The sequence below is a fragment of the Pantoea cypripedii genome, assembly GCF_011395035.1.
GTDB classification, from domain to species: domain Bacteria; phylum Pseudomonadota; class Gammaproteobacteria; order Enterobacterales; family Enterobacteriaceae; genus Pantoea; species Pantoea cypripedii_A.
The window spans coordinates 1175377-1405598 of the sequence record NZ_CP024768.1 but is presented as its reverse complement, the minus strand read 5'-3'; the positions used below and the strand labels follow the sequence as shown (position 1 = coordinate 1405598).

General features: G+C 56.0%; 216 protein-coding genes, 3 tRNA genes, 2 pseudogenes and 1 riboswitch. Of the genes and pseudogenes, 76 read left to right on the top strand and 145 right to left on the bottom strand.

Annotated features, from left to right (window positions below):
- Positions 1-292: 292 nt before the first annotated feature.
- The 6 genes and pseudogenes from serS to lrp form a co-directional block, all read right to left on the bottom strand.
- A complete protein-coding gene (gene serS / locus CUN67_RS06510) occupies positions 293-1585 on the bottom strand; it encodes a serine--tRNA ligase (RefSeq protein WP_208714503.1) in 1293 nt (430 codons plus the stop codon).
- Between the two features lie 93 nt (positions 1586-1678).
- Positions 1679-3028, bottom strand: coding sequence for a replication-associated recombination protein A (locus CUN67_RS06505; protein ID WP_084873695.1), 1350 nt, complete (start codon positions 3026-3028; stop codon positions 1679-1681).
- 7 nt (positions 3029-3035) lie between these two features.
- Entirely contained in the window at positions 3036-3647 is a 612-nt protein-coding gene (lolA, locus tag CUN67_RS06500) for an outer membrane lipoprotein chaperone LolA (protein WP_208714502.1), read from the bottom strand.
- Between the two features lie 175 nt (positions 3648-3822).
- A pseudogene (locus CUN67_RS30760) lies at positions 3823-5976 on the bottom strand (DNA translocase FtsK); the annotation flags it as partial.
- Positions 5977-6675: 699 nt separating this feature from the next.
- Positions 6676-7077: pseudogene (locus CUN67_RS30755) on the bottom strand (DNA translocase FtsK 4TM domain-containing protein); the annotation flags it as partial.
- Positions 7078-7307: 230 nt separating this feature from the next.
- Positions 7308-7802, bottom strand: coding sequence for a leucine-responsive transcriptional regulator Lrp (lrp, locus tag CUN67_RS06490; RefSeq protein ID WP_006118610.1), 495 nt, complete (start codon positions 7800-7802; stop codon positions 7308-7310).
- Positions 7803-8325: 523 nt separating this feature from the next.
- On the opposite strand from lrp, the gene trxB reads away from it, so the two are divergent.
- The 7 genes from trxB to CUN67_RS06455 all read left to right on the top strand — a co-directional run bounded on the left by trxB (position 8326) and on the right by CUN67_RS06455 (position 15151).
- Positions 8326-9291 (top strand): thioredoxin-disulfide reductase, encoded by a 966-nt coding sequence (gene trxB / locus CUN67_RS06485; protein ID WP_208714500.1) that lies wholly within the window; start codon positions 8326-8328, stop codon positions 9289-9291.
- Between the two features lie 144 nt (positions 9292-9435).
- Positions 9436-11202 (top strand): heme ABC transporter permease/ATP-binding protein CydD, encoded by a 1767-nt coding sequence (gene cydD, locus CUN67_RS06480; RefSeq protein WP_208714499.1) that lies wholly within the window; start codon positions 9436-9438, stop codon positions 11200-11202.
- Positions 11202-12932, top strand: a complete 1731-nt coding sequence (cydC, locus tag CUN67_RS06475) for a heme ABC transporter ATP-binding protein/permease CydC (protein ID WP_208714498.1) — start codon at positions 11202-11204, stop codon at positions 12930-12932. The genes cydD and cydC overlap by 1 nt, the downstream gene beginning before the upstream one ends.
- A gap of 33 nt (positions 12933-12965) precedes the next feature.
- Complete coding sequence (gene aat, locus CUN67_RS06470; RefSeq protein WP_208714497.1) at positions 12966-13658, top strand: leucyl/phenylalanyl-tRNA--protein transferase; 693 nt, start codon at positions 12966-12968, stop codon at positions 13656-13658.
- Positions 13659-14004: 346 nt separating this feature from the next.
- On the top strand, positions 14005-14223 hold the full coding sequence (gene infA / locus CUN67_RS06465; protein WP_002211347.1) for a translation initiation factor IF-1: 219 nt from the start codon (positions 14005-14007) through the stop codon (positions 14221-14223).
- A gap of 159 nt (positions 14224-14382) precedes the next feature.
- Entirely contained in the window at positions 14383-14940 is a 558-nt protein-coding gene (locus tag CUN67_RS06460) for a hypothetical protein (RefSeq protein ID WP_208714496.1), read from the top strand.
- Between the two features lie 55 nt (positions 14941-14995).
- A complete protein-coding gene (locus CUN67_RS06455; RefSeq protein ID WP_208714495.1) occupies positions 14996-15151 on the top strand; it encodes a hypothetical protein in 156 nt (51 codons plus the stop codon).
- Positions 15152-15263: 112 nt separating this feature from the next.
- On the opposite strand, the gene clpA is transcribed toward CUN67_RS06455, so the two are convergent.
- Together clpA and clpS are read right to left on the bottom strand one after the other, a co-directional pair.
- A complete protein-coding gene (clpA, locus tag CUN67_RS06450) occupies positions 15264-17540 on the bottom strand; it encodes an ATP-dependent Clp protease ATP-binding subunit ClpA (RefSeq protein WP_084873688.1) in 2277 nt (758 codons plus the stop codon).
- 55 nt (positions 17541-17595) lie between these two features.
- Positions 17596-17916 (bottom strand): ATP-dependent Clp protease adapter ClpS, encoded by a 321-nt coding sequence (gene clpS, locus CUN67_RS06445; RefSeq protein WP_021182586.1) that lies wholly within the window; start codon positions 17914-17916, stop codon positions 17596-17598.
- A gap of 323 nt (positions 17917-18239) precedes the next feature.
- Between clpS and cspD the strand changes: the two genes are divergently transcribed.
- Positions 18240-18461: a cold shock-like protein CspD gene (cspD, locus tag CUN67_RS06440; protein WP_084873687.1), complete on the top strand. Its 222-nt coding sequence runs from the start codon at positions 18240-18242 to the stop codon at positions 18459-18461.
- A 114-nt stretch (positions 18462-18575) separates the two neighbouring features.
- On the opposite strand, the gene CUN67_RS06435 is transcribed toward cspD, so the two are convergent.
- Positions 18576-20216, bottom strand: coding sequence for an ATP-dependent nuclease (locus tag CUN67_RS06435; protein ID WP_208714494.1), 1641 nt, complete (start codon positions 20214-20216; stop codon positions 18576-18578).
- Positions 20217-20355: 139 nt separating this feature from the next.
- Between CUN67_RS06435 and CUN67_RS06430 the strand changes: the two genes are divergently transcribed.
- The 3 genes from CUN67_RS06430 to ltaE all read left to right on the top strand — a co-directional run bounded on the left by CUN67_RS06430 (position 20356) and on the right by ltaE (position 24195).
- Positions 20356-21255 (top strand): lysine exporter LysO family protein, encoded by a 900-nt coding sequence (locus CUN67_RS06430; RefSeq protein WP_208717085.1) that lies wholly within the window; start codon positions 20356-20358, stop codon positions 21253-21255.
- 99 nt (positions 21256-21354) lie between these two features.
- Positions 21355-23076 (top strand): ubiquinone-dependent pyruvate dehydrogenase, encoded by a 1722-nt coding sequence (gene poxB, locus CUN67_RS06425; protein WP_208714493.1) that lies wholly within the window; start codon positions 21355-21357, stop codon positions 23074-23076.
- A 117-nt stretch (positions 23077-23193) separates the two neighbouring features.
- Complete coding sequence (gene ltaE, locus CUN67_RS06420; RefSeq protein WP_208714492.1) at positions 23194-24195, top strand: low-specificity L-threonine aldolase; 1002 nt, start codon at positions 23194-23196, stop codon at positions 24193-24195.
- A gap of 12 nt (positions 24196-24207) precedes the next feature.
- Here the strand turns inward: ltaE and CUN67_RS06415 are convergent, their stop codons facing one another.
- Entirely contained in the window at positions 24208-25044 is an 837-nt protein-coding gene (locus CUN67_RS06415) for an N-acetylmuramoyl-L-alanine amidase (RefSeq protein WP_208714491.1), read from the bottom strand.
- 90 nt (positions 25045-25134) lie between these two features.
- Between CUN67_RS06415 and CUN67_RS06410 the strand changes: the two genes are divergently transcribed.
- The 6 genes from CUN67_RS06410 to artJ (CUN67_RS06385) all read left to right on the top strand — a co-directional run bounded on the left by CUN67_RS06410 (position 25135) and on the right by artJ (CUN67_RS06385) (position 29544).
- The gene (locus CUN67_RS06410; RefSeq protein WP_208714490.1) at positions 25135-25671 is read left to right on the top strand and encodes a lipoprotein; all 537 of its coding nucleotides are present in this window, start codon (positions 25135-25137) and stop codon (positions 25669-25671) included.
- Between the two features lie 152 nt (positions 25672-25823).
- Positions 25824-26552: an arginine ABC transporter ATP-binding protein ArtP gene (gene artP, locus CUN67_RS06405; RefSeq protein WP_208714489.1), complete on the top strand. Its 729-nt coding sequence runs from the start codon at positions 25824-25826 to the stop codon at positions 26550-26552.
- A 15-nt stretch (positions 26553-26567) separates the two neighbouring features.
- Complete coding sequence (artJ, locus tag CUN67_RS06400) at positions 26568-27299, top strand: arginine ABC transporter substrate-binding protein (RefSeq protein WP_208714488.1); 732 nt, start codon at positions 26568-26570, stop codon at positions 27297-27299.
- 6 nt (positions 27300-27305) lie between these two features.
- Positions 27306-28019 (top strand): arginine ABC transporter permease ArtQ, encoded by a 714-nt coding sequence (artQ, locus tag CUN67_RS06395; RefSeq protein ID WP_208714487.1) that lies wholly within the window; start codon positions 27306-27308, stop codon positions 28017-28019.
- Position 28020: 1 nt separating this feature from the next.
- Positions 28021-28689 carry an arginine ABC transporter permease ArtM gene (artM, locus tag CUN67_RS06390; RefSeq protein WP_208714486.1) on the top strand — a complete coding sequence of 223 codons (669 nt, stop codon included), beginning with the start codon at positions 28021-28023 and terminating at the stop codon, positions 28687-28689.
- 123 nt (positions 28690-28812) lie between these two features.
- Complete coding sequence (gene artJ / locus CUN67_RS06385) at positions 28813-29544, top strand: arginine ABC transporter substrate-binding protein (RefSeq protein WP_208714485.1); 732 nt, start codon at positions 28813-28815, stop codon at positions 29542-29544.
- Between the two features lie 79 nt (positions 29545-29623).
- Here artJ (CUN67_RS06385) and rlmC read toward each other — a convergent pair whose 3' ends face one another.
- The 10 genes from rlmC to CUN67_RS06335 all read right to left on the bottom strand — a co-directional run bounded on the left by rlmC (position 29624) and on the right by CUN67_RS06335 (position 38343).
- Complete coding sequence (gene rlmC / locus CUN67_RS06380; RefSeq protein WP_208714484.1) at positions 29624-30751, bottom strand: 23S rRNA (uracil(747)-C(5))-methyltransferase RlmC; 1128 nt, start codon at positions 30749-30751, stop codon at positions 29624-29626.
- A gap of 48 nt (positions 30752-30799) precedes the next feature.
- Positions 30800-31261 carry a YbjO family protein gene (locus tag CUN67_RS06375; RefSeq protein WP_208714483.1) on the bottom strand — a complete coding sequence of 154 codons (462 nt, stop codon included), beginning with the start codon at positions 31259-31261 and terminating at the stop codon, positions 30800-30802.
- A 65-nt stretch (positions 31262-31326) separates the two neighbouring features.
- Positions 31327-32172, bottom strand: coding sequence for a putrescine ABC transporter permease PotI (gene potI, locus CUN67_RS06370; RefSeq protein WP_084873674.1), 846 nt, complete (start codon positions 32170-32172; stop codon positions 31327-31329).
- Positions 32169-33131, bottom strand: coding sequence for a putrescine ABC transporter permease PotH (gene potH / locus CUN67_RS06365; protein ID WP_208714482.1), 963 nt, complete (start codon positions 33129-33131; stop codon positions 32169-32171). Before potH ends, potI begins: the two co-directional genes overlap by 4 nt.
- 9 nt (positions 33132-33140) lie before the next feature.
- Entirely contained in the window at positions 33141-34274 is a 1134-nt protein-coding gene (gene potG / locus CUN67_RS06360; protein ID WP_208714481.1) for a putrescine ABC transporter ATP-binding subunit PotG, read from the bottom strand.
- 114 nt (positions 34275-34388) lie between these two features.
- Positions 34389-35498 carry a spermidine/putrescine ABC transporter substrate-binding protein PotF gene (potF, locus tag CUN67_RS06355; RefSeq protein ID WP_208714480.1) on the bottom strand — a complete coding sequence of 370 codons (1110 nt, stop codon included), beginning with the start codon at positions 35496-35498 and terminating at the stop codon, positions 34389-34391.
- Positions 35499-35869: 371 nt separating this feature from the next.
- Complete coding sequence (locus tag CUN67_RS06350) at positions 35870-36349, bottom strand: YbjN domain-containing protein (protein ID WP_208714479.1); 480 nt, start codon at positions 36347-36349, stop codon at positions 35870-35872.
- Positions 36350-36436: 87 nt separating this feature from the next.
- Positions 36437-37339: a 30S ribosomal protein S6--L-glutamate ligase gene (gene rimK / locus CUN67_RS06345; RefSeq protein ID WP_208714478.1), complete on the bottom strand. Its 903-nt coding sequence runs from the start codon at positions 37337-37339 to the stop codon at positions 36437-36439.
- 17 nt (positions 37340-37356) lie between these two features.
- A complete protein-coding gene (gene nfsA / locus CUN67_RS06340) occupies positions 37357-38079 on the bottom strand; it encodes an oxygen-insensitive NADPH nitroreductase (RefSeq protein ID WP_208714477.1) in 723 nt (240 codons plus the stop codon).
- 12 nt (positions 38080-38091) lie between these two features.
- Positions 38092-38343, bottom strand: a complete 252-nt coding sequence (locus tag CUN67_RS06335; RefSeq protein ID WP_208714476.1) for a DUF1418 family protein — start codon at positions 38341-38343, stop codon at positions 38092-38094.
- Positions 38344-38524: 181 nt separating this feature from the next.
- On the opposite strand from CUN67_RS06335, the gene CUN67_RS06330 reads away from it, so the two are divergent.
- From CUN67_RS06330 to CUN67_RS06320, 3 genes are all read left to right on the top strand, one after another.
- Positions 38525-39301, top strand: coding sequence for an MBL fold metallo-hydrolase (locus tag CUN67_RS06330; RefSeq protein ID WP_208714475.1), 777 nt, complete (start codon positions 38525-38527; stop codon positions 39299-39301).
- A gap of 15 nt (positions 39302-39316) precedes the next feature.
- Positions 39317-40279: a GlxA family transcriptional regulator gene (locus CUN67_RS06325; protein WP_208714474.1), complete on the top strand. Its 963-nt coding sequence runs from the start codon at positions 39317-39319 to the stop codon at positions 40277-40279.
- Positions 40280-40407: 128 nt separating this feature from the next.
- The gene (locus CUN67_RS06320; protein WP_013508468.1) at positions 40408-40671 is read left to right on the top strand and encodes a GrxA family glutaredoxin; all 264 of its coding nucleotides are present in this window, start codon (positions 40408-40410) and stop codon (positions 40669-40671) included.
- 87 nt (positions 40672-40758) lie between these two features.
- Here the strand turns inward: CUN67_RS06320 and ybjM are convergent, their stop codons facing one another.
- A complete protein-coding gene (ybjM, locus tag CUN67_RS06315; protein WP_084873665.1) occupies positions 40759-41124 on the bottom strand; it encodes an inner membrane protein YbjM in 366 nt (121 codons plus the stop codon).
- A 255-nt stretch (positions 41125-41379) separates the two neighbouring features.
- Between ybjM and CUN67_RS06310 the strand changes: the two genes are divergently transcribed.
- The 3 genes from CUN67_RS06310 to ybjG all read left to right on the top strand — a co-directional run bounded on the left by CUN67_RS06310 (position 41380) and on the right by ybjG (position 44617).
- On the top strand, positions 41380-43068 hold the full coding sequence (locus tag CUN67_RS06310) for an aspartate:alanine antiporter (RefSeq protein ID WP_208714473.1): 1689 nt from the start codon (positions 41380-41382) through the stop codon (positions 43066-43068).
- A gap of 242 nt (positions 43069-43310) precedes the next feature.
- Entirely contained in the window at positions 43311-44012 is a 702-nt protein-coding gene (locus tag CUN67_RS06305) for a phosphatase PAP2 family protein (RefSeq protein ID WP_208714472.1), read from the top strand.
- A complete protein-coding gene (gene ybjG, locus CUN67_RS06300) occupies positions 44012-44617 on the top strand; it encodes an undecaprenyl-diphosphate phosphatase (protein WP_208714471.1) in 606 nt (201 codons plus the stop codon). Before CUN67_RS06305 ends, ybjG begins: the two co-directional genes overlap by 1 nt.
- 60 nt (positions 44618-44677) lie before the next feature.
- On the opposite strand, the gene CUN67_RS06295 is transcribed toward ybjG, so the two are convergent.
- A complete protein-coding gene (locus CUN67_RS06295) occupies positions 44678-45883 on the bottom strand; it encodes a serine hydrolase (RefSeq protein WP_208714470.1) in 1206 nt (401 codons plus the stop codon).
- A 281-nt stretch (positions 45884-46164) separates the two neighbouring features.
- Between CUN67_RS06295 and CUN67_RS06290 the strand changes: the two genes are divergently transcribed.
- Positions 46165-46821, top strand: a complete 657-nt coding sequence (locus CUN67_RS06290; protein WP_208717084.1) for an HAD family hydrolase — start codon at positions 46165-46167, stop codon at positions 46819-46821.
- On the opposite strand, the gene CUN67_RS06285 is transcribed toward CUN67_RS06290, so the two are convergent.
- The 5 genes from CUN67_RS06285 to CUN67_RS06265 form a co-directional block, all read right to left on the bottom strand.
- Complete coding sequence (locus CUN67_RS06285) at positions 46822-47958, bottom strand: PQQ-dependent sugar dehydrogenase (protein WP_208714469.1); 1137 nt, start codon at positions 47956-47958, stop codon at positions 46822-46824.
- Positions 47959-48062: 104 nt separating this feature from the next.
- Positions 48063-48719: a DUF3313 domain-containing protein gene (locus CUN67_RS06280; protein WP_208714468.1), complete on the bottom strand. Its 657-nt coding sequence runs from the start codon at positions 48717-48719 to the stop codon at positions 48063-48065.
- A gap of 123 nt (positions 48720-48842) precedes the next feature.
- A complete protein-coding gene (locus tag CUN67_RS06275; protein ID WP_208714467.1) occupies positions 48843-49478 on the bottom strand; it encodes a carbonic anhydrase in 636 nt (211 codons plus the stop codon).
- Positions 49479-50124: 646 nt separating this feature from the next.
- Complete coding sequence (locus CUN67_RS06270) at positions 50125-50358, bottom strand: hypothetical protein (RefSeq protein ID WP_208714466.1); 234 nt, start codon at positions 50356-50358, stop codon at positions 50125-50127.
- Positions 50359-50844: a DUF2778 domain-containing protein gene (locus CUN67_RS06265; RefSeq protein WP_208714465.1), complete on the bottom strand. Its 486-nt coding sequence runs from the start codon at positions 50842-50844 to the stop codon at positions 50359-50361.
- Positions 50845-51285: 441 nt separating this feature from the next.
- Between CUN67_RS06265 and rimO the strand changes: the two genes are divergently transcribed.
- Together rimO and CUN67_RS06255 are read left to right on the top strand one after the other, a co-directional pair.
- Positions 51286-52644 carry a 30S ribosomal protein S12 methylthiotransferase RimO gene (gene rimO, locus CUN67_RS06260; RefSeq protein WP_208714464.1) on the top strand — a complete coding sequence of 453 codons (1359 nt, stop codon included), beginning with the start codon at positions 51286-51288 and terminating at the stop codon, positions 52642-52644.
- Positions 52645-52775: 131 nt separating this feature from the next.
- Complete coding sequence (locus CUN67_RS06255; protein WP_208714463.1) at positions 52776-54437, top strand: methyl-accepting chemotaxis protein; 1662 nt, start codon at positions 52776-52778, stop codon at positions 54435-54437.
- Positions 54438-54602: 165 nt separating this feature from the next.
- On the opposite strand, the gene gsiD is transcribed toward CUN67_RS06255, so the two are convergent.
- From gsiD to CUN67_RS06230, 5 genes are all read right to left on the bottom strand, one after another.
- On the bottom strand, positions 54603-55508 hold the full coding sequence (gene gsiD, locus CUN67_RS06250) for a glutathione ABC transporter permease GsiD (protein ID WP_208714462.1): 906 nt from the start codon (positions 55506-55508) through the stop codon (positions 54603-54605).
- A gap of 9 nt (positions 55509-55517) precedes the next feature.
- Complete coding sequence (gene gsiC / locus CUN67_RS06245) at positions 55518-56438, bottom strand: glutathione ABC transporter permease GsiC (protein ID WP_208714461.1); 921 nt, start codon at positions 56436-56438, stop codon at positions 55518-55520.
- Positions 56439-56487: 49 nt separating this feature from the next.
- On the bottom strand, positions 56488-58023 hold the full coding sequence (gene gsiB, locus CUN67_RS06240) for a glutathione ABC transporter substrate-binding protein GsiB (RefSeq protein ID WP_208714460.1): 1536 nt from the start codon (positions 58021-58023) through the stop codon (positions 56488-56490).
- Between the two features lie 69 nt (positions 58024-58092).
- Positions 58093-59949: a glutathione ABC transporter ATP-binding protein GsiA gene (gene gsiA / locus CUN67_RS06235; RefSeq protein ID WP_208714459.1), complete on the bottom strand. Its 1857-nt coding sequence runs from the start codon at positions 59947-59949 to the stop codon at positions 58093-58095.
- Positions 59950-59958: 9 nt separating this feature from the next.
- Positions 59959-60924: an isoaspartyl peptidase/L-asparaginase family protein gene (locus CUN67_RS06230; protein WP_208714458.1), complete on the bottom strand. Its 966-nt coding sequence runs from the start codon at positions 60922-60924 to the stop codon at positions 59959-59961.
- 227 nt (positions 60925-61151) lie between these two features.
- On the opposite strand from CUN67_RS06230, the gene moeA reads away from it, so the two are divergent.
- On the top strand, positions 61152-62387 hold the full coding sequence (moeA, locus tag CUN67_RS06225; RefSeq protein WP_208714457.1) for a molybdopterin molybdotransferase MoeA: 1236 nt from the start codon (positions 61152-61154) through the stop codon (positions 62385-62387).
- The gene (gene moeB / locus CUN67_RS06220) at positions 62388-63143 is read left to right on the top strand and encodes a molybdopterin-synthase adenylyltransferase MoeB (protein ID WP_208714456.1); all 756 of its coding nucleotides are present in this window, start codon (positions 62388-62390) and stop codon (positions 63141-63143) included.
- A 49-nt stretch (positions 63144-63192) separates the two neighbouring features.
- Here the strand turns inward: moeB and CUN67_RS06215 are convergent, their stop codons facing one another.
- The 8 genes from CUN67_RS06215 to mntR all read right to left on the bottom strand — a co-directional run bounded on the left by CUN67_RS06215 (position 63193) and on the right by mntR (position 73508).
- Positions 63193-64785: an ABC-F family ATPase gene (locus tag CUN67_RS06215; RefSeq protein ID WP_208714455.1), complete on the bottom strand. Its 1593-nt coding sequence runs from the start codon at positions 64783-64785 to the stop codon at positions 63193-63195.
- A 186-nt stretch (positions 64786-64971) separates the two neighbouring features.
- A complete protein-coding gene (locus CUN67_RS06210; RefSeq protein ID WP_208714454.1) occupies positions 64972-65373 on the bottom strand; it encodes an H-NS family histone-like protein in 402 nt (133 codons plus the stop codon).
- A 393-nt stretch (positions 65374-65766) separates the two neighbouring features.
- Positions 65767-67248, bottom strand: coding sequence for a sugar porter family MFS transporter (locus CUN67_RS06205; RefSeq protein ID WP_208714453.1), 1482 nt, complete (start codon positions 67246-67248; stop codon positions 65767-65769).
- A gap of 253 nt (positions 67249-67501) precedes the next feature.
- Positions 67502-69025 (bottom strand): efflux transporter outer membrane subunit, encoded by a 1524-nt coding sequence (locus CUN67_RS06200; RefSeq protein ID WP_208714452.1) that lies wholly within the window; start codon positions 69023-69025, stop codon positions 67502-67504.
- 1 nt (position 69026) lies between these two features.
- Entirely contained in the window at positions 69027-70595 is a 1569-nt protein-coding gene (locus CUN67_RS06195; RefSeq protein ID WP_208714451.1) for a DHA2 family efflux MFS transporter permease subunit, read from the bottom strand.
- The gene (locus CUN67_RS06190) at positions 70592-71731 is read right to left on the bottom strand and encodes an HlyD family secretion protein (protein ID WP_208714450.1); all 1140 of its coding nucleotides are present in this window, start codon (positions 71729-71731) and stop codon (positions 70592-70594) included. Before CUN67_RS06190 ends, CUN67_RS06195 begins: the two co-directional genes overlap by 4 nt.
- A 184-nt stretch (positions 71732-71915) precedes the next feature.
- Positions 71916-73025 (bottom strand): SLC13 family permease, encoded by a 1110-nt coding sequence (locus CUN67_RS06185; protein ID WP_208714449.1) that lies wholly within the window; start codon positions 73023-73025, stop codon positions 71916-71918.
- Positions 73026-73049: 24 nt separating this feature from the next.
- Entirely contained in the window at positions 73050-73508 is a 459-nt protein-coding gene (gene mntR, locus CUN67_RS06180; RefSeq protein ID WP_208714448.1) for a manganese-binding transcriptional regulator MntR, read from the bottom strand.
- Between the two features lie 265 nt (positions 73509-73773).
- Here mntR and CUN67_RS06175 point away from each other — a divergent pair, with 265 nt between their 5' ends.
- Positions 73774-73968 carry a hypothetical protein gene (locus CUN67_RS06175; protein WP_208714447.1) on the top strand — a complete coding sequence of 65 codons (195 nt, stop codon included), beginning with the start codon at positions 73774-73776 and terminating at the stop codon, positions 73966-73968.
- A 115-nt stretch (positions 73969-74083) separates the two neighbouring features.
- On the opposite strand, the gene ompX is transcribed toward CUN67_RS06175, so the two are convergent.
- Positions 74084-74593: an outer membrane protein OmpX gene (gene ompX / locus CUN67_RS06170; RefSeq protein ID WP_208714446.1), complete on the bottom strand. Its 510-nt coding sequence runs from the start codon at positions 74591-74593 to the stop codon at positions 74084-74086.
- 378 nt (positions 74594-74971) lie between these two features.
- On the opposite strand from ompX, the gene rhtA reads away from it, so the two are divergent.
- From rhtA to ybiO, 6 genes are all read left to right on the top strand, one after another.
- Entirely contained in the window at positions 74972-75880 is a 909-nt protein-coding gene (rhtA, locus tag CUN67_RS06165) for a threonine/homoserine exporter RhtA (protein WP_208714445.1), read from the top strand.
- A 317-nt stretch (positions 75881-76197) separates the two neighbouring features.
- Positions 76198-76701, top strand: coding sequence for a DNA starvation/stationary phase protection protein Dps (dps, locus tag CUN67_RS06160; RefSeq protein WP_208717083.1), 504 nt, complete (start codon positions 76198-76200; stop codon positions 76699-76701).
- A 323-nt stretch (positions 76702-77024) separates the two neighbouring features.
- A complete protein-coding gene (gene glnH, locus CUN67_RS06155; protein ID WP_084873635.1) occupies positions 77025-77771 on the top strand; it encodes a glutamine ABC transporter substrate-binding protein GlnH in 747 nt (248 codons plus the stop codon).
- Positions 77772-77855: 84 nt separating this feature from the next.
- Positions 77856-78515 carry a glutamine ABC transporter permease GlnP gene (glnP, locus tag CUN67_RS06150; protein ID WP_208714444.1) on the top strand — a complete coding sequence of 220 codons (660 nt, stop codon included), beginning with the start codon at positions 77856-77858 and terminating at the stop codon, positions 78513-78515.
- Positions 78512-79234 carry a glutamine ABC transporter ATP-binding protein GlnQ gene (glnQ, locus tag CUN67_RS06145; protein WP_208714443.1) on the top strand — a complete coding sequence of 241 codons (723 nt, stop codon included), beginning with the start codon at positions 78512-78514 and terminating at the stop codon, positions 79232-79234. The genes glnP (CUN67_RS06150) and glnQ (CUN67_RS06145) overlap by 4 nt, the downstream gene beginning before the upstream one ends.
- Before the next feature lie 130 nt (positions 79235-79364).
- Positions 79365-81635: a mechanosensitive channel protein gene (ybiO, locus tag CUN67_RS06140; protein WP_208714442.1), complete on the top strand. Its 2271-nt coding sequence runs from the start codon at positions 79365-79367 to the stop codon at positions 81633-81635.
- 2 nt (positions 81636-81637) lie between these two features.
- Here the strand turns inward: ybiO and rlmF are convergent, their stop codons facing one another.
- Complete coding sequence (gene rlmF / locus CUN67_RS06135) at positions 81638-82561, bottom strand: 23S rRNA (adenine(1618)-N(6))-methyltransferase RlmF (RefSeq protein WP_208714441.1); 924 nt, start codon at positions 82559-82561, stop codon at positions 81638-81640.
- A 189-nt stretch (positions 82562-82750) separates the two neighbouring features.
- On the opposite strand from rlmF, the gene CUN67_RS06130 reads away from it, so the two are divergent.
- Positions 82751-83383 (top strand): flavin reductase family protein, encoded by a 633-nt coding sequence (locus CUN67_RS06130; protein WP_208714440.1) that lies wholly within the window; start codon positions 82751-82753, stop codon positions 83381-83383.
- Here CUN67_RS06130 and hutH (CUN67_RS06125) read toward each other — a convergent pair.
- The 7 genes from hutH (CUN67_RS06125) to hutI all read right to left on the bottom strand — a co-directional run bounded on the left by hutH (CUN67_RS06125) (position 83380) and on the right by hutI (position 90354).
- Complete coding sequence (gene hutH, locus CUN67_RS06125) at positions 83380-84870, bottom strand: histidine ammonia-lyase (protein ID WP_208714439.1); 1491 nt, start codon at positions 84868-84870, stop codon at positions 83380-83382. The genes CUN67_RS06130 and hutH (CUN67_RS06125) overlap by 4 nt on opposite strands.
- The gene (locus tag CUN67_RS06120) at positions 84867-85661 is read right to left on the bottom strand and encodes an ABC transporter ATP-binding protein (protein WP_084873628.1); all 795 of its coding nucleotides are present in this window, start codon (positions 85659-85661) and stop codon (positions 84867-84869) included. Before CUN67_RS06120 ends, hutH (CUN67_RS06125) begins: the two co-directional genes overlap by 4 nt.
- A 1-nt stretch (position 85662) precedes the next feature.
- Positions 85663-86391, bottom strand: coding sequence for an ABC transporter permease (locus CUN67_RS06115; RefSeq protein WP_208714438.1), 729 nt, complete (start codon positions 86389-86391; stop codon positions 85663-85665).
- 11 nt (positions 86392-86402) lie between these two features.
- Positions 86403-87122, bottom strand: coding sequence for an ABC transporter permease (locus CUN67_RS06110; protein WP_208714437.1), 720 nt, complete (start codon positions 87120-87122; stop codon positions 86403-86405).
- A 12-nt stretch (positions 87123-87134) separates the two neighbouring features.
- The gene (locus tag CUN67_RS06105; RefSeq protein ID WP_084873625.1) at positions 87135-87983 is read right to left on the bottom strand and encodes a transporter substrate-binding domain-containing protein; all 849 of its coding nucleotides are present in this window, start codon (positions 87981-87983) and stop codon (positions 87135-87137) included.
- A 365-nt stretch (positions 87984-88348) separates the two neighbouring features.
- Positions 88349-89140: an N-formylglutamate deformylase gene (gene hutG / locus CUN67_RS06100; RefSeq protein WP_208714436.1), complete on the bottom strand. Its 792-nt coding sequence runs from the start codon at positions 89138-89140 to the stop codon at positions 88349-88351.
- On the bottom strand, positions 89137-90354 hold the full coding sequence (gene hutI / locus CUN67_RS06095; RefSeq protein WP_208714435.1) for an imidazolonepropionase: 1218 nt from the start codon (positions 90352-90354) through the stop codon (positions 89137-89139). The genes hutG and hutI overlap by 4 nt, the downstream gene beginning before the upstream one ends.
- A gap of 87 nt (positions 90355-90441) precedes the next feature.
- Here hutI and CUN67_RS06090 point away from each other — a divergent pair, with 87 nt between their 5' ends.
- Both CUN67_RS06090 and CUN67_RS06085 read left to right on the top strand, forming a co-directional pair.
- Positions 90442-91797 (top strand): formimidoylglutamate deiminase, encoded by a 1356-nt coding sequence (locus CUN67_RS06090; protein WP_208714434.1) that lies wholly within the window; start codon positions 90442-90444, stop codon positions 91795-91797.
- The gene (locus tag CUN67_RS06085) at positions 91794-92336 is read left to right on the top strand and encodes a HutD/Ves family protein (RefSeq protein ID WP_208714433.1); all 543 of its coding nucleotides are present in this window, start codon (positions 91794-91796) and stop codon (positions 92334-92336) included. Before CUN67_RS06090 ends, CUN67_RS06085 begins: the two co-directional genes overlap by 4 nt.
- Here CUN67_RS06085 and hutC read toward each other — a convergent pair.
- On the bottom strand, positions 92320-93075 hold the full coding sequence (gene hutC / locus CUN67_RS06080; RefSeq protein ID WP_208714432.1) for a histidine utilization repressor: 756 nt from the start codon (positions 93073-93075) through the stop codon (positions 92320-92322). The two genes, CUN67_RS06085 and hutC, sit on opposite strands and share 17 nt — an antisense overlap.
- A gap of 317 nt (positions 93076-93392) precedes the next feature.
- On the opposite strand from hutC, the gene hutH (CUN67_RS06075) reads away from it, so the two are divergent.
- The 3 genes from hutH (CUN67_RS06075) to CUN67_RS06065 all read left to right on the top strand — a co-directional run bounded on the left by hutH (CUN67_RS06075) (position 93393) and on the right by CUN67_RS06065 (position 98063).
- Positions 93393-94946, top strand: coding sequence for a histidine ammonia-lyase (gene hutH / locus CUN67_RS06075; RefSeq protein ID WP_208714431.1), 1554 nt, complete (start codon positions 93393-93395; stop codon positions 94944-94946).
- A 15-nt stretch (positions 94947-94961) separates the two neighbouring features.
- Positions 94962-96647, top strand: coding sequence for a urocanate hydratase (hutU, locus tag CUN67_RS06070; protein WP_208717082.1), 1686 nt, complete (start codon positions 94962-94964; stop codon positions 96645-96647).
- Between the two features lie 258 nt (positions 96648-96905).
- On the top strand, positions 96906-98063 hold the full coding sequence (locus CUN67_RS06065) for a M20 aminoacylase family protein (RefSeq protein ID WP_208714430.1): 1158 nt from the start codon (positions 96906-96908) through the stop codon (positions 98061-98063).
- 4 nt (positions 98064-98067) lie between these two features.
- Here CUN67_RS06065 and ybiB read toward each other — a convergent pair whose 3' ends face one another.
- Genes ybiB through CUN67_RS06045 form a run of 4 tightly spaced genes read right to left on the bottom strand, consistent with a single transcriptional unit; the run spans position 98068 to position 102786 of the window.
- Entirely contained in the window at positions 98068-99036 is a 969-nt protein-coding gene (gene ybiB, locus CUN67_RS06060) for a DNA-binding protein YbiB (protein WP_208714429.1), read from the bottom strand.
- Positions 99023-99676, bottom strand: coding sequence for an FMN-binding negative transcriptional regulator (locus CUN67_RS06055; protein WP_208714428.1), 654 nt, complete (start codon positions 99674-99676; stop codon positions 99023-99025). The genes ybiB and CUN67_RS06055 overlap by 14 nt, the downstream gene beginning before the upstream one ends.
- A 2-nt stretch (positions 99677-99678) precedes the next feature.
- Positions 99679-101832, bottom strand: coding sequence for an ATP-dependent DNA helicase DinG (gene dinG, locus CUN67_RS06050; protein ID WP_208714427.1), 2154 nt, complete (start codon positions 101830-101832; stop codon positions 99679-99681).
- Between the two features lie 57 nt (positions 101833-101889).
- Entirely contained in the window at positions 101890-102786 is an 897-nt protein-coding gene (locus CUN67_RS06045; RefSeq protein ID WP_208717081.1) for a LysR family transcriptional regulator, read from the bottom strand.
- Positions 102787-102976: 190 nt separating this feature from the next.
- Here CUN67_RS06045 and CUN67_RS06040 point away from each other — a divergent pair, with 190 nt between their 5' ends.
- Positions 102977-104062: an iron-containing alcohol dehydrogenase family protein gene (locus CUN67_RS06040; protein WP_208714426.1), complete on the top strand. Its 1086-nt coding sequence runs from the start codon at positions 102977-102979 to the stop codon at positions 104060-104062.
- Between the two features lie 61 nt (positions 104063-104123).
- Here CUN67_RS06040 and CUN67_RS06035 read toward each other — a convergent pair whose 3' ends face one another.
- From CUN67_RS06035 to argH, 7 genes are read right to left on the bottom strand one after another with little or no spacing between them, the layout of a single operon-like run.
- Positions 104124-105482, bottom strand: coding sequence for an MmgE/PrpD family protein (locus CUN67_RS06035; protein WP_208714425.1), 1359 nt, complete (start codon positions 105480-105482; stop codon positions 104124-104126).
- Positions 105475-106353 (bottom strand): polysaccharide deacetylase family protein, encoded by an 879-nt coding sequence (locus CUN67_RS06030; RefSeq protein WP_208714424.1) that lies wholly within the window; start codon positions 106351-106353, stop codon positions 105475-105477. Before CUN67_RS06030 ends, CUN67_RS06035 begins: the two co-directional genes overlap by 8 nt.
- Positions 106346-107191 carry a polysaccharide deacetylase family protein gene (locus CUN67_RS06025; RefSeq protein WP_208714423.1) on the bottom strand — a complete coding sequence of 282 codons (846 nt, stop codon included), beginning with the start codon at positions 107189-107191 and terminating at the stop codon, positions 106346-106348. Before CUN67_RS06025 ends, CUN67_RS06030 begins: the two co-directional genes overlap by 8 nt.
- Positions 107192-107204: 13 nt before the next feature.
- Positions 107205-108029 (bottom strand): ABC transporter substrate-binding protein, encoded by an 825-nt coding sequence (locus tag CUN67_RS06020; protein ID WP_208714422.1) that lies wholly within the window; start codon positions 108027-108029, stop codon positions 107205-107207.
- A gap of 17 nt (positions 108030-108046) precedes the next feature.
- Positions 108047-108811 (bottom strand): amino acid ABC transporter ATP-binding protein, encoded by a 765-nt coding sequence (locus CUN67_RS06015; protein ID WP_013508406.1) that lies wholly within the window; start codon positions 108809-108811, stop codon positions 108047-108049.
- Between the two features lie 10 nt (positions 108812-108821).
- Positions 108822-109694 (bottom strand): amino acid ABC transporter permease, encoded by an 873-nt coding sequence (locus CUN67_RS06010; protein WP_208714421.1) that lies wholly within the window; start codon positions 109692-109694, stop codon positions 108822-108824.
- A 10-nt stretch (positions 109695-109704) separates the two neighbouring features.
- Positions 109705-111132, bottom strand: coding sequence for an argininosuccinate lyase (gene argH, locus CUN67_RS06005; protein ID WP_208714420.1), 1428 nt, complete (start codon positions 111130-111132; stop codon positions 109705-109707).
- Between the two features lie 146 nt (positions 111133-111278).
- Between argH and CUN67_RS06000 the strand changes: the two genes are divergently transcribed.
- Positions 111279-112250 carry a LysR family transcriptional regulator gene (locus tag CUN67_RS06000; RefSeq protein ID WP_208714419.1) on the top strand — a complete coding sequence of 324 codons (972 nt, stop codon included), beginning with the start codon at positions 111279-111281 and terminating at the stop codon, positions 112248-112250.
- Between the two features lie 53 nt (positions 112251-112303).
- Here the strand turns inward: CUN67_RS06000 and CUN67_RS05995 are convergent, their stop codons facing one another.
- From CUN67_RS05995 to CUN67_RS05985, 3 genes are read right to left on the bottom strand one after another with little or no spacing between them, the layout of a single operon-like run.
- Positions 112304-112762 carry a GNAT family N-acetyltransferase gene (locus tag CUN67_RS05995; RefSeq protein ID WP_208714418.1) on the bottom strand — a complete coding sequence of 153 codons (459 nt, stop codon included), beginning with the start codon at positions 112760-112762 and terminating at the stop codon, positions 112304-112306.
- Positions 112759-113286, bottom strand: a complete 528-nt coding sequence (locus CUN67_RS05990; RefSeq protein WP_208717080.1) for a GNAT family N-acetyltransferase — start codon at positions 113284-113286, stop codon at positions 112759-112761. The genes CUN67_RS05995 and CUN67_RS05990 overlap by 4 nt, the downstream gene beginning before the upstream one ends.
- Positions 113283-113846 (bottom strand): helix-turn-helix domain-containing protein, encoded by a 564-nt coding sequence (locus tag CUN67_RS05985; RefSeq protein WP_208714417.1) that lies wholly within the window; start codon positions 113844-113846, stop codon positions 113283-113285. Before CUN67_RS05985 ends, CUN67_RS05990 begins: the two co-directional genes overlap by 4 nt.
- 150 nt (positions 113847-113996) lie before the next feature.
- On the opposite strand from CUN67_RS05985, the gene CUN67_RS05980 reads away from it, so the two are divergent.
- Positions 113997-114734 carry a MerR family transcriptional regulator gene (locus tag CUN67_RS05980; protein WP_208714416.1) on the top strand — a complete coding sequence of 246 codons (738 nt, stop codon included), beginning with the start codon at positions 113997-113999 and terminating at the stop codon, positions 114732-114734.
- Positions 114735-114900: 166 nt separating this feature from the next.
- Here the strand turns inward: CUN67_RS05980 and CUN67_RS05975 are convergent, their stop codons facing one another.
- From CUN67_RS05975 to osmF, 4 genes are read right to left on the bottom strand one after another with little or no spacing between them, the layout of a single operon-like run.
- The gene (locus CUN67_RS05975) at positions 114901-115632 is read right to left on the bottom strand and encodes an ABC transporter permease (RefSeq protein WP_208714415.1); all 732 of its coding nucleotides are present in this window, start codon (positions 115630-115632) and stop codon (positions 114901-114903) included.
- Positions 115632-116567 (bottom strand): ABC transporter ATP-binding protein, encoded by a 936-nt coding sequence (locus CUN67_RS05970; RefSeq protein ID WP_208714414.1) that lies wholly within the window; start codon positions 116565-116567, stop codon positions 115632-115634. The genes CUN67_RS05975 and CUN67_RS05970 overlap by 1 nt, the downstream gene beginning before the upstream one ends.
- Positions 116560-117726 (bottom strand): ABC transporter permease, encoded by a 1167-nt coding sequence (locus tag CUN67_RS05965; RefSeq protein ID WP_254711381.1) that lies wholly within the window; start codon positions 117724-117726, stop codon positions 116560-116562. The genes CUN67_RS05970 and CUN67_RS05965 overlap by 8 nt, the downstream gene beginning before the upstream one ends.
- 3 nt (positions 117727-117729) lie before the next feature.
- Complete coding sequence (osmF, locus tag CUN67_RS05960) at positions 117730-118638, bottom strand: glycine betaine ABC transporter substrate-binding protein OsmF (RefSeq protein WP_208714413.1); 909 nt, start codon at positions 118636-118638, stop codon at positions 117730-117732.
- Positions 118639-118869: 231 nt separating this feature from the next.
- Here osmF and CUN67_RS05955 point away from each other — a divergent pair, with 231 nt between their 5' ends.
- The gene (locus tag CUN67_RS05955; protein WP_208714412.1) at positions 118870-120342 is read left to right on the top strand and encodes an MFS transporter; all 1473 of its coding nucleotides are present in this window, start codon (positions 118870-118872) and stop codon (positions 120340-120342) included.
- An 82-nt stretch (positions 120343-120424) separates the two neighbouring features.
- Here CUN67_RS05955 and idi read toward each other — a convergent pair whose 3' ends face one another.
- From idi to CUN67_RS05935, 4 genes are all read right to left on the bottom strand, one after another.
- Complete coding sequence (gene idi, locus CUN67_RS05950) at positions 120425-120958, bottom strand: isopentenyl-diphosphate Delta-isomerase (RefSeq protein WP_208714411.1); 534 nt, start codon at positions 120956-120958, stop codon at positions 120425-120427.
- 185 nt (positions 120959-121143) lie between these two features.
- Positions 121144-123039, bottom strand: coding sequence for a methyl-accepting chemotaxis protein (locus CUN67_RS05945; protein WP_208714410.1), 1896 nt, complete (start codon positions 123037-123039; stop codon positions 121144-121146).
- A 170-nt stretch (positions 123040-123209) separates the two neighbouring features.
- Positions 123210-124103 carry an Rpn family recombination-promoting nuclease/putative transposase gene (locus CUN67_RS05940; RefSeq protein ID WP_208714409.1) on the bottom strand — a complete coding sequence of 298 codons (894 nt, stop codon included), beginning with the start codon at positions 124101-124103 and terminating at the stop codon, positions 123210-123212.
- 213 nt (positions 124104-124316) lie between these two features.
- Positions 124317-125435: a suppressor of fused domain protein gene (locus CUN67_RS05935; RefSeq protein ID WP_208714408.1), complete on the bottom strand. Its 1119-nt coding sequence runs from the start codon at positions 125433-125435 to the stop codon at positions 124317-124319.
- 225 nt (positions 125436-125660) lie between these two features.
- Here CUN67_RS05935 and CUN67_RS05930 point away from each other — a divergent pair, with 225 nt between their 5' ends.
- The gene (locus CUN67_RS05930; RefSeq protein WP_208714407.1) at positions 125661-125954 is read left to right on the top strand and encodes a hypothetical protein; all 294 of its coding nucleotides are present in this window, start codon (positions 125661-125663) and stop codon (positions 125952-125954) included.
- Here the strand turns inward: CUN67_RS05930 and CUN67_RS05925 are convergent.
- Positions 125943-126821 carry an oxygenase MpaB family protein gene (locus CUN67_RS05925; protein WP_208717078.1) on the bottom strand — a complete coding sequence of 293 codons (879 nt, stop codon included), beginning with the start codon at positions 126819-126821 and terminating at the stop codon, positions 125943-125945. The two genes, CUN67_RS05930 and CUN67_RS05925, sit on opposite strands and share 12 nt — an antisense overlap.
- A gap of 138 nt (positions 126822-126959) precedes the next feature.
- The gene (gene bglX, locus CUN67_RS05920) at positions 126960-129257 is read right to left on the bottom strand and encodes a beta-glucosidase BglX (RefSeq protein WP_208714406.1); all 2298 of its coding nucleotides are present in this window, start codon (positions 129255-129257) and stop codon (positions 126960-126962) included.
- A 156-nt stretch (positions 129258-129413) separates the two neighbouring features.
- On the opposite strand from bglX, the gene dld reads away from it, so the two are divergent.
- Positions 129414-131123: a D-lactate dehydrogenase gene (dld, locus tag CUN67_RS05915; RefSeq protein WP_208714405.1), complete on the top strand. Its 1710-nt coding sequence runs from the start codon at positions 129414-129416 to the stop codon at positions 131121-131123.
- 50 nt (positions 131124-131173) lie between these two features.
- Here the strand turns inward: dld and CUN67_RS05910 are convergent, their stop codons facing one another.
- The 3 genes from CUN67_RS05910 to CUN67_RS05900 all read right to left on the bottom strand — a co-directional run bounded on the left by CUN67_RS05910 (position 131174) and on the right by CUN67_RS05900 (position 135563).
- On the bottom strand, positions 131174-133609 hold the full coding sequence (locus tag CUN67_RS05910; RefSeq protein WP_208714404.1) for a DUF3772 domain-containing protein: 2436 nt from the start codon (positions 133607-133609) through the stop codon (positions 131174-131176).
- Between the two features lie 173 nt (positions 133610-133782).
- Entirely contained in the window at positions 133783-134733 is a 951-nt protein-coding gene (gene pbpG / locus CUN67_RS05905) for a D-alanyl-D-alanine endopeptidase (RefSeq protein ID WP_208714403.1), read from the bottom strand.
- Between the two features lie 242 nt (positions 134734-134975).
- Positions 134976-135563 (bottom strand): Yip1 family protein, encoded by a 588-nt coding sequence (locus CUN67_RS05900; RefSeq protein WP_208714402.1) that lies wholly within the window; start codon positions 135561-135563, stop codon positions 134976-134978.
- A 167-nt stretch (positions 135564-135730) separates the two neighbouring features.
- Between CUN67_RS05900 and CUN67_RS05895 the strand changes: the two genes are divergently transcribed.
- Complete coding sequence (locus tag CUN67_RS05895) at positions 135731-136306, top strand: DedA family protein (protein ID WP_208714401.1); 576 nt, start codon at positions 135731-135733, stop codon at positions 136304-136306.
- Here the strand turns inward: CUN67_RS05895 and CUN67_RS05890 are convergent.
- Complete coding sequence (locus tag CUN67_RS05890) at positions 136303-137082, bottom strand: SDR family oxidoreductase (RefSeq protein ID WP_208714400.1); 780 nt, start codon at positions 137080-137082, stop codon at positions 136303-136305. The genes CUN67_RS05895 and CUN67_RS05890 overlap by 4 nt on opposite strands.
- A gap of 118 nt (positions 137083-137200) precedes the next feature.
- On the opposite strand from CUN67_RS05890, the gene CUN67_RS05885 reads away from it, so the two are divergent.
- Both CUN67_RS05885 and CUN67_RS05880 read left to right on the top strand, forming a co-directional pair.
- The gene (locus tag CUN67_RS05885) at positions 137201-139015 is read left to right on the top strand and encodes a glycoside hydrolase family 15 protein (RefSeq protein ID WP_208714399.1); all 1815 of its coding nucleotides are present in this window, start codon (positions 137201-137203) and stop codon (positions 139013-139015) included.
- 186 nt (positions 139016-139201) lie between these two features.
- Positions 139202-140266 (top strand): L,D-transpeptidase family protein, encoded by a 1065-nt coding sequence (locus CUN67_RS05880; RefSeq protein ID WP_208714398.1) that lies wholly within the window; start codon positions 139202-139204, stop codon positions 140264-140266.
- A gap of 86 nt (positions 140267-140352) precedes the next feature.
- Here CUN67_RS05880 and CUN67_RS05875 read toward each other — a convergent pair whose 3' ends face one another.
- Entirely contained in the window at positions 140353-141378 is a 1026-nt protein-coding gene (locus tag CUN67_RS05875; RefSeq protein WP_208714397.1) for a CorA family divalent cation transporter, read from the bottom strand.
- 164 nt (positions 141379-141542) lie between these two features.
- Here CUN67_RS05875 and CUN67_RS05870 point away from each other — a divergent pair, with 164 nt between their 5' ends.
- Both CUN67_RS05870 and ppk2 read left to right on the top strand, forming a co-directional pair.
- Entirely contained in the window at positions 141543-143150 is a 1608-nt protein-coding gene (locus CUN67_RS05870; RefSeq protein ID WP_208714396.1) for an inorganic phosphate transporter, read from the top strand.
- Between the two features lie 12 nt (positions 143151-143162).
- A complete protein-coding gene (ppk2, locus tag CUN67_RS05865; RefSeq protein WP_208714395.1) occupies positions 143163-144080 on the top strand; it encodes a polyphosphate kinase 2 in 918 nt (305 codons plus the stop codon).
- On the opposite strand, the gene CUN67_RS05860 is transcribed toward ppk2, so the two are convergent.
- From CUN67_RS05860 to CUN67_RS05845, 4 genes are all read right to left on the bottom strand, one after another.
- Positions 144077-145282, bottom strand: coding sequence for an MFS transporter (locus CUN67_RS05860; protein WP_208714394.1), 1206 nt, complete (start codon positions 145280-145282; stop codon positions 144077-144079). The genes ppk2 and CUN67_RS05860 overlap by 4 nt on opposite strands.
- A gap of 76 nt (positions 145283-145358) precedes the next feature.
- Positions 145359-146315 carry a tRNA dihydrouridine(16) synthase DusC gene (gene dusC, locus CUN67_RS05855; RefSeq protein WP_208714393.1) on the bottom strand — a complete coding sequence of 319 codons (957 nt, stop codon included), beginning with the start codon at positions 146313-146315 and terminating at the stop codon, positions 145359-145361.
- 4 nt (positions 146316-146319) lie between these two features.
- The gene (rhlE, locus tag CUN67_RS05850; protein ID WP_208714392.1) at positions 146320-147690 is read right to left on the bottom strand and encodes an ATP-dependent RNA helicase RhlE; all 1371 of its coding nucleotides are present in this window, start codon (positions 147688-147690) and stop codon (positions 146320-146322) included.
- Positions 147691-148010: 320 nt separating this feature from the next.
- A complete protein-coding gene (locus tag CUN67_RS05845) occupies positions 148011-148403 on the bottom strand; it encodes a YbhQ family protein (protein WP_084873579.1) in 393 nt (130 codons plus the stop codon).
- Between the two features lie 176 nt (positions 148404-148579).
- Here CUN67_RS05845 and CUN67_RS05840 point away from each other — a divergent pair, with 176 nt between their 5' ends.
- Genes CUN67_RS05840 through CUN67_RS05830 form a run of 3 tightly spaced genes read left to right on the top strand, consistent with a single transcriptional unit; the run spans position 148580 to position 151568 of the window.
- Positions 148580-149341, top strand: coding sequence for an endonuclease/exonuclease/phosphatase family protein (locus tag CUN67_RS05840; RefSeq protein ID WP_208714391.1), 762 nt, complete (start codon positions 148580-148582; stop codon positions 149339-149341).
- The gene (gene clsB / locus CUN67_RS05835) at positions 149338-150582 is read left to right on the top strand and encodes a cardiolipin synthase ClsB (RefSeq protein ID WP_208714390.1); all 1245 of its coding nucleotides are present in this window, start codon (positions 149338-149340) and stop codon (positions 150580-150582) included. The genes CUN67_RS05840 and clsB overlap by 4 nt, the downstream gene beginning before the upstream one ends.
- A complete protein-coding gene (locus CUN67_RS05830) occupies positions 150582-151568 on the top strand; it encodes a lysylphosphatidylglycerol synthase domain-containing protein (protein ID WP_208714389.1) in 987 nt (328 codons plus the stop codon). Before clsB ends, CUN67_RS05830 begins: the two co-directional genes overlap by 1 nt.
- Positions 151569-151607: 39 nt before the next feature.
- Here CUN67_RS05830 and CUN67_RS05825 read toward each other — a convergent pair whose 3' ends face one another.
- The 7 genes from CUN67_RS05825 to moaA form a co-directional block, all read right to left on the bottom strand.
- Positions 151608-152315 carry a Bax inhibitor-1/YccA family protein gene (locus tag CUN67_RS05825; protein ID WP_208714388.1) on the bottom strand — a complete coding sequence of 236 codons (708 nt, stop codon included), beginning with the start codon at positions 152313-152315 and terminating at the stop codon, positions 151608-151610.
- A gap of 58 nt (positions 152316-152373) precedes the next feature.
- Entirely contained in the window at positions 152374-153468 is a 1095-nt protein-coding gene (locus tag CUN67_RS05820; RefSeq protein ID WP_208714387.1) for a DUF1615 domain-containing protein, read from the bottom strand.
- 80 nt (positions 153469-153548) lie between these two features.
- Positions 153549-154001 carry a molybdopterin synthase catalytic subunit MoaE gene (moaE, locus tag CUN67_RS05815; RefSeq protein WP_208717077.1) on the bottom strand — a complete coding sequence of 151 codons (453 nt, stop codon included), beginning with the start codon at positions 153999-154001 and terminating at the stop codon, positions 153549-153551.
- Positions 154002-154003: 2 nt separating this feature from the next.
- Entirely contained in the window at positions 154004-154249 is a 246-nt protein-coding gene (gene moaD, locus CUN67_RS05810; RefSeq protein ID WP_208714386.1) for a molybdopterin synthase sulfur carrier subunit, read from the bottom strand.
- On the bottom strand, positions 154242-154727 hold the full coding sequence (gene moaC / locus CUN67_RS05805) for a cyclic pyranopterin monophosphate synthase MoaC (RefSeq protein ID WP_208714385.1): 486 nt from the start codon (positions 154725-154727) through the stop codon (positions 154242-154244). Before moaC ends, moaD begins: the two co-directional genes overlap by 8 nt.
- A gap of 2 nt (positions 154728-154729) precedes the next feature.
- Positions 154730-155245, bottom strand: coding sequence for a molybdenum cofactor biosynthesis protein B (moaB, locus tag CUN67_RS05800; RefSeq protein ID WP_208714384.1), 516 nt, complete (start codon positions 155243-155245; stop codon positions 154730-154732).
- Between the two features lie 16 nt (positions 155246-155261).
- Positions 155262-156248 carry a GTP 3',8-cyclase MoaA gene (moaA, locus tag CUN67_RS05795; protein ID WP_208714383.1) on the bottom strand — a complete coding sequence of 329 codons (987 nt, stop codon included), beginning with the start codon at positions 156246-156248 and terminating at the stop codon, positions 155262-155264.
- A riboswitch (molybdenum cofactor riboswitch) is annotated at positions 156239-156371 on the bottom strand. It overlaps the preceding gene by 10 nt.
- Positions 156372-156564: 193 nt before the next feature.
- Between moaA and CUN67_RS05790 the strand changes: the two genes are divergently transcribed.
- A complete protein-coding gene (locus CUN67_RS05790; protein WP_208714382.1) occupies positions 156565-157467 on the top strand; it encodes a gluconeogenesis factor YvcK family protein in 903 nt (300 codons plus the stop codon).
- A 31-nt stretch (positions 157468-157498) separates the two neighbouring features.
- On the opposite strand, the gene uvrB is transcribed toward CUN67_RS05790, so the two are convergent.
- Positions 157499-159520, bottom strand: coding sequence for an excinuclease ABC subunit UvrB (gene uvrB, locus CUN67_RS05785; protein ID WP_208714381.1), 2022 nt, complete (start codon positions 159518-159520; stop codon positions 157499-157501).
- 896 nt (positions 159521-160416) lie between these two features.
- Here uvrB and CUN67_RS05780 point away from each other — a divergent pair.
- On the top strand, positions 160417-161133 hold the full coding sequence (locus CUN67_RS05780; protein ID WP_084873567.1) for an ABC transporter ATP-binding protein: 717 nt from the start codon (positions 160417-160419) through the stop codon (positions 161131-161133).
- A 5-nt stretch (positions 161134-161138) separates the two neighbouring features.
- Here the strand turns inward: CUN67_RS05780 and bioD are convergent, their stop codons facing one another.
- Genes bioD through bioB form a run of 4 tightly spaced genes read right to left on the bottom strand, consistent with a single transcriptional unit; the run spans position 161139 to position 164728 of the window.
- Positions 161139-161810: a dethiobiotin synthase gene (gene bioD, locus CUN67_RS05775; RefSeq protein WP_208714380.1), complete on the bottom strand. Its 672-nt coding sequence runs from the start codon at positions 161808-161810 to the stop codon at positions 161139-161141.
- The gene (gene bioC, locus CUN67_RS05770) at positions 161807-162562 is read right to left on the bottom strand and encodes a malonyl-ACP O-methyltransferase BioC (RefSeq protein ID WP_208714379.1); all 756 of its coding nucleotides are present in this window, start codon (positions 162560-162562) and stop codon (positions 161807-161809) included. Before bioC ends, bioD begins: the two co-directional genes overlap by 4 nt.
- A complete protein-coding gene (gene bioF, locus CUN67_RS05765; RefSeq protein WP_208714378.1) occupies positions 162543-163697 on the bottom strand; it encodes an 8-amino-7-oxononanoate synthase in 1155 nt (384 codons plus the stop codon). The genes bioC and bioF overlap by 20 nt, the downstream gene beginning before the upstream one ends.
- Positions 163697-164728: a biotin synthase BioB gene (gene bioB, locus CUN67_RS05760; protein WP_208714377.1), complete on the bottom strand. Its 1032-nt coding sequence runs from the start codon at positions 164726-164728 to the stop codon at positions 163697-163699. The genes bioF and bioB overlap by 1 nt, the downstream gene beginning before the upstream one ends.
- Positions 164729-164815: 87 nt before the next feature.
- On the opposite strand from bioB, the gene bioA reads away from it, so the two are divergent.
- Positions 164816-166105: an adenosylmethionine--8-amino-7-oxononanoate transaminase gene (bioA, locus tag CUN67_RS05755; protein ID WP_208714376.1), complete on the top strand. Its 1290-nt coding sequence runs from the start codon at positions 164816-164818 to the stop codon at positions 166103-166105.
- Between the two features lie 77 nt (positions 166106-166182).
- On the opposite strand, the gene pgl is transcribed toward bioA, so the two are convergent.
- Positions 166183-167181, bottom strand: a complete 999-nt coding sequence (gene pgl, locus CUN67_RS05750; RefSeq protein WP_208714375.1) for a 6-phosphogluconolactonase — start codon at positions 167179-167181, stop codon at positions 166183-166185.
- Between the two features lie 145 nt (positions 167182-167326).
- Between pgl and CUN67_RS05745 the strand changes: the two genes are divergently transcribed.
- Complete coding sequence (locus CUN67_RS05745; protein WP_208714374.1) at positions 167327-168145, top strand: pyridoxal phosphatase; 819 nt, start codon at positions 167327-167329, stop codon at positions 168143-168145.
- 61 nt (positions 168146-168206) lie between these two features.
- On the opposite strand, the gene modC is transcribed toward CUN67_RS05745, so the two are convergent.
- From modC to CUN67_RS05725, 4 genes are all read right to left on the bottom strand, one after another.
- A complete protein-coding gene (gene modC, locus CUN67_RS05740; RefSeq protein WP_208714373.1) occupies positions 168207-169265 on the bottom strand; it encodes a molybdenum ABC transporter ATP-binding protein ModC in 1059 nt (352 codons plus the stop codon).
- Positions 169265-169954 (bottom strand): molybdate ABC transporter permease subunit, encoded by a 690-nt coding sequence (gene modB, locus CUN67_RS05735; protein ID WP_208714372.1) that lies wholly within the window; start codon positions 169952-169954, stop codon positions 169265-169267. Before modB ends, modC begins: the two co-directional genes overlap by 1 nt.
- Positions 169951-170724, bottom strand: coding sequence for a molybdate ABC transporter substrate-binding protein (gene modA / locus CUN67_RS05730; RefSeq protein WP_208714371.1), 774 nt, complete (start codon positions 170722-170724; stop codon positions 169951-169953). The genes modB and modA overlap by 4 nt, the downstream gene beginning before the upstream one ends.
- A 128-nt stretch (positions 170725-170852) precedes the next feature.
- The gene (locus CUN67_RS05725) at positions 170853-171008 is read right to left on the bottom strand and encodes an AcrZ family multidrug efflux pump-associated protein (RefSeq protein ID WP_208714370.1); all 156 of its coding nucleotides are present in this window, start codon (positions 171006-171008) and stop codon (positions 170853-170855) included.
- A gap of 121 nt (positions 171009-171129) precedes the next feature.
- Here CUN67_RS05725 and modE point away from each other — a divergent pair, with 121 nt between their 5' ends.
- The 6 genes from modE to gpmA all read left to right on the top strand — a co-directional run bounded on the left by modE (position 171130) and on the right by gpmA (position 178195).
- The gene (modE, locus tag CUN67_RS05720) at positions 171130-171912 is read left to right on the top strand and encodes a molybdenum-dependent transcriptional regulator (RefSeq protein WP_208714369.1); all 783 of its coding nucleotides are present in this window, start codon (positions 171130-171132) and stop codon (positions 171910-171912) included.
- 76 nt (positions 171913-171988) lie between these two features.
- Complete coding sequence (gene modF, locus CUN67_RS05715; RefSeq protein ID WP_208714368.1) at positions 171989-173464, top strand: molybdate ABC transporter ATP-binding protein ModF; 1476 nt, start codon at positions 171989-171991, stop codon at positions 173462-173464.
- 612 nt (positions 173465-174076) lie between these two features.
- Positions 174077-175120 (top strand): galactose-1-phosphate uridylyltransferase, encoded by a 1044-nt coding sequence (galT, locus tag CUN67_RS05710; RefSeq protein WP_208714367.1) that lies wholly within the window; start codon positions 174077-174079, stop codon positions 175118-175120.
- Positions 175121-176269 (top strand): galactokinase, encoded by a 1149-nt coding sequence (gene galK, locus CUN67_RS05705; RefSeq protein WP_208714366.1) that lies wholly within the window; start codon positions 175121-175123, stop codon positions 176267-176269.
- A complete protein-coding gene (gene galM / locus CUN67_RS05700; RefSeq protein ID WP_208714365.1) occupies positions 176263-177297 on the top strand; it encodes a galactose-1-epimerase in 1035 nt (344 codons plus the stop codon). Before galK ends, galM begins: the two co-directional genes overlap by 7 nt.
- A gap of 145 nt (positions 177298-177442) precedes the next feature.
- A complete protein-coding gene (gene gpmA, locus CUN67_RS05695; protein WP_084873550.1) occupies positions 177443-178195 on the top strand; it encodes a 2,3-diphosphoglycerate-dependent phosphoglycerate mutase in 753 nt (250 codons plus the stop codon).
- Positions 178196-178354: 159 nt separating this feature from the next.
- Here the strand turns inward: gpmA and aroG are convergent, their stop codons facing one another.
- Positions 178355-179407: a 3-deoxy-7-phosphoheptulonate synthase AroG gene (gene aroG / locus CUN67_RS05690; RefSeq protein WP_208714364.1), complete on the bottom strand. Its 1053-nt coding sequence runs from the start codon at positions 179405-179407 to the stop codon at positions 178355-178357.
- Positions 179408-179701: 294 nt separating this feature from the next.
- On the opposite strand from aroG, the gene CUN67_RS05685 reads away from it, so the two are divergent.
- Entirely contained in the window at positions 179702-180058 is a 357-nt protein-coding gene (locus CUN67_RS05685; protein WP_208714363.1) for a YbgS-like family protein, read from the top strand.
- Between the two features lie 49 nt (positions 180059-180107).
- Here the strand turns inward: CUN67_RS05685 and CUN67_RS05680 are convergent, their stop codons facing one another.
- The 7 genes from CUN67_RS05680 to CUN67_RS05650 form a co-directional block, all read right to left on the bottom strand.
- Entirely contained in the window at positions 180108-181127 is a 1020-nt protein-coding gene (locus tag CUN67_RS05680; protein ID WP_208714362.1) for a C45 family autoproteolytic acyltransferase/hydolase, read from the bottom strand.
- A gap of 19 nt (positions 181128-181146) precedes the next feature.
- Positions 181147-181869, bottom strand: a complete 723-nt coding sequence (glnQ, locus tag CUN67_RS05675) for a glutamine ABC transporter ATP-binding protein GlnQ (RefSeq protein WP_208717076.1) — start codon at positions 181867-181869, stop codon at positions 181147-181149.
- A 2-nt stretch (positions 181870-181871) separates the two neighbouring features.
- Entirely contained in the window at positions 181872-182528 is a 657-nt protein-coding gene (gene glnP, locus CUN67_RS05670; protein WP_208714361.1) for a glutamine ABC transporter permease GlnP, read from the bottom strand.
- Between the two features lie 51 nt (positions 182529-182579).
- Positions 182580-183332, bottom strand: a complete 753-nt coding sequence (gene glnH, locus CUN67_RS05665) for a glutamine ABC transporter substrate-binding protein GlnH (RefSeq protein WP_208714360.1) — start codon at positions 183330-183332, stop codon at positions 182580-182582.
- 152 nt (positions 183333-183484) lie between these two features.
- Positions 183485-184036 (bottom strand): carboxymuconolactone decarboxylase family protein, encoded by a 552-nt coding sequence (locus tag CUN67_RS05660; protein WP_208714359.1) that lies wholly within the window; start codon positions 184034-184036, stop codon positions 183485-183487.
- A 2-nt stretch (positions 184037-184038) separates the two neighbouring features.
- A complete protein-coding gene (locus CUN67_RS05655) occupies positions 184039-185376 on the bottom strand; it encodes an aspartate aminotransferase family protein (protein WP_208714358.1) in 1338 nt (445 codons plus the stop codon).
- Between the two features lie 133 nt (positions 185377-185509).
- The gene (locus CUN67_RS05650) at positions 185510-186367 is read right to left on the bottom strand and encodes a MurR/RpiR family transcriptional regulator (protein ID WP_208714357.1); all 858 of its coding nucleotides are present in this window, start codon (positions 186365-186367) and stop codon (positions 185510-185512) included.
- A 129-nt stretch (positions 186368-186496) separates the two neighbouring features.
- Here CUN67_RS05650 and CUN67_RS05645 point away from each other — a divergent pair, with 129 nt between their 5' ends.
- Genes CUN67_RS05645 through zitB form a run of 3 tightly spaced genes read left to right on the top strand, consistent with a single transcriptional unit; the run spans position 186497 to position 191068 of the window.
- Positions 186497-187081 carry a response regulator transcription factor gene (locus tag CUN67_RS05645; RefSeq protein ID WP_208714356.1) on the top strand — a complete coding sequence of 195 codons (585 nt, stop codon included), beginning with the start codon at positions 186497-186499 and terminating at the stop codon, positions 187079-187081.
- Positions 187078-190137, top strand: a complete 3060-nt coding sequence (locus CUN67_RS05640) for an ATP-binding protein (RefSeq protein ID WP_254711380.1) — start codon at positions 187078-187080, stop codon at positions 190135-190137. The genes CUN67_RS05645 and CUN67_RS05640 overlap by 4 nt, the downstream gene beginning before the upstream one ends.
- A complete protein-coding gene (gene zitB / locus CUN67_RS05635; RefSeq protein WP_208714354.1) occupies positions 190106-191068 on the top strand; it encodes a CDF family zinc transporter ZitB in 963 nt (320 codons plus the stop codon). Before CUN67_RS05640 ends, zitB begins: the two co-directional genes overlap by 32 nt.
- Here the strand turns inward: zitB and pnuC are convergent.
- From pnuC to CUN67_RS05620, 3 genes are all read right to left on the bottom strand, one after another.
- Positions 191065-191784 carry a nicotinamide riboside transporter PnuC gene (gene pnuC, locus CUN67_RS05630; protein WP_208714353.1) on the bottom strand — a complete coding sequence of 240 codons (720 nt, stop codon included), beginning with the start codon at positions 191782-191784 and terminating at the stop codon, positions 191065-191067. The genes zitB and pnuC overlap by 4 nt on opposite strands.
- A 30-nt stretch (positions 191785-191814) precedes the next feature.
- A complete protein-coding gene (gene nadA, locus CUN67_RS05625; protein ID WP_208714352.1) occupies positions 191815-192876 on the bottom strand; it encodes a quinolinate synthase NadA in 1062 nt (353 codons plus the stop codon).
- Between the two features lie 156 nt (positions 192877-193032).
- Entirely contained in the window at positions 193033-193518 is a 486-nt protein-coding gene (locus tag CUN67_RS05620; RefSeq protein WP_084873535.1) for a methylated-DNA--[protein]-cysteine S-methyltransferase, read from the bottom strand.
- 158 nt (positions 193519-193676) lie between these two features.
- On the opposite strand from CUN67_RS05620, the gene CUN67_RS05615 reads away from it, so the two are divergent.
- On the top strand, positions 193677-195140 hold the full coding sequence (locus tag CUN67_RS05615) for an AlkA N-terminal domain-containing protein (RefSeq protein ID WP_208717075.1): 1464 nt from the start codon (positions 193677-193679) through the stop codon (positions 195138-195140).
- Between the two features lie 39 nt (positions 195141-195179).
- Here the strand turns inward: CUN67_RS05615 and CUN67_RS05610 are convergent.
- The 14 genes from CUN67_RS05610 to cydA form a co-directional block, all read right to left on the bottom strand.
- Positions 195180-195255, bottom strand: a tRNA-Lys gene (locus CUN67_RS05610).
- 33 nt (positions 195256-195288) lie between these two features.
- Positions 195289-195364, bottom strand: a tRNA-Lys gene (locus tag CUN67_RS05605).
- A 52-nt stretch (positions 195365-195416) separates the two neighbouring features.
- Positions 195417-195492: transfer RNA gene (locus CUN67_RS05600), tRNA-Lys, on the bottom strand.
- Between the two features lie 166 nt (positions 195493-195658).
- Positions 195659-196471: a cell division protein CpoB gene (gene cpoB, locus CUN67_RS05595; RefSeq protein WP_208714351.1), complete on the bottom strand. Its 813-nt coding sequence runs from the start codon at positions 196469-196471 to the stop codon at positions 195659-195661.
- Between the two features lie 9 nt (positions 196472-196480).
- The gene (gene pal, locus CUN67_RS05590; RefSeq protein ID WP_084873532.1) at positions 196481-196996 is read right to left on the bottom strand and encodes a peptidoglycan-associated lipoprotein Pal; all 516 of its coding nucleotides are present in this window, start codon (positions 196994-196996) and stop codon (positions 196481-196483) included.
- Between the two features lie 65 nt (positions 196997-197061).
- On the bottom strand, positions 197062-198357 hold the full coding sequence (tolB, locus tag CUN67_RS05585) for a Tol-Pal system beta propeller repeat protein TolB (RefSeq protein ID WP_084873531.1): 1296 nt from the start codon (positions 198355-198357) through the stop codon (positions 197062-197064).
- A gap of 116 nt (positions 198358-198473) precedes the next feature.
- Positions 198474-199748, bottom strand: a complete 1275-nt coding sequence (tolA, locus tag CUN67_RS05580; RefSeq protein WP_208714350.1) for a cell envelope integrity protein TolA — start codon at positions 199746-199748, stop codon at positions 198474-198476.
- A gap of 25 nt (positions 199749-199773) precedes the next feature.
- Positions 199774-200202 (bottom strand): colicin uptake protein TolR, encoded by a 429-nt coding sequence (gene tolR, locus CUN67_RS05575; protein ID WP_208714349.1) that lies wholly within the window; start codon positions 200200-200202, stop codon positions 199774-199776.
- Between the two features lie 13 nt (positions 200203-200215).
- The gene (gene tolQ, locus CUN67_RS05570; protein ID WP_013508309.1) at positions 200216-200902 is read right to left on the bottom strand and encodes a Tol-Pal system protein TolQ; all 687 of its coding nucleotides are present in this window, start codon (positions 200900-200902) and stop codon (positions 200216-200218) included.
- Complete coding sequence (gene ybgC / locus CUN67_RS05565) at positions 200899-201321, bottom strand: tol-pal system-associated acyl-CoA thioesterase (RefSeq protein WP_439332271.1); 423 nt, start codon at positions 201319-201321, stop codon at positions 200899-200901. The genes tolQ and ybgC overlap by 4 nt, the downstream gene beginning before the upstream one ends.
- A 190-nt stretch (positions 201322-201511) precedes the next feature.
- Positions 201512-201805, bottom strand: a complete 294-nt coding sequence (gene ybgE, locus CUN67_RS05560) for a cyd operon protein YbgE (protein WP_208714347.1) — start codon at positions 201803-201805, stop codon at positions 201512-201514.
- Positions 201805-201918, bottom strand: a complete 114-nt coding sequence (cydX, locus tag CUN67_RS05555) for a cytochrome bd-I oxidase subunit CydX (RefSeq protein WP_084873526.1) — start codon at positions 201916-201918, stop codon at positions 201805-201807. Before cydX ends, ybgE begins: the two co-directional genes overlap by 1 nt.
- A gap of 15 nt (positions 201919-201933) precedes the next feature.
- The gene (cydB, locus tag CUN67_RS05550; RefSeq protein WP_208714346.1) at positions 201934-203073 is read right to left on the bottom strand and encodes a cytochrome d ubiquinol oxidase subunit II; all 1140 of its coding nucleotides are present in this window, start codon (positions 203071-203073) and stop codon (positions 201934-201936) included.
- Between the two features lie 11 nt (positions 203074-203084).
- Entirely contained in the window at positions 203085-204656 is a 1572-nt protein-coding gene (gene cydA / locus CUN67_RS05545; RefSeq protein WP_208714345.1) for a cytochrome ubiquinol oxidase subunit I, read from the bottom strand.
- A gap of 825 nt (positions 204657-205481) precedes the next feature.
- On the opposite strand from cydA, the gene CUN67_RS05540 reads away from it, so the two are divergent.
- From CUN67_RS05540 to CUN67_RS05525, 4 genes are all read left to right on the top strand, one after another.
- On the top strand, positions 205482-206183 hold the full coding sequence (locus tag CUN67_RS05540; RefSeq protein ID WP_208714344.1) for a hypothetical protein: 702 nt from the start codon (positions 205482-205484) through the stop codon (positions 206181-206183).
- Positions 206180-206608, top strand: coding sequence for a hypothetical protein (locus tag CUN67_RS05535; RefSeq protein ID WP_208714343.1), 429 nt, complete (start codon positions 206180-206182; stop codon positions 206606-206608). Before CUN67_RS05540 ends, CUN67_RS05535 begins: the two co-directional genes overlap by 4 nt.
- A gap of 112 nt (positions 206609-206720) precedes the next feature.
- Positions 206721-207422 carry a hypothetical protein gene (locus CUN67_RS05530; RefSeq protein ID WP_208714342.1) on the top strand — a complete coding sequence of 234 codons (702 nt, stop codon included), beginning with the start codon at positions 206721-206723 and terminating at the stop codon, positions 207420-207422.
- The gene (locus tag CUN67_RS05525; RefSeq protein WP_208714341.1) at positions 207419-207847 is read left to right on the top strand and encodes a hypothetical protein; all 429 of its coding nucleotides are present in this window, start codon (positions 207419-207421) and stop codon (positions 207845-207847) included. The genes CUN67_RS05530 and CUN67_RS05525 overlap by 4 nt, the downstream gene beginning before the upstream one ends.
- A gap of 109 nt (positions 207848-207956) precedes the next feature.
- Here CUN67_RS05525 and sucD read toward each other — a convergent pair whose 3' ends face one another.
- From sucD to sdhC, 8 genes are all read right to left on the bottom strand, one after another.
- The gene (sucD, locus tag CUN67_RS05520; RefSeq protein ID WP_208714340.1) at positions 207957-208832 is read right to left on the bottom strand and encodes a succinate--CoA ligase subunit alpha; all 876 of its coding nucleotides are present in this window, start codon (positions 208830-208832) and stop codon (positions 207957-207959) included.
- Positions 208832-209998 carry an ADP-forming succinate--CoA ligase subunit beta gene (sucC, locus tag CUN67_RS05515; RefSeq protein WP_208714339.1) on the bottom strand — a complete coding sequence of 389 codons (1167 nt, stop codon included), beginning with the start codon at positions 209996-209998 and terminating at the stop codon, positions 208832-208834. The genes sucD and sucC overlap by 1 nt, the downstream gene beginning before the upstream one ends.
- Before the next feature lie 77 nt (positions 209999-210075).
- Complete coding sequence (gene odhB / locus CUN67_RS05510; protein ID WP_208714338.1) at positions 210076-211299, bottom strand: 2-oxoglutarate dehydrogenase complex dihydrolipoyllysine-residue succinyltransferase; 1224 nt, start codon at positions 211297-211299, stop codon at positions 210076-210078.
- 15 nt (positions 211300-211314) lie between these two features.
- Positions 211315-214122 (bottom strand): 2-oxoglutarate dehydrogenase E1 component, encoded by a 2808-nt coding sequence (gene sucA, locus CUN67_RS05505; RefSeq protein ID WP_208714337.1) that lies wholly within the window; start codon positions 214120-214122, stop codon positions 211315-211317.
- A gap of 204 nt (positions 214123-214326) precedes the next feature.
- On the bottom strand, positions 214327-215043 hold the full coding sequence (locus CUN67_RS05500) for a succinate dehydrogenase iron-sulfur subunit (protein WP_084873518.1): 717 nt from the start codon (positions 215041-215043) through the stop codon (positions 214327-214329).
- 14 nt (positions 215044-215057) lie between these two features.
- On the bottom strand, positions 215058-216824 hold the full coding sequence (gene sdhA / locus CUN67_RS05495; RefSeq protein ID WP_208714336.1) for a succinate dehydrogenase flavoprotein subunit: 1767 nt from the start codon (positions 216822-216824) through the stop codon (positions 215058-215060).
- Complete coding sequence (sdhD, locus tag CUN67_RS05490; protein ID WP_013508297.1) at positions 216825-217172, bottom strand: succinate dehydrogenase membrane anchor subunit; 348 nt, start codon at positions 217170-217172, stop codon at positions 216825-216827.
- Positions 217166-217555 carry a succinate dehydrogenase cytochrome b556 subunit gene (gene sdhC, locus CUN67_RS05485; protein ID WP_084873516.1) on the bottom strand — a complete coding sequence of 130 codons (390 nt, stop codon included), beginning with the start codon at positions 217553-217555 and terminating at the stop codon, positions 217166-217168. The genes sdhD and sdhC overlap by 7 nt, the downstream gene beginning before the upstream one ends.
- Positions 217556-218318: 763 nt before the next feature.
- Here sdhC and CUN67_RS05480 point away from each other — a divergent pair.
- Positions 218319-219602, top strand: a complete 1284-nt coding sequence (locus tag CUN67_RS05480) for a citrate synthase (RefSeq protein ID WP_208714335.1) — start codon at positions 218319-218321, stop codon at positions 219600-219602.
- A gap of 103 nt (positions 219603-219705) precedes the next feature.
- On the opposite strand, the gene nei is transcribed toward CUN67_RS05480, so the two are convergent.
- From nei to CUN67_RS05425, 11 genes are all read right to left on the bottom strand, one after another.
- The gene (nei, locus tag CUN67_RS05475) at positions 219706-220494 is read right to left on the bottom strand and encodes an endonuclease VIII (RefSeq protein ID WP_208714334.1); all 789 of its coding nucleotides are present in this window, start codon (positions 220492-220494) and stop codon (positions 219706-219708) included.
- Between the two features lie 11 nt (positions 220495-220505).
- Positions 220506-221153 (bottom strand): pyroglutamyl-peptidase I, encoded by a 648-nt coding sequence (gene pcp / locus CUN67_RS05470; protein WP_208714333.1) that lies wholly within the window; start codon positions 221151-221153, stop codon positions 220506-220508.
- A gap of 7 nt (positions 221154-221160) precedes the next feature.
- The gene (locus CUN67_RS05465) at positions 221161-222177 is read right to left on the bottom strand and encodes a DUF979 domain-containing protein (protein WP_208717074.1); all 1017 of its coding nucleotides are present in this window, start codon (positions 222175-222177) and stop codon (positions 221161-221163) included.
- Positions 222177-222905 carry a DUF969 domain-containing protein gene (locus tag CUN67_RS05460; protein ID WP_208714332.1) on the bottom strand — a complete coding sequence of 243 codons (729 nt, stop codon included), beginning with the start codon at positions 222903-222905 and terminating at the stop codon, positions 222177-222179. Before CUN67_RS05460 ends, CUN67_RS05465 begins: the two co-directional genes overlap by 1 nt.
- 60 nt (positions 222906-222965) lie before the next feature.
- Positions 222966-223703 (bottom strand): 5-oxoprolinase subunit PxpA, encoded by a 738-nt coding sequence (gene pxpA / locus CUN67_RS05455; protein ID WP_208714331.1) that lies wholly within the window; start codon positions 223701-223703, stop codon positions 222966-222968.
- Positions 223693-224625: a 5-oxoprolinase subunit PxpC gene (pxpC, locus tag CUN67_RS05450; protein ID WP_208714330.1), complete on the bottom strand. Its 933-nt coding sequence runs from the start codon at positions 224623-224625 to the stop codon at positions 223693-223695. The genes pxpA and pxpC overlap by 11 nt, the downstream gene beginning before the upstream one ends.
- Positions 224619-225275 carry a 5-oxoprolinase subunit PxpB gene (gene pxpB, locus CUN67_RS05445; protein ID WP_208714329.1) on the bottom strand — a complete coding sequence of 219 codons (657 nt, stop codon included), beginning with the start codon at positions 225273-225275 and terminating at the stop codon, positions 224619-224621. The genes pxpC and pxpB overlap by 7 nt, the downstream gene beginning before the upstream one ends.
- A gap of 141 nt (positions 225276-225416) precedes the next feature.
- Entirely contained in the window at positions 225417-226160 is a 744-nt protein-coding gene (locus tag CUN67_RS05440; protein WP_208714328.1) for a type 2 GTP cyclohydrolase I, read from the bottom strand.
- Positions 226161-226177: 17 nt separating this feature from the next.
- Positions 226178-227605, bottom strand: coding sequence for a deoxyribodipyrimidine photo-lyase (gene phrB, locus CUN67_RS05435; RefSeq protein ID WP_208714327.1), 1428 nt, complete (start codon positions 227603-227605; stop codon positions 226178-226180).
- A 13-nt stretch (positions 227606-227618) separates the two neighbouring features.
- A complete protein-coding gene (locus CUN67_RS05430) occupies positions 227619-228575 on the bottom strand; it encodes a YbgA family protein (RefSeq protein ID WP_208714326.1) in 957 nt (318 codons plus the stop codon).
- Between the two features lie 151 nt (positions 228576-228726).
- Positions 228727-228927, bottom strand: coding sequence for a DUF2517 family protein (locus tag CUN67_RS05425; RefSeq protein ID WP_208714325.1), 201 nt, complete (start codon positions 228925-228927; stop codon positions 228727-228729).
- Positions 228928-229168: 241 nt separating this feature from the next.
- Between CUN67_RS05425 and kdpE the strand changes: the two genes are divergently transcribed.
- A complete protein-coding gene (kdpE, locus tag CUN67_RS05420; protein ID WP_208714324.1) occupies positions 229169-229843 on the top strand; it encodes a two-component system response regulator KdpE in 675 nt (224 codons plus the stop codon).
- 111 nt (positions 229844-229954) lie between these two features.
- Here kdpE and CUN67_RS30580 read toward each other — a convergent pair.
- Positions 229955-230222: transposase (locus CUN67_RS30580; protein ID WP_208714323.1), on the bottom strand; the 268-nt coding region annotated here is incomplete at its 5' end.

Here is a 230222-nt window from a genome sequence, read left to right as displayed (position 1 = left end):
GAGAGAATTGCGCGCAGTTTGCCATTCGCTATTTTAAAGTCAATGTGCAAAAAAACGCCGCAGCACATTTTGCTGCTGAACAATTTAATTTTTTTATCTTCAGTTAGTTAGAGTACGAAAGAACATTCTCAACCGTTTGGCTATCTCTATGAATTTGCATATTTTTAGGCAACAGAGGCGGGATACTATCGATAACGTTTATTTCTGATTAATCCGTGGCAAAGATTAAATCGCTTTGTACTTCAGAAATAAAAAAACCCGGCATAACCGGGTTTTTAAAAACAGCAGAAGATTAACCAATAAATTCAACGCCGCCCATATACGGACGCAGAACTTCAGGCACTTCAATGCGACCATCCGCCTGTTGGTAGTTTTCCAGCACCGCAACCAGCGTGCGGCCAACTGCCAGGCCAGAACCGTTCAGGGTATGGACCAGACGCGGTTTCTTCTCTGTCTTGCTGCGGCAGCGTGCCTGCATACGACGTGCCTGGAAATCCCACATATTGGAGCAGGAGGAGATCTCACGGTAAGTATTCTGTGCCGGTAACCACACTTCGAGGTCATAGGTTTTGGTGGAACCAAAGCCCATATCGCCGGTGCACAGCAGCACTTTACGGTACGGCAGATTCAGCAGTTGCAGCACTTTCTCTGCATGGCTGACCAGTTCTTCCAGCGCCTGCATAGAGGTTTCCGGTGCCACAATCTGCACCATCTCCACTTTGTCGAACTGGTGCATACGAATCAAACCACGCGTATCGCGGCCATAAGAACCCGCTTCGGAGCGGAAACACGGCGTATGCGCGGTCAGTTTCAACGGCAGGCTTTCTTCTTCGACGATTTCATCGCGTACCAGGTTCGTCAGCGGCACTTCCGCCGTCGGAATCAGCGCGTAGTTGCTGCTGCCCGCTTCTTCATCCAGTGGTTTGGTGTGAAACAGGTCTTCACCAAACTTCGGCAGCTGGCCGGTACCATATAAGGTGTCATGGTTTACCAGGTAAGGGACATACGTCTCCAGGTAACCGTGCTGCTCGGTGTGCAGATCGATCATAAACTGGCTCAGCGCACGATGCAAACGGGCAATTTGTCCCTGCATCACCACAAAACGTGAACCGGTCAGTTTAACCGCCGACGCGAAATCTAATCCTTTCGCCTGCTCACCCAGTTCCACGTGATCTTTCACCTGGAAATCAAACTGGCGTGGTTCACCCCAGCGCGCAACTTCCAGATTTTCGGTGTCATCTTTACCCAGTGGGACTTCGTCAGCTGGCAGGTTGGGTAATGCCAGCGCAAAATCACGAATTTCGTTCTGCAGGGCATCCAGTTCTGCTTTAGCGGCATCCAGGCGTTCGCCCAGCGCGTTCACTTCCAGACGCAGCGGCTCGATGTCTTCCCCACGTGCTTTGGCCTGACCGATGGATTTGGATCGGGAGTTACGCTCAGCCTGCAGATTTTCAGTTTCGACCTGCAAGACTTTACGACGCTCTTCCTGGGAGCGCAGCGTTTCCAAATCCAGTTTAAATCCCCGGCGTGCCAGTTTTTCTGCGACTGCGTCTGGCTCGTTACGCAGCAGATTGGGATCGAGCATGCTTATCCTGTGTAATTAAGGTTGATTGAACGAATGAAGGGATGCATCCCTCTGGAATGCATTGAATTCCTTGCTCACCTTACCGTAACGTCTTTAGGAGCGGTAGCGTTTTATCGGGCTATTTTGATCCTGTTCAGCCAGCCAGGCGAGTTTTTCGCCAATTTTCCCTTCAAGCCCGCGGTTGGTGGGATGATAGTAGCGTGTTTGTGCCATTTCCGGTGGGAAGTAAACTTCGCCTGCGGCGAACGCATTGGGTTCGTCATGGGCGTAACGATACTCTTTACCCAGCCCCATCTCTTTCATCAGCTTCGTGGGTGCGTTGCGCAGATGCTCAGGAACATCGTAATCAGGGAACTCACGCGCATCATGCATTGCCGCTTTGAAGGCGGTATAGACAGCATTACTTTTGGGCGCACTCGCCAGATAAACAATGGCCTGGGCGATGGCCCGCTCGCCTTCGGCTGGCCCTACGCGGGTAAAACAATCCCAGGCAGCAATCGCCACCTGCATCCCACGAGGATCGGCATTACCGACATCCTCTGAGGCGATCGCCAGCAGACGGCGCGCCACATACAGGGGATCGCCACCGGCGGTGATTATCCGCGCATACCAATATAATGCCGCATCCGGCGCGGAACCGCGTACCGACTTATGCAAGGCAGAAATCAGATCATAAAAACGGTCGCCTTTATTATCAAAGCGCGCAGCCCGTTCACCCGAAACCTCATTAAGTAGCTGTGGCGTCAGTTCGCGTTGGCCCTGAGCATTGATCTCCGCCATATCGGACATCATTTCCAGCGTGTTCAGCGCCCGACGTGCATCACCATTCACCAGCTCGGCAATCATGCGTCGGGTGTTGTCCGGCAGCAAAATGTCGCTGTTGCCATAGCCACGCTCCTTGTCCTGCATTGCCTGCTGCAGAACCTGTTCAATATCCGCCGTGGTTAACGATTTCAGCAGATAGACACGCGCACGCGACAGCAGCGCCGAGTTCAGTTCAAACGAGGGGTTTTCTGTGGTGGCACCAATAAAGGTGATGGTGCCATCTTCGATATGCGGTAAAAACGCATCCTGCTGGCTTTTGTTGAAACGATGCACCTCATCCACGAACAGGATAGTGCGACGACCGACCTGACGATTTTGTCGGGCGCGCTCAATCGCTTCACGAATCTCTTTCACTCCAGAGGTCACCGCAGAGATACGTTCAACATCGGCTTTGCCGTAGTGGCCGATAATCTCTGCCAGTGTGGTTTTCCCTGTACCTGGCGGCCCCCACAGAATCATCGAATGCAGATGGCCCGCTTCGATCGCACGCGGCAGCGGTTTACCGGGTGCCAGTAAATGTTGCTGACCGATGTATTGCTGCAACGTCACCGGCCGCATACGCGCGGCCAGTGGCTGAAATTCATTGCTGGAGGAGAAATCCAGGGAAAGGTTACTCACCGTGACCTCACTGACGTTGATCGTCTACCGTTACCCCTTTCGGCGGCGTAAAGGTGAATTTGTCCGGGCTGATGGCACCATTGGTCTGGCTTTTCAGCTGATAGCTGCTGCGCTGACCATCCTGCTCAATGGCGCTGAACTGATTAATGGTGCCTGACGGCGTCACCGTAATGGTGAATTGCTTGAGATTACCGTCACTGCTTTTTGGCGTCAGCGAAAAATTATCGCCCTGCTGCTGAATGTTGTATTGCTTCCAGTCACTCGGCTGGTTGCGGGCAATCAGCATAAACGGCGTGTTGCTGGTGGCATTTTTCAGCCAGCTGGCGCTGACCTGCTCCACAAACGGATTGTAGAACCACAGCGTTTTACCATCAGAAATGATCACGCTCTCATCCGGGGCCGTCATGTGCCAGTTAAACAGGCTGGGACGCTTAACCCACAGCTCACCTTCCCCATCCTGCACATTCGCACCGCTACCATCGGTGACTTTCTGGCTAAAACTGGCATGGAAGCTGCTCACTTTATTCAGACGCTGCTGTAAATCACTGGACGCATCCGCCAGTACGGAAGCAGAAAGAGAAGAGGCCAGCAGACCACAGGCAATAACGTGTAATTTCATCTGATTCGATTCCTTATTCATGGTTTCCCGACACTTACTGCATAAAACGTAGTTGCCGCACTGTCTGTTCGACAGGAGAAAAAGCCGAAAACTCCCGTTGATATGGGGATCGACTGCCAGATAAACAATGGGCCAGTAAATACTGGCCCGGGATTAACGCTGGTACTACATCGGGTTACATCTCATGCGGCGGCGGAGACAGCACCTCACGGTTACCGTTATGTCCAGGTTCGGACACAATGCCCTGCGCTTCCATCTGCTCGATAATGCGCGCAGCACGGTTATAACCGATACGGAACTGACGCTGCACACCCGAGATCGAGGCACGACGTTTCTCTACCACAAAAGCCACCGCCTGATCGAACAGCGGATCCAGCTCCTCGTCGCCATCCAGCCCGGCAGCACCACCTTCACTCTCTTCGCCCGCGGTAATGCTATCGATATACTGCGGTCGTCCACGCGCTTTCCAGTCCTGCACCACGGCATGCACTTCCTGATCGCGCACAAACGCGCCGTGTACACGCATCGGCAGCGATGAGTTAGGCGGCATATAAAGCATGTCACCCATACCCAACAGCGATTCCGCGCCACCCTGGTCGAGGATGGTACGCGAGTCAATTTTACTCGATACGGTAAAGGCGATACGTGTCGGGATGTTAGCTTTGATTAAACCGGTAATCACATCCACCGAAGGACGCTGAGTCGCCAGCACCAGGTGGATACCTGCCGCACGCGCTTTCTGCGCCAGACGGGCAATCAGTTCTTCCACTTTCTTGCCAACCGCCATCATCAGGTCAGCAAATTCATCGACCATCACCACGATATAAGGCAGTTTTTCCAGTACCGGTGGCGTGATATCCATGCTGTCGCCCGGTTTCCAGAACGGGTCGGGAATCGGACGTCCCATCGCTTCGGCCTGCTCAACTTTTTCGTTGTAACCGGCAAGGTTACGCACGCCAAGCGCCGACATTAGCTTATAACGACGTTCCATCTCACCCACACTCCAGCGCAGCGCATTGGCAGCATCTTTCATGTCGGTGACCACTTCGGTCAGCAGATGCGGAATGCCTTCATACACCGAAAGCTCCAGCATTTTCGGGTCGATCATGATAAAGCGCACTTCTTCCGGCGTGGCTTTATACAGCATGCTGATGATCATGGCGTTAACGCCGACGGATTTACCTGAACCCGTGGTACCCGCTACCAGCAAATGAGGCATTTTAGCGAGGTCGGCCACCACCGGTTGACCGGCAATGTCTTTGCCCAGCACCACGGCCAGCGGTGACGGATTGTCGCGGAATTTGGCGCAATCCAGCACCTCACGCAGATAAACCGTCTGGCGATGTTTATTCGGCAGTTCCAGACCGACATAAGGCTTGCCAGGAATCACTTCCACCACACGTACAGCCACGGCGGAAAGCGAACGGGCCAGGTCGCGCGACAGGTTGGAGATACGCGCCGCTTTTACGCCCGGAGCCAGATCCAGTTCAAAACGAGTGATGACCGGACCTGGAGAGATCCCTACCACTTCCGCTTTGACGCGATAATCCGCCAGGCGGGCTTCCACCAGACGCGCCGTCTGCTCCAGCGCAAACATATCTACTGGCTCCTCTTCCGCGGGTGGCGGCGTCAGCAGATCGAGGGTCGGTAACGGCGTAGAAGGACGCTCCAGCGGCTGCTCATGGCGCACCAGGAACGGATGGAACAGGCTATCCTGCACCGGTTTCGCCGGTTTCTCTGCCACAGCGGGTTCAGGCTCGGCGGACGACCACGGGCTGCTTTCCTCATCAAAGGACGTTTCCACCTGAGGCTGCGGCGCAACCGGCTGCTGCCATTGAGCGGGAGCCGGAACGTCAGGTTCCGGCGTCGGTGCAATAGTGAACAGCGGTTCACCTGGGCCGTCATCCACCAGATCTTTCATTGGTGAGAAGTCAAACGCTGATGAAGTATCGAGGTTAAATACCGGGCCATCATCAGGCTCGGCGGATTTTTCTTCCCCGTAACGCTGTTGCTGCTGCTCAGCAAACTGACGTGCCAGCTGTGCCTGTTGCAACGCTTCTTCGTCTTCAGCTTCGGCTTCCGTGTGCCAGCTTTCGCCATAGCGTTGTTCTTGCTGAGACTGGAAAGCATCACGCAGCTGCGCTTGCTGTAAAGCCTCTGCATCATCAGCAGCGAGCTGATCCAGCGCAGACGACGGCGCAGGTTGCTCTGGCTCTCTGGCTTTTTCTTCCGCCATCCGCTGCGACGGCAGTTTGATGCCATAGGATGCCAGTTCACGTCGTGTCGGCAGTTTCACCGGATTCGGACGCGGCAGTTCCGGGCCAATGCCTTGTTTAACCTGTGGATTGTAATCACGCTCCGGCACCACATCGAACGCTGGCATGTAAGGCGCGCTGGATGATGCGACTTTTGCCGCTCCGGCGGCCAGGGCAACGCTGGCGGTGGTATTCAGCGCTGAAGGGGCCTGAGCAGCATCCTGCCAGTTGCCCATCTTCGGCCCATCATCGTCATCCACCGGGGAGAATGCGGGTGCCTCAGCGGGGACTTCAAATCGATACAGCGGCGGCTGAGGTGCTTCGACCGGCGCTGCCGCTGTGGGCTGAGTCAATACGGCTGGCTGGAGCGCAGGCTGGGACACCGCCGTTGCTGCTGGCTGGAGCGGAGCCGCTGGCGTAACCTGGGGTTCCTGATGGGCAGCTTCACTGCTCACCGCAATGGCAGCAGCTGTCGCGGCACTGGCTTTCGCCAGCAGCGGATCATCCTGCACATCGGCCAGTGGCGCTTCATTCACCTTACGGGGCTTAGCCAACAGGACATCATCGTCTTCAGACGCAGCCGCACGCAGCGGCGGAACAGCATCTTCTGCCTGCTGATGCTCGTCTTCGTCCTCGTACTCATCTTCTTCCTGCCAGGGTTCATCATGACGGGAGCGATTACTGGCAAAGGTCAGCACCCCCATCACCACGCCACCAATTCTTTCGGCAATCGTCAGCCAGGACCAACCGGTATAAAGCGTAATGCCAGCGGCCCAGACACACAGCAGCGTTAAAGTGCCGCCTGCCGAGCTGAACCAGGGTGACATCGCGTTACTGATCAAGCTGCCGATGACACCGCCGGAAGTGAAATACCAGATATCGTCAGCATTCAGCGCCGCCAGGCCGCAGGTGGTAACCACCAGTGCCAGCACGCCAATCAGACGCAGCCCGACCGCAAAGTAGTCGATGTAGTCATGGCGATCGCGCTGGCGGAAGGTAATCCAGCATAAGCCAATGATCACCGGAGGAATGGCATAGGCCATCACACCGAAGATAAACAGCAGGGTGTCGGCAAGCCATGCACCTACGCTGCCACCCAGGTTATGGATAGGCTCGTGCCAGGCCGTCTGCGACCAGCTGGGATCGGAAGGGTTAAAGCTGACCAGGGAAACCATCAAATAGATGGCAAACAGGGCCACAAGGATGAGCAACGCTTCAAGCAGCCGACGTCCGCTGCTCAGCGGTTGTAATGAAACGTCTTTATCTTCTGTATATTCCTGGCTCAAGAGAACTCTCCAGGTGCCTGTAAATTAAGAAGGCAACAGCGCCGGGCTCGCCCGACGCTGGTCCTGTATGAATTCACAGGAGTGTACCGAAATCCTGCAAGTTTTGCACCTGCCCTGCGTTAACGAGTTTTGATCACCAGACGATTGCTCTGTTTGACCTCTTCCATTACCACATAGGTGCGGGTGTCATTCACGCCCGGCAGGCGCAGCAAGGTTTCACCCAGCAGTTTGCGATAAGCTGACATATCCGGCACACGGGTTTTCAGCAGATAGTCAAAGTCACCGGAAACGAGGTGACACTCTTGAGTTTCCTCAAGTTTTTGCACAGCGGCGTTAAATTGCTCAAACACATCGGGCGCGCCACGATTCAGAGTAATCTCAACAAACACCAGCAGTGAAGCATCAAGATAATGCGGGTTGAGCTGTGCGGTGTAACCAAGAATGAAACCCTGTCGTTCCAGGCGACGAACACGCTCAAGACACGGCGTCGGCGATAAACCAACACGTTTCGAAAGCTCAACATTGGAAATACGACCATCCTTTTGCAATTCGTTCAGGATGTTGCGGTCGATTCGGTCCAGATCTTTTCCGGGGCGCTTCTTATTGTCTACCATTATTATTGTCTCTCTTAATTCCTTCCCTTAACCTGCCACACCCTGAAAACGTTCATTGTTCAGGGCCTTACTCGAAGTGAAGACCATAAGCCTGTGCAGTGATGCGACCATCCGTATGACGCATGTTGTCTGTCCACATCATGCGTCATTACCAATGTCAGGCTGAGTTTATTTGGCGAAACAAACCAAAACAGGCATGAAATTCTGTTTCGAATCGCTAAATCTTCTCTGCTTCTGATAATGTTTTCGCAAATGCGCAGGCGATTGTCAAAGTAAAACATCCAAATTCAGTACAAGATGCCATACAGAGTGCTGGGTTCCTGTTTTCTAATGAGATTTTTTATACAGCTGCACCACAAATTACCGAGCATTGCCCCCTTTTGGCGCAATCGACGTGCAGAATCGCCACTCATCGTCTACGCCGCTTGCAGCGATTGTTAACAAAATTGCTCAAGACTTTTTTTGCGCCGGTAATTTCCCTACAATCATTCGCTATGTTGTCAGACAAGAAACTGAGGAACACATGAGTACGGCCAAACACAGTAAGCTGCTCATTCTGGGCTCCGGCCCTGCCGGTTACACCGCTGCAGTCTATGCCGCACGCGCCAACCTGAATCCGGTATTGATTACCGGTCTGGAAAAAGGTGGTCAGCTCACCACCACTACTGAGGTAGAAAACTGGCCGGGCGACCCGCACGATCTGACAGGCCCATCGCTGATGGAACGCATGCATGAGCATGCGGAGAAGTTCAACACCGAGATCATTTTCGACCATATCCACACCGTCGATTTGCAGAACCGTCCGTTCCGCCTGACCGGTGACAGCGGTGAATATACCGCTGATGCGCTGATCATCGCGACAGGGGCTTCTGCCCGTTACCTCGGCCTGCCTTCAGAAGAAGCGTTTAAAGGCAAAGGCGTTTCGGCCTGCGCCACCTGCGACGGCTTTTTCTACCGTAACCAAAAAGTCGCGGTGATTGGCGGGGGTAACACCGCCGTGGAAGAAGCGCTGTATCTGGCGAATATCGCTGCTGAAGTTCACCTGATCCACCGTCGTGACAACTTCCGTGCCGAGAAGATCCTTATCGATCGTCTGATGGAAAAAGTTCGCAACGGCAATATCGTGTTACATACCGATCGCACCCTGGATGAAGTGGTGGGCGATCAGATGGGTGTAACTGGCCTGAAGTTGCTGTCAACCAAAGGTGAGGAGCCAGAATCGCTGGAAGTCGCCGGTCTGTTTGTTGCCATCGGTCATAGCCCTAACACGGCGATCTTCGAAGGTCAGCTGGCGCTGGAGAATGGTTACATCAAAGTTCAGTCCGGTCTGCACGGCAACGCCACCCAGACCAGCATCCCGGGCGTCTTTGCCGCCGGTGATGTCATGGACCATATCTACCGCCAGGCGATCACCTCCGCCGGTACCGGTTGTATGGCAGCGCTGGATGCTGAACGTTACCTTGATGGTCTGGTTAAAAACGATAAGTAACTTGTTAATAACCTGATCATAATTGCCTGAGGCGACCTGTTTTGGTCGCCTTTTTTATTACCTGCGTGCTACAGTTCATGCGCCTGACCTTGCAGAGGTTTCCCCTCTCCACGGCCCCTCATCTGAATCATCGAACGGCTTCGCATGAACAAATCACGGCAACAGGAACTTATCCGCTGGCTTCGCCAGCAACGTCATCACGGTGCACGCAGCCTGCGTCTGGTTTCCCTGCTGGGTTTTGCCAGCGCGCTGGTAATCATTGCCCAGGCATGGCTGCTCGCCACGCTGTTACAGGCGCTGATCATCACCCATCAACCCCGTGCCGAACTACTGAACCCATTCGCCCTGCTGCTGCTGTGCTTTGTACTGCGCGCCGGATTGAACTATGGCCGTGAAATGGCCGGACAGCGCGCGGGGATGGCGATCCGCCGGGCGCTACGCCAGCAGGTACTGGACCGCCTTGACGCCCTGGGACCCGCCTGGATTCAGGGTAAACCCGCCGGGAGCTGGGCGACACTGCTGCTGGAGCAGATTGAGGAGATGCAGGAGTATTACGCCCGCTATCTGCCGCAGATGACGCTGGCGGTATTTATTCCCTGCGCCATTCTGGTGGCGATTTTCCCGATTAACTGGGCTGCCGGATTAATTCTGCTGGTCACCGCCCCGCTCATTCCGCTGTTTATGGCGATGGTCGGTATGGGGGCTGCCGATGCCAACCGACGTAATTTTCTCGCGCTGGCCAGGCTCAGCGGCGATTTTTACGATCGTCTGCGTGGTCGTGAAACGCTGCGGCTGTTTGATCGCGCCAGCGCCGAACAACAGGCTATCAGCCGCACCACCACTGATTTTCGTCAGCGCACCATGGAAGTGCTGCGCCTCGCTTTCCTCTCGTCAGCCGTGCTGGAGTTTTTCGCTTCACTGGCGATTGCCGTGGTGGCGGTCTATTTCGGCTTTTCCTATCTTGGCGAACTGAATTTTGGTCACTACCACAGCGGCGTGACGCTGTTTGCGGGTTTCCTGGCCTTAATTCTTGCTCCGGAATTCTTCCAGCCGCTGCGTGATTTAGGCACCTTTTACCATGCCAAAGCTCAGGCCGTAGGCGGGGCGGATGCACTGGACCGCTTTCTGCAAGACAGCCCGGACACACCCGTAGCAGCAGGTGCCGCTGTCAGGTTTTCCGCCCCTCTTGCGCTGGAAGCCAGCGCCGTGGTGGTCATGACCGCCCGCGGCGAAGCGTTGTCTCAGCCGTTAACCTTCAGCCTCGCGGCAGGAAAACGCGTGGCGCTGGTTGGGCAAAGTGGCGCGGGCAAAACCGCCCTGATGAATGTGCTGCTCGGCTTCCTGCCTTATCAGGGTTCGCTGAAAATCAACGGGATGGAGTTGCGCGAAGTTGATCGTGCCAGCTGGCAGCAACAGCTGGCCTGGGTCGGGCAAAACCCGCACTTACCCGCTGCTACTTTGCGTGAAAATATATTGATGGGACGTAGCGTCGCCGAGGCAGAGCTGGCGCGGGCGCTGGAGTGTGCTGGCGTAGCGGAATTTCTGCCACGCTTGCCGCAGGGGCTGGAGACGCCCCTCGGTGATAGCGCCACCGGTTTATCTGTCGGCCAGGCCCAGCGCGTTGCGGTTGCCCGTGCGCTGCTGAAACCCGCGCAACTCCTGCTGCTGGATGAACCGGGTTCGGGGTTGGATAGCCAGAGCGAACAACATGTCATGGCGGCCCTCAAACAGGCCGCAACGCAACAAACCACCCTGATGATTACCCATCAGCTGAGCGATCTCGACAGCTGGGACGAAATCTGGGTGATGCAAAGCGGCCAATTGGTGCAGCAAGGCAGCTGGCAACAGCTACATCAGCAGGAAGGTCCGTTACGCGAGATGGTACAGCATCGTCAGAAGGAGATTGCCTGATGCATAGCCTGAATCCTTTTTTACGTTTATGGCGACGTCATCCGTGGCGTCTTGGCCTGGGAATGATCCTGGCCATCGCTACCCTGCTGGCGAGCATTGGTTTGCTGACCTTGTCCGGCTGGTTCCTCGCCGCCTCCTCCGTGGCGGGCGTTGCCGGTCTCTACAGCTTCAACTATATGTTACCGGCTGCCGGGGTGCGGGGAGCGGCAATCATTCGCACCGCAGCACGTTATTTCGAACGCCTGGTCAGTCACGATGCGACTTTCCGCGTGCTGCAACATTTACGCGTCTTCACCTTCAGCAAATTAATTGCTCTGGCACCGCAGCAGCTGGCGCAGTTTCGCCAGGGAGACCTGCTCAACCGTTTTGTTAGCGATGTCGACACGCTCGACCATCTCTATCTGCGCGTTATCTCCCCGCTGGCAGGGGCCGCTGTGGTTATCCTCGCAGTGACGTTGGGTTTATCCTGGCTGGATGTGCCACTGGCGCTGCTGCTGGGTGGCATCATGCTGGCAACCCTGCTAATGATGCCACCGCTGTTCTGGCGCGTTGGTGCCAGCGCGGGCCTACGTATCGCTCAGCATCAGGCTAACTGGCGTTTACAACTGACGCACTGGCTCACCGGGCTGGCCGAGCTGCAAATCTATGGCGCAGCCCCGCGCTGGCGTGCACAGCTCGATGGCGAAGAGATTGACTGGCAACAGGCTCAGCGTAAACAGCATCGTTTGCAGGCTGTGGCGCAAAGTCTGTTGCTGCTGATTACCGGTGTCACCGTGACGCTGCTGCTGTGGGTGGCGGCTGCCGGCGTCGGCGGAGATAGCGCCCCGGGGGCATTTATCGCACTGTTCGTCTTCTGTGGGCTGGCAGCCTTTGAAGCCCTGGCACCGGTTGCCGGGGCATTTTTGCCACTGGCTCAGGTCACCAGCGCGGCACAACGGGTGCAGGAAATTATCGATCAACCTCCGGCCATCCGTTTTCCATCAGCGAGAATTAACACGCCAGCGGGCATTAGCCTGACACTGGAGAATATTCAGTTCAGCTACCCACAGCGCCCGGAAGCGGTGTTGCATAACTTCTCCCTGAGTTTACACACCGGTGAACACCTGGCGTTGCTTGGGCCTACCGGTTGCGGTAAATCCAGCCTGCTGGCATTAATCACCCGCGGCTGGGAAGCACAGCAAGGCCAGATCGTGCTGAACGGGATTCCGCTGGAGAACTGGGACGAAACCACGCTGCGTCAGCGCATCAGCGTGGTGACGCAACGGGTACATCTGTTCAGCCAGACTTTGCGTGATAACCTGCTGCTGGCCTCCCCCGCTGCCAATGACCAGGCGCTTACCGATGCTCTGCATCAGGTGGGGCTTAGCCATCTGGCCGATCACAGCGAAGGGTTGAATGCCTGGATGGGAGAAGGTGGCCGTCCCCTTTCCGGTGGCGAGATGCGTCGTCTGGCAATTGCGCGCGCGTTGCTGCATGACGGAGACCTCTGGCTGCTTGATGAACCCACTGAAGGGTTGGATGCCAGCACCGAGCAGCAGATTCTGGCGCTGTTGCAGCATGTCACCCATGGGAAAACGCTGATTATGGTGACGCATCGCCTGAGTGGGCTGGCGCAAATGGACCGCATTTGTGTGATGGATCAGGGACAGATTATTGAATCCGGTTCTCATGACGAATTAATCTCAAAAGAAGGACGCTACTGGCGTTTCCACCAACGGTTTGCGCTATAGTCTTAGCGAACTGCCGTAAGGGTACTTAACGCAATGAGACTGGTCCAACTGTCACGTGATTCGCTGCATTTTCCGCCCCCGGAAATGGCGCTACGTGAGCCGAACGGCTTGCTGGCGATGGGCGGAGATCTTTCCCCTGCCCGTTTGATGAATGCGTACCAGCGTGGCATTTTCCCCTGGTTCTCACCGGGCGATCCAATTCTCTGGTGGTCACCCGATCCGCGCGCCGTCATGTTGCCGGAATCTTTCCACCTCAGCCGTAGCATGGCGCGTTTTCACCGAAGCTCCCCTTATCGGGTCACCATGAATCAGGCGTTCGCTCAGGTACTGGAAGGCTGCGCCAGCCATCGTCAGGAAGGTACCTGGATCACTTTCGAGGTAAAGCGCGCGTGGCTGCGATTGTATGAACTGGGGCATGCTCATTCGGTTGAGGTATGGCAGGAACAGCGGCTGGTCGGGGGATTATATGGGCTGGCACTGGGCCAGATCTTTTGCGGTGAGTCGATGTTCAGCCGTCAGGAAAATGCCTCCAAAACCGCGTTGTGGGTCTTCAGTCAGCACTTTCTCGGCCACAACGGACGGCTGATTGATTGCCAGGTACTGAATCCCCATACCGCGTCTTTAGGCGCAGTCGAAATTCCACGCGTCGATTATTTGCAGTATGTACAATCGCTGGCGTGGCAGCCAGTTTTGCCCGGTTGCTGGCAAACACAAACCCTTTTTTGACGGCCCGCGCAGATGTTTTGCACACAATACGCGGCAAAAGTGATATAATAAGCGAGTTTGGTATGTCGTCCGCGCTTCGCTGTGGCGAGCCGGAATTGCCAGGCTGGGAAAGTGACTGTTTTCCCGAAGCTGTTTCAGTTGTGCGCCCGATGCCGATTGCTACAGATTCTTAGCCCGCTAATCCCCCGCAGACGTCAAAAACACCCGAATTTAATCCGTAATGCACGCGCATTGGCGCGACGCACGGCGAAGTGTTGGCAAAATCACCAACGTTTCTTTACATAAATCATGGAATTCGGCATTATCTTGCCGGTTCAACAGTTTGGTAGTTCACCCAGAGGATTCGATGGCCAAAGAAGACAATATTGAAATGCAAGGTACCGTACTGGATACGTTACCTAACACCATGTTCCGCGTAGAACTTGAAAACGGGCACGTGGTTACCGCTCATATCTCCGGTAAAATGCGCAAAAACTACATCCGCATCCTGACGGGCGACAAAGTGACTGTCGAGTTGACCCCGTACGACCTGAGCAAAGGCCGCATTGTCTTCCGTAGTCGCTAAGACGCTACTCATATCACGCGTTTTCTGAACGCGAAAAAAGGCCGGATTCGCATCCGGCCTTTTTCATGCGCTATTTTGCCCTCTTGCCATTGACAGCGATTATTTCGCCGGGAATCATATACCTAATCACATCAACGGAATGATTGGGTTTGTTCACTTATGATGACATTGGTCGAGTTCAAAAAATCCTGCAGTGAAACCCTCATATTCGTTCAGCAGCTCATTGATAAAGCAAACCTGGACTTAACTGTCGCATGGCTTACCGAGGATGATTTTGCCTCCCTGGCCAAAAACCATAAATCCAGACTAAATTGGCTGAATTATTTTCCGCATTTTCTGCATGAAGAGAGTTTCAGTGCCGGGTTTAAAGTGAAAGGCAGCCAGGATGTGGAGGGTGCCTTCCTGGCAATCTATTCTGCAGCGGATAAGCATCTGCATCTTTTTATGATTGAATCATTGGTGAAGGATGACGCGTCACATCCTTTAAAAGGGAGACTGACCACCCTGGCTGTTATCGCTATGACCGATCTTCTTGCCAGTATAGATGACAGCGTTGGTGCTTTTATTATCCAACCCGATCCTGATTTGATTGAACACTACAGTAAGTTTGGCTTCTCTTATCGCCAGGATAAGAATGTCATGTATGCAGATTTCAATGCGTTAACCAGTGTCCAGCAAAACATTTTGCGACGTTCGAACCTCAGGGTCGACTGGTGAGGATGACTTCCCTCTTACGTTTGATTATAATATGTGCTTGTTTACAGGAGGCTCTATGAGTGATCGTAACGAAAAACGGTTGTCGCGCGATGAAGTCAGAGCTCTGTTGCTTGCCAACGCTAACACATTAATGTCTGACAAATTCAGAACAGCGGCAGCTGAAATTTCTGGTGAGCGAAAAGTAAAAAGCCAGCAACAGAAGACGGCTTAACGCCTGCTCACTGAACCTGTTCAGGTAAAATGGGTAGAGTATGAAAATATCTGCGTTCCCGCTTCCATGAAAAAACCCTGATGCAATGCACCAGGGTTTTTTTGTACTGTGATTAATGCACAGTCCCTTCGGTTTTACGTTTTTCCGCACTGAGGAAATGGTAGGTGAGCTGGTTTTTCTCTTTATCCAGCGCGACGGACACTGAACCCCCATCCACCAGCGAACCAAACAGCAGTTCGTTGGCGAGCGGTTTTTTCAGGTTTTCCTGCACGGTACGCGCCATCGGACGCGCGCCCATCGCTTTGTCATACCCTTTCTCAGCCAGCCAGTCACGCGCGTCATCGCTGACTTCCAGCGACACGCCTTTCGCATCCAGCTGTGCCTGCAACTCGACAATAAATTTATCCACCACCTGATGAATCACCTCAGCAGACAGGTGACGGAACCAGATAATGTTATCGAGGCGGTTACGGAACTCCGGCGTAAAGATTTTTTTGATCTCTTCCATCGCGTCGGTGCTGTTGTCCTGCTGAATCAGGCCAATCGACTTACGTTCAGTCTCACGCACACCGGCGTTAGTGGTCATCACCAGCACCACATTGCGGAAATCCGCTTTACGGCCGTTGTTATCCGTCAGCATGCCGTTGTCCATCACCTGCAACAGCAGGTTGAACACATCCGGGTGCGCTTTCTCGATTTCATCGAGCAGTACCACGGCGTGCGGATGTTTGATCACCGCATCGGTGAGCAAGCCACCCTGGTCAAAGCCAACATACCCCGGAGGTGCACCAATCAGACGGCTCACCGTATGACGTTCCATATATTCCGACATATCAAAACGCAGCAACTCAATGCCGAGCGCTTTCGCCAGCTGCACCGTGACTTCGGTCTTACCGACACCGGTTGGACCGGCAAACAGGAAGGAACCGACCGGTTTACGATCCTGGCCCAGACCTGCACGGCTCATCTTGATGGCTTCGGTCAGGGCTTCAATCGCATTGTCCTGGCCAAACACCAGCATTTTCAGACGATCGCCGAGGTTTTTCAGCGTATCGCGATCGGTCGCCGAAACACTTTGTTCCGGAATACGTGCGATACGTGCCACCACCGTTTCGATGTCAGACACATTGACGGTTTTTTTACGCTTGCTGGCCGGAACCAGACGCGCACGCGCACCGGCTTCATCAATCACATCAATCGCCTTATCAGGCAAATGACGATCGTTGATGTATTTCACTGCCAGCTCGACCGCCGCACGCACCGCTTTGGCTGTGTAACGGACATCATGGTGCGCTTCGTATTTCGGTTTCAGACCATTGAGGATCTGCACGGTTTCTTCAACCGACGGTTCGGTAATGTCGATTTTCTGGAAACGACGCGCCAGCGCCCGGTCTTTCTCGAAAATGTTGCTAAATTCCTGATAGGTTGTGGAACCCATCACGCGGATTTTACCGCTGGAAAGCAGCGGCTTGATCAGGTTTGCCGCATCCACCTGGCCACCCGACGCTGCACCCGCACCGATAATGGTGTGGATTTCGTCGATGAACAGAATGCTGCTGTTATCCTGCTCCAGCTGTTTCAGCAGCGCTTTGAAACGTTTTTCAAAGTCACCACGGTACTTGGTGCCTGCCAGCAGTGAACCGATGTCCAGTGAGTAGATGGTGCAATCTTTCATCACTTCCGGCACATCACCCTGCACGATACGCCAGGCAAGGCCTTCGGCAATGGCGGTCTTACCCACGCCGGATTCACCCACCAGCAGCGGGTTATTCTTACGGCGACGGCACAAGACCTGAATGGCACGCTCCAGCTCTTTCTCGCGGCCGATCAACGGGTCGATCCCGCCGACGCGAGCAAGCTGATTAAGATTGGTGGTGAAGTTTTCCATACGTTCCTCCCCGCCTGCCTGCTCTTCGTTAACCGGATTTTCCGTATTCTGTGCCTGACCAGGCTCGTCTTTACGCGTACCGTGGGAGATAAAGTTCACCACATCAAGGCGGCTCACTTCATGTTTGCGCAGCAGATAAGCCGCTTGCGACTCTTGCTCGCTGAAGATGGCGACCAGCACGTTGGCGCCAGAAACTTCACTGCGCCCGGATGACTGGACATGGAAAACCGCACGCTGCAGCACACGCTGGAAGCTGAGCGTGGGTTGTGTATCACGCTCCTCTTCACTGGTGGGCAACACCGGTGTGGTTTGTTCGATGAAGGCTTCGAGTTCCTGCCGCAGAGCCACTATATCCACCGTACAGGCTTCCAGTGCCTCTCTGGCCGACGGGTTGCTGAGCAGAGCCAGCAACAGATGCTCGACGGTCATAAACTCATGACGGTGCTCACGCGCTCTGGCGAAAGCCATGTTTAAACTGAGTTCCAGTTCTTGATTGAGCATTAGGCACCTCCCCCAATTATCGCTCTGACGACCTTTCCCCTATATGGAGACGGTTTCAGGCTTTTTCCAGCGTACACAGCAACGGATGTTCATTATCTCGTGCGTAATTGTTCACCTGGGCAACTTTGGTTTCCGCCACTTCCGCAGTAAATACACCACAGATTGCCTTTCCCTGGTAGTGAACTTTCAACATCAGTTGCGTTGCACGTTCTACATCATAAGAAAAGAACTTTTGCAGAACGTCAATAACAAATTCCATAGGTGTATAATCGTCATTATTCAGAATGACTTTATACATCGAAGGCGGCTTTAACCCTTCGCGTACTTTGTCTTCGGCCAGATGTTCAAAGTTAAGCCAGTCGTTTGTGTTTGCCATAATGTTCCGTCGAAATTCTGCGTTACGGTTGAGCGCAATGCTGCGCCCACACTTAAAGTTTAACATGCCTGTCAAGCCACTTTTCCCTCATGAAAAATTGGACCTGAAAGCGCATGCGCGACCTGTATCACAAAATTTGCAATAGCGTTAACTGCCTCAAATTTTGATGAATTTCCCCCTGCGCGCCCGGGTCGTTTGCTTGACGATAAGGACCGTTTCTCTACATTCTACTTACACAAGCTGATTGAGTTTTAAACAAGCTCGACTCACAGCTTCAATGACCTCACCTACTTATCAAAATGTCTTGCGAGGGAAGTAAAAGCATGGAGACGGGTACTGTTAAATGGTTCAACAACGCCAAAGGCTTCGGTTTTATCTGTCCGATTGGCGGCGGCGACGATATCTTCGCACACTACTCCACGATTCAGATGGAGGGATACAGAACGCTGAAAGCCGGCCAGCAGGTTCAGTTCGATGTCCATGAAGGGCCAAAAGGCAACCATGCCAGTTTGATTGTGCCGGTGGAAACATCGGTCCAGGCATAACCCTGCGCCTCTTCATCCATTCTGACCACTCCCGAAAAAAAATGCCAGCCAGTGATGCTGGCATTTTTCTTTTGAGAATTTTACGTCCTTTAGCGACAAGATTTTTCTATAAAATCAATCGGCCTTACCGCGCGCCAGCCTCATCACCCGCGAGAACAAACTATCCAGCAGCGGCGGAATCGCCTCTGGCCCGCGCTCGGCAGCGGCCAGGGCTATGGCAATCGCCAGTTCCGGCTTCGAACTGTGATGGATGGCTTTGGTTATAATACGCCTGGCATTCATCGGTACGTTTAACGGCAGGTGCGCCATCTGATGATAGACATCATTAAATCCCTGCTTATAGAAGAAATTCTCAATATCCAGCGCAGGTAATTGTGTCAGATGATCGTTTTCATGTTCGTGCGGCTGTAGCTGGCTGCGCGCGGTCGCGGCATATTTCTTGCCAGCATCGTCGCCATCGGTCAGTACGTGCCAGGCGATGCCCATACGCCGGGCAAATTTCAGCAAGGGTTTCAGTCCCGACTGGGCAAATTCAATCACTTTGACCCCTTCCGCCGCAAAGTGATGACCACGCTGACGCGCCAGTTCGTTAATGATCCACACCTCGGTCTCCCCTTCCACCAGCAACCAGCAGCGGGCGAACAGAGCCGACGGACGATTGACGCGAATGTGGAAACCAATGCGACGGCTTTCCTCGGCGCTCAACCCTTCCGGACCAATGCGCCAGGCGGCAACCCGGCTCGGCTCACGCACCAGACGGCAGACATTCTCCACCGGGACCTGGGACAGCAGTTCACCCGAGTTGGTGGTGGCAATTTTTTGCACCGGCATCAGATCCAGCAAATTCCACGCCACCGCCAGCATGATGGGATGCAGGCGGGTTTCCGGGTCCTCCACCAGCAACAGCGGCCGCGCACCTGCCGGCAACGGGGCGTTGCCGTGCGCCTGAATCAGCAACGAGAACATACGCAGCAAAATCACCTGACGACTACGCGACTCGGTACCGGCAATTAAGTGGTTGAGCTGATCCAGCGAACGCCAGCCCTCGCCACCGTCACGGACCTCCGGTGCCACTCGCGCCACGCTACCGCCCGGTTGCTGCACCAGAAAATAATGTTCCAGCAATTGCTGCATGGTGTGCAACCCCTGGCGTAGCAACTCATCACTGAGCATTTGCGGCCTGGCGACCAAATCACGCGTCAGCTTATCCACTTCCAGCGCCAGCTCACTCATGGTGCTGGCGCGCCGCACCGGATCATTTTCCGCCTGACGCGCCCGTCGGCTAAAACGGGCATCGCGCACGCGTAACACCGGGTACCAGGTGCGCAAATGGGCCAGCGCCTGCGCCGTCCCTTCCAGCGGCAGCACCTCACCCCGGGCATCGATAAAGCGGTGCGTGGTTTTCACCCCCTGCTCACGGCGCTTACCGCGCGCACTGAAGCTGATGTAGCGTCCGGCGTTATCACGCTGCCAGAAAGGTTCCAGTAAGGGTTCATCTTCATGATTTTCGGCACGAAAACGGAACACCAGCTGAAGCTGGTGCATGCGCGCTTCAAGGTCGCCGGGGGGGAAGTGAAAATCATGTTCGGTGAACAAATAGGATTCAGTCGCGGGTGCCAGCAGTAACGTCAAGGCATCGAGCAGGCTGGATTTACCCCAGGCATTTTCCCCGATCAGCAGATTGGTGGTGGTCAGCGGCAACGAGAGCCGATTAATCCCACGAAAACCATGAATATCGATATGTTCCAGAATCATCGCAGCGTTCTTCCTCTTCTTTGCCTGAGCATGGTCGCCCGCGTTACGTTGGTCAAGTTATCTGGCGGGGAAAAGGTTTACACTTCAGATGTTTTTGGTTAGCGTGACGCCTCTTTTTTCAGGGACGAACTGCCTCATGATGTATACCGGATTGATCATTATCCTGCTGCCGCTGATTGTCGGCTGGTTGCTGCCGTTCCATAGCCCGCGCTTGCTGAAGTCGGTCAACCGGATGCTCAGTAATATCGTGTACCTGATTCTGTTTTTTATGGGGATCAGCCTGGCGTTTCTCGATAACCTCGGCAGCAACCTGCTAACCATCTTCCACACCGCGTTGATCAGCATGTTGTGTATTCTCGCCTGTTCGCTGGGCGCGCTGTGGCTGCTGGAAAAACGCTACCCGTGGCAACATAACCATCGCCCGCAAACGCTGCCCTCCCGCTGGCAGATGGCGCTGGAGTCAGTGAAGCTGTGCGCGACCGTCGCGGCCGGTTTTCTGCTGGGCCTGACTCATGCCTCGCCATTACGGCACGCCGCCACCGCCAGTGAGTACGCGCTGATCCTGATGCTTTTCCTGGTAGGAATTCAGTTACGCGGCAGTGGCATGACCTTGCGTCAGGTGATGCTGAATCGACGTGGCATGCTGGTTGCGGTGGCTTCGCTGGTGAGCGCGCTGGCTGGCGGTGCACTGGCGGCCAGCCTGCTCGGCCTGCCGCTGAAAACCGGGCTGGCACTGGCGAGCGGTTTTGGCTGGTATTCCCTCTCCGGCATCCTGATGACGGAAGCCTTCGGCCCGGTGATGGGCAGCGCCGCTTTCTTCAATGATTTGCTGCGTGAATTATTTGCCATCATGCTGATCCCGCTGCTGGTCACCCGCCATCGCTGTACCGCTCTGGGGCTGTGCGGTGCCACCTCGATGGATTTCACTCTGCCAATTTTGCAGCGCGCAGGCGGGATGGAAATTGTCCCGGCCGCCATTGTGCATGGATTTATCATGAGCCTGCTGGCACCGATTCTGATCGCCCTGTTCTCAGCCTGACCCCTCCCCTCGCGGCGTAGCGCATTTTTTCACGGCTACGCCCGGATTCCATCGTCTACCCTTTCTCACTGAGCTTAAATTCCCGGAAAGGAGTGTTCGATGAAGCAAACTGTTGCGGCGCTGCTGGCGAAAACGCTGGAAAACGCAGGTGTGAAACGCATCTGGGGCGTTACCGGTGATTCACTGAATGGGTTAAACGACAGCCTCAATCGTATGGGCACGATTAAATGGATGCCCACGCGGCACGAGGAGGTCGCCGCCTTTGCTGCCGGTGCCGAAGCGCAGATTACCGGCCAGTTGGCGGTTTGTGCCGGTTCCTGTGGGCCGGGCAACCTGCACCTGATCAACGGCCTGTTTGATTGCCATCGTAACCACGTACCGGTGCTGGCGATTGCCGCCCATATCCCTTCCAGCGAAATCGGCAGCGGCTACTTCCAGGAAACCCATCCGCAGGAGTTGTTCCGCGAATGCAGCCATTATTGCGAGCTGGTGTCGAATCCGGAGCAATTGCCGCAGGTGCTGGGTATCGCAATGCGCAAAGCGATCCTCAACCGTGGCGTGTCGGTGGTGGTGTTGCCGGGCGATGTGGCACTCAAACCGGCACCGGAAGGGGCGCGCGCCGAGTGGTATCCACCGCAGCTGCCACAGGTGCTGCCATCCACCAGTGAAATCAGCCGTCTGGCCGCTACGCTGAACGCCGCCGACAACATCACCCTGCTGTGCGGCAGCGGCTGTGCTGGCGCGCATGCGGAAGTGGTGAAGCTGGCAGAGACGCTGAAAGCACCGGTGGTGCATGCCATGCGCGGCAAAGAACATATTGAATACGATAACCCTTATGATGTTGGCATGACGGGCTTGATTGGTTTCTCGTCCGGTTTTCACGCCATGATGAATGCCAGTACCCTGGTGTTGCTCGGCACACAATTCCCTTATCGCCCGTTCTATCCGGCCGCGGCCAACATCATCCAGATTGATATCAATCCTGCCAGCCTCGGCGCGCATAGCCACGTCGATATGGCGCTGGTCGGCGATATCAAAGCGACCTTGCAGGCACTGCTGCCGCAGCTCAGCAGCAAGCGCGATCGCCAGCATCTGGATAGCGCACTGGAGCATTATGCCGAGGCACGCAAAGGGCTGGACGAGCTGGCTAAAGCCAATGATAAACAGGCGATTCATCCGCAATACCTGGCGCAGCAAATCAGCCATTTCGCCGCTGACGATGCCATCTTTACCTGCGATGTGGGTACCCCGACGGTGTGGGCAGCGCGTTATCTGAAGATGAACGGTAAGCGGCGACTGCTGGGTTCGTTCAACCACGGTTCGATGGCCAATGCCATGCCACAGGCGCTGGGCGCCCAGGCAATTGATGGTGATCGTCAGGTGGTGGCGCTGTGTGGCGATGGCGGTTTCAGTATGCTGATGGGCGATTTTATCTCTGTGGCGCAACTGAAGCTGCCGGTGAAGCTGGTGATTTTCAACAACAGCGTGCTGGGCTTTGTGGCGATGGAGATGAAAGCCGGGGGTTATCTCACCGATGGCACCGAGCTGGAGAACCCCGATTTCGCGGCTATCGCCACCGCCTGCGGCATCAAAGGCATTCGGGTGGAAAAGGCTTCAGAGCTGGACAGCGCGCTGGAGCAGGCGTTCACCCACGACGGTCCGGTGCTGCTGGATGTGATTACCGCCAAAGAAGAACTCGCCATCCCGCCACAAATCAAACTGGAACAAGCCAAAGGCTTCAGCCTGTATATGCTGCGGGCGATTCTGAATGGTCGCGGTGATGAGATCGTGGAACTGGCGAAAACTAACTGGCTGAGGTAAAACGGGACAGGCCAGACAACAACATAATATGCGAATACTTATTCTGCAGCCGTAGCGGCGCGATTTATCGCGCCGCTACGAGCCAGGGCAGACCGCTTTATCATTCAGGAGTGAGACGTGATCGATTTACGCAGTGATACCGTAACCCGCCCGAGTTCCGCCATGCTCGACGCCATGATGGCTGCCGAAACTGGCGATGATGTCTACCGTGACGATCCCACTGTCAATGCGCTCGAAGCCGAAGCCGCCTGTATGAGCGGCAAAGAAGCGGCGCTGTTCTTCCCCACCGGCACTCAGGCCAACCTGGTGGCGCTACTCAGCCATTGCCAGCGTGGTGATGAATATATCGTTGGGCAACAGGCGCATAACTACAAATATGAAGCCGGTGGTGCCGCCGTGCTGGGCAGCATTCAGCCGCAGCCGATCCTTGCCGCAGAAGACGGCACCCTGCCGCTGGCCGATGTGGCTGCCGCGATTAAACCGGACGATATCCATTTTGCACGCACCCGCCTGCTCAGCCTGGAAAATACCCATCACGGTAAAGTGTTGCCGCTCAGCTATCTGGAGCAGGCGTATCAGTTTACGCGTCAGCATCAGCTGGCCCTGCATATTGATGGCGCACGTATCTTCAACGCCGTGGTAGCGCAAAATACCACGCTGGAAGGCATTGCCCGCTACTGCGATACCCTGACCATCTGCCTGTCCAAAGGGCTGGGTACCCCGGTGGGATCGCTGCTGTGCGGCCCGGCGGCCTACATCGAACAGGCACGCCGCTGGCGTAAAATGGTCGGTGGCGGGATGCGTCAGGCAGGTATTCTGGCCGCAGCGGGCTTATATGCCCTGCAACATAACGTGACGCGTTTGCAGCAGGATCACGACAACGCCGCCTGGCTTGGCGAACAGCTGAAAACCCTCGGCGTCGACGTGGTGAGCCAGCAGACCAACATGTTGTTTGTTAAGGTTCCGGCACAGCAGGTTGAAGGATTGCAAGCCTGGCTGAGCGCGCGTGATGTGTTGATAAGTGTCGGCCCGGTCACACGCATTGTGACCCATCTGGATATCAGCCGTGAGGATCTCACCCAGCTGGTCGCTCACTGGCAGGCCTTCCTGCAACAATAATCCTCGGCGGCGCTATTGCGCCGCACCGTACTTCGCCAGCAAGGCGCGGGCAATCGCCAGCGTCTCCGCATCCGCCAGGCCACGGTAATCCCGTGGCCTGAAATGCATCTGAAACGCCGCAATTAACTTACGCTGCATCGCCGGGGTGTCTGCCGCTGCAACGTCGTAACCATAGCGTTGCAGGGCGTCCAGCAGTGCATCCTGATCAACCGGTGCATCCGCCGCCTCGTTAGCCAGATAACGCTGTACCGTGGCGGCATCCGGCCAGGCTCCCAGCCCCGCCAGCGCCAGTTGCTGCCAGGGAAACAACGGCCCAGGGTCCTGTTTGCGTTGCGGCGCAATATCGCTGTGGCCCACCACATTTTCCGGCGGGATGTCGTAGCGCGCGCTGATGTCTTTGACTAAAGCCTCCAGCGCCGTAATTTGCATTGGGTTAAACGGCTGCCAGCGCAGTCCCGTCAGGGTGCGTTGATAACCACTGTTCACCAGCTCAATGCCAATCGAGGTGTCGTTAATACGCGTGGCACCGCGCCAGAAACTCGGCCCGGCATGCCACGCCAGCTGGCTTTCCGGCACCAGTTGCCAGACAACTCCCTGACCATGCTGCTGCGGCGGCTGTGCCGGAATCAGATAATGGGCACTGACTTCACGGTCAGTCAGCGTCGCCAGCGAAGAAGGAAAATCCTCTGCCGTGTAATGGATCACGATGACTTTGATGCGTGGCCTGGCACCCTGCGCCGGATGCGCGGTATCGACCCAATAACCGTGGCGCGCTTCAAGGGTTGACTTGCAGCCGCTCAACAGCAACATCCCCACCAGCAGCCAGCACCACTGCAAACGAAACGCCATTGCTCTCTCCTTTAGCTCTTACGGCGTAAATGCAAGGCTATACTTTATGCTAAAAATCGTCCTTTGCCAGTGAACAATAAGGAAATAGAGATGAGAAACAAAGCCTTTGCGCTGCTTGTTCCCGCTGCTCTGCTGCTCAGCGCCTGTACCACCGTGGAGCCGGTGATTAAGGATAATGGTCCGCGTACAGCGGCCTGCGTCGATGGAGGTCCGGACAGTGTCGCCCAGCAGTTCTACGATTTACGCGTCAGCCAGCCGTCACAGGGATTGCCGGATAATGCGACACTGGCAAAATACCGCCCGTACCTTAGCGATCGCCTGTATCAGAAACTGTTGCAGGCCAATGGGTTAAGCAATAAACCCGCCGACTGGCGCACGGGTGACCTGTTCTCCAGCCTGGCACAAGGCCCGACCGCTGCCGAGGTCGCCAGTGCCTCCTCGATCCCGAACCGCGACGCCCGCAATATTCCGCTGCGCGTCGATTTAACCCGCGGTGACAGAAAATGGCAGGATGAGGTGTTGATGATCCGCGAAGGCACCTGCTGGGTGGTGGATGATGTGCGCTACGTCGGTGACTGGCCGCATGCGGGTGGTGGCTCGCTCAGCCAGTTGCTGGAAGAACGTTAATCAGCCCGCGCCGCTACCGACTTGCGTGGCACGATATTGTGCTACGCTTTTGTGGTCTAACGACTCTTTAATAAATTTTAACCCACCTCAATTGCATAACTATTCTGGTGACGTTAAGATTCGCGGCATCAATTGCTATTCATTTATTGCGCATGAGTATTCAACTAACCGGCATTAACTGTTTTTACGGTGCCCACCAGGCGCTGTTCGATATCAACCTGGCCTGCCCGCAGGGTGAAACGCTGGTGTTGCTCGGTCCGAGCGGCGCGGGTAAGAGTTCACTCCTGCGCGTACTCAATCTGCTGGAGCAACCGCGCTCCGGCAGTTTGCAGATCGCCGGTAATCATTTTGACTTCAGCAAAACCCCGTCAGACAGCGCGATCCGCGAGCTGCGGCAAAACGTTGGCATGGTGTTCCAGCAATACAACCTGTGGCCGCATCTGACGGTGTTGCAGAACCTGATGGAAGCCCCGTGTCGCGTGCTGGGTCTCAACAAAAATCAGGCCCGCGCCCGTGCAGACAAACTGCTGGATCGTCTGCGTCTGACGCCCTATGCCGACCGTTTTCCGCTGCACCTTTCCGGCGGCCAGCAGCAGCGCGTAGCGATTGCCCGCGCCCTGATGATGGAACCGCAGGTGTTGTTGTTTGATGAACCCACCGCGGCGCTCGACCCGGAAATTACCGCGCAAATCGTCAGCATTATTCGTGAGCTGGCGCAGACGCAGATTACCCAGGTGATCGTCACCCATGAAGTGGAAGTCGCGCGTAAAACCGCCAGCCGTGTGGTGTACATGGAAAACGGCCACATTGTGGAACAGGGCGACGCCAGCCACTTTACACAGCCGCAAACCGAAGCGTTTGCCAACTATCTTTCGCACTAAGTCAGGATGTCTCTAATGAAAAAAGTCGTACTTGCTGCACTGCTTGCCGGTTTGAGCCTGAGCGCTTCCGCTGCGCAGACCCTGCGTTTTGCTACTGAGGCTTCTTACCCTCCGTTTGAGTTTGTCGATTCGGACAACAAAATTCAGGGCTTCGATGTCGACCTGGCGAATGCATTGTGTAAAGAGATTGATGCAACCTGTACCTTCACCAACCAGGCCTTTGACAGCCTGATCCCGAGCCTGAAATTCCGTCGTTTTGATGCGGTGATGGCCGGTATGGACATCACGCCGGAGCGTGAAAAGCAGGTCCTGTTCACCAAGCCTTACTACGACAACTCAGCGATCTTCATCGCGCAGAAAGGCAAACTGGCGGATGTGGCTGCCCTGAAAGGCAAACGTGTTGGTGTACAAAACGGCACGACCCACCAGAAATACCTCTCTGACAAACATAACGACATCACCGTGGTGCCGTATGACAGCTATCAAAACGCCATCCTTGACCTGAAAAATGGCCGTATCGATGCGGTGTTCGGTGACACCGCCGTGGTGAACGAATGGCTGAAGCAGAACCCGAACCTGGCTGCGCTGGGTGATAAAGTGACCGATAAAGCTTACTTCGGCACCGGTCTGGGTATTGCGGTGCGCATGGGCAACACCGAGCTGCAGGAAAAATTCAACACTGCGCTGGATAAAGTGAAAGCCGACGGCACCTACAAAACCATCTACAACAAATGGTTTCAGCAGTAATTTCTGATGAATGAAATAATTCCGCTCGCAAGCGCCGCCGGTATGACCGTCGGCCTTGCTGTTTGTGCACTGATCGCCGGCCTTGTGCTGGCGATGATTTTTGCTGGCTGGGAATCGGCGCGCTGGCAGCCGCTCGCTTGGGTCGGCACCGCGCTGGTCACGCTGATCCGTGGCCTGCCGGAAATCCTCGTGGTGCTGTTTATCTATTTTGGCGCATCGCAACTGTTGCTGACGCTGTCGGATGGCTTCCATATCAATCTCGGCCTGTTCAGCATTCCGGTGCAGGTGCAGATTGAGAATTTCGATGTCAGCCCGTTCCTGTGTGGCGTGATTGCGCTGGCGATGCTCTACTCCGCGTATGCATCACAAACCCTGCGCGGCGCGTTGAAAGCCGTGCCCGTTGGGCAGTGGGAATCCGGCCAGGCGCTGGGGATGAAAAAGTCGGCGATTTTCTTCCGACTGATCATGCCGCAGATGTGGCGTCACGCGTTGCCGGGGCTCGGTAACCAGTGGCTGGTGCTGCTGAAAGATACCGCGCTGGTTTCGCTGATCAGCGTTAACGACCTGATGCTGCAAACCAAAAGTATCGCCACCCGGACCCAGGAGCCGTTTACCTGGTATCTGGCGGCGGCCGCCATCTATCTGGTGATTACGCTGTTCAGTCAGGCAGTGCTGCGCCGTATTGAATTGCGCACCACGCGCTTCGAGCGGGGGGCCTGATATGCTGCAATATTTACCTGAGCTGCTGAAAGGGCTGCACACCAGCCTGACACTCACCCTCGCCTCGCTGATTGCCGCGCTGGTGCTGTCGCTGCTGTTCACCGTGGTGCTGGCGCTGAAAGTCCCGGTGCTGAATACCATCGTGAAAGTTTACATCACGATATTTACCGGTACGCCGCTGCTGGTGCAGATCTTCCTGATCTACTACGGACCTGGACAGTTTCCCAGCATCCAGCATGTGCCGTGGTTGTGGCATCTGCTGTCCCAGCCCTGGCTGTGCGCCATGCTGGCTCTGTCGCTGAACAGCGCGGCCTATACCACCCAGCTGTTCTATGGCGCGGTGCGTGCCATTCCTGCCGGCCAGTGGCAGTCCTGCGCGGCACTGGGGATGAATCGCAAAGATACGCTGCGTATTCTGCTGCCGTATGCCTTTAAACGCGCGCTGTCCTCGTACTCCAATGAGGTGGTGCTGGTGTTCAAAAGTACCTCGCTGGCCTACACCATCACCCTGATGGAAGTGATGGGCCACGGTCAGTTGCTGTATGGTCGCACTTACGATGTCACGGTATTTGCCGCCGCCGGGCTGGTTTACCTGTGCGTCAACGGCCTGCTGACGCTGATGATGCGTCTGATAGAACGCCGCGCACTGGCATTTGAACGCAGAAATTAATATCCAGGCGGGTTATCCCGCCTTTTTTCATTATTTATCCAATAATGTTGCATAAAGATTCATTCAATGGCATCTTGTCACGCGTTCGCCCTCAGAGCGTTAGTGATTTACAGGAGTCTCAAAATGAAAAAATGGATCGTTGCTGCGGCACTGGCAACTCTGGCAATGAATGCCTTTGCAGCGGAAAAAATCCGCTTCGCTTCTTCCGCGACTTATCCTCCGTTTGAATCTCTGGACCGTGAAAATCAAATCGTCGGCTTCGATATCGATCTGGCAAAAGCGTTATGCCAGCAGCTGAAGGCCGAATGTACCTTCACCAACAACGCTTTTGACAGCCTAATCCCGTCGCTGAAATTCCGCCGCTATGATGCCGTCATCTCAGGTATGGATATCACCGCGGATCGCAGCAAGCAGGTCGATTTTACCCAGGCTTATTACGCCAACTCGGCGGTGGTGATCGCCCGCAAAGGTCAGTTCAGTGATTTTGCCCAGCTGAAGGGCAAACGCATTGGCATGGAAAACGGCACCACGCACCAGAAATACCTGCAGGAGCAGCATCCCGAAGTGGTCGCGGTGGCCTATGACAGCTACCAGAACGCGATTCTCGATCTGAAAAACGGTCGTCTGGATGGTGTGTTTGGCGATACCGCCGTGGTGAACCAATGGCTGAAGACCAATGCCTCCCTGGCACCGGTCGGCGCGCATATCACCGATGCCAGCTATTTTGGCACCGGGCTGGGGATTGCGGTACGTAAAGGAAACACCGAATTACGCGATCAGCTGAACAGCGCGCTGGTGGCGATCAAAGCCAATGGCACGTACCAGCAAATCAATCAGAAGTGGTTCCCGGAATAAAATAATGGGTCGACGCAGTGCGAAGCCTGACAGGTTCTGCACTGTCCTCAGTTCAGGATGAACGCTGCGTCGCCCCACCCTATCCGCGTTTGGTCAGTAGCGTCAGCACTTCAAAATGGGCGGTATGCGGGAACATATCGAACAACTGCACCCGGCTGACATCGTAATCGCTGAGACGCGCAATATCCTGCGCCATACTCTGCGGATTACAGCTGGAGTAGAGGATGTAATCCGGCGCCATCTGGCTCAGATAGTCACATAACGCCGTACCAATGCCGCGACGTGGCGGATTCACCAGTACCAGCTGCGGCACCTGATCGCGTGCAGTGGCGAACTGCGTGGAATCCAGCGCGGCAAAACTCACTTTATCCAGACCCAGCTGCTGCGCCGACTGTCGCGCACAGGCAATGGCTTCGGCGCTGATTTCAATGCCGGTAAGCTGCATCTCAGGGCTGGCGCAGTGCAGGCCAAAGCCGCCGACACCACAAAACAGATCCCACATGCTGTGCACCTTCAGCTGCGCCACCCAGTCACGCGCCGTGGCGTACAGCGCAGAGGCCACCTGTGGGTTAGTCTGGAAAAAACTTTGCGGGCGGATATACAGCGGCACGTTGTTGAAGTTCTCCGCTAAGGCCTGATCGGGCGTCAGCGCAATCTCCTCGTCGCCTTCCAGAATCGCCATATGCACCGGCTGAATATTGGCAGAAATCACTTTCAGCTGCGGCAGTTGTTGTTGCAACCACGGCAGTGCCGCGCGCAGTTGCTCCAGCTTGGCGCTGGAACGCAACACAAAACGCAGCATCATGCCGCCCTGGGTACTTTCGGTGAGCAGCAGAAACTTCAGTTCACCGCGCTTGCGCGCGACGTTGTACGGCGTTAAACCGGCGCGGGCGATAAAGGGTTTCAGCACCGCAAACACCGGGGCAAAGCTGGCCGGATACAGCGGGCAATCGCAGAGATCGACGGCGTCGCCCTCGCGTGACAGCATACCCAACACCGGACGCTCCACGCTGCCACTCACCACCATCTTGGCTTTATTACGAAATCCCTCAGCGGGCGAGGTCACCGGCGGACACCACTCGCTCACCGCCTGCTGCGCCAGCAGGTTTTCGAGCAGCGATTGTTTCTCGTTCAGCTGTTGTGGATAGGGTTTTTCCAGCCACTGGCAGGAACGGCAGCGACCGGCATCATAAAGCGCGCAATGCATTGTGGAGCCTGTATTCAGAATCGGGAGGAAAAACGGGGGCCGATTGTATCACCGGCGACGGAAAAAAGCGCGGCTGCTGGCCGGGACAAACAGCAGCAACAGCACCATCGCATCCGGCAGCTTCTGTAGCAGCGTATGGTGGATAATCTGGGCATTGCTCTCACCGTGGATGCTGAAGATTTCCGGGTAAACCCATCCCATCGACGCCAGCAGCATATAACCCAGCACAACAATCTGAGTCGAGACATAACCCCAGCGGCCCCGGTTACTGCCTCGCATCAGGGTAAAGGCGCAGCGCAGCTCAAATAAAAAGATCAGCTGGCTGGCGATAAAGATAAAGGTGGAATCCCAGGCTTGCGCACTGCGGTGCACAAAGTTGACCAGTTCGTCATAACCCAGCTCATTGGCGAGCATCAGCACGCTGATACAGCGGGTAGCGATAATGGCGATCCCAGCCACCGTGACGGTTGCTGGGGTTAAAACGGGGACATGCTTCAGGGTTTCCGACATCGACCAGACTCCAAAAGAAAAGCTGGCATCGCCAGCTTTTCTTATATTGGCAAATGTTACGGATTTCAGCCACGTCTTGCTTTCTGAATATCACGCAAACGTTGTTTTTCTTCGTGTGCCATAAACCGCCAGGCAATAAAGCCCACCAGCCCGACCACAAACAAAATCAGTGACGCCAGAGCGTTGATCTCCGGGTTAACACCACGACGCACCGTGGCAAAGATCGCCATTGGCAAGGTGGTTGCGCCCGGGCCGGTGACAAAGCTGGCAATCACCAGGTCATCCAGCGACAGGGTAAATGCCAGCAGCCAGCCGGTAATAATCGCTGGTGCGATCATCGGCACGGTGATGACAAAGAACACCTTGAGTGGTGTCGCGCCGAGATCCATCGCCGCTTCTTCGATGGAACGATCCAGTTCACGCAGACGCGAGTTGATCACCACCGCCACATAGGCAGTACAGAAGGTCACGTGTGCCAGCCAAATGGTCAGCATGCCACGATCGCTCGGCCAGCCGAGGGTATTCCCCATTGCCACAAACAGCAGCAACAGCGACAGACCAGTGATCACATCGGGCATCACCAGCGGAGCGGTGAGCATAAACGCAAAACCATTATGACCCCGGAAGCGGCCAAAACGCACGATAATCACCGCCGCAATGGTACCCAGCACCACAGCCATGGTGGCAGACAACGCCGCGATGGTCAGACTCAGCACCACCGCATCGATCATCGCGTCATCCTGGAACAACACGTGATACCAGTGGAACGAGAAGCCTTCCCACACCGTTACCAGCTGTGAGCTGTTAAACGAGTAGGCCACCAGCAGCAGCATCGGCGCATACAGGAACATAAAACCCAGCACCAGAATCGCGGTGCGCCACGGGGAGCGGATTGCAGGTAACTGATTCATCCCTTCTCTCCCAGTTCACGGTTTTGATGTTTGTGGAACCAGACAATCGGCAGGATCAGGATCAACAGAATGATCACCGCCAGCGCTGAAGCCACCGGCCAGTCGCGGTTGTTAAAAAATTCCTGCCACAAAATACGGCCAATCATGATGCTATCCGGGCCACCCAGCAGTTCCGGGATCACGTACTCCCCGACTGCCGGGATAAACACCAGCATTGAACCGGCAATAATCCCGCCTTTGGTCAGCGGCACAATGACGCTGAAGAAGGTCTTCAGCGGACGCGCGCCAAGGTCGAGCGAAGCTTCCACCAGCGAGTAATCGATACGCGTCAGCGCGGTATAGATTGGCAGCACCATAAACGGCAAATAACAGTAAACGATACCGATATACACCGCGGTGTTGGTGTAGAGGATCACCAGGGGATGATCAATCACTCCCAGCCACATCAGGAATCGGTTCAGGATGCCGTTATTGTTCAGCAGCCCCATCCAGGCATACACACGGACCAGGAACGAGGTCCATGATGGCAGGATTACCAGCAACAGCAGAATGGAACGCATCGACGGCTTACTGTGTGCCACCGCCCAGGCGAGCGGATAACCAATCATCAGGCAGATAATGGTGGAAATGGCGGCCACTTTCAGCGATTGCAGATACGCATCGGCATACAACGGGTCATCTGTCAGTTGCAGATAGTTGCCCAGATTGAGCACCAGGTTGAGCTGATCGTCAGCCCAGGTGATCAAATCGGTGTACGGCGGAATCGCCCGCGCAATATCGGCGAAACTGATTTTTAGTACGATCAGAAACGGCAGCAAAAAGAACAGCACCAGCCACACATAAGGCAGTGCGATCACCAGCTTGCGGCCATGCTGCATTTTGATGCGCGTGGCCCAGCGTTGTAACGGCGTGCCCGGCTGTTCGGCTTCCGGGGTGCCGGGTTGAGAAATCTGGCTCATTGCGCCTCCTTAAACCGTCAGAACCACACAGCTGTCGGCATCCCAGCACAAACGCACTTCGTCGCCCCAGGTTGGCGCGCCTTTGCGATAGCGATGGGCGTTTTGCAACTGCGCACTGATCATCTGGCCACTCTTCAGACGCACGTGGTAAATCGACAAATCACCGAGATAAGCGATATGTACCACTTCGCCCACGGCAAAGTTGCAGCCGTCGGCGGGAACGTCTTCACACAGCATGACTTTTTCCGGGCGCAGCGCGATGTGGACCGGCACGTTATCGACGATGGACACGTCCGTCTGCACTTTCAGCGGATGAACCAGGCCAGGGCTATCGAGTACCAGACCGTCTTCACGCCGCTCACGCAGCAGCCCCTCAAACACGTTCACCGAACCGATAAACTCCGCGCTGAAGCGGTTGGTCGGATGCTCGTAGATCTCCTCCGGCTCGCCAATCTGCGCGAATTTACCGCGGTTCATAATGGCGATACGGCCCGCCATGGTCATCGCTTCTTCCTGGTCGTGGGTCACCATCACGCAGGTCACCCCGACGCGTTCCAGGATATCCACCACTTCCAGTTGCATACGGTCGCGCAACTTTTTGTCCAGCGCACCCATCGGTTCATCCAGCAGCAGCAGCTTCGGACGTTTGGCCAGGCTACGTGCCAGCGCCACACGCTGACGCTGTCCGCCAGAGAGCTGATGCGGCTTACGTTTGGCAAATTCCTGCATATGCACCAGCGCCAGCATTTCCGCCACGCGCTCAGCGATTTCACCTTTTGGCAGTTTGTCCTGTTTCAGGCCAAAGGCGATGTTCTGCTCCACCGTCATGTGCGGGAATAGGGCATAAGACTGGAACATCATATTGATTGGCCGCTGATACGGCGGCACATGGGAGAGATCCTGCCCATCCAGCACAATTTGACCGCTACTTGGCACCTCAAACCCCGCCAGCATACGCAGCAGGGTCGATTTACCGCAGCCCGAAGGGCCAAGCAGAGCAAAAATCTCACCTTTGTAAATGGTCAGACTGACGTCATCCACGGCGTGCTGGCCGTCAAAGGATTTGGTCAGATTGCGGATTTCCAGCAACGGCGTTAACGCCTTTGCATTTTTATTTTGGGGGCGGGGAATCGCGTCGCTCACTAACATATCTCCAACGCTTAACGGCCTTAACCTCAGCCGCTAAAAATGGCACAACAGAGGCCATCACCGCGCCTCTGTTGTCGTCCTAATACAAGTGAATCCGTTCAGAACGAATTACTTACCACTTTTAACTTTAGTCCATGCACGGGTGCGTACACGATCCAGCTTCGGATCCTGGACTTTCAGTACAAACAGCTTGGACATAATATCCGCAGGCGGGAAGATGCCCGGGTTGTTACGTACATCCGCATTGATCAGCGGCAGTGACGCCTTGTTGCCGTTGGCATAGTTCATCTTGTTAGAGATGTCGGCTATCACTTTCGGATCCATGATGTAGTTCAGCCACTGATAGGCTTCGTCGAGATTTTTCGCATCTTTCGGAATCGCCATCATGTCGAAGAACGCCAGAGCGCCTTGCTTCGGTACGCTGTACGCCAGGTTCACACCATTTTTCGCCTGTGCCGCACGATCTTTCGCTTGCAGGATGTCACCAGACCAGCCGATCGCCACACAGATGTTGCCGTTAGCGAGGTCATTGATGTACTGCGAAGAGTGGAAATAGCGAATGCTCGGACGCAGTTTCAGCAGCAGATCGGTGGCTGCGCCGGAATAATCTTTCGGATCAGAGCTGTTCGGATCTTTGCCGAGGTAGTTCAGCACCGTGGCAAAAATCTCTTCCGGTGCATCGAGGAAGGAAACACCACAGCTTTTCAGTTTTTCCAGGTTTTCTGGCTTCAGCACCAGATCCCAGCTATCCACTGGCGCATCTTTGCCGAGGATTGCTTTCACTTTATCGACGTTATACCCGATACCGGTGGTACCCCACAGGTAAGGGATGGCGAACTTGTTGCCTGGATCGTGCTGTGCCACTTTCGCCATCAGCGCCGGATCGAGGTTTTTGTAGTTCGGCAGCTTGCTCTTATCCAGCTCCTGGAACACGCCGGATTGCAGCTGACGCGCAAGGAAGCTGGAAGATGGCACCACCACATCATAACCGGTGCTGCCTGCCATCAGTTTGCCTTCCAGCACTTCGTTGGAATCAAACACGTCGTAAACGACTTTAATACCCGTCTCTTTCTCGAAATTCGGGACCGTATCCGCCGAGATATAATCAGACCAGTTATAAACGTGCAGCGTTTTATCTGCGGCCAGCGTACCAGCTGAAGCTGTCATCAGCACACCAGCAACCACACCTGACAACCATTTTTTACGTTGGTTGAACATGTTTTCCTTCCTCCTGAGCGGGTCATCACAACGCTGCATACACGCGATCCGGTCGTTGTGTTTTCTGTTAATTAACAGACACACAATGAATCAATATTCAGCGGGAGTTTAATAGTAAAAACCTATGCCTGCGCTGAGATTGCAGGACTCAAGCAGCCCCGCAAGAATAGCCGCCCCGCTTCACCTGCACCAGATCCCAGCGTAAAAAACGCCTTTTAGCGATAAGTATTGCATGTTTCTGCTATGGGGTTCGGCAAGGACGGCATAAAGCACGAGAAATATCTGGCAATAAAGGGCAAAATGCAGAATAAAAAGTGGTGGGGACAAAATGAAAACTGCCGCAAAAAGCGGCAGTTAGTAAAGCGGAAAAATCAGTGCAGCATGGCGCGGCCAACCGAACTGGGTTGCCGATCCTCTTCCTCGCCCATCATCAGCAAATTATTGGCGAACGCTTCCATAATCACCATGGAAACCTGTTCCTCGCTTTGCTTCATGAAAGACGAGAACTGACCAAAGGTTAACCCTGCGCTGGTACTGAGGGACTGACAGACAATCAGCTTCGGCAGATTATCATCCTGAATGTCGATAAAGGCTTTCACCGTCAGGGAGCTGGCGTTGATTTGTGACAAGTCTCCCACCAGCGGAATCAATGCCGTCGGTTTGACTTCAGCCAGCGCTGAAAACAGGATCACACCATCCACAAGGTCGATTTTTGCATCAAACACCCCGTCAAAATTCTGCATATGCGGCAGATGCAAAGCCTGACAGGCATCGCATTCGAACCAGGTGATATTTTGTTGATCCAGCCAACGACGCAGCACGTCGATGTCAGGAACGACCAGTGAATCCATCGTCATGTCCCGTGGGGTGAAGAAATAAGCGCCTTAGCTTACGGAAAAAATGCAAGCGATGCCATGAAAAACGCTGAAAAGCACACCCTAGCCACCAGTTTTAAGCCTAAAGCCAGGCAGCGCGTGCTGTTCTATCCAGTCAATCATCATGGAGGCAATATTCAGCCCGGTGGTGCACTCAATACCTTCAAGGCCTGGGGAGGCATTGACCTCCATAACCAGTGGTCCTCGTCCGGCACGCAGGATATCCACCCCCGCCACTTCCAGCCCGAGCGTGCTGGCGGCTTTCACCGCGATTTCGCGCTCCTGATCGGTAATGGTTACCGGGTGCGCCTTGCCGCCGCGATGCAGGTTGGAACGAAAATCCCCCTCCTTCGCATGGCGCTCAATCGCCGCCACGACCTCACCGCCAATCACCAGGCAGCGGACATCACGTCCCTGCGCTTCTTTGATAAACTCCTGCACCAGAATATGTGCATTGAGGCCGCGAAACGCATCGATCACGCTCTCCGCCGCCTGACGGGTTTCCGCCAGTACCACGCCAATGCCCTGCGTTCCTTCCACCAGCTTCACCACCAGCGGCGCACCGCCCACCATAGCGATCAGGTCATCGGTGTCATCCGGGGATGAAGCAAACCCGGTGACCGGCATATCGATCCCTTCCCGCGCCAGCAGTTGCAGGGAACGCAGTTTGTCACGTGCGCGGGTAATCGCCACCGATTCGTTCAGCGGATAGCTGCCGCACAACTCGAACTGGCGCAACACCGCCGTACCGTAAAAGGTAATGGCGGAGCCGATACGCGGGATCACCGCATCAAAATGGCCCAGCGGTTCACCGCGATAATGTATCGCCGGGGACGCCGGGTTGATGTTCATGTAGCAGGAGAGCGGATCGATAATCTGCACCTGATGGCCACGCGCTTCCGCCGCTTCACGCAGGCGTTTACACGAGTAGAGCTGCCCATCACGGGAGAGAATGGCCATTTTCATCGCAGAGTTCCTTGTGCTTAACGGGTTGCCCAGCCCTGCTGATGCAGGTAATCCAGCATAAACGGGCGCGTTTCTTTAATGATCAGGCGCTGAATCAGTTCGCTCCAGGTTTCCGCGCGCTGATTGGTATCACGTTGCTGATAATAGATGCTGGTACGGCTGTCATATTCCGCCAGCACCGCCGCATCGACCGGCTGATAGCTGTTTTCATGTACCAGCATCGCCTGTGGAATACGCGGTTTCACCTCCGGCTGCGCTGCGGGATGCCCGATACAGAAGCCAAACAGCGGCAGCACAAATTTCGGCAAGCCAAGCAGCGTGGTGACGTTGGCAATATTGTTACGAATCCCCCCGATGAACACGCCACCGAGACCGAGTGACTCCGCCGCAGTCATGGCATTCTGCGCCATTAACGCCGTATCCACGCAGCCCAGTAACAGCTGCTCCGCGCGGCCAAGTTGCGCATCCGGACAGATTTGCAGATGACGATTAAAATCAGCGCAGAATACCCAGAACTCAGCCGCCTCACCGACCCACGGTTGGCCACCGGTCAGTTTAACCAGTTGCTCACGTTTTTCCCGGTCGGTGATACGAATAATAGAGGAGCATTGCAAAAAGCTGGAGGTGGATGCCGCCTGAGCCGCAGCAATAATGGCGTTGCGCTGCGCTTCATCAATGCCCTGCCCGGTAAATGCGCGAATGGAACGGTGGCTGCACAGTAAATCAATGGTCGGCGTCATAATCCTCTCCGGTTACTTCTTTTTGTCGTGTTGATTGAACAACTGCGGGGCCATCGCTTTGGCCGTTCGCCACATCATCAGCCAGGCAGCAGGCAACATCATCACAATGCCGGTAAAAAACAGCACCGTCGCAAGCCGTCTGGCGCTGATCACCGCCGGTGCGTCGATCCAGCCATTAATCAGCAACAACGCGCCAATCACGGCAATAACGCCCACTGCCTCCAGCAGCAATACGGGTTTCGGTAATCTGGCCAGGTTATTCATACGATGGCGCTCCCCCAGTTCAATCCGTTAAGCCGTCTGTTATAGCGAACCCTGGCGCGATTGCCTAGCTGTGATGCGGTTTCCTGACCTTTTTCCATCGAATGATGGCCCCGGTGCCACTCACTCCCGATTGCGGCAGCTTCTTATACTGGCTCAACAATATTACCGGAGGAGTTAACACATGAATCTGACGCAAATTCGTAACGCGACCCTGAGGCTGGATTTTGCTGGTACCCGTTTTCTGATCGACCCGATGTTATCGGAGCAGCACGCCTGGCCAGGTTTTGCCGGTACACCGCGCCCGCATCTGCGTAATCCAATGGTGCCGTTGCCAATTGCCATCGACGAACTGCTGGATGTGGATATCATCATTGTCACCCATACGCATGAGGACCATTGGGATGAAGCGGCCCAGCGCCTGATCCACAAAGACCAGGTGATCTATACCCAGCATGAGCGGGATGCCACGCTGCTGCGTTCTCAGGGCTTCACCCAGGTTGCGGTACTGGCGGAGAAAAATAGCATGGGTGACATCACTGTCAGCAAAACGGCAGGCCAGCACGGCAGTGACGAGGCTTACGCCATTCCGCAAGTGGCCGAGCGGCTGGGGGACGCCTGTGGCCTGGTGTTCAGCCACCCACAGGAAAAAACGCTCTACATTGCTGGCGATACCATCTGGGTTAAACCCTACGAAGATAGCCTGAAAAGCTATACGCCCGAGGTGATTGTGCTGAATATGGGTTACGCCAATATTGACGGACTCGGTGCCATTATTATGGGCAAAGAGGATGCGCTGCGTACGCATCAGATACTGCCTTCGGCTGCCATCGTCGCCTCGCATATGGAAGCCATTAATCACTGCCTGTTGAGCCGGGCAGAGCTGCGCGCATTCGCCGCTGAAAACGCTATTGAACAACAGCTGTGGGTGCCGGAAGATGGTGAAACACTGCGCTTTTAACCAGGGTCAGAAACGATGTCCGCTTTACAGGTTGTGGTGATCGCTACCGAGGGTTTCAGCCCCTTCCACTTTTCAGTGCCATTAATGGTATTCGGCAAAGCGATGCCGCAGGCGGGATTTTTCGAGGTGGTAATTGCCGCTGAGCAGCCGGGGATGATTGCCTCTGACAGCGGTCTCTCCATCAGCGTGGAGCACGGCCTGGCGTCTCTGGCCGGGGCGGATATCGTGATTGTTCCCTTCTGGCAGCATCCCGCGCAACAGCCATCAGCGGCATTATCAGACGCGCTGACTCAGGCCTGGCAGCGCGGTGCGGAAGTGGTGGGATTATGTCTCGGGGCCTATGTGCTGGCGTATAGCGGATTGCTGAACCGTCGTCGCGCCGCAACGCACTGGGAGTTTGAAAAGGATTTTGCCGGACGTTTTCCGCAAATCCTTCTCGACAGCAACGCCCTGTATACCAGTGATGAACGTTTGATTACTTCCGCAGGGACGGCGGCTGGCATTGACTGCTGTCTGAACATCGTTCGCGAACATTACGGTTCCGCGCTGGCGAACCGGGTCGCCAGAAGGATGGTGATGCCGCCCTACCGCGAAGGTGGCCAGGCGCAGTTTATCGAACGCGCGGTGCCCGACACCACGCGTGACAGCCAGATTAATGACCTGATCGACTATCTGCGGCGTAATCTGGATAAACGTCACGATCTGGATTCACTGGCAGGCATGGTTAACATGAGCAGGCGCACCCTCACCCGCCATTTCGCGCGCGCCACCGGCATGACGCCAGGGGAATGGCTCAGCGCTGAACGGCTACAACGTAGCCAGGAACTGCTGGAAACCACCGACCATAGCATTGAGGCGGTGGCAACGCTGGCCGGTTATCAGTCTCCCATCTCATTCCGGCAAAGTTTTAAGGCACGTTTTAACGTCAGTCCCAGCGAATGGCGGCGCACCTTCCGGGGACCGGCGACACTGCTTTAAGCCTGCGCACATCGAAGCAACAGGTAATTCCTTCTTTATTTAGCGGGAATCCACGGGCATCATGTGTGGCATTATTCACGCTGTGATGTGACATTCATCACAAAACAGCAGCGGAAAGGAGAGAAGCAATGTTTGCAGTGATTTTTGGTCGTCCCGGCTGCCCTTACTGCGTGCGCGCCCAGGAACTGGCCGCCAAACTGACCACCGAGCGTGACGATTTTAACTATCAATACGTCGATATCCAGGTGGAAGGCATTACCAAAGCCGATCTGGAAGCCCGCGCGGGTAAACCGGTGACCACCGTACCGCAGATTTTCCTCGACCAGCAGCATATCGGCGGATACACCGATTTTGCCGCCTGGACGAAAGAGAATCTGGACTTCGCAGTATAAAAAATGGGCCTGTAACAGCGCGATTTATCGCGCTGTTTTAAAGGCGCGCGATAAATCGCGCCGCTACACATCATTCATCGACATGCTTCACGATCGCATCGCCAGCATGATACGCAGCAGACGCACCAGTAACGCACCACAACCCGCCCAGAACAGCGCACTCAGCCCCCAGATAATCAGCCAGCCGCTATGGCTCAGATTCAGCGCCAGTACCACCCACAACGTACCCAGCACGGTGCCCGCCACGGCGACCCATAGCGTGCTTTTTAACGGACTTTCCGGGCGCAGCAACGCCACGACGATGCCTGGCAGTAGAAACAGCAACAACTCAGGTTGACCGCCCACGGCCTGAGCGCCAGATGAGGCCCAGAAGTGATGAGCAAAAATAAACATCAGCGTATATAGCATCACACCCAACACCGCTGCAGGCCAGCGATTAGTACGCTGCGACATAACCATCCTCAACTTCACCGTTAACAATATTGAAACTTTTACCGACCCTGTACACCTGAGTGGAAATAAAAAGAAACAGCTGAATGCGGAAGGAATGAAAACTGCCGATAGCTGAGGGTGTTAATTATGATTAGAATGACGCCGCTTCAAAATTCAGTCCCTGCCATCCCGGCAAAACGGGCACCTGCGGTCGGCACAAGATAGCGAAAAACGACCTTTTCATCAACATGTTACAGGTAAATAAGAAGTTAAAGCGTGAATATTAACGTCGCAGAATTGTTAAGCGGAAATGACGTCCTGTTATTATTTGTTGTTTTAGCACTCGGCCTCTGCCTGGGTAAATTACGTCTTGGTTCTGTCCAGCTCGGAAATTCCATTGGCGTTTTAGTCGTATCGCTTATTTTAGGTGACCAACATTTCGCCATTAATACCGCAGCGTTGAGCCTGGGTTTTATGCTGTTTATTTTTTGTGTTGGCGTCGAAGCCGGTCCTAATTTTTTCTCGATCTTTTTCCGCGACGGTAAAAACTATTTTATCCTCGCCATCGTCATGGTCGGCAGCGCTCTGCTGCTGGCGTTGCTGCTCGGCAAAGTGTTCGGCTGGGATATTGGCTTAACCGCAGGCATGCTGGCGGGAGCCATGACCTCAACACCGGTGCTGGTGGGAGCAGGTGATACGCTCCGGCATAGCATCGCTGACAGCCAGCACCTTACCCTGATGCAGGATCATCTCAGCCTCGGTTACGCCATTACCTATCTGGTGGGGCTGGTCAGCCTGATTTTTGGCGCACGCTACCTGCCACGCCTGCAACATCAGGACCTGCCAACCTGTGCGCAGCAAATCGCCCGTGAACGCGGTCTGGATGCCGATAGCCAGCGCAAAGTGTTCCTGCCGGTGATTCGTGCCTACCGTGTCGGACCGGAACTGGTGGAGTGGAGCGGCGGCAAAAATCTGCGTGAGCTGGGTATTCATCGCCAGACCGGTTGTTATATTGAACGCCTGCGTCGTAACGGTATTCTCGCCAGCCCGGATGGTGACGCACAGCTGCAACTGGGGGATGAAATTTCGCTGGTGGGCTATCCCGATGCCCATGCGCGCCTCGACGCCAGCTTCCGCAACGGCAAAGAAGTGTTCGACCGCGATCTGCTGGATATGCGCATCGTGACGGAAGAGATTGTGGTGAAGAACCATAATGCGGTGAATAAACGTCTCAACCATCTGAAACTGACCGATCACGGCTGCTTCCTTAACCGTGTGATCCGCAGCCAGATTGAGATGCCGATTGATGACAGCATCATGCTGAATAAAGGTGATGTACTCCAGGTCAGCGGCGAAGCACGTCGCGTGAAAAGCCTAGCTGACCGCATCGGCTTTATCGCCATCCACAGCCAGATGACCGACCTGCTGGCCTTCTGCGCCTTCTTCATTATTGGTTTGATGATCGGCATGATCACTTTCCAGTTCAGCAATTTTAGCTTTGGCATTGGTAATGCTGCCGGGTTGTTGTTTGCCGGGATCATGCTGGGTTTCCTGCGCGCCAACCACCCGACCTTTGGGTATATTCCGCAGGGCGCGCTGACCATGGTGAAAGAGTTCGGCCTGATGGTGTTTATGGCGGGTGTTGGCCTGAGTGCCGGTAGCGGCCTGCAACACGGGTTGGGTAGCGAAGGCGCGCTGATGTTGCTGAGCGGTTTGCTGGTCAGCCTGGTGCCGGTGGTGATTTGCTATTTGTTTGGTGCCTATGTGCTGCGCATGAACCGCGCGTTGCTGTTCGGCGCAATTATGGGCGCACGCACCTGCGCACCGGCGATGGAGATTATCAGTGACACGGCGCGCAGCAATATTCCGGCGCTGGGCTATGCCGGAACCTATGCCATTGCCAACGTTTTGCTGACGCTCGCGGGGACGTTGATCGTGATTATTTGGCCGATTTTGCCCTTATAAAAATTTTTTGACTGAGTCCAGAACTTTTTTCCCAGGGTGCAGTCTGAATTATTGCCACTGCTTTTCTTTGAAATCCCCAAATTGAGGAGCCCGCCAGTCTCTGACTGACGGGTTTTTTTATGCCTGTCGATCGTGGCTTAAGGTTCTCTTAAGCGCAGCCTGCGACCCTGCCACTCTGGTTTCGCTCGCTGCAAAAAATCATGCAACTGTCATCCAAATTAAACAATTCAACAACCCGCCTCATGATTAAGAACCCTGCTATTTACCCGCTGTCGCGACGCTTTTACGCTATCAACTTTATTTTGCTGGCATTTTTAGCGTCTGTGTTCCTGCTGTGGTCGCGCCATGAAAGCCTCGATATCGCCATCAGCCAGTTTTGGTTTGATCCGCTGACGCAGCGCTTCCCGTGGCAGCACAACCGCTGGCTGGACCTGATCAACCATCGCCTGCTGAAGGATGTGATCATCGTTGGTGCCGTGCTGATGCTGTTACGTGGTATTCAGCGCCGCGATGGACGCCGGGTGCTGGTGGCCTTGCTGTTCGGGCTGGGGCCGCTGGTGGTCGGGATTCTGAAGGCACACAGCGCCCACTCCTGTCCGTGGGATCTGGCGATGTTTGGCGGCAAAGCGGTGAGCTTTCCGCTGCTGGATGCGGTTCCGGCGGGTAGCGGTCCTGGTCAATGTTTTCCCGGTGGGCATGCTTCCAGCGGTTTTGCGGTGATGGGGCTGTTTTTCCTGTGGTGGCCAGAGAAGCCACGCCGCGCCCTGCTGGCACTGCTGGCGGGCATCGCGCTGGGCCTGCTGATGGGGTATGGCCAGGTGATGCGTGGCGCACACTTTTTCTCCCACAACCTGTGGGCGGGCTGGTGGGTCTGGCTGACCCAGATGCTGATTTTTGCTGGCGTTTCTTTTTGGGTAAACAAGACGAGGAACAAGAGAGCGTAATGGAAGAATTAAACCGCAGCCTCTTTTTATGGATCAACGCCACGCCGGATTCTCCGCAGTGGCTACTCAAGCTGGCGACCTTTATCGCGCAGGATCTGATCGCCATTGTGCCGCTACTGATTGTCGCGCTGTGGCTGTGGGGACCGCGTGAGCAGGTCAGTTCGCAACGTGCTCTGGTATTGAAAACCGGGATGGCGCTGATTTATGCGCTCAGCATTGCCTGGTGCATCAGCCAGTTACTGCCCCATCCGCGTCCGTTTGTCATCGGCCTGGGCCATCAGTTTCTGTCTCATGCTGCTGATGATTCTTATCCCAGCGATCATGGCACCACGATTTTCACCTTCGCGCTGGCGTTTATTTGCTGGCACCGTTTGTGGTCGGGGGTGATTTTGCTGCTGGTCGGCAGCGCCATTGCCTGGTCGCGCGTCTACCTCGGCGTGCACTGGCCGCTGGATATGCTCGGCGGTTTCCTGGTGGGTATGCTCGGCTGTCTGGCCTCGCACCTCGCATGGCAATTGTATGGCGAGCGCATGCTGGCGCTGACGCATCAGATTTACCGCGTATTGTTTGCGATGCCGATTCGGAAAGGATGGATTCGCGGTTAACCCCGCATAATCCCGTAACGGCGCGATTTATCGCGCCGTTACGGGGAATGGCAAGGATTATCAGCTAAACCACTTTCCAAACCAGCCGTTGAATTTCATCATAATGAAATCCCAGATACGGCCAATGAAGCCCCCTTCCGCAACATCTTCCATCGCCACCAGCGGACGTTGTTCCACCGTTTTGCCATCCAGCTGAAAATCGATAGTTCCCACCACCTGATTTTTCTTCAGTGGTGCTTCCAGCTGCGGCGAGGTGAGCGTGAAACTGGCTTTCAGGTTTTTCATCTGCCCTTTGGGAAGGGTGATCGCCGCATCCTGGGCGACGCCAAGATTGACCTGGCTGCGATCGCCAAACCAGACGCGTTGCTGCGCAAAGGGTTTATCCGACTTTATCGGCGTCACGGTTTCATAAAAACGAAAACCCCACGTGAGAAGCTTTTCACTCTCACGGAAGCGAATAGCATCGGTCTGTGCCCCGAGCACCACAGAAATCAGACGCATATCGCCGTCAGTCGCAGAGGCGACCAGGTTGTTGCCCGCACCCGAGGTGTGACCGGTTTTGATGCCGTCCACGTTGAGATTGGTGCTCCACAACAGCCGGTTGCGGTTCATCTGCTTAATGTGGTTGAAGGTGAACTCTTTCTCTTTATTCAGCGCATATTCATCCGGCACATCACGGATCAGCCGCTGACCAATAATCGCCATATCACGCGCGGTACTGTACTGCCCGTCGGCGTCCAGTCCGTGTACCGTCATAAAATGGGTATTTTGCAGGCCAAAGGCTTTGGCGTAGTTATTCATCAAACCAATAAACGCATCCTGGCTACCCGCCACATAGTCGGCCAGCGCGATACAGGCATCGTTACCGGATTGAATCACAACGCCTTTATTCAGCTCAGATACCGGAATGCGATCGCCGGGCTTCAGGAACATCAGCGATGAGCCGCGCAGTTTCGGGTTGCCGGTGGCCCAGGCATCCTGACCAATGGTCACCATATCGTTATTGGTGATTTTTCCGGCTTTCAGCGCCTGGCCCACCACATAACTGGTCATCATTTTGGTCAGACTGGCGGGGTCGAGGCGTTGATCGGCATTCGATTCAGCCAGAACCTTGCCGCTGTTGTAGTCCATTAAAATCCAGGCTTTGGCATCAAGCTGTGGTGCGGCGGGAGCCTCTTCCGCCAGAACGGAAACCGGGACGAGCAATAATAATAAGGAAGAGGCAGCCAAAGGCCGCCAGGCAGGAGTGATAGCGAGTTTTCTCATGAGCATGACCAGATGTTTGTCCTTGTTAAATATCGTGGTTCTTTGCCAGCAAGACGCACGTATACCAGAACGCTAACGGTTCGCGCCGGCGAAAAAAACCGTCTGACCGTAAAGTTTTATAGAGTTTATTAGAGTAACCCTGGCACCAACGCCGCTGCGCTGCCAGCTTTGATCTGTCGCCATCTGTGAAAAATTGCGAGAAATTCCGATTTTTCGCAGATCAGTTAAGCCAGTCACAAATTTCCGCTAACCTGATTTCAGTCAGCCTGAGGAGAATCATGATGGACTTAGCCGTGTTCGATCTGGACGAAACCCTGATTTGTGAAGACAGCACCAGCCTGTGGCTACGCTGGCTGGTTTCACAGGGTTTTGCCCCTGCCGATCTGATTAGCGAAGAACAATCGCTAATGACCCAATATCACGCCGGTACGCTATCAATTGAAGAATATATGAATACCACCCTCGCCCCGTTAGCCGGTATGGCAACCATGACGGTATCCGGCTGGGTGCGCCGTTTTATCCACCGCGACATTCTGCCACGGGTCTTTCCTGCCGCGCGCGAACGCATCAACTGGCATCAGCAGCGTGGCGACACCGTGATGATCATTACCGCCAGCGGCGAGCATCTGGCGATACCGATTGCTGAACGCCTCGGCGTGCACGGTGCGCTGGCGATTGGTGTCGAGATTGTCGATGATCGCTACAGCGGCCAGACCTACGGCACCATGACCTACAAGGAAGGTAAAGTGGCGCGCCTGGGCGACTGGAAAGCGTTGCAGCAGGATCATCGTTTTGATCGCACCTGGGCGTACAGCGATTCAATGAATGATCTGCCGCTGCTGGCCCATGCCGATCATGCTTATGTGATTAACCCAGACACCCTGCTGCAACAGGAAGCGCAGCAACGTGGCTGGGAAGTGTGTAACTGGGTGCGTTAATTACCCGCGTGGTGCGCTGGCGCTCTCCGCCAGCCCCACTTTCAGCAGTTTGCCGTTGGCTTCATCGGTCAGCACATACAGGAAGCCATCCGGTCCCTGACGGACATCGCGGATGCGTTCACCACGATCGGTCAGCAGGCGCTGTTCCTCCACCACTTTCTCACCATTCACCTGCAAACGAATCAGGCTTTTTTCCTTTAGTGCACCAATAAATAACGAATTCTTCCACTGCGGGAAACGTGCGCTGTTGTAAAACGCCATACCGCTGATCGCCGGTGATACTTTCCAGTAAAACACCGGTTGTTCTGTGCCCGGCACCTCACCACCTTTGGCTTCCGGTACTTTTTGCCCGCTGTAATCTATCCCCCAGGTCGCCAGCGGCCAGCCGTAGTTTTTGCCTTTTTCCGGGATATTCACTTCATCACCGCCGCGCGGGCCATGCTCACTCTCCCACATCTGCTGTGTCCAGGGATTAAGCGCCAACCCCTGCGGATTACGCACGCCATAGGCCCAGATTTCACCACGCGCCCCCTGGCGTGCGACAAACGGATTATCCGCCGGAATTTTGCCATCGGCAGTCAGGCGAATGATTTTGCCCGAGAGTTTATCGAGGTCCTGCGCGCTGCTGCTGGCAAAGTTGTCACCGAAGGCAATCCACAAAAAGCCCTGCCTGTCGAACGCCAGCCGCGTTCCCAGGTTGGCACCGCTGGAGAGCTTAGGGGTTTGCTCCAGCACCACCTGAAAATCACTCAGCTGGCGGTTATCGTCACTCAGACGACCATACCCCACCACGCCCCCCGCGCGTCCGTCACCGTCGGCGGTGGTATAGCTGAGCCACACGCGGCGACTTTGTGCGAAGTCCGGTGCCAGCACCACATCAAGCAGACCGCCCTGCCGATGCGCCCAGACTTTGGGTACGCCGCTGATGGGTGCCGATACGCCTTTGCCCGGCTGCCAGCTCCGTAACTGGCCCGACCGCTCGGTAATTAACAGGGTGTGGTTATCCGGCAGAAAGGCTACCGACCAGGGATGATCCAGTTTCTCCTGCAACACCTGCACCTGCACATCAGCCGCCAATGCAGGCAGGGAACAACTTAGCGCACTGCCGAACAGCAACGCAGCTTGCAACAATCGCATGGGTTTCTCCTTTTTCACCGTCTGCCGTTAAGGGTAGTCAGCAAGTAAAAAAGGATGTGCAGGATTTACAAAACATTAAGCCCGGCGGCGCACCGGGCAACTTTTTACGGAGCGGAGAAGGAGACGGCATCCCGCACCATCTCATCAATGCCTGGGCGGATGTCATTCAGGGTGATCGGCGTTTCACTGTTCGGCAACGTGCGGCCAAAGGCTTTACGTACCACCTTGATCAGCGGTTTACCGGTTTGCGCATCGACGGCTTCCATCTCAAGGTACAAGGCACTGTTCTGGGTACGATGTCCGGTCGCCGCCATGGTTCCGGCAATCACTGCCCCAACCGGTATGACTTCGTAGAACTGCACGCCCTCGTTTTCACCTGCCACGGCGGTGATGGCTCCTCTCACCACCATGGTGCCAGGGCCTTTCTGCGTCACGAGAGTTTTATGTACCGCAATCCCGTCTTTGAGTTTCTGGTCGGTGTATTGTCGTATCTGATCCAGTGTCTGCTGGCTGATACGCTGCGTCGGATGGGCTGCCGGGTAATAAACGATTGGGGTATAAACGACGTTCGGATACTTCGCGCCATGGTAATCCGGCGATATCCAGCGCATCGTCGGTTTACCACTGGCCGACTCCGCCATGGTTAGCTGGCTGTAATCGCCGAGAAAGCCGGAATATTGTTTTGTATCAGTAACATGAGAGGTACAACCCGCCGCCAGAAAAGCCAGCGTCATTAATGGAATACACAGATGTGATCGCATACGAGAACCCTTGTGTTTAGTGATTGCTTTTCAAGCATAGTGCGGGTAGTAACGGACAGTGAGGAAATTTGAGGAAATGTGAATAATAACCACCTGTGCCTGTAAGCACAGGTGATCAGAGGATTATTCGAAGCAGGTTTCAGGATTATCTGACAGGGAAACAAACTCGTCGCCCCCTTTGGTCAGCGCCATGATTTTGCCGCTCTCAATATCATAAACCCAGCCATGCAAGCGCAGCGTTTTCTTACGCAGCGCCACCGCAACAGACGGATGTGTTTTGATATTGTGCAGCTGCGCGATGACGTTCTCTTTCACCATCTCGTTCAACTTGGTTTCTGGCGTGTCGTACTTTTTGTTTTCCACTACCGCACGCGCGGCATCAGCATAACGCAGCCAGTGCTCCACCGCTGGCATGGTATCCATGCAGGAACATTCAGCGATAGCTTTCATCGCGCCACAGTTGGAGTGGCCGCAAATGATGATTTCGCTGACACCCAGCGCAACGACGGCGTATTCGATAGTGGCAGAGACACCGCCCGGTTCCGGTCCAAACGACGGCACAATGTTGCCGGCATTACGGATAACGAACAGCTGGCCAGGCTCCTGCTGCGTAACCAGTTCCGGCACCAGACGGCTGTCTGAGCAGGAGATAAACAGGGCTTTGGGATTTTGGTTGGACGCCAGGCTTTTGAAAAGATCCTTCCTTTCAGGGAACACATTCTGTTGAAAACTCAGAAAACCTTTGATGATCTCTTTCATTTCTCTGTTCTCACATTATCCACTTCGGCCCCGGCAGTGAGGGATTCACCGTCAGCGACGCACATTTTTTTCTAATATCGATAATCACTTATAAATTCCAACCGGGGATTTAAGCAAAATAGCCTACTGAAGACAACCCCGCCAGCGCTGCGGTTACCCTCGCCCAGCCCGCGACATTGCCCACATCCCGCGTGGTAAGCCGCTTACATAGCCTGGCAAAAAGCCTGACAACTGGCTATACAATTTCTTCCCTTACGCTCGATTAACTGTGACAGATTTTGATTTGTCAGCCTCTGGCTCCCCTGGCGCTACAGCAGACTGAAATAAAAGCCACTCCTTCATTATTTTCAATCTAAGAAAAATGGGGTTTTACCGGCTCGCTAATTAATGCCTTTTCGAGTAACGAATATCGATTACCAGTACAACTACGGCCCAAATAGCAGTCAGCAACACAGAATATTCTGGGATAAAAATGACGAAAAATACACCACCTAAAATAATCGCAGCAAGAGGGATTAGATTACCAAAAAGAAACCCTATCGTCTGAATCACTTTTTTATATAACCACTTCATTTCCTCAACATCTCATTCATGAGAAAAACAACCCTTTTCTAATTACCATGCCTCCATAAATAAAAAATGGATTCTAATCTTTTCTCACCCACAAATTGCAGGCTAAAAATGCCAGAGTGGCTGAAATAAAAACTGATAAGACGACATTAACATAGAACACCAAATCAAGTGTATTATCTACCCCATCCTGATTAAGCCAATTTCCCAGAATATAAAAAAATCGCATCGGAATCACGAAAGAAAGAAGGTTAACAGAACCATAAAAGCAGCCTAAAAAAACCAGGATAAACAGGGCGATTTTCTTCATTCAATATACCTTTATCGTACCGTAGGCTTTCAGCTTACTTCCCGGGATGTTAATCATTGCACCTGCTGCCATCAACCTGTCATGAAGATATCCAAATTGTGCCTGACTTGTAAGGGTGATACAGCCTTCACTCAATCCCCTTGGCCCGATAGGATGCAAGCGGAAACCTCCACGCTTTATACCCTGTGTAAACGTCCAATCATCAATTTTTCCATCATCCCGATAAAGTGCAAACCATTTTGAGCGGTCAGTACTATAGATGTCACGATAGAACATTTCCCTTATTGGTCCAAGAGTACCTCCTGTAGGACGTTCAACAATAAAATAACGTCCTCTGAGCAAAGGTCCAATGTTAGTGACATGCGTCATATCAGGATTATTACGTCCCTCACCCTGCCCGGAAAATGCTCTGAATGTTCCTATACCAGGACAATGCAATGTTGAGAATTCACGACGATTAAGAATGAAATAACAACTGTAGGCCATAACGAATCCTTTTGTTAAGCTTAACTTTTTATAGAGTTACGTAAGGACGATTCCGTCCCGATTTAGAGGGATTTTCATTTTAACCAAGAATACTATTCGCAATAGCAAATTGCGTTCGAAATCGTGAGTTAAACACGATGTAAAGCGCCATAATTACACTGCAAAGGGTAGAATAAATGACATCAATAAAAAATAACTTTTTTCTCAAAACATTATTTGAGTCATATTTTTTCGCAAAACTCCTTATGTATTATCCCAAAACAGTCAACAGACAACCCGAGATGAAAGATAAGCTGCAATTGTTTTTTTTCCCCCTGGTTAGCGCTCAGGGCCAGTTCCCGGCCTCTGCTTATCACTTGATCTGCGCATATAGGAGTATAATTTTCGTTGCTCCATCTGTAGAATCTCGCGCCATTCCTGCTTAGAACCGGAAAATGAGCAATGTCCCATAACAAAACACCTGACAACGTATTGGAAAAGTCGACGACTCTTCCACCTAAAGTAGGATTTATCTCTTTAGGCTGCCCAAAAAACCTTGTCGATTCAGAGCGCATCCTGACGGAGCTGCGTACTGAAGGCTATGACGTGGTCCCACGCTACGATGATGCCGAGATCGTCATCGTCAACACCTGTGGCTTTATCGACAGCGCCGTGCAGGAATCCCTGGAAGCGATTGGTGAAGCGCTGAACGAGAACGGCAAAGTGATCGTGACCGGCTGCCTGGGTGCCAAAGTGGACCAGATCCGCGAAGTTCACCCGAAAGTGCTGGAAATCACCGGACCGCACAGCTACGAGCAGGTGCTGTCGCATGTACATCATTATGTGCCAAAACCGGAACACAACCCGTTCCTGAGCCTGGTGCCGCAGCAGGGTGTGAAGCTGACGCCGCGCCACTACGCTTACCTGAAAATTTCTGAAGGCTGCAACCATCGCTGCACCTTCTGCATCATTCCATCCATGCGTGGCGATCTTGATAGCCGCCCGATTGGCTCAGTGCTGGATGAAGCCAAACGTCTGGTGGAAGCGGGTGTGAAAGAACTGCTGGTGATCTCCCAGGATACCTCCGCCTATGGCGTGGATGTGAAGCACCGTACCGGTTTCTGGAATGGCTCGCCGGTCAAAACCAGCATGGTCAGCCTGTGTGAGCAGCTGGCAAAACTCGGCGTCTGGGTTCGTCTGCACTATGTTTATCCCTATCCGCACGTCGATGATGTCATTCCGCTGATGGCGGAAGGGAAGCTTCTGCCGTATCTGGATATCCCGCTGCAACACGCCAGCCCGCGCATTCTCAAACTGATGAAGCGTCCGGGTGCGGTAGAACGCACGCTGGAACGCATTAAGCGCTGGCGTGAAATCTGCCCGGAACTGACGCTGCGTTCGACCTTTATCGTCGGTTTCCCGGGTGAAACGGAAGAAGACTTCCAGATGCTGCTCGACTTCCTGAAAGAAGCACGCCTCGACCGCGTCGGATGCTTCCAGTACAGCCCGGTCGAAGGGGCCACCGCCAACCAGCTGCCGGACCCGGTGCCGGACGATGTGAAACAGCAACGTTTCGATCGTTTTATGCAGCTGCAACAGCAGATTTCCGCAGAACGCCTGCAAGAGAAAGTGGGTCGCGAAATTCTGGTGATCATCGATGAAGTGGATGAAGAAGGGGCCGTGGGCCGCAGCATGGCCGATGCACCGGAAATCGACGGCGCGGTGTACCTGAATGGCGATCGTCAGGTGAAGGTCGGCGATGTGGTGCGCGTCAAAGTCGAGCACGCCGATGAGTACGACCTGTGGGGTAGCCGCATCTAACCTCCCCTCCTCCCCCATGCCCGTCATGGGGGAATCATTTTCCGCCGAAATTATTTTCTGCCGACAGTAAAGCGCCTTTCTTTTACACCGATAACCTCTGTACACGCCCCTTTTTGCGCAGAGATACCAGGATGCTTAAAAGAATGAAAGTCGTGACCGCCATCATCATGATTCTGGTGGTGTTCACAGCCATGCAGGCCGTTTCCGGCTCCCTGTTTTTAACCTCATTAATTTCAGGACAGCGAAACTTCACCACCAGCGATCAATTGTCTCACCAGCAACGCGAACTGGCCGATGGCTGGCAAACGCTGGTCAAAACCCGTGTCACTATCAACCGCGTCGCCATTCGTATTCTGAAGAAGCAAACCGATGCTGCCTCACTGGCCGCTATCGACAAACTGATAACCGCCGCCGGGGCGTCACTGGATGAAGCGCAGCAGCACTTCACTCAGTATAAGAATCTGCCACGCATCGCCGGGCAAAGTGATGCCGCTGCGACGCTGGTCGAGGCGAAGTTCACCGCCATGGCGAATCTGTTGCAGCAGTCTGCGGTATTCCTTAAGGCTAACGATTATCCTTCCTACGGCAATCTGGATGCTCAGCAGGCGCAGGACGATCTCGAAGACGCCTATAAACAGTGGCGGGCGCAGAATGTCGAGCTGCTGGCGCAAGGCAATGCCCAGAATGAAAGCACTTATCATCGCATGATGGCCATGGTTGGCGTGATGACGCTGGTGGTGCTGCTGATGCTGGTGGCAGTATGGGTGCTGGTGCGCCGCATCCTGCTGACACCAATGAAGTTGCTGCAACAGCAGATGGAACGCTTCGCGGAGGGCGACCTTTCCGGCTCCCTGCTGGTGGAGGGGCGCAGCGAAATGGCCGCACTCGCCACCAGCCTGAACCATATGCAGCAGGCATTGCTCAGCACTGTCAGCAACGTGCGAGATAGCGCCGACGCCATTTTCAGCAGTGTGACCGAAATCGCCACCGGCAATAACGATCTCTCCGCGCGCACCGAACAGCAGGCCGCCTCACTGGAAGAGACCGCCGCCAGCATGGAGCAGCTCACCGCCACGGTGAAACAAAACGCCGATAACGCCCGTCAGGCCTCACAGCTGGCAAAAACCGCCTCCGACACCGCCGATAAAGGCGGTAACGTGGTCGAGGGTGTGGTGAAGACCATGCGCGCTATCGCGGATAGCTCGAAAAAGATCGCGGATATCACCAGCGTGATCGATGGCATCGCTTTCCAGACCAATATTCTGGCGCTGAACGCCGCCGTTGAAGCGGCGCGCGCTGGCGAGCAGGGACGCGGTTTTGCTGTGGTCGCCGGTGAAGTACGCAACCTCGCCCAGCGCAGTGCGCAGGCGGCGAAGGAGATCAAGCTGTTGATTGAGAATTCCGTGCAGCGCGTAGATCTCGGCTCGCAGCAGGTCAGCAGCGCCGGTGACACCATGCAGGAGATCGTCAGCGCGGTTACCCGCGTCACCGACATCATGGGCGAGATCGCTTCCGCCTCGGATGAGCAGAGCCGTGGTATTGATCAGATCGGTCAGGCAGTGAATGAGATGGATCGCGTGACGCAGCAGAATGCCACGCTGGTACAGGAATCGGCCAATGCTTCGGCGTCGCTGGAGCAACAGGCCAGCCGCCTGTCAGCGGCAGTGGCACGCTTCAATACCGGCGCTCGCCAGGTCGCGGCGGTGCTGGTTCGTCCGGCGGCACCGGTTATCACCCCACGGGCGTTAAAGGCCCCCGCCCCTTCCGGTAACGATAACTGGGAAACCTTCTAAGCTGAAAAACGCGCGATAAATCGCGCCGCTACAAACCGCATCCGATCGTTATCGCGTCGCTACAAACCGCATCCGATCGTTATCGCGTCGCTACAAACCGCGTCCGGCCGTAGCGGCGCGATTTATCGCGCGGTTGTGATGCGGTGCGTATTGATACGCACCGGCTTACGTTTTCAGCTTCGGATCCAGCGCATCGCGCAATCCGTCACCCAGCAGATTGAATGCCAGCACGGTGAGGAAAATCGCCAGGCTGGGGAAAATCGCCACATGCGGGGCAATCACCATATCGGCACGGGCTTCGTTTAACATCGCGCCCCATTCCGGTGTGGGCGGTTGCGCCCCCAGGCCAAGAAATGACAGGCTGGCCGCAGTGATGATCGACGTACCAATACGCATGGTGAAATAGACCACAATCGAAGACACCGTACCCGGCAGGATATGGCGCATGATGATGGTCCAGTCCGATGCACCGATGCTGCGCGCCGATTCGATATAAGTCTGATGTTTCAATACCAGGGTGTTGCCGCGCACCAGCCGCGCAAAAGCCGGGATACTGAAAATCGCCACCGCGACAATCACGTTACTCATGCCGCTGCCCATAATCGCCACCACGGCAATCGCCAGCAGTATGCCCGGAAAGGCAAACAGCACGTCACATACGCGCATGGTGATACGATCCCACCAGCCTTCGTAGTAACCCGCCAGCAGGCCCAGCACCGTGCCGATCACCGTACCTATCGCCACCGAGAAGAAACCGGCAATCAGCGAAATACGCGTCCCGACCAGCACCCGGCTAAAAATGTCACGGCCAAGCGAATCCACGCCAAACCAGTGCATCAGCGACGGGCCTTCATTCAGACGATCATAATCAAAATAGTTTTCCGCATCGAACGGGGCAATCCACGGGGCGATAAACGCCACCACGATCAGCAACAGCACAAACAATCCGGCCAGCATCGCCACGTGCTGACGGCGAAAACGCCGCCAGAATTCGCGCCACGGCGTGCGTACCCGGTTCTCCGTCATCGTCGGCATGATTTTCAATGCCGCTTCGCGTCGCCAGTTTTTCATTGCGACTCCTTACCTGTAGCGAATAGCCGGGTTGATCGCCGCGTACAGCATATCGACAATCAGGTTGATCAGAATGAACTCCAGCGAAAACAGCAATACCTCGGCCTGAATCACCGGGTAATCACGCATCTCCACCGAATCCACCAGCAGACGGCCCAGACCAGGCCAGTTGAACACCACTTCCACCACGATCGAACCGCCGAGCAAAAAGCCAAATTGCAGGCCCATCATGGTCACGACCGGAATCATGGCATTGCGCAGGCCATGTTTGACCACCACCAGCGATTCACGCACCCCTTTGGCGCGTGCGGTGCGCATATAATCTTCCTGCATCACCTCCACGAAAGAGGCGCGGGTAAAGCGTGCCATCACCGCCGCCACTGCCGCGCCCAGGGTGATGGAAGGTAAAATATAATGCCGCCAGCTGTCGGCTCCGACCGTGGGTAACCAGCCCAGATCGACGGAAAAAATTTGCATCAGCAACATGCCGAGGGCAAATGCCGGAAAGGAGATGCCAGACACCGCCAGCGTCATTCCCAGACGATCCGGCCAGCGATTACGCCAGACGGCCGAGACGATACCAATCGCCATGCCGAACAGCACCGCCCATACCATGCTGCTCAACGTCAGCCAAAGCGTCGGGAGGAAACGCGTGGCGATCTCCTCGGAAACCGGGCGTTTCGACACCATCGACTGACCAAAATCCCCCTGCAACGCATTCCAGATAAAATGCCAGAACTGCTGGATCAGCGGTTGATCCAACCCCAGTTCCTGGCGCACCAGCGCCACCACCGAGGCATCCGCTTCCGGTCCGGCAATCAGCCGTGCCGGGTCGCCCGGCAACAGATGAACAAACAGGAACACCAGCACCGCGACAATCAGCAGCGTGGGAATCAGTCCCAGTAATCGTTTGAGAAAATAATTCAGCATGCGAAATCCTGCACGGTTATGGCCAGCCCTCACAGGCTGGCCATAAAGGTTACTTCAGGTCGGCCTCATCAAAATTAAATGAGGTATCAGGCATGACGTAAAAACCGCTCAGGTTTTTGTTATTGGCAGAAAGCAGCTGTTCCACCACCAGCGGGATCCACGGATGATCGTTCCAGATACGGTCCTGGGCATCTTTATACAGTTTGGCTTTCTGATCGCGATCGGTGGTTTTCAGCGCATCAGCCAGATCTTTATCCACCTGCGGATTGCTGTAGAACGCGGTGTTAAAGATCGCTGGCGGCCAGGAGCTGGTGGCAAACAGCGGCGTCAGCGCCCAGTCGGCTTCACCGGTAGAGGCTGACCAGCCGGTATAGAACATACGGACGCCGCTCTCTTTCTGGCCTTTGCTCTCCACTTCCGCCGCACGCTGACCGGCATCCATCGCCAGCAGTTTCACTTTCACACCCACCTGCGCCAGCTGCTGCTGCGTGAACTGCAACACTTTCTGCGCGGTGCTGTGGTTGTGTGATGACCACAGCGTGGTCTCGAAACCGTTGGGATAACCCGCTTCTTTCAGTAATTCACGCGCTTTGGCCGGATTGTAGGCGATAGCGGGATACGTCTGCGCGAAGTCGATAGCCGGGGGTACAATGCCGGTCGCCGGGGTGGCATAACCGGCAAACGCCACCTTCGCCAGCGCCTGGCGGTTGATGGCATATTCCAGCGCCTCACGCACCTTCGGGTTGTCGAACGGTTTTTGCGTCACGTTCAGGCTGATATAACGCTGCATAATCGAAGGCGTGGTGACCACATCGAGCTTGCTGTTTTTCTCCAGCAGTTTGGCCTGCTCAAATGGCACCGGGAAAGCAAAAGTGGCTTCGCCGGTCTGCAACATCGCCGCACGGGTATTGTTATCCACCACCGGACGCCAGGTGATGCTGTCGAGCTTCGGATAACCTTTTTTCCAGTAGCCATCCCACTTCTTCACTTTGACGAAGTCAGTCTGGTTCCAGGTGACAAATTCAAACGGACCGGTGCCCACCGGATGGAAACCGATGTCCTTGCCATATTTTTGCAGCGCAGTCGGAGAAATCATCACCGCCGCCGGATGAGCAAGGTTGTTAATAAAGGCGGAAAAAGGCTGCTTCAGGGTGATTTTCACCGTCAGCGGGTCCACCACCTCGGTCATTGCCACGTATTTAAACAGGTTGTAGCGCTTAAGGTGATTATCCGGGTTGCTGGCGCGATCGAGGTTGACCTTCACTGCTTCAGCATTGAAATCGGTGCCGTCCTGGAACTTCACGTTGGGACGCAGTTTGATGGTGTAAGTCAGGCCATCGCTGCTGGCTTGATAACTTTCGGCCAGCACATTGGTCAGCTTCATATCTTTATCGAAACCGAACAATCCCTGATAGAACGACTTCGCCACCGCCTGCGACAAGGTATCGTTGGCATCGTAGGGATCGAGAGTGGTGAAGGTGGAGGCCACGGCAATCACCGCATCTTTGGCCGCCCAGGCCGGTAACGCCAGCGCCGAACTTAATAACCCGGCAGTGATAACCCCTTTACGCATAATGTTGTGCATCGTTATGGTTCTCCTGTAGTCCCTGTCTTAACGCGGCACCGGCCGGTGACGCGGATGAGTTGCTGCTGTTCAGGTGCCGCTGATGGCGTGTCGGGCAACAAAATGTCCCGGTGCCACTTCCTGTAAGGGTGCCACTTCCGGCTCTGCGCCCAGCGGGCGAATCGGGCTGGGGATTTCATCCACCATTAATGCCCGCTCGCGGCGACGGTGTGCCGGATCGGCAACCGGCACCGCGGCCATCAGTTTTTTGGTGTACGGATGACGTGGCTGCTCGAACACCGCCTGACGCGGCCCCATTTCCACGATCTGTCCCAGATACATCACGGCCACGCGATGGCTGATGCGTTCCACCACCGCCATATCGTGCGAAATAAACAGAAACGCGATGCCAAACTCACGTTGTAAATCGAGCATCAGGTTGATGATCTGCGCCTGAATCGACACATCCAGCGCTGAAACCGACTCATCGGCAATCACCACTTTGGGGTTGAGTGCCAGCGCCCGCGCAATGCAAATACGCTGGCGCTGGCCACCAGAAAATTCGTGCGGATAGCGCTGCGCATGTTCCGGCAGTAAGCCAACTCGCTCCAGCAGCCAGGCAACCCGTTTCTCGGCCTGGCGTCGGCTCATCGCCTGATGCACCAGCAGCGGTTCCATGATGGAGAAGCCCACCGTCAGACGCGGATCGAGCGACGCGTAAGGGTCCTGAAAAATAAACTGAATATCACGCCGCAGCCTGGCCAGCGCCCGCCCTTCCAGGGAGTCAATCCGCTGACCATCAAAGGTGATGGTGCCCCCCTGGCTGGCAACCAGCCGCAGCAGGGAACGGCCCGTGGTGGATTTACCACAGCCGGATTCACCCACCAGCGCCAGGGTTTCACCGGCATAAAGATCGAAACTGACCTTCTCCACCGCATGCACGCGGCGCTTAACCCGGTTCAGCAGGCCGCCACGAATATCGAAACGTGTCACCAGGTCGCGCACCTGCAAAATCGGCGGCACATCCAGCCGCACCGTATCCTGCGGCGTTTCCACTTCGGCACGGCCATCACGATGAATTAACGGGAATTTGGCGGGCAGTGGCTGCCCATGCATCGCGCCTAGCCTGGGGACAGCGGAGAGCAGCGCGCGGGTATAAGGTTGCTGCGGATGGTCGAATAATTGCTGCACCGGCGCGCGCTCCACCACATCACCGCGATACATGACCTGCACCCGGTCAGCCATTTCCGCCACCACGCCCATATCATGGGTGATAAAAATCACCCCCATCTGCATCTCTTTTTGCAGCACCCGGATCAGTTGCAGAATCTGCGCCTGAATGGTGACGTCAAGCGCCGTGGTCGGTTCATCGGCAATCAACAGCGCCGGTTTGCAGGACAACGCCATCGCAATCATCACGCGCTGACGCATACCGCCGGAAAGCTGATGGGGATAGCGCGTCAGCACGTTTTGCGCTTCCGGAATGCGTACCAAATCCAGCATATGCCGCGCTTCGGCCAGCGCCTGCTGATGGCTTTTTCCCTGGTGCAGACGGATAGATTCGGCGATTTGCTCCCCCACGGTGAACACCGGGTTGAGTGAGGTCATCGGCTCCTGAAAGATCATCGCCATATCGGCACCGCGTACCCGCCGCATCTGGCTGGCGGACGCACGCATTACATCCAGCAATTCGCCGTTGCGCCGCCGCAGGGTGATGTCACCACTGACGTCTCCCCCCGCCTGCTGAATCAGCCGCATCAGCGCCAGCGAAGTGACCGATTTACCTGAACCGGATTCCCCGACCAGCGCCAGGGTTTCGCCGCGATGCAGATCCAACGACAACTGACGCACCGCTTCGGTGATGCGTCCTTCATGCTGAAAACGCACGTTCAGGTCACGTACCGCCAGAACCTGCTCTGGCGTTAACTGCAGCTGCCGATCCGTCATGCCTGCTCCTTAGCTGTCGCGGTAAATGGCTACCTCAACTTCACCACCAACGTAAGCGAATCCCCGGTACATCCCTTCGCTGTTAAACGGCAGGGCCACATTGCCGTCATAATCCACCGCAATCAGCCCGCCACTGCCGTCCAGCTCCTGCACTTTATCGTGTATCACGTTGGCGCTGGCCTGTTGTAACGTACGTCCGGCGTAACGCATCTGCGCGGCCACGTCATAGGCCGCCAGCGTGCGGATAAACACCTCGCCGGTACCGGTACAGGAGACCGCTACGCTGTCGTTGCTGGCGTAGCAGCCCGCGCCCACCAGCGGTGAATCACCGACACGTCCGGCCTGTTTGTTGGTCATGCCGCCGGTGGAGGTGGCCGCCGCGAGGTTGCCGTGCAGATCAAGCGCCACGGCGCCCACGGTGCCAAATTTACGATCGGGGTCGAGCGGATCGTCGCTGTGGCTCTGCGCGGCACCGTCATGATCCAGCACCGCCTGCTGGCTGCCGAGCGCCCGCTGCAACTGCTCCCAGCGCTCGGGCGTCGAGAAGAAATCGGCCGCCACCATTTCCAGCCCCTGTTGCGTGGCAAACGCTTCGGCACCTGCGCCGATAAACAATACATGCGGGCTGACTTCCAGCACGGCACGCGCCGCAAGGATCGGATTGCGGATATGGTTAACACCGGCCACCGCCCCCACCTCCAGCGTCTTGCCGTCCATAATGCTGGCATCCAGCTCGTGCGTACCCTGATGGGTAAACACCGCCCCTTTACCGGCATTAAATAACGGACATTCTTCCAGCAAACGTACCGCTTCGGTGACCGCATCCATCGCGCTGCCGCCGTCGGCAAGAATTTGCTGACCGGCTGCGACAATCGCCGCCAGTTGCTGACGATAATATTGCTCTTTTTCGGCGCTCATCGCCGCGCGGGTGATCGCGCCCGCTCCGCCGTGAATGGCGATAACTGCTTTAGTCATACCGGTTACCCTGTCAAGGAATCAGAACCAAAAACACTGATTTAGAATGGTTTTCATTATTTTTTTGGCAATTTTCGACTATAGAAAGGCCGTCCAGCCTTGTAAAGCAGAAACTGTGCTGCCGGGTCATAACCTTTTATTGTGGCTTATGCCTTTTGCCCGATGTGACTCGGCGCGTAAATACCACCATAATAGTCGACATCTGAAATAACCAGGATGTTAAGGACATGGAACCCTTTACCGCAGGTTTAATCTCCCTCGAAGACGCGCAGCAAAAAATGCTGGCGCAACTCACCCCGATTACCGACTCGTTGCAGGTGTCATTATTCGAAGCCGACGGGCGCATCACCGCCGCGCCGGTGCTGTCCCCGCTGGATGTCCCACCGTTCGATAATGCCGCGATGGACGGTTACGCAGTACGACTGGCCGATCTCACGTCGGGCAGCGTCTTACCGGTGGCAGGCAAAGCCTTTGCGGGTGTGCCTTTCAGCGGTGACTGGCCCGCAGGTAGCGTGATCCGCATTATGACGGGTGCACCTGTTCCCACTGGCTGCGACGCGGTGGTGATGCAGGAAGAGACCGAACAGCGTGATGGCGGCATTGTGATCACCGCGCCGGTAAAGGACGGACAACATATCCGTCGCAGCGGTGAAGATATCCAGACCGGCAAACAGGTACTGGATAGCGGTATCCGTCTCGGGGCCGCGGAGCTGCCGTTGCTGGCCTCACTCGGCATCGCCGAGGTCAGCGTGCTACGCAAACTGCGCGTGGCGATCTTCTCCACCGGTGACGAATTGCAGGCCGTGGGCACGCCGCTGGCGGCAGGACAGATTTATGATACTAACCGCTTTACCGTGTCCCTGATGCTTAAGCGACTGGGTTGTGAAGTGATCGATCTCGGCGTGATTGCTGATGACCCGGAGCAGTTACGCCAGGCATTTAGCGAAGCGGATCGTCAGGCCGATGTGGTGATCAGCACCGGGGGCGTCTCCGTGGGTGAAGCCGACTTCACCAAAGCGATGCTGGAAGAGTTGGGTGCCATCACCTTCTGGAAACTGGCCATCAAACCGGGCAAACCTTTTGCCTTTGGTCGTCTGGCAAATAGCTGGTTCTGTGGCCTGCCGGGCAACCCGGTCTCTGCGGCAGTGACCTTCTATCAGCTGGTGCAGCCGCTGCTGGCGACCCTCACCGGCCAGAAAACCGTGGTGATGCCACCACGTCTGCGCGCCAGAGCGGCAAAGGGCCTGAAAAAATCGCCAGGCCGACTCGATTTTCAACGCGGCGTGTTCAGCCGTGGCACAGACGGTACGCTGGAGGTGCACAGTACCGGGCCGCAGGGTTCACATGTCTTCAGTTCATTCGCACTGGCAAACTGCTTTATCGTGCTGGAACGCGAACGCGGTAACGTTGAGGCGGGCGAATGGGTGGAAATTGAACCCTTCAACAACCTGCTGGAGGGATAAATGCACGCTGAGCTGAGCGATGAGGAAATGCTGCGCTATAACCGGCAGATCGTGCTGCGTGGTTTCGATTTTGATGGTCAGGAAAAGCTGAAAGCCGCACGCGTGCTGGTCATCGGTCTGGGTGGCCTGGGTTGTGCAGCAGCCCCTTATCTGGCTGCGTCGGGTGTCGGACATCTTACCCTGCTCGATTTCGATACCGTGGCGCTCAGTAACCTGCAACGTCAGATCCTGCATCACGACAGCACCATCGGGATGGCAAAGGTGGATTCCGCCGCACTTCAGCTCGCCGCCATTAATCCCCATTGTTCGCTGGAAACCCTCAATGCGCAGCTCGACGATGCTGCGCTGGCGGCGCTGATTGCGCGCCATGATGCGGTACTGGATTGCACCGATAATGTCGGCACACGGGAGCAGATCAACCGTCTGTGCTGGCAGCACAAGGTACCGTTGATTTCCGCTGCCGCCATTCGCATGGAAGGCCAGCTCAGCGTGTTTACCTGGCAGCCTGACACCCCCTGCTATCGCTGTATCAGCCGTTTGTTCGGCGATCAGGCGCTCAGCTGTGTCGAAGCCGGGGTGATGTCGCCGCTGGTCGGGGTGATGGGGGCCATGCAGGCGATGGAAACGCTCAAGGCGCTGACGGCATTTGGCACACCGGCCACCTCACGATTGCTGATGTACGATGCGTTAAGCGCTGAGTTTCGCAGTATGAAAGTGGCGCAGGACGCGCATTGCGAGGTGTGCGGGGCGAAATAATACGCATTGATCCGTAACGGCGCGATAAATCGCGCCGTTACGGTTTTAATTAAACGATACCCTGGCTACGCAGATAATCTTCGTAGTTGCCGGTGAAGTCCACCACGCGATCGCCTTTAAATTCCAGCACGCGGGTCGCCAGCGAGCTAACAAACTCACGGTCATGCGACACAAAAATCAGCGTGCCTTCATACATCTCCAGCGCCATATTGAGCGATTCGATAGATTCCATATCGAGGTGGTTGGTCGGTTCGTCCATGATCAGGATGTTCGGCTTCTGCATCATCAGCTTACCAAACAGCATGCGCCCCTTCTCACCACCGGAAAGGACTTTGGCTGGCTTTTTGATATCGTCGTGGCCGAACAACAGGCGACCCAGAATGCTGCGCACCGCCTGTTCATCGTCACCTTCCTGTTTCCACTGGCTCATCCAGTCAAACACCGTCATGTCATCGGCAAAATCGGCGGCGTGATCCTGTGCATAATAACCAATGCGCGCATTTTCCGACCACTTCACCGTACCGCTTTCCGGCGTCAGTTCGCCCACCAGGGTTTTCAACAAGGTGGTTTTACCAATACCGTTGGCACCCAGCACCGCCATCTTCTCGCCCACTTCTAACAGCAGGTTGAGATTTTTAAATAACGGACCGTTATCAAAACCTTTGGTGAGGGCCTCCACTTCCAGCGCATTACGGAACAGCTTCTTATCCTGGTCGAAACGGATATAAGGGTTCTGACGGCTGGAGGCTTTCACCTCATCCAGTTTGATTTTATCAATCTGTTTCGCGCGTGAAGTTGCCTGACGTGATTTTGAGGCGTTAGCGCTAAAACGGCTGACAAAAGATTGCAGATCGGCAATTTGCGCTTTCTTTTTCGCGTTATCCGATAATAAACGTTCACGCGCCTGGGTTGCCGCGGTCATATATTCGTCATAGTTACCCGGATAAACACGCAGCTCACCGTAATCCAGATCCGCCATATGGGTGCAAACCATATTCAGAAAATGACGGTCATGCGAAATGATGATCATGGTACTGTTGCGTTCGTTCAGTACCTGCTCCAGCCAGCGAATCGTATCAATATCCAGGTTGTTGGTCGGTTCATCGAGCAACAGAATATCCGGGTTAGCAAACAGTGCCTGCGCCAGCAACACACGTAATTTCCAGCCGGGAGCAATTTCACTCATCGGCCCGTAATGCTGCTCCACCGGAATACCTACACCCAGTAATAATTCCCCTGCGCGGGATTCGGAACTGTAGCCATCCATTTCACCGTATAGCACTTCGAGGTCGGCCACTTTATAGCCCTCCTCTTCGCTCATTTCCGGCAGGGCATATATCCGGTCACGCTCCTCCTTCACGTTCCATAATTCCTGGTGACCCATAATCACCGTATCGAGCACGCTATATTGCTCGAACGCAAACTGGTCCTGACGTAACTTACCGATACGTTCGTTAGGGTCGAGGGAAACATTTCCCGCCGTTGGCACCAGGTCGCCGCCCAGTATTTTCATGAAGGTCGATTTACCGCTGCCGTTCGCACCGATTAAACCGTAACGATTACCGCCGCCAAACTTAACGGAGATATTCTCAAACAGCGGCTTACTGCCGAACTGCATGGTGATATTGCTGGAAACTAACACGGCATTGACCTTTGTTACGCAGTGGAGGAAAAAACAGCGGGCATTATGCCAGAAGCAGGCACCAGGATGCCACCACTGCGCCTGCCAGCTTGTGCGGTTGGCCGGTAGCGTATTGTTGCTACGACAGAAATAAAAAAGCCGAAGGTGAGTATCACCCCCGGCTCCCGTCTACAAGGATTGTGCAGATTATTTGATCAGGAAACTGTCGAGGCTTTTGCCAGCGTCCAGCGCCTTTTTAATCGCTGCCGGAGTACGACCCTGACCCGTCCAGGATTTCTCTTCACCGTTCTCATCAGTGTAAGAATATTTTGCCGGACGCGGTGCACGCTTAGCGCGTTTTTTACCGGTATCCAGTGCGCCCAGTAATTCGTTCGGGTCGATGCCATCAGCCAACAGCATTTCGCGGTATTTAGACAGTTTTTCTTCTTTTTCGCGATTCTGTAATTCTTCAGCTTCAACTTCGTCACGACGCTCAGTGACTACCACGGTTAATTTTTCCAGAATTTCTTCCAGATCGGTCAGCGGCAGTTCACGCGCCTGCGCACGTAATGTACGAATGTTGTTCAGAACTTTAAATGCGTCACTCATCACAATGTCCTTGCTTAAGGGGTTTAAATAAACTGTAGCGGCAAGACTACCCAATTCAAATAAAAAAACAAATTAATTTTACATCGCGGATAATTCTTAAGTGATGACAATATTGATCCCGCGGTTGATTAAATCGGTTAAACCGCTTTTATTAAGCCTGAATTAAGCCCATAACCTGTACCACCCGAAGGAACTTGCATCGATTTTAAGTCGGCATTCAGGCTGACGCAGAAGTGAACATAATGGTAAACAAAGATTAATAACCTGACAAAAACATGTTTTCACTAGCCGATTTTATTTATGTGATGGCAAAGCTAAGTCACTTTTTCACAAACAATGCCATAAAAAAAGCCGGTATTTCACCGGCCTGTGACGACAACTTCACGAAATTGCTCAGGAGCTTTTCTTCATCGCTTCCGTGAGCCGGGGTTGCGGTTCTTCATCCGACAGCCAGTCGTGTAAATAATGTTCAATCTGTTCCAGCGAGCGGTTACGCGTTTCCGGGACACAGCGAATAACAAAAATGGCTCCACCGATGCCAATGGCAGCAAAAATAAAGAACGCGCCGGATAAACCGACAGTAGCCAGCAAAATCGGGAACATCAGCGAGATAAGGAAATTGGCGATCCACATAGCAAAAACGGCACCACCCATAAAAATACCCCGCAAACGGGTAGGGAAAATTTCAGACAACAACAACCAGGTGACGGGTGACAATGCCCCCTGCTGAAAGCTCAGAAACATTAACATGCCCAGCAGTACCATATAACTGCGCAAGGCATCTGGCTGGCCATTAATCGTTTCCGGCATCAGGTAACTTACCGCGCCAATAAACACCAGACAGGCGGTACAACCAAACTGACCAATCATCGTCATAGTACGACGCCCGATGCGCCCCAACAGCCAGATACCGACAAACGTCATCAGCACCGAAATCACCCCGTTGGCGATGGTGGCAAACAGCGCGGCGTTATCGCTCATCCCGACGGCCTTCAGCATGGTGGGGGCGTAGTACATAATGGTATTGACGCCGGTTAGCTGCTGAATGACCGCAATCCCCAGACCAATCAGGAACAATTTTATCAGCCAGGGTTTACGCAAATCGCGCAGACGCGGGCGCTGCGTGTGTTGTTCCTCAGTAAGGGTTTCTTCGATTTCCGTCAGTTCCCACTCCACGTCCTGCGGTGCGCGCGTGCGCTCCAACACCTTACGCGCCTCAGCCAGACGCCCCTTCATCGCATACCAGCGCGGTGAATCGGGCATAAACAGCATACCAAACCACAGCAGCACGGCAGGCAAGGTTGCCACCGCCAGCATCCAGCGCCAGGTGGTATCTCCTCCCCACACCGCATTGAAACCGGCATTGGAGATATACGCCAGCATCTGACCCGAGACGATCATCAGCTCCTGTAACGTCACCAGTTGACCGCGCTTGTTCGCCGGGGCAATTTCAGCGATGTACACAGGTACCGTGGCCGATGCGCCTCCCACAGCCACGCCCAGCACCAGGCGGAAGAAAATCATCCAGTCGACATCGGGTGCCATTGCGGTGCCGATCGCGCCAAGAGCAAAAATGACGGCCAGCACCAGAATAATTTTTCTCCGCCCGGCGGCGGCGGCAAAGTGTCCGGCAGCCAGTGCACCAAAGGCAGCACCAAACAGCAGGCTGCTGGTCACCAGACCGGTAGTGAACGGGGTGAGATGCAGGTCATCTCCCATAAACAGCAATGCGCCAGAAATAACGCCAGTGTCGTAGCCAAATAGCAAGCCACCCAGGGTGGCAATCAATGCAATCACTTTGACAAAAGGTTCAGTGCGCGCTGAGCTATTCGGCCCCGATGCTTTGTTGGGGGTGAGGTAAGTTTCCCGGGACATAGTGACTCCTTGACGGATATGAGATTCCGTAAAAATAGATTATTTACACCGTAAGGAATAATAATGAAATTTAAATTTTGCGCAGCATGTCATAAACAATGCATTAACACGCGACTCAGATCACAGTTCAACCAAAAATGACTGGCAAAATTGCCAAAGCCACCTGATTTAAATTTTACATTACAGTTGAAATGAAAATTTTTGTTTCATCAGACAGGAAACCGCAGGCTCACACCTGCGGTCCCGGAGAGGATTAGTTCACCGTGCTCGCCGGACCAAACACCGAATAGTCCGGCAGATTGACGTTCTGATAAGGTTCCCAGCCGCCGCCAAGGGCTTTATATAACGCCACCAAATCCAGGGCTGTTTGCATCCGCGCTTGTGTTAATTGCGCCTGCGCCTGCGCCAGCTGACGTTGCGCATCCAGCACGTCAAGGAAGGTCGAAATGCCCTGGCGATAGCTGTCGGTGGCAAGGTCAAAAGCATGTTGCAACGCATCAGTGGTTTCAAGCAGCGCAGTGACCTGTTGCTGATCGGCGCGGTAGCTGACCAGCGCATTTTCCACGTCCTGCAATGCGGTCAGCACCGTCTGGCGATACGCCAGCGCAGCATTGGCCTGTTCTGCACGCGCCAGTTTCACGTTGGCGACCAGCTGCCCACCCTGGAAGATCGGTATCGATAGCGAGGGGCCGATGCTATAAAAGTGGCTGCTCCAGTTATCCAGATAGCTGGCATCGGTGTTGCGCACCCCGAGTTGTCCGGTGAGAGACAGGCTGGGGAACAGCTCCGCCACCGAGACACCAATATTGGCGGTTTGCGCGTGCAGTGTGGCCTCGGCCTGGCGGATATCCGGGCGACGACGCGCCAGGGTGGAAGGAATGCCGACCGATACCAGTTTGGGCAACACCGGCAGCGGCTTATTGTTCGCCAGTTCGTTATCCAGCGAACCAGGCGTTTTGCCCAGTAACACCGCCAGACCATTCATCGCCTGATGTTCCTGCGCCTGATACTGCGGCAGCTGCGCATTGAGCGAAGCCAGCTGCGCGCGGGCATTCTCCACATCGGTGAGTGGAGCCATCCCATTACGCTGCTGGCTTTGCGTCAGCTCGGATGTTTGCTGCGCAATGTCGATTTGCTGTTGCAGCGTTTGCAGCACCGCCTGCGCACCGCGCAGTTGCAGATAAGCCCGCGCCACTTCCGCCTGTAGCGACACCAGCGCATCATTGCGTTGTTCAATCGCAGCCTGCTGCTCCGCATTGGCCATTTCCATCTGCCGCCGCACTTTGCCCCACAGATCCAGTTCCCAGCTGGCATCGAAACTGCCCTGATATAAATTTACCGAGTGTGTCAGGCCATTGAGCTGATCGGCCACATCGCTGTCCACCTGATCGTAGACCCCGTTCGATTCCAGCAGACCTTTCAACCCAAGCTGCTGACGTGTCACCTTAGCGGAACCGCTTAATGTGGGAAATAAACCACCGCGCGCCTGCGCCAGCTGTTCACGAGCGCCAGCGATGCGCAGCACCGCCTGTTGCAGCGTCAGGTTATCGGCGATGGCACGCGTAATCAGGCTATCGAGTTGCGGGTCATTAAAGGTTTTCCACCACAGCGGATTGGTGGCGGCTGACAGCGGTTTTGAACCTTCCTGCGACGCTAAATCGTGGTAACTGCCCGGCGTTTGCGCATGGGGTGGCTGGTAATCGGGACCCACCGCACATCCGGCCAGCAGCAGCGCCAACCCGGTGAGTGACGGCGCAAAGCGCAACGGCTTGTTCATTTTAATGTGCTCCTGCACTGCCTTCGCTCTTGATCGGCGAAAGCAACCAACAAAAAGGAATCAACAGCAACGCCACGATACTCAGCCCCATAAACACGTCGATATAAGCCAGAATGCGCGACTGGGCAATCATCTCCTGATAAAGCTGACCACTGGCGAGTGTCAACGGATCGCCCACCGCAGTGGTGTAATCACGGATGGCCTGCGCCCAGTGCTGCAACGTCAGGTTAAACGGCTCATTCAGCGGCGTCATGTTATGCACCATATTGGCCGACTGCGTCTGCATACGTTCGGTGATCGCTGCGGTCGAGAGTGAAATACCAATCGACCCGGCCACGTTACGGAACATGGTAAACAACGCCGCCGCATCGGCATTCAGGCGCTGCGGTATGGTGACAAAAGCAATGGTGGTGAGCGGCACAAACAGGAAGCCGAGGCCGATCGACTGGGCGCTACGCATCAGCACCAGCGTGGTGAAGTCCACATTCGGCGTCAGCCGGGTGGAATAGAGAAACGCCAGCGTCAGACAGGTGAAGCCAAAGGCGATGATGTAACGCGTCTGCACGATTGGCATCAGCTTCAGTACCAGCGGGATGGTGAGCACAATCAGCACCGCCCCGGGCGACAGCACCAACCCGGACCAGGTGGCGGTATACCCCAGATCCTGCTGCGCCAGCTGTGGCAACACCACCGAACTGCCGTACAGAATCATCGCCATGCCCGCCATCAGCAGCCCGGCAACCCAGAAGTTGCGATCCTTCATCACCGTGAGATCCACCACCGGCTTACGCACGTACAACAGCCAGTACACCGCCCCGACAATGCCGACCACCGCCAGCCCGGCAAACAAACGAATAAAGTGGGAAGCGAACCAGTCTTCATCTTCGCCACGATCCAGCATCACCTGCAAACAGCCCAGCCCGATGGTGATCAACCCGATGCCGATATAATCGATCTTCAGGCGGCCTTTGCTCCACTTACTTTCCCACGGCGGATCTTCCAGCAGCTGGTAAATGGCCAGCACCGTGAGAATCCCCACCGGAATATTGATAAAGAACACCCAGCGCCAGCTGTAGTTGTCGGTGATCCAGCCACCGAGCGTCGGACCAATCACCGGAGCCACGATGATCGCAATGGAGGAGAGGCCAAATGCCTTGCCGCGATCTTCCGGTTTGAAATAGTCGAGCAACACCGATTGCTGTGTCGGTTGCAAGCCCCCGCCGAAGAAGCCCTGTAGCACACGGAACAATATGATTTGCCACAGTTCGGTGGCAATGCCGCACAGGAATGAACAGACGGTGAACATCACGATACAGATCATGAAGAACTGCTTGCGGCCAAACAGGCGGGTAAAGAAGGCCGAGATCGGCAGTACGATACCGTTTGCCACCAGGTAAGAAGTCAGCACCCAGGTGGACTCGTCATAACTTGAGGAGAGCGATCCCGCGATATGCGGCAAAGCGACGTTAACAATGGTGGTGTCGAGGATCTCCATAAACACCGCCAGCGTAACCATGATTGCGACCAGCCAGGGATTGCTGGCGGGTTTCCAGCTCTGGCTTGCACTCATTCCACTGTCACCTTAGGTTCAACTGACAAGCCAAGCGGCATCGGGTGATTGGCATCAAGGCCTTTATCGATGACGATTTTCACCGGGACGCGCTGGACAATTTTGACGTAATTCCCCGTCGCGTTCTCAGCCGGGAAGGTGGAGAAACGTGAACCGGTGCCCATCTGAATGCTATCTACATGCCCTTCCAGCTTCAGGCTCGGCCAGGCATCGACACTGATCGCCACTTTATCGCCCGGATTCATCCGTTCCAGCTGCGACTCTTTAAAGTTGGCGGTAATCCAGATATCCGGTGACACCAGCGAGAACAACGCCGTCCCTGCCTGCACCAGCGAACCAATATGCACGTTACGTTTGGTGACGAAACCGTCATAAGGCGCACGCACCTGGGTATAGGAAAGATTCAGTTCGGCGGTATTCAACTGCGCCTGGGCCTGCTCCACCTGTTGCTGACGCGCTTCGACGTTGGTTTCCTGTGCACGAATCTGCAAGGCCACCTGCGACGCCACTTCCACTTGCGCTTTCGCGCTCAGCAGTTGGGCTTCGGCAGAACGTAATTGCACCGTGGCGGTATCGATATTGCGCTGCGAGGTCGCGCGCGGATCAACGCCGCGCTGACGACGGTAATCGGCCTGCGCATTCAGCAAATTCGCCTGCGCTTTGGCCTGATCGGCTAACGCCTGATCACGTTGCGCCGGATACTGCACGCGGGACAGCGCCAGCTGCGCCTGTGCCTGATGCAGTTGCGCCTGCGCCAGTCCAAGTTGCGCCTGCGCCTGATCGCGTTGCGCAATGTTATCCCTCGGGTCAATTTCCACCAGCAAATCCCCTTGCTTCACCCGCTGGTTATCCCGTACCAGCAGTTTCACCACATAACCGGCGGCTTTTGGCGCGATCGTGACCGCATTACCTTCCGTAAATGCGTCATCGGTGGTTTCAATGTTGCGGTTGCTAAACCAGAACCAGAAAATCACCAGCAGCATGATCACCGCGACAATCGCAAGGATAATCAGGGGCTTTTTGCCGGGTCGTTTACGTTCCGGCTCATTGTTATCTGATGGTTGGGAGTTAGCTTCTGCTGCCTGATGCGGATCCTGCGCGTTGCGCGCTGCCGGCTGATTTTCGTTATCACTCATAAGTTGTCATCTTAATCCTGGCCCCGATCCCCGGGCGTAAACGGTCAACTTAACCTTAGATAAGAAATTGACAAATTCCAGTATTTCTTTACAAAACGGCGAAAGCGCGCATTTTCGGCAAAAATGCGCGATAACATACTGAATATGCGACGGCTCACCGCGCTATGAGGAGAGAATTCGCTGGTTAGCGCAGCCACTGCAGCAATAGCCAGCCGCTCAGCATCGACCACGCCAGCATCGGCAATGAAAACAGATGGAAGCGCCACCAGACGCGGCGATCCTGCGCCATACGCAGCGCAATCAGATTCGCCAGCGAACCGGGCAACAGACCAAAGCCACCGATATTGACCGCCCAGGCCAGCACTTCAGTGGGTGGCACTTTTTGCAACAGCAGAATGGTTGAGGGGACATTGCTGATGATTTGCGACAGACCAATCGCCAGCAGGTATAACCCGCCATCACCCAGCTGACCAATGGCGGCGAAATGCGGTTGTAACCACGGCAGATGCATCAACAAAAAGACGTCGATAAACATGGCGACAAATACCAGCAGCAGACTCCAGTCAATGCTGACCAGCACCTGACGTGCCAGCAACAGAAAACATCCTGCCACCAGCAGCAATGCCCAACCGGTGAGCTTAAGTTCCAGCGCCACCACAAACAGCAGATACAACACCACGCTGAGAATAAACAGCGGCTTTTGCCACTGATGCGCCTCAGTCTGGGCATGCTTCTGGATAGTACGCGCGGAAAAACTCCACCATGTCAGTGCCATCAGCGTCAGCATCAGCCAGGCCGCAAGCGGCAGCATCTGCAGAATAAACCCCGATACGCTCAGCGTACCGTGGCTCCACAGCAAAATATTTTGCGGATTGCCCACCGGAGTCAACAGCGATCCGGCATTCACCGCCAGTGCTTCGAAGATGATCAGACGCGAAATCGGCAGGCGGGAGAACTTACGTAAAGTCAGCGTCAGCGGCACCAGAATAAACAGCGCGACATCATTGGTGAGAAAGGTCGAGAGCAGCGCGGCAGCACACACCATAAACAGCGCCAGCGCACGCTCATGGGAGAAGCGCTGAATCAGGCGCGCACCCAGCACATCAAAATAACCGCTGTTTTCCAGGCCTTTGGTCAGCATCAATAACCCGGTGAGCGTCATGATGGTATGCCAGTCAACGGCACCGGGTAACTGCTGCCAGCGGAAATCCGCCAGTGGCAGCAACATCACACCCAGTAACAACAGCAAATGCAAAATGCGATCACGCATTAAAGAGCGAAGCACGATGGGCATGATGGCGGAAGGCCTTAAAAAAAGTTAGCGACTTTCATAGAATTTCTGGAAAACGGCGAGGGTTTCATCACTGACATGATGTTCAATACCTTCCGAATCACGACGCGCCGTTTCCGGGCTGATACCCAGCGCCAACAGGAAAGTTTCCACAATGTGATGACGCGCACGGCTCTCTTCTGCCAGTTTTTCGCCTTCACGCGTCAGGAAAACACCACGATACGGCACCTGCTCCACCAGGCCAGCACTGCCGAGACGTTTCAGCATTTTCGCCACCGTAGGTTGCGAGACGCCAAGACGGGCGGCCATATCAACCTGGCGAGCTTCGCCAAATTCACGAATTAAATCAGAGATTAACTCAACGTAGTCATCAATTAATTCACGACGATGCGCTTCGCGCACCTGACGAAATCCTTCGACATGCTCCTCAATATCTTTAAGCGGTCCCTGTTGCGGGGTGATGGCGCTCTTGGCACGACGACTCATTCAGCTTCCTCTTTATTATTTGCCGTACCAGAACTGCGGTACGGGCTGGCTGCGCTCATTGTAAACCAGGCACAAATAAGCACAAAATTTTCCTAAATAGCATTGGCTAAAGGGTATAGCCGATGCTATATTCGATGATAATGTAAGCAGCAATGCTCACAAAGGAGGCAAAAAATGCATGAACCTTATTTGCTGTTGCTCCTTTTCCTGCTGTTCATCGCGGGGCTGTGCTTACTGTTACGTCGTCAATAATCGGGAGGTGAACATGACCACCATGAAAAGCTGCCTCGACTGTGGCAAATGCTTCCAGGCGGAAAAAAGCGCATCAGCTTTCGAGCTGAAGTCACTGCTGTGCCTGTTGAGCCGCTCACCGTTTGCGCTGCGTCTGATGCTGATCGAAAAGCTCACCGGCAAAAAAATTGCCGAACGCCCCTGCCCGAACCTGATCTGGCGCGGTTAAGCGCCCTCATTGACATACATTCTGAAGCGGCGCGATTTATCGCGCTGTTTTTTTATGCATAAAAAAACGGCCCCTTGGGGCCGTTTTCGTTTGCAACTCTGGTCTAAGCAAAAACTTAGAAGCTGTAACCTACGCCAGCAATCCAGGTGCCCACGTCGACGCTGCGGATGCGGCTCTGCTCGTAGCCCACGTCCAGTGCAACGTTCTGAATCGGGTTGAACTGCATACCGGCACCGTAAGAGAAACCTACGTCGCTGGTGTCAGATTTCTGACGGTCAACACCGTTAGACTGGAATTTGCCGTAACCGATACCGACAACACCGTAGATGCTCGCCCAGTCGTTCAGACGGTAAGCAGGACCACCGGTGATACCGTAGTACTGGCCTTTATTGTACACGCCAGCGTCAGTACGATCTTTCTCGGTGTAGGTGAAAGAACCGATCCAACCCAGCGGGTTAGTACCATCTTCGTAACGGTATTTCAGGTTGAAGCCGTTAGCTTTGTTGGCAACACCCTGCATATCGCTCTGAGCGTAACCACCGGTAACGGTGCTCTGAGCCATGGCAGAACCTGCGGATACTGCCAGTACACAAGCCAGTGCTGAAAGACATGCAATTTTTTTCATAACCACCTCAAATGTGATAAAACTTCTCTCCTGACAACGCTGAAAATATAACAAAAAATAGCGCGAAACTCTGCCGCTATTTTGTTGTCTAACAGATTGTTTGGTGTAACAGAAAGTTAATGAAGTTTCCTATGTCATTCATTTTTCTTATAAAAAGCGTCATCTTTTTGCAATGAATTTTCTATCCATCAGTTACACCTTTAAGTAAATTCCTAAACTAATCTGACATTTCTTTACTTAACCGGCCCTGGAATCGGCTATTTTCTCATCAGCCGTTTCGCTTATTTTTACCTGATGTGCGCCTCCTTATTTGCCCTCAATTCCTTTACACTGCTGGCTGTTACTTTGATGTTAATAACAACAGGAATTGATTCCAGGATGTCCGCACCTCTGACGACCCAAAAACTGACGCCGGTGTTTTTCCCCATCGCCGTGTTGCTGATTGCCATGCTTTCGCTGCAAGGCGGTGCATCACTGGCTAAATCGCTGTTTCCCACCGTTGGTGCGCCGGGTATCACCGCGCTGCGTCTCGGGCTTGGCACCCTAATCCTCTGCGCCATCTTTAAACCCTGGCGTTTACGCTTCACGCGTGAGCAGCGCATGCCATTGCTGATGTATGGCCTGGCGCTCGGTTGTATGAATTATCTTTTTTATCTCTCGATCCGCACCGTGCCACTTGGCGTGGCGGTTGGCCTGGAATTTACCGGCCCGCTGACGCTGGCACTGCTCGGCTCACGTCGCCCGCTGGATTTCCTCTGGGTGCTGCTGGCGGTAACCGGCCTGTGGTTTCTGCTGCCGATTGGCACCGGGATAAGCCATATTGATCCGCTCGGTGCCTTGCTGGCGGTAGGTGCCGGTGCCTGCTGGGCTGTTTATATTCTGGCAGGACAACGCGCCGGGGCTGAGCATGGTCCGGCCACGGTGGCGATGGGTTCGCTGATCGCTTCCATCATCTTTGTCCCGCTCGGATTGACCTTTGCCCATAGCGGCATCTGGCATTGGGAAATTTTACCGCTGGCGCTGGTGATTGCCCTGCTTTCCAGCGCCATTCCCTATTCGCTGGAGATGATGGCGTTAACACGCCTCCCCGCCCGCATTTTTGGTACGCTGATGAGTCTGGAACCGGCCATGGCGGCGTTATCCGGCATGTTGTTCCTCGGCGAATTGCTGACGCTAAAACAGTGGGTTGCTCTGCTGGCGATCATTGTCGCGTCTGCCGGTTCCACCCTGACCATGAAACAAAAAGCGGCACAAATTAATAAAATCGATTTAAATCCGCCACAGTAATCCACGCTATATTCAGCTGGCCGATGGGTCAGCTGAATATATAAAACGTTCTCATTATCAATTTTAATTGTTGCTTCGACCATTCTGTTATTATTTTGCAACATTGATGAATGAAAATTAACAGTCATATTTTATCTTACTGATAATATTAAATTTCCCGGCCCCCTCTCTCCATCGGCATTTAATCCGTTGCCGATGATCAATTTGTGTTTACCTATTCCTGATATTGACTGAATCAATCCTGCATGGCAGAAAAGTGCTGCTATACTTATTCCCGTACTTGATTAGGACAACCCATCAACGAGAGGACTTTAATGATGAGTACCGCAAAACTGGTTAAAACAAAATCTTCCGATCTGATTTACACCCGCAACGACGTGGCTGATAGTGAGAAGAAAGCCACCATTGAGGTTCTCAACCGTCTGGTCGTGGAGTTTATTGACCTGTCGCTGATCACCAAACAGGCGCACTGGAACATGCGCGGAGCGAACTTTATTGCGGTGCATGAAATGCTGGATGGCTTCCGTACCGCGATTACTGATCATCAGGACACTATTGCTGAACGTGTGGTACAGCTGGGTGGCGTGGCCCTGGGCACCTCTCAGGTCGTCAATGACAAGACACCGCTGAAAAGCTACCCGCTCAACATTCACAGCGTGCAGGATCACCTAAAAGCGCTGGCCGATCGTTATGCCATCGTTGCTAATGACGTGCGTAAGGCGATCAGCGAAGTGAGTGACGAAGACAGCGCGGATATTTTCACCGCTGCGTCGCGTGATCTCGATAAGTTCCTGTGGTTTATCGAATCCAATATTGAATAATCAGCAAATTCCTAACAAGGCGGGTTTTCCCGCCTTTTTTTATGCCTGTGTAACATCCTGGTGCTTTTTTTGACACCGTTAACAATTTCTTCATCCCTGCTTTCCCTGCCCTGCGCTCTGGTGCAAACTGAGATCTGCACCACAACAGCACCGCGCACTATTTTGGTGCTTCATATTGGTGCAAATTCTTCTATACAAGCAAAATCGTGTCAGCAATGCTTTGCAACCTGCTGATTTCGCGACAAATGAAAAGTTGGCATAGTTTTTTCATATGATTAGCCGCAAATCAGGCCAGCTGGTCTGGAAGGTAATAAGGAAAAATGATGAAGTCACTGATTAAAGTCTCCGTGGCAGCCCTGGCGCTGGCCTTCTCCCTTTCATCCACCGCAGCAGACAAAAAACTGGTTGTCGCCACTGACACCGCTTTCGTTCCGTTCGAATTTAAGCAGGGCGACCAGTACGTCGGCTTTGATATCGATCTGTGGGCAGCTATCGCTAAAGAGCTGAAACTGGATTACACCCTGAAGCCAATGGATTTCAGCGGCATCATCCCGGCACTGCAAACCCGTAACGTGGATCTGGCGCTGGCCGGTATCACCATTACTGACGAGCGTAAGAAAGCGATTGAATTCTCAGACGGCTACTACAAGAGTGGTCTGCTGGTGATGGTGCGTGAAAACGAAAACAACATCAAAAGTATCGATGATCTGAACGGCAAAGTCGTGGCAGTGAAAAGCGGTACCGGTTCTGTTGATTACGCGAAAGCGCATATCAAATCAAAAGATCTGCGTCAGTTCCCGAACATCGACAACGCCTACATGGAGTTAGGCACCAACCGTGCTGACGCTGTGCTGCACGATACGCCGAACATCCTGTACTTCATCCACACTGCGGGCAAAGGCCGCTTCAAAGCGGTTGGCGAATCTATCGAAGCTCAGCAGTACGGCATCGCTTTCCCGAAAGGCAGCGACGACCTGCGTGAAAAAGTGAACGGCGCGCTGAAAACCCTGCGTGAAAACGGCACTTACAACACCATCTATAAAAAATGGTTCGGCAGCGAACCTAAATAATTCGCATTTTGTTCTACTTTTATCTTTGAAGCAGGGCTGATTCCGCCCTGCTTTTTCCATCGCAACAGATTCTGGAGTTCCACCATGGAGTTTGACTGGAGCGTCATTTGGCCTGCCATTCCGATTTTGCTGGAAGGCGCCAAAATGACCCTGATTATTTCGGTCCTCGGCCTGGTCGGCGGTTTGATTATCGGCCTGGTTGCCGGTTTCGCCCGCGCTTACGGCGGCTGGATCGCTAACAACATCGCACTGGTTTTCATTGAATTAATTCGTGGCACGCCGATTGTGGTGCAGGTGATGTTTATCTACTTCGCCCTGCCGATGGCTTTCCCGGATTTACGTATTGATCCGTTCACTGCCGCGGTGGTGACCATCATGATCAACTCGGGTGCCTATATCGCGGAAATTACCCGTGGTGCGGTGCTGTCGATCAACAAAGGCTTCCGTGAAGCTGGTCTGGCGCTGGGTCTGTCGCGCCGCGAAACGCTGCGCTATGTGATCATGCCGCTGGCGCTGCGCCGTATGCTGCCGCCGCTGGGTAACCAGTGGATTGTCAGCATCAAAGACACTTCGTTGTTTATCGTCATTGGCGTGGCCGAACTGACGCGTCAGGGCCAGGAGATCATTGCCGGTAACTTCCGCGCACTGGAGATCTGGAGCGCCGTTGCCGTTATCTATCTGATTATTACGCTGGTGTTGAGCTTTGTGCTGCGCCGTATTGAGAAAAGGGTGAAAATCCTGTGATTGAATTTAAAAACGTCTCTAAAAACTTCGGCCAGACGCAGGTACTGCACGACATCAACCTGAAGATTAATCAGGGTGAAGTGGTGGTGATTATCGGCCCTTCGGGTTCCGGTAAATCGACGCTGCTGCGTTGCATTAACAAGCTGGAAGAGATCACCACCGGTGATCTGATCGTTGACGGCATGAAGGTTAATGACCCGAAAGTCGACGAACGCCTGATTCGTCAGGAAGCCGGTATGGTGTTCCAGCAGTTCCACCTGTTCCCGCAAATGAGCGCCCTGGATAACGTGGCCTTTGGTCCCATCCGCGTGCGCGGTGCGAAGAAAGAAGACGCGCAAAAACTGGCGCGTGAACTGCTGGGCAAAGTCGGTCTTGCTGAACGTGCACATCACTTCCCGTCTGAACTGTCCGGGGGCCAGCAGCAGCGCGTCGCCATTGCCCGTGCGCTGGCGGTGAAGCCGAAAATGATGCTGTTTGATGAGCCAACTTCAGCACTCGACCCGGAACTGCGTCATGAAGTGCTGAAAGTGATGCAGGATCTGGCCGAAGAAGGCATGACCATGGTGATCGTGACGCACGAAGTCGGCTTCGCCCAGAAAGTGGCATCGCGCCTGATCTTCATCGACAAAGGCACCATCGCCCAAGATGGTGACCCGGACGCGTTGATCACCAACCCGCCGAGCGATCGTCTGCGCGAGTTTTTACAACACGTTTCTTAAATCCCAGGTCGGCATTAATGCCGACCCTACACCGTAGGGTGCGCATTCATGCGCACCTGGACCCTTTCAGACTCTTCTCCCTCCCTCGCTGTCTATACTTTTCCCTTGTGCTAAGCCCAAGGAGAAAGCCATGTCGTTTGCCAGCCCACTATGGCATCGTGCCATTCGCTGGAGCCTGTGTGTTATTTTCCTGTTGCTGATCCCGGCTTCCCAGGCCGTCACCCTGCCACAGGCCGCCGTTGCCGCTCAACAATCACCGCCGCCAGCCACGACCACCGACAAAGCCCCCACCCTGGAAGAGAAAAAAGCTGCTTATGCGGCGCTGGCTAACATTCTGGAAAATAACGACTCGCGTCAGGAGCTGATTGATCAGCTGCGCCAGGCCTCCACCAGCACCGCCACCAACCAGGAACCGGTGCTGGCCCCGCCGCAGGCAGACGCGCAAGACCCCACGGTGCTGGAGAGTGTCACCAGCGTCACCCGCGAATACGGCGGTGCCGTCGCATCGCAGTTTGTCCGGCTGCACGACAGCATTGCTAACGCGCCACACAAGGCATTCAACCAGCAAACCTTCCTCAACGCCCTGAAACACTTTGCCGGTCTGGCCGCTGCGGTGTTTGCCTTTTACTGGCTGGCACGCCGCCTGATGGGGCCGATCTGGCAACGCATGGGACGCTGGGGCCGCAACCACAATCTGGAACGCAGCAAATGGCTGCATCTGCCCGCCACCATTGTGCTGGCCTTTATCATGGATTTACTGCTGCTGGCGTTGACGCTGTTTCTCGGCCAGATCATCAGTGACAATTACCACGGCGATAATCGCACCATCGCCTATCAGCAGGGCCTGTTCCTGAACGCTTTTGCGCTAATTGAGTTTTTCAAAGCGGTGCTGCGCCTGATTTTTTGCCCGCGCTTCCCTGCCCTGCGGTTTTTTCATTTGTCCGATGCACGCGCCAGCTACTGGAACACCCGCCTGAGCTGGCTGAGCGGCACCATTGGCTACGGCTTGCTGGTGGTGGTACCGATTGTGTCCAATCAGGTGAATATGCAGGTCGCCGCGCTGGTTAACGTGCTGGTGATGGGCATCATGACGGTGTGGGCGCTGTGGCTGATTTTTCGTAACAAGCGCAATATCCATGAAGAATTATCACGCCTGGCTGACCGCAGCCTGAGCTTCTTCGCGCTGTTTATCCGCGCCTTTGGCATGGTATGGCACTGGCTGGCGAGCGCTTATTTTATCGCACTGTTCCTGTTCTCCATTTTCAATCCCGGCGACAGTCTGAAGTTTATGATGTCCGCCACGGTACGCAGCCTGGCGATCATCGGTATCGCCGCGCTGATTTCCGGCATGCTGACGCGCTGGATCGGCAAAACGCTGACCCTGTCACCGGATATGCGGCGTAACTATCCTGAACTGCAAAAACGCGTGAACGATTGGGTGAAGGCGCTGCTGAAACTGGCGCGCGTGATCACCGTGTTTGCCACGCTACTGATGCTGCTCAATGCATGGAACCTGTTTGACCTCTGGCACTGGCTGACATTTGGTGCCGGACAGAAGATGGTCGATGTGATGATCCGCATCGTGATGATCGTGCTGCTATCCGCCATTGGCTGGACGCTGCTCGCCAGCCTGATTGAAAGCCGCCTGGCATCCGATTCTCATGGCCGCCCGATGCCCAGCGCCCGTACCCGCACGCTGCTGACGCTGTTCCGCAATGCGCTGGCGGTGGTGATCAGCACCATCACCATCATGATTTTACTGTCCGAAGTGGGCGTGAATATCGCCCCGCTGCTGGCCGGAGCCGGGGCGCTGGGGCTGGCGGTGTCGTTTGGTTCGCAAACGCTGGTCAAAGACATCATCACCGGCATCTTTATCCAGTTTGAGAACGGTATGAATACCGGCGATCTGGTGACCATTGGCAGCATCACCGGCACGGTGGAACGGATGTCGATTCGATCAGTCGGGGTGCGTCAGGATACCGGTGCGCTGAATATTATTCCGTGGTCATCCATCACCACCTTCGCCAACTTTGTGCGCGGTATCGGCTCGTTTGTTGCCAACTATGATGTCGATCGCAGCGAAGACACGGCGAGAGTAAACGCCACCTTGCAGGCGGCAGTGCAGGAGCTGCTGGAAAATCCGGAAATTCGCGGCATGGTGATTGGCGAGCCGAGCTTTGCCGGGCTGGTCGGGCTGACCAGCCAATCCTTTACCGTCCGTGTCTCCTTCACCACCCAGCCCCTGAAGCAGTGGTCGGTGAGGTTTGCACTGGACGACAAAGTGAAAAAACATTTTGAAGCGGCGGGGATTAAAGCGCCGCATCAGACGGTGGAGGTGATGCAAACCGGCAGCGACGTGGCATCCGCCGCCAGCTTCCCGGCTCTGCCACCGACGCCGTAAGTTTAGCGTTTCAGCCGCTGGGCGCGTGAGGCTGGCGGCAGGAAGGTCCAGGCCAGGAAACGACTCTGTTTCTGGCCCTGCGCCATCTCGATGATACGGACCTCATACGCATCGGCATCACGCAGCTGGTCGCGCAACGCAGGCAGGTTTTCCTTGCGCGAAACCAGCGAGGTGAACCACACAATATGGTCGGCAAAAGCCACGCTTTCCTCGATCATCCGACCAATAAACCGACGTTCGCCGCCATCGCACCACAGTTCGTTATGCTGACCACCGAAGTTAAGCGGCGTATTTTTCTTTAAACCGAGGTTGCGCACTTTACGCTGGCTGCCCGCTGCCGCCTCTTCTGCCGACGCATGGAACGGCGGATTGCACAGCACCGCCTGGTAGCGTTCATTCTTGTGCACCACACCGGCGAAAATTGCCTCGGCCTGCTTCTGCCGACGCAGACGAATGCCGCGCTGCAAGCCCGGATTACTGGCGACGATATGGTTAGCCGCCGTGATCGCTTCCGCCGTGATCTCGGTGCCGGTAAAGCGCCAGCCGTATTCCGCGTGACCAATCAGCGGATAGATGCAGTTGGCACCGCAGCCAATATCCATCACATCCACATCGCGTGGGATCACGCCGCCATTATCGGTGGCCAGCAAATCCGCCAGCGCATGGATATAATCCGCTCGCCCCGGCACCGGCGGCGTCAGATAGCCTTCCGGCAGTTGCCAGTTCAGGTTGTAGAACAGCTTCAGCAGCGCCTGATTGAGCAACATCACCGCCTGCGGATCGGCGAAATCCACCGAAAGCTCGCCATAACCGTTTGGGCGCACTTTGGCCGCCAGCGGCGGATGCGCTGCGGTAAGGGCAGCAAAATCATAACGGCCCTGATGCCGATTGCGTGGATGAAAGGGGTTGGCGGCTGGCTTGTTCATAGAATCTCCGATAAATAACGCGGCGTAAGATACCCCGTACCAGACAAAAAAGAAAATCTCTGCTGATTTTGCGTTACGCTGTCAAATTCTGTAGCGGCGCAATTTATTGCGCGATAAATCGCGCCGCTACACATGCGTGCCATTATTCATTGCGCGTTTTTCTTTATGTCAGCCACGCCAGGAAAGGTTATGACGCGTCAACGCTATTCTTATCAACCGCGTGCCGGTCACGGTTTGCCGCACGATCCCCTCAATGCCATCGTCGGCCCGCGTCCGATTGGCTGGATCAGTTCGCAAAGCGCCAGCGGCCTGCGCAACCTTGCGCCTTACAGCTTTTTTAACTGCTTTAACTATCATCCGCCAATTATTGGTTTCGCCAGCAGCGGCTGGAAAGACAGCGTGCAAAATATCAGTGAGAGCAAAGAGTTTGTCTGGAACCTGGCCACCCGGCCACTGGCGGAAGCGATGAACGAAAGCTCCGCCTCGCTACCACCGGAACAGGACGAGTTCGCGCTGGCGGGGTTAACCCCGATCCCGGCTTCGCAAGTGAAGGTCAGCATGGTGGCGGACAGCCCGGTCAATTTCGAGTGCCGCCTGACGCAGCTGATCCGCCTGCAGGATGTGCACGGCAGCGAGCTGGAGAGCTGGCTGGTGCTGGGTGAAGTGGTGGCGATTCATATTGATGAACACCTGCTGGAGAACGGCATCTATCAAACGGCCAAAGCGCAACCCATCCTGCGTGCCGGTGGCCCATCGGCCTATTACGGCATCAGTGAAGAGTCGCGCTTTGATCTGGTGCGGCCGGATGCGCGCCGCGCTTAAAAACGTGTCGCTTTGAGGACCTGTACAGCACGCGCCATTTCCGGTGCCAGCCAGCGGTCCTCCTGCCAGTTCGCTACCACCGCCCGCAGGCGATGTAACGCCTGCGTCGTGCCGCTCGCCAGCTGATTTTCTCCGTGGAAATCCAGCGCCTGTGCCGCCAGCAGATACTCAATCGCCAGAATCTGCCACACATTGCCCACCAGCTTCAGCAGCTTGAGCGCCGCGCCGGTGCCCAGGCTGAGATGATCCTCCTGCAAACCGGAGGTGACAAAGTTATCCAGCACCGCCGGTTGCGCCAGCTGGCGGTTCTCCGCACACAGCGAGGCGGCGACATATTGCGCGATCATCATGCCGGAATTCACCCCCGGCTGCGCCACCAGAAACGCCGGTAACCCGCTGACCAATGGATTGACCAGTCGATCCAGCCGACGCTCGGCAATGCTGCCCAGCTCCGCCATAGCAATCGCCAGCAAATCGCAGGCCATGGCGACGGATTCACCATGGGGATTGGCCTGTGACACCACGCGCCAGTTCTCCGGCGTGCCGAGTACCAGTGGATTATCAGTGCAGGCGTTAAGTTCGGTATTTACCTGGCGCTGCGCATGTTCGAACTGATCCCGGCAGGCACCGTGTACCTGCGGCATCGAACGCAGGCTGAGGGCGTCCTGGGTGCGCACGCCAAGGCTGCTCTGCAACAACGGGCTATCGCTCAGTAGCTGGCGCAGCCGCTCGCCGCTGCGCTGCATCCCCGGGCTGGCTTTCAGCGCGATGATCTCCGCATCGAACGCGGCCAGTTGCCCGCGCAAGGCTTCAAAACTCATCGCCCCGGTCATATCCGCGCAATCCAGCAGGCGTGCCGCATCGTCCAGTGCCAGCGCGGCCATCCCGGTCATGCACGGGGTGCCGTTCACCAGACTCAGACCTTCTTTTGCTCCTGGCCGAAACGGTGTCAGACCGGCCAGCGCCAGCGCCTGTTCAGCAGGCATCGTTTGCTGCTGATACGTCACTTCACCGACACCAATCAGCGCCAGGCCGATATGCGCCATATGGGTGAGATAACCGACCGATCCCTGCGACGGCACCTGGGGGATGATACGTTGATTCAGCAGCGCCAGCAGTTGCTGCACCAGCGCCACCGATACACCGGATTTACCGTGGCTATAGTTAGCAATTGCGGCACAGATAATGGCGCGCACTTCATCGGCTGGCAGCAGCGGCCCCACACCACAGGCATGGCTCAGCACCGTATTGCGCGAGAGCTGGCTGAGTTGTTCTTCCGCCAGAGTGATGTTGCACAAGGCGCCCAGACCGGTGTTGATGCCGTAGGCGATATGGCCGCTGGTGACAATCTCATCGACAATTTCACGTCCGCGCGCGATACGCTGCCAGGCGCTGGCGCTCAGGGTGAGTTCAGCGCCGTGACGCGCCACCTGTACCACATCCTGCCAGCTGAGGGGGTTGTCGCCCCAGGAAACCGTTCCGCTCATGCCGGTTGCTCCGCGCGTTGATGGCTGGAGATAAATTGTTTAAAGCGCAGCGAGCCTTGCTCACCAAACATCGCTTCCGGCGAGCCTTCACAATCAATGGTGCCCTGATGCATAAACACCACGCGGTTTGATACGTTGCGGGCAAACCCCATTTCGTGGGTGACCACCAGCATGGTACGCCCCTCTTCCGCCAGGCTGCGCATCACCTTCAGCACCTCCCCCACCAGCTCTGGATCGAGCGCGGAGGTCGGTTCATCAAACAGCATCACTTCCGGGTCCATCGCCAGCGCGCGGGCAATGGCGACGCGCTGTTGCTGACCACCCGACAACTGCGCCGGATAAAAATCTTTGCGATTCAGCAGACCTACCCGGTCCAGCAGCTGCTCCGCCTGGGCAATGCAGCTTTTTTTATCGCGCTTCAGGACATAATGCGGCCCTTCAATCACGTTCTGTAGCACCGTCATATGCGACCAAAGGTTGAAACTCTGGAACACCATGCCGAGCCGCGAACGCAGGCGTTCAATCTGTTTCGGGTTGGCCGCCAGCTGATGCCCGTGGGCATGGCGCTTCATCTCGATGGTTTCACCGCCCACGCTGACCACACCGGCATCCGGCGTTTCCAGCAGATTGATGCAGCGCAACAGCGTACTTTTACCGGAACCGCTGGCACCGAGAATCGAGATCACGTCACCTTTGCGTGCCTGTAAATTGATGCCTTTCAGCACCTCCATCGCCCCAAAGGATTTATGGATGTCGGTGGCGGATAAGGTAATCGGGGGTAAGTCGTGCATATCACTCTCCGGCAATCGGTTTAACGGCGGGCAACGGCTTTTTTTCGACGCGATGCACCGGGGTCAGACGGCGCTCAAGCAGCGCATACAACTGGACGATAATAAAGTTCAGAATCAGATAGATAGCTGCCGCGCACAGGAACACTTCCATGGTGCGGTAGGTACGCTGAATAATCTGCTGGGCCACGCCGGTGACATCCCACACCGTCACCAGACTGGCGAGCGCGGTGGATTTCACCAGCAATATCGCTTCGGTGGAGTACGCCGGTAAGGCATAGCGCAGCATGATGGGCGCGATAATGCGGCGCAGTAACAGGCTGCGTGACATGCCACAGGCCAGCCCGGCTTCCACCTGGCCCGGCGGCACCGCCAGCAGCGCACCGCGCAGGATCTCGGCGGTGTAGGCGGCGGTACACAGCGACAGCGCCAGCACTGCGCAGGTAAAGGGTTCACGCAGGAACGGCCAGACAAAACTGTGGCGAATCACGCCAAACTGGCCAAGCCCGTAGTAGATCAGGAACAGCTGAATCAGCAGCGGTGAGCCGCGAAACACCAGAATGTAACCGCGCGCAAAACCGCTCAGCAGCCGCCAGCGACTCATACGCAGCGTCAGAATCCCCAGCGCCAGCACCCCGCCGCACAGGAATGAACTGATAAACAGGCCGAGCGTAACCGGCAGCGCGGCGCTCAGCTTGAGAAAGGTGTCAGTAAGAAAGGCAAAATCGATCATCACGCTGCTCCTTAATGCTGTGCCGCAGTGCGACTTTGCCAGGCACGCCCGAGGCGTGATTCCGCGCGACGAAATGCATGGTTGGAAAGCAGGGTCAGCACCAGGTAACAGGCACCGCCCACCATATAGAAGGTGAAGTAGTCACGGGTCGATCCTGCGGCCACCTGGCTGGCGCGCATCAGTTCGACGATGCCGGTGACGGACACCAGCGCCGAGTCCTTCAGGCTCATCTGCCAGACATTCGACATGCCGGGCAGCGCATAGCGCACCACCTGCGGCAGCAGAATGCGTTGAGCGATGCGCCAACGCGGCATGCCGATGGCAACGGCGGCTTCGATCTCCCCTTTCGCCAGCGCCAGCCGCGCCGCCCGATACACTTCCCCCTGGTAAGAACCCGAGATAAGCCCGATAGCCAGTGCACCAATCAGAAACGGCGGCGCTTCAATAAAACCGTCCGCACCGAACATCTGACCGACGAGGGTGATCAACCCGGATCCACCGAAGTAGAACAGGTAGATCACCAGCAGTTCCGGGATGCCACGAAACACGGTGGAATAGGCTTCTCCCAGCCAGCGCAGCCAGCGCTGCGTGGAGAGTTTAGCCGCCGCCACACCCGCGCCGACCAGCGCGCCGATCATCAATGCCGCCAGCGATAGCAGCAACGTGGTTAACGTGGCGCTCAGGATCAAGCGGCCCCAGCCGTCTGCACCAAAACTCAGCAGGCTCATCATGGTTGACCTCACTTACGGGGTTACGTCTGTTTTAAACCACTTCTCACTCAGGGTTTTCACCGTGCCGTCAGCCAGCGCAGCCTGAATGGCAGCGTCGAGTTTGGCTTTCAGATCGCTATCGGCCATGCGTACGCCCAGCGCCTCCCCTTCACCCCAGATCGGGCCGCCAAGCTGCGGACCGCTGAAGGTCAGGTTGCTGTTCTCTTTACGAGCCAGCATCGATTGCGCGAAGGTAACATCATCAAATACCGCATCGATACGACCGGCCTGCAAATCGAGGATCGCGTCGGCAGACGTGGTGTACTCACGCACATCGGCGACATCTTTGAAGTATTTATCGATAAACGGCGTGTAGACGGTGCCGGAGGCGATACCGATGGTTTTGCCTTTCAGCGCGGCCTTCAGCTGCGCAATCGCCGGTTCGATCTCTTTGGCATCATCGTGCAGCTTGATGATTTTGCTATCCGGCGGCAGCAGTGAATCTTTCACGGTGATAAAGGTGGCAGGCGTGGAAGCATACGGCGTGGTGAAGCTGACCACTTTTTTGCGATCCGGCGTGATGACGATGGCATCCATGATCACATCATATTTTCCGGCATTCAGTCCGGCGATCATCCCATCCCAGTTCTGCACCACCAGCTTGCACTGAATGCCCATGCGTTTGCACAGATCGGCCATCAGCTCAGGTTCAAAACCACCCAGTTTGCCGCCCGGCAGGGTCAGGTTCCAGGGTTCATAGCTGCCTTCGGTGGCAATGGTGATCGATTTCCACTCTTTAGCCTGGGCAGTCACACCGCAAAGCAACAGGCTGGAAAACAGGGTCGTGAGGCAAAAACGGCGTACAGTGGTGCGGTGCGTCATGCGGCTTCTCCTGGTCGATAATCGTTGTGTGCTGTCTCGGCGATTTTTCGCAGATGACATTTCATGTATATACAAGCTAGCCTGCGCCAGATCATTGTCGGCTTGAGTTTTTTGTGAGCCAGACAGAATAAATCGTTTAAATTGCCACGCGGTCTGTACTTGTACATACAACCTAGCAAAGGCTGTGCCAGCTCGCGGTGACGGGCAGAATCAGGGGGATACAAGGGAAGTGGTGCCGGATTGCACCAGAAAGCGGCAGCGAGTGCACCAGGTTGTAGCGGCGCAACTTATTGCGCGATAAATCGCGCCGCTACGATACATTGCGGGTGTTTGTAGCGGCGCGATTCATCGCGCGTTTGTTTCAATCAGGCGGGTTTACCCTGTTGCAAAAATGCCTGAATCAGCGGTTTCAGCACCTGCTGCAACTGCGCAGCACGCGCCTGCTGCCACGCAAATGGCGGGGTTTCGTCCATATAATTAATCTGCGCCAGCTCCAGCTGCACCGCCTGTACGCCCTGCTGTGGCTGACCATAGGCGCGGGTGATATAACCGCCCTTGAAACGTCCGTTAATGACCCAGCTGTAATCATCCTGCGCTTCGCATACCGCCTGAATCGCTGCCGTCACCGCCGGTGTGCAGCTGGCGCCTTCATTGGTACCGATATTCAAATCCGGCAGCGGGCCATCAAACAAACGTGGGATCACCGAAGCGATGGAGTGCGCATCAAACAGCAACGCATAGCCATGCTGCGCTTGCAGGCGCGCCAGCTCCTGCTGCAGCTGCTGATGATAAGGATGCCAGATGTGGTCAAGATAGCCCTGGCGCTGCTCCGCCGTCGGGGTTTTGCCTGCGGCAAAGGTCGGCGTGCCATCAAACAAGGTTTCCGGATACAGTCCCGTGGTCGCGGTGGTGTACAACGGCTGGTTGTCCGCCGGACGGTTGAGGTCGATAACAAAACGTGAGTAGTGGCCGATCAGCACGCTGGCACCCAAATCGCGCACAAAATCATACAGTAACGGGATATGCCAGTCGGTGTCCGGCAGACCACGAGCCGCATCGCTTAATCCGGCATCGACTTCTGGTGTCAGTTGCGTTCCGGCGTGCGGAATGCTGACCAGTAACGGCAGCGTCCCCTGGGTAAAATGAAACGGTGTCATTGCGCTTCTCCACGATAGATAACCTGGCACGGCAACTCGCCGCCCAGCCAGTAAACCAGTTCCGCCGGACGTGCCAGCGGCCAGTGCACAAAATTTGCCACTTTACCCGGCTCCAGAGAGCCGTGTGTATGCTGCAGACCCAGCGCCTGCGCGCCCCACAAGGTCACCCCTGCCAGCGCCTCTTCCGGCGTCATGCCAAACAACGTGCAACCCATATTCAGCATCAGACGCAGCGACAGCGCCGGTGAAGTACCCGGATTGGCATCGCTGGCCAGTGCCATCGGCACCCCGTACTGGCGGAACAATGCCACCGGTGGCCGCTGGGTTTCGCGCAGCAGATAAAACGCGCCAGGCAGCAGGACCGCAACGGTGCCATGCTGCGCCATCGCCTGTGCATCGCTTTCGGTGGCGTACTCAAGGTGGTCAGCCGACAGCGCGCCATAACGGGCCGCCAGCGCTGCGCCGCCCAGCGAGGAAAGCTGCTCGGCATGCAGTTTGATTGGCATACCCAGCGCTTTGGCCTTATCAAACACCTGGCTCACCTGCTCAGGTGAGAAGGCCAGATGTTCACAGAAAGCATCCACCGCATCCGCCAGCCCGGCGGCATGCACCTGCGGCAACAGACGATCACAGATGATATCCACCCAGCCCTGCGGGTTGTCTTTAAACTCAGGCGGGAAGCTATGCGCCGCCAGACAGGTTGCCAGTACATCAGCAGGCACGTTTTGTGCCAGTTCACGGATGGCGCGCAACATGGTCAGCTCGCTGGCTTCATCCAGCCCATAGCCGGATTTGATCTCTACCGTCGTCACCCCTTCCGCCAGCAGACGATCCAGCCGCCAGCGTGCCGACGCCACCAGTTGTTCCTGAGTGGCGGCGCGGGTAGCGCGCACCGTGGAGAGAATACCACCGCCCTGCGCGGCGATTTCGGCATAGCTGACACCGTTCAGACGCTGCTCGAATTCTGCGCTGCGGTCGCCGCCAAATACCAGATGGGTATGGCAATCCACCAGCCCAGGGGTGATGATGCCACCATCGAAATGGTGCTGTTCGCGCGCGTGGAATTCCGGCAGTTCACTGCGCGGCCCCACCCACACCAGCTGGCCCTGATCGACTGCCAGCGCACCATCGGCAATCAGGTTGTAACGGCCTTCGCGCATGGTCACAATATCCGCGCCCAGCCACAGGCTGTCGATCTGCTTTGCTTCTGCCATCTCCCGTGTCCCCTTGCCTTTCACGATTTACACTGTGCCTCAAAGTATGTATATGTATATACAACTAACCGCCGCTAAGGATCAACCATGGCAACTTTTTTTGCCCCACGGGCACTGCTGGCCGATGGCTGGCATGAGCAGGTGCTGATAACTGTCAACCCCGCCGGGGTGATCACCGCGTTAACCCCTGATAGCGAGCCTGGCGAGGCGACTCGTCTGGCAGGACCGGTGATCCCGGCGATTGCTAATCTGCATTCCCATGCGTTTCAGCGCGCCATGGCCGGGCTGGCCGAAGTGGCGGGCGATCCGCAGGACAGTTTCTGGACCTGGCGCGACCTGATGTACCGCATGGTGCAGCGCCTCTCGCCACAGCAGGTGGGCGATATTGCCGCGCTGTTGTATATCGAGATGCTGAAAGGCGGCTATACCCAGGTGGCGGAATTCCACTATCTGCATCATGACGCCGGGGGCAAAGCCTATCCGCACGATGACATGCTGCAACAGCTGATGGCAGCGGCGGACACCGCCGGGATCGGTCAGACGCTGCTGCCCGTGCTGTACAGCTACAGTGGATTCGGCTCGCAACCCGCCAGCGACGGTCAGCGCCGTTTTATCCAGCAGACCGAGGCTTACCTGCAACAACAGCAGCGACTGAGCCGCTGGGTAGCGGACAAACCGTTGTTCAATCATGGCCTGTGCTTTCACTCGCTGCGCGCGGTGAATGAGGCACAGATGCGCGAGGTGCTGGCGGCCAGTCCGGACCCTTTGCCGGTGCATATTCATGTGGCCGAGCAGGAAAAAGAGGTCAACGACAGTCTGGCGTGGAGCGGTGAACGTCCGGTGGCCTGGCTGATGAATCGCTTTGACGTCGATGCCCGCTGGTGCCTGATCCACGCCACCCACCTTGATGACGACGAAATTGTCCGCCTCGCCGCCAGTGGTGCGGTGGCCGGATTGTGTCCGACCACCGAAGCCAACCTGGGTGACGGCATCTTTCCGGCGGTGGAATATATCGCCCGCGGGGGACGCTGGGGCATCGGTTCCGACAGCCACGTCTCCCTGAGCACGCTGGAGGAGTTGCGCTGGCTGGAATACGGCCAGCGTCTGCGCGATCGCCGTCGTAACCGTATCACCACCGCTGACCAGCCTTTCGTTGGCGATCTGCTGTGGCAACAGGCGGCCCAGGGTGGCGCGCAGGCCTGTGGTATTCAGAACGGTGAGCTGGCGCCGGGCAAACGCGCTGACTGGCTGGTACTGAAAGCGGATGCCTGGTTAAGCAGTGTGGACAGCGCTTCGTTGCTGAATCGCTGGTTATTTGCCGGGCAGCGTGAGCAAATTCACGATGTTTATGTCGCCGGTCAGGCGGTGATCGAGCAAGGCCAGCATCCGGCGGAAGAAGCCTGTGCCGCACGCTTTGCCGCTGCCATGAGGGCACTGCGATGAGAACCCGTTTCGATTACGACGGTTTACCCGTCAGCCGCTGGCGCAACGGCGGCGGCGAAACCCGCGAAATCATCAGTTATCCGCCGGGTGCGGCGGATTTTGCCTGGCGCGCCAGTATCGCCACCATCGCCGCAGACGGCCCTTTTTCCCCGTTCCCCGGTATCGACCGGGTGATCACCCTGCTGCATGGCGATAGCGTGCTGTTGCGCTGTGCACAGGGCGAACAGCAGCTACAACCGCATCAACCCTGGCCGTTTCCGGGCGAGTGGGCGATTGACGCACAGATTGGTGGCAGCGCCTGTCAGGATTTCAATATCATGACGCGACGCGACAGCTGGCAGGCGCAGGTTACGGTGCAGCAGCAGCCGATCGGTAGCGTACATGGCGTCGCCTGGGTGCTGGCGGGCAGCTGGCAAACAGCGGAAGGCGAGGTTTTCACGGTAAATCAGGGGATGTGGTGGCTGGATGAGATGACGCAGCTGGCACCCTGCTCTGCGGATGCCAGCCTGTTGTTTACCGCGCTTAGCCGTGTCCTCTGAAGCGGCCCAGCAATTTGTAACGCGAGCCGGGATAGAGCAGACGCGCATAGGTCACGATTTTGTTGTCACTCCATGTCTGGCGACGGATCAGCAGGCAGGGTTCGTGCTCATCCAGCGCCAGATGCTTACGCTGGCGCAGATCCGGCAGCACCGCTTCGACAATATGCTCACCGGCGGTTAACGGCGCGACCCGCATCAGATAGGTATAAGGCGTCAGCTGGTGGTAGTCCTGGCTGAGATAATCCGGTGCCACCAGCGGGTTGACCAGACGATCCTCCAGCTGCACCGGCAAATCGTTCTCGTAATGCACGATCAGCGAATGGAACAGCATCTGGCCGGTGGATAAACCCAGCACCGCCGCCTGCTCCGGGTCCGCCTTCATCTGCCCGAGGGACAGAATTTTACAGCTGTGACGATGACCACGCTGGGCGATCTCATCCGCAATGTTGTGCACCTCCAGCATCGCGGTGTAGCCCTTCATCTCGGCGACGAACGTGCCGACACCCTGCATACGCACCAGAAAACCTTCGCTGGTCAGTTCACGCAGCGCCCGGTTAATGGTCATGCGGCTGACGCCAAGTTCATTCACCAGCTCGCTTTCCGAGGGTACACGTTGATTGGCCTTCCAGTGACCTTCACGGATCTGGCTGATAATCGCCTGCTTAACGCGCTGGTAAATCGGCGCAGGCTCATCACCCATGGCCGCGGCCAGTTGTGCTATTGCCGTCTGCTCAACCATATCCTGTTCCTTTTCCTGATAGTGCCCAAAGTTTACTGTCTCAACGCGTAAATGTATATACATCCCGCTGTGCAACAGTCCCGCTTCCTGTGCAACATTTGCCTTATTACAGTGCAATGCCTTCGGCGATCCGAAGGCCAGAAGGCTCTGCCACGCCCGGCAAAGAATGTGATCAATCTGGCACAGTGCTTGCTACTTGTATAGACAAGAATAGACACTTATGCTTCACTCGCATTATTCATGGCATCTCCGGCAGCACTTCCACATGCCAGCATTATCCGGGATTGCCGTTTTACTTGTATAGACAGGAGTAGACTATGTCAGGTTCGGTTCAGAATATTCGCCTCGTTCCCGGTGAAGTGGACCTCGCCACACTGCGCGCGATTTACCAGGGTGGCGTCGCACTGACGCTGGCTGATGAGGCACGTGCCGCCATCGATCGGGCCAGCGCGACCGTTGATGCCATTGTCGCCTCGGGCAACGTGGTGTATGGCATCAATACCGGCTTTGGCAAACTGGCGCAGACGCAGATTCCGGCTGGCCGCCTCGCCGAACTGCAACGTAACCTGGTGCTGTCGCACAGCGTTGGTCTGGGTGAGTTGCTGCCTGATAACGTCACTCGTCTGGTGGTCGCCACCAAAATCATCAGCCTGGCACGCGGCCATTCCGGGATTCGTATTTCCCTGATCGAAGCGTTACTGGCGCTGTTCAACGCCGGTGTGATGCCGTGCATTCCGGAGAAGGGTTCCGTCGGCGCATCCGGCGACCTCGCCCCGCTGGCACATCTGTCACTGATGCTGCTGGGCGAAGGTCAGGTCCGCGTTGAAGGTAGCTTGATCCCCGCCACTGAAGGCCTGGCACGCGTGGGTCTGACGCCGTTTGTGCTCGGTCCGAAAGAAGGTCTGGCGCTGCTGAATGGCACCCAGGTCTCTACCGCGCTGGCGCTGCGTGGCCTGTTCGAAGGGGAAAACCTGTTCGCTGCCGGACTGATGGCCGGTGCGCTGTCGCTGGAAGCCATCAAAGGCTCCATCAAACCCTTTGATGCGCGTATTCACCTGGCGCGCGGCCAGCAGGGACAAATCGCGGTGGCGGCGGCGGTCAGTACGCTGCTGGAAGGCAGTGAGATCCTCAGCTCGCACGCCAACTGTGGCCGGGTGCAGGACCCCTACTCCATCCGCTGCGTACCGCAGGTGATGGGTGCCTGTCTTGACAACCTCAGCCATGCCGCCCGGATATTGCAGATTGAGGCCAACGCTGCCTCGGACAATCCGCTGGTATTTAGCGACACCGGCGACGTGATTTCCGGCGGCAACTTCCACGCCGAGCCGGTGGCTTTTGCCGCCGATATCATCGCCCTGGCCGTGGCCGAAGTGGGCGCGATTTCCGAACGTCGCCTGGCGCTGCTGCTGGATACCGGACTCTCCGGTCTGCCGCCTTTCCTGGTGCGTGACGGTGGCGTCAACTCCGGCTTTATGATCGCGCAGGTCACTGCCGCCGCGCTGGCCTCGGAAAACAAATCGCTGGCGCATCCAGGCAGCGTCGATAGCCTGCCGACGTCCGCCAACCAGGAAGACCATGTTTCGATGGCGACCTACGCTGCACGCCGTCTTGGCAGCATGTGTTTCAACACCGCCGCCGTGGTGGGGATTGAAGCGATGGCCGCCGCCCAGGGGATCGATTTCCACCGTCCTCTGCAAAGTTCCACCACTATCGAGCAGGAGATGGGTCGCATTCGCGCCCAGGTCGCCTTCCTCGATCAGGATCGTTTACTGGCACCGGATATCGACACCATGCGCCAGTGGGCCAGCAGCAATGCCTGGCCGGAAGCCCTTTCTGCGCTGCTGCCGAGCATGCGCACCACCCAATGTTGAATAAAGGAACTGATGATGAGCGAAACTCTGACCCAGGCAGTTGCCCGTGAAATCCGTGCTCCGCACGGTTCTGAACTCCACTGCGCCAACTGGTTGATTGAAGCGGCTTACCGCATGATCCAGAACAACCTCGATCCCGACGTGGCTGAACGCCCGGAAGATCTGGTGGTGTACGGCGGCATCGGTAAAGCAGCACGTAACTGGGAATGCTTCGAGCAGATTCTGCGTTCGCTACGCGCCCTGCAACCGGAAGAAACGTTATTGATTCAGTCGGGCAAGCCGGTTGGTGTGTTCCGTACCCATGCTGACGCGCCGCGCGTGCTACTGGCAAACTCCAACCTGGTGCCACACTGGGCCACCTGGGATCACTTCCATGAGCTGGATAAAGCCGGCCTGATGATGTACGGCCAGATGACCGCCGGTTCCTGGATCTACATCGGTGCCCAGGGCATCGTGCAGGGCACCTTCGAAACCTTCGTCGAAGCCGGTCGTCAGCATTACGATAACGATCTGAGTGGACGCTGGATCCTCACCGCCGGTCTTGGCGGCATGGGCGGCGCACAACCGCTGGCGGGCGTGCTGGCCGGTGCCTGCGTGCTGGCGATTGAGTGCCAGGAATCACGTATCGATTTCCGTCTGCGCACCCGTTATGTTGACCACAAAGCCTATACCCTCGACGAAGCGTTGCAGTTGATCGACGAGGCCACCAAAGCGAAGAAAGCCATTTCTGTCGGCCTGCTGGGCAATGCGGCGGAAATTCTGCCAGAGCTGGTGAAACGCGCCAAAGCGGGTGGAATGAAGCCGGATATCGTCACTGACCAGACTTCAGCCCACGATCCGGTGAACGGTTATCTGCCGATTGGCTGGGATCTCGATCGCTGGCAGGCCGAGAAAGTCAGCAACCCGAAAGCGGTAGAAAAAGCGGCGCGCGCCTCAATGGCAACCCACGTTCAGGCGATGCTCGATTTCTGTCATATGGGCATTCCGACGGTGGATTACGGCAACAACATTCGTCAGGTGGCGCTGGATGAAGGCGTAGAAAATGCCTTTGATTTCCCGGGCTTTGTACCGGCCTATATCCGCCCGCTGTTCTGCGAAGGTAAAGGTCCGTTCCGCTGGGTGGCGCTGTCGGGCGATCCGGAAGATATCTATAAAACCGATGCCAAACTGAAAGAATTGTTCCCGGATCACAAGAACCTGCATCGCTGGCTGGATATGGCACAGGAGCGTATCGCGTTCCAGGGATTACCGGCACGTATCTGCTGGCTGGGCCTCGGCGAGCGCCATAAAGCCGCGCTGGCGTTCAACGAGATGGTGCGTAACGGCGAGCTGAAAGCACCGATTGTTATTGGTCGTGACCACCTCGACTGTGGCTCGGTCGCCTCACCGAACCGTGAAACTGAAGCGATGAAAGATGGGTCGGATGCGGTTTCCGACTGGCCGCTGCTCAACGCCCTGCTGAACACCGCAGGTGGCGCGACCTGGGTCAGTCTGCATCACGGCGGCGGGGTCGGTATGGGCTTCTCGCAGCATGCCGGTGTGGTGATCGTCTGTGACGGCAGCGCCGAAGCGGATGTGCGTCTGGCACGCGTGTTGTGGAACGATCCGGCCACCGGTGTGATGCGTCATGCTGATGCCGGTTACGAGCAGGCGCAGGCTTGTGCGAAAGAGCACGGGCTGAATCTGCCGATGCTGAAATAAGCGTTAATTGTCGTCAGGTCGGCATAAATGCCGACCCTACGTTGTCAGCAAATCTGTAGGGTCGCCATTAATGGCGACCTGATGAATATTCATGCAATTTTTATTCACCCGACATATTTATTCCATTTCGCTATAGCCTATAGCCAAATTCTCCCGTTCTGCGATAGACGCCACCCCGCGCTTGCCACTACAGTGATAACTTAATTTCCTGCGGTATCGGTTTATGGAGGTACTGCTGCTGATGGAGAATTCTGCCCTATGACCCTGCCTGCCGCCCTGCTCGAAAACGCCCTGCGCTGGCGTCGCCAGTTGCACCAACATCCGGAACTGGGTTACCAGGAACAGCGCACCAGCGACCTGGTGGCGCAGGTACTCAGCGATGCGGGTTTGCAGGTATTTCGTGGTCTGGCAGGCACCGGCGTGATTGGCACGCTGGAGAACGGTCCGGGGCCGGTGATTGGTCTGCGCGCCGATATGGACGCGCTGCCGATTACCGAAAAAGGCAATCCACAGTGGAAATCCAGCCAACCCGGCGTGATGCACGCCTGCGGGCACGATGGTCACACCGCGGTGCTGCTGGCGGCAGCCTGCCAGCTGGCCGCCACACGCCGGTTCAGCGGCACGGTGCATTTTATTTTTCAGCCCGCCGAAGAAAACCTCGGCGGCGCGCGCAAAATGGTGGAAGAAGGTCTGTTCCAGCGTTTCCCGATGGATGCGATTTATGCCATGCATAACTGGCCTGGCTTACCGGTCGGCTCGCTGGCGGTCAATGCCGGAGCGATGATGGCCTCGCTTGATTCGTTTGAAATCACCCTCAACGGCAAAAGCTGCCATGCGGCGATGCCGGAAAGCGGTGCTGACCCGATGGTGGTGGCCGCCGAACTGATTCTGGCGCTGCAAACCATTCCGTCACGTCGCTTATCGCCCCTCGCGTCAGCGGTGGTGAGCGTCACGCAAATCCACGGCGGGGAAGCGATTAACGTTATCCCGGAGCAGATCGTGTTACGCGGCACGGTGCGCTGCCTGCAAACCGAGGTGCGCGATCGGGTACGTGGATTGATTGAGGATTTTGTCACTACGCTGCCGCGCCCGTTTGGCGTCAGTGGCGAGATTCACTGGTATCCGGGCTATCCGGTCACCGCCAATCATGCTGAACAGGCAGAACAGGTGCGCCAGGCCGCTGCTCAGTTACTGGGCGAGCAGCAGGTGCACTGGCAGGTCAATCCGTCGATGGCTTCGGAAGACTTCGCCTGTATGCTGGAAGCCTGTCCGGGGGCTTATTTCTGGCTGGGTGCCGATGGCGCTACGCCTTCAGCACCGCTGCATAACGCCTGTTACGACTTCAATGATGAGCTGCTGCCAATTGGCATCACCTTCTGGCAGCAGTTGGTGGAAAGCACGCTGGCGAAAGCCTGATCCCTCAGAGTCCTGCCTGGCTGAGGCGCGTTTCGGCCGCTGCCAGGCTGGCACTTTCCCCGCTGGCGACCAGGCAACAGGCCAGTTGCAGGCGCAGCGCCTGCGGCACCGCGCGTTCCCCTGCCAGCACCGCACGTATCCAGCCCGCCGTGTCACTGGCGCTTTTGGACGCGGGAAGTTCTGCCTCACACTCCGGCTGACGATCAATCCACACCTCCGCTTCACCGCCAGCGCCCTGAATATAGTTGATCGCCGGGCAGCGCTGTGGATTGGCATACACCTCGCCCTCAGTGCCGTTGAGCAAAATCGCCGGGGCATCAATATCCTGAAAGAATTTACCGACACGCGCGACATATTCGGGATGGGAAACGCTGGCAAGACGCAACGCTGCACGTTCGGCAAAGGGGGTCGCCAGTTTTGCCAGCGTGTGGGCGCTATTCCGCACTCCCATACGCCAGCGTAGCGACAGCTGTTTCGCCATCGGCGGGCATAAATTATCGATGGTGATAAACGCCAGTCCGCCGCTGTCCAGCGCCGCCTGCGCCTGCTGCGCGCTGCTGACCGGGCTAATACCCAGTGCCGCCAGCACCTCTTCGCTGGTGACGCGCGTCGGATCATCACTGACGCCGTGCATCAGTACCGGAAAGCCGAGTTTTACCAGCAACAGCGCCAGCAGCGGCGTCAGGTTGCCCTGACGGCGTGCGCCGTTGTAACTGGGGATGACGATCGGCATCGGACGCCCGGCCGGGGGTTGCAGACGCATCATTTGCTGCTGCATCGCCTGATAGAAGCCGAGCATCTCCGCTTCCCCTTCCCCTTTGATGCGCAGCGCGATCAGCACGCCGCCCAGTTCCAGGTCCGGCACGTCACCCGCCAGTATGGCGCTGTACAGCGCCACGGCGGTGTCGAAATCGATATCGCGCGCGTGATTTTTACCCCGCCCGATCTCTTTAATGATTTTATTCAGTTCCATCAGGAGTTTCCGCTTCCAGTGTGCGCCGCATCTCGGCGGCCAAAGGGGTGTTCTGCTGTTGCTGCAAACCGTCTGCCACCTGCTGGCGATCCGTCAGGCTGCGGTTTTGATTGAGTTTCCACTTACCTTCGCGTTGGGTGACACGAATTTCAATGCCAACAATGGCTTTGATCATGCTGTCGATATACGGCGCTGGCGCATCGTTGACCGCCCACGGCTGCGACATGTCCTGCTCCTGCTGTTCGGTAAGCCGCGCCACCTGCTCCCGCAGCCAGTCGGCGTTGTCATGACGCGTCAGCGCGCCACGGCAGTGCAGTGTCAGGTAGTTCCAGGTCGGCACCGCTTTGCCGCTGCGCGCCTTCTCTTCATACCAGGCCGGGGTGATGTAACCCTGCTCGCCCTGGAACACCACCAGCACGGACGCGCCCTCTTCCAGCGCCTTCAGGTGAGGATTGGCACGCGATAAATGCCCCTGCAACACCCATTCGCCCTGCTCATCGACCTGCAATAAAAACGGTAACGGGGTGGCAAGCGGACCCGCTTCACCATTGGAAATCAGCAGTCCCAGCGGATGACGCAGCACCAGCTGGCGCTGCGCTTCGGCATCCGGCTGATTAAACGCCCGGGGGGTATACAACATGCTCAACTCCTTCTGCTTACACGCCGTTTGCGCGGCGCGGGTGATTCAGTGGTGGCCTCGGGCATTGGCGGCTGTTCAATCGGGAACACCGGTAATGCCGCCAGCAGGCGACTGCCATACGGCTTGCTGATTAAGCGCCGGTCGTAAATGACGATCTCACCGAAGCATTGATGGCTGCGAATCAGACGGCCCACCTGCTGGATCAGCGTAAAGGAGGCGCTGGGTAAACTCTGCACCTCAAAGGGGTAGCGTCTGAGGCTCTTCAGCCACTCCCCTTCGGTCAAAATTACCGGACTGTCCACCGGGGGAAAAGCAATTTTGTGGATATGCACCTGCGACAGCAAATCCCCTTTCAGGTCCAGCCCTTCGGCAAAGGATTGCAGCCCCACCAGGATACTGGTTTTACCCTGTTCGACGCGCTGACGATGCAGCTCCACCAGCCGGTAACGCGGCTGATCGCCCTGCACCAGCATCGACAAGCGCAGATCGGTGACATGGGTCAGAAACTGCTGCATGGCACGCCCGCTGGCAAACAACACCAGCACCCCGCGGTGTTTTTCCTGCGCCATTTGCGCACGAAAGAAACGCGCCATTTCCGCGATGTGCTCCGTTTCATGGCTCATCAGCGGTTCGTAACGCATCTGCGGGATCACCAGCTTGCCCTGATCGACATGCTGGAACGGCGAATCGAGCGCCACGAAGCGGTCACCGGCTTTTTCATTCAGCCCCGACATTTCCTGCAAGCGGTTAAAGCTGTTGAGCGAACGCAACGTCGCTGAGGTCACCACCACATGGGGAACTTTGCGCCACAGCAATTTTTCCAGCTGGTCGCTGACGCGAATGCCCGCGCAGTGAAACAGCAAATGTGCCTGACCATCGCGCAGTTCACGCGTTATCCATTTGGATACCGGCGCGTTGGAGGCTTTTTCCAGCGCCGCCAGCCGCCACAATTTGCTGATGGATTCGAACCAGCCAAAGTGGCGGTTAAGCTGCAAAATCGCTTTATGCAGCCGCATGATATCGGCTTTGCCGGTCTGATCGCCGAGTTCATTCAGCAATCCTTCCGCCAGACCACGCAGCGCATCGCTGAGTTTGAACAGCCGCGCGCACATCGTCAGCAATTCTTCCGGCAGCTCCCCCAGCACAAAGCGAAACTCACCCGGCTGGTTATTGGCGGGCAGCAGCGGATTGAGTGCATCGCACAGTATCTGCAACAGTTCACGCATTTCATCGCAGTGGCCTTTCAGCCGTTCGGGATTAGTGAGCGGAGGCGGCGATTTCGGGCGGAACTGCGCCATGATGGTTTCCACCAGGCGCACAAACAGATCGAGTTGCAGACTGCTCCAGCCAGGGGTGATCTCGGCGCTCATCTCCAGCGCATCACGCGCCACTTCCGGCAGATGATGGCCTTCATCCAGCACCAGCATCAGGTGTTTGGCGGGCGGCAGCACCGATTCGTTCTCCATCGCCGCCATCACCAGCGCGTGGTTAGCCACCACCACATCCGCCTGCTCAATCTCGCGCCGTGCGACAAAGAACGGGCATTCGCGATACCAGCGGCAGTGATGACCCAGGCAGTTGGCTTTGTCGGTGGAGAGACGCTGCCACAGGCTGTCATTGATGGCGACATCGGTATGATCGCGCAGCCCATCCCACTGGTAGCGGCTGAGCTGCTTTTCCAGCCCGGCACACAACTTTTGCTCCTCTTTGGAGCCGGTCACCGCCTCATCATCGAGATACAGCAGCAGATCGCCCTGCTGATCTTCGCTCGCCGCCAGTGCCGCGAGGTTACGCGGGCAAACATAGCGTCCACGCCCAAAAGCCGCGGTAAAGGTGAGGTCGGGAATGATTTTCTTCAGCAGCGGCAGGTCTTTGCTGAATATTTGATCCTGCAACGCCACGTTGGCAGTGCTGATCACCAGCCGCTTCTCTTCCGCGCGGCTGACGGCAATGCCAGGGATCAGGTACGACAGGGTTTTCCCCACGCCGGTGGGGGCTTCGATCGCCAGATGGCGACCTTCATCACCGGCAAGACTTTTCGCCACTTCGGCAATCATCTGTCGCTGTGGCGCGCGTGGAATAAAGTCAGGAACCTGCTGTTGCAGCGCCTTATACCATTGCGCAATCTGGCTTTTTATCGCTGCTGTCAGGGCCATTATCTTTGACTTCTTTCGGGAAAATAGCCTGTATTTTTACACAGTATCGCCACAGCGTCAGCTTTCGCTGCTATTTTTTCGCGCTGGATTCAGGATTTCGCGCATCGCGCGGATCAGCGTTTCGCGGGCGCGTCCACGCCGGAAGGCAAAGGAAAACGGCGCACGAAACTGAAAATGTTGCGGCAGCAAACGACACAGCGCCCCCTGCTGCTCCCAGCTGCGCGCGTAATGTTCCGGCAGATAACCAATAAAACGCCCACTGAGGATCAATGTCAGCTGCGCTTCGATACTTTCCACCGAGGCAGTGCTCTGGCGGAAGCCCCGTTTGTTCAGCTCCTGCTGATTCCAGTAGCGCCGGGTGACCATCCCGGTTTGCTGCACGCTACGCATATCCGGCACGCCCTGCGCCAGCGGGTGCTGCGGGCTGCAATACAACCAGTGCTGCTCCTCGTATAACGGGATGGTGACCAGATTGCTGGCGCGCAGCGGAAAGTGACCAATCGCCAGGTCGAGCCGATCCTCCAGCAGTTGCTGCTGCAATTCGTTGGGATCGCGCACGCTGAGGTTAAAAAACACCGCCGGAAAGCGCTGATTAAAACGCGCAATAGCAGCGGGCAAATCCAGCGTGCTGTCGGTGACGGTGGCGTCCACCACCCCCAGCGAGAAGGTGCCGCCCTGCGCGCTTTTCAGCGTCTCCACTTGCTCCTGCCAGCCCGCCAGCGTCGCCAGCATCTGCTGGCTGTAACGATAAAACTGCTCTCCTTTGCTGGTGAGGCTAAAGCCGCCACGCCCACGCTGGCACAGAATAAACCCGAGCTGGGTTTCCAGCTCGCTCATATAGGCGCTGATGGCGGGCGTGGTCATGTTCAGCGCCTGCTGAGCGCGGGAATAGCCCTGATTTTCCACCACGCTGGCAAACACCTGTAGCAGTTTGAGATTGGGTAAAGGTTGCACCATTTTCCTTCAGAGATTGCTGGCTAAAGTTAAGTAATCTCTGAAGTGATTATCTGCTGTCAAGGATTTTTCCCGCAGGCGAGGCGGGTAATGATGAGCACAGTGGCATGACCTCACAGCTGGCGGCCAATATCCTTTATGAGATGCTGTGCGTGTTGCCTGGCGTCCGTTATACAGAGAAGAAGAAGCAATGACACAAATGAATCTGGTGTTTCCGGCCCGCGTCCTGCGCGGCGCGGGAGTGATCAATCAGCTGGGAGAGGTGTGCGCCAGCCTGGGTAAACGCGCGCTGTTGATCGGTGGCCATCAGGCGCTGCATGCGGTGGAAAGCCAGGTACGCGCCCAATTGCTGGCGGCCGAGGTGACACTGCTGGCCCAGCAGTGGTTTGGTGGCGAGACATCAATCAACCATATCAATCGTCTGGCAGGCATCGCCAGCGAATTGCAGGCGGATATGATTATCGGGGTGGGCGGCGGTAAATCGCTGGATACCTGTAAAGCGGTTGCCGCGCAGCTTGGCCTGCCGATTGTCACCATTCCAACCATCGCCGCCACCTGTTCAGCGGTGACCCCGCTGAGTATCCGCTACGATGATAACGGCAATTTCTTTGACATTTTCCCGCTGCCGCAGGCTCCGGCGGCAGTGGTGATCGACAGCGCCCTGCTGGCAAAAGCCCCGCCGCGCTGGCTGGCTGCCGGGCTGGGCGATACCCTGGCGAAATGGTACGAGTTCCGCGCCGTCAGCACACGTCACCCGGCACGGGAAGGCAATGCGTTATCCTCCCTGGCGCATAGCAAGATTTGTTATGACGTGATCGCTGAACATGGCCCTGCTGCCTTTGCTGCCGTGCTGCGTGGCGAGAGCGGTAGCGCGCTGGATCAGGTGCTGGATGCGATTTTCACCTGGGCAGGATTAACCTCACTGATGAGCAACGGTGCGCATGCGGCGGCCTCCCATGCTATTTATGAAGGTTTTACCTTCTGCGACAAAACCCGCGAGTTTGGTCATGGTCTGCTGGTGGGCTTTGGCAACCTATGCCTGCTGGCGCTGGAGCATCGCAGCGATGAAGAAGTGCTGGCAGAGATGCGTCTGGCGCGCGATTGTGGCGTACCGCTGCGGCTGTCAGAGATTGCCGAACTGGACGCGGCCGAGCTGGCGCTGATTGTGCGTGAATCGGTGCATGCGCCGGATATGGAGAATATGGCAGAGGCGGTGACGGAAGAACGGTTGCTGACAGCGATAGCACGCGTTGAGGCGCTGGCAGGAAGGATGTAAAAAGAAAAAGGTCGCCATAAATGGCGACCCTACGAGTTTATCAATAATCCAGGGACGGCATTTATGCCGTCCTGGCCGCCAACAACACCGTGATCTCACTGGCATCGTCAATCTTATCCAGCGCCAGGCACAGCGTCTCCAGCTGCATCACCTGCGCCTCAGGCAGCACACGCCCCGCCAGGCTGCGGTACTTCGCGACTAGTGCTGCCAGGCTCAGTGGATTGGCGGGCGCACCGGACGGCACTGGCACATGCTGCTGCCACTGCGCACCCTGCATCGTCTCCAGCCGTACCCAGGGTTCGGCATCCCGGTTCTGCCCGGGATCGATCACCAGTTCGACACGCGCCATCAGCGCTTCCGCATCAGGATGCAGACGTTTCGCCTCATCATAACTGGCCAGATCCGCCGCACCGTACAATGCCCGCGCAGTGAGCGCATAAGGCAAACTCATCTGCGCGGCAGCGAGGCTGGCAACGTCACGGGTGCCACACATTTCCAGCAGGAACGGATTCAGCCCCACCACAATGCGGGCGATATCCGCCGTCGCCACCGCCTGCTGTTGCAGCATCATGCCCATCGCATCAACCGCCGCATGGGTGCCACGGCAGGCGGCATAAGGTTTAATCGAACAACGGGCCAGTTTCCACACCACGCCGAGATCAGCCACCAGTGCTTCTGGTTGCTGCGTCTCAGCCGCCAGGGTTTGCAGGAAACCACCCCAGCGCGCTTCAAACACCGCCGAAGGACCACTGATACCGCGTTGCGCCAGCAGCGCCGCCTGTACACCGCCTTCTGCCGCACGTGCTGCATGCAACTTTTTGGTGTGGGAACCGTCGTGAATAAAGCCCCACAGCCCGCCGCTGAAACTGGCCGCGATACCCAGCGCCGAAGCACACTGCGCCGGGCTGAGTTGCAATAACGCGCACACCGCTGCCGCCGCGCCGAATACCCCGCAGCTGGCTGTCGAGTGCCAGCCCGCACCGTTATGTGCTGAGTAGCCACCACAGGCTTCCAGCACCCGGCGCCCTATGTCATAGCCGATGACCATCGCAGTGAGCAGTGCCTTGCCGCTCACCGGCGTTGCTGCCAACGGCAACACCGCCAGCAGCGCCGGGATCACCACCGCACCGGAGTGATCGCACCCGCCGGTATCATCCAGCTCATACATATGCGCCGCCACACCGTTAAGCCACGCCGCCTGACGCGCGTTGACCTGTTCGGTACTGCCCCACACCTGCGCCTGGGCATAACCGCCCTCTTCCTTAATCAGCGCCAGACACTCACGCCAGATCGGGCTGTCGCTTCCGGCCAGTGCCGCACCGAGCGTATCGAGGAAGTGGCGTCTGGCCTGATCCACCAGCGCCTCCGGCAGTTGCTCAAAGCGGGTATTGGCGATAAAACTCGCCAGCTGATTAAGCATTGATCTCTCCGGTAACACGGGTGAACACCTCCGCCGGATGATCCGGCCCATTGTCAGGCTGGCTCTGCCAGTGCGCGGCCACCTGTTGCCCGGTGGCAATCCATACATTGTGTTGTTGCAGCGTCTCCAGTAGCGTTCGCAGCAGGCCGATACGTCCGGCGGTGCCGATGATTTCCGGGTGCAGCCGCAGCAGATAGCACAGGCCAAAGCGGTGAAAACCGTGGAAATCCTGCGTCAGATTCGCCAGAGTTTCAGCATAAGGGGCGATGCGGGATTGCCCCGGCGGGATCGCCGGGCTGAGATTAAAGGCAAAGTAAGGTTCATCTTCCAGCGTGTAGTGCATCGGCAGTTCCACCAGCCGCGTGCCCGGATGGAAATACGGCAGATCGTCACCGCGCCAGCTCGAAGACCAGCGGATACCCAGTGCGATCAACGCCTGCGCCAGTCCCGGCTGCCACTGCCCCGCCGGAGTACGGAAGCCGGTCACCGGCTGGCCAGTGATCTGCGCCAGCTTGTCGCAGCCACGCGTGACGCTGGCAATCTGCTGCTCCAGCGTCAGACGGGAGAAATCTTCATGGCGATCGCCGCTACAGACGATTTCATGGCCGTCAGCGACGATTCGTTGCACCAGCTCAGGCTGCTCTTGCGCCACAATCGCCGGTAAACACCAGCTGGCTTTCAGCTGTTTTTCAGCCAGCAGATTCAGCAGACGATCCACGCCACGCAGCGTGCCATAGCGCCACACCGACAGGGTTTTATCCCGCCCGGCCACTGCCGGTGCCTGGGTGAGGATGCCGTGAATATCGTTAAAATCGATGGTGAGGATCGCCGCCGACTGGAAGCCCAGCGGCCAGCGGGGAGATTCAGTCATGTTGCTGCTCCTGCAAATACCACTGCGCCACCGCATCACAACGCGCAAACCACACATCATCACGCGTTGTCATATGTTCAAACAGCTGCTCCAGCAGCAGCAGACGTCCCGGCTGGCCGGAGATTTTCGGGTGGAACAAGGTCGTCAGACAGAGCCCCTCATCCATCGCCCCATCAAATTCCCGCTGCCAGTTGTCACGCGTATGGGCATAGCTACTGATGCGGTCGCCCCCTTTTGGGAAGTCTGGCTGGCGCGTGTAGGCCAGCGAGGCGTAATCATCCATCTCCCATTTGCCAGGGATCTCCACCAGCGGCGTGTGCCCTGTCACCGGAATGCTGTAGGGACGATCGTCGCCACGCATACTGCTGGAGTAAATCACCCCGGCTTCACGCAGGATTTGCGGGGTTTCGGCATGCCAGTCGCCTGATGGTGTACGGAAACCGCAGGCGGTGATGCCGAGATATTGTTTAAAAATCGCGGCCGATTTCGCCATCACCGCCCGTTGCTCCTCGGGGGAGATCGCCCAGAAGGATTCGTGACGGTAGCCGTGATAGGCCACTTCATGGCCCTGCTCAACAATCGCCTGACACTGCTGCGGCCACTGCTCCACCACCCATGCGGGAACAAAAAAGGTGGCGGGCAGCTGAAAGGCCCGCAGCAGATCGAGCAAGCGCCCGAGCGCACGGTACGGACCGTAAGCGCCAAAAGTAAAATACTCTGGCGTGGACCACAGGCTGCCATTCAACATGGCATCGCCGGTGGGACCGTCAAGGTCAAATGCCAGCGCCATACAGCCGCGCTTACCCTGCGGCCAGCGCACTGCGCCCGGTTGTTGCATCAGAGGCCTCCTGTTAGCCCTGGTTCACCGTGGCCTGCGCCACACCGTTGTCGTTCAGACCCCATTTGCTGAGGATTTTCTGGTAGCTGCCATCGGCGATCATCGCATCCAGCGCTGCCTGCACCGCTTTGGTCAGATCCCCGGCATCTTTGCCGATCGCCATGCCGGTGTACTGGAAGGAGAAGGCTTTATCGAGTGGCTTAAAGGTGCCTTTTTCCAGGTTCATGATGTACGGCAGGGTTTCGCTGCCCTGCACCGCGCCATCCAGACGACGCTGGCGCAGCTGGGTACGCGCATCGGCCGTCCCTTCGGCACCCACCACGATGATGGCAGGCTTACCAGCGGCCTCGCAGTGCGCCTTGCTCCAGTTAGCGATCTCCTGCGGGAAGGTGGTGCGACGACTGGTGCCCACGCGTTTACCACACAGATCCATCGCGCTGTTGATGTCGCTACGCGCGGTTAAGGTGTAGAACTGCGGACCGGTTTTGAAGTAATCGATAAAATTGACCACTTTCTGGCGTTCTTTGGTGTCGGTCATGCCGGACATCACCAGATCAACGCGTTTGGTGACGACTGCGTTGACCATCTGTTCAAAGGCAATTTCCTGCCAGTTGATCTTCACGCCCAGCTTCTGACCAATCGCCATACCAAGGTCGTAATCGACGCCGGTCAGTTGATTGCTGGCCGGATCTTTGAAGTCCATCGGCGGATAGTTCGGCATAATCGCCACGGTCAAACCTTTCTCTTTAATTGCCGCTGGCACGGCGATGTCGGCAGCCCAGGCCGTCGATTGCAGCAACAGCGCGGCGCTGATGGCGCTCAGTAACAACTTTTTCATTCATTACACCCCGGTAGTTAAAGAAGAATCGCGTTGATAAAGTTTTTCATCCGTGGGTTTTGCGGGTTCAGCAGAATGTCTTCTGGCGCGCCCTGCTCGATAATGCGTCCCTCATCCATAAACACCACCTGGTTCGCCACCTCACGGGCAAAGCCCATTTCATGGGTGACCACCAGCATGGTGGTGCCTTCTTTTGCCAGTTGACGCATCACCGCCAGCACTTCACCGACCATTTCCGGGTCGAGCGCCGAGGTGGGTTCATCAAACAGCATTAATTTCGGCTTCATCGCCAGCGCGCGGGCAATCGCCACGCGCTGCTGCTGACCACCGGATAACGACTGCGGATAGTCATGGGCCTTGTGCGCCAGACCGACGCGATCCAGCAGCGCCATCGCTTCTTCGCTGGCTTCACGCTTTGGACGCAGCAGCACCCGGCAGGGGCCTTCGATAATGTTTTCCAGCGCGGTTTTATGCGGAAACAGGTTGAAGCGCTGGAATACCATGCCGGTTTGCAGGCGCTGACGGGCAATTTGCTTGTCGCTCAGCGGATAGAGTTTGTTGCCATTGATGCGATAACCCGCCAGTTCGTTATCGACCCAGATACCGCCCTGATCGACCTTCTCCAGCTGGTTAATGCAGCGCAGAAAGGTGCTTTTACCGGAGCCGGATGGCCCGAGGATGCACATCACCTCGCCGTAATTCACTTCGAGGCTGACATCCTTCAGCGCGTGGAACTGGTCGAAATATTTGTTCACCTTGACGGCGCGCACGATGTTTCTCATCTCAAACCCCTTAGTGATGACGGCGGTGGCCGCGTGAGAAGTAGCGTTCCAGCTGGCTCTGGCCGAACGACAGCACCGTCACCACGATCAGGTACCAGATACCCGCCACGAATAGCAGCTCCATCACGCGCGCGTTGGCGAAGTAGATGTTCTGGGTGTTGTAGAGCAGTTCGGAGTACTGAATCATGCTCGCCAGACTGGTGGTTTTGATCATGCTGATAAATTCATTGCCCACCGGCGGCAGGATGACACGCATCGCCTGCGGCAGAATGATGCGTTGCAGCGCCTGCAAACGTGGCATGCCGATGGCTTTCGCCGCTTCATACTGGCCGGTATCCACCGACAGCAGCCCCGCACGTACCACTTCAGAGGTGTAAGCGCCCTGGTTGATACTCAGGCCGAGTAATGCTGCGAGGAATGGCGTCATAATGGTGACTGTCTGAACGCTAAAGACACCGGGAATGCTGATGGTGGGAAACACCAGCGCGAGGTTAAACCACAGCAGCAGTTGCAGAATCAGCGGTGTGCCACGGAAGATCCAGGCGTAACCGACCGCGATGTAATGCAGCACCGGGTTGGGTGACATATACATGATGGCGGTGATCACCCCGAACAGGATGCCGAATCCCATCGCCAGCACAGACATAATCAGGGTGTTCACCACCCCGTCGAGAATCGCTTTGGCGGTAAAGAACTGACCCACGAACGACCATTCAATATTGCCGTGGGCAAACGCATTCACCAGCAACGCCAGCAGGACAAGGATCACCACCGAAGCGGTGATGCGGCCGTAATAACGGCGCGGCACCACCTGATAGCGATCCAGATCGTAATGCGGCTGGCTGCTGGCGTTGTTAAGGGCAGTCGGTGTCGATTGCGACATAAGCGTCTCCTCAGGCACGCGGGCCAGCGTAATCATCGGCCCACTGTTGCTGGGCCTGCATCAGGGTTTGCAGACGTGCCAGCTGTTCGCGCACGCGCTCGGGTGCTGTGCCGCCGTAACCATTACGCACCGCCAGCGCCGATTCCAGCGTTAACGCGCCGCGTACCTCAGCGGTGAGACGGCTATCCACGGCCTGAAGCTGTGCATCGCTGAGGTCCGACAGGCCACAACCTTCTTGCTCGCACAGCTGTACCAGCTGGCCGGTGATTTCGTGGGCTTCACGGAATGGCACCCCACGCATTGCCAGCCAGTCGGCCACTTCGGTCGCCAGCGTAAAGCCATCCGGTGCCTGCTCACGCATCACGTCAGTGTTGAATTTCAGCGTCGCCATCATGCCCGCCATCGCTGGCAGCACCAGCAGCAGGGTATCGACGGCATCAATGACGTTACGTTTGTCATCGCTCAGGTCACGGTTGTAGGAAAGCGGCATGGCTTTCATGGTGGTGAGCAGTGCCGTCAGGTTACCGACCAGACGACCGGAACGACCCCGCGTCAGCTCAGCAATATCCGGGTTCTTTTTCTGCGGCATGATCGAGCTGCCGGTGGCGTAGCTGTCGTGCAGCTCCACCCAGCGGAACTGGCGCGAAGCCCACATGCACACTTCTTCGCACAGGCGCGACAGGTTGATGCCAATCATGCTGGTGACAAACAGGAATTCCGCCGCGTAATCACGGCTGGCTACCGCATCAATCGAGTTCTCACAGGGGGCGAGGTAGGCCAGATCCACCGCTGCCAGTTCCGGCTGGCGGGCAATCGCCGAACCGGCCATCGCAGCTGCGCCGAGCGGGCAGCGCGCGCTGCGACGATCCCAGTCCTGCATACGTTCGATATCGCGGGCAAAGGACTGCGCATGGGCCAGCAACTGATGGCCAAACACAATCGGCTGCGCCTGTTGCAGATGGGTAAAGCCCGGAGCCACGCTTTCGGTGTGCTGTGCCGCCTGCTCAACCAGCGCCTGTTGCAGCCCCAGCAGCGCGGTCACCACCTTGCGCCCGTTGTCGCGCAGATAGAGGCGCAAATCGTTGACGGTTTGATCGTTACGTGAACGGCCGGCGCGCAGTTTGCCGCCCAGCGGCCCTAAGCGCTCGGTCAGCGCGCGTTCGACAAAGGTATGCACATCTTCATCAGCAGCAATGGGATGTAACTCACCGGCGCGGAAGTCAGCATCCAGTTGATCAATGGCAGCCAGCATGGTGCTCAGTTCTGTGTCACTCAGCAGGCCACCACGCATCAGTTCGCGGGCATGGGCGCGACATCCGGCTAAATCGTAAGGAGCCAGGGCAAAGTAGTAATCCGGGCTACGAGACAACGCAGTTAAACTGGCGGCAGGGGCCGCTTTAAAACGCGCACCCCATAACAGTTCGGCTTTATCAGACATGCAATTTTCCCTTACAGATAATCAATAGCGAGATGAATGGCGTGCCAGCGATAATAAAAACTTATTTTATTTCCATACTGGTAAACACGACACATTTCAGGTTCACTACACTTTCACCGCAATAATTCCGGAGTTGAATAGCAAAGATGGAAAGTAAAGTTTCCCAGTCTGGAAACAATGCAATCAATCGCAGCGATAATGCGGTGCTGGCATTAAGTAATATCGATTTAAAATTGCTGCGCGTATTTAAATGTGTGGTTGAAGCCGGTGGATTAACCGCGGCCAGCCATGAGCTGAATATTGGTCTGGCGGCGATCAGCAAGCAGGTTTCCGATTTGGAAATTCGTCTGGGTATGACGCTGTGCAGCCGCGGGCGTGAAGGCTTTGAACTGACGCAGTACGGCATCAATGTGTATCAGGCGACGCTGGAGCTGTTCGTCTCCCTCAATCTGTTCCGCGAACGCCTGCACAACAGCCGCAACGAGCTGCTGGGTGACATCGCCATTTGCGTGGTGGATAACACCATTTCCGATCCACAATCCCCGGTCACCAGCGCGGTGCAACAGTTGCACCAGAATGCACCAAAGGTGCAAATTCGTCTGCAAACCGCCCAGTTAGATGATATTGAACGCGGTATAAGTGAAGGTCGATTCCATTGCGGCATTGCGCCCGTTTATGAAATGAAAAGTGATTTCGATTACTTCCCGTTATATAAAGAACATTCAAAACTTTATTGTTCCGCAGACCACCCACTTTATTCCGGTAATCATGCTGATAAAATATCACTGGAATTATTACGCGAACAAAAAGTCATAAATCATTTATATGTCATACCTCGTGATGCGCGTCGTCTGATTCCATTCCACGACAGCGGGGTACAGGCGGTTCAGGTTGAATCGGTTGCCATGCTAATTTTGACCGGACACTTTATTGGTTATTTACCGGAACACTATGCTGCGCCCTTTATTGCCCGTGGTCAGCTGTGCGAATTGGGTGATGAATCAATACGGATGGAGGATTCGTTTTGTCTGCTGATGAAAAAAGGCCGCAAAATAAACCCGATTATCCGGCTGTTTATGCAGGCACTGGCGATCCCCGAAGTGGAAGCGGCGCACTAAAATGGGGCAAAAGCGCGCCGTGACCCAATATCGCACTGGGTTGTAGCGGCCCTTTATGGCTGTGCAAAAACCTTCCCCAGACATTGCGCCGTCGCGTTACCAACATAATGACCAAACGGAGCAATCGGCTGGTAGCCCTGACGGGCATAGAATGCCAGCGCACGCTGATTCACCTTACGCGTTTCCAGCCACATCGCCTGATAGCCCTGCTGCCGCGCCTGCTGTTCGAGGAACTGTAGCACCGCCGCACCGATACCCTGCCCGCTGCTTAGCGCATACATCCGTTTCAGTTCCGCAATGCCGGGTAGCAACGGGCGAAACGCACCACAGCCAACCGGCCTGCGCTGCGCATCGCGGGCCACGGCAAAGCAACTGCCCGCTTGCTGCATCGCCTCCGGATCAAAACTGGCGCGTCCGCTGCTGCCGGTGAGCGCAGCGAGCGTAGCTGACAAATTATCCAGCAACCAGGCAGCATCCGGCTGCTGGATGGACTCCTGCGCCACCACAATCATGCGTGCATCCGCAACGTCTTAAACATTACGGTGGTGGCATCCAGCACACCTTCGGTCGATTCCGCGTAGTGCGGAATGGAACCGGCAATCTGCCAGCCGAGTGACAGATAGAGATCGGTTGCCACATCGCCGCTGCGCGTATCCAGCACCAGTAGCGTCTTCCCTTTATCCGCCGCCAGTTGTTCCGCCTGCTGCATCAGGCGTCGGGCAATGCCCTGACGGCGGGCGTGCGGATGCACCAGCAACTTGCTGATCTCGGCACGATGACGACCATTGGGCATTGCGCTGTAACCCACCATCACCGTCGCCATGATCTCACCGTGCAGACGCGCCACCAGCAGCTGATTATCACCGCTGGCAAGACTGAAAATTTTGTCCTGCCAGAAACGCTCAATCACCGCCCGGTCACTGGCGTCGATAAAACCCACGCTGGCCCCATCCGCCACACAACCCTGCAAAACATCACACAACGCGCCAATTAAGGGTTGCGCCTGGCTGGCACTGAGTTGTTCGATATCAATCATGGTTTGCATACCACCAGAATGTAACGTGCACCGCCCTGAGGATGCGCAGTAAAGGAAGATTTGCCGGTCAGATGGAAGCGCAGGCAGTCACCGGCCTGCAAGGTCCAGCTTTGCGACTCCATAGTGATGGTCAGTTCACCGGATTGTAACCAGATATGCTGCTCCAGCCCCTGCACCGGTGGCGCGTCATAATCGATTTGCGCCCCCGGTTGCAGCACCGCTTCCACCATTTCTGCTCTAAAATGTGAAGCAGGTGGCGAAACGTTACGGCGCTGAAAGCCGCTTTGCTCATCAACCCACACCGGCTGCTGTTCAGCTGTCAGCAGTAGCAGCGCGTCGTCCTCCACTTCGCTCAGTAAGCGCGACATGGTGAGGCCGTAGGCGACACAGAGTCGATTGAGCAACGCTGCCGTTGGGCTGGTCTCGGCGCGCTCAATGCGCGACAATGTCGCCCGACTGATGCCGGTGGCCATCGCCAGTTCATCCAGTGACCAGCCGCGTTGCAGGCGTAATTCCGCCAGACGGGCGGCCAGGCGGTCTTCGGTATCCGGTTCAGACATGACAACCTCTCATATATGGATTTTATTTCTCATATGTGAGATAAAGCCTGAAAACATGACCGCCGTCAACTTGTACAAAGAAAAATTCATTGTACAAGTTTTCAATCACAGTTATGGTGTGACGACGCAGGTCAGTATATTGAGGAAGATATGGCCTTATACAGTATCGGCGACGTTGCCGAACGCTGTGGAATCAATCCGGTAACACTTCGCGCATGGCAGCGACGTTACGGTCTGTTAAAGCCCCAGCGCACCGAAGGCGGTCACCGACAGTTTGATGATGAAGATGTTCAGCGCATTGAAGAGATCAAGCGCTGGATAGAAAGTGGCGTGCCCGTTGGTAAGGTGAAAGCACTGCTGGAAGGGGAAAGCGTCAATGTGCACGACGGCTGGAACACGCTGCAGGAAGAATTGATGAGCGTGTTACGCCATGTCCGGCCTTCCAAGCTACGAGCCAAAATCGCCACCATCGGACGTGAGCATCCGGTGGATGCGCTGATCGACCACGTCATTGTGCCGGTGCGCCAGCGTCTTGGGCTGGATCAGAACACCGCACGCACCATGTGCAGCCTGCTTGATGGCGCGTTAATTGATTACGTGGCATTTTGCCTTACCGGTTCACGTAAAAAGGCTGGCAAGGATGCACTGATGATTGGCTGGGGCGTAGAGGATCGCACGCGTATCTGGCTGGAAGCCTGGCGGCTGACGCAGCAGGGCTGGCGTATGGATGTGCTGGCAGAACCGCTGGAACTGCCGCGCCCGGAGTTATTTCCCGGCCAGAACCTGTTTGTCTGGACTGGCAAAAAACTGACCCGTCGTCAGCATGAGCAGCTGGAACACTGGCAGGCACAGGGGTTTAATATCCACCTGCACGACCCGACGCAGTAAAAACGCACACATCGGCCTTTGCCTCGGCGGATGTGCGCGTTATCATGCCGCCCTCAATGACTTTTTTCAGGTTTCGACATGAACTGGCAAAAAATCTTCATCTCCACCCTGTTTGCCGTGATGGCGCTTGGCGGCATGGGCGGCCTGATGCTGGTTGGCTACAGTCTTATCCTTCACGCCAACTAAGCCAGCGCTGTAACCGTTCCAGCGCGCGATCGCACACCAGTGCCAGCAACGCCACCAGCACCGCCCCCTGAATGATATAGGCGGTGTTGAAACCGCTCAGTCCGATGATCACCGGCGATCCCAGGCTTTCCGCGCCCACTGTTGACGCAATCGCCGCCGTACCGATGTTGATCATCACCGAAGTACGTATCCCGGCCATGATCACCGGCGCGGCCAGCGCCAGCTCAATTTGCCATAAACGCCGCCACGGCCCCATGCCAAGTCCGGTGGCGATTTCGCGATTGCTGGCGGGAACGCTATCCAGCCCGGCGAGGGTACCCTGCAAAATCGGCAGCAATCCATAAAGAAACAACGCGATCACCGCTGGCAGCGCGCCAAACCCCATCACGGGCACCGCGATGGCCAGCACCGCTACCGGCGGAAAAGTCTGCCCGGCGGCAGCCAGCGTTTCCAGCAGTGGCCGAAAAGCCCGCCCGCGATGGCGCGTAGCAAACACCGCACAACTCACCCCGACAACCATCGCCAGCGCGCTGGCGCTGACCACCAGCCACAGATGCATTAACGCCAGTCGCCAGAAGCTGTCCTGCTGATATAAAGGCCGCTCCAGCTGCGGAAACCAGGCGCTAAACAACGGCGCGCTGTGCGGCAAGCCCCACAGCAGCAACAGAAATAATGCCAGCAGCCAGGTCAGCGGGTCTTTGAGCCAGCTCATCAGCCCGCCTCGCGCTGACGCAGCAAATCGCTAAAATACAGCACGCCCAGCGGTTGCTGGTGTTGATCGACCACCGGCAGCTTGTCGGTACGTCGCGCAATAAACTGCGACAGTGCCTCGCGCAGCGTCAGCGCCGCCGCGATCGGCTCCGCCTCCAGCCATTCGCCGCGCCGCACCGCGTTCCCGGCCCGCCCCAATGCCAGCAACCGCACGCCCAGTTCGCTGTGACCGAAAAATTCGCGCGCGAAATCGCTGGCCGGCTGAGTCAGCAGTTCGATAGGTTTGCCCTGCTGCACAATTTCCCCGCCATCCATCAACACCAGATGATCCGCCAGCGTCAACGCTTCATCGATATCGTGCGTCACCAGCACGATGGTGCGGCCGGACAGCCGATGAATGCGCAACATCTCCTGTTGCAGAGCCTGGCGGTTCACCGGGTCGAGCGCACCGAACGGCTCATCCATCAGCAATAATTCGGGGTCTGCCGCCAGCGCACGCGCCACGCCAACACGCTGCTGCTGCCCGCCAGACAGCTGATGCGGATAGCGGGTGGCCAGATGCGGGTCGAGATTCAGCAGCGCCAGCAGTTCCGCCACACGCTCGTGAATGCGCGCCTGCGGCCAGCCCAGCAGGGATGGCACGGTGGCGATGTTTTTCGCCACGCTCCAGTGAGGGAATAAACCGATGGATTGAATGGCATAGCCGATACGTCGCCGTAATGCGCGTGCATCCATGCGTTCAATCGCCTCACCGGCAAAGCGAATTTCCCCGCTGTCGTGCTCGACCAGCCGGTTAATCATCTTCAGCGTGGTGGATTTACCGGAACCGGAGGTGCCAATCAGTACCGTAAAGCTGCCTTTAGCGATATGCAGCGACAGATCACGCACCGCCGCTTTGCCATCGAAGATTTTATTTACCTGATGAAATTCAATCATGTCGTCTCTCCAGCAGTGCTGCCACTAAACGCAGCAGCGCATCGGCGATCACCGCCAGCGCCACCACCGGGATCACCCCCAGCAGCACCAAATCGAGGGCGCTACTCAGCAACCCCTGAAACAGAATGGCACCAAACCCCCCCGCGCCAATCAGCGCCGCAACCACCGCCAGCCCCAGCGTCTGTACCACCACCACGCGCAACCCGGACAGCCACACCGGCAACGCCAGCGGCAACTCCGCCAGCCAGAACTGCTGCCAGCGGCTCATCCCCATGCCGCGCGCCGTTTCCCGTACCTCGGACGGCACCTGTTGCAGGCCCGCTACCACGCTGCGCACCAGTGGCAACAATGCGTACAGCACCAGCGCAATCAGCGCCGGTGCCATTCCGATACCGGCAATGCCCCAACGCGCCAGCAACGGGAAATGCGTCGACAACCCAGCCAGCGGCGCAATCAGCAGGCCAAACAGCGCCACCGAGGGGATGGTCTGGATCAGATTCAGCACGTTAAACGCTGCCTGCTGCCAGTGCGTGCGCCGGGCGATGAGGATGCCGAGCGGCAGGCCAATCAGCAGCGTCGGCAGCAGTGTGCCGCCGAGCAACGTCAGATGCTGGCTAAAGGCGGCGTCAAAGGTCGCACTGCGGTTGGCATACTCTTTTAACAGGGAAAGCTGATTGAGATGGCCGCTCAGCAGCAGGCCGAGCGGTAGTAACCACATTTGCAGGTTCAGCAGGATGCGCACGGTGGTCTTCTGGCTTATCTGGCGCACCGCCTCGGCCGCCAGCAACAATGCCAGAGCCAGCGCAATCCACAACCCGCTGCCAAAGGCGGTACGCGCCAGCCGACTGCCACTCTGCGCCAGTAGCGTCGCCTGATGGCCGCCCAGCCATATCAACAGCGTAAACAGACATTCGGCGCTCACCAGCAGTAGCAATGCAGTACGGCGACCGGGCTGGCACCATAACAATAGCCATAGCGCCAGCAAAGGGAGCAGTAATCCTCCCCCCTGCGGGATTTGCCACAGCAACAACGGCTGACCTGATACCAGCCGATTTGCGGCATAACTCAGTAGCGGCAGCGTAGCAAATGTCAGACTTAACAATACCAGTAGCAGCAGAATCACCGGTTGCTGGCGCGGCCTTTGCGTGAATAATGCCACGCGTTACAAGAACTTATTCTGCTGTAGCCACGTTTTAGCCACCTGGCTGGCATCCTGACCCTCCACCGCAATCTGCGCGTTAAGCTGTTGCAGCGTCTTTTCGTCGAGTTTGCTGAACACCGGCTGTAACCAGCTGGCAATCTCAGGATATTGCTTCAGCACCACATCGCGGATCACCGGAGTGGGTGCGTAAATCGGCTGTACCCCTTTCGGATCGGTCAAAGTTTGCAGCCCCAGCGCCGCCACCGGGCCGTCCGTGCCGTAGGCCATCGCCGCATTCACCCCGGAGGTTTGCTGCGCCGCCGCTTTGATAGTCACCGCCGTATCGCCGCCCGCCAGCGACAGCAACTGTGACTGATCAAGTTTGAAATCGTAGGCTTTTTCAAACGCCGGCAACGCATCGCTGCGCTCAATAAATTCGGCCGACGCCGCCAGTTTGAAAGTGCCACCTTTTTTCAGATACTGGCTCAAATCCGCCAGCGAGGTGAGTTGGTTTTTCCCGGCAACATCGCTGCGTACCGCGATGGTCCAGGTGTTATTGGCAGGTGCAGGGGTCAGCCATACCAGATGGTTTTTTTCCGCATCGAGAGTTTTGACCTTCTCATAACCCTGCTGCGCATTCTTCCACGCCGGGTCTTTCTCATCATTAAAGAAAAACGCCCCGTTACCGGTGTATTCAGGATAGATATCCAGCGCCCCGGCGGTGATGGCACCGCGCACCACCTGAGTGGTACCGAGCTGAATTTTGTTCACCGTCGGCACCCCATGCTTGTTCAGCACCTGCAGAATGATATTTCCGAGCAGCGAACCTTCGGTATCAATCTTCGATCCCACCCGCACCGGATCGGCGGCCTGCGCTGCGCTAACACTGATTGCCAATGCTACCAATCCCAGTAAACCCTGCTTAATCATGCTGTTCACCCTCGGTATTGTTATCGTATGTTGAGTAACAAGCGTAGCCTGGCGAACCGGGATAGGTGCGGTCAAGTGCACCGGGCGTGTTTGCTTCACTCAATTTCTGCTAGCCAATTCAAATAGGTTATAACCAATTCGTTGCTCATATAACCAAATGGAATTTTTCAGCAGCGAACTGAGGATTATTCTCATATCCCCCATACCAACAAAAATACAGACAACAACATCATGTCCGACTTAACTTCTCCCGCCCATGTGGCGCTGGCAGGGAATCAACCTCAGGGTGAGACGCAGTGGATCCGCAGTGCGGCCGATGTCACCAGCCTGGTGAATAACAGCGAGCAGTCGCGTAGTAACGCACGCATCGTGATCGCCATCGCGCTCGGTGGGGTGTTTCTTGATGCCTACGATCTCGGCGCGCTGGCGTTCGGCATCAAAGATGTCGCACGCGAATTCCAGCTTACACCGACCGGAACCGGGATGGTGGCGGCAGCCATTACCTTCGGAGCCATCGTGGGTGCGCTGATTGGCGGCTATCTCACCGATAAAATTGGTCGTTACCGCGTGTTTATGGCGGATATGTTCTTCTTTGTGGTGGCAGCGCTGGCCTGTGCCTTTGCTCCCAACGAGTATGTGCTGGGCGGCGCGCGCTTTGTTATGGGCCTTGGGGTCGGTATCGATTTGCCAGTGGCGATGGCGTTTCTTGCTGAGTTCTCGAAACTGCGCGGCAAGGGCAATAAAGCCGCCAGCGTAGCGATGTGGTGCCCCACCTGGTATGCAGCGATTAGCATCTCCTATCTGCTGGTACTGCTGCTGTACGCAGTCCTGCCGGAAACCCATACCGACTGGCTGTGGCGCTTGATTCTCGGTTTTGGTGCCGTGCCTGCACTGCTGATCATTGCCATCCGCAGCCGTTATATGAGCGAATCGCCGATCTGGGCCGCCAATCAGGGCAACCTGAATGGCGCGGCGGAGATTCTGCGTCGCTCCTACAACATCAATGCCCGAGTGGCAGAAGATGCCGACCAGAGCAAACAACCGTCCGTGCGCAAAGCCAGCTGGCGCAACTATGGGGCGCTGTTGCAGGGCGTATATCGTCGTCGCACGATCCTGGCGACCGTGACGTCCATCGCCTCCTCTTTCGCCTACAACGCGGTGGCGTTTGGCCTGCCAGTGATTATCTCCAGCTTTTTTGCCCAATCGATGCTGACCACCATTCTGGTCTCGCTGGCGCTGAATCTGCTGTTTGCCTTTGTCGGCGGTTTGCTGGCGGTGCGTCTGGTTCCGCGTCTCGGGGCGTGGAAGATGTCGGTGACGGGTTATAGCTGCCAGTGCGTGGCGCTACTGGGGCTGGCATTGATTGGTCGTCCGGAAGGCGGAGAGCAGGCGGCACTGGCGATTGCCATGCTGGCGCTGTTCCTGTTTGGTCAGGGTTTTGGTCCTGGGTCACATACCATGACCTTTGCTTCGCTGAGCTATCCAGCGTCACTGCGCGGCGTGGGTGTGGGCTTTAACCAGACGCTGATGCGCGGCAGTTCCACCGTGTCGCTGTTTGTGTTCCCGCTGCTGGTGGCAGCGTTTGGCACCGGCGTGTTCTGGGTGATCTTTCTGGCACCACTGATCGGATTGCTGGCACTGCTGGCGATTCGCTGGGAGCCGTCGGGTTACGACGTGGATGCCGAGGATTTTACCCAGCAGTAACCGTAACCCTGCGCGATAAATCGCGCCGCTACAATAGGTACAGTCATTGGTAGCGGCGTGATTTATCGCGCATTTAAGCTGATCAGGCCGTGACCTGAAAAGCGTCCAGCGTGGCGGGAATGCGCGCGAAGGTGTAGAGAAACCACGGGGTAAACTGCGCCGGTTGCTGGGCGATTTCCTGCTGAATCTGCGCCACGGAACGGTAGCACCAGGCGTCAGCTTCTTCCGGGTTTAGCTCGGGTTGCTCGTCGCTGATGGCAAAAAACACGTGACCATATTCATGTTCGGTCAGGCCATTGCTGAGTGGCAGGTTGTAGCTCAGTTCAAATACCGGGGTCAGCGTGAGTGCCAGCCCCATCTCTTCGCGCAAACGGCGCTCCGCAGCTGCGCGTGTTGATTCCTGTGGATAGGGATGACCGCAACAGGTGTTGCTCCACAATCCACCACAGTGATATTTACCACTGGCACGCCGTTGCAGTAGCAGTTCATGCCGTGAGTTAAATACGTAAACCGTTACCGCGCGATGCAGTAATCCTTTTTCATGAACTTCCAGCTTTTCCATCTTGCCAGTGGGACGATCGAGGTGGTCGACGAGAATAACTTCTATGGCGGACATGACAACTCCTTCAGAACAATCTCAGCTATTGTACACAATCACGACGCAGTGGGCCGGAGAAATAGCGTACATTCCGTGCGTTTCCGCAGCGGAAGGTTAATCTTAGCAGCCAGCATAAAAAACGGGGAATTTCTGCTTAGGAAGGAGAAACGGCAGCTCGCGACGAACTGCCGTACCCGGTACGATTAGAGTTTAAAGCTATGCACCACCTGTTCCAGCTGTACGCTCTGCTCTTCCATCGCGCGTGCCGCGGCGGAAACCTGTTCAACCAACGCGGCATTTTGCTGGGTGCTGCCATCAAGTTGGGTAATGGCGACGTTAACCTGATCGATGCCCAGGCTCTGCTCGCGGCTGGCAGACATGATTTCCCCCATCAGAGTTGTCACGCTGCTGACACCCTGCATCAGCTCATCCATAGTCTGTCCGGCCTGCTCCACCAGCTGGCTGCCGGTATCGATATTGGCGACCGATTCCTCAATCAACTTTTTAATCTCACGCGCCGAATTCGCCGAACGCTGCGCCAGGTTGCGCACTTCCGATGCCACCACGGCAAACCCACGTCCCTGCTCTCCGGCACGCGCCGCTTCCACTGCGGCGTTCAGCGCCAGGATATTGGTCTGGAAGGCGATGCTATCGATGACGCTGATAATATCCACCACTTTGCGTGAGGAGTGGTGAATCTCACCCATGGTACTCACTACCTGCCGTACCACTTCAGTACCGCGTGCCGCCACCTGCGAAGCCCCGTCAGCCAGCTGGTTGGCGTGGGTCGCGTTATCGGCATTCTGGCGTACCGTGCCGGTTAACTCTTCCATCGAGGCGGCCGTTTCAACAATCGAACTGGCCTGCGATTCGGTACGCGCCGAGAGGTCAGCATTGCCACTGGCAATCTCACGTGAGGCCGCCGTGATCGCCAGCGCACTGTCGCCAACCTGCCGCATCAGCCCCTGTAAATAAGCAATGAACTGGTTGAAGCTCTGCGCCACCGCGTTGAATTCCGGGCTGTTACTGGCCGGCAAACGCTGGGTCAGATCGGCACCACCGGTTGATAATGCTTCGATATTGCGGTTCAGCAGGCTGAGGCGTTGCATCATGGCACGGACAAAACCGAGCAATACCAGCAGCAGAATCACCGCCAGCGGGATCTGCACCAGACCGAGGCGTGTCAGCATGCTATGGGTTTGAGCATCCAGCAGGCTCGACGGTACATCGCTGGCAAGATACCAGGGGCTGCCGGGGATCGCTTGCAGGAACAGGGTATGTTCGCCGTCATCGCTTTTATAGCTGGCCTGGGTCGGCTGCGTACCCGCCTGTGCCAGCAAGGTTTTCAGGGTTGCGGCCAGCGGCAGCTGGGTATCTGCCAGATTTTCCAGTTTTGGCGTCCCTTCCACCAGCGCGGCGTTACCCACCACTTTGCCATCAGCTTCGACAATCAGCACACGCCCGTGGATCGCTTCTCCCATCTGCTTCGCCAGCTGGTTGAAAAAGCCGAGTGTGACGTCAATGGTGGCGACACCCCAGACTGTGCCATTACGATAAATCGCCATAGCACAGTTGGTACGCGGCTGCGGGCTGGCAGCATCCTGGTAGGCTTTCGCCCAGGCACACTGCCCTTTGGCCGCAGCCATGCCATCTTTGTACCACGGCTGCTCCCAGTATTTATCGGCAGCATCGGAGTTCCAGTAGGTATTCACCTGTAACTGATTGCTGGCGTTGCGTGCAAAGAACGAGCTGTCCTTTTCTTTGGCGGGATCGCGGCGATTCGGTAACGGCCAGATGCCACCACCGAACACGTTACTATCCTGATATTGGTTAACCAGCGCGGGCAGCAGCGTATCAATGCTGGCGCTGTCCATCACGCTGGCGGCTTCGGTAATGGCGCGTTGCTGCGCCTGTACGCGGTTCATCTGCTCAACGATGCGTCCGGCCAGGCCGTCCACTTCGTAACGTACCAGGCGACTCTCATTTTGCGTGAGTTGTGGCGCAATAAACTGGTTGATCACCAGCAAGGTGACCAGCATCAGGACAACGAAAAACGCGATGAGGGTCGCGGTGAAACGTGATTGTGTGGTTTTTAACATTGGAGTGCCCTTACCCTGGAGTGGCGAGATGCCTGATCCGGGTTAACGGCGTGTTAAGAGGGAACTTGAGATGCGCGCGATCACAAAGCAAAAAAATAGTTAATACGGGTGATGATGTAGCGGCGCGACTTACCGCGCCGTTCAGAAAGGAGACGCAAAATTTGTGGTATTCAGGAATTAAGCTGCTTAACGTCACTCTCGCTCAGGCCAGTGAATTTCATGATGGTTTCAACGGCTATTTTGTCCAGAAGCATACGCTGAGCCACCTGCAATTTAGCCTCCTGAAGGCCTTCCTGACGACCTTCCTTATGTGACTCCAGCCGCCACTGTTGTTCAATTGTCATAATCTGTTCCTTAAGTTGCGGTTTGGCTTGCACCAGTATTTCAACGACCTTGTCCCGGTCATCGGTATCTCCATGCCGGAGAATATAGTAGATCACATCGATAGAGAGATTATCATTGTAATCTACCGACAGTAGCGTGGCTATCGGGTCGATATTTTCCAGCAAGTCACGCAGACGTATGATCTTATGTGCCATCTCCAGCCGCGCCACACCGCGATGCGTCATGATCTCCTCATCCGGGATGACAGTGACGTCAATCAGCGGGAAGGGATGGCAATAAATCTGCTCAGCCAGATCCTGGTTACGGAATGAAGCCAGCCAGTTCATCGAGTAAGGATAGGGACTGGTTTTTCCCTGATAGAACAGCATTGGCACCACAATCGGCAATTCAGTATGACCTTCATCAAGATGGCGCTGCATGGCCGCAATGGTGTAGCGCATCATGCGTAAGGTCATATATTTATCAGGAGAGCTTTGGTGCTCAATCAGCGTATAGATATACCCTTCACCACAGTCAGTTTTCATTGAAAGCAAAACGTCGGAATAAAAAGCGCTGAGATCCCGTTCAATAAACGTAGTCGGTACCAGTTGCAACGTATCCAGGTCGCAGTGGTTGCGTATCGTTGGCGGCAGGTGAATTTCCAGAAACTGTCTGGCAAGCGGGAGCTGACTCATAAATTTTTTGAACAGGGCATCGTGCGGTGTCACTGTGGCGCTCATGAAGATTACCTGCCAGGTAATGGAAGTGCCCAGACGCTACCATAGCGGCTATATCACTGATATATAAGGGATGAGATTATCAGGAGGATTTAAGGTATTCAGAATAGCGTGATAAAATTTTCAGGTTTAAACCCTTTTTATCACCGACAGCTATCTGTGCCTCAGGGGGCATACGGCCCGCCCCCCGAGAGTGTTTGGTGTTTAAGGCGCAGATTATCTGGCACGCGGGGAAGGTTCTACCACTTCCTGGCGTGGGCGAAAAACGTGATCATTCCCTTCAGCCAGCAGGCGTTGTACCAGTTGCTGGCCGCCGCGCTCGTCGGCCTGTGCGAACTGACGTTCGGCTTCAGTAATCGGCGTGGACCACAACAAGTTCACCCGATCGCCTTCACGCTTCGGCAGACGGAACTGCGCGGATTCCGGGGCCAGTCCATTTGCCAGCAGGAAACTTTCAAAGCCGACCGGTGCTACCTCCGACGCCAGCGTATGCCCTTCCCCCAGCCAGGTCAGGCGCGCCCACGGCAGATGGGCAAATTCCGCCAATGCGCTGGCCATCTGCACCGCGTTGGCTTCGTCCATCACTTCGCCGTCCACCGCCATCGCCAGTTCGATCCGCCGATACTGCGGCGCCAGCTCGTCAAACAGGTAATCCACCTGCGGCATCGGCCGGATGCCCATTCCCAGGGTGAGAAAATACCAGACGCCCTGATGCCAGTGCTGCGAAATCGCCATCGGTGGCCAGTTGCCCTGATCGATGGCGTAATACTTCACTGACTCGCCAAATTGCGCCTGATAGCACTGCATCAGCTCACGTTGCACGGCATCCCACTGATGGCCGTCGTGCCAGTCACGCCAGAAATGACGTTGCTGTTCAGCGCGCGCGTAGTAATCATTGGTTGACGCGGAACCGAGCGGGGCCGTCAGGCGATTGGCTTTTATGCAGCCCGCCGAGAAGCTGACCTGTTTGTCCTGATACAGACTCCAGCCCGGGATCACCGCCAGCAGCTGGCCGTAATACCACAGCGCAGCGCCCTCGTCGCCCGGCTCCCATATCACCTGTAAACCGGCCGGATCGAGCATCGGCTCGGCTTCCAGCGTGCGGCAATACTCGGCGCTGAGCAGCGGCGCAATGCCCTGCTCCATCGCAGCACGATCTTCAGTGGCTGGCGCGGGCAGCAGGTTGCGTAGCCAGCACCCGCGCACCGCATATTGGCTGCGGAACAGGTCGCTCGGCCAGATGTAAAAATAGGCCGTGCGCGCGTCCTGCTCGACGATGGCCGTTAATGTGTGTTGCTGATTAGGCACCTCAGCAATCAGAGGTTGGTGTGTCATAACGCCTCAACAATGCCTGGAGGGATCCATTTTCCCCGAGAATAGAGCAGGATCGGCACTCGCGCCATGTGACACAAGGGTAAAACTCTCAAAGTGATGCCGGGCAAGGTTGAGGATTGCTGATGTTTCGCCACGCGCCCTGTGTTCAGACTTCAAATTAATTCGCAATTCATTTGCCGCTACACATGCTATTGTCGCCGCATTCGCATGAAAGGAGCCGCCATCATGGTGCTGCAAAGTCTGGATTTGAATCTGCGTGATGTGGTGATTTTCGCCGTGCTGGTTTGGCTGTTTATCCGCTACACCTGGGTGATGTCAGCGCTGACGTTGATGGTTAGCGGCATGGCCTTGCTGGTGATCCTGCCTGCCGATCTTTACTACAGCCTGTTTCCGCTGGCGCTGATCGGCTTCGGGCTGGGCATGTTAATCCACCACTACCAATTGCGGCAGTTAACCCTGCGCCGCGAAGCCAGAACGCCACGCACTTACACCAAAGCCAGGGACGAACTACATCCCTGAAAGTGAGCGCCCCATACGCGCCATCGCACGTGAATAAGCCCCGCGCTGGATCGACCAGCGCAACAACCCGGCAATCAGATGAATTTGTCCATCCACCAGCCGCTGCTGCCAGGGATTGATAGGTAATGCTGTCTGCTGCTGTGCCCAGTCAGGCAACAAGCCAATGCCCGCTTTCAGCATTACCTTCATCACCGGTTTTGCCTGCCAGCTGGGTGCTGGCGCGTTCATCAGCAACTGTGTCACTTCACGCGTGCGTTCATCGCAAACCAGCTGCGGACGCATCGCCTGCAAATAGTCTTCAACCGCCGCTACACTTTGCGGCACCTGCTCCGCACCGAGCGATTCGGCAATCAGCGCCGCTTCCTGATAATAACGATCCTGCTCCGTCAGGCTGAGATGCGGATTTTTGTAGCGCAGATGGGCGGCGAGGAAACGACTGGTTTCCGCCACGTGCACCCAGGTCAGCAAATGCGGATCGCTGGCAGCATAAGGGTGACCCGCATTATCAATACCGGTGACGCGCAGATGAATCCGTTTGACACGTTCGATCAGCGTGTGCGCATCCTGTCGGTTACCAAAGGTAGTGACGGCGATAAACTGGCTGGTACGCCGCAGCCGCCCCATCATGTCTTCGCGAAAGTTGGAGTGATCCCACACCCCGGCCAGCGCTGCCGGATGCAGCATCTGCAACAGCAAGGCGCTGATGCCGCCGCACATCATGGCAGCAAAATCACCGTGTACGCGCCAGATAACGCTGTCCGGACCGAACAGGCCCGGATCGCCTGGCGGTTGCGAGATGTCGAATTCATTGAGCGAGAGGCCGTTCAGGCGAAAGACTTGTTGTTCGATGCGGTTGCGGATGTTCATGGTGTTGGTATGCGATAAAAACCAGGTCAGCACCCATGCTGGCCTGGTTGATGATATGTCTGCGGATTGTAGCGGCGCAATTTATCGCGCTGTTAGACATCCGCTGCCATCGCGCGAGAAATCAAACGATGACCTGCCTTAAAGATAATCGAAACTTGCATCCTGGGTACGCACCGAATCCAATCCAATCATCACATTGAATTTACCTGGCTCGGCCACATGCTGCATTTTTTGATTCCAGAACTTCAGCGCATCGACATCAATCTTAAAACTCACCGTCTGCGACTCACCCGCTTTCAGCATGATGCGTTTGAAGCCACGCAGCTCCTCAACCGGGCGGCTGATGCTGGCAACCGGATCGTTAAGGTACATCTGCACCACGGTGGCTCCATCACGCTTGCCAGTGTTGGTGACCTTCACGCTGGCTTCAACCGTGCCATTACGCGGCATGATTTTAGCCGACATTTTCACCGGCGAGACGCTAAAGGTGGTGTAGCTCTGACCGTAGCCAAACGGATACAGAGGCCCATTGATGGCATCGTAGTAATGCGACGTGTATTTGTTTGGCTTCTCGAAGTTATACGGGCGGCCCGTCGGCAGATGGTTGTAATAAATCGGGATCTGCCCCACCGAACGTGGGAAGGAAACCGGCAGCTTGCCTGATGGGTTGTAGTCGCCAAACAGTACATCGGAAATCGCGTTGCCGCCTTCCGTGCCGCTAAACCAGGTTTCCAGCATCGCATCGGCGATACGATCTTCGTTCACCACATTGAGCGGACGGCCATTCATCAGCACAATCACCAGCGGTTTGCCGGTGGCTTTCAGCGCCGCCAGCAATTTCTGCTGGCTTTCCGGTATCACCAGGTCGCTCCGGCTGGAAGCTTCGTGCGCCATACCCTGCGCTTCGCCAACCGCAGCCACCACCACATCAGCCTTCTTCGCGTTTGCCACCGCTTCATCGATCATCTGCTGTGGACTACGGGGATCGACGGTCACCGCTTTTTCGTACAAATTCAGGAAGTTCTGAATCCCTTTGTTATCGGTGATATTCGCCCCTTTGCTGTACAGCAGCGTGCCCTTGCCTGCCATCGCGTTGCGCATGCCCTGCAGCAGGGTGATGGATTGACTCGCCACCCCGGCTGCGGACCAGCTGCCCATAATGTCACGCTGGCTGTCGGCCAGCGGGCCGACCAGCGCCACCGTGGCATCGCGCTTCAGCGGCAGCGTTTCACGCCAGTTTTTCAACAGAACGATACTTTTGCGCGCCACGTCACGCGCTTCGGCACGGTGGAGGCGGCTTTCGGCGTTGGTGTCCTGCGGATCGCTGCCTTTCGGCCCCAGATGGCTGTAGGGATCGTTAAACAGTCCCATATCGTATTTAACGTTCAGGACATGGCGCACCGCATCATCAATTTCCGCCATGCTCACGACACCACGTTTCACCAGCCCCGGCAAATATTTGCTGTAGTATTCATCGCTCATACTCATATCGATGCCGGATTTCAGCGCAATACGCACCGCGTCCTGCGGATCGCTGGCAACACCATGTTTGATCAGCTCTTTGATCGCGCCATGATCGCTGATGGTGATGCCTTTGAATTTCCATTCGCCACGCAGCAAATCTTTTAACAGCCAGCTATCTGCCGTCGCTGGCGTGCCGTTAATTGAGTTGAGCGCCACCATGACGCCACCGCTGCCCGCATCCAGCGAGGCTTTATACGGCGGCATATAATCCTGGAACATGCGCTGCGGGCTCATATCAACGGTGTTGTAATCACGTCCCCCTTCCACCGCGCCGTACAGGGCGAAGTGTTTTACGCTGGTCATGATCGAGTAGCGGTCTGCCGGGCTTTTGCCCTGCATCGCTTTCACCAGGGTGCTGCCCATTTCTGAGGTCAGGAAAGTGTCTTCGCCAAAGCCTTCGGAGACGCGTCCCCAGCGTGGCTCGCGACTGACATCCACCATCGGTGCCCAGGTCATGTTCAGACCGTCATCGGCCGCTTCATAGGCAGAAACCCGCCCGACTTCAGCCACAGCATCCAGATCCCAGCTTGACGCCAGACCCAGCGGGATCGGGAACACCGTGCGCTGGCCGTGGACCACATCGTAAGCAAAGAATAAGGGAATTTTCAGGCGGCTGAGCTGCATCACCTGATCCTGCATGGCGCGAATATCCGGACGCGTCACGGTATTGAAAATCGCTCCGACCTGCCCGTGCTGAATCATGTCACGGATAGCTTCTTTGGGGTTGTCCGGCCCGACGCTAATCAAACGCAGCTGACCAATTTTTTCATCCAGCGTCATCTTGCTGAGCAGCTGGTTTACGAAGGCGTCACGCGCCTGTTCCGTCATCGGATGGTTACCAAACATGTCATCCGCAAACGCGGGTTGAATGGCGAGGGAGACAGCGAGGCTAACAGAGCAAATCCATTTCATCAGGTCGGGTTCTCTTAAGTGACTGCGCAATATAAAAATAGCCAGCAAAGTGTGCCATAAGTTGAGGATAGCAGGTAGCCACCGATGTCACATCGCCACCGCTTCGCCCCACGCGTGCTACAGTATTTTCGCAACGTTAATGACAAGGATAAGCCAATGACAAATGCTCTCTCTGATTCGAACCTGCTGGGTGAGTTGCGTCGCCTGGTCGGCCCTGCACAGCTGCTGACCGACGCCGAACAAACGGCGCGCTACCGTAAGGGCTTCCGCTCTGGCGAGGGGGAAGCACTGGCAGTGGTGTTCCCGGGTACGCTGCTGGAGCTGTGGCGGGTATTACAGGCACTGGTGGCCGCCGATGCCATTATTCTGATGCAGGCCGCCAATACCGGCCTGACAGAAGGTTCGACACCAAACGGGAACGATTATGAGCGCCCGGTGGTGATCATCAGCACGCTACGCCTGGATAAGCTGCAATTGATTGATAGCGGCAAACAGATTCTCGCGTTCCCCGGCAGCACGCTGTATCAGCTGGAAAAAGCGCTCAAACCGCTGGGGCGTGAACCTCATTCGGTCATTGGCTCCTCCTGCATTGGCGCATCGGTGATGGGCGGTATCTGCAACAATTCCGGTGGTTCACTGATTAAGCGCGGCCCGGCCTACAGCGAGATGGCGTTATATGCGCAGATTGACGCCGAGGGGAAGCTGCATCTGGTGAATCATCTCGGTATCGAACTGGGTCATTCGCCAGAGGAGATGCTGGGACGGCTGGATGATGACCGCTGGCAGCAAAGCGATGTTATCTGGGACAATCGCCACGCATCGGATCATGAATACGCCGATCGCGTCCGTGATATCCACGCTGATACCCCGGCACGTTTCAATGCCGACGCACGCCGCCTGTTTGAAGCCTCTGGCTGTGCTGGCAAGCTGGCGGTGTTTGCCGTGCGCCTCGATACCTTCGCCAGCGAACCGAAACAGCAGGTGTTCTATATCGGCAGTAACGATCCGGCAGAGCTGGGGGAAATCCGCCGTCATATCCTGGAAAATTTCCACAACTTACCGGTGGCCGGGGAATATATGCATCGCGATATTTTTGATATCGCCGAAGTGTATGGCAAAGATACTTTCCTGATGATTGACCGGCTTGGCACCGACAAGATGCCGCTGTTTTTCACCCTCAAGGGACGGGTTGATGCCTGGCTGGCGAAGCGTAACTGGATCAAGCCGCACTTCACCGATCGCCTGTTGCAGCGTCTGAGTACCCTGTTCCCGGCCCATTTGCCGAAACGCCTGAAGCAGTATCGCGACAGGTATGAACATCATCTGATGCTGAAGATGTCCGGCGATGGCGTGGCAGAGGCGCAGGAATATCTGCACGACTTTTTCCGTGAAGGTGGCGGGGAGTTTTTTGCCTGCGATGCCAAAGAAGGCGCGCATGCATTTTTGCATCGCTTTGCCGCCGCCGGTGCCGCCGTGCGTTACCACGCGGTCCATGCGCAGGAAGTGGAAGATATTCTGGCGCTGGATATTGCGCTGCGCCGTAATGACCACGACTGGTTTGAGCGCCTGCCACCGGAATTCGATAACGATCTGAGCCATCGTCTCTACTACGGCCACTTTTTCTGTCATGTATTCCACCAGGATTACATCGTGAAGAAAGGGGTGGATGCCCATGCGCTGAAGGAGAAGATGCTGGCGATTCTCAGCCAGCGTGGTGCGGAATACCCGGCGGAACATAACGTCGGGCATTTGTACGCGGCGCCGCCGCAACTCCAGGCGTTCTATCGCCGCCTGGATCCCACCAACAGTTTTAATCCGGGGATTGGCAAAACCAGTAAGCAAAAAGGCTGGGCAGTAAAAGCGTAGTCCGCCCTGTAGCGGCGCGATAAATCGCGCCGCTACAGTTCGTGCAATATTTAAGGTTGTTGCTCGTTGTCGCCTGCGGCCTGCTGTGCGCGGCGTTCGATAATCATCGTCTGCGGCGTGGACAGCACGATGCCTTCTTTGCGCAGGCGCGTCAGAATATCGAACAGCAAATCACTTTTGGCACCGGAGATCTGACGCTGGCTGGCAACGTTGCCGGTGACGCTCAGCACGATACCCGCAGGTGACAGCTCCTTAAACGACACCGAAGGTGCGGGCGTTTCCAGGATGCGTTCATTCTCCTCGTAGACTTCCAGCAGCAACTCCCGCACCCGCACCGGATCAATATCCAGTGGAAAGGTCAGCAGAATCGTCACCACGCCCTGTGCGTTACCCATGGTAGCGTTACGCACGTTCTGCGAGATAAATTGTGAATTCGGTACAATCACCGTCGATTTATCGCTGAGCTGGATTTCAGTGGCACGCACATTGATACGGCGAATATCCCCTTCAATCCCGCTGATCGTCACCAGATCCCCCACCTTCACCGGACGCTCAGTCAGCAGAATCAGGCCGGAGATAAAGTTCTTCACAATCTCCTGTAAACCGAAACCGATACCTACCGACAGGGCGCTGACGATCCACGCCAGTTTGTTCCATTGCAGCCCCATGATCGACAGCGTCAGCAGGATAATCAGCACATAACCGACGTTGCTGAACAGCGTCACCAGCGACACGCGCATGCCCGCATCCATGGTGGTTTTCGGCAGGAACTCTTTATCCAGCCAGCGACGCACGGCACGCAGCACGTAAATGCCCACCACCAGGCACAGGATGGCGTTGACCAAGTGTGCCGGGACAATATTCAGCGATTCCAGCCCTTTACCGCCCCAGAATTCAATCACTTTCTGGATCAGTTCAATTGGCGTCGACGAGGCAAACGTGCCGTTGAGCAGCGCCAGGGCAACGATGCCAATCAGCGCGGTTTTGCCCAGCGCACCCAGCAGCGTCGCCGCCTGTTGCAGATGGCGCTCATCAATATTGAGTGAGCTTTGCATGCGTTTGCCGCTGCTGTTTTGCGTCGAAAACAGCGTGTCACAGCCGTCAGTGATCAGCTGGCTGAGGAAATAGAACGAACCAAACAGGATGCCGCACCAGATCACTTCGTAGCTCAGGAAACGCGCCAGTGCGACGTAACCAATGATCAGGAAAATCAGGATAGCCAGCGCCGTCAGCGTCAGCCCCATCTGGATCAAACCGACCAGGGTAGAACGCGCTTCCGGCGGGTTACCCGCCTGTACCATACGACGACGTACCCGGTTGGTACGCATGCTGATGGCTAATCCTGTGCTGCCGATTAACAACGCCGTCAGGCCGTTAGCAAAGATGGTGGTGTTAAGGCTGGTGCCCACGCTGTAGTTAAAGGCTTCAATCGTCTGGAAAATAAACACCAGCGCGGCGGTGATCGGCGGGAAAGGTTTCAGCGCCTGCGCCACTTCATTTGAGATGCTGGGTAAACGCCAGCTGGGACGGCGCGTTGACAGGAAAGCCCGCCCTAATCCGGCAATCAGGCCGCAGTACACACTCAACTGCACCAGGCGTAAAATAAAATCCTGCACATCGGATGACACCTCATCCCGACGGGCAAATGCCAGCGCAAAGAAATTGAAGGTCAGTACCACTGCCGCCAGGGTGGTCAGCGCAATGGCGGTGGCAAGGAAACTGCGACGCAGACGCCCTTCCGGCATTTTGTGGATGCTGACCCAGGCGAGAAACTCTTCGCCATAGCGACGGCCGAGGGTCATCACCAGCATGGCGGCAATCAGCCAGCCAATGGTGCCGAAGCGCCAGCCTGGTTGCCACGACAGCGCAGCGGTGTCCTGCAATTCACTCAGGAAGTCACTGATTTTCTCACCATCGAGATCCTGGGTGCTGACCAGCGGTGACCAGAAACGCGGGCCAAAGATACTGCCGGAATTTAGTGCCAGCTGGCTTTTCAGCTGATCACGACGCAGGTTGACGATTTGCGATGACAACACCAGCGCCCCGTTTTTGATGCCTTCCGCCTGCTTGATTTGATCATCCAGCTTGCTTTTCTGACTCTCAAGCATGCTGCGTTTACGCGTCACTTCCGGCGTTTCTTTCATACCGCTATCGGGCTTCGGTGCCGGGCCAAGTACCGCCAGCTGGGCATCCAGTTGCTGACGCTGAGGAATCAACGCCTGTCCGAGCGTGTCAGCATTGCCGGAGAGTTCCAGCGCCATCTCGTTGAGCTGGTTGAGCTGGTTTTCATTGGTATTTCCCGACACCTGACCTTTTATCTTGTCGAGAATTTTCTGCATTTTAGGCAGCTCAACCGAAGCGTTAATCTTCGGCGTCGCATCCTCTTGCGCCGGCGCAGCAGCACTGTCATCAGCCAGTACCATCGCCGGTGCCACCAGGGCCATTAACAGCAGGAAAGGAGCAAAAAGAGATCGAAACGTAAACATAAGAGTGAGATTCCAGCGCAATAACAGTCTGCAGACGCATCTTATTGTGCGTCTGTGGCGGCTAGTGTAGGCCTTTGGCAAGCGTGAAACTATAGGAATGAATGCGTAAAACATGGGTTATAACGATAAGACTTTTTGCTGATGCCACCCGGCCGGATGGCATCTGCGACAAATTATTCGACGTTCTGTCCCTGAGCGCCGTTACTCGCGGTTTGTGAGGCTTTCTGCTTTTTATACGCCAGCGCCGCCGCCGGTACCGGTGCGGCTTTGCCGGTTTCCAGCCAGTCGCGCAGACGGTTAGCATCGGCGAAGTGGGTGTATTTGCCAAAGGCATCCAGCACCACCAGTGCCACCGGGCGATTGTTGATAAAGGTGCGCATCACCAGACAGTGGCCCGCTTCGTCGGTATAACCGGTTTTGGTGAGCTGAATACGCCAGTCATTTTTGTACACCAGGTGGTTGGTGTTACGGAACGGCAGCGCATAGTTCGGGTGTTTAAACACCGCAGTATCTTCTTTGGTGGTACTCAGTTCACCAATCAACGGATACTGACGCGTGGCTTTCACCAGCTTAATCAAATCTTCCGCGCTGGAGACGTTGTGAATCGACAGGCCCGTCGGTTCCACATAGCGGGTATGCGTCATGCCAAGGGCGTGGGCTTTAGCATTCATCGCGCGGATAAAGGCATCGTAGCCACCCGGATAGTGGTGCGCCAGGCTGGCAGCAGCACGGTTTTCCGATGACATCAGCGCCAGCAACAGCATATTACGGCGGCTGATTTCGCTATTCAGCTTGACGCGGGAAAACACGCCGCGCATCTCCGGGGTATGGCTGATATCAACCGACAGCATTTCATCCAGCGGCTGTTTGGCATCCAGCACCACCATCGCCGTCATCAGCTTGGTGAGCGAGGCGATCGGACGGACGCGATCGGGATGGCTGGAATACAGCACTTTGCCGCTATCCAGATCGACAATCATCGCACTGCCCGACGCAATTTGCGGTTGTGCAACAGGAGCCAGATTTGACAGCGCAGCAGGCGCGGCCAGAACAGGTGTAGTCACTGCCGGTGCGCCGATCATCAGCGCCAGCGACAGTAAAGAAATACGCATTTTTACAGACATCGTGTCAAAAAAATCCGGTGAGGAGTTTTGTGCTGTGCTATCGCACAGGCCGCGCGCATCAGGCCAGATGGGATGCGGGCTGGCGACAGCATAATACGTGGTTCTCTGCGAAATTTCCTGGAGAGATTGTTTCCGGGCGTTAAAAATGACGGGGTATGGCTGTCGCGACGTCATTTATTGCGCAACAAATAAATCGCGCCACAGAGCGTGGCGCGAGAGAGAAGGAAATTGACCGGAAAGGATCAGAACAGCTTCGGTCCATAGCCCCACAGAATCACGGTCAACGCCAGCAGCACTTCAAACACCAGTACCCCAATCGCCAGCGTCGAGCCGGAGAAACGCAGGCTCTCTTCTTTATCGATATTGAGGAATACCGGGATACCGACGAATAACAGATAACCGGTGTACACCAGCGCCAGCGTCCCCACCAGCAGGCAGAGCCAGACCAGCGGATAAAGCGCCACCAGGCCGCTCATAAACAGCGGCGTCGCCACATAGCCCGCAAACACGGTACAACGCTGGATGCTGGGTCGTTGCGGATAATTGCGTGCCATCCAGTGGATGACGCGTCCCATCACCGCCACCCCACCGAGGATGACGAGATAAAACAGAATGCCGAGACCGAGACCGGTCAGCATGTTGAGTTGTATAAATTGCCCCTCGCCCAGATTCCAGCCCAACTGTGTGGTGCCAATAAAGGCGCAGATCACCGGGATCGCCGCCATTAGCAGAACATGGTGGGTGTAATGGTGCGAGACGCTCTCGTTTTCCTGCTTGATGTCGCGCATTTCCTGATTAGGATGCGCGATAAGTCCCCAGACATGATTCATAAAATCACTCCTCTGATGCGACGGGCTGCCCCCTGACGCTCAGGCTTACCAGCACAGGCAGCTTCACTTCAAGTATAATCGGCGCTGTCGTTTTTGCGGCAAGCGGCACAAAAAATCACCTGCGGGTGTAGACTGTTACAAGGGTTGATAACAACAGGGAGGACGTTTTGCATCTTGATATCAACGGATTAATTAGCCAGTACGGCTACCTGGCGCTGCTGATTGGCTGTATCGCTGAAGGGGAAACCTTCACCCTGCTGGGAGGGGTGGCGGCACATGAAGGATTGCTACACTTCGGCGGCGTGGTACTGGCCGCGATGGGGGGTGGCATCCTGGGCGATCAGATGCTGTTTTGGCTTGGCCGTCGTTTTGGCACGCGTATCCTGCGCCGTTTTAAAAAGCATCAGGATACCATCCACAAAGCCAGCCACCTGATTCAGCGTCACCCCAGCCTGTTTGTGATTGGCGTGCGTTTTATGTACGGCTTCCGCATTGTCGGGCCGATTATCATTGGCACCAGCCGCCTGAAACCGCTGCGCTTTTTCCTGCTGAATGTGATTGGCGCTGCGCTCTGGGCGCTGATCTTTGTCACCCTTGGCTATTTTGCCGGGGAGATCATCACCCCGTGGCTGCACAAACTCGATCAGCACTTCAAACATCTGCTGTGGCTGGTGGCGGCGGTGGGATTTGCCATCCTGCTGCGCTACGTTATCCGTCGCTGGAACCGCCGCCGCGCCGATTAATTGTGATACCCCTTAAACTGCGGGTTCGCCAGCATAAAGCCACCGTCGACAATAAACGATTGTCCGGTGGTGTAGGTGGCCCACTCCGAGCACAGCCAGGCCACTAAACTCGCGACTTCGCGCGTGTCACCCGGTCGCCCGATGGGGATTTCCGGCATGCGCGTACTGCGCGCCTCCTCGTTACGCAGATGGTTCATGGGCGTTGCTATCGCGCCCGGTGCCACCGCATTCACCAGGATATGATGCGGTAACAGGCTGAGGGCCATCGATTTGGTCAGACCGCCGAGGGCATGTTTTGCCGCGGTGTAAGCCGCTGCATCGGGCAATGGCGTATGTTCATGCACCGAGGTGATGTTAATGATGCGTCCGCCGTTGCCCTGATCCACCATATATCGGGCGGCAATCTGACCGCAGACAAACGCCCCATCGACGTCGACACTGAAGACTTTTCGCCAGTCTTCAAAGGTGACATCGAGAAAATCCGCTTTGGTCATCACCCCAGCGTTGTTGACCAGCACATCAATCCGCCCCAGCGAGGCAATCAGCTGCACCAGTTGCTGCCCACCGGCCTGTGGATCGGAAAGATCCAACTGTCGTACCTGCGCCTGCTGACCACGGCTCTCGACCTGGCGCGCCGTCTCATGTGCCCCCTCTTCGTCCGAACGCCAGGTGATGCCAAGGGTATAGCCTGCCTCGGCCAGCATCAGCGCACAGCTGCGCCCGATGCCTGAATCGGAAGCGGTGACCACCGCCACTTTCTGTTTTACCAGCGCCATTAGGTTCTCCTTTCTGTCAGGTGTCTCCTCAGTATAGAAGTTATCCTTCTGTGCCCCGCCGCCGCCGTTAAAACCGCTTCGGCTATAGTTAACAATGGAATAGCGTAAAGGAGGCAGGATGAGTGAGATCAAACGCAAAATTGACGACCACGGAGTCATCGGCGATTTACGTACCTGCGCCATGGTCGCCAGCGATGGCACCATCGATTATTTGTGCTGGCCGGAACTCGATAGCCCGTCCGTGTTTAGCGCCCTGCTCGACAGCGACGAAGCGGGCCTGTTTTCGCTGGCACCGCAATGGAAAAATGCCCGCCAGCAGCAACTTTATCTGCCCGATACCAATATCCTGCAAACCCGCTGGCTCGGCGATGATGGCGTGGCGGAGATCACCGATTACATGCCGATCTGCGATGACAGCAGCAAGCTACCGCGCGTGGTCCGCCGGGTGAAAATGGTGCGCGGCTCGGCGCGTTTCAAACTGCTGTGCGCACCGCGCCACGACTACGCCCGTGCGGAAACCCGGACCGAAGCGCGTCCCGGCGGAATCGCCTTCCATGCCGATGGCCAGCCTTCGCTGCGCCTCAGCGCCAGCGTGGTCATGACGCGGGAAAACCATGCGGCCACCGCCGACTTCACCTTACAGGCGGGTGAACATGCCGAATTTATTTTTGGCAGCGACGAAGATCCGCATCTGGACAAGATCGCCACCGAGCAATGCTTCCGTGACACCCTGCACTACTGGCGACGCTGGAGCCGCCACAGTTCCTATCGCGGGCGCTGGCAGGAGATGGTGACGCGCTCCGCGCTGGCACTGAAATTGCTCACTTCCCACCAGCACGGTTCGATTGCCGCCGCCGCCACCTTTGGCCTGCCAGAAGAACCGGGTGGGGAACGCAACTGGGATTATCGCGCTTCATGGATCCGCGATGCGTCATTCAGTATGTATGCCCTGATGCGCCTCGGTTATGTCGAAGAAGCGAAACATTTCACCCACTGGGTGGGCCGCTGTGTCGAGCACAGCCACGATGACGGGCCACATTTGCAGGTGATGTATCGCCTCGACAGCAGCACCGAGCTGCACGAAACCGAGCTGCTGAATCTCTCCGGTTACGTCAACTCGCGCCCGGTGCGCATCGGTAACGATGCCTGGCGGCAGACGCAGCTGGATATTTATGGCGAGCTGATGGACGCCATCTATCTCGCCAACAAATATGGTGAAGCGATTTCGCAGCGCGGCTGGCAGCATGTCGTCAGCATGATCAATTACGTCTGCGATAACTGGCAGCAACCCGACGCCGGGATCTGGGAGATGCGCGGCGAGCCGGAACATTTTCTCCATTCGCGTCTGATGTGCTGGGTGGCGCTGGATCGTGCTTTACGCCTCGGCCTGAAACGTTCGCTACCGATGCCCTACGAGCGCTGGGACCGGGAACGTAGCGCCATCCGCGCGGATATCTGGCAGAACTTCTGGAACCCGGAGCTGGGCCACTTTACCGCCACGCGCGGTGGTCGCTTTCTGGATGCCTCGATGCTGCTGATGCCGCTGGTGCGTTTTGTCGGTGCCACCGATCCTGACTGGCTCGCCACTCTGGATGCGATCAAAACCCAGCTGGTGAGCGACGGCCTGGTGCGACGCTATAACATCAGCGAGACGCCCGCCGATGCGCTGAAAGGCGGTGAAGGTTCTTTTGCTGCCTGTTCGTTCTGGTATGTGGAGTGCCTGGCGCGCGCGGGACGGGTGCACGAAGCGCATTTCGAGTTTGAAAAGTTGCTGAGCTATGCCAATCCGCTGGGGTTGTATGCCGAGGAGTTCACTCCGCACGGCATGGCGCTGGGCAATATGCCGCAGGCGCTGACTCATCTGGCCCTGATCAGCGCGGCGTTCTTTCTCAATCGTAAACTGAGCGGGGAAGTGACGTTATGGCAGCCCTGAATACAGGCCAGCGAAAAATAACACAGATGGGTTATTACAGCTTTTTACGTAAAGTATCATCAACCTGTTAAAATCGTGATTCCCATCACCGCTTCAATGCACATATAATGCGCAGCGGGTCAATAAGACCAAGATGGGTTCGACACACTGACATGCCTGAAACACGGCTATAACGACTTGAAAAACATGAAAAAGAGCATTCGCGCGTTCGCTTCACTCGCCCTCGTACTGGCGGCGTTCAGCCAGTCGGCCTTTGCGGTGGTTTATCCGCTACCGCCTGCTAACAGCCGTCTGATCGGCGAAAATATCCAAATCACCGTGCCTCAGGACAGCAGACTGCCGCTGGAAGCCTTTGCGGCGCAGTATCAGATGGGCCTCAGCAACATGCTGGAAGCCAATCCAGGTGTTGACGTCTATCTGCCGAAAGCCGGTACTAACATGGTGATCCCGCAGCAGCTGATTCTGCCTGACGCTCCGCGCGAAGGTATTGTGATCAACAGTGCTGAAATGCGTCTTTATTACTACCCGAAAGGCAGCAAAACCGTGGTAGTGCTGCCGATTGGTATCGGTGAGCTGGGTAAAGATACCCCGATCAACTGGACCACCAGCGTGCAGCGCAAAAAAGCCGGCCCAACCTGGACTCCGACCAAAGCGATGCACGCCGAATACGCGGCTCGCGGTGAGTCTATCCCGGAAGTGTTCCCGGCTGGCCCGGATAACCCGATGGGTCTGTACGCGCTGTACATCGGTCGCCTGTATGCCGTTCACGGCACCAACGCCAACTTCGGTATCGGCCTGCGCGTCAGCCACGGTTGTGTCCGTCTGCGTGCTGATGACATCAAATGGCTGTTCGACAACGTGCCAGTGGGTACGCGCGTCCAGTTCGTTGACCAGCCGGTGAAAGCCTCCGTCGAGCCAGACGGTTCGCGCTACATTGAGGTTCACAACCCGCTGTCAACCACTGAAGAACAGTTCAACTCGCGCGAAATCGTGCCGATCACCCTGACTGCTGCGGTGACCAAAGTGATTGCCGATGCCAGCACCAATCAGGATGCGGTGAACAACGCTATCCAGGCACGTAGCGGCATGCCGACCAAAATCAATGGTCCGGCAGGTGAAGTGCAGCCTGCGCCGATCCCGGTTCAGGAAACGCCAGACGCCATGCCGAAAGAGGAACCGATGACGCCGCAGGGCGCAGTGATCCCGACTCCGGCAGCGGCTAACACCACCGCCGCCAATACCAATTCTTAATCCTTAACGGATAAGATGAAGCCAGCCTGCGGGCTGGCTTTTTTTTGCCTGCGAAAACCTGCGCGATTTATCGCGCAACATCTCAATTATTCATGCGGTCGCCGTAGCGCCAGCCAGCCCGCCACCAGGGTAAACGCCAGCACCACCAGCACCAGCAGCAAAAAACCGTGTGGATTGCTCGCCAGCGGGATACCGCCCACGTTCATACCAAAGAACCCCGCCACGATATTGATCGGCAGCGCCAGTACGGTAATCACCGTCAGCAAAAACAGCGTGCGGTTGCTCTGCTCCATCAGACGCGCGGCAATCTCCTCCTGCAGCAGGCGAATACGCTCCATCAGGCTGGCGAGATCGTTTAACGCCACGCTGAACTCTTCGGTAAAAATTCGCAGCTCACCCAGCTGTTCGTGTTTCAACCAGCCGGGAGGCCGGTTAAGTAAACGGAACAACGCTGCCGGTTCCGGGGCCAGCAAACGCTGAATACGCAGCAACATACGCCGCAAACGTCCCAGCTCGCTGCGGTTAGCTTTGATCGCCGGACTGAGCAGGCGTTCTTCAATCGCATCCACCGCCGCGCTGGAACGGCGCACCACCTGCTCCAGCTGTGCTTCCTGTTCCCCCAGCAGCCACAACAGCACCGCATCCGGTTGACGAAACTGCAAGCGATCCAGCTGCTGGTGCATACGTTCAATCATGCCCACTGGCCGGTAGCGCGCGCTGACGATGACCTGCTGACGGCACCAAATCCAGAGGGTGGCGTTCTGCGCACTGCGTTCTTCCTGGCTAAAAGTCACATCGTTGAGCACCGCCAGTAACGCATCATTTTGCTGCGCCAGCCGGGTGCGGGGCGAGGCGGAATGGATCTCATCGAAGAAATCACTGTCTACTTCAAAATGGACCTGAACCCAGCGCTCAGCACGGGCGTGGTTAAGGTTGATATGCAACCAGAGAAAATGTGCTTCCGGCAAGGTCTGGCGTGCCAGCTGCGCCGCTTCGCGTGCGCTGAGTCGCTGAGGTGGCAGGTCAGGAGTGAACAGGTAACCATGAATCAACCCGGCCACTTCATTATTGAAGTCGGGCAGCGTAGTGAGCGGCAGAACAGGCTGGAGCATAGCGATCAGGAAATCCGGCTGCGGACAGACTCACAGCCTGCGTCAGCAATATGACAGAACGATGACAGCCAGCCAGCGACATCATCATTCTGTCATACAAAGCAGGTATCACACTGCGGGTAACGGTTGCCATTCGGCACCGTCATCCACCATCGGGGTGTGTTATGAGTGATAACAGTTTACCTGCATCAGCGTCGTCAGGCGCTGGACGCCCAAATCTGCATCAGCGCGGCGGTCGTTTTTCCCGCTCGCTGTTTCTGCTGCTGGTGCTCGCCGGTCTGGCTTTCACCGCCATCAACCTGTTTAACGATGTCTCAGATACCGGTGCACCGATCACCAGCTATACCCCTTTTCTGTTACTGGGGCTGGCGCTGCTGATCGCCCTCGGCTTTGAGTTCGTCAATGGCTTTCACGATACCGCCAACGCAGTGGCGACGGTCATTTATACCCATTCGCTTACGCCCGGCGTGGCGGTGGTGTGGTCCGGTTTATGTAACTTTCTGGGTGTGCTGCTCTCCAGCGGCGTGGTGGCGTTCGGCATTATCTCGCTGCTGCCGGTGGAATTGATTTTGCAGGCCGGGAGCGGCAATGGCTTTGCCATGGTATACGCGCTGTTGTTCTCAGCAATTATCTGGAACCTCGGCACCTGGTACTTTGGTCTGCCCTCTTCCTCGTCCCATACGCTGATTGGCTCGATTATCGGCGTCGGCGTGGCCAATGCCTTGCTGCATGGCCGCAGCGGCACCAGTGGCGTGGACTGGGATCAGGCGCTGAAAGTCGGCTACTCGCTGCTGCTGTCGCCGATTGTCGGTTTTATCTGCGCCGCCCTGCTGCTGCTGGCCATGAAGGCGTTAATTCGCAATCGTCAGCTGTATGAGGCGCCAAAGAACAACCAGCCACCGCCGGTCTGGATCCGTGGCCTGCTGATCCTCACCTGCACCGGCGTGTCCTTCGCCCACGGCTCCAATGATGGGCAAAAAGGGATGGGGCTGATTATGTTGATTCTGGTCGGCACCATGCCCATCGCTTACGCCCTGAACCGATCGCTACCGCCGGATCAGATCCCACGCGTCGCCGCGTTAACTCAAGTGACCGAGCAACAGCTACTGTCCCTGCAACCCACTCCCGCCACCATGCCAGCACCGCGCGAGGTGCTGACCGAGTTCGTGCGTACCGGACAATCGCGTCCGCAAGTGCTACCGGCGCTGGGCATGATGCTGGGTGATATTGGCGATCAGATCCGACGCTACGGTTCGATGGAGAACATCCCGGCGCAGGCGGTCACCAACACGCGTAATGACATGTATCTGGCTTCCGAGTCCATCAAGCATCTGCAAACCGCCAAAGTGGCGTTGCCGGAAGAAACCGAACGCAATCTGACGGCGGTAAAACGTGAACTGGACAGCGCCACCCGCTTTATCCCGATGTGGGTGAAAGTGGTGGTCGCCATCGCGCTGGGCCTCGGCACCATGGTGGGCTGGCGACGTATTGTGGTGACGGTGGGCGAACGTATTGGCAAAACCCACCTCAATTATGCCCAGGGAGCCAGCGCCGAACTGGTGGCGATGGCCACCATCGGGGCTGCCGACGGTTTTGGTTTGCCGGTTTCCACCACCCATGTGCTCTCGTCGGGCGTGGCGGGCACCATGGCGGCCAACCGCTCCGGCTTACAGCTCGCCACCCTGCGCAATCTGGCGGTCGCCTGGGTGCTGACGCTACCGGTTTCTATTCTTCTTTCGGGCCTGCTTTACGCCCTGTTTATCCATCTTTAACGGTGACTGGATATGGCCACACACGACAATACTTTTCAAAGCGACACCTTTCATCAACGCCTGCTACAGGAGTTCTACGATAGCTACGACGAAGAACTCGAAATGGAACTGGACGATCTGCGCTTTGGCGACGGACAGCCACAGGACGATGACGAAAAAACCTGGCGACGCCGCTATTTCCGCGAACTGCTGCATCTGCAGGGTGAACTGGTGAAAATGCAGGATTGGGTGATGCGCACCGGGCATCGCATGGTGATTTTGTTTGAAGGACGCGATGCCGCCGGTAAAGGTGGGGTGATCAAACGCATCACCCAACGTCTCAACCCGCGCACCTGCCGGGTCGCGGCGCTGCCCGCACCGAACGATCGCGAGAAAACCCAATGGTATTTTCAGCGCTACATCGCCCATCTGCCTGCCGCAGGGGAAATGGTGCTGTTTGACCGCAGCTGGTACAACCGTGCCGGTGTGGAACGCGTGATGGGTTTTTGCAACGATGACGAGGTTGAAGAGTTTTATCGCAGCGTGCCGGAGTTTGAAAAAATGCTGACGCGCAGCGGGATTCAAATCGTCAAATACTGGTTTTCTATCACCGATGAGGAACAGGAGCTCCGCTTCCTCAGCCGTATTCACGATCCGCTGAAGCAGTGGAAACTCAGCCCGATGGATCTGGAGAGCCGCCGCCGCTGGGAAGAGTATACCGAGGCGAAAGAGGAGATGCTGGCGCGGACTCACATCGACGAAGCGCCGTGGTGGGTGGTGCAAGGCGTAGATAAGAAGCGCGCTCGTCTCAATTGCATCAGCCATCTGTTGCAGCAGGTGCCTTACGAAGAAAGCGAGCAAAAGGCGATTGTGTTACCGGTGCGCGAGCGCCATGAGGACTATCGTCGTGCACCGGTGCCGGATGACATGATTGTGCCGGAAAAGTATTAACCCGTCGTTTGCACGGTCGTTCGGCGGCCGTGCTGCTGTTGCAGGCGTAGCGTAATCAGAAACGCGCCCAGCACCATCAGCGCCGCCGCCAGATAGACCGATTGCATACCCCAGTGACTGATCAGCAACCCCGCCACCGGGCCAGTCAGCCCCAGGCCCAAATCCAGAAATGCGGAATAGGTGCCGAGCGCCGACCCCTGATCCTGCTGCTGTACGCGTTTTACCGCTTCCACTCCCAGCGCCGGGAAGATCAGCGAGAAGCCCGCCCCGGTGAGAAAGGCCCCCACGTCCACCAGCCAGGCGCTGTCAGCCTGCCAGATCAACAGCAGACCGGCGCACTCCAGCACAAAGGAGACCAGCGACACCTTCAGGCCACCGAAACGTGTGATGTAACGACCAAAGCCGAGACGCACAATGACAAAGCCGAGGCTGAACACCGTCAGCGCAAAGGCTGCTCCGCTCCAGTCACGACTGGCAAAATAAAGGGTGATAAAGGTGGAGATCACACCAAAGCCGATGGTGCCAAAGCCGAGTGCCAGACCGAACAGCCACACGCGGCTGACCACGCGATGGAACGGAATGCGCACGCCCGCCGTCACGCTGACCGGAGGTTTTTGATACGCCAGCACAAAACCCACGATCCCCATCAGCGCCACCAGACCGGCAAAGCCGCTGATGCCAAACCATTGATTCAGCAGCACACCAAGTGGCGCACCAATTGCCATGGCAAAGTAGGTGGCGACCCCGTTCCAGGAAATCACCCGCGCCGTCTGCAACGGCCCGACAATATTCATTCCCCACAGCGTCGAACCGGTGCTGCTGAAGCTCTCCCCCACGCCAAGAAACACCCGTCCCAGCGCCAGCAGCAACAAGCTGAGCACCGGCAGATCGCGGCATAAGGCGGCGATTATCGACAGCACGCCACTCATGCCACAGCAGATCAAGCCGAGCATCACCACGCGTTTCGGACCAAAGCGATCCGCCAGGCGGCCAGAATGCGGACGACTCATCAGGGTGGCAAAATACTGCACGCTGATGATCAGCCCGGCCATAAAGGAGCTGAAGCCGAGCTGGTTATGCACAAATCCCGGCAGCACCGCCAGCGGCAGCCCTACGGAGAGATAGCAAAAAAAGGTGAAAATCAGGACGGAGACAATACGTTTATTTAACTGAGCATTACTCAGTACAGCAGCGTCAGACATGAGTAGTGGCGTAGCGTAACTGGGTGAAGTTGAAGCACTACTATACCCTTAGCCTGCTAATGGGTCGCGGGTTTTTTTATGTCTGGTTTATGCAGCGATCGGCATGGCGCTCAATCGCCGTGGCAATATCTGCCGAGACTTTCAACGTGCGGATTTCGCCAAATAACCCGTCGGCCTCGTGATACGCCTTACGCAGATAACCCAGCCACTGCTTAATACGCGCCACATGATACAAACCGGTGTCGCCCTGCTTTTCCAGCTGGGTGTATTTCTGTAGTAGCGTCACCACATCCGGCCACGCCATCGGGGCTTCGTTGTACTTCACGACCCGGCTCAGATTCGGCACGTTAAGTGCGCCGCGCCCCAGCATCACCGCATCGCAACCGGTGATACGCAGACAATCCTGTGCATCCTGCCAGTTCCAGATTTCACCGTTGGCGATCACCGGAATGCGCAGACGCTGGCGAATCTCGCCAATCGCCTGCCAGTTGATGCTTTCGGCCCGGTAACCTTCTTCTTTGGTACGACCGTGCACCACCAGCTCGCTGGCACCCGCCTGCTGCACCGCATCGGCGATTTCAAAACGACGCTCGCTGGAATCCCAGCCAAGACGCACTTTGACCGTCACCGGCAGATGACCCGGCACCGCTTCCCGCATCGCTTTGGCTCCACGGTAAATCAGTTCCGGATCTTTCAGCAGAGTCGCGCCACCGCCGCTGCCGTTAACCAGCTTTGACGGGCAGCCGCAGTTGAGATCAACCCCCCAGGAACCCAGCTCCACCGCACGCGCGGCGTTTTCCGCCAGCCACTCGGGATATTGCCCCAGCAATTGCAACCGCACGCGCGTACCAGACGGCGTGCGGCTGTGGTGTTGTAGTTCCGGGCAGAGACGATGGAAGGATTTTACCGGCAGCAGTTGATCGACCACGCGCAAAAACTCGGTGATGCACAGGTCATAATCATTCACTTCCGAGAGCAGCTCGCGCACCAGCGAATCGAGCACGCCCTCCATCGGTGCCAGTAACACCCTCATCGTCTTAGACGTTTCCGCTTTTCTTCGCCGCCGGACGACGTGGACGAGCCGGTCCCTGACCCTGACCAGCACCTGCACCCTGCCCCTGGCGACGCGGTCCACGGTTTTCACCTTGCGGACGCGGCGGACGGCCTTCGCCCTGCGGACGTGGGTTACCACCCTGCCCCGGACCACGGCCACGACCGCGCTGCTGTTGCTGCTGACGACCATTCTGGATCGGCTCCGCTTTGATGCTCGGATCCGGTTCAAAACCCGGCAGCGCAATGCGCGGAATTTCGCGCTTCAGCAGGCGTTCGATGTCACGCAGCAGTTTGTGCTCGTCAACGCAGACCAGCGACAACGCTGCACCGGTTGCCGCCGCACGGCCGGTACGGCCAATACGGTGCACATAATCTTCCGCTACGTTAGGCAACTCGTAGTTCACCACGTGCGGCAGTTCTTCGATATCAAGACCACGCGCCGCGATATCGGTCGCCACCAGCACACGAATGCCGCCGGTTTTAAAATCGGCCAGCGCGCGGGTACGTGCGCCCTGGCTTTTGTTACCGTGAATCGCCGCAGCGGTGATGCCATCTTTGTTCAGCTGTTCTGCCAGATGGTTAGCACCGTGTTTGGTACGGGTGAACACCAGCACCTGCTGCCAGTTGTCGCGACCGATCATCAGCGACAGCAGCTCGCGCTTGCGTTTCTTATCAACAAAATGAACCTGCTGAGAAACCTGCTCAGAGGCGGTGTTGCGGCGCGCCACTTCCACCTGCTCCGGGTTGTTCAGCAGTTTTTCTGCCAGTGACTTGATCTCGTCCGAGAAGGTAGCGGAGAACAGCAGGTTCTGACGTTTGGCTGGCAGTTTTGCCAGCACACGACGGATATCGTGGATAAAGCCCATATCCAGCATGCGGTCTGCTTCGTCCAGCACCAGGATTTCCACCTGGGACAGATCAACCGCATTCTGGTGCACCAGGTCAAGCAGACGGCCCGGCGTCGCCACCAGGATATCTACGCCGCCGCGCAGTTTCATCATTTGTGGGTTAATGCTGACGCCACCAAATACCACCAGCGAACGCAGGTCAAGGTACTGGCTGTAATCGCGCACGTTCTCACCGACCTGAGCAGCCAGCTCACGGGTAGGTGTCAGAATCAGGGCACGTACCGGACGACGTCCGCGTGCCGGGGTCGCTTTCGCGGACAGACGCTGCAGCAGCGGCAGCGTAAAACCAGCGGTCTTACCTGTGCCGGTCTGGGCGCTCGCCAGCAGGTCACGACCAGCCAGCACCACGGGAATTGCCTGACGCTGGATTGGCGTCGGTTCGCGATAGCCCTGTTCTGCTACCGCACGCAAAATATCGGCACTCAGGCCGAGAGAGTCAAAAGACATGCAGGTGTATTACTCCGAACCGCCCTGATCGCCGCAGGCGATGTAGTTTTCAGGGGGGATATGACGCAAGCCTGAGGCTCACGTGTGAAAAGGGCACAAACTACCATGCGTAAGGGCGCGAGTGTAGCAGCTTTGCGCAGGCAGCGCGACCCGCAAATAACCGCACGACGAGGTATTGCGCGATAAATCGCGCCGCTACAAACCGTGCATGATGTGAATCAAGGCATCAGCATTGCACCATCCCGTAGCGGCGCGATTTATCGCGCATCATCGGCATAAAAAAAGGAGCCATCAGGCTCCCTTTCGTCAGAAGTGCATAGTTAACTGCGCTTCTTCTCCACGCGCTGGGCTGGCTCTTTGGCCAGCAGCGATACCACCGCCGGTCCCACCAGCATCACCACGCCAAGACAACCCAGCAGCAGGTTGTTATGGATGATGCGTGAAACCAGGAACAGCGTCAGCATGGCTGCGCCGAAGTAGTAGGTGGTGGTCACCTCTTCCAGAGAATCGCCAAGCATACGCAAACGGGCACTACGCTGCGTGACCAGCATGGTGATAAACACCACAACGTAAGCCGCCACCAGGGTACTGCTCACTTCAACCAGCGCCTTATGTTTCCAGCCCCAGACCAGCGCCGCAATTACCAGCAGGTGCATGGCAATATGAACACAGGTTTGTCCGGTAACAATCTGAACACGATTAGACCATTTCATTCTCTTCTCCTGGCAGACCCAACAGGTCGCCCAAGTGTATCTGGCGTCAGCCAGACGGATTTCCTCAATGTAAAGCAAATTTCGGATAACGCCCTAATTTTCTGCTCTTTTCGCCACCCATTTGTGACAAAGACTACACTTTATTCTGTTGTTGATGAAAAGGAGCGCGTCCGAGTATGCCACAAAATGCGCACGGATTTTCATTTAAAGTCCTGACAATCAATACCCACAAAGGGTTCACCAGCTTCAATCGCCGCTTTATCCTGCCAGAGTTGCGCGACGCCGTGCGTGCCACCTCGGCAGATATTGTCTTCATGCAGGAGGTAATGGGCACCCATGCCATTCATTCATTACATATTGAAAACTGGCCGGAAACCTCACATTACGAGTTTATCGCCGACAGCATGTGGCACGATTATGCCTATGGTCGCAACGCCGTCTACCCCGAAGGTCATCACGGGAACGCGATATTGTCACGTTTTCCCATCATTGAGTATGAAAATCGCGATATTTCCGTTGCCGGTGGTGAAAATCGCGGCATGTTGCACTGCCAAATTGGTCTGCCGGGGCAGCCACAGTCACTGCATGTCATCTGCGTGCATCTCGGCCTGCGTGAACCGCATCGCCGGGCGCAGATGCGCATGATGTGCGAAGTGATCGCCGCGCTGCCACCCGATGCCCCTCTGGTGGTGGCGGGTGATTTTAACGACTGGCAGGTGCGTGCCAATAAGTTCCTTAAGCGCCACGCCGGGCTGGACGAGGTGTTCAGTATTCAGCATGGCCGCCCGGCCCGCACTTTCCCGGCACGTTTCCCGCTGCTGCGCCTGGATCGTATTTATGTGCGCAATGCTTCCGTCAGCCAGCCCTGGGCGCTACCGGTGAAACCCTGGTCACACCTGTCCGATCACGCACCGCTGGCCGTGGAGATTTTCCTGTGAATTTTAACTGGCGTGATGGCAACCAGCTGCGTCTGCTGGAGAATGGTGAAGCCTTCTTTCCCCGCGTGATGAGGGCGATTCAGCGTGCTGAACGCACCGTGCTGCTGGAGACGTTTATCCTGTTTGAGGATCAGGTGGGTACGGCGCTCCATCGCGAATTACTGGCGGCAGCCCAGCGCGGTGTCAGGGTCGAGGTGATGGTGGACGGTTATGGTTCGCACGAACTTTCCGCCAGCTACATCAATAGCCTGACCGCCGCAGGCGTGCGTTTTATCTTTTATGACCCACGCCCGCTGGTGCTGGGGATGCGCACCAACGTCTTCCGTCGTCTGCACCGCAAAACCGTGGTGATTGATGACACCATCGCCTTTGTCGGTGGCATCAATTTTTCCGCCGAACACAACCGTGATTTCGGTCCGGAGGCCAAACAGGATTACGCCGTCGAAGTGAAAGGACCGGTGGTGCTGGATATCGCACGCTACGTGCAGCAGGCCATCGGCAGCACACAGGTTACCCGGCGCTGGTGGGGGACGCACTCGCATCGCCCGGCGCTGAATGCCCTGCCCGGCGATGCGCAGGTGTTGTTTGTCTTTCGCGACAACAATGACCACCGCGATGATATCGAACAGCATTACCTCGATATGCTGCGCAAAGCAAAACAGGATGTGATCATCGCTAACGCTTACTTCTTCCCCGGTTATCGCCTGCTGCGCGAGATGCGTCACGCGGCACAGCGTGGCGTGCGCGTGCGGCTGGTGGTGCAGGGTGAACCGGATATGCCGATTGTGAAAGTCGGCGCTGAGCTGCTTTACAACTATCTGGTCGATGCTGGCGTGGAGGTTTACGAATATTGCCGCCGCCCGCTGCATGCCAAGATTGCGGTGCAGGACAGCCAATGGTCAACCGTGGGGTCCAGCAATCTCGATCCGCTCAGCCTGTCGCTGAATCTGGAGGCCAACCTGATGATCCACGATCGCCATTTCAATCAGACGCTGCGCAACAACCTGGAGCAGCTGCTGCAACAGGATTGCGAGCGGGTGCAGGACGATAAACTGCCGCCGCGGACCTGGTGGCAGCTGACCAAGAGCGTGATGGTGTTCCACTTTTTGCGCCACTTCCCGGCGATTGCCGGTTGGTTACCCGCCCATACGCCGCGTCTGGCGCAGGTCGCTCCCCCGGTACAACCGGAACTGGAAACCCAGGATCGGGTGGAAACCGACAACGAAGGAGCCAAGCCCTGATGAGTAAAAAACATCCTCGCTGGCAGCGGGTGAAGAAAATTCTTACCTGGCTCTTTTTCATCGCGGTGATTGTGCTGCTGGTGGTGTATGCCCGCAAAGTGAACTGGGATGACGTTATTGATGTGATCGTCAATTACAACCGCACGGTGATCCTCAGTGCTATCGCGCTGGTGGTGGTCAGTTACCTGACCTACGGCGTTTATGATTTGATTGGCCGCGCCTACTGCGGGCACAAACTCGCCAAACGCCAGGTGATGCTGGTGTCATTTATCTGCTATGCCTTCAACCTGACGCTCAGTACCTGGGTGGGTGGCGTGGCAATGCGTTATCGCCTGTATTCACGGCTGGGTTTACCCGGTGGCACCATCACGCGGATTTTTTCGCTTAGCATCGCCACCAACTGGCTGGGTTATATCCTGCTGGCAGGCGTGGTGTTTACCGCCGGGATGGTGCCGATTCCCCAGGGCTGGTTTGTTGGCGGACAGACGCTGCGCATCATTGGGGGCTGCCTGCTGACGGGCGTCGCGTTGTATCTGTGGGCCTGTGCCTTTGCCAAAAAACGTCACTGGACAGTGAAAGGCCAGCACCTGCAACTGCCTTCGCTGCGCATGGCGCTGTTTCAGTTTGCGGTATCCTGCGCCAACTGGATGGTGATGGGGGCGATTATCTGGCTGCTGCTGGCGCAGCAGGTTGACTACCCGGTGGTGCTGGGCGTATTGCTGATTAGCAGCATCGCGGGGGTGATTATCCATATCCCGGCCGGGATTGGCGTGCTGGAAGCCGTATTCCTGGCGCTGCTTAGCGGACAACATACGTCGCACGGCACCATTATCGCGGCATTGCTGGCTTATCGCGTGTTGTATTTTATTTTGCCGCTGCTGCTGGCGCTGGTGCTGTATCTGTGGCTGGAAAGTCGCGCAAAACATCTGCGGCAGAAGAATGAACGCAGGATGGAAAAATCCACGCCGTCAGAAAACGGCACCTGAATACGTAGCGGCACGATTTATCGCGCCGCTACGGGATGGTTAGCGGCGGTTACCGAAAATCCGCAGCAGCATCAGGAACAGGTTGATGAAATCGAGATACAACGTCAGCGCACCCATAATCGAGAAGCGACGCAGATTCTCTTTATCATCCACATTTATCGTTTCGCCAATCGCTTTCAGCTTCTGGGTGTCATAGGCGGTCAGGCCGACAAACACCACCACGCCGATATAGGTGATAGCCCACATCAGCGCCGGACTTTTCAGCCAGAAGTTAACCAGCGACGCCAGCACAATACCAATCAGCGCCATAAACAGCAGGCTGCCAAAACGGCTGAGGTCACGTTTTGTGGTGTAGCCATAAAAGCTCATGGCACCAAACATCCCGGCAGTAACAAAGAAGGTGCTGGCGATAGACGAATAGGTGTAAACAAGGAAAATGCTGGCAATCGTCAGGCCGGTAAGCGCCGAATACAGCATAAATAACGCCGTCGCCACTGCACCGCTCAGACGCTGCACCATCCCGGACAGTACAAATACCACCCCCAGCTGCACAATGATCAGGCCAAAGAAGGTCATGCGGTTAGCAAACACCAGCTCCATCACTGCCGGTGTGCGGGCGGCAAACCAGGAAACAAACGCCGTCAGCAGCAAACCACAGGTCATCCAGCCATACACCTGCGCCATATAGGTTTGCAGCCCGGCGGAGGCCTGCTGCACGATTGAATCGTTACGTGGATATCGGTCCATGATGCACCTCTTAGTAGTTAGACAAACTCTGTAAGTGTGGAGCTTACGCCACGCCGCGTCAACGGCGCGTCAAACACTGTTGATAACGGCTATCCACACGCTGGGCAAACCACGCCGTGGTGAGATTACGGGTAATTTTAGGACTTTCCAGCTTAATGCCCGGCAGCATTTCACGCGGCAGACGTTTGCCCGCCATTTTGTCCGCCAGGGTGAAAAGCTGTTTCCATAGCACGCTGTCGCTGAAGCCGGGTTGCTCCCCCTTCTCCAGGTCACGGCGAATTTCCCGGTTACTCATATCCAGCTGCTTACTCAGCGTGCGCACCGCCAGCTCGGTTGATCCGGCGGCATCGCTACCGTATTGAATTAAATCACCGTCCAGCGCCAGTTTGATGCCACTGGCGCGCGACACTGCCGCCTGGAACGCCGCGTTGCGGCTGGCGTACCATCCGGCATTGAAATCCGCAAAGCGATAGAGTGGCGCGGAGTAATCCGCCGGATAGCCCAGCAGATGCATGATGCCAAAATACATGCCGCCGTGTCGGGTAAAGACTTCACGGCGAATCGAGCCGTCCACCGGCCACGGATAGCCTTTAGCGTGCGCCTCAGCAAAGGCGATGCTGACCTGCATCGGCCCCCCGGTGTGAATCGGGTTGAGGTTGCCGAACAATTTTTGTCCCATCGGCACCATATCGATAAAGTCATCAAAGATGGCGCTCAGATCTTTCTCGCTACGGACTTTGTCGAGACGCGCAGCATAGCTTTCACCGTTGGGTGATTTAATCAGTAACGCGGTACGCACCACGAAAGCGGGAATATGCAGCTTCGCCGCGCGGCGATCGATTTCGCCCCAGGCGATTTTCGGTAGCCCCGGCACAGCGGCTTCCGCGCTGAAGTTGGATTCCTGATCGGCGATGGCGATCACCGCGCACAGGTTACTGACGCTGGGATCAAGCTGTTGGGTGCGAAAGGCCGTGTAGATATCATCGGCCCAGTCGGCTTTCTGCGTAACATGGCTGGGCAGCAGCTGGCGGATTTGCGCCTTGACGTCCGTTGGCTGGCGCACCGGAGCCTGCGGTGGCTTTTCAGTGCTACAACCCGCCAGCACCAGCAAGGCCAGTAACGCGGCACGTTTGAAGATCACGGTGGTTTTCATCTCGTTCCCTGACGCAAACAAAAACCTTACCTTAACGTTTTCAGTGGCCTGCCGCCATCAGAGCCGGACGGTTTTGCGCGTTACTTCCAGCGTTCCGCTGCCTGATGGTCGCTATCACGCGCATCCACCCAGCGCTCACCTGCGGTGGTCGCTTCACGCTTCCAGAATGGCGCACGGGTTTTCAGGTAATCCATGATGAACTCGGCCGCGGCAAAGGCGGTGCTGCGATGCGCGCTGCTGACACCGACAAACACGATTTCGTCGCCGGGAAATAACGCTCCGACACGATGAATCACCGATACCTGTTGCAGCGCCCAGCGCTGACGGGCGTCAGCAACGATTTCAGCCAGCGCTTTCTCCGTCATGCCCGGATAATGTTCCAGCGTCAGCGCGGCCACGCTGTCACCGAGGTTGTGATTGCGGACTTTGCCGGTGAAGGTCACGACCGCCCCATCGCTGTCATGCGCTGACAGCCAGGCATACTCCTCTGCCACGCTGAACGCCTCGTGGCCGACACGAATGCGGGTTTCCATCATTAACCTCCGGTCACCGGTGGGAAAAAAGCCACTTCATCACCGGCACGCAGCGGGTGGCTCATCGGCACCAGAGTTTGATTGACCGCCGCCAGCAATTTGCCTGACTCCAGCGCCAGCGCCCAGCGATCGTTTTTCGCTGCCAGCGCATGGCGCAATGCCGCCACATCGGCGTATTCAGGCGTCAGTTCCAGCGCGCTGGTGCCGGTCAACTCACGGACCTGAGCAAAAAACAGTACCTTAATCATGCTGCACCGCCTGAAAATCACCGGATTTGCCGCCGCTTTTGCTCAGCAAACGCAACTGATCGATGACGATGTCTTTTTGTACCGCTTTGCACATGTCATAGATGGTCAGCGCCGCGACCGAGGCGGCGGTCAGCGCTTCCATTTCGACACCGGTCTTGCCGGTGAGGCGGCAACGCGAGGTCACGCGCACCCGGCTGTGCTCCGGCTCAGCCACCAGCGTCACCTCGACTTTGCTGAGCATCAGCGGATGGCACAGCGGGATCAGCTCCCAGGTCCGCTTGGCGGCCTGAATACCCGCGATGCGCGCCGTCGCGAACACATCGCCTTTATGGTGGCTGCCATCAATGATCATTTGCAGCGTTTCCGGTTTCATCAGCACCAGCGCTTCCGCCTGAGCTTCACGGACCGTTTCGGTTTTGCCGGAGACATCCACCATATGGGCTTCGCCAGCGGCATTGATATGGGTTAACGAGGACATGCTTACAACTTCTTCAAATGAGAGACAAAATTACAGGGACGGGTACGCGCATCCAGCTGATCGACGATAATGCGTTCCCAGGCACTGCGGCAGGCGTTGCTGGAACCGGGTACGGCAAAGATCAGCGTCTGATTTGCCATGCCTGCCACCGCGCGTGACTGCAAGGTGGCGCTGCCGATCTCTTCGTATGAGATCATGCGGAACAGTTCGCCAAACCCTTCGATCTCGCGATCAAACAGCGGCAGCAGCGCTTCTGGCGTGCTGTTTTTGCTGTTAAAACCGGTACCGCCGTTGACGATCACCACCTGAACATCTTCACTGGCGATCCAGCTCGACACTGTGGCGCGAATGCGATAACGGTTATCCGCGACGATCGCGTGATCAACCACCTGATGTCCTGCTTCGGTCAGTGCCTCACGCAAATAATCACCTGAGGTGTCGTTACTGGCATCACGGCTGTCAGAAACGGTCAGCACCGCAGCGTTGATGGCAACAAAGTCGCCGGAAGATTTACCCATGGCCATAACTCCTTTGTTAGCCACCAATGAAGGAAAGATTTTGTGTAATACCGGTGTTGCCCTGATGCAGAAAATGCGTCTGCTTTTTCTGCCCAAGGCTGTGTGCAATGCGGGCCTGTAGTTCGCTCTGCTGATCGTCGGATGCCAGCAGATCGCGCAGCGGAACCCCGCCGTCACCAAACAGGCACAGATGCAGGTTGCCAATCGCCGACACGCGCAGGCGATTGCAGCTGGCACAAAAATCTTTGGCATACGGCATGATCAGGCCGATCTCACCCTGATAATCGGGATGGCGAAACACCTGCGCTGGGCCATCGCTACGGCCGCGCGGCTGACGCTGCCAACCTTGCATCAGCAGCTGGTCGCGGATCACCTCACCCGAGATATGGTGACGGCGGAACAGATCGCTGCCCTCCCCGGTTTCCATCAGCTCGATAAAACGTAGCTGGATCGGTCGGGTACGGATCCACTGGAGAAAAGTGTCGAGGCTGTGGCTGTTGACATCGCGCATCAGCACGCTGTTGACTTTCACCTGGGCAAAACCGGCTTCAAAAGCGGCATCAATCCCGGCCATGACCTGATGAAACTTATCCTGCCCGGTGATGGCGTGAAACTGGCGGGCATCAAGGCTATCGATGCTGACATTAAGGGCGGTCAGCCCGGCAGCACGCCATTCCCGGACATCACGCGCCAGGCGATAACCGTTGGTGGTGACAGCAATCTGACGAATGGCGTCATTTTCGCGCACTGCGGCAATGATGTCGGTGAAATCACGACGTAAGGAGGGTTCGCCACCCGTCAGGCGCACTTTTTCAGTGCCCGCGGCGGCAAAAGCGCGCGTCACACGACGGATTTCATCCAGCGAGAGAAAACTTTTATTGCGCGTTCCCTGAGGTTTGTAGCCCTCGGGCAGGCAATAGGTACAACGGAAGTTACACACGTCCGTGACCGACAAGCGCAGATAATAAAAGCTGCGCGCGTAGCTATCTGTAAATTGTGACACCTGAACACCTTTCCAAATACGGGAGATGCAGTCATTTCTTTCTGCACCCTGGCAGCTCAAGGCTGCGGCCTGGGCACCGTATCCGAAGACTTAGGTACACAGGCTAGAGTGTATGTTGCGACTCAAAGCAACACGGTTGCCTGAATGTTAGCGCGATTTGTTGTTCGCTTCCATCAAGGATTTTCGCTATATATACTGATACATAACGTTTTTTCACCGCATTTTCGCGACAGGATACGTTAAAATAGCCGACAGATTTTGATACATATCAGTTTAACTGCTGCTCAACGATGGGGCGTCAGTCATAAGGAGCAACATGAATCGTACCCTGGCAGATTTGGATCGTGTGGTGGCGCTGGGCGGCGGGCACGGTCTGGGTCGTGTGATGTCTGCGCTGGCACCGCTTGGCTCGCGTCTGACCGGTATTGTTACCACCACCGACAACGGCGGTTCGACCGGACGCATCCGCCGTTCAGAAGGCGGCATTGCCTGGGGCGATATGCGTAACTGCATCAACCAGTTGATCACCGAACCGAGTGTCGCCTCAGCGATGTTTGAATATCGCTTCACCGGTAATGGCGAACTGGCCGGTCACAACCTCGGCAACCTGATCCTGAAAGCGCTTGACCATCTCAGCGTGCGGCCGCTGGAAGCCATCAACATCATTCGCAACCTGCTGAAAGTTGATGCCTTTTTGATTCCGATGTCCGAACAGCCTGTCGATCTGGTGGCCCAGGATGATGAAGGCAATATGGTGTACGGCGAAACCGCGATTGATGAGATGCAGCAGGCCCCGCAGGAGCTGATGCTGCATCCTAATGTGGTCCCGACCCGTGAAGCGCTGGACGCGATTGCCGAAGCGGATCTGATCCTGATTGGCCCCGGCAGTTTCTACACCAGCCTGATGCCGATTCTGCTGATGGAAGAAATGGCGCGCGCACTGCGCCGCACCCCGGCGACCATGGTATTTATCGGTAATCTTGGCCGTGAACTCAGCCCGGCAGCGGCCAGCCTGACCGTGGCGGACAAACTGGCGATCATGGAAAAAGCGATTGGTAAACGGGTGATTGATGCCGTGATCGTCAGCCCGGCGGCGGATATTCGCGGTGTGGAGGAGCGTTTAATCGTGCGCGAACCGCTGGAGGCCGCCGATATTAAATATCGACATGACCGCCAGCTGCTGCGCGTGGCACTGGAACATGCCATCCAGGCGTTTTGACCTGAAAATTGCGGTACATTCCGTAGCGGCATTATGAGGCGGCGATAAACAGCTCGCGCAGTTCATGCAACTGATCGCGTACCCGCGCCGCCTCTTCAAACTCCAGATTCTGCGCGTGCTGCTGCATCTGCCCTTCCAGCTCGTGAATTTTCTTCTGCATCGCCTGTGGCGTGAGCGCCAGATAACTGGCCTCGGCTTCAGCGGCGGTACGCGACGCCGTTTTGCCCTTGCCACGGGTTTTGACCACGTTTTTACCCAGTTCGAGAATATCGGTGATCTTTTTGTTCAGGCCCTGCGGCACGATGCCGTTTTCTTCGTTATAGCGCTGCTGTTTCTCACGACGGCGTTCGGTTTCCTCGATCGCGCGCGCCATTGAGTTGGTGATCCTGTCAGCATACAGAATCGCTTTACCATTGATGTTACGTGCGGCACGGCCAATGGTCTGAATCAGTGAACGTTCGGAGCGCAGGAAACCTTCTTTATCGGCATCAAGAATCGCCACCAGCGACACTTCCGGCATATCCAGCCCTTCACGCAGCAGGTTAATCCCCACCAGCACGTCAAACTCACCCAGGCGCAGGTCGCGAATGATCTCCATACGCTCCACCGTGTCGATATCCGAGTGCAGATAACGCACCTTCTCACCGTGTTCTTCCAGATACTCGGTCAGATCTTCTGCCATACGTTTGGTCAGGGTGGTGACCAGGACACGTTCATTGATCTCGACGCGTTTGCGGATTTCTGACAGCAGGTCATCCACCTGCGTCGTCACCGGACGCACTTCAAGGATCGGATCGAGCAGGCCGGTTGGACGCACCACCTGATCAATCACCTCGTTCCCGGATTTCTCCAGCTCGTAGTTACCTGGCGTGGCCGAAACATAGATGGTTTGCGGCGCCAGCGCTTCAAATTCTTCAAAGCGCAACGGACGGTTATCCAGCGCTGACGGCAGGCGGAAACCATACTCCACCAGCGTCTCTTTACGCGCGCGGTCACCGCGATACATACCGCCAATCTGCGGAATGGTGACGTGAGATTCATCCACCACCAACAGACCATCGGCCGGTAAGTAGTCGAACAGCGTCGGCGGCGGCTCGCCGGGGCCGCGCCCGGAGAGATAACGCGAATAGTTTTCGATACCGGAGCAGTAACCCAGCTCATTCATCATTTCGAGGTCAAACTGGGTACGCTGGGTAATACGCTGTTCTTCCAGCAGTTTGTGATTTTCCAGCAACACCTGACGACGAACCACCAGCTCCTTTTTGATCTCTTCCATCGATTGCAGGATACGTTCGCGCGGCGTGACGTAGTGGGTTTTGGGATAGACGGTAAAACGCGGCACCACCGAAACCACCTGGCCGGTGAGCGGGTCAAACAGCGACAGCCGCTCCACTTCTTCATCGAACAGTTCCACCCGCAACGCAATATCGTCAGATTCGGCCGGGAAGACATCGATCACCTCGCCGCGTACACGGAAGGTGCCGCGCTGGAACACCTGATCGTTACGGGCATATTGCAGCTCCGCCAGACGGCGCAGAATACTGCGTTGATCAATGATCATGCCGCGCGTCAGATGCAGCATCATTTTCAGGTAGAGATCGGGATCACCCAGACCATAAATCGCCGAGACCGACGCCACCACAATCACATCACGCCGCTCCAGCAGAGCCTTGGTAGCCGACAGACGCATCTGCTCAATATGCTCATTCACCGATGCATCTTTTTCTATAAAGGTGTCAGAGCTGGGCACATACGCTTCAGGCTGGTAGTAGTCGTAGTAGGAGACAAAAAACTCCACCGCGTTATCGGGGAAGAACTCTTTCATCTCGCCGTAAAGCTGGGCCGCCAGCGTCTTGTTAGGCGCCAGCACCATGGTCGGCCGATTAAGATCGGCAATCACATTGGCCACGGTAAAGGTTTTTCCCGAACCGGTTACCCCCAGCAGCGTCTGATGCGCGAGGCCATCCTCCAGTCCCTCTTCCAGGCGACGAATCGCCTCAGGCTGGTCCCCTGATGGTTTAAATGCGGAGTTGAGTTTAAAGGCTTTACTCATGGTTTTGCGGTTCCTGCTGGAGAAGTCGGCGGGCAGGCTGCTAATTCTACTCTGCCCGCGCGAATTTGCCAGAAAAAAATACTGGATATATTTACATATATGTTGCACGATTACGGGGAGGCGTCGCGGCTCGCAGCAGTGCAATTTCAGCCACCTCTGGTAACACCTTGTGGCGTAAGGTTATCCCCAGAAAGGTGATGCTTTTAACATTTGTCAATAGAGCGTCATAAAATTACAGTCTGATGACCAGCAAGATAATTCTCAGGCTTGCTTTTAAATAACCTGTTGATTTGTTTGATTATCATCAAAAAGCCCAGTTTCTCATCATAATGTATGCAGCCCGCGTATTTCCTCGCTTGCGCTCTGTTTTCAGTCTCTAATACACAAGGTTATCCACAGGAATGGTGGATAACTGATGGCAGCCCCGCCCCCATCGCCTGTGCATAATTTTCTCCGGCTTGTCCTGACGTGCGAAAAAAATTTTTTTTGCGATTTTTTTTCTCACAATCCGCCCGGCATTAACTATTCTTTTTCCGTGCTGAGAAGGTCTGCTGGATGAAATTTCCAGTAAATAAGACCACTTATGCCTGCCGGTTCTGCCTTATGCCAGATCACCTGCACCAGAATCGTTAAGCATTCAGCACCGCTAAAGTGCAGTCATTTTATTACCCCGTGGAATTATTAAGCGTTACTCAACTTTTAAGCCTGATTTTTGCCCGTCACTGATGCATTTTTCATCGCATCGGCAACCTGGCCTGAGAATTGCAAGTTTGTCGAGAGAGCATTTGTAGCAACTCACTGATGGTGAGAGTGGCAATGATGAATCGTGTTTGACTGTTTGCCAGACGACACAGAGCGGAAGCATTCAGGCTAATTATCTGGAAGGAGAATGTCAGATGCTGAGTTTACGTTCGGTGAATCAGTTTTACGGTCAAAACCATATTCTGTGGGATGTGGATTTGGATCTGCCACCCGGCACCTGCACAGGCGTGCTGGGAAGCCCGGGGATGGGAAAAACCACGCTGGTCAATTGCATTATGGGACGGCTGCCGATCAATAGCGGTTCGATGACGTGGCAGGAAGATGGCTCGCCGCCCGAAAATTTATTGCTGCAACCGGCAGAACAGCGCGCACGGATGGGCATTGGCTATGTGCCACAGGGGCGTCACATTTTTTCGCAGATGAGCGTGGAAGATAACCTGCTGATTGCACTGATGGCAGCACAGGATGAACGCAGCCGCGCTATCCCGGAAATGGTGTTTGATTTGTTCCCGGCGCTCTATTCACTGCGTCACCAGCGCAGTGGCGAGCTGCCGATGGATCAGCAACAGCAGCTGGCTTTGGCGCGTGCGCTGGTGCTGCAACCGAAGCTGTTAATCCTCGACGAACCGACCGAAGGGATGTCACCCTGGCTCGAAGAGGAAATGGGCAACTTAATCCGCCGTCTTAACCGTGATTATGGCCTGACCATCCTGCTGCTGGAGCAACATGTCTCCTTTATTCGCCGCGTCGCTGACTACTTTCTGCTGCTGCATCGGGGTCGTAACGTGGCGCAGGGCAAAGTGGCACAGCTGGATGATGTCACCATCAACAAGTGGCTGACGGTGACCTGAGGTTTTTACTGTGGCAGCGTCAGGAAGCGACCACACTCTGCCTGCTGTGCGTCATCCGTCAGGTACGGAATTTCGCCGAGGCAGGGTGCATCAATACGCTGACGCAGCGTGGCCAGATACTCCTGGTGACGTTTCCCCGGCGGCTGAATATCATTGGCAATCCAGCCAGCCAGCGGTAAACCACTGGCACGCACCGCAGCGGCCGTCAGCATCGCATGGTTGATGCAGCCAAGCTTAATTCCCACCACCAGAATCACCGGCAGTTGTTCAGTAATCACCCAATCCGCATAGGTCTGGGTAGCTGACAACGGGGTAAACCAGCCGCCCGCGCCCTCCACCAGCACCCATTCCGCCTGTTGTTCCAGCTGGCGCAACCCGGCAGACAGTTGAGCAAAATCAATCGGTCGCCCCTCTTCCGCACTCACGATATGTGGAGAGGTAGGTTCGATAAACGCCAGCGGATTAACCTGCTCATAACGCAACGCCAGCGAACTGTAACGCTGCAAGGCGAGCGCATCGCTGTTACGAATTCCCTCACTGGTGACCTCACAGCCAGAAGCCACGGGCTTGTAGCCTGCTGTCGTCAATCCGGCAGCACTGGCCGCCTGCAACAGCGCCCCACTGGCCACCGTTTTTCCCACTTCGGTATCGGTGCCCGTTATAAACCAGCGTTTCATGGTGTTAATACTCCAAACATCAGGTGATAACTGAGGCGATAGCCCGCCTCATCCTGCGGCCAGACCTGCTCCAGCCTGGCCAGTTGTGCCCGCGTCAGCAATCCTCCCGGCCGCCCATCATGCAAATGGGTCGCACCAATGCCTTTCAATGAACGCATCGCACTGAGCGCGCTGGGAAAATGCAGCGTGATGGTCTGCTGCGTGTGATTTAGCGCGAGATCATGAGTGGCCGCGGCAATCTGCGCTGCGCTGAGGAAACGGTTGGCGTGCTGACGCCCATCCAGCTGCGCCCAGGCCTGATGCACCTCGTGCAGCGAACCCGCCAACAGCGTGGAAAATAGCACCGTGCCGCCCGGTCGGGTGACGCGTAAAAACTGCTGCAAAGCGGTGCGCAGATCGCTGCTCCACTGCACCGCAAGATTGCTCCACACGCCATCGACACAGGCATCCGGCAGCGGTAATGCATCAATATCACCCTGCACATAATGCTGCGCCGAGTGCTGTGTCGCCGCACTCGCCAGCATGTCTGGCGACAGATCGAGCGCGGTGACTTCGCGTCCACGATCGCGCCAGTAACGGCTGTACCAGCCCGTACCGCATCCGGCATCCAGCAAATGTGGACCAAACCCCGCCGGAGCCAGTGCCAGCAACGCATCGCCGCTCTGACGTTGCAGCTCGGCATGCTGTTCGTAATGCTGCGCAGCACGTCCAAACGCCTGCGCAACCGCCTGTTTATTGACCTGCAGCGTCATACAGCGCCTCCAGCAGACGATCAATATCATCCGGGCGATGCGCAGCGGTTAAGGTGACGCGCAACCGTGCAGTGCCCGGCGGGACGGTAGGCGGACGAATGGCGCTGACCCAGCAACCCGCCGCCTTCAGTTGCTGTGATAACGCCAGCGCTGCGCTATTTTCACCCACCAGCAATGGCTGAATAGCGCTGGACGACGGCATCAGTTGCCACGGCAGATCGGCCGCACCGGCGCGAAAACGGGCGATATTGGCGTGCAGGCGTGCACGCAATTCATCACCCTGTTGAATTTGCTGCAATGCGGCCTGCAACGCGCAACATTGCGCCGGTGGCATCGCTGTGGAGTAGATCAGATGACGGGCAAATTGCTCAACATAGTCGGCAGTGGCGTCATCGCACAGCAATGCCGCCCCGCTGACGCCGAAGCCTTTGCCAAAGGTGACGATCAACAGTTCCGGCCGCACCTGCTGCTGCCAGCAGCTGCCACGCCCCTGTGCACCGGTTACGCCGATACCGTGCGCATCATCCACCAGCAGCCAGCCACTTGCATGCCGCGTAGCCGCAGCGATCTCCGCCAGCGGTGCGCTGTCGCCATCCATGCTGAATATCCCCTCTGTCACCACCAGCGTGTTGCCTTCAACCGGCGTTGCCAGCAGCTTTGCCAGGCTTTGCGGCTGGTTATGGGCAAAACGCCGCAGCAGTGCCGGACTGTGGCTGGCGGCATCCAGCAATGAGGCGTGCGCCAGCTTGTCTGCAAGGATGCGATCCGGTTTCTCTGCCAGCAGATGGATCACCGCCTGATTAGCGGCAAAACCGGAGATAAACAGCAACGCTCGCCGATAGCCCAGCCAGTCAGCCAGTTCCTCTTCCAGCCGTGCATGATGGCGGCTGTAGCCGGTGACATGACCCGATGCCCCTGCCCCGGCACCCGACTCCGCGGCCCCCTGCTGCCAGGCGGCAATCACCGCCGGATGCTGGCTCAGGCCGAGATAATCGTTACTGGAAAAGTGACAATAGCGCTGCCCGGCGACCGTCAGTTCGCGCACGTTGTTGTGCTCAACGCGCACGCGCTGACGCCAGCCATCAACGGCGCGCCGCTCAGCCAGCGCCTGTTCGATGCGTTGCGACCAGCTCATTACACCGCCGCGTTGTAGAACTGCGCGGTATCGGCGTGCAGCAACTGTTCACTCAGCTGATACTGCTGCTCGTTGTCACCGGCGGTGGTAGCGGTATGCTCCGGATTCAGCCCCAGTTTACGGAACAGAATCAGATCTTTGTCCTCTTCCGGGTTCGGCGTGGTGAGCAGCTTGCAGCCGTAGAAGATCGAGTTCGCCCCGGCCATAAAGCACATCGCCTGGGTCTGTTCGCTCATCTGCTCGCGACCTGCCGACAGGCGCACATGAGAAGATGGCATCATGATGCGCGCCACGGCGATGGTGCGGATAAAATCGAATGGCTCCACATCATCGTTGTCAGCCAGCGGCGTACCTTTGACCTTCACCAGCATGTTGATTGGCACACTCTCCGGCGGCGTCGGCAGGTTTGCCAGCTGCACCAGCAAACCGGCGCGATCTTTCACCGTTTCACCCAGACCAACGATGCCGCCTGAGCAAACTTTGATTCCGGCACCACGCACTTTATCCAGCGTATCCAGGCGTTCCTGGTAGCTGCGCGTGGTGATGATGTTGCCGTAAAACTCTGGCGAGGTGTCGAGGTTATGGTTGTAGAAATCCAGTCCGGCATGGGCCAGACGCTGTGCCTGGCTGTTGTCGAGCGTGCCGAGGGTCATACAGGTTTCCATGCCCATCGCCTTCACGCCCTGCACCATTTGCTCCAGATAAGGCATATCGCGCTCATGGGGATTTTTCCACGCCGCTCCCATACAGAAGCGACTGGAACCGGCCGCTTTGGCTTTGCGTGCCGATTCCAGTACCGCTTCCACTTCCATCAGCCGTTCAGATTCCAGACCGGTTTTGTAGCGCGCGCTCTGCGGGCAATATTTGCAGTCTTCCGGGCAGGCACCGGTTTTGATCGACAGCAGCGTACTGACCTGCACCTGACGCGGGTCGAAATGTTGACGATGTACCTGTTGCGCCTCAAACATTAGCTCAAGGAAAGGTTTATCGAATAGTGCCTGGGCTTGTGCCAGTGTCCAGCGATGTGCCATTGCTTTGCTCCAAAAAAAGGGTTCATCCCGACGATTAACGTGGTTATACTTGTAAACTATATTTTTTATTTTTGGTTTACAACACCTATGTTCACTCAGGACGACCTCGATTTTGATCGCCGCCATATCTGGCATCCCTATACCTCGATGCACGATCCGCTGCCCTGCTACCCGGTGGTTGAGGCGCACGGCTGCCAGCTCCAGCTGGCTGATGGACGCGAACTGGTGGATGGTATGTCGTCCTGGTGGGCCGCGATTCACGGTTATAACCATCCGCGCCTCAACCAGGCGATGCAGACGCAAATCAGCCAAATGTCACACGTGATGTTTGGTGGTATTACCCACCCGGCCGCCGTGGCGTTGTGTCGTCAGTTGGTGGCAATGACGCCCGAGTCGCTTGAATGCGTGTTCCTCGCCGATTCAGGTTCGATCGCCGTTGAAGTGGCGATGAAAATGGCGTTGCAATACTGGCTCGGGTGCGGCGAAACCCGGCAAAAATTCCTCACCCTGAAACGCGGTTATCACGGCGATACCTTTGCCGCGATGTCGGTGTGCGATCCCCACAACTCAATGCACAGCCTGTGGCGCGGTTATCTGCCGGAGCATCTGTTCGCCAACGCACCACAGCTGGGGTTTGACGAGACGTGGCAGGAGGAGGATTTCGCTGATTTTGCCCGTCTGGTGGAGCAGCATCATCAGCAGATTGCGGCGGTGATCCTCGAACCTATTGTGCAAGGTGCAGGTGGCATGCGTTTTTATCATCCGCGTTATCTGCAACAGGTGCGTGAACTGTGCGATCGCTACGGTTTGCTGCTGATTGCTGATGAGATCGCCACCGGATTTGGCCGCAGCGGAAAATTGTTCGCCTGTGAACATGCCGGGATCACACCGGATATTTTGTGTCTGGGGAAAGCGCTGACCGGCGGCACCATGACGCTCTCCGCCACCCTGACCACCCGCGAAGTGGCGGACACCATCAGCCGTAGCGCGGCAGGCTGCTTTATGCATGGCCCGACCTTTATGGGTAATCCGCTGGCCTGCGCGGTCGCAGTCGAAAGTCTGACGATGATTAATGAGGGCCACTGGTCAACACAGGTGCCCGCCATTGAGCAGCAGCTGCGTGCGGCGTTGTTGCCACTGCGCAACCATCCCGCCGTCGCGGATGCGCGCGTGCTGGGAGCTATTGGCGTGATTGAGACCCACCAGGCGGTGGATATGGCCGCGCTGCAACAGTTCTTTGTCGAGCGTGGTGTATGGATACGTCCGTTCGGACGCTTAATTTATCTGATGCCGCCGTATGTGATTTCCGCCGCCGAACTGACGAAACTCACCGACGCGGTGCGTGATGCGCTGGATTTTCCGCATCATTTCCAGTGATATAAAAACAGCGCGATAAATCGCGCCGCTACAAAAACATGCACCGCCTGTCGCGGTGCAATTTATCGCGCAAGCACTTAATCCAACTGGTGAATCACCACCCACATCGGGCCTTGTCCAACCGCATAGCGCGCCAGCGGCGTCAGCAAACCACGATCGTCGCTGATTTTGTACACTTCGATATGGTGAGATTTCTGGCCCGCCGCCACCAGGTAGTTGCCGCTGTGGTCGATGTTAAAGCCACGTGGCTGAGTTTCCGTCGGCTGGAAGCCTTCAAGGGTCAACAGCCCGCCGTCTTCGCTGACGCTGAACACCGTAATGATGCTGCTGGTACGGTCGCAGGCATACAGGAAACGGCCATCTGGCGTCAGGTGGATATCCGCTGCCCAGCGGGTGCCCGTGAAATCGGCAGGCATCATGTTCAGGCTCTGCACGCGTTCCACTTCGCCATGCGCATTGCTTAAGGCCCAGACGTCAACGGTGCTATCCAGCTCGTTCACGCAATAGCTGTAGTCGCCGTTCGGGTGGAACGCCATATGACGCGGCCCCGCCCCTTCCACCGTCGTCACCTGCGCTTGCGGGCGTGGCGTCAGAGAACCATCGCTGTTCAGCTGGAACAGGCAGATGCGGTCCTGCTTCAGCGCCGGAACAAACAGTGTCTGATTTTTCACATCAATATTGGCGGAGTGACAGCCATCCAGCTCGCCAATCACCTGGCTCGGGGCCTGCGGCAAACCATCGCTGCCAATCGGGCTGACGCTGACACAGGCATCGTTGTAGGAACCGCAGAACAGGTAGTTGCCGGGACGGTCGGTGGAGATATGTGTCGGGCTACCTGGCAGTGGGGCTTCACCCGCTTCGCTGAGCGAGCCATCAGCGGCGATGCGGTAGGCCAGCACACGGAAATTCGGACGCACGCCGACATAGAGGAAATCTTTCTTCGGGCTGACCACCATCGGCTGCACCTGACCGGCAACATCCGTCACCTGCAATAACGTCAGCACGCCATCTTCCTGTAACTGCCAGGCATGGATTTGCTGGCTCTCGGGGCTGGCGGTATACACGACTTGTTTCATGCGTTCTCCTTGTTCGGCTTGCTGAAAGGGTATCACTGTAGCGCGTTTCATTTGGCCGCGCTGGAATCATTTGTGCCCTGTTTTTTGTCTCAGAGCTGTTGCCCGGTGTAGACTGTTTACTTTGTAACTCCAGACGGAAAGAGTAATGAGCTACCGCGTAATCGCCCTTGACCTCGACGGCACCCTGCTGACCCCGCGTAAAACTATTCTGCCTGAATCCCTTGAAGCGCTGGCCCGCGCACAGCAGGCTGGCGTCAAAGTGCTGATCGTCACCGGTCGTCACCATTGTGCCATCCACCCTTTTTATCAGGCGCTGCAACTGGATACACCCGCAATCTGTTGCAACGGCACCTATTTGTATGATTATCAGGCAAAAAAAGTGCTGGCGTCCGATCCGCTGGAAAAATCACAGGCAGTACGCGTGATTGAAATGCTTGATGAGCAGAACATTCACGGCCTGCTGTATGTTGATGACGCGATGCTTTATCAGCAGCCGACCGGCCATGTCACGCGTACCCTCAACTGGGCAGAATCGCTGCCACCGCAACAGCGTCCGACCTTCCTGCACGTACCCAGCCTGGTACAGGCAGCGCATGATGCGCAGTCGATCTGGAAATTCGCCTTGTCCCATCCTGACACGCGCGCATTACAACAATTCGCTGAGCAGACCGAAGCCGAACTGGGGCTGGCCTGTGAATGGTCGTGGCACGATCAGGTGGATATCGCCCAGCGCGGCAATAGTAAAGGTAAGCGTCTCGCGCAATGGGTGGAAAGCCAGGGTCTGAGCATGAAAGATGTGCTGGCGTTCGGTGATAACTACAACGATCTCAGCATGCTGGAAGAAGTGGGGCTGGGTGTGGCGATGGGCAATGCCGACGACGCAATTAAAGCGCGCGCCGGCAAGGTGATTGGCACCAATCTGGAGCCCGGCATTGCCGAAGTGATTTACCAGGAAATTCTGTAATTCGCGACGTCATAACATCCGCGCGATAAATCGCGCCGCTACAAAGGCATGCATTTGCACCTTACGCGGTTATCGACACGCTTTTAATCTGGGCATACAGCCACTGATCTGGCCGGATGCCCAGCTCATCCCGCGCCCACGGCGAGATTCGCGCCCACAACTCGCTGATGCCGATGCGCAGCTTCACCTCCACCTGATCGTCAATCTCCAGTAACTCCACCACTTGCGCGGGCAGGATATTGCGGATCGAGGTGTTTTGCGGCGGTTGTAACGCCAGCGAGACATCGGCAGACGCAATGCGAATGCGCAACACGGTTTTCAGCGGCTGATTAACCCGGCTGACCCAGATATGTTGATCGCCAAGCGACAATGCGGTCATCGGGTAATCGGGATGCTGCTCCAGCACCTGCACCCGCAGCACGCTGGTGCGCTCGCTCACCGGCAGCCACGGACGCATGGCCGCGCTGCTCCATACCTTCTCCAGCGAACCAAAGGCTTTCACTTTGCCGCTGTCCAGCACCAGCACGTTATCCGCCAGTTGCAGGATCTCGTCGAGGCTGTGCGATACATACAACAATGGAATATCCACCTGCTTCGCCAGCTTTTGCAGATAAGGCATCAGCTCACGTTTGCGCGGCAGATCGAGCGAAGCCAGTGGCTCATCCATCAGCAGGATATCCGGTGCGGTCAGCAGTGCACGGCCAATCGCCACACGCTGTTTCTCACCCCCCGACAGAGAAGACGGCGCACGGCGCAGCAACGGTTCCAGGCCCAGCAGCGCCACCAGGCTATCAAACTGCGGCTTCATCGCGGCCGCCATGCCATATTGCAGATTGCCGCGCACGCTGTAATGCGGGAACAGGCGAGCATCCTGAAACACATAACCGATGCGGCGCTTTTCAGGCGGCAGGTTCAGGCTGGAATCGGCATCAAACAACAGCCGCTCGTTCAGTTTGATGTGCCCACGTTGTGGCTGCGTTAAGCCACCAATGGCATTAATCAGCGAGGTTTTACCGGCACCAGAAACACCAAAAATAGCGGTGATGCCCTTGCCAGGAATATCGACATCCACATCCAGCTGGTGATTGCCCAGCTGCTGGGAAAAATTAAGTGTCAGCATTACACCCCCAGCCGCTTACGGCCCCAGCGTGCCAGCAGCTCCGATGCCACCAGCGACAACAGCGCCAGCAATATCGCCACCGCACACAGCCGTACGGCGGCATTTTCCGCCCCGGGCGTTTCAATCAGGGTAAACATCGCTGACGGGATGGTGCGGGTTTCGCCGGGAATATTGGAGACAAAGGTGATAGTGGCACCAAATTCGCCCAGCGAGCGGGCAAAAGCCAGTACCGTGCCGACAATAATGCCGGGAAAAGTCAGGGGTAAGGTGATGGTGAAAAATACGCGCCAGCGCCCCGCCCCCAGGGTGCGCGCCGCCTGTTCCAGCCGGGTATCGACGCCTTCCAGCGCCAGGCGAATCGCCCGCACCATCAGCGGAAACGCGATCACCGCCGCGGCAATCACCGCACCGCGCCAGCTAAAAGCAAAACTGATGCCGAACCAGTCATACAACCATTGGCCAATAAAGCCACGGCGTCCGAGGGAAATCAGCAGCAGATAACCCACCACCACCGGTGGCAGCACCAGCGGCAGATGGATCAGGCTATCCAGCAGGGTTTTGCCTGGAAACTGGCAGCGCGCCAGAATCCAGGCCATCAGGATGCCAAACGGCAGGCTGCACAGCACCGCCACGCAGGAAACTCTCAGGCTGAGAAACACCGCCTGCCATTCAGGATCACTCAATATCATTTCTTCGGCGTAAATCCATACTGTTTAAACACTGCGGCGGCTTCCGGCCCCTGCAAATATTTGTAGAAGGCCTCAACCGGCGCGCGCTGATGTTCTTTGACAATCGCCATCGGATATTCCACCGGTTTGTGGCTATCTTCCGGGAAACGACCGACAACCTGGACTTTATCACTGGCTACCGCATCAGAACCGTACACGATGCCGTAAGGCGTTTCATTACGTTCTACCAGCGCCAGCGCAGCACGCACGCTATTACCGGGTGCCAATACCGGCGCTAAGGTGTCCCACGCGCCCAGCTTCTGTAAGGCTTCTTTGGCGTAAATCCCGGCCGGTACATGATCCGGATCGCCCACCGCCAGACGCTCGCCTTTCAGCAGGCTTTTCCAGTCGGTTTTTTCATTGATAGTGACGGCTTTGGCGCTGTTGCTGCGCGGAGCCACCAGCACCAGGTCATTGCCCAGCAGGGTATAGCGCGTGTTGTCGATCACGCTCTTTTTCTGCACCGCATCATCCATCCACTGCTGATCGGCAGAAATAAACAGATCCGCTGGCGCGCCCTGTTCAATCTGGCGAGCCAGCGTGGACGAAGAAGCGAAGGACGACACAATTTCAACGCCGGTTTGTTTCTGATATTGCGTGCCAATTTCCTGCAACGCATTGGTCAGTGAAGCCGCAGCAAACACGGTGATTTTATCTGCGGCCAGTGCCGGTCCGGTCAGTGAGAAAGACAGAACGGCAACGGCACCCCAGCGGTAATGTTTTGATAGCATTTTTATCTCCTTGTTACGTTATATACTGAATACTACAACGCAAGGTTTGATGCTGTCATGAGCTTTATATCGGCAGGATTTGATGGAAGTTAAGGACAAAACGCCCGCAAGATGCGGGCGCTGGAAAATCAATGTGAGCTGTTGGCGGAACGATCTTCGCGACGGCCAAATTTAGAGATGACGTTAAACACTTCGCCGAGGCCGTAAATCAGGCCCAGCATGATTGCCATAACAATCGGCACCATAATCACGGCGACGGCCAGGCTTTTTAGCAGTTCCAGCATGGAAACCTCACGCAGAAAATAAAAAAGTGATTGTAACGTCCAGGGAATAAAGTGCCATGCCCTTTTCGTGCTTTTACTTTAACAGCTGATTAGAATCGACAAACTAACCTAAGGAGCTGACATGCAAGCTGAACTCTCTCTTCATATTCGTCTGCAACAAAAGTTGTTTGCCGATCCACGTCGTATTGAGCTGCTGAAGCGCATCCAGGAAACCGGCTCCATTAGCCAGGGGGCAAAACTGGCGGGTATCAGCTACAAAAGCGCCTGGGATGCCATCAACGAAATGAATGGGCTGGCGGATCAAACGCTGGTGGAACGCGCTACCGGTGGCAAAGGCGGCGGCGGTGCGCAGCTGACGCGTTACGGCGAACGTCTGATTCAGCTGTTTCAGCTGATGGAGCAGATTCAGCAAAAAGCCTTTGATGTATTGAAGAATGACAGCCTGCCCCTCGATAGCCTGCTGGCGGCGATTGCCCGTTTCTCGTTGCAGACCAGTGCACGCAACCAGCTGTTTGGTACGGTACTGACGCGCGATCATCAGCAGGTTCAGCAGCATCTTGATGTGCTGCTGAGCGATGGCGTCACCCGTCTGCAAGTGGCACTCACCCAGCGCAGCGCTGAGCGTCTACAGCTGGAAAACGGCAAAGAAGTGCTGGTGCTGATCAAGGCCCCGTGGATTCACGTCAGCCACGCGGCCAGCGGCGGAGATAATCAGCTGGCTGTGCAGATCACCGCCATCGAACCCGGCGATCAGGTGAGCGAAGTACTGATGGCGTTACCGGGGGGAGAAATCCTTTGCGCCACCGTCCCCAACAGCGAAGTGACGCAGCAGAATCTGCAGGCAGGCGATAACGTCACCGCCAGTTTTAATGCAGAACACGCCATCATCGCCACACTGCTCTGAAATCCTGGCCATGATTTGACTTCATTGGCAGCGGTCGCTACAACTGAGTGACACGATGCATAAAATGGAATAAATCATGGCTTCATTGCAAATTTCGCAAGGCACGTTTCGTCTTAGCGACACCCGAGTGCTGTCCCTCAACGATTTAACCCTCAACAGCGGCGAAAGCTGGGCCTTTGTCGGTGCCAACGGCAGCGGCAAGTCTTCGCTGGCGCGTGCGCTGTCAGGCGAGCTGCCAGCGGGCAAAGGCAGCGTCAGCCATAACTTTCAGCGTCCAACGCGTTTATCGCTGGAGCAGTTACAAAAGCTGGTGACCGAAGAGTGGGAGCGCAATAACACCGATTTGCTCAGCGAAGGTGAAGATGACACCGGCCGTACCGCCGCGCAGATCATTCAGGATGAAGTGAAGGACGAAGCACGCTGCCAGGCACTGGCGCAGCAGTTTGGCATCAGCTATCTGCTCGACCGCCGTTTCAAATATCTTTCCACCGGCGAAACCCGCAAAACTCTGCTGTGCCAGGCGCTGATGGCGCAGCCGGACCTGTTGATCCTCGATGAACCCTTTGATGGCCTGGATGTGGCATCCCGCGCCAGCCTGGCACAAACCCTGAGTGACCTGCATCAGCAGGGTTACACCGTCGTGCTGGTGCTGAACCGCTTTGATGATATTCCTGATTTTGTTCAGCAGGTGGGCGTGCTGGCGGAATGTACCCTGACACACGTTGGCGAGCGCCGCGCGATTCTGGCGGAAGCCCTGGTGGCGCAGCTGGCGCACAGCGAGAAGCTGGAGGGGATGGCGCTGCCGGAAGCCGATGCGCCTGACCAGTTGCCACCGCTGGCAGATGATGCGCCACGCGTGATTCTGCGCAACGGCGTGGTGTCCTATAACGACAAACCGGTGATTAACGGCCTGAGCTGGCAGGTGAATCCTGGCGAGCACTGGCAGATTGTCGGACCGAACGGCGCAGGCAAATCCACCCTGCTCAGCCTGGTGACCGGCGACCATCCGCAGGGTTACAGCAACGATTTAACGCTGTTCGGCATCCGGCGCGGCAGCGGAGAAACCATCTGGGACATCAAACAACATATTGGTTATGTCAGCAGTAGCCTGCATCTTGATTATCGCGTCAGCGTGAATGTGCGCACCGTGATTCTGTCGGGTTTCTTCGATTCAATTGGCCTGTATCAGGCGGTGTCCGATCGACAAAAATCCCTCGCGCGCCAGTGGCTGGCTTTGCTGGGGATGGATAACGCGCTGGCCGATGCGCCCTTCCATAGCCTGTCGTGGGGCCAGCAGCGGCTGGTGCTGATTGCGCGTGCGCTGGTCAAACATCCCGCGTTGTTGATCCTGGATGAACCGTTGCAGGGGCTGGACCCGATCAACCGCCAGCTGGTACGCCGCTTTGTTGATGTGTTGATTGGTGAGGGGCGCACCCAGTTGCTGTTTGTTTCGCACCATGCCGAGGATGCGCCGCAGTGCATCACGCATCGTTTGAGTTTTGTGGCGCAGGATGATGGTGGGTATGGGTATCAGCAGGAGTCATTAAGGTAAACCGTGCGGTTTGGCTCCAGGAAGGTTCCGTCCGCCAGCAGCGGTTTAACTCTGAGAAGGTTCCGCCCGCCTGAAGCCCATCGCATAAAAACAAACAACAACAGAAAAACCCCATAAAATCATCGCTGGTGCAGCGGTGGGGTGAGCGCCATCCGGACTCGCTGAGCGCGGGAACGATTCCAGGATGAGCCGCATGGATGCGGCGAAAGGCGGCGTTGAGCAGGAGCGAATCGACGCCGGTCCGTCGGAAGCGTGAGTAAGCGAAGGGACCGCGAAGCGGCGAGGAAGGCGGCGCAAGGCCGGGGAATGCAAAGGGGACGGCCAGGTCCCCTTTGCTCGGTCGCCGCACCGGCGAACTGAAACTACCAGTGCCCAAGCGAACGAAACCCGCCCGGTAGCAACCCACCCCGAAGCAATCGGAACCCTCAATGTAACCGTTACCATTTCACCGCCCACTTATTCAGCAAACGTAGCGGATAAACCCACAAAATGAGAATCGTCACCTTGTGTAAACGATACCATTTATCCAGACTGGATCACGCTTTCACTCTGGCCTTTGTGCTACTTTGATCGAAGTCATTTTTATCTGTTTGTTTTTTACCAGGATCACACATGGAAAAATTTAACCCGGTCGATCATCCGCATCGCCGTTACAACCCGCTGAGCGATCAGTGGGTATTGGTTTCGCCACATCGTGCCAAACGCCCGTGGCAGGGCGCGCAGGAAACACCGGCACTGGAAAAACTGCCGGCACACGATCCCGATTGCTTCCTCTGCGCGGGTAACACCCGTATCACCGGTGATAAAAACCCTGATTATAAAAGCACCTACGTCTTTACTAATGACTTTGCCGCCCTGATGACCGACACGCCGGACGCCCCCGAGAGCGACGACGTCCTGATGCGTTGCGAAAGCGCACGCGGCACCAGCCGGGTGATCTGCTTCTCGCCGGATCACAGCAAAACCCTGCCGGAGCTGCCGCTCAGCGCGCTGGAAGATATCGTGCGCACCTGGCAGGAACAAACTGCCGACCTCGGTCAGCACTACCCGTGGGTGCAGGTATTCGAGAACAAAGGTGCGGCGATGGGCTGTTCCAACCCCCATCCGCACGGCCAGGTCTGGGCCAACAGTTTTTTACCTAACGAAGCGCAGCGCGAAGATGAACATCAGCGCCGTTACTTTGCCGAAAAAGGCACGCCGATGCTGGTGGACTACGCCGCACGTGAACTGAAAGATGGCAGCCGCACGGTGGTGGAAACCGATCACTGGCTGGCAGTGGTGCCCTGGTGGGCAGCATGGCCGTTCGAAACGCTGTTGCTGCCAAAAGCACACGTAAAACGCCTCACCGATCTTTCTGACGCCCAGCGTAAAGATCTGGCGCTGGCGATCAAACTGCTGACCAGCCGTTACGACAACCTGTTCCAGTGCTCCTTCCCCTACTCAATGGGCTGGCACGGCGCCCCCTTTAATGGTGAAGCCAACGAACACTGGCAGCTGCATGCTCACTTCTACCCGCCGCTGCTGCGATCAGCAACGGTACGCAAATTTATGGTTGGCTATGAAATGCTGGCCGAAACCCAACGTGATTTAACGGCAGAACAGGCGGCAGAACGCCTGCGTTCTGTCAGCGATGTCCATTTCCGCGAGGCGCAATAAATGTCATTAAAATCCATTACACAACAGACCTTCGTTGAGACATTTGGTTATCAGCCGAGCCACAGTATTCAGGCACCAGGCCGCGTAAACCTGATTGGCGAACACACCGACTATAATGATGGTTTCGTGCTGCCCTGCGCTATCGATTATCAAACCGTGATTGCCTGCGCCAAACGTGATGACCGCCAGGTCCGTGTGGTTGCGGTGGATTATGACAACCAGCAAGACAGCTTCTCGCTGGATGCGCCGATTGAGCCAGTAACCGAGCCGATGTGGGCCAACTATGTGCGTGGCGTGGTGAAACATCTGCAAAAACGCGATGCCAGCTTCGGCGGCGTGGATATGGTGATCAGCGGAAACGTACCGCAGGGTGCAGGCCTGAGTTCATCTGCGTCGCTGGAAGTGGCGGTCGGCACCGTATTCCAGCAGCTGTGGCAGTTGCCGCTCGATGGCGCCGCCATTGCGGTGAACGGTCAGGAAGCGGAAAACCAATTCGTTGGCTGTAACTGCGGCATCATGGATCAGCTGATCTCCGCGCTCGGTAAACAGGATCACGCCATGCTGCTGGATTGCCGTACCCTGGGCACCCGCGCGGTTTCCATGCCTGCCGATGTGGCGGTGGTGATTATCAACTCCAACTTCCGTCGCACGCTGGTGGGCAGCGAATACAACACCCGCCGCGAGCAGTGTGAAACCGGTGCACGCTTCTTCAACAAACCGGCGCTGCGCGACGTCACGCTGGAAGAGTTCGCAGCCGCAGAGAGCCAACTCGATCCACTGGTCGCCAAACGCGTGCGTCATGTGATCACGGAAAATGCGCGCACGCTGGAAGCCGCCGATGCCCTGAGCGCGGGCGATCTGACCCGTATGGGTGAGCTGATGGCGGCCTCGCACGCATCAATGCGTGATGATTTCGAAATCACCGTGCCGCCGATTGATCAATTGGTGGAGATCGTCAAAGCTGAAATCGGGACGCGCGGTGGTGCGCGTATGACCGGCGGCGGTTTTGGTGGCTGTATCGTGGCGCTGATGCCAACCGATCTGGTGGATCAGGTCAGGACAGCGGTGGATAAACAATACGAAGCCAAAACCGGTATAAAAGAAACCTTCTACGTGTGCAAAGCTTCTGAAGGAGCGGGCCAATGGTAAATGATGTGCAATCACATGCACCGGACGGACAACCGTGGCGGATTACCGTATTACGCAATCGCAACGGCATGGTAGTGACTTTTATGGACTGGGGCGCGACCTGGCTCTCAGCGCGAGTGCCGATGCAGGATGGCAGCGTGCGTGAGGCGCTGCTCGGCTGCGCCACGCCGTCCGATTATCTGCATCAGGACGCCTATCTCGGCGCGACGGTAGGCCGCTATGCCAACCGTATCGCCAACGCCACGCTGCAACCGCTGCATCTGGCGTTGGTCGCCAATCAGGGTAAACATCAGCTGCACGGCGGACCGGAAGGATTTGATAAGCGCCGCTGGCAAATTCTCAGCCAGAGCGAAACCGAGGTGCATTACCGCCTCAATTCGCCCGATGGCGATCAGGGTTTCCCCGGCAATCTGATTGCGGATGTGCGCTATCACCTCGATGACGACAATTGTCTGTCGATCCAATACGAGGCCCACACCGATAAGCCCTGCCCGGTTAACCTGACCAACCATGCTTACTTCAACCTTGACGCGCATCATGGTGATGCACGCCAGCATCGCTTACAACTGCTGGCGGACCGTTATCTGCCGGTCGACAGTGAAGGCATCCCCAATGCACCGCTCAAAGCGGTGGAGGGAACCAGCTTCGATTTTCGCCAGCCGAAAACCGTGGCCGATGACTTCCTCGCCGATGACGATCAGAAAGCGGTAAAAGGTTATGACCATGCGTTTCTGCTGAATACCGCAGGTGACAGCAGCCAGCCCGCGGCCCGACTGTGGTCGGCTGACGGCAAACTGGAGCTGAGCGTATTTACCGCTGCCCCGGCGCTGCAGTTCTACTCCGGCAACTATCTGGACGGAACACGCGCCCGTGAGCAGGGAAGCTATACTGCTTTCCAGGGCATCGCCTTAGAAAGTGAATTTTTACCGGATTCGCCCAACCATACTGAGTGGCCACAGCCGGATTGCTGGCTGCAACCTGGCGACAGCTGGCAGTCTGTGACGCGTTACCGCCTCACCCCGCACTGATCAGCAGGCTGAAAAACGCGCACTGCGTCGTGGACAGGCTTACGCAGTGCGATGTTTTCCGCTATGGTATGGCGCTATTAGTGAGCCGCTCAATCAGGTGGCCGCCGCCGGTTTCTATAATCATCAAGCATTAAGGAGTTAAGCTATGGCCGTAACTAAGCTGGTTCTGGTGCGCCACGGCGAAAGCCAGTGGAATCAGGAAAACCGCTTCACCGGATGGTACGATGTGGATCTGTCCGATAAGGGTCGCACCGAAGCCAAAGCAGCCGGTCAGCTGCTGAAGAAAGAAGGTTTCGTATTCGATTTTGCCTACACTTCCGTGCTGAAACGTGCCATCCACACCCTGTGGAATGTACTGGATGAGCTGGATCAGGCCTGGTTGCCGGTAGAAAAATGCTGGCGTCTGAACGAGCGTCACTACGGTGCGCTGCAGGGTCTGGACAAAGCAGAAACCGCCGCTAAATATGGTGACGATCAAGTAAAACAGTGGCGTCGTGGCTTTGCCGTGACTCCGCCGGAACTGGATCGCAGCGATGAGCGTTTCCCGGGCCACGACCCGCGTTATGCATCACTGACCGATGCGCAGCTGCCGACCACCGAGAGCCTGGCGCTGACCATTGAGCGCGTTATTCCTTACTGGAACGACAGCATTCTGCCGCGCATTAAGAGCGGTGAGAAAGTGATCATTGCAGCACACGGTAACTCCCTGCGTGCGCTGGTGAAATACCTCGACAACCTGAGCGAAGATGAAATCCTCGAACTGAACATCCCGACTGGCGTACCGCTGGTGTATGAGTTCGACGAAAACTTCAAACCAATCAAACGTTACTATCTGGGTGATGCTGACGAGATCGCTGCGAAAGCCGCAGCCGTCGCTAACCAGGGTAAAGCGAAATAAAAAAATAAGGCCAGACGCAAGTCTGGCCTTTTTGTTTCCCGTGCACCTGAATTGCGCGATAAATCGCGCCGCTACAAATAACTGCACGCTGTCGTAGCGGCACGATTTATCGCGCAAAAAAGGCGGCGCAAGGCGAACGAATCCACCTCGCAGAGAGACTCAACCGCGGCGTTGTTTAACCGCCTGCGCCAGCTGACGCAGCACTTTATCAGTGTCTTCCCAACCGATGCAGGCATCCGTGACACTTTTGCCATACACCAGCGGTTCACCGCTTTCGAGACTCTGATTACCTTCCACCAGGTTACTCTCCAGCATCACACCGGTAATGCCGTGCTCGCCACCCGCAATCTGCTGCGCAACATCTTCCGCAACCACCATCTGGCGCTGGAATTGTTTGCTGCTGTTGGCGTGGCTGAAGTCGATCATCACCTGCGGCGTCAGGCCCGCTTTTTCCAGCCCGGTTTTTACCGCCGCCACATGATGGGCGCTGTAGTTCGGCTCTTTACCACCACGCAGAATGATATGGCAATCTTCGTTACCGCTGGTTTCGACAATCGCCGAATGACCATATTTGGTGACCGACAGGAAACAATGCGGCGCGCTGGCAGCATTGATGGCGTCAATCGCCACTTTGATGGTGCCATCGGTGCCGTTTTTGAAACCAACCGGGCAGGACAGACCGGAGGACAGCTCACGATGTACCTGTGATTCGGTGGTACGCGCACCAATCGCGCCCCAGCTCATCAGATCAGCCACGTATTGCGGCGTGATCATATCGAGGAATTCGCCAGCAGCGGGCAAGCCGGTGTCATTAATATCCACCAGCAGTTTACGCGCCAGACGCAGGCCATCATTAATCTGGAAGCTGCCGTCCATGTAAGGATCGTTAATCAGCCCTTTCCAGCCCACCGTGGTGCGCGGCTTTTCAAAGTAGACGCGCATCACCACTTCCAGCTCGCCGCTCAGCTCATCGCGCAGCTGCAGTAAACGTTCTGCATACTCTTTTGCCGCCGTGGTGTCGTGGATCGAGCAGGGTCCGATGATCACCAGCAGACGATCGTCTGCACCATGCAGAATACGGTGAATAGCCTGACGGGCTTTAGCAACGGTTTGTGCCGCATTATCGGTTGCAGGAAATTTCTCCAGCAGTGCAACAGGAGGCAATAACTCTTTGATTTCTCGAATACGTAAATCGTCGTTCTGGTAATTCATGCTTATTCCATTCAATTTCTGGCCCGGCGCGCGCCGGACGCAACCCGTCCAATGTAGCCCGTCAGGCAACAGCTGTAAATTGTCCGCGCGGGGAAAGGGTATAAGCGAAATTTGCATTTATGCGGTTTTACACTAGACTTTTAATAGTAAGCACTGAGTAATAAGTCACTTTCATTATTTATATTCAGACGACAAATCTTCGATGGAATTATATTCCGTCGGGGTGCTTTGTTTTCGTCAAACCGCACCATCGGGTTTCAGACGGCGACTGTCACTCAATACAGGAGCATAACGATGAATAAGTTTGCAATTATCTTTCTGACGGCAGCAATGACTCTGGGCAGCAGTGCTGCAATGGCGGCTTCTGAGAATAACGGTACCACCAATCAGGCGGCCGATGCCGGTGCGGCAGCAGGTGGCGCAAAACAGAATCTGCCGCCAAATAAAGTCGATAACAGTAAGATTAATAACACGGACACCAATACCAATAGCGCAGCCACCTCAGGTGGCAGCAGCAGTAATATGTCTGCCAGCGAAGTGAATAAAAATAGTCAGTGTAAAGACGGTAAATGTCCGGATATAAATAAAAAAGTCAAAACCCAAACCGGTAGCGATGACGTCAATAGCAAAACTGACGGCACCAGCCAGTAAATGACTTTTTTATCAGGCCGTCATCCTGCCGGATGACGGCATTTCACTGTCAGCTCACCCTGCCCTGCCACGCAGCCTCATCCCTGTCGAGACCGAACACCTGCCAGTCAACACGCTTCGCACCAAGGGTGAACACCGCGGTTGCCAGCGTGTTTTCATCGTCCGGGTCCTGCGGCGAGAGTCGATAAATCGGCAGCTCAGCATCATGCTGATCCGACAAAATCGCCCGTGCGGCATCCGCATCCAGCTGCGGCTGGCTAGCCAGCCAGGCGATCAACCGGCTCTGGCGTGAGGCGGAGCTGGCGGTGATCACCTGCTGCACATCGGCCATCACTGGATGAATCAGATGATTGGCGTGCCCCATCGTCGCTGTCACCTCAACCACCGAGCAACCTGAGCCAGTGGCTTCAACGCTAAGCAGGCGATGATCCCCCATCTGGCCCAGCGTATGGTGGAAGGCACCCGCGCGTGAATGGGTGGTCAGTTGCAGCACCGCTTCGTCCAGCGTGCTGGCATTGAGCGCTGCACGGGCCAGCACCTGGCGGGGTAAACCCATAGGGCGATGCTGCGCCCGGATGTTGTTGACCGTGTTGACGATGCCCTTCTCATTAACAGCAAAGGTATGGCCGGGAATGGAGCCGGGATAGGCGAAGCTGGTAAAGCCCAGTCCTTCATCCGGTGTGATGCTGACCAGCGCACAATCATCACGCAGCTGGGGGAAACCATCCTCGTTATGGGCGATAAGTAACTCCCCGGTCGGGGTGCAGCCCGCCACCGTGGTACAACCATCCGAGGTGGAACGGACTAAATCGCCACGGCAGTTCCAGGCAAAGACTTCTTCGACAGAAGCTGCCAGCCCCTGCGCCATGCCCTGCAACTCCTGCCAAATCAGCGGATATTGCGCCATCACCGTCGCGCGCATCGTCTGCAACTGTTCAGACCCTTGCATGGCGACCACGGTTTGCCACAGCCGGGTTTGCGTCAGCTCCCGATGCCAGGCATCACGACCAAACTCGCCCAACTGTTGACCGATGGCAAAAGCGGAACCACTGATTGCGATTTTTTTCATGGTGTTCATTCACTTATGTTCAGGAAACGTGCTGCAAAAACTCTTTCAGGCGCGGATTGCGGCTGTTATTCAACAGGATATCAGGTGGCCCATCTTCAGCAATGGTACCGCCATCAATAAAAATCAGTCGCGATGCCACATCACGGGCAAAACCGATCTCATGGGTGACGATAACCATCGTCATTCCCTCATCCGCCAGTGAGCGCATCACCTTCAGGACTTCATGGCGCAGTTCCGGATCGAGCGCTGAGGTTGGCTCATCAAACAACATCATTTTCGGCTTTACTGCTAACGCACGGGCAATGGCAACGCGCTGCTGCTGGCCGCCGGATAACTCCGAGGGATAGTGATTCGCACGCTCACGTAAACCGACGCGATCCAGCAGCGCCAGCGCCTGTTCACGCGCCGCCGCTTTGCTCTGCTTACGCACGCGAATCGGGCCGAACATCACATTCTCCAGCGCCGTCAGGTGCGGAAACAGGTGAAACTGCTGAAACACCATTCCCGCTTCGCGCCGGATATCGCACTCGTTGGCGTGCGGATCGGTAATATGCATGCCCGCCACCAGCAGGGTGCCGGATGAAATCTCTTCCAGCTTATTGATACAGCGCAACAGCGTCGATTTTCCCGATCCCGACGGACCGATAATCACCACCACTTCCCCAGCTTCAATTTTTAAATTGATATCGTGCAGCACCTGGGTCGCACCGAAATGCTTCGACACCGCATTGAATTCAACCATGCTCATAAAATATGGATCCTTTTCTCCAGTTGCTTCAGCAGGAAGCTCAGGCACAGCGTCACCAGCAGATAAATCAGTGCCACTGCGGTCCACACTTCCAGCGCACGGAAGTTTCCGGCAATAATTTCCTGCCCCTGACGCGTTAATTCAGCCACACCAATCACGATAAACAGTGACGTGTCTTTAATGCTGATGATCCATTGGTTACCCAATGCCGGAATCATACGACGTAACGCCAGCGGCATAATGACGTACCACAACGTGCGACGCTGGGATAAACCCATCGCCAGACTGGCTTCTTTAAAACCTTTATTAATCGATAAAATGGCACCGCGAGTAATTTCCGCGATATACGCGCCAGAGTTGATAATAATGGTAACAATCGCAGCAGTCACCGGATCGATACGAATGGGCAGTACCATCGGCAAGGCGAAGTAAATAAACATCACCTGCACCATAATCGGTGTACCACGAATAAGCTCAACGAAAATTAACGATATCGTTTTAGATACCCGGCCACCCAGGGCACGACAGGTGCCTGCCAGCAAACCAATAACAAAACCACCTAACAAACCCGTCAGTGAGATAATGAGTGTCAGCTGTAATCCCTGTAATAATAACGGCAGGGATTCCCATATATATTTTGTTTCGAAATTCATAGTTCGACCAGATTGTCTCAATTCAGGCCGGTAAACACCGGCCTGATGGGATTATTTAGGTTGTTTATCAAACCACTTCACGTAGATCTTGTTGTAGGTGCCATCGGCGCGCAGTGCCTGCAACGCGGCATTGACTTTCGGTGTCCAGCTGCTGTTTTTCTGCATCGCAAAACCATACTGCTGCGGCAGAATGCTGTCGGTTTCACCGGTCGATTTCACTTTGCCATCTCCGGCGGTTTTCACGTAGTACAGCACGTTGGGGGAGTCATGTACCACGGCATCCAGATTACCCGCCTGCAAATCGAGGTAGGCGTTGTCGATATTCGGGAATTCAACGTAGTCGGCTTTATATTTGCTTTTCATAAAGCTGGCAGCAGCAGTGCCTTGTTTCAGCCCCACTTTTTTACCCGCCAGATCGCTGAATTTGGTGATGCTGTTATCGCCGCTTTTCACTGCGATTAACAGATCAGCGTTGTAATAACCCTCGCTGAAATCGACCACCTGTTTTCTGGCATCAGTGATGGTGATACCTGCCATCGCCACATCCAGATTGCGTGATTGCAGACCCGGAATTAATCCGCTGAAATCCATCGGACGTAATTCATAGCTGACATGCATTTTCTGCGCGATGGCATTCCATAAGTCGATATCAAAACCGACATATTTATCGCCTTGCTTGAATTCAAAAGGAACAAATGCGGTATCAACACCCACCACTAATTTATCCTGGGCCATCGCAGCAAAGCTCGCGGAACAGGCAACCAGTGCCAGTGTGACTTTTAATTTATTAAAAAATGCAGACATAATAACCCTCGGCGTCAGTGAAACTGCAGGCAGTAGCCTTCGTGCAGCGCAATGAATCATTGCGCTACCAATTAAAGTTAATGTTATTCAGCACGGGGAATAAGAGCGCAACACAGGCGTTATCTGTCGGCTCTTATTTTCGAGTGAACCACTTATGCGGGGATAATAAAATCCCGGGTGTCGGGTACCGGCGTCTGTGCACCGTTCATGATCATGGAAAGAAAACTGTAATAACCGTTAATGCCGATCAGATCGACCACACCTTTTTCGCCCCACAAGGCGATGGCCTGTTGCCAGGTGTCGTCCTGCACCTTTTTCTGCTGATGCAGCTGCTGACAAAAGTGATACACCACCCACTCGTCATCCTGCAAATCATCAGGCAGACGTAGTTCATTAATCGCCTGCACCGCGCGGGCGGAAATCCCCTTGTCACGGGCGATTGAGGCATGAATGGCCCACTCCACCGGCTGTGACCAATGGCGCGCGGTGAGCAGAATCGCCAGTTCCGACAGACGCTGACCCAGCGCGCTACGGTAGCGCAGATATTCACCCATCCGCTGCGCATGGGCCATCAACTCCGGGCTGCGCAGCAGCGGTTCAAACGGCGGCAGCAATGCGCCGCGTGGTCCGTTGATAATCTCTTCGGCCAGCTGGCGTTGTTCATCGCTCCATTGATGTTCGGCGAGCGGAGGTAAACGATTCATGATTAACGCCCCGCCAGCTTGCACGTTTCTGTGCTGATCACCTGCTGCAAGGTCTCCACCACAAAATCCAGTTGCGGACGGGTGATGATAAACGGCGGTGCAATCAGGATATGGTCGCCATATTGCCCATCAAGGGTGCCGCCCATCGGATAGACCATCAGGCCACGTTCCATACATTGCGCTTTAATCGCGGCATGTAACTTCAGCGCCGGATCGAACGGGGTTTTGCTGCCCTTATCCTGTACCAGCTCCACGCCCGCAAACAAACCACGCCCGCGTGTATCACCCACGTGCGGCAGTTCTCCCAGCACGTCGCGCAGCGCCTGATGCAGATACGCACCCTGCTGCTGTACCTGCTCCAGCAGGTTATCGCGCTCAATGATTTGCTGCACTGCCAGCGCCGCCGCTGCCGCCGTGGCATGGCAGATATAGGTGTGACCGTGCTGGAACAGGCCGCTTCCCGCCTGTAACGCCGCAACAATCTTTTCACTCGCCAGCACCGCGCCAATCGGCTGATAACCGCCACCTAAACCTTTGGCGATGGTGACAATGTCCGGCACCACACCATCCTGCTCGAAGGCATGCAGGGTGCCGGTGCGCCCCATACCGCACATCACTTCATCGGCGATATACAGGATGCCGTATTTGTCACACAGGCGACGCACGCCCTGGAAGTAGCCCGGCGTTGGCGGGGTGGCCCCGGTGGTCGCACCCACTACGGTTTCCGCACAAAAGCCGATAATTTTCTCCGGCCCGGTAGCCAGAATCGCCTCTTCGATTTCATTCAGCAGACGCTGAGTATATTGCTGCTGGCTTTCGTCATCGCAACGATCGCGGTACTCGTTACAAGCTGAGACACGCACCACATCCATCAGTAACGGCGCAAACTGACGGCGACGCCATTCATTGCCGCCGACGGCCAGCGCACCGAGCGTATTGCCGTGATAGCTCTGCTTACGGGCAATAAAGGTGGTGCGCTCCGGCTGACCAATCTCAACAAAATACTGGCGCGCCAGCTTCAATGCGGTTTCGACTGCTTCGGAACCACCAGACACAAAGTAGGCATAGTTCAGGTCACCAGGCGCAGTGCGCGTCAGTTGCTCAGCTAGCTGCTCGACGGTTTCGCTGGTGAAAAAGCTGGTATGGGCGTAAGCCAGTTGATCAATCTGGCGGTGCATCGCTGCCAGAACCTCGGGGTGGCTATGCCCGAGACAGGAGACAGCCGCTCCCCCGCAGGCATCAAGAAAACGCTTACCACTGACATCTGTGATGTAAGCCCCCTGGGCGCTCACCGCCACGGCTGGCGTGGTACGAAGGCTGCGGTGAATGATCTGACTCATGCTCTTTTCCTGCTCCTGAAAACGCTTGCGCGATAGATTGAAAGCATCTTGCATGATCCATTTGAATCACGTCAACGCAAATATGATACAAATGCATTGTATTTTCTTATGATGGAAACAAATGGATCGCGCGTCAGGATTTACCGGGAATCACGTAGGCACCTGAATCAATCAGATAGCGTTCCGCGCTCTCGATTTTGCTGACCGCTTCACGGCCATGTCGCGCCACCAGCATTGCCAGCAGGCATTCCGCCAGCCCCATGCCGGAAACCACTGAAGGGAAGAATGAGGGGCTATCAATGGAAAACAGTAACGTACAATCCGCCGCCTGCGCCAGCGGTGACACCGGAGAGTCGGTAATGGCGATAATACGCGTACCTGCCTCCGTTGCGGCATGCAGCACATCCAGTGATTCACGCGAATAAGGGGCGAAGCTGGTCAGCAGCACGCAATCTTTATCGGTCAGCTCGCGGGTAAAGACTTCGATATTGCTCGCCAGCCCGTCAATCAACGACACCTGACGATTGAAAAGCCGGTAAACATAAAACAGCGACCAGGCGATGGGAAAGCTGGCGCGAAAACCACAGATATAGACGTTTTCGGCCTCGTCCAGCAGGGTGACGGCCTGCTGCATCGCCTGCTGATTTTCTGTCTGAGTGAAGGCCAGATTGGCCTGATGCGCCAAAAACACATCTTCATACAGCGCAGGCTGCGTCCCTTTGGCGATCAGTTTTTCCGCTTTGGATACATATGTATCATTGCGTAAACCCAGATCGTCAATCATGGCGTTTTTCAATTCTCCCCAGCCATTAAAGCCCAGACGCTGCGCCAGACGCAGCAGCGTGGCAGGCTTAACGCCGCCTTCTGCAGCAAAGGCGCGCATCGATAACACCACCAGTTTATTGGCATGTTGCAGTGAAAACTCGGCGGCACGCTGTAACTCTGGTGAGAGCAGGCTGAACTGGCTGACAATATTTTCCCGAAGATTCATGGCGTTTCGTCGTTATTGATAAAGGGACACGGCACGATGTTAACACTCATACGACGGGACAGGATGAGATAATGAACACCCTGCCCTTTTTCCGTTATGCTGAAGCAATGAAAAAGACAGGATATGGTTATGGCTGCGCTGCTGCTTATTGATGATCACCCGTTAGTTGAGGTCGCGCTGGAAGCGGCCTGCGCTAAATCCCCGATTCCTTTGCAACTGTTCGCTGCCAGCGATGAAGCCGGAGCGCGTCAGCTGCTGCAACAGCAAGTCATTGATCTCGTCATTCTCGATATTGGCTTGCCGGATAGCGATGGACTGGAGCTGCTGCGCCGCCTGCGCATCCATCATCCGCAACGCCCGGTGCTGATCTATTCGGCGGAGCAAAGCCGCCATACCTTATTACGCGCGGCTTCACTCGGTGCCGCCGGTTATGTGGTGAAAAGCCAGAGCATGGCGCAATTGCTGAGTGCCATCCTCGCGGTGCTGGGTGGACAACAGGCTTTTCCCGCCCTGCCCGAGCGCATTGATTTGCCGCTGACCGGGAAAGAGCAGCAAATCGTGGCCCTGCTGGCACGGGGTCTGTCCAATTTGCAGATTGCCGAACAGCTGCACATCAGCAACAAAACCGTCAGCACCCATAAAAAGAACATTCTGGAGAAGACCGGAGTGCAATCGGTGGTTGAACTGGCCGAGCTGTGGAAAGCGCAACAGTGAAGCGCTGGCTCCTGCTGCTGACCTTACTGTGCAGCACGCTGGCGCAGGCTGATTTACAACCGGCCAGCAGCGTGATGCTGCCCGTGATGATGCCAGCGCCGCACAGCACGCCCTGGCCCACTTCACCGCTGCGCGTGGCGCTACCGGCACAAAACAGCGCCCCCTGGGCGATGCGCATCGGCGATCAAATCTGGGGTATCGACGCGGATTATCTCAGCGCCCTCAGCCAGCTCACCGGGAGCCATTTCGTACTGGAAAGTTATCCCGACCTGAGCCAGCAACTGGCCGCGCTGCGGCGCGGCGAAGTGGACCTGGTGCTGAGCACCGAACAGGCTGCGCTGCCGCCCGGCATCGGGCTGAGCGATAGCTGGTACAGCAGCCCGGTACGTATTTATCGCAACCGGGACAATCAACGTGCCGTGATGTTCAACAGCCATAACGCGCAGCTCACCGTGGCGCAGTCCACGCTGGCGCAGCTGCCGGACAACTTTGTCCGCGCCCACCGCTGGCACAGTTTGCCGGGGGATCTCCAGGCGCTGTACGCGCTGTTCAATCAACAAAGTGATTACCTGGTGGCCGATGAAGCTAGTGCCGGGTTTCTGCTCAGTCAGTTGCAACAAGGGCAGATTTATCAAATCACCGCCGATCCTGGTGCCGGTGACATCACGCTACGGGCAATGGCGCGCGATCCGGCGTTGATCCAGTGGTTGAATCAACAGCTGCGCCTGTTGCCTGCCGAGTTCAGTAACCGGGTGCGACAACGCTGGAGCCCGCCGTTACTGCGCTATCAGGACACGCAAACCCTGATGTTGTCTCCCGTTGAGCAGCAGTGGCTGGCGCAGCACCGGCAAATCCCCTACGCCGCCGAAGCCGATAACGCCCCCTGGAGCTATCGCGACGCCAGTGGCAATGCGCGTGGTTTCGCCATCGATTTACTCAATGCGCTTAGCCAGAGCACCGGACTGCGCTTTACCCCACGCTGGGTGGCTAACCCGCAGCAGGCCGAAACCTTATTGCAACAGCAGCAGGTGATGCTGAGCGTGCTGCCCCCGCAGGATGGTGCCACCACCCTGCCGGTGTGGCGCGCCATCTGGGGCATTTATACCCTGACCCCGCATCAGCCCATGAACTGGCAGGGGCTGCAGGGGCAGCGGGTGGGGATACTGCGCGCCGACCTGGCACAACGCATGCTGCCCGCCGGGATCACGCCGCAGATTTTTGACGATCGTGCGCAGCTGTGGCAGGCCCTGAACAGCGGCCAGATCGATGCGCTGGTGGATAATGTGCTATCGGCCCGCTGGCGCATCGCCAGCCACTATGGCAATCGTATCCATCTGGCGTTTGCCGCCAGTGATATTGCCTGGCCGCTGGCCCCCGAGATCAGCGCACAGCAGCCGGTGCTGCGTGCGTTACTCGATCGGGCGCTGCAACAAATCCCCCCGGAAACCCTGAGCCAGATGCGTGATAACTGGTCAATGCCACCGCAACCCGGCACCACCATGACGATGCGCAATGTGCCTCTGCTGGTGCTGATCGCCGCAGGTATCGCCATTCTGGTGCTGCTGCTGTTGCTGGTGCGTCGTTACCTGCAACAGCGGCGTGAACGGCTGCAACGCGAGCAGGCCGAACGAGCCAATGCGGCGAAAAGCCAGTTCCTGGCCACCGCCAGCCACGAGTTGCGCACGCCGATGCAGGCGATTCTCGGCCTGCTGGAGCTGGAACAGGAGCAACATCCCAGCCCCCGGCTTGAGCTGATGCACAGCAGCGCACGATCGCTAATGGCGCTGCTGAACGATTTGCAGGATCACGCCCGCATCGAAAGCCACAGCTTCCGCCTGTCACCCCGCCCCATCGATCTGGCGCACTGGTTGCAGCAGCAACAGCAGTTTTATCATCCGCTGATGCGTGATGCGGGTCCACAGCTGGTGGTGGAGGCTCTGACCGCTCTGCCTGCGGCGGTGCTGCTGGATGGCGATCGTCTGCAACAGGTGGTAAATAATCTGGTGGCAAATGCGCTGAAGTTTACCCGTGTGGGAGATATCCGCCTGACACTGGCGGTAAGCGATAACATCGTGCTGATGGTTGCTGACAGCGGCAGCGGCATTCCGCTGGAGGAACAGGCGCAACTGTTTGAACCCTGGTATCAGGCCCCTTCCGGAAAAACCCTTGCGGTGCAAGGCAGCGGTCTGGGCTTATTTATTTGTCGCGAGATCGTGCAGCGTATGGGCGGCACGCTGACGCTGACCTCCGCACCCGGCGTGGGCACCACCGTCCAGGTGACGTTGCCGCTTCAGTTAGCCGAAAACGGGCCGGAGTCCACCGCCAGCCGCTGGCCGCAGTATCCACAGCTACGCGTAGCCATCGTTGACGACCATCCCACCAATTTGCTGGTGATGCAGCAGCAACTGGCAACATTTGCGATCGCTGCCGACGTGTTTGATGACGGACGCGCGTTGCTGCGCGCCGATGCTAAACAACCGTTTGACGTGCTGTTTATCGATCAGATGATGCCACGTCCCGATGGCGTCACCCTGCTGCGCATCCTGCGTCGTCGCCAGCGTCAACGCGGCACCGCAGCCTTACGCATTCTTTGTTCTGCCGATGCGCAGCTGGCGAAGCAGCCGCTGCAACCCAATGAAGCCCTGCTGGTTAAACCCATCACCCTGGGGGCTATCGCGCCCCTGCTGGCGCGCACTGAGCACGACCCGTTAAGTGCTGTGTCAGACAGCCTGCGCATCCTGGCACAGCATAACGAAAGCTTTATTCCGCGCATCTGTCAGACGTTGCAACGCACCCTGATACAGGATCGTGATGCCCTGTTGGCAGCCCGCGCGGGGCAGAACTGGCCAGAACTGGCGCGTGCCTCCCATCGCATGAAAGGCAGCTGGTTGTTGCTGGGTATCGACGATATCGCGACCCGTTGCCAGCAACTGGCGGATGCGGCAAAACAGCAACGGCTGGAACCAGAATCGCTTGATTTACTGATATCATTAACTAACAGGTTACTGAAACAACTGGAAAGTTATGGCACACACCCATTCTCACAGCGGGCCTGACGGCAACCGTACACGACTGGCGGCGGCGTTTGGCATCACCGCCCTTTTTATGCTGGTGGAAGCTGTCGGCGGCTGGATTTCCGGCTCGCTGGCACTGCTCGCTGATGCCGGTCATATGCTCACCGATACCGCTGCGCTGCTGATGGCATTGCTGGCAGTACAATTTTCACAGCGTAAACCCAATGCGCGTCACACCTTTGGCTTGCTGCGTCTGACCACCCTCGCTGCCTTTGTTAACGCTATCGCCCTGCTGGTGATAACCGTGATGATCGTCTGGGAGGCGCTGCGGCGCTTTTACCAGCCACAACCCGTGGCGGGTGGTCTGATGCTGACCATCGGCGTTGCCGGGCTGCTGGCGAATCTGCTCTCCTTCTGGCTGCTGCATCATGGCAGCGAAGAGAAGAATCTTAACGTGCGTGCCGCCGCCCTGCATGTGCTGGGCGATTTGCTGGGTTCGGTGGGGGCGATTGTCGCTGCGCTGATTATCATGTGGACCGGCTGGACCCCGATCGATCCGATTCTGTCGTTGCTGGTGTCGCTGCTGGTGGTACGCAGCGCCTGGTCGCTGCTGCGTGAGAGTTTACACGAGCTGCTGGAAGGCGCACCGGGCAATATCAATGTGGATAAGCTGAAGCGCGACCTGACGCTGAATATCGCCGAGGTACGTAACGTCCATCATGTGCATCTGTGGCAGGTGGGCGAGAAGCCGGTGCTGACGCTACATGTCCACGTCATCCCGCCCTACGATCATGACGCGCTGCTGGAGCGTATCCATCGTTACCTGCATACGCATTATCAGATCGCTCACGCCACGGTGCAGATGGAGTACCAGGCTTGCAACTGGCAGGATTGTGAGCTGTGCTTTGCCCCGGATAACCAGCACGCCCACTCTCATCATGAGGCGCTGGAAGGCCACGTACATCATCATTAAGAGGAAAGCGCGCGCGAGCCATGTTCGCGTGCGCTTTGGATCCACAGCCGCGAACCGTTGAGCGCAATTAACGTCAGGATGACGTATTCCAGTGACATGGCATACACCCCCTGGCGGGCAAAAATCATCACGCTTATCACGTTAATCACCACCCACAGCAGCCAGTTCTCCACGTATTTGCGCGTCATCAGAATCATCGCCACGATCGACAACACCATCATGCAGGAATCCCAGAACGGGAAGGCATCCGGTTGCAATTGTGGCATCACCACATGCAGCCCCATGCTCTGCATGATGTTCAGCGCGATACGGGTGAGGAAGGCAAACACCGGATCGATATACAACGTCATCAGGCCGATGCCAATGACACAGGCTGCCCCCCAACCCAGCGCTTTGGGCAGCGGCAGCCAGCGTATCTTCAATTCGGCTTCCTGGGCGGCATTTTGCCGACTCCACGCATACCAGCCATAAACATTGGCGACGAAGAAAAACAGCTGCAACAGCAGGCTGGCATACAGCTGGATCTGGAAGAAAATCACCGCGAACAGGGTGACGTTAATCAGGCCGAAGAAGTAATTGATGATTTTTTCCAGGCTGGCCAGCCAGATGCACAGCAGGCCAGCCACGGTGCCGACCGCTTCGATCCAGGAAAGATCGTAGCCGCCGACACCAAGAGGAATATGAACCAGAATATTTTGTGTGCTAAAGAAATCCATAACGGGCACCTGTCTGAAAGGTGCGGCGCATCAGGCGTTCCCTTTCACCTTGAGTTTGAGTTCCGCTGCAAAGGATAGCATGCGGTTGAGCGGCAGCAATGCCGCTGCACGCAATCCATCATCCACATGGATTTCGTGCTCGCTGCCACCGTGCGCCAGGCCCGCGGCAATCGCCTGCAAGCCGTTCATCGCCATCCACGGACAATGGGCGCAGCTACGGCAGGTGGCCCCTTCTCCGGCAGTGGGGGCTTCCAGCAGTTCTTTTTCCGGCACCGCCTGCTGCATTTTGTAGAAGATGCCGCGGTCAGTGGCGACAATCATTTGCGGATGCGGCAGGCTTTTCGCGGCCTGAATCAGCTGGCTGGTGGAACCCACGGCATCAGCCAGATCAACAATCGCCTGCGGGGATTCAGGGTGCACCAGCACCGCCGCTTCCGGGTAGAGCGCCTTCATGCGTTGCAGTGCCTGGGTTTTGAATTCGTCATGGACGATGCAGGCCCCCTGCCAGCACAGCACATCGGCCCCGGTTTTCTGCGTGACATAGCGGCCCAGATGGCGATCCGGTGCCCAGATAATCTTTTCACCGAGGCTGTCGAGATGTTCAATCAGTTCAACCGCGATACTTGAAGTCACCACCCAGTCGGCACGCGCTTTTACCGCTGCCGAGGTGTTGGCATACACCACCACGGTGCGATCCGGGTGCGCATCGCAAAATCGGTTGAACTCCTCAATTGGGCAGCCCAAATCGAGTGAACATTCCGCCTGTAGCGTGGGCATCAGCACGGTTTTTTCCGGGCTGAGGATTTTCGCGGTTTCCCCCATAAAACGCACCCCCGCCACCAGCAACGTTGACGCCGGGTGGGTGCTGCCAAACCGCGCCATCTCCAGCGAGTCTGCCACGCAGCCACCGGTGGCTTCCGCCAGCGCCTGAATCTCCGGATCGGTGTAGTAATGCGCGACCATCACCGCATCACGTTCTTTCAGCAACCGTTTGATTTCGGCGATGTAAAAGGTTTTTTCATCCTGGCTGAGGCGCGCCGGTTTCGGCGGGAAGGGATAGATCGCGCTTTCTGGATCGAACATCAGGCTCATGACACGGCTCTCGGTTTTCTTAATTTAACAAAATGGCCTTTATGACCACTAAGACGACATCAGATCCGCCATCTTGTTTTATATGCTAAACAAGATAGCGGATCCGACCGGGAGTGTCGTGCTTTTTTTATGCAGAAAATACGGGCTGTGACCCGCTTAGCTTTTTGGCGTGGCTTCAAGATCCAGCAGGAACGCTTTTACCGCCAGCCCGCCCGCGAAGCCCGTCAGTTTGCCATTGCTGCCGATGACACGATGGCAAGGTGCCACGATCGATAACGGGTTTTTGCCATTCGCGGCCCCCACTGCGCGTACCGCTTTCGGATTACCAATTTGCTCAGCAATCTGACGGTAGCTGCGGGTTTCACCGAAGGGGATGGTGATTAACGCCTGCCAGACTTTTTTCTGGAACTCCGTCCCGACGGTGTCATACGGCAGATCGAAATGCTGACGTTCCCCCGCGAAGTATTCGCGCAGCTGGCGTTCGGTTTCACACAGAATCGGATGTTGATCGTCCCGGCTGATGGGCTTCAGCGGAATACGTTGTGAACCTTCATTTTCCCACAGAATCGCTGACAGTCCCTTATTGCTGGCAATTAACGTGAGTTCTCCGACCGGCGTCGGGATAATTTTTGCATGATACATGGTGCGCCTCCGGCTTGATATCAGGGGAGCATTATCGCACTTTTGGCGTGATAAACTGGCTGTTTTCGGTCATGCAGATAAACTGGTTAGCTGTCCGAAAGCAGCCAGTTTTCTCATCAGGGTTGCGCGAGGATGCGATTTATTTGCTGGAGACGATGATGTTTGATCCCGACATTGCATACCAGGCGCTGACTTCACGCGATAGCCGGTTTGACGGTTTATTTTTTGTCGGTGTGACATCGACCGGAATTTATTGCCGCCCGATTTGCCCGGTGAAAGCGCCAATGCAGAAAAATTGCCTGTTTTTTTCCAGTGCCGAAGCCGCAGAGAAAGCGCATTTCCGCCCCTGCCTGCGCTGTCGTCCTGAGCTGGCCCCCGGCTTCGCGCCGGTCGATAGCCATCATCGTATCGCCGATCGGCTGATTCGGCGTATTGAGGAGGGGCTGCTTGAGGAGCAGGAGACGCTGGCGGAGATTGCCACCGAGTTTGGTTTGAGCGAGCGCCAGCTAAGACGCGTGGTGCAGCAGGAACTGGGCGTTTCTCCGCTCGAACTGCGCCAGACACGCCGCATGCTGCTGGCGAAGCAGCTACTGACCGAAACCACGCTGCCAGTCACGGAAATTGCCTTCGCCAGTGGTTTTCGCAGTCTTCGCCGCTTTAATGATGTTTTCCAGGCGCGCTATCGCATGACGCCATCCCGGCTACGTAAAGAAAGCGCCCCCTCTTCCGGCACACAGTTGCAGGAAAGCGCGGAGCTGCGCCTCAGCTATCGTCCCCCCTATGACTGGGACGCGATACTCGATTTCCTGCAACAGCGCGTTATGAAGGAAGTGGAATGGGTGGCGGATGGTGTTTATCACCGCACCGTGGCGCTGGGTGGCTGTCGTGGCTGGGTGCGTGTCAGCCATGATGCCGGGAAACAGGCGCTGAAGGTGCAATTCACCACCAGCCTGACCCCAGTGCTACCCGCCCTGTTACGTCGCCTGCGCGATTTATTCGATTTGGATGCCCAACCCCAGCGTATCGCCGATCAGCTGTCTCAGGACCCTCTGCTGGCCCCGAGCCTGGCCAATTACCCTGGTCTGCGTGTACCAGGTGCCTTTGACGGGTTTGAGCTGGGCGTGCGGGCAATTCTCGGCCAGCAGGTCACGGTCAAAGCCGCCACCACGTTAAGCAGCCGGGTGGCGCAGCGTTTTGGCGAGCCAATGGAGACCCCCTGGCCTGAATTATCCCGCCTGTCTCCCAGTGCTGAATCGCTGGCAACGGCGACGCAGGATGATATCGCCAGACTTGGCATCGTCAGCGCACGTGCACAGGCGATCATGGCGCTGGCGCAGGCTTGTGCTTCAGGCGCATTACGCTTTAATGGCGCGGTACATCCCGATGTGGTGGTGCAACAGCTACTGACCTTGAAAGGCGTCGGGCCGTGGACCGCCAGCTATATTGCAATGCGCGCCCTGCGCTGGCCGGATGCGTTTCCCAAAGAGGATATCGCCATTCGTAATAATCTCGGCGGCGTCAGTGCGAAGGAAGCAGAGTTGTTATCTCAGGTGTGGCGGCCGTGGCGCAGCTATGCGGTGTTGCATATCTGGCGTAGCGGCGTGATAAACGCGATAAAGTAGAAAAGCAAAAAGGCGCCTTTAGGGCGCCTTTCTACATAATGGTGGGTCGTGCAGGATTCGAACCTGCGACCAATTGATTAAAAGTCAACTGCTCTACCAACTGAGCTAACGACCCGCTCGATGAGGGCTTACAACCAAAACGTCCAGATGGTGGGTCGTGCAGGATTCGAACCTGCGACCAATTGATTAAAAGTCAACTGCTCTACCAACTGAGCTAACGACCCATCGTGGTTGTGAAGCGAACTGAAGAAAACACTGAACCGGGTAGGGTTGAGATGGTGGGTCGTGCAGGATTCGAACCTGCGACCAATTGATTAAAAGTCAACTGCTCTACCAACTGAGCTAACGACCCATCTTCAGCGCTGCCGACACTTGTTAAGATATGTCCCGGCAACGGCGGCATATATTACTGATTTAGCGGGGTAGCGCAACCCTTATTTTCCACCAACTGACTCAATTGCTTACCTTTCATGCGGCAAGACCAGAAATCACACGAAATCCGGTCTGTGCTGCACAAATTACAACCCGGCGAGACGTTTCTGAGCCAGTTTGGCAGATTCGCTGTTTGGGAATTGTTTGATCACCTGCTGGTAGACCGCTTTGGCTTTCGCCGTATCGTTCTTCTCCTGCATGATCACCCCAACCTTAAACAACGCTTCTGCAGCCTTAGGCGATTTCGGGTAGTTTTTTACCACAGTGGCAAAATAATAGGCCGCATCGTCCTTTTTGCCCTTGTTGTAAAACAACTGCCCCAGCCAGTAATTCGCATTGGGCTGATAGGTAGAATCAGGATAACGCTTCACCCATGCCTGCAGCGCCGTAATGGCCTGATCATACTGCTTCTTCTCCAGAATCAGCGCCACGGCAGCGTTGTAGTCGCTGTTGGCATCACCGCTTTGCGTCGGTGCTGCGGCTGCGCCTGCACTGCTGCCCGCATCAGCGGCTGCTGCACCGGCACCAGCACCAGCGGCTGCCGCCGTCGCATCACCACCGCCACCGCTGGCCTGGGCACCGTTATTACCGCTGCTCAAACTGTCGATCTGCTGGTAGATCTGCTTCTGGCGCTCAATCACCTGATTAAGCTGATAGGTGTTCTGCTGAATTTGCCCGCGCAGCGAATCAATATCGCTTTGGTTATCACTCATCTGCTGCTGCAACTGCTGCAGAAGCTGAGCCTGGGCATTGGAGATACGTTCAAGAGTGGTGACACGGTCTTCGACCGAGCCCGAGCCAACGCTACTGATTGACGCCTGGGCAGTAGCGGCCCAGGGGGCCGCTACACCAACCAGTAACGACAGACTCAAGAGATGAAGTCTGAAGTTACTCATCATGTGCTTATCTTAGTAAACCAGAACGGCACGACGGTTTTTAGCGTAAGCCGCTTCGTCGTGACCCAGAACTGCCGGCTTCTCTTTACCGTAAGAAACGATAGACATCTGATCAGCTGACACGCCTTTACCCTGCAGGTACATTTTAACTGCGGTAGCACGACGCTCGCCCAGGGCGATGTTGTATTCCGGCGTACCGCGCTCATCCGCGTGACCTTCGATGGTCACTTTGTATGACGGGTTGCTACGCAGGAAAGCAGCGTGCTGATCCAGCATCTGAGCGTACTCAGATTGCACGTCATACTTGTCCAGACCGAAGTAAACGATGTTGTTCTGCTGCAGCTGCTGCATCTGCAGACGCGCTTGCTCGTCAGAAGACATGTTGCCGCTGTTCATGCCAGAACCGTTAGCGCCATCAGCACCCATACCAGTCTGGTCATTGTTGTTGTTTTTGTGAGAGCTACATGCAGCCACTGCGATAACCGGCAGAGCCAGCATCAAACCCTTCAGCACTTTGTTCAGTTGCATTTCTTTATCCTATTATATTGTTTGCCATACATATTTACCCCCCACCTCAGCGGGGGATAGATGCATCACAGATACGGCGACCAGGCAGGTGATTTTACCTGTCCATCAGTTGCCGGAAGACGCGCTTTGAAACGCCCATCGGTTGAAACCAACTGCAACACGGAACCCATCCCCTGAGTAGAGCTATAGATTACCATCGTGCCGTTAGGAGCCAGACTTGGCGTCTCATCCAGGAACGTGTCCGTTAACGTTTGAACGGCTCCCGTTTCCAGATCCTGTTTGGCGACGTGCTGAGCGCCACCGGCGCTGCTAATCATCACCATCGTTTTACCGTCGGCTGACACGTCCGCATCCTGGTTCTGAGAACCTTCCCAGGTAATACGTTGTGCCGCACCGCCGTTAATGCCAATTTTGTAAATCTGAGGCGCACCCGCCTGGTCTGAGGTATAGGCCAGTGTCTGGCTATCCGGGAACCAGGTCGGCTCAGTGCTGTTATAACGGCCATCAGTGATCTGACGAATCTGACCTGATGCCAGATCCATCACATACAGGTTCAGGCTACCGGTTTTCGACAGGGCGAAAGCCAGTTTAGAACCATCCGGCGAGAAGGCCGGTGCGCCGTTATGACGCGGGAAAGAAGCAACCTGACGAATAGCGCCGTTAGCCAGCGTCTGGATAACCAGCGCAGATTTGCCACTTTCAAAGGTTACATAAGCCAGTTTGCTGCCATCTGGAGACCAGGTTGGCGACATCAGCGGCTCTGGAGAACGGTGAACCACAAACTGGTTGTAGCCATCGTAATCCGATACGCGCAGCTCATACGGGAACTGACCGCCGTTGGTCTGCACCACATAGGCGATACGCGTGCGGAAGGCGCCTTTGATACCGGTCAGCTTCTCGAACACTTCGTCACTGGCGGTGTGTGCGGCATAGCGCAACCACTGCTTCGTCACTTTGTAAGAGTTCTGCGCCAGTACCGTACCCGGTGCACCACCGGTATCCACCAGCTGATAGGCGATCTGGTAGCTGCCATCCGGGTTCGGGGTGACCTGACCCACCACTACGGCATCAATACCCAGTGCGCTCCAGGCGGCAGGCTGAACCTGCTGCGCGCTGGTCGGCTGTTGCGGCAGACGCGAGCGATCCAGCGGATTAAATTTACCGCTGTTGCGCAAGTCTGCTGCGACGATGCCACCAATATCTTCTGGTGCAGCGCCAGGACCGGCCCACTGGAAAGGAACCACACCAATAGGACGCGCAGTATTCACGCCCTGCGTAATTTCAATGCGTACTTCCGCGTGCAGCATCGCCGCCCACAGCAGTACAAAAAAACCTAAGGTTACACGAAGTGCCTGCTTCATCTTTTCTCCCTTATCTGAACCTGAGTTCATGATAATTCGCACTGTTCCTGAAAAAACACGGGTACTCATAGAGTACGGCAAGCTAACCTTAGATCAACCTGCCGTTTGTTACTGCATTACTGCGGTTTGAAAACCATTGGTGCGTTTTTGAACACTTCATACACCGCCTGTGAAGGTGGCTTCGGTATATGTGCCTGTTTAGCCGCCGCGATCGCCGCCTGGCACAATGCCGGGTCGCCGCCCTCCGCCGTCACATTAGTCAGAAAGCCATCCGGGGCCAGCTTGATGCGCAGGTTACACTCTTTACCTTTGTATGAATCGGCATCATAGAAACGACTCTGAATCGCCGCCACAACCTGGCCCATATAGGAGTTAATTTCGGCTCCCGAGGCTCCGGCTTTCTTCTGATTACCTTGTCCCGCTGCACCACCACTGGAAGCGGCAGCGTTACCACTTTTCGGTGCATTCTTACCGGATGAGAGACCACCCAGCAGATCGTCAACAGCGTTTTCATTCTTCGCGGCTTCGGCTGCGGCTTTCTTCTTCGCATCCGCTGCGGCTTTGGCTTTCGCTGCGGCATCCGCTTTGGCTTTCGCCGCTGCTTCAGCTTTCGCTTCGGCCTTCTCTTTCGCTGCTTCGGCGGCTTTTTCTTTTGCTGCTTCGGCGGCTTGCTCTTTGGCTTCCTGCGCGGCTTTCGCCTTCGCATCTGCCGCTGCCTGCGCTTTGGCTTCCGCATCCGCTTTGGCTTTCGCCTGAGCGGCCGCTTTCGCTTCCTGAACCGCTTTTTCTTTCGCTGCCTCGGCTGCTGCCGCTTTCGCTTCCTGATCAGCCTGCTTCTTCGCTTCAGCCGCAGCCTGTTTCGCCTGCTCTTCCGCCTTCTGCTTAGCATCCGCTGCGGCTTTCGCCTGGGCATCCGCCTGCGCTTTGGCATCGGCTTTGGCTTTAGCTGCTGCGGCTTCCGCTGCTTTCTGTTCTTCCTGCGCCTGCTTCGCCGCCGCTTCAGCCGCTTTCTGCTGTTCAGCCTGCTGTTTCGCCTGCTCTTTGGCATCCTGTTGCGCCTGCAGACGTTCCTTCTCCAGCTCTTTCAGACGCTGTTGTTCGGCGGCCTGCTTCTGCTGCAACTCTTCTGCCTGCTGCTGCGCCTGCTTTTGACGCTGCTGCTCGGCACGCTGGCTATCGCTCTGTTGATTCTGCTGACGGTTGTATTGATCGACCACGGCACCCGGGTCCACCATCACCGCGTCGATATCGCTACCGCCGCCGCCACCGCTGGATTCAACTTTTTCGTTAAACGAGCTCCAGACCAGCAAGGCGATCAACACGATGTGCAGAATCACCGAAATGATTATCGCGCGTTTTAACTTCTCGTTTTGCTCGGTTGCCTTCGACACTCTCGGTTCCCAAAAACGGTTCGCTTTAAATCGGCTGCGTCATCAAACCGACAGATTTCACGCCAGCCTGATGCAGCAGGTTAAGCGCCTTGATGATTTCGTCGTAAGGCACGTCTTTTGCGCCACCGATCAGGAAGACCGTCTTCGGATTCGCTTCCAGTCGGCGCTGTGCTTCGCTCACCACCTGCTCAGGCGGGAGCTGATTCATACGATCGTGATCCACCACCAGGCTGTACTGCCCTACCCCCGCAACTTCAACAATCACCGGCGGATTATCATCGCTGGAGACCGTCTTCGAGTCGGTTGCATCCGGCAGATCCACTTCCACACTTTGGGTAATGATCGGCGCGGTTGCCATAAAGATCAGCAACAGCACCAGCAGCACGTCCAGCAGCGGAACGATGTTGATTTCAGACTTAAGATCGCGGCGAGCGCGACCACGGGTTCTGGCCATCGTTTACCTCGACTTACTTCGTGTTGTCGGTGGAGAAAGCCTGACGATGCAGGATAGCCGTGAACTCTTCCATAAAGTTGTCGTAACCCTGCTCCAGCTTATTGACGCGCTGGTTCAGACGGTTGTACGCCATCACCGCTGGAATGGCGGCAAACAGACCGATTGCCGTGGCGATCAGCGCTTCGGCGATACCCGGTGCGACCATCTGCAACGTCGCCTGCTTCACGGCACCCAGAGCGATAAAGGCATGCATGATCCCCCACACCGTACCAAACAGACCGATGTACGGGCTGATGGAACCGACGGTGCCAAGGAAAGGAATATGGTTTTCCAGTGCTTCCAGCTCACGGTTCATCGAAATCCGCATCGCACGGCTGGCACCTTCTACCACCGCTTCCGGCGCGTGGCTGTTAGCACGGTGCAGACGCGCAAACTCTTTAAACCCGGAATAGAAAATCTGCTCAGAGCCGTTCAGCTCGTCACGACGCCCCTGGCTCTCCTGATAAAGACGAGACAGTTCGATACCTGACCAGAATTTATCTTCAAACGCTTCGGCTTCACGCCCGGCAGCATTCAGAATGCGGGTGCGCTGGATAATGATTGCCCATGAGGCAATAGAAAAGCCGATCAAAATCAACATGATAAGTTTGACCAGAAGGCTTGCCTTCAGGAACAAATCAAGAATATTCATGTCAGTCACTGCTTGAACTCCGCGACAATAGACTTGGGAAGCGCAATCGGCTTCATTAGATGTGGGTTGATGCAGGCAATCAGGACTTCTGCTTCATTGAGCACTTTGCCTTCTGCATTCACGATACGCTGAGAGAACGTCATGGTGGCACGCGTCATTGAAGTCACTTCACTCTGGATTTCCAGAAGATCATCAAGACGTGCTGCCGCAAGATAGTCCACCGTCATACGCCGCACCACAAAACAGATTTGCTGTTCCAGCAAGGTCTGTTGATTGAAATGGTGCTGGCGCAACATTTCGGTACGTGCTCGTTCATAGAAAGCGATATAGCTGGCGTGATAAACCACACCACCGGCGTCGGTATCTTCGTAATAGACCCGAACCGGCCAGCGAAACAGCGTTGTACTCACTCTACATCCCGGTATCATTTTAAACGTTGCTACTATACGCAAGTGAGATCGGCTTGGGAATGGCCCGCTGACGCCCCGAGAAAATAATTATCAGACGGTAACAACCGGAAGGATTTTTGGCAGATTTCTTGACCAGACGCTGACAAATACTCACATCAGCGCCTGAAATAACGACAATAAATGGACTGAATTTGTCCTGACCGGGGACTTAACGATAGAACCAGATAATCCCCGCCAGCAGGACAATCATCGCCGGTAAGGGTGTGAAGAATGCTTGCCAGCGTAACCGACGTGGACGGAACCCCGTGCCGTGAATCACGCCGGTACACACCGCCCAAATCAGTACCGCACCATGCCAGACCGAAAGTGCGCTGGTTTTTGCCGCAAAGCGCGACGGATCCCAGAACACACATCCCGCCAGCCATAAGGCCAGTAACAGTGAAAAGGCCCGTAACGGGCCTTTATCCATCAGACGATACAAGGTCTGAAACAGTTGGCGCATCAGGCTTTATCGCCTTTCGCTGCGCTCTCTTCAGCACGCTCCAGCGCCAGTGCCGCGATCACACCGAACGAACAGGCCAGCAGGGTGCCAAGAATCCAGGCAAAATACCACATGTTCTAGCTCCTTAATCAGTACAGGGAGTGCGTATTGCTCTCAACGTGTTCTTTGGTGATGCGACCAAACATTTTCCAGTAACACCAGGTGGTGTACAGCAGAATGAGTGGGACAAAAATGATGGCGGCAAAAGTCATGATCTTCAGCGTCAACACACTTGATGTCGCATCCCACATGGTCAGGCTGGTACCCGGCACGGTGCTCGACGGCATGATGAACGGGAACATGGCAATGCCCACGGTCATGATCACACCTGCCAGCGTCAGTGAAGAGAAGATAAATGCCCAGGCACCTTTCTCCATGCGTGAGCACAGAGTAGTCAGCAGCGGCATGACCACACCCAATATCGGGAAGATCCACAGAATCGGGGTCTGCTCAAAGTTCACCAGCCAGGCACCGGCTTCACGCACCACATCTTTACCCAGCGGGTTAGACGCGGCATGGTGATCGATAACGCTTTTCACCACGTAACCATCGATACCGTATTTCACCCACACGCCAGCCAGAATGAAGCACACCATCATCACTAACGCGGCAATCTGCGCGATAGAACGTGCCCGGACATGCAGTTCACCGGTGGTACGCATTTGCAGATAGGTGGCGCCCTGTGTCAGGAACATGGCCACGCTGATCACACCCGCCAGCAGTCCAAACGGATTTAACAACTGGAAGAAGTTGCCGGTGTAGAACAGGCGCAGATACTCGTCAGCGTGGAATGGCACACCCTGCAACAGGTTACCAAACGCCACACCAATCACCAGCGGCGGGACAAAGCTGCCGATGAAAATGCCCCAGTCCCACATGCCACGCCAGCGCACATCTTCAATCTTGGAGCGGTAATCAAAACCCACCGGGCGGAAGAACAATGATGCCAGTACAAGAATCATTGCCACATAGAAGCCGGAAAACGCGGCGGCGTAGACCATCGGCCAGGCGGCAAACAACGCGCCACCGGCAGTGATCAGCCACACCTGGTTACCGTCCCAGTGCGGGGCAATGGTGTTAATCATGACGCGACGTTCCGTGTCGGAGCGGCCCATAATACGGACCAGCATCCCCACACCCATGTCGAAGCCTTCGGTGACGGCAAACCCAACCAGCAGAATGCCGATCAACAGCCACCAGACAAATCGCAATACTTCATAGTCAAACATGGTAGCTCTCCTTATCCACGCGCCGGTTGGGCTGATGCCGCAATCTGCTCATGGTGATAGCGGCCGGTTTTCAGGCTGCTTGGACCAAGGCGGGCAAATTTGAACATCAAATACATTTCCGCCACCAGGAACAGGGTGTACAGACCACAAATCAGAATCATTGAGAACAGAACATCGCCAGTCGTCAGTGACGAGTTCGCGACCGCCGTTGGCAACACCTCACCCACGGCCCACGGCTGACGGCCATACTCTGCAACAAACCAACCCGATTCGATGGCAATCCACGGCAGCGGAATGCCGTACAATGCCGCTTTAAGCAGCCAGCGGCACTTGCCGATACGATTGCGAATCACGCTCCAGAACGACAGTGCAATCACCGCCAGCAGCAGGATTCCACACAACACCATGATACGGAACGCAAAGTAGAGCGGCGCTACGCGCGGGATTGAATCCGCCGTCGCTTTCTGGATCTGCGCTTCGGTGGCGTTCGCCACATCCGGGGTATAACGTTTCAGCAGCAGACCGTAACCGAGATCCTGTTTGCTTTGCTCGAACGCTTTACGTACCGCAGGATCCTGGCTGCCACCGCGTAATTGGTTCAGCAGCGCATAAGCTTTCATGCCGTTACGGATACGCACTTCATGCTGGGCCAGCAGCTCTTTCAGACCGGTTACCGGGGTATCCACCGAGCGGGTAGCAATCAATCCAAGCAGGTAAGGTATCTGGATCGCGTATCTGTTTTGCTGCGCATCCTGATCCGGCAGGCCGAACAGCGTAAACGACGCCGGAGCCGGTTGGGTTTCCCATTCGGCTTCGATAGCAGCCAGTTTGGTTTTCTGCACATCACCCATTTCGTAGCCAGATTCGTCACCCAGCACGATCACCGACAGCACCGCTGCCATACCGAAGCTGGCTGCAATCGCGAAAGAACGCTTAGCAAAGGCAATGTCACGGCCTTTCAGCAGATACCAGGCGCTGATGCCGAGAATGAACATAGCACCGGCGGTATAGCCCGCTGCTACGGTGTGAACGAATTTCACCTGCGCTACCGGGTTCAGTACCAGCTCGGAGAAGCTCACCATCTCCATACGCATGGTTTCAAAATTGAACTCAGAGGCAATCGGGTTTTGCATCCAGCCGTTCGCCACCAGGATCCACAGTGCCGACATGTTCGAACCGAGAGCCACCAGCCAGGTCACCGCCAGGTGCTGTACCTTACCGAGACGATCCCAGCCGAAGAAGAACAGGCCAACAAAGGTGGATTCGAGGAAGAACGCCATCAGGCCTTCAATGGCCAGCGGCGCACCGAAGATATCGCCGACGTAGTGTGAGTAATAAGACCAGTTAGTCCCGAACTGAAATTCCATGGTCAGACCGGTTGCGACACCGAGTGCGAAGTTGATGCCAAACAACTTGCCCCAGAATTTGGTCATATCTTTGTAAATCTGTTTTCCCGTCAGGACGTATACGGTTTCCATGATCGCCAGCAAAAACGCCATACCCAGCGTTAATGGCACGAACAGGAAGTGATACATCGCCGTCAGGGCAAACTGCAAACGCGACAGCTCGACAATATCTAACATGATGACTCCTTGCTCCTCGCATGAACTCTTCCTGCGGGCGACAACGGCAAACAACAGACATTGACGTACAGAAGAAGAGTCAGGAACGACTGATTATTGATTCCAGTTTTGTTACCGACAGAACAGAGAAATCTGCTGCCCGAAGTGAGCGAGTAACAGTGATGAAAATTCCCTGAAAACGTATCGCAACAATCCGTTTCGGACAGGAGTGAGAGAGGAGGCGACAGAATTGATATAACAACGCCTGGCACAAACTCCTGAAAATGCGTGAAAAAGATTGAATTGATGTAGCGCAATTTAAACCGGTTAAGTTGCGCTTTGCCAGTGGTAAAGTTTGTTATAACTCAGCATTTGTTGATCTGGATTAACGCATAAAATTTCCAGATATGTATTGTGGAGCTTATTGTTAATTAGTTGTCATGAGATGATGACGTAATTAAGAAAATAATTACCTTTGCCATAATTTTTTAACGAAGCGGCTGGCAAGACTTTCTTAGTTTTCAATCAGACACCATCGAATTTGCCCTTCTTTACCTTCTGACAAAATAATCATAGCTGCCAATTTTGACCTCGTCGGACTTTTCCCACTTTTTGCGTGTGGAAAAGCGGAAAACATGCCCCGAATCAGGCAACTTTTCGTGCAATGCACCTGACGCGCGTGGGCTATTAGCGTTTCCTCTAACCCTAAATAAGTAAAATTTTCTATTACTTTTAATGAGATATGATAAGCATCACAATCCTGTTCTTAACCCCTCACCTTTTCTGTCGTTTTGAGTAGAGTGGAAGCCGCACATGGTGTGCTGAAAGGATGATGAGGATTTAAGGATGAGTAAACGGAGTGATATTATTGATGGCTCAGAGGCAGCCAAAGCCGATTATGGGCTGATTTACACGGAAGTGCTTGGCTGGGTGGACCTCGGCCATGCTAAGGGAGATGACATCAGGAAATTGATGAATAAAATAAATCACAGTGAAGCCATGAGTGCGGCTCGCTACGACATAACTTATTCACAGTCGATGGCTGACCCGTGGCGCATGCTGCGAATGGGCAAATTTGCTACATGGCGCGTGCGTAAAGGGCGTCCCTATAAAGAGCGTCAGAGCATTGCACTTGCTATGATGATGGCAGTAGCCAGGCGTTTTGAGGCCTTTCAGGATACATTTCCTATCAACCTGGTGACAGATAGTGGATTTAGTGGCGAGGATCTCTGTTCCGACCTGCTGGGTTTTTACCGGGTAATGCGTATGCAGAATCCGTTTCCTCTGCTGCAACCGGTAAGTAAGCAAGAAGCACTTAAGCGCTGGGATTATTATGGCAAAATAGGTACCTGGAAAAATGAAACCTTTCAGCCGCTTTTGTTCCCCGATCCAAAGAAATTCCCAAACGCCAAACCGTACTTAAGCCATCTGCCAAACTTCATGCAGACTATCAGACCCTACGATGACTGGAAGTCTGGAAATGTCTGTATCGCCAGCGCCGATGGTAATTACCTCCAGAGCGGTCAGGATAAGGACATGATGGGATGAGGAAGTCATTCAAAATAGCCCTTGTCATTGCCCTTGTTATCACAGCTACATTTGCCTGGTTCTGGCCAGTGATGCAAATGTCGCTGGCAGGCAGCGCACATTACACCGAGCAGGATAAAAGAGAGTATGAGTTTTATACCCCTGATATTCTGAAAAAAATGCCGCGTATCTCTGGCCGTTATGAATTCGCCTTTTATAACGTCGCAGGTCCAGAATCACAGGGGCATACGGTCACCTTTCACGATACTACTGATACCAGCCAGATTAGCGCTTACCTGACTTCTCTTGGGTATGTCAAACACGACCATTGCTCAGTCAGCGGAGCTTGCTGGCGAGGCAGTGATCCCCAGGAAAGGGTAAGCTTTAGTAATTTTCCACAGCTCAACGAAGTGTTGGTGACAGTCGCTTATTCACCGAACTTTTAACCACCGGTAGTAAAAAAGCCGCTATCCCCCCAAAGGGACAGCGGCTTAACACTTGTTTTGAGTAAAGTGAAAACCGCACATGGTGTGCTGAAAGGATGCTGAGGGTTTAAGGATGAGTAAACGGAGTGAGATTATTGATGGCTCAGATGCGGTAAATGCAAATATTGGGCTGATTTACACTGAAGTGCTTGGCTGGGTGGATCTTGGCCATGCAAGAGGAAATGACATCAGATCACTGATGAACAAAATCAACCACGGTGAGGCCATGAGCGCGGAGCGCTACGATGTCAGCTATGCTCAGTCGATGGTATCGCCCAGGCAAGTCTTTCGTGTAGGTAAATTCATTAAGTGGCGTATTCGCAAGGGACGCCCCTGGCACGAGCGCCAAAGCATTGCACTCGCTATGATGATGACCGTAGCCAGACGCTTTGAGGCCTTTCAGGGCACCTTCCCTATCAATCTGGTCACTGACAGCGGCTTTAGTGGTGAGGATCTCTGTTCTGACCTGCTGGGTTTTTATCGCGTGATGTCGATTCAAAATCCATTCCCACTGCTACGCCCCGTCAGCAAGGACGAAGCACTGAAACGTTGGGACTATTACGGCAAAATTGGTTCGTGGAAAAATGAAACCTTCCAGCCTCTCTTGTTTCCCGATCCAGAAAGATTTCCTCATGCCAGGCCACGCTTAGGTCAACTGCCTGCCTTTATGCAGACCATAAGGCCTTATAATGACTGGAAGTCTGGCAACGTGGGTATAGCAACCGCGGACGGAAATTATATGCAGGATGGGGAGCAGAAGGACATAATGGGATGAATAAGCCTTTTAAAATCGCTACCAGCATCATCGTAATCATTGTGGCGGTTCTTGCGGGCGTGTTTGCTTACTACTGGCCGATCACAAAACTGGAATTTGAGGGGAGCGCACATTACACCGAACAGGATAAAAGGCTGTATGGACACTTTACACCTGACATCCTCAAAAACATGCCGCGAATATCAGACAACTATCAGTTCGCTTTTCAAAACATCTCTGGCCCCGCAGCGCTGATTTATGAGGTGAGGTTCAATGGCACGACCGATACCAGCAAGATTAGCGCTTACCTTGAATCACTTGGTTATATAAAGCAAAGCAGTTGTTCGATAGAGGGAGAGTGCTGGCACGGAAATATGCCAGAAGAAGAAGTGGCGGTGGGTGCGGTGGAAAAGACCAATGTGGTTATCGTATCAGTCATTCACTAGTCATATCTTCAATAACACGAATATGTAGCTGATTCTGTTTACTAAAAAAAGTGAGTCCTGTCAGGACTCACTTTTTTGATAAAGGCTTCATGCCTGAGCAAGAAAAAGCTTATTTAGCCGGCAGGACTTCTTTCACGGCGTCGCCGATATCAGCCAGGCTGCGTACGGTTTTCACACCAGCCGCTTCCAGCGCAGCAAATTTCTCATCTGCTGTGCCTTTGCCACCGGCGATGATCGCACCTGCGTGACCCATACGCTTACCTTTCGGCGCAGTCACCCCGGCGATATAACCGACAACCGGCTTGGTCACATGTTCTTTGATGTAAGCAGCCGCTTCTTCTTCAGCGCTACCGCCGATCTCACCGATCATCACGATCGCTTCGGTCTGCGGGTCTTCCTGGAACATTTTCAGGATATCGATGAAGTTAGAACCCGGAATCGGGTCACCACCGATACCTACGCAGGTTGACTGGCCGTAACCAATGTCAGTGGTCTGCTTAACCGCTTCATAAGTCAGGGTGCCTGAACGTGACACGATACCTACGCGGCCCGGCAGGTGAATGTGACCCGGCATAATACCGATCTTACATTCGCCAGGGGTGATCACACCCGGGCAGTTCGGGCCGATCATACGCACGCCAGCTTCATCCAGCTTCACTTTCACGGTCAGCATATCCAGCGTCGGGATACCTTCAGTGATGGTGATGATCAGTTTGATACCCGCGTCGATGGCTTCCAGGATACCGTCTTTGCAGAACGGAGCCGGAACGTAGATCACGGTGGCGGTTGCGCCCGTGACTTCTACCGCTTCACGCACGGTGTTAAACACCGGCAGACCGAGATGGGTGGAGCCGCCTTTACCTGGGGTCACACCACCAACCAGCTGCGTACCATAGGCCAGCGCCTGCTCAGAGTGGAAAGTCCCCTGGCCACCGGTGAAACCCTGGCAAATGACTTTGGTGTTTTTGTCGATCAAAATGGACATTATTTACCCTCCGCAGCAGCAACAACACGCTGTGCCGCGTCTGTCAGGCTGGTTGCTGCAATGATGTTCAGACCGCTGTCCGCCAGTTTCTTAGCGCCCAGCTCGGCGTTGTTACCTTCCAGACGTACCACCACCGGTACGTTCACACCCACTTCCGCTACCGCACCAATGATGCCGTCTGCGATCAGGTCGCAACGCACGATGCCGCCGAAAATGTTAACGAATACAGCTTTTACTGCATCGTCAGACAGGATGATTTTGAAGGCTTCAGTTACGCGCTCTTTGGTGGCGCCACCGCCGACATCAAGGAAGTTAGCAGGCTGGCCACCGTGGTGTTTCACGATGTCCATGGTACCCATCGCCAGACCCGCACCGTTGACCATACAGCCAATGTTGCCTTCCAGCGCGACATAGTTCAGTTCCCACTGAGTCGCATGCGCTTCACGCGGATCTTCCTGGCTTGGGTCACGCATTTCACGCAGTTCCGGCTGACGGAACAGGGCATTGCCATCGGCACCCAGTTTGCCATCGAGACAGATCAGATCGCCCTGCTTGGTCACCACCAGCGGGTTGATCTCAACCAGCGCCAGGTCGCGTTCCAGGAACATGGTCGCCAGACCCATGAAGATTTTGGTGAACTGGCTGACTTGTTTACCGGTCAGGCCCAGTTTGAACGCCAGCTCGCGGCCCTGATACGGCTGCGGACCGGCTAACGGATCCAGCGCCATTTTGTGGATCAGGTGCGGCGTCTCTTCCGCGACTTTCTCAATCTCAACACCGCCTTCGGTCGAGGCCATAAAGACCACGCGGCGGCTGGCACGGTCAACGACCGCTCCCAGATAGAGTTCCTGATCGATGTCAGTCGCTGCTTCCACCAGGATCTGGTTTACCGGCTGACCTTCGGCGTCTGTTTGATAGGTTACCAGGCGTTTGCCCAGCCAGTGTTCAGCAAAGGCACGGATCTCTTCTTTGCTCTTCACCACTTTCACACCGCCCGCTTTACCGCGGCCACCGGCATGAACCTGACATTTCACTACCCACGGGCCTGCGCCAATTTTTGATGCGGCTTCTTCTGCTTCACGTGGTGTAGTACAGGCGTAGCCAGTCGGTGCCGGCATACCATACCGTGCAAACAGCTGTTTAGCCTGGTATTCGTGTAAGTTCATGATGTTCTATCCATTTAGGTCTAGTAAAGACTAATGAGTTTGGGACGCGCCCTGAACCAGGCCGCGTCCTATGAAAATCAGACATCCAGCAGCAGACGCGCCGGATCTTCCAGCATCTCTTTCACTGCCACCAGATAACCGACAGACTCGCGGCCATCGATCAGACGGTGATCATAAGAGAGCGCCAGATACATCATCGGCAGCACCACAACCTGACCATTCACCGCCATCGGACGATCTTTGATAGCGTGCATGCCCAGAATCGCGCTCTGCGGTGGGTTGATGATCGGGGTGGACATCAGCGAACCGAAGACACCGCCGTTAGTGATGGTGAAGTTACCGCCAGTCAGTTCGTCAACGGTCAGTTTGCCGTCACGGCCTTTCACCGCCAGTTCTTTAATTTTCTTCTCGATGTCAGCCATGCTCAGCGCATCAACATCTCTCAGCACCGGCGTCACCAGACCACGCGGGGTGGATACCGCGATGCTGACGTCGAAATAGTTGTGATACACCACGTCTTCACCGTCGATGGAAGCATTCACTTCCGGGAAGCGTTTCAGCGCTTCAACCACGGCTTTGATATAGAAAGACATAAAGCCCAGACGCACGCCATGACGCTTCTCGAAGGCATCGCCGTACTGCTTACGCAGATCCATGATCGGCTTCATGTTGATTTCGTTGAAGGTGGTCAGCATTGCGGTGCTGTTTTTCGCTTCCAGCAGACGCTCAGCAACACGCTTACGCAGACGCGTCATTGGAACACGCTTCTCGCTACGGTTGGCAATCGCTGTCTGCGGTGCAGCAGCAGGTTGTGCTGCAGCCGGTGCCGCTTTGGCTTCCGGTTTCTTCGCCAGATGTTTTTCCACATCTTCACGCGTGATACGACCACCAACGCCGCTGCCTTTAATCTGGCTGGCATCGAGATCATGCTCAGCGATCAGGCGACGGATCGCCGGGCTGAGTGCGTCATTGCTCTCTTCTTCCAGAGAAGCCGTCTGACGCTGTGCAGGCGTTGATTCCTTGCTCTCCACTTTCGCGGTGGTCTCTTTCCCGCTGCTGTTGCCTTCTTTCAGACGGCCGAGGATCTGGCGCGAGGTTACGGTTGAACCTTCATCTTCCAGCACCGCATCCAGAACACCGTCGGCCGATGCCGGCACTTCCAGTACCACTTTGTCGGTTTCGATCTCGACAATCACTTCATCGCGACTGACCGCGTCGCCGGGTTTTTTATGCCAGGTTGCTACCGTTGCGTCCGCTACGGATTCAGGCAAATCGGGAACGAGAATATCTACGCTACTCATTATCTTTCCTTTTTATTAACCAAGGTTCAGCGCGTCATTAACCAGGTCTTGCTGCTGTTTTTGATGTACGGACATGTAGCCCACGGCCGGTGAAGCAGAAGCCGGGCGGCCTGCATAGCGCAGTGAAGCACCAAACGGAACCACTTCGCGGAAATGATGCTGACTGCAATACCATGCACCCTGATTCAGAGGTTCTTCCTGACACCAGACAAAATCCTGGACATGAGAATAAGGTTTCAGTGCTTCCTGTACCGCTTTATGCGGGAATGGATACAGCTGCTCAATACGAATAATGGCGACGTCGTTCTTCTCGCTTTTACGACGTTGCTCCAGCAGATCGTAGTAGACCTTACCAGAACACATCACCACGCGTTTCACCTGTTTCGCATCGAGATCGTCGACTTCACCGATGGCAGGCTGGAAGCTGCCATTCGCCAGTTCATCGAGGGTCGAGATCGCCAGCGGATGACGCAGCAGCGATTTCGGCGACATCACGATCAGCGGACGACGCATACCACGCAACGCCTGACGACGCAGCATATGGTAAACCTGTGCAGGCGTTGAAGGCACGCACACCTGCATGTTCTGCTCGGCGCAGAGTTGCAGATAGCGCTCCAGACGCGCAGAGGAGTGCTCCGGACCCTGACCTTCATAACCGTGCGGCAGCAGCATCACCAGGCCACACATACGGCCCCACTTCTGCTCGCCGGAGCTGATGAACTGGTCGATAACCACCTGAGCACCGTTGGCAAAGTCACCAAACTGCGCTTCCCAGATGGTCAGCACGCGCGGTTCTGCGGTGGCATAACCGTATTCGAACGCCAGCACCGCTTCTTCTGACAGCACCGAGTCCCACACTTTGAACTGGCCCTGACCATGATGGATATGGTGCAGCGGCGTATAGGTGGAACCGTTCGCCTGGTTGTGCACCACCGCATGGCGATGGAAGAAGGTGCCACGGCCTGAGTCTTCACCCGACAGACGCACCGGGATGCCTTCATCAACCAGCGTGGCGTAAGCCAGGTTTTCTGCGCCGCCCCAGTCAAAGGCTTTGTTGCCTTCGGCCATTTCTTTACGGTCGTTATAAATCTTGGCAACACGGCCCTGAACTTCAATCGCTTCCGGCACCTGGCTGATACGGCGCGCCAGTTCCTGCAAACGTTTCATCTCAACGGTGGCCGGGTAGCTTTCGTCCCAGTCGTGATTCAGGTACGGCGACCAGGTGAAGGAGTGCAGGCTCATCGGACGCCATTCCGGCACCACGCATTCACCGGCATCCAGCGCATCGCGATACACATTGACCATTTCGGTAGCATCTTCCAGTTTGGCAATGCCATCCGCTTCCAGACGATCTGCGTAGATTTTACGCGGTGTCGGATGCTTTTTGATTTTCTGGTACATCAGCGGCTGGGTTGCGCTTGGCTCGTCCGCTTCGTTATGGCCGTGACGGCGATAGCACACCAGGTCGATAAACACATCACGTTTGAAGGTGTTGCGATAGTCGAGCGCCAGGCGGGTGACAAAGGCAACGGCTTCCGGATCGTCCGCGTTAACGTGGAAAATCGGTGCCAGTACCATTTTACCGATGTCAGTACAGTACGGCGTTGAACGTGCATCCTGCGGGTTTGAGGTGGTGAAACCCACCTGGTTGTTGATCACGATGCGAACCGTACCGCCCACTTCGTAACCCCGCGCCTGCGACATGTTCAGGGTTTCCTGCACCACGCCCTGCCCGGTCACCGCAGCATCACCGTGAATGGTGATCGGCAGCACTTTATTGCTGCTCGGTTCAGCCAGACGATCCAGACGCGCGCGCACCGAACCCATCACCACCGGACTCACGATCTCAAGGTGTGACGGGTTAAACGCCAGCGCCAGATGCACCAGGCCACCTTCGGTCTCCACGTCTGACGAGAAGCCCATGTGGTACTTCACGTCACCGGTGCCGAGGTGTTCTTTGTGCTTACCGGAAAATTCGTCGAACAAATCCTGCGGCTTTTTACCCAGGACGTTGATCAGCACGTTCAGACGGCCACGGTGGGCCATACCCAGCACCACTTCACGCGTACCGCTCTTACCTGCGTGACGAATCATTTCACGCAGCATCGGAATCAGCGCATCGCCACCTTCCAGTGAGAAGCGTTTCGCGCCAGGGAATTTGGCACCGAGGTATTTTTCCAGACCTTCTGCCGCGGTCAGCTCTTTCAGGAAACCTTTTTTCTCGTCCGCGCTGAAAGAGGCATGACCAACGATCGATTCGATACGCTGCTGAATCCAGCGTTTCTCTTCGGTGTTGTTGATATGCATATACTCGGCACCAATGGAGCCGCAGTAGGTTTGCTTCAGCGCTTCATAGAGATCGGCCAGCTTCATGGTCTCTTTGCCGATAGCAAAAGAGCCAACGTTAAAGCTTTCCTGAAAATCGGCGTCGGTCAGGTCGTGATACGTCGGGTCGAGATCCGGTACGGCGTCCTGTTTCCACAGGCCGAGCGGATCAAGGTTAGCGTGCTGGTGTCCGCGAAAGCGGAAGGCGTTGATCAGCTGCAGCACCTTAACCTGTTTGGAATTGGTGGCCGGATCAGTGACTGTGGAGGTGTAACGCGTTGCATCTTTGGCCAGGCGGCGGAAATAATCACGCGTGGTGGAGTGAAACTGCTCAGGTTTCACGCCAGTGCCGGGCAGCTGCTGGAACATGTCGCGCCACATGGCATCAACAGAGTCAGGATCGGTCAGGAAATCCTCATAGAGTTGCTCTATGTAAGATTGGTTCGCGCCGGCCAGCCAGGAGGAGTCCAGCCAGGGCTTCATCGCGCTGTTCTGCATTGTGATCCCTTAAGCATTAGTATGCTTTTTTTGAGGTTTCATTGTTGCCGCTTTCGCGGCTTGCCGTAGTGAGTTCAGCGATACGAGTCCTTGCGCTATCGGCGCCCGACTCGTAAGGGAACCTTTATAAGCGTGGTTCAGACCGCGCTTATAGAGGCTTCCGTAAACTGCCGGGAACCTGAGGTTCCCGGACAGTGGGTCTTCTTATGCTCCGCGTTGCAGCAGCATCGACTTAATATGGCCGATGGCGCGCGTCGGGTTTAGTCCTTTTGGGCACACGCTCACACAGTTCATGATGCTGTGACAGCGGAATACACTGAAAGCATCGTTCAGATTGTCCAGACGCGCATCCGTTTCAGTATCGCGGCTGTCAATCAGGAAACGGTAAGCCGCCAGCAAACCGGCCGGACCGATGAATTTGTCCGGGTTCCACCAGAACGACGGGCACGAGGTTGAGCAGCAGGCGCAGAGAATACACTCGTACAGACCATCCAGATGCTCACGCTCAGCCGGGCTTTGCAGATGCTCACGCGCCGGTGGATTTTCCCCGTTATTCAACAGGTAAGGCTTAATCTTCTCATACTGTGCGTAGAATTGCCCCATATCCACCACCAGATCGCGAATTACCGGCAATCCAGGCAGCGGACGGATAACAATTTTCTTCGTACCATTGCCCAGTGCGGACACCGGGGTGATACAGGCCAGACCGTTTTTGCCGTTCATGTTCAGGCCATCAGACCCGCACACGCCTTCACGGCAGGAGCGACGAAACGCCAGCGTCGGATCTTTTTCTTTCAGCTTGATCAGCGCGTCCAGCAGCATCATGTCGCGACCATCTTCCGCTTCCAGGCTGTACTCCTGCATACGCGGCGCGTCATCAACTTCCGGGTTGTAACGATAGATTGAAAATTCGAGTCTCATGATGATCTCCGCAATTAGTAGGTACGCGCTTTGGGCGGGAAGGCCGCACGCAGTTTCGGTTGCATGTTCACCTCACGGCGCGTCATGCTTTCCGTTTGCGGAACATAAAGGCTGTGGCACAACCAGTTGGCATCATCACGTTCCGGATAGTCGAAGCGGCTATGTGCGCCACGGCTTTCGGTACGGAAGTTTGCCGCCACTGCGGTGGCGTAGGCGGTTTCCATCAGGTTATCCAGCTCAAGGCATTCGATACGCTGAGTGTTGAAATCTGGCGAACGGTCATCAAGACGCGCTGATTTCAGGCGTTCACGAATGACTTTCAGCTCTTCCAGACCTTCACGCATCGCATCGCCTTCGCGGAATACTGAGAAGTTGTTCTGCATGCAACGTTGCAACGCTTTACGGATTTCAACGGGATCTTCACCAGTGGTGTTGTTTTCCCAACGGTTGAAACGCGCCATGGCTGCATCGATATTTTCCTGCGTGGCCTCACGCAGTTCGCCCTGCTCTTCCAGACACTCAAGCAAGTGCACACCGGCCGCTCGTCCAAATACCACCAGATCCAGCAAGGAGTTGCCGCCGAGACGGTTGGCACCATGTACCGATACGCAGGCGATTTCGCCTACCGCGAACAAACCAGGAATCACTTCGTCTTCGCCCTGCTCATTCACACGCAGCGCCTGGCCAGTGACTTTGGTCGGCACGCCACCCATCATGTAGTGGCAGGTTGGGATAACAGGAATCGGTTCTTTAATCGGGTCGACGTGCGCAAAGGTCCGCGACAGTTCAAGAATACCCGGCAGACGCGATTCCAGTACTTCCGCCCCCAGATGGTCGAGTTTCAGCTTGATGTGCGGACCCCACGGGCCGTCACAACCACGGCCTTCACGAATTTCCACCATCATTGAACGTGCAACCACATCACGGCCCGCCAGGTCTTTGGCGTTAGGCGCGTAACGCTCCATAAAGCGTTCGCCGTGTTTATTCAGCAGATAACCACCTTCACCACGGCAGCCTTCGGTCACCAGCACGCCTGCACCGGCGATACCGGTTGGGTGGAACTGCCACATTTCCATATCCTGCACCGGCACGCCTGCGCGCAGGGCCATACCGACGCCGTCACCGGTGTTGATGTGGGCGTTCGTGGTGGACTGGTAAATACGGCCTGCGCCGCCAGTCGCCAGAATGGTCGCTTTGGCTTTGAAGTAGACGGTTTCGCCGGTTTCGATGCAGATAGCGGTACAACCGACGATGGCACCGTCAGCGTTTTTCACCAGGTCCAGCGCATACCATTCGGAGAAGATAGTGGTTTTGTTTTTCAGGTTTTGCTGATACAGGGTATGCAGCAAGGCGTGACCAGTGCGGTCGGCAGCCGCAGCGGTACGCGCCGCCTGCTCACCACCGAAGTTTTTCGACTGACCACCAAACGGACGCTGATACACGCGGCCGTCATCAAGACGGGAGAATGGCAAACCCATATGCTCCAGCTCCAGAATCGCTTCCGGGCCGACATGACACATATATTCAATCGCGTCCTGGTCACCGATATAGTCGGAACCTTTCACGGTGTCGTACATATGCCATTCCCAGTTATCTTCGTGGGTGTTGCCAAGCGCCACGGTAATGCCGCCCTGGGCGGAAACGGTATGGGAACGGGTAGGGAAAACTTTCGACAACAGGGCGCAGGTCTGGCCCGATTGGGAGATTTGCAAAGCAGCGCGCATACCTGCACCACCTGCGCCGATCACCACGGCATCAAACTCTCTGACTGGCAAACTCATTTACACACCCCACACGACAACGGTTCCATAAATTGCATAGGACAACAGCGCAACCACAATCACCAGCTGCAACACCAGACGGGTCGCCAGCGGTTTCACGTAGTCAGTCAGCACCTGCCACATCCCGATCCAGCCGTGAATCAGAATGGAGAACAGCGTCAGCAACGTGAACACTTTGGTGAAGGAGGAAGCGAAGAAGCCGCGCCAGACGTCATACGTCAGCGTGCCAGTCATCACCACAAAACCGAGGATGTAGAGAATGTAGAGCGTAATTAAGATTGCAGCAGCACGCAGTAACAGCCAGTCATGAATACCGTTGCGTCCTAATGCAGAAGCATTGCTTACCATACGAGGACTCCAGCCAAAATTGAAAGCACGACAGTGATACCAAAAGCCGCCTGAGCGGAACGGGTGCCCATTTCCAGAGTTTCCGGCAGATAGCCGAAGTCCATTAACATATGGCGAATGCCGCCCACGGCATGATATGCCAGCGCGGTAAGAATGCCCCACATGATGAACTTAGCGAAGAAGCCATCCATAATGGACGCAGCTTGCAGGAAACCTTCGGGAGAGGAGAGCGAGAGACCCAGTAACCAGAGCAGAATTCCGAGAGCGACAAAGGTGATCACGCCGGAGACGCGGTGGAGAATGGACGATATTGCAGTAACGGGAAACCGGATCGTCGAGAGATCCAAGTTAACAGGTCTTTGTTTTTTCACGGTTTTGCCCACACAGCTCTTTTTTATTTTGCTTCCTCCGGTCCTGGGTTACAGCAGAGACACAGGACGTGTTCAGACAGCAACCGTCACCAAAGAAGCAACATCCAGTGTTCAATGACGCGGGGAAAACGCTGGGTGGCTCCTGGTGTCAGGGTATTCCGGAGACCTGGCGGCAGTATAGGAGGATCACATTCTGATTACAATTCCCCTACAATCTCTTTGGTCACATTTAAGCTGAACAGTGATCCCCCTCACGAATTTCACATTTCATACATTTTTAATTATCTGATTTGACAAAAGTTCAACAATTCGGTTACAAACAAACGCATTAAAGCCCTATGATGCACAAAAGTTATGGGGATACACTTTCCCCTAAGCTGAAGTTATGTAACATTGCCACTCAGAGCATTACAAAGCATCAGGTTATTGGTTACCAAGAAGTTATGTCGTGACAGGATCTTTAACATCCGCGATTTGCAGCATGTCATGCCCGGACGCCACTGGCTCAAACACATCGTTCGCTCTGTACTCTACCCTGCACGACAAACATGACCGCAGAGTGATACTGTGAAGATTGTGGTTTTCTTAGCCTAAGTAATTCGAGGCGCAGCAAGGCGGCAAGTGTGCGAATTCCCAGGAGCTTACTCAAGTAAGTGACGGGGATGAGCGCACACAGCCAACGCAGCGGCGGCTTGAAGTACGACGGCTATATGCAACATGAAGGCGGTTTAGGTGTCTAAGATCCTTACCTACCAAGGCGCTATGGAGACGAAAAATGACAGATAAAAAAGTGACGCTAACCCTACAAGACGGTACGACAGTGGAACTGGACGTGATGAAAGGCACGCTGGGACAGGATGTCGTTGATGTTCGCGCTCTCGGATCTAAAGGCCTTTTCACCTTCGACCCCGGTTTCACGTCTACGGCGTCATGCGAATCCAAAATCACCTTTATTGATGGTGACGAAGGCATTTTGTTACATCGCGGTTACCCAATTGATCAACTGGCAACAAACTCAAACTATCTGGAAGTGTGTTACATCCTGCTCAATGGCGAAGCGCCGACCCAGGAGCAATACGACGAATTCCGCACTACCGTTACCCGCCACACCATGATCCACGAACAAATCACCCGCCTGTTCCACGGTTTCCGTCGTGACTCCCATCCGATGGCGGTGATGTGTGGTGTGACTGGCGCACTGGCCGCGTTTTATCACGACTCGCTGGACGTCAATATTGAGCGTCACCGTGAAATCGCTGCGTTCCGTCTGCTGTCAAAAATGCCGACCATGGCGGCCATGTGCTACAAATACTCCATCGGTCAGCCGTTCGTTTATCCACGCAATGACCTCTCCTATGCCGGTAACTTCCTGCACATGATGTTCGCCACACCGTGCGAAGAGTACAAAGTTAACCCGGTGCTGGAACGCGCGATGGACCGTATCCTGATTCTGCACGCTGACCACGAGCAGAACGCTTCCACGTCTACCGTGCGTACCGCCGGTTCATCCGGGGCTAACCCGTTTGCCTGTATCGCCGCCGGTATCGCCTCCCTGTGGGGACCGGCACACGGCGGTGCAAACGAAGCCACGCTGCGGATGCTGGAAGAGATCAGCACCGTGGAACACATCCCGGAATTCGTGCGCCGCGCCAAAGACAAAAACGATTCGTTCCGTCTGATGGGCTTCGGTCACCGCGTGTATAAGAACTATGATCCGCGCGCCACCGTGATGCGTGAAACCTGCCACGAAGTGCTGAACGAGCTGGGTATGAAAGATGACCTGCTGGAAGTGGCGATGGAGCTGGAACATATCGCGCTGAACGACCCGTACTTTATCGAGCGCAAACTTTATCCGAACGTCGATTTCTACTCAGGTATTATTCTGAAAGCGATGGGTATCCCGTCTTCGATGTTCACGGTGATTTTCGCCATGGCGCGTACCGTTGGCTGGATCGCTCACTGGAAAGAGATGCACGACGAAGGCATGAAGATTGCCCGTCCGCGTCAGCTGTATACCGGTTATACCGAGCGTCCTTTCAGCTCAGAGCTGAAAAAATAAGTTTTAGGGCGGGTTATCCCGCCCTTCTTTTTTATGACCGCGCGATAAATCGCGCCGCTACAATATGCATCCAATCCGTAGCGGCGCGATTTATCGCGCATCATTATTTCTGGCATCCCGGACACCAGTAAAACGGCCGTGATGACAGCACGCCCTTCTCAATCAGCGTACCGCAGCGTCGACACACCTGCCCCTGCCGATGAAAAACCTCAAAGCGAAACGACGCTTCTTCATGATACTTCTTCATGCTGCCACGCATCTGATACGAGAGACGCGGTACCGCCAGCATCGCTTCACTCAGCGCACGTAACTGCCCGGCATCCAGATCCTGGGCACGATGTTGTGCCAGCAACTGCGCGTGCCAAAGGATCTCCACTCGCAGGTAATTTCCCAGCCCGGCGAGAAATGCCTGGTCAAGCAGCAGACCACTGAATTGCCGCCGCCGGAAACGTGGCGACAAAAGCCGTTGCTGCACCTCATCGACGGTCAGACGGGCATCCAGCACATCTGGCCCGACACGTTGCAGAAAAGGATGCGTTGCCAGCGTGTCGGCGTTGAGCAGCTCAATATCCGAGGCGCTGTATAACAATATGGTCTGGTCGGCATTCGCCAGACGCACCCGTAACTGGCGCGTGGTTTGCGGTTCGGTACCGGTGGGCACCACGCGCCAGACACCATACAGCTGGTTATGGCTGTAGAGCGTCAGGCCGTTAGAAAAATGGGTGAGCAACGCCTTGCCACGCGTTTCGATGGCGGTAACCGTTTCCCCCAGCAGCGCCGGTTCGTAGGTTTTTAACTGCGGGAAGGCAAACCACACATCGGTGAGCGGTTTACCCGTCATGGCTGCCGCCAGTTGATCCGCCGCACGACGGATCTCCGGTCCTTCAGGCATCACGGCTCCTGTTAATGCGTTGCGCCACCCACAACGCGTAAGTCCTTATCCACACTCAGCGTCACCTGCACCGCAATCTCCAGCGCCTGAATCACGTTGGCGGCTGCCATGCTTGGCGCTCCGGGGTGTTTTACCGCCTGCTCCGGCAGATAAGGAATATGGATAAAACCACCGCGAGCCTGGCTTTGACGCGTTTCCAGCCAGTGTAGCAAGTGGTACATCACATTATTACAGGTGAAAGTACCCGCGGTCTGCGACACTGAAGCAGGAATACCCGCTTCACGTACCGCCGCCACAATGGCTTTGATCGGCAGGCTGGAAAAGTAAGCAACCGGCCCTTCAGCAACAATCGGCTGATCAATCGGCTGCTGTCCTTCGTTATCGGGAATACGCGCATCATCCACATTGATCGCCACCCTTTCCACGGTGAAATCACTGCGGCCACCCGCCTGACCGATACACAGGATGCGGTCCGGTTGCAGTTCGTCCAGCGCCTCAGTCAGCACCGCACCACATTGGCTGAACGTCACTGGCAGCTGACGCACCACCACGCGAGCGCCATCGATCACTTTACCCTCAAAGGTACGTACCGCTTCCCACGAGGGATTAATGCTTTCGCCTTCAAAAGGCGCAAACGCGGTCAGTAATACCGTTTTCATTGCATCCTCACAAAAACATCATGAACCACAACAGGAAAATATTGACCACCAGCAGTAGCACACCAGTAGGCACCTGAGCCTTGATCACCGCATTACGATCCGGCAGCTCCAGCAGACGTGCCGGGACGAGGTTAAAGTTGGCCGCCATCGGGGTCATCAGCGTACCGCAATAGCCGGAGAACATACCAATCGCCGCCATCACTGCCGGATTACCATGATGTTGCAGCACCAGAATCGGGATACCGATCCCGGCGGTGACAATCGGAAACGCGGCAAAAGCATTGCCCATCACCATGGTCAGCAGCGCCATGCCGATGGCGTACACCGCCACGGCGATAAAGCGGTTATCCACTGCCAGCCAGGTTTCGGTCAGGTGCGATATCGCGTTACCCACACCGGCGCTGGTGAACAGCAGGCCCAGGGTGGCGAGGATCTGCGGCAGGATAAAGGCCCAGCCAACCGCATCCAGTAAGCGACGCGTCTCCTGCATCGACTGCGCGGGTTTTTCCTGGGTCATTTTCAATGCCACCAGCCAGCCAATCAGGCAACCCAGCATCATCGAGAACAGCGTAATCAGCGTCGAATGGTTACCGGCACCAAACACCGCCTGTTGCAGACCAGGAAGATTGTTGAACGCCAGCACCCCCACCACCGTCACCACCGGGATCGCCAGCGCGGGCAGGAACAACTTGTTGCCGAGACGTTTGGCACTGGCCTGTTTTTCGGCGTCGCTGCGCTGGTGATAACTGCCGAGGCGCACCCCGCCAAATCCGGCGATCAATGCCATGACCACCACGGCGACACCCACGCCGATATGCAACCAGCGCTGGCCCTGTTCAGCGCTCCCCGCCAGATGACCCATCAGTTGATAAGCGCCATCACCAATCAGGAAAATCAGGCCATACAGCGCCCAGAACAGCCCCGTGGTCAGACGCCGTGGATTGGCGCGATCCCGCCACGAGAAGACGGCCACAATCAGCAGAATGATACCCGCCAGCCACATCAGATATTGTTGCTGAAACATCATTGCTCTCCTTTCGCCTGCAACGCCTGATGATTCAGCGTGCCCAGCTCACGAGCCAGCTGACGATCAAGACGGATCAGGCGGGCGGAGTGAATCAGGAAGGCACAAATTGCGGTCGGAATCCCCCATACCGCGATATGCAGCGGTTCGGTCTGGATGCCCGCTGACTCCTGCATAAAGTTGTGCATAAAGATGATGGCACCAAAGGCGACGAAGATATCCTCACCAAAAAATAAACCGACGTTGTCCGTCGCTGCCGACATCGCACGCAGGCGATGGCGAACCTCCGGCGACACTTCACCATAACGGTTTTCCGTCGCGCCTTCCGCCATCGGTGCCAGCAGCGGGCGGACCATCTGCGGATGACCACCGAGGCTGGTCAGTCCCAGTGCGGCAGTGATTTCACGGACAAACAGGTAGACGATCAGCAAACGCCCTGCGGTGGCAGTTTTAATCTGGGCGATCCAGGTTTGCGCCCGCTCTTTCAGACCGTGCCGCTCCAGCAGGCCGATCACCGCAAGCGGCAGCAGCAGAATCAGCGGCAGATTACGGGTATTCAGGAACCCGGATCCCAGCTTGTCTAAAATGTCAGCCAGCGGCATATGGGCCGATAGCCCGGTAACAAAACCGGCAACAATCACCACCAGCACTGGATTGAACCGCAGCACAAAGCCGAGCACGATGGTCGCAATACCCAGCAGCGGCCAGAGATTTACCACGCTTTCCATGTTTACTCCCCTTGTCAAAAATAAAAAGCCCGGCGCAAAGCCGGGCAATCAGTTAAAAACTTATGCGCTGGTGACGGAGATTTGCTGAGTAGCAAATGCCGCGCGCAACGCGTGAGCAAATTGCAGCGCATGCGCACCGTCGCCATGCAGACAAACAGTTTGCGCGTTCACCGCGACCCACTCACCACTGATGCTTTGTACTTTACGCTGTTGCACCATGGTGAGCGTCTGGGCAATCGCCTGGGCGCTGTCCTCGATCAGCGCTCCCGGCTGGCTGCGCGGCACCAGCGCCCCACTGGCCTGATAGCCACGGTCGGCAAACACTTCTTCACGGGTTTGCAGGCCATAATGCGCCGCTGCGCGAATCGACTCGCTGCCCGCCAGTCCCACCAGAATCAGGCGCGCATCCACCGCTTTTACCGCCCGCGCAATGGTATCCGCCAGCAGCGGATCGGCAGCGGCCTGGTTGTATAACATGCCATGTGGCTTCACATGTACCAGCCGCTCGCCTTCGCTCTCCGCCAGGCTTTTCAATGCGCCAACCTGATAAATCATCTGGGCATAGACCGTCTCCGCAGGCAATTGCATAGCGGTGCGGCCAAAGTTTTCCCGGTCAGGAAAGCTGGGATGCGCGCCAATAGCCACGCCCGCCGCTTTCGCCCAGCGTACCGATTGCAGCATGGTGACGGCATCCCCCGCATGGAAACCACAGGCGATGTTGGCGGAGCTGACCAGTTGCAGCAATTCCTGATCGCTGCCACTGCCTTCACCGAGGTCGGCGTTGAGATCAATCTTCATGTGAGAGTCCCCAGGTCATTTGATCGAATACACGTTGTTGCTGCTGCTTCGCCTGCATCGCTTCTTCCAGTGTGCAGTGCACAAAATGGATCGGTTCACCGAGGCGAATCTGCGCCAGATGGTAGAGATCGGCTTCGATAATGCAGGCAATGCGCGGGTAGCCTCCGGTGGTCTGCGCATCGGCCATCAGTACGATAGGTTGCCCATTGGGCGGCACCTGTACCACACCCGGCACCAGTCCGTGCGACAGCAGGTCACGCGTGGCTTTGCGATGTAATGTGCGCCCCTGCAAACGGTAACCCATGCGGTTACTTTGCGGGCTGAGCTTCCACGCGCTGCGCCAGAAGCCTTCCTGCGCTTCACGGGTGAATTCGTTGTATTCCGGACCCGGTAAGGCACGCAGACGGTTACCCCACAGCAACTGGCGCACTCCGGCCTTACGGCGGAAGTTACGCGTGGCCTTGCCAAGTGGTAATTGATCGCCATCCTGTAATTTACGCCCGGCAAAACCGCCAAAACCGGCTTTCAGATCGGTACTGGCGGAACCCAGCATTTCCGGCACGGCAAAGCCTCCGTTAACCGCCAGATAGCTGCGCATCCCATGCACCGGCATCGACAGGCTCAGCACCTGCCCTTTTTTCACCGGCAGACGCCAGCCCGTCCAGACCGCTTTGCCATCCAGTTCCGCGTTACAGCCCGCGCCGGTCAGCGCAAACCAGCCATCACGCTGAAACTGCGCTTTAAACTGCCCCAGCACAATCTCCAGCACCGCGCTGTTTTCATCATTTCCCACCAGCATGTTGGCGGTGCGCATCGCCGGTTGATCCAGGGCACCACTGACGCTCACGCCAAACTGTCGCCAGCCGTTACGGCCCTGGTCCTGCAATGAGGTCATCAATCCGGCGCGTAGAATTTTTAACATACGCCCTCCTTTTGCGGCACAAAGCGCACGCTATCGCCAGGGCGCAACAGCGTGGGGGGTTGCAGCTGAGGATCAAACAGGCTGATGGAAGTTTGTCCCAGCAATTGCCAGCCACCCGGCGTTGCCAGCGGATACACGCCGGTTTGACTGCCACCAATACCTACCGAACCCGCAGGTACGATGACGCGGGGTTCTGCTCGACGCGGCGTGTGTAAGCGGCTATCGAGGCCACCGAGATAGGGGAATCCTGGCTGAAAGCCAATAAAATAAACCACATATGCGCTGCTGCTGTGCAGCTCAACCACCTGGCGCGGGGTCATAGCGGCATGATCGGCAACCACCTGGAGATCCGGACCTGCGTCGCCACCATAAATCACCGGAATTTCCACCAGACGCGATTCAGGCAGCTGCGCTTCACTCTCTTCCCACCAGCGTTGCAGCTTTTCGATCGCATCCAGCGCATTGCGTTGCGGATCGCGCAGTAGCAGCGTCAGATTATTCATGCCGGGGATCACTTCCGACACCGTCTCATTTCCCTGTAACCGCTGGCACAATCCCCAGATGCGTTGCTGGCTGGCTAAGGAAACCGGTGGTTCCAGTTCCAGTACCACCGCGCGCTCACCCAGCAGATAACAACGTGCTCGTTGCAAAACCCACCTCCTGATTCACTTTCTCAGGGCAGCCAGCCCATGATGCTAATGATTTAAAGGCCATCAGTTATGCGAAAGTGTCAGAGATGTGTCAACCGATTTGCGCCCCCAGCGGCAGCTAAGGGCGTAACAGATGAAAAATCAGGCAGGATTATCGATATCGATAAAGGTCACGTCGAGGCCATAGCTTTGCGCCAGCCACTCACCCAGCGCCTTGATACCACCACGTTCGGTGGCATGATGTCCGGCGGCAAAGAAATGTAATCCCTGCTCTCGCGCGCTGTGAATGGTTTGTTCCGACACTTCGCCAGTGATAAAGGCATCAACGCCAAAAGCAGCCGCATTATCGATAAAACCCTGACCGCCGCCGCTACACCAGGCGATGCGTTTGATTTTCTCCGGCGCATTATCACCGCAGTGCAGCGGCGTGCGCCCAAGAGCCTGGGTGATGCGCTGCGCCAGTGCCTCACCGCTCAGCGGTTCTGCCAGCTCTCCCCAGGGCACCAGCGGCATGATTTCACCCTTCACCTCAATATCAAACAGCCGCGCCAGCTGCGCGTTGTTACCGAGATGTGGGTGCGCATCAAGCGGCAGATGCCAGCCATAGAGATTGATATCATTGGCCAGTAACGTGCGCAGGCGCTGGCGCTTCATCCCTTTAATCACCGGGGCTTCGCTTTTCCAGAAGTAACCGTGATGCACCATCACTGCATCGGCATTGCGTTGTACCGCTTCGTCCAGCAAAGCCTGACAGGCGGTGACACCGGTAATAATGGTTTTCACCTCCGCCCGCCCTTCCACCTGCAACCCATTAGGGGCGTAGTCGTTGAAGGCGCTGGTGTTCAGCTGCTGGTTAACGATGTGTTCTAATTCGACATGATTCATAATGGCTCCCTGACCCATCAGGCCGCGCTGCGCGCGCGCTCGAAGGCGTCCAGTGTCTTTTTACGTGCGTCCTTATGTTCCACGATTGGCTCGGGATAATCGAGTGTCTTGTTATTTTTCTGCGCCCAGAGGTGTGGCTGGTGGATATGCTGGTCGGGCACGGCCTCCAGCTCGGGGAGCCACTGACGAATAAATTCTCCCTGCTTGTCGAAACGTTCACCCTGGGTCGTTGGATTAAAAATGCGGAAATAAGGTGCTGCATCGGTGCCGGTAGACGCTGCCCACTGCCAGCCACCGTTATTGGCGGCCAGATCGCCATCAATCAACTGCTGCATAAAGTAACGTTCACCTTCATGCCAGTCGATCAACAGATCCTTCACCAGGAAGCTGGCAACAATCATCCTCAGGCGATTATGCATCCAGCCCAGAGCATTCAGCTGACGCATGGCGGCATCAACAATCGGATAGCCCGTGTTGCCCTGCTGCCAGGCGACAAAGTGGGCCTGATTCTTCTGCCAGCAGACGTGACGTGTCCAGCCGACAAACGGCTGATGCTTACACAGCGCCGGAAATGCCACCATCAGATGACGGTAAAACTCGCGCCAGATTAATTCATTCAGCCAGACAAAAGCTTTTCCGCCATCGAGAGCATCCGGATGCTGTTTCAGGATGCGATGCAGGCACTGACGTGGCGATAACACGCCTGTCGCCAGATACACCGACAACCTGCTGGTGCCATCCACCGCCGGTTTATCACGCTCGGTTGCATAGTCCACCACCGATTGCTGCGCAAAATGACGCAACTGCTTAAGGGCAGCGTCCTCACCCGGCGGGAATAACCTTTCATCGATCGCGTCCATCGGATAATCGAACGCGGGGATTTTTTTGCCAGCGGCAATCGGTGCACCGTCACGGGCGCGGGGGGCGACATGACACTCGGGCAGCCCCTGGTGCAGGCGACGGACAAAGGCTTTGCTGAACGGGGTAAACACTTTGAACATGGTGCGACCGCCAGTCTGCACGCTGCCAGGGGGCAACAACAGGCTGTCATCAAAACCCTGACAAATCACCCCCTGATCGTCGAGACGCTTTTCTGCCGCTGCGTCACGCTGGCGTTCGTTGATTTCGTATTGGTAGTTATAAAACAGCTGATCAACCTTATGCCGCTGGCAGAACTCCGCCAGGTAATCCACCGATGCCGCAAAGTCGTCACACTGATGGTAATGCAGCCTGATGCCTCGCTCCGCCAGCGATGTCTGTAACAAACACAGGTTTTGATAAATAAACATCGCCTGTTTGGGGGCCATATGATGCTGTTGCCACTGGCCCGGCGTTGCGATAAACAGCGCTATCACCTGCGCTTTAGTGTCACGGCAGGCAGCATACAGGGCACTGTTGTCATTGATGCGTAAATCGTTACGCAGCCAGACGAGATGGGTGGTCATAATACTCCTGACATTATTGGCCGTAGCGCAATCGCAGCGCTTCCGGATAGGGATCGAAGTAGCGCTGCTGAGCCAGCCACGGATGCGGGAACTCCGCCATATAGTGTTTAAGGATGGTGACAGGTGCCAGTAACGGCTGCACCCCGCAGCGGTAGCGGTCAATCAATTGCGCCAGTTCCTGACGCTGCCGCGAGGTCAGCTGGCGACGGAAATAGCCCTGCACATGCATCAACACATTGGTGTGGTTGCGTCGGGTCGATTTATGCGCCAGCAGCTGCATCAGACGATTACGGTATTCAAAGGCGTAATCCTCCAGGGAATCCCACTGATCCATCTTCGCGACAAAACGTCCCAGTTCACGGTATTCATCCTGAGAATGGGACAACAGCAGCAATTTGTAACGACTGTGGAACGCCATCAGCTGATGACGCGTCAGGCCATTGCGCCACATTTGATTAAATTCATGCAGGGCGTAGACACGCCCGATGAAGTTTTCGCGGATATCGGGATCATGGAGCCGTCCATCTTCTTCCAGCGGTAACCAGGGTAATTCACGCTGCAGAAATGCGGTGAAAATGCCGGTACCCGCCTTGCGATTGTTATTGGTTTCCGGCTCATACACTCGCACCCGTTCCAGGCCACAGCTGGGTGATTTGGCACACAGGATATAGCCGCAAAGATGATGCAACGATTTCACCCGCTGCGCTGACCATTGCGCCATTTCATCAGTGATCTCATCCCCGCCTTCTTTACTGAAACAAAGATGCACACCTGCATCCTCTTCTTTTACCAGGCGCAACGCCGGACGGGGCGTGGGGAGGCCAATCGCCATTTCAGGGCAGACCGGTTCAAAATGGACAAATGGGGCGAGTTCGTCGGTCGCAAAGGCGAAGCGCTTGTGGCCGCCATCGAAACGAACGCGATCCCCGAGCAGGCAGGCACTGATACCGACAGGAATTTTCTCGCGCATAGTTGTACAACCTCTGAAATCTTGTAGAGGTTTTAAGTGTAGCTGAAATGCGTGCTGATCACAGCGTCACCGCTGCACTGAAGTGAGAAATTGGGATAAAAAAACCCGGTGCTTCGGGGAAGACACCGGGTCGATATGCTGCGAACAAGTGTTACCAGAAAATGCCGCCTGCCGCTTCAGATTGTGCCAGCCAGACCGGCTTAGCACTGGTTTTGCACCACATACGATGCAGATAGCTGTAAAAACGTGCGCGATCGGCACGGAACAGCATCACGGGGAGCGCCAGCACGCCCAGTAACACCACCAGCGCACGGCGCAGCACAACTTTGTAGAGCGGATATGCCTGATACATGATTGCCTCCTGGTGAGTCGTAGAAAATGTGATCTGACACGAATATTACGCCTGGTTGTGTAATTTTACTACTCATCCGACCACTTTTTTGATCTTTTTTTGTCCATTTTTCCGCCTTGCTGAAATTAAGTTACATAAGTGTGAATTTTTGGTTTTCGTCGGGTAACAAACTTCAACGCGGACGCCAGAACGATTTATTGCTACAGTGAGCCGTTATCCATTTTTTGCCTCAGGAGTTCGCGTGACCACCATCTTGATCGTTGAAGATGAAAAGGAGATCCGCCGTTTCGTGCGCCTGGCGCTGGAAGGCGAAGGGTTAAAGATTGTGGAAGCTGAGCAGTTGCAGCGTGGTTTGATCGAAGCCGCAACACGCAAGCCCGACCTGGTGATCCTGGATTTAGGGCTGCCTGATGGTGATGGCAATGATTTTATCCGCGAAGTGCGCCAGTGGAGCAGCATGCCGGTGATTGTGTTGTCAGCACGTACCGATGAGCAGGATAAGATCGATGCGCTGGATGCCGGTGCCGATGACTATCTCACTAAACCTTTTGGTATCGGTGAATTGCTGGCTCGTGTCCGGGTAGCGTTGCGTCGTCATCAGAGCAATCAACCCGAACCGATATTGAATTTTGGTGATGTTAGTGTCGATATCGCAGCGCGGCGCGTATTGCGCGCGGGTGAGGAAGTCCATCTGACGCCGACAGAATTCCGCCTGCTCAGCCTGCTGCTGAATAATGCCGGTAAGGTTTTGACGCAACGCCAGTTGCTGAATCAGGTCTGGGGGCCGAATGCGGTGGAGCATAGCCATTATCTGCGTATTTATATGGGACATTTGCGCCAGAAGCTGGAAGCCAACCCCACCCAGCCAAACCATTTGCTGACGGAAACCGGTATTGGCTATCGATTTATGCCGTAAAAATGTGTGTTAATCCGCAAATGTTGATCGTTAAGGATGACCCGCATAATTTTCACTGCGATATTTGAGTTTCCTCTGTCAGCCGTAGATACTCTGTCTCGCGTCAAGTATTTACGGATGCCTGTCACTAAAAAGTTTCGATGCATCAAAGTCCTGACCGTGTTTTATGCAACTCCATAAGCCGGTCAGGTATTTTCTCATGATGGCGCATATCGCCTGGATTTTTTTCCTGCCCCTCGCCACTAACGCCGTGTAAAACGCATTGGCCCGTGGTTCATGGTGCGCCGCACTCAGCGCCGCCATATACATTGCCCTGCGCAGGTGACCGTTCCCTGCCTTACCCAGACGCCCCGGCCGGTTTACGCTGCTCCCTGACTGG

What these genes read in the sequence shown, in the direction of transcription:
- CUN67_RS05890 (WP_208714400.1), bottom strand. Translation starts at nt 137,082, where the DNA reads ATGGCGCTGGTAAAACAGAAAGTGGCGGTGGTCACCGCTTCCGATTCA.
- CUN67_RS05650 (WP_208714357.1), bottom strand. Translation starts at nt 186,367, where the DNA reads ATGAATCTTCGGGAAAATATTGTCAGCCAGTTCAGCCTGCTCTCACCA.
- CUN67_RS05500 (WP_084873518.1), bottom strand. Translation starts at nt 215,043, where the DNA reads ATGAGACTCGAATTTTCAATCTATCGTTACAACCCGGAAGTTGATGAC.
- CUN67_RS06010 (WP_208714421.1), bottom strand. Translation starts at nt 109,694, where the DNA reads ATGTCGCAATCGACACCGACTGCCCTTAACAACGCCAGCAGCCAGCCG.
- moeA (WP_208714457.1), top strand. Translation starts at nt 61,152, where the DNA reads ATGGAACCCTTTACCGCAGGTTTAATCTCCCTCGAAGACGCGCAGCAA.
- CUN67_RS06175 (WP_208714447.1), top strand. Translation starts at nt 73,774, where the DNA reads ATGACCACCATGAAAAGCTGCCTCGACTGTGGCAAATGCTTCCAGGCG.
- hutU (WP_208717082.1), top strand. Translation starts at nt 94,962, where the DNA reads ATGAGCGAAACTCTGACCCAGGCAGTTGCCCGTGAAATCCGTGCTCCG.
- tolB (WP_084873531.1), bottom strand. Translation starts at nt 198,357, where the DNA reads ATGAAGCAGGCACTTCGTGTAACCTTAGGTTTTTTTGTACTGCTGTGG.
- CUN67_RS05615 (WP_208717075.1), top strand. Translation starts at nt 193,677, where the DNA reads ATGTTTGATCCCGACATTGCATACCAGGCGCTGACTTCACGCGATAGC.
- potI (WP_084873674.1), bottom strand. Translation starts at nt 32,172, where the DNA reads ATGAATCAGTTACCTGCAATCCGCTCCCCGTGGCGCACCGCGATTCTG.
- CUN67_RS05885 (WP_208714399.1), top strand. Translation starts at nt 137,201, where the DNA reads ATGAGTGAGATCAAACGCAAAATTGACGACCACGGAGTCATCGGCGAT.
- CUN67_RS05430 (WP_208714326.1), bottom strand. Translation starts at nt 228,575, where the DNA reads ATGCGCGAGAAAATTCCTGTCGGTATCAGTGCCTGCCTGCTCGGGGAT.
- CUN67_RS06335 (WP_208714476.1), bottom strand. Translation starts at nt 38,343, where the DNA reads ATGAATAACCTGGCCAGATTACCGAAACCCGTATTGCTGCTGGAGGCA.
- ybjG (WP_208714471.1), top strand. Translation starts at nt 44,012, where the DNA reads ATGGAAGAATTAAACCGCAGCCTCTTTTTATGGATCAACGCCACGCCG.
- bioD (WP_208714380.1), bottom strand. Translation starts at nt 161,810, where the DNA reads ATGAAACGCTGGTTTATAACGGGCACCGATACCGAAGTGGGAAAAACG.
- bioB (WP_208714377.1), bottom strand. Translation starts at nt 164,728, where the DNA reads ATGGCACATCGCTGGACACTGGCACAAGCCCAGGCACTATTCGATAAA.
- odhB (WP_208714338.1), bottom strand. Translation starts at nt 211,299, where the DNA reads ATGAGTAGCGTAGATATTCTCGTTCCCGATTTGCCTGAATCCGTAGCG.
- CUN67_RS05930 (WP_208714407.1), top strand. Translation starts at nt 125,661, where the DNA reads ATGGTGCTGCAAAGTCTGGATTTGAATCTGCGTGATGTGGTGATTTTC.
- glnP (WP_208714444.1), top strand. Translation starts at nt 77,856, where the DNA reads ATGGAGTTTGACTGGAGCGTCATTTGGCCTGCCATTCCGATTTTGCTG.
- CUN67_RS05910 (WP_208714404.1), bottom strand. Translation starts at nt 133,609, where the DNA reads ATGTTTACGTTTCGATCTCTTTTTGCTCCTTTCCTGCTGTTAATGGCC.
- CUN67_RS06085 (WP_208714433.1), top strand. Translation starts at nt 91,794, where the DNA reads ATGAGAACCCGTTTCGATTACGACGGTTTACCCGTCAGCCGCTGGCGC.
- CUN67_RS05660 (WP_208714359.1), bottom strand. Translation starts at nt 184,036, where the DNA reads ATGAATCGTTTACCTCCGCTCGCCGAACATCAATGGAGCGATGAACAA.
- moeB (WP_208714456.1), top strand. Translation starts at nt 62,388, where the DNA reads ATGCACGCTGAGCTGAGCGATGAGGAAATGCTGCGCTATAACCGGCAG.
- CUN67_RS06350 (WP_208714479.1), bottom strand. Translation starts at nt 36,349, where the DNA reads ATGGATTCACTGGTCGTTCCTGACATCGACGTGCTGCGTCGTTGGCTG.
- CUN67_RS05970 (WP_208714414.1), bottom strand. Translation starts at nt 116,567, where the DNA reads ATGATTGAATTTCATCAGGTAAATAAAATCTTCGATGGCAAAGCGGCG.
- CUN67_RS05790 (WP_208714382.1), top strand. Translation starts at nt 156,565, where the DNA reads ATGAATCGTACCCTGGCAGATTTGGATCGTGTGGTGGCGCTGGGCGGC.
- CUN67_RS06030 (WP_208714424.1), bottom strand. Translation starts at nt 106,353, where the DNA reads ATGACTGAATCTCCCCGCTGGCCGCTGGGCTTCCAGTCGGCGGCGATC.
- potF (WP_208714480.1), bottom strand. Translation starts at nt 35,498, where the DNA reads ATGTTCAACCAACGTAAAAAATGGTTGTCAGGTGTGGTTGCTGGTGTG.
- CUN67_RS06320 (WP_013508468.1), top strand. Translation starts at nt 40,408, where the DNA reads ATGTTTGCAGTGATTTTTGGTCGTCCCGGCTGCCCTTACTGCGTGCGC.
- ybiO (WP_208714442.1), top strand. Translation starts at nt 79,365, where the DNA reads ATGTCGTTTGCCAGCCCACTATGGCATCGTGCCATTCGCTGGAGCCTG.
- infA (WP_002211347.1), top strand. Translation starts at nt 14,005, where the DNA reads ATGGCCAAAGAAGACAATATTGAAATGCAAGGTACCGTACTGGATACG.
- CUN67_RS06065 (WP_208714430.1), top strand. Translation starts at nt 96,906, where the DNA reads ATGACCCTGCCTGCCGCCCTGCTCGAAAACGCCCTGCGCTGGCGTCGC.
- CUN67_RS06105 (WP_084873625.1), bottom strand. Translation starts at nt 87,983, where the DNA reads ATGACGCACCGCACCACTGTACGCCGTTTTTGCCTCACGACCCTGTTT.
- CUN67_RS06255 (WP_208714463.1), top strand. Translation starts at nt 52,776, where the DNA reads ATGCTTAAAAGAATGAAAGTCGTGACCGCCATCATCATGATTCTGGTG.
- CUN67_RS06025 (WP_208714423.1), bottom strand. Translation starts at nt 107,191, where the DNA reads ATGCAACAACCGGGCGCAGTGCGCTGGCCGCAGGGTAAGCGCGGCTGT.
- rimK (WP_208714478.1), bottom strand. Translation starts at nt 37,339, where the DNA reads ATGAAAATGGCCATTCTCTCCCGTGATGGGCAGCTCTACTCGTGTAAA.
- CUN67_RS05680 (WP_208714362.1), bottom strand. Translation starts at nt 181,127, where the DNA reads ATGAAAAAAATCGCAATCAGTGGTTCCGCTTTTGCCATCGGTCAACAG.
- CUN67_RS05955 (WP_208714412.1), top strand. Translation starts at nt 118,870, where the DNA reads ATGTCCGACTTAACTTCTCCCGCCCATGTGGCGCTGGCAGGGAATCAA.
- CUN67_RS06265 (WP_208714465.1), bottom strand. Translation starts at nt 50,844, where the DNA reads ATGGCCTACAGTTGTTATTTCATTCTTAATCGTCGTGAATTCTCAACA.
- CUN67_RS06275 (WP_208714467.1), bottom strand. Translation starts at nt 49,478, where the DNA reads ATGAAAGAGATCATCAAAGGTTTTCTGAGTTTTCAACAGAATGTGTTC.
- CUN67_RS05985 (WP_208714417.1), bottom strand. Translation starts at nt 113,846, where the DNA reads ATGTCTGAACCGGATACCGAAGACCGCCTGGCCGCCCGTCTGGCGGAA.
- ppk2 (WP_208714395.1), top strand. Translation starts at nt 143,163, where the DNA reads ATGGCCACACACGACAATACTTTTCAAAGCGACACCTTTCATCAACGC.
- CUN67_RS05620 (WP_084873535.1), bottom strand. Translation starts at nt 193,518, where the DNA reads ATGTATCATGCAAAAATTATCCCGACGCCGGTCGGAGAACTCACGTTA.
- modB (WP_208714372.1), bottom strand. Translation starts at nt 169,954, where the DNA reads ATGATATTGAGTGATCCTGAATGGCAGGCGGTGTTTCTCAGCCTGAGA.
- CUN67_RS05860 (WP_208714394.1), bottom strand. Translation starts at nt 145,282, where the DNA reads ATGTCTGACGCTGCTGTACTGAGTAATGCTCAGTTAAATAAACGTATT.
- sucC (WP_208714339.1), bottom strand. Translation starts at nt 209,998, where the DNA reads ATGAACTTACACGAATACCAGGCTAAACAGCTGTTTGCACGGTATGGT.
- CUN67_RS06210 (WP_208714454.1), bottom strand. Translation starts at nt 65,373, where the DNA reads ATGAGTGACGCATTTAAAGTTCTGAACAACATTCGTACATTACGTGCG.
- CUN67_RS06195 (WP_208714451.1), bottom strand. Translation starts at nt 70,595, where the DNA reads ATGAGTGCAAGCCAGAGCTGGAAACCCGCCAGCAATCCCTGGCTGGTC.
- cydX (WP_084873526.1), bottom strand. Translation starts at nt 201,918, where the DNA reads ATGTGGTATTTTGCCTGGATTCTTGGCACCCTGCTGGCCTGTTCGTTC.
- CUN67_RS05535 (WP_208714343.1), top strand. Translation starts at nt 206,180, where the DNA reads ATGAGGAAGTCATTCAAAATAGCCCTTGTCATTGCCCTTGTTATCACA.
- CUN67_RS06020 (WP_208714422.1), bottom strand. Translation starts at nt 108,029, where the DNA reads ATGAAAAAGTTGTTACTGAGCGCCATCAGCGCCGCGCTGTTGCTGCAA.
- CUN67_RS06115 (WP_208714438.1), bottom strand. Translation starts at nt 86,391, where the DNA reads ATGATCGATTTTGCCTTTCTTACTGACACCTTTCTCAAGCTGAGCGCC.
- dusC (WP_208714393.1), bottom strand. Translation starts at nt 146,315, where the DNA reads ATGAGGGTGTTACTGGCACCGATGGAGGGCGTGCTCGATTCGCTGGTG.
- CUN67_RS06285 (WP_208714469.1), bottom strand. Translation starts at nt 47,958, where the DNA reads ATGCGATTGTTGCAAGCTGCGTTGCTGTTCGGCAGTGCGCTAAGTTGT.
- CUN67_RS05655 (WP_208714358.1), bottom strand. Translation starts at nt 185,376, where the DNA reads ATGAGTCAGATCATTCACCGCAGCCTTCGTACCACGCCAGCCGTGGCG.
- bglX (WP_208714406.1), bottom strand. Translation starts at nt 129,257, where the DNA reads ATGAAATGGATTTGCTCTGTTAGCCTCGCTGTCTCCCTCGCCATTCAA.
- CUN67_RS06185 (WP_208714449.1), bottom strand. Translation starts at nt 73,025, where the DNA reads ATGCCCATCGTGCTTCGCTCTTTAATGCGTGATCGCATTTTGCATTTG.
- CUN67_RS06375 (WP_208714483.1), bottom strand. Translation starts at nt 31,261, where the DNA reads ATGTCGGAAACCCTGAAGCATGTCCCCGTTTTAACCCCAGCAACCGTC.
- gsiA (WP_208714459.1), bottom strand. Translation starts at nt 59,949, where the DNA reads ATGACGGATCGGCAGCTGCAGTTAACGCCAGAGCAGGTTCTGGCGGTA.
- rlmC (WP_208714484.1), bottom strand. Translation starts at nt 30,751, where the DNA reads ATGCATTGCGCGCTTTATGATGCCGGTCGCTGCCGTTCCTGCCAGTGG.
- CUN67_RS05480 (WP_208714335.1), top strand. Translation starts at nt 218,319, where the DNA reads ATGACAGATAAAAAAGTGACGCTAACCCTACAAGACGGTACGACAGTG.
- CUN67_RS05820 (WP_208714387.1), bottom strand. Translation starts at nt 153,468, where the DNA reads ATGAAAACCACCGTGATCTTCAAACGTGCCGCGTTACTGGCCTTGCTG.
- CUN67_RS06120 (WP_084873628.1), bottom strand. Translation starts at nt 85,661, where the DNA reads ATGCACGACTTACCCCCGATTACCTTATCCGCCACCGACATCCATAAA.
- gsiC (WP_208714461.1), bottom strand. Translation starts at nt 56,438, where the DNA reads ATGCTGAATTATTTTCTCAAACGATTACTGGGACTGATTCCCACGCTG.
- CUN67_RS06130 (WP_208714440.1), top strand. Translation starts at nt 82,751, where the DNA reads ATGACGCGTCAACGCTATTCTTATCAACCGCGTGCCGGTCACGGTTTG.
- glnP (WP_208714361.1), bottom strand. Translation starts at nt 182,528, where the DNA reads ATGAATTTCGAAACAAAATATATATGGGAATCCCTGCCGTTATTATTA.
- rlmF (WP_208714441.1), bottom strand. Translation starts at nt 82,561, where the DNA reads ATGAACAAGCCAGCCGCCAACCCCTTTCATCCACGCAATCGGCATCAG.
- CUN67_RS05745 (WP_208714374.1), top strand. Translation starts at nt 167,327, where the DNA reads ATGAGCTACCGCGTAATCGCCCTTGACCTCGACGGCACCCTGCTGACC.
- trxB (WP_208714500.1), top strand. Translation starts at nt 8,326, where the DNA reads ATGAGTACGGCCAAACACAGTAAGCTGCTCATTCTGGGCTCCGGCCCT.
- artP (WP_208714489.1), top strand. Translation starts at nt 25,824, where the DNA reads ATGAGTATTCAACTAACCGGCATTAACTGTTTTTACGGTGCCCACCAG.
- serS (WP_208714503.1), bottom strand. Translation starts at nt 1,585, where the DNA reads ATGCTCGATCCCAATCTGCTGCGTAACGAGCCAGACGCAGTCGCAGAA.
- artM (WP_208714486.1), top strand. Translation starts at nt 28,021, where the DNA reads ATGCTGCAATATTTACCTGAGCTGCTGAAAGGGCTGCACACCAGCCTG.
- cydB (WP_208714346.1), bottom strand. Translation starts at nt 203,073, where the DNA reads ATGTTTGACTATGAAGTATTGCGATTTGTCTGGTGGCTGTTGATCGGC.
- rimO (WP_208714464.1), top strand. Translation starts at nt 51,286, where the DNA reads ATGTCCCATAACAAAACACCTGACAACGTATTGGAAAAGTCGACGACT.
- cspD (WP_084873687.1), top strand. Translation starts at nt 18,240, where the DNA reads ATGGAGACGGGTACTGTTAAATGGTTCAACAACGCCAAAGGCTTCGGT.
- cydC (WP_208714498.1), top strand. Translation starts at nt 11,202, where the DNA reads ATGCATAGCCTGAATCCTTTTTTACGTTTATGGCGACGTCATCCGTGG.
- CUN67_RS05940 (WP_208714409.1), bottom strand. Translation starts at nt 124,103, where the DNA reads ATGAGCGCCACAGTGACACCGCACGATGCCCTGTTCAAAAAATTTATG.
- nadA (WP_208714352.1), bottom strand. Translation starts at nt 192,876, where the DNA reads ATGAGCCTGATGTTCGATCCAGAAAGCGCGATCTATCCCTTCCCGCCG.
- CUN67_RS06000 (WP_208714419.1), top strand. Translation starts at nt 111,279, where the DNA reads ATGGAAAGTAAAGTTTCCCAGTCTGGAAACAATGCAATCAATCGCAGC.
- uvrB (WP_208714381.1), bottom strand. Translation starts at nt 159,520, where the DNA reads ATGAGTAAAGCCTTTAAACTCAACTCCGCATTTAAACCATCAGGGGAC.
- mntR (WP_208714448.1), bottom strand. Translation starts at nt 73,508, where the DNA reads ATGAGTCGTCGTGCCAAGAGCGCCATCACCCCGCAACAGGGACCGCTT.
- moaD (WP_208714386.1), bottom strand. Translation starts at nt 154,249, where the DNA reads ATGATTAAGGTACTGTTTTTTGCTCAGGTCCGTGAGTTGACCGGCACC.
- CUN67_RS05900 (WP_208714402.1), bottom strand. Translation starts at nt 135,563, where the DNA reads ATGAATCATGTCTGGGGACTTATCGCGCATCCTAATCAGGAAATGCGC.
- artJ (WP_208714488.1), top strand. Translation starts at nt 26,568, where the DNA reads ATGAAAAAAGTCGTACTTGCTGCACTGCTTGCCGGTTTGAGCCTGAGC.
- artQ (WP_208714487.1), top strand. Translation starts at nt 27,306, where the DNA reads ATGAATGAAATAATTCCGCTCGCAAGCGCCGCCGGTATGACCGTCGGC.
- CUN67_RS06090 (WP_208714434.1), top strand. Translation starts at nt 90,442, where the DNA reads ATGGCAACTTTTTTTGCCCCACGGGCACTGCTGGCCGATGGCTGGCAT.
- CUN67_RS06430 (WP_208717085.1), top strand. Translation starts at nt 20,356, where the DNA reads ATGTATACCGGATTGATCATTATCCTGCTGCCGCTGATTGTCGGCTGG.
- dld (WP_208714405.1), top strand. Translation starts at nt 129,414, where the DNA reads ATGACAAATGCTCTCTCTGATTCGAACCTGCTGGGTGAGTTGCGTCGC.
- CUN67_RS06035 (WP_208714425.1), bottom strand. Translation starts at nt 105,482, where the DNA reads ATGCTTAATCAGCTGGCGAGTTTTATCGCCAATACCCGCTTTGAGCAA.
- CUN67_RS05830 (WP_208714389.1), top strand. Translation starts at nt 150,582, where the DNA reads ATGAGTAAAAAACATCCTCGCTGGCAGCGGGTGAAGAAAATTCTTACC.
- idi (WP_208714411.1), bottom strand. Translation starts at nt 120,958, where the DNA reads ATGTCCGCCATAGAAGTTATTCTCGTCGACCACCTCGATCGTCCCACT.
- hutH (WP_208714439.1), bottom strand. Translation starts at nt 84,870, where the DNA reads ATGAGCGGAACGGTTTCCTGGGGCGACAACCCCCTCAGCTGGCAGGAT.
- CUN67_RS05525 (WP_208714341.1), top strand. Translation starts at nt 207,419, where the DNA reads ATGAATAAGCCTTTTAAAATCGCTACCAGCATCATCGTAATCATTGTG.
- CUN67_RS05880 (WP_208714398.1), top strand. Translation starts at nt 139,202, where the DNA reads ATGAAAAAGAGCATTCGCGCGTTCGCTTCACTCGCCCTCGTACTGGCG.
- gsiD (WP_208714462.1), bottom strand. Translation starts at nt 55,508, where the DNA reads ATGAAAAACTGGCGACGCGAAGCGGCATTGAAAATCATGCCGACGATG.
- CUN67_RS05845 (WP_084873579.1), bottom strand. Translation starts at nt 148,403, where the DNA reads ATGAAATGGTCTAATCGTGTTCAGATTGTTACCGGACAAACCTGTGTT.
- CUN67_RS06200 (WP_208714452.1), bottom strand. Translation starts at nt 69,025, where the DNA reads ATGAACAAGCCGTTGCGCTTTGCGCCGTCACTCACCGGGTTGGCGCTG.
- poxB (WP_208714493.1), top strand. Translation starts at nt 21,355, where the DNA reads ATGAAGCAAACTGTTGCGGCGCTGCTGGCGAAAACGCTGGAAAACGCA.
- CUN67_RS06205 (WP_208714453.1), bottom strand. Translation starts at nt 67,248, where the DNA reads ATGTCCCGGGAAACTTACCTCACCCCCAACAAAGCATCGGGGCCGAAT.
- galM (WP_208714365.1), top strand. Translation starts at nt 176,263, where the DNA reads ATGGTAAATGATGTGCAATCACATGCACCGGACGGACAACCGTGGCGG.
- rhtA (WP_208714445.1), top strand. Translation starts at nt 74,972, where the DNA reads ATGTCCGCACCTCTGACGACCCAAAAACTGACGCCGGTGTTTTTCCCC.
- CUN67_RS06330 (WP_208714475.1), top strand. Translation starts at nt 38,525, where the DNA reads ATGAATCTGACGCAAATTCGTAACGCGACCCTGAGGCTGGATTTTGCT.
- CUN67_RS05995 (WP_208714418.1), bottom strand. Translation starts at nt 112,762, where the DNA reads ATGATTGTGGTGGCGCAGGAGTCCATCCAGCAGCCGGATGCTGCCTGG.
- argH (WP_208714420.1), bottom strand. Translation starts at nt 111,132, where the DNA reads ATGTCTGATAAAGCCGAACTGTTATGGGGTGCGCGTTTTAAAGCGGCC.
- cpoB (WP_208714351.1), bottom strand. Translation starts at nt 196,471, where the DNA reads ATGATGAGTAACTTCAGACTTCATCTCTTGAGTCTGTCGTTACTGGTT.
- modE (WP_208714369.1), top strand. Translation starts at nt 171,130, where the DNA reads ATGCAAGCTGAACTCTCTCTTCATATTCGTCTGCAACAAAAGTTGTTT.
- CUN67_RS06190 (WP_208714450.1), bottom strand. Translation starts at nt 71,731, where the DNA reads ATGAGTGATAACGAAAATCAGCCGGCAGCGCGCAACGCGCAGGATCCG.
- ybjM (WP_084873665.1), bottom strand. Translation starts at nt 41,124, where the DNA reads ATGTCGCAGCGTACTAATCGCTGGCCTGCAGCGGTGTTGGGTGTGATG.
- CUN67_RS06280 (WP_208714468.1), bottom strand. Translation starts at nt 48,719, where the DNA reads ATGCGATCACATCTGTGTATTCCATTAATGACGCTGGCTTTTCTGGCG.
- dinG (WP_208714427.1), bottom strand. Translation starts at nt 101,832, where the DNA reads ATGGCCCTGACAGCAGCGATAAAAAGCCAGATTGCGCAATGGTATAAG.
- aroG (WP_208714364.1), bottom strand. Translation starts at nt 179,407, where the DNA reads ATGAATTACCAGAACGACGATTTACGTATTCGAGAAATCAAAGAGTTA.
- CUN67_RS05465 (WP_208717074.1), bottom strand. Translation starts at nt 222,177, where the DNA reads ATGTTTCAGCAACAATATCTGATGTGGCTGGCGGGTATCATTCTGCTG.
- lrp (WP_006118610.1), bottom strand. Translation starts at nt 7,802, where the DNA reads ATGGTAGACAATAAGAAGCGCCCCGGAAAAGATCTGGACCGAATCGAC.
- CUN67_RS05870 (WP_208714396.1), top strand. Translation starts at nt 141,543, where the DNA reads ATGAGTGATAACAGTTTACCTGCATCAGCGTCGTCAGGCGCTGGACGC.
- tolR (WP_208714349.1), bottom strand. Translation starts at nt 200,202, where the DNA reads ATGGCCAGAACCCGTGGTCGCGCTCGCCGCGATCTTAAGTCTGAAATC.
- CUN67_RS05645 (WP_208714356.1), top strand. Translation starts at nt 186,497, where the DNA reads ATGGCTGCGCTGCTGCTTATTGATGATCACCCGTTAGTTGAGGTCGCG.
- CUN67_RS05925 (WP_208717078.1), bottom strand. Translation starts at nt 126,821, where the DNA reads ATGAACATCCGCAACCGCATCGAACAACAAGTCTTTCGCCTGAACGGC.
- lolA (WP_208714502.1), bottom strand. Translation starts at nt 3,647, where the DNA reads ATGAAATTACACGTTATTGCCTGTGGTCTGCTGGCCTCTTCTCTTTCT.
- CUN67_RS05425 (WP_208714325.1), bottom strand. Translation starts at nt 228,927, where the DNA reads ATGTATCAGGCATATCCGCTCTACAAAGTTGTGCTGCGCCGTGCGCTG.
- CUN67_RS05980 (WP_208714416.1), top strand. Translation starts at nt 113,997, where the DNA reads ATGGCCTTATACAGTATCGGCGACGTTGCCGAACGCTGTGGAATCAAT.
- moaE (WP_208717077.1), bottom strand. Translation starts at nt 154,001, where the DNA reads ATGGAAACCCGCATTCGTGTCGGCCACGAGGCGTTCAGCGTGGCAGAG.
- glnH (WP_208714360.1), bottom strand. Translation starts at nt 183,332, where the DNA reads ATGTCTGCATTTTTTAATAAATTAAAAGTCACACTGGCACTGGTTGCC.
- clpS (WP_021182586.1), bottom strand. Translation starts at nt 17,916, where the DNA reads ATGGCAAACACAAACGACTGGCTTAACTTTGAACATCTGGCCGAAGAC.
- nfsA (WP_208714477.1), bottom strand. Translation starts at nt 38,079, where the DNA reads ATGACGCCGACCATTGATTTACTGTGCAGCCACCGTTCCATTCGCGCA.
- sucD (WP_208714340.1), bottom strand. Translation starts at nt 208,832, where the DNA reads ATGTCCATTTTGATCGACAAAAACACCAAAGTCATTTGCCAGGGTTTC.
- gsiB (WP_208714460.1), bottom strand. Translation starts at nt 58,023, where the DNA reads ATGCACAACATTATGCGTAAAGGGGTTATCACTGCCGGGTTATTAAGT.
- hutH (WP_208714431.1), top strand. Translation starts at nt 93,393, where the DNA reads ATGTCAGGTTCGGTTCAGAATATTCGCCTCGTTCCCGGTGAAGTGGAC.
- pal (WP_084873532.1), bottom strand. Translation starts at nt 196,996, where the DNA reads ATGCAACTGAACAAAGTGCTGAAGGGTTTGATGCTGGCTCTGCCGGTT.
- osmF (WP_208714413.1), bottom strand. Translation starts at nt 118,638, where the DNA reads ATGATTAAGCAGGGTTTACTGGGATTGGTAGCATTGGCAATCAGTGTT.
- CUN67_RS05460 (WP_208714332.1), bottom strand. Translation starts at nt 222,905, where the DNA reads ATGGAAAGCGTGGTAAATCTCTGGCCGCTGCTGGGTATTGCGACCATC.
- clpA (WP_084873688.1), bottom strand. Translation starts at nt 17,540, where the DNA reads ATGCTCAATCAAGAACTGGAACTCAGTTTAAACATGGCTTTCGCCAGA.
- CUN67_RS05540 (WP_208714344.1), top strand. Translation starts at nt 205,482, where the DNA reads ATGAGTAAACGGAGTGATATTATTGATGGCTCAGAGGCAGCCAAAGCC.
- CUN67_RS06055 (WP_208714428.1), bottom strand. Translation starts at nt 99,676, where the DNA reads ATGTTGTATACCCCCCGGGCGTTTAATCAGCCGGATGCCGAAGCGCAG.
- bioC (WP_208714379.1), bottom strand. Translation starts at nt 162,562, where the DNA reads ATGACGCTGCAGGTCAATAAACAGGCGGTTGCGCAGGCGTTTGGACGT.
- CUN67_RS05440 (WP_208714328.1), bottom strand. Translation starts at nt 226,160, where the DNA reads ATGAATCATGTCGAATTAGAACACATCGTTAACCAGCAGCTGAACACC.
- CUN67_RS06410 (WP_208714490.1), top strand. Translation starts at nt 25,135, where the DNA reads ATGAGAAACAAAGCCTTTGCGCTGCTTGTTCCCGCTGCTCTGCTGCTC.
- CUN67_RS05825 (WP_208714388.1), bottom strand. Translation starts at nt 152,315, where the DNA reads ATGGACCGATATCCACGTAACGATTCAATCGTGCAGCAGGCCTCCGCC.
- sdhA (WP_208714336.1), bottom strand. Translation starts at nt 216,824, where the DNA reads ATGAGTTTGCCAGTCAGAGAGTTTGATGCCGTGGTGATCGGCGCAGGT.
- CUN67_RS05990 (WP_208717080.1), bottom strand. Translation starts at nt 113,286, where the DNA reads ATGATTGATATCGAACAACTCAGTGCCAGCCAGGCGCAACCCTTAATT.
- CUN67_RS05530 (WP_208714342.1), top strand. Translation starts at nt 206,721, where the DNA reads ATGAGTAAACGGAGTGAGATTATTGATGGCTCAGATGCGGTAAATGCA.
- CUN67_RS05840 (WP_208714391.1), top strand. Translation starts at nt 148,580, where the DNA reads ATGCCACAAAATGCGCACGGATTTTCATTTAAAGTCCTGACAATCAAT.
- CUN67_RS06455 (WP_208714495.1), top strand. Translation starts at nt 14,996, where the DNA reads ATGAGTGATCGTAACGAAAAACGGTTGTCGCGCGATGAAGTCAGAGCT.
- hutG (WP_208714436.1), bottom strand. Translation starts at nt 89,140, where the DNA reads ATGACACCGTTTCATTTTACCCAGGGGACGCTGCCGTTACTGGTCAGC.
- CUN67_RS06325 (WP_208714474.1), top strand. Translation starts at nt 39,317, where the DNA reads ATGTCCGCTTTACAGGTTGTGGTGATCGCTACCGAGGGTTTCAGCCCC.
- CUN67_RS06015 (WP_013508406.1), bottom strand. Translation starts at nt 108,811, where the DNA reads ATGAGAAACATCGTGCGCGCCGTCAAGGTGAACAAATATTTCGACCAG.
- CUN67_RS05685 (WP_208714363.1), top strand. Translation starts at nt 179,702, where the DNA reads ATGAATAAGTTTGCAATTATCTTTCTGACGGCAGCAATGACTCTGGGC.
- pnuC (WP_208714353.1), bottom strand. Translation starts at nt 191,784, where the DNA reads ATGGATTTCTTTAGCACACAAAATATTCTGGTTCATATTCCTCTTGGT.
- CUN67_RS06295 (WP_208714470.1), bottom strand. Translation starts at nt 45,883, where the DNA reads ATGAGAAAACTCGCTATCACTCCTGCCTGGCGGCCTTTGGCTGCCTCT.
- bioF (WP_208714378.1), bottom strand. Translation starts at nt 163,697, where the DNA reads ATGAGCTGGTCGCAACGCATCGAACAGGCGCTGGCTGAGCGGCGCGCC.
- modC (WP_208714373.1), bottom strand. Translation starts at nt 169,265, where the DNA reads ATGCTGACACTTAATTTTTCCCAGCAGCTGGGCAATCACCAGCTGGAT.
- pcp (WP_208714333.1), bottom strand. Translation starts at nt 221,153, where the DNA reads ATGAAAACGGTATTACTGACCGCGTTTGCGCCTTTTGAAGGCGAAAGC.
- pxpA (WP_208714331.1), bottom strand. Translation starts at nt 223,703, where the DNA reads ATGAAGATTGATCTCAACGCCGACCTCGGTGAAGGCAGTGGCAGCGAT.
- hutI (WP_208714435.1), bottom strand. Translation starts at nt 90,354, where the DNA reads ATGGCAGAAGCAAAGCAGATCGACAGCCTGTGGCTGGGCGCGGATATT.
- CUN67_RS05780 (WP_084873567.1), top strand. Translation starts at nt 160,417, where the DNA reads ATGCTGAGTTTACGTTCGGTGAATCAGTTTTACGGTCAAAACCATATT.
- ybgC (WP_439332271.1), bottom strand. Translation starts at nt 201,321, where the DNA reads ATGATACCGGGATGTAGAGTGAGTACAACGCTGTTTCGCTGGCCGGTT.
- potH (WP_208714482.1), bottom strand. Translation starts at nt 33,131, where the DNA reads ATGAGCCAGATTTCTCAACCCGGCACCCCGGAAGCCGAACAGCCGGGC.
- galK (WP_208714366.1), top strand. Translation starts at nt 175,121, where the DNA reads ATGTCATTAAAATCCATTACACAACAGACCTTCGTTGAGACATTTGGT.
- CUN67_RS05935 (WP_208714408.1), bottom strand. Translation starts at nt 125,435, where the DNA reads ATGACACACCAACCTCTGATTGCTGAGGTGCCTAATCAGCAACACACA.
- gpmA (WP_084873550.1), top strand. Translation starts at nt 177,443, where the DNA reads ATGGCCGTAACTAAGCTGGTTCTGGTGCGCCACGGCGAAAGCCAGTGG.
- cydA (WP_208714345.1), bottom strand. Translation starts at nt 204,656, where the DNA reads ATGTTAGATATTGTCGAGCTGTCGCGTTTGCAGTTTGCCCTGACGGCG.
- pbpG (WP_208714403.1), bottom strand. Translation starts at nt 134,733, where the DNA reads ATGTCTGTAAAAATGCGTATTTCTTTACTGTCGCTGGCGCTGATGATC.
- CUN67_RS05725 (WP_208714370.1), bottom strand. Translation starts at nt 171,008, where the DNA reads ATGCTGGAACTGCTAAAAAGCCTGGCCGTCGCCGTGATTATGGTGCCG.
- bioA (WP_208714376.1), top strand. Translation starts at nt 164,816, where the DNA reads ATGTTCACTCAGGACGACCTCGATTTTGATCGCCGCCATATCTGGCAT.
- CUN67_RS05975 (WP_208714415.1), bottom strand. Translation starts at nt 115,632, where the DNA reads ATGAGCTGGCTCAAAGACCCGCTGACCTGGCTGCTGGCATTATTTCTG.
- CUN67_RS05945 (WP_208714410.1), bottom strand. Translation starts at nt 123,039, where the DNA reads ATGTTAAAAACCACACAATCACGTTTCACCGCGACCCTCATCGCGTTT.
- CUN67_RS06305 (WP_208714472.1), top strand. Translation starts at nt 43,311, where the DNA reads ATGATTAAGAACCCTGCTATTTACCCGCTGTCGCGACGCTTTTACGCT.
- modA (WP_208714371.1), bottom strand. Translation starts at nt 170,724, where the DNA reads ATGCTATCAAAACATTACCGCTGGGGTGCCGTTGCCGTTCTGTCTTTC.
- modF (WP_208714368.1), top strand. Translation starts at nt 171,989, where the DNA reads ATGGCTTCATTGCAAATTTCGCAAGGCACGTTTCGTCTTAGCGACACC.
- ybiB (WP_208714429.1), bottom strand. Translation starts at nt 99,036, where the DNA reads ATGGAACTGAATAAAATCATTAAAGAGATCGGGCGGGGTAAAAATCAC.
- moaB (WP_208714384.1), bottom strand. Translation starts at nt 155,245, where the DNA reads ATGGGTAAATCTTCCGGCGACTTTGTTGCCATCAACGCTGCGGTGCTG.
- sucA (WP_208714337.1), bottom strand. Translation starts at nt 214,122, where the DNA reads ATGCAGAACAGCGCGATGAAGCCCTGGCTGGACTCCTCCTGGCTGGCC.
- ybgE (WP_208714347.1), bottom strand. Translation starts at nt 201,805, where the DNA reads ATGCGCCAACTGTTTCAGACCTTGTATCGTCTGATGGATAAAGGCCCG.
- nei (WP_208714334.1), bottom strand. Translation starts at nt 220,494, where the DNA reads ATGCCTGAAGGACCGGAGATCCGTCGTGCGGCGGATCAACTGGCGGCA.
- pxpC (WP_208714330.1), bottom strand. Translation starts at nt 224,625, where the DNA reads ATGTTAAAAATTCTACGCGCCGGATTGATGACCTCATTGCAGGACCAG.
- phrB (WP_208714327.1), bottom strand. Translation starts at nt 227,605, where the DNA reads ATGACCACCCATCTCGTCTGGCTGCGTAACGATTTACGCATCAATGAC.
- cydD (WP_208714499.1), top strand. Translation starts at nt 9,436, where the DNA reads ATGAACAAATCACGGCAACAGGAACTTATCCGCTGGCTTCGCCAGCAA.
- galT (WP_208714367.1), top strand. Translation starts at nt 174,077, where the DNA reads ATGGAAAAATTTAACCCGGTCGATCATCCGCATCGCCGTTACAACCCG.
- CUN67_RS06415 (WP_208714491.1), bottom strand. Translation starts at nt 25,044, where the DNA reads ATGGCGTTTCGTTTGCAGTGGTGCTGGCTGCTGGTGGGGATGTTGCTG.
- CUN67_RS06230 (WP_208714458.1), bottom strand. Translation starts at nt 60,924, where the DNA reads ATGACTAAAGCAGTTATCGCCATTCACGGCGGAGCGGGCGCGATCACC.
- pgl (WP_208714375.1), bottom strand. Translation starts at nt 167,181, where the DNA reads ATGAAACAAGTCGTGTATACCGCCAGCCCCGAGAGCCAGCAAATCCAT.
- zitB (WP_208714354.1), top strand. Translation starts at nt 190,106, where the DNA reads ATGGCACACACCCATTCTCACAGCGGGCCTGACGGCAACCGTACACGA.
- CUN67_RS05875 (WP_208714397.1), bottom strand. Translation starts at nt 141,378, where the DNA reads ATGCTCCAGCCTGTTCTGCCGCTCACTACGCTGCCCGACTTCAATAAT.
- CUN67_RS06270 (WP_208714466.1), bottom strand. Translation starts at nt 50,358, where the DNA reads ATGAAGAAAATCGCCCTGTTTATCCTGGTTTTTTTAGGCTGCTTTTAT.
- dps (WP_208717083.1), top strand. Translation starts at nt 76,198, where the DNA reads ATGAGTACCGCAAAACTGGTTAAAACAAAATCTTCCGATCTGATTTAC.
- moaC (WP_208714385.1), bottom strand. Translation starts at nt 154,727, where the DNA reads ATGTCCTCGTTAACCCATATCAATGCCGCTGGCGAAGCCCATATGGTG.
- hutC (WP_208714432.1), bottom strand. Translation starts at nt 93,075, where the DNA reads ATGGTTGAGCAGACGGCAATAGCACAACTGGCCGCGGCCATGGGTGAT.
- artJ (WP_208714485.1), top strand. Translation starts at nt 28,813, where the DNA reads ATGAAAAAATGGATCGTTGCTGCGGCACTGGCAACTCTGGCAATGAAT.
- glnH (WP_084873635.1), top strand. Translation starts at nt 77,025, where the DNA reads ATGAAGTCACTGATTAAAGTCTCCGTGGCAGCCCTGGCGCTGGCCTTC.
- sdhD (WP_013508297.1), bottom strand. Translation starts at nt 217,172, where the DNA reads ATGGTAAGCAATGCTTCTGCATTAGGACGCAACGGTATTCATGACTGG.
- glnQ (WP_208717076.1), bottom strand. Translation starts at nt 181,869, where the DNA reads ATGGTTGAATTCAATGCGGTGTCGAAGCATTTCGGTGCGACCCAGGTG.
- CUN67_RS06040 (WP_208714426.1), top strand. Translation starts at nt 102,977, where the DNA reads ATGACACAAATGAATCTGGTGTTTCCGGCCCGCGTCCTGCGCGGCGCG.
- aat (WP_208714497.1), top strand. Translation starts at nt 12,966, where the DNA reads ATGAGACTGGTCCAACTGTCACGTGATTCGCTGCATTTTCCGCCCCCG.
- CUN67_RS06460 (WP_208714496.1), top strand. Translation starts at nt 14,383, where the DNA reads ATGATGACATTGGTCGAGTTCAAAAAATCCTGCAGTGAAACCCTCATA.
- ompX (WP_208714446.1), bottom strand. Translation starts at nt 74,593, where the DNA reads ATGAAAAAAATTGCATGTCTTTCAGCACTGGCTTGTGTACTGGCAGTA.
- CUN67_RS06435 (WP_208714494.1), bottom strand. Translation starts at nt 20,216, where the DNA reads ATGATTCTGGAACATATCGATATTCATGGTTTTCGTGGGATTAATCGG.
- CUN67_RS06110 (WP_208714437.1), bottom strand. Translation starts at nt 87,122, where the DNA reads ATGATGAGCCTGCTGAGTTTTGGTGCAGACGGCTGGGGCCGCTTGATC.
- rhlE (WP_208714392.1), bottom strand. Translation starts at nt 147,690, where the DNA reads ATGTCTTTTGACTCTCTCGGCCTGAGTGCCGATATTTTGCGTGCGGTA.
- CUN67_RS06290 (WP_208717084.1), top strand. Translation starts at nt 46,165, where the DNA reads ATGGACTTAGCCGTGTTCGATCTGGACGAAACCCTGATTTGTGAAGAC.